At 44.9% G+C, this 225,198-nt stretch carries 207 protein-coding genes, 4 tRNA genes, 1 pseudogene and 2 riboswitches (1 of these 214 cut by a window edge); of the genes and pseudogenes, 41 read left to right on the forward strand and 171 right to left on the reverse strand.

Going from position 1 to position 225,198, the window contains the following annotated elements; genetic code table 11:
• The 20 genes from lepA to IT392_03055 all read right to left on the reverse strand — a co-directional run.
• On the reverse strand, window positions 1–1,649 hold the 5' portion of the coding sequence (gene lepA / locus IT392_02960; GenBank protein ID MCC6543447.1) for an elongation factor 4. It extends 154 nt beyond the left edge of the window; only the first 1,649 of its 1,803 coding nucleotides appear in the window; the start codon lies at window positions 1,647–1,649; its stop codon lies beyond the left edge, outside the window.
• 83 nt (window positions 1,650–1,732) lie between these two features.
• Window positions 1,733–1,969: a hypothetical protein gene (locus IT392_02965; protein ID MCC6543448.1), complete on the reverse strand. Its 237-nt coding sequence runs from the start codon at window positions 1,967–1,969 to the stop codon at window positions 1,733–1,735.
• Complete coding sequence (gene scpB, locus IT392_02970; protein MCC6543449.1) at window positions 1,966–2,619, reverse strand: SMC-Scp complex subunit ScpB; 654 nt, start codon at window positions 2,617–2,619, stop codon at window positions 1,966–1,968. Before scpB ends, IT392_02965 begins: the two co-directional genes overlap by 4 nt.
• Complete coding sequence (locus tag IT392_02975) at window positions 2,619–3,368, reverse strand: segregation/condensation protein A (GenBank protein MCC6543450.1); 750 nt, start codon at window positions 3,366–3,368, stop codon at window positions 2,619–2,621. The genes scpB and IT392_02975 overlap by 1 nt, the downstream gene beginning before the upstream one ends.
• 221 nt (window positions 3,369–3,589) lie before the next feature.
• Window positions 3,590–4,783, reverse strand: a complete 1,194-nt coding sequence (locus IT392_02980; GenBank protein MCC6543451.1) for a hypothetical protein — start codon at window positions 4,781–4,783, stop codon at window positions 3,590–3,592.
• Window positions 4,784–4,813: 30 nt separating this feature from the next.
• Complete coding sequence (locus IT392_02985; protein MCC6543452.1) at window positions 4,814–5,569, reverse strand: hypothetical protein; 756 nt, start codon at window positions 5,567–5,569, stop codon at window positions 4,814–4,816.
• Complete coding sequence (locus IT392_02990; GenBank protein ID MCC6543453.1) at window positions 5,560–6,330, reverse strand: hypothetical protein; 771 nt, start codon at window positions 6,328–6,330, stop codon at window positions 5,560–5,562. The genes IT392_02985 and IT392_02990 overlap by 10 nt, the downstream gene beginning before the upstream one ends.
• Before the next feature lie 37 nt (window positions 6,331–6,367).
• The gene (locus IT392_02995) at window positions 6,368–6,529 is read right to left on the reverse strand and encodes a rubredoxin (protein ID MCC6543454.1); all 162 of its coding nucleotides are present in this window, start codon (window positions 6,527–6,529) and stop codon (window positions 6,368–6,370) included.
• 15 nt (window positions 6,530–6,544) lie between these two features.
• Window positions 6,545–7,723, reverse strand: coding sequence for an FprA family A-type flavoprotein (locus tag IT392_03000; protein MCC6543455.1), 1,179 nt, complete (start codon window positions 7,721–7,723; stop codon window positions 6,545–6,547).
• A gap of 112 nt (window positions 7,724–7,835) precedes the next feature.
• On the reverse strand, window positions 7,836–9,635 hold the full coding sequence (locus IT392_03005; GenBank protein ID MCC6543456.1) for an SLC13 family permease: 1,800 nt from the start codon (window positions 9,633–9,635) through the stop codon (window positions 7,836–7,838).
• Between the two features lie 250 nt (window positions 9,636–9,885).
• Window positions 9,886–11,628 carry a hypothetical protein gene (locus IT392_03010; GenBank protein MCC6543457.1) on the reverse strand — a complete coding sequence of 581 codons (1,743 nt, stop codon included), beginning with the start codon at window positions 11,626–11,628 and terminating at the stop codon, window positions 9,886–9,888.
• Window positions 11,625–13,121 (reverse strand): monovalent cation/H+ antiporter subunit D family protein, encoded by a 1,497-nt coding sequence (locus IT392_03015; GenBank protein MCC6543458.1) that lies wholly within the window; start codon window positions 13,119–13,121, stop codon window positions 11,625–11,627. The genes IT392_03010 and IT392_03015 overlap by 4 nt, the downstream gene beginning before the upstream one ends.
• The gene (locus IT392_03020; protein ID MCC6543459.1) at window positions 13,118–14,563 is read right to left on the reverse strand and encodes an oxidoreductase; all 1,446 of its coding nucleotides are present in this window, start codon (window positions 14,561–14,563) and stop codon (window positions 13,118–13,120) included. The genes IT392_03015 and IT392_03020 overlap by 4 nt, the downstream gene beginning before the upstream one ends.
• A gap of 5 nt (window positions 14,564–14,568) precedes the next feature.
• The gene (locus IT392_03025; protein ID MCC6543460.1) at window positions 14,569–14,892 is read right to left on the reverse strand and encodes a cation:proton antiporter subunit C; all 324 of its coding nucleotides are present in this window, start codon (window positions 14,890–14,892) and stop codon (window positions 14,569–14,571) included.
• Window positions 14,889–15,590, reverse strand: coding sequence for a sodium:proton antiporter (locus tag IT392_03030; GenBank protein ID MCC6543461.1), 702 nt, complete (start codon window positions 15,588–15,590; stop codon window positions 14,889–14,891). The genes IT392_03025 and IT392_03030 overlap by 4 nt, the downstream gene beginning before the upstream one ends.
• Window positions 15,577–15,867, reverse strand: coding sequence for a DUF4040 domain-containing protein (locus IT392_03035; protein MCC6543462.1), 291 nt, complete (start codon window positions 15,865–15,867; stop codon window positions 15,577–15,579). Before IT392_03035 ends, IT392_03030 begins: the two co-directional genes overlap by 14 nt.
• Window positions 15,854–16,168 carry a monovalent cation/H(+) antiporter subunit G gene (locus IT392_03040; GenBank protein ID MCC6543463.1) on the reverse strand — a complete coding sequence of 105 codons (315 nt, stop codon included), beginning with the start codon at window positions 16,166–16,168 and terminating at the stop codon, window positions 15,854–15,856. Before IT392_03040 ends, IT392_03035 begins: the two co-directional genes overlap by 14 nt.
• The gene (locus IT392_03045) at window positions 16,165–16,449 is read right to left on the reverse strand and encodes a multiple resistance and pH regulation protein F (GenBank protein MCC6543464.1); all 285 of its coding nucleotides are present in this window, start codon (window positions 16,447–16,449) and stop codon (window positions 16,165–16,167) included. The genes IT392_03040 and IT392_03045 overlap by 4 nt, the downstream gene beginning before the upstream one ends.
• A gap of 10 nt (window positions 16,450–16,459) precedes the next feature.
• Complete coding sequence (locus IT392_03050; GenBank protein MCC6543465.1) at window positions 16,460–16,873, reverse strand: Na+/H+ antiporter subunit E; 414 nt, start codon at window positions 16,871–16,873, stop codon at window positions 16,460–16,462.
• A gap of 136 nt (window positions 16,874–17,009) precedes the next feature.
• Window positions 17,010–17,447, reverse strand: a complete 438-nt coding sequence (locus IT392_03055) for a MarR family transcriptional regulator (GenBank protein ID MCC6543466.1) — start codon at window positions 17,445–17,447, stop codon at window positions 17,010–17,012.
• A gap of 170 nt (window positions 17,448–17,617) precedes the next feature.
• On the opposite strand from IT392_03055, the gene IT392_03060 reads away from it, so the two are divergent.
• Together IT392_03060 and IT392_03065 are read left to right on the forward strand one after the other, a co-directional pair.
• Window positions 17,618–18,703 (forward strand): efflux RND transporter periplasmic adaptor subunit, encoded by a 1,086-nt coding sequence (locus IT392_03060; protein MCC6543467.1) that lies wholly within the window; start codon window positions 17,618–17,620, stop codon window positions 18,701–18,703.
• 1 nt (window position 18,704) lies between these two features.
• Window positions 18,705–21,800 (forward strand): efflux RND transporter permease subunit, encoded by a 3,096-nt coding sequence (locus tag IT392_03065; protein ID MCC6543468.1) that lies wholly within the window; start codon window positions 18,705–18,707, stop codon window positions 21,798–21,800.
• 85 nt (window positions 21,801–21,885) lie between these two features.
• Here IT392_03065 and treS read toward each other — a convergent pair whose 3' ends face one another.
• The 4 genes and pseudogenes from treS to treZ all read right to left on the reverse strand — a co-directional run bounded on the left by treS (window position 21,886) and on the right by treZ (window position 30,378).
• Window positions 21,886–25,218, reverse strand: coding sequence for a maltose alpha-D-glucosyltransferase (gene treS, locus IT392_03070; GenBank protein MCC6543469.1), 3,333 nt, complete (start codon window positions 25,216–25,218; stop codon window positions 21,886–21,888).
• Between the two features lie 9 nt (window positions 25,219–25,227).
• Window positions 25,228–27,213 (reverse strand): alpha-1,4-glucan--maltose-1-phosphate maltosyltransferase, encoded by a 1,986-nt coding sequence (locus tag IT392_03075; GenBank protein MCC6543470.1) that lies wholly within the window; start codon window positions 27,211–27,213, stop codon window positions 25,228–25,230.
• A 28-nt stretch (window positions 27,214–27,241) separates the two neighbouring features.
• A pseudogene (locus IT392_03080) lies at window positions 27,242–28,503 on the reverse strand (hypothetical protein).
• Between the two features lie 9 nt (window positions 28,504–28,512).
• The gene (treZ, locus tag IT392_03085; GenBank protein MCC6543471.1) at window positions 28,513–30,378 is read right to left on the reverse strand and encodes a malto-oligosyltrehalose trehalohydrolase; all 1,866 of its coding nucleotides are present in this window, start codon (window positions 30,376–30,378) and stop codon (window positions 28,513–28,515) included.
• 351 nt (window positions 30,379–30,729) lie between these two features.
• Here treZ and IT392_03090 point away from each other — a divergent pair, with 351 nt between their 5' ends.
• Window positions 30,730–33,339, forward strand: a complete 2,610-nt coding sequence (locus IT392_03090) for a PAS domain S-box protein (protein ID MCC6543472.1) — start codon at window positions 30,730–30,732, stop codon at window positions 33,337–33,339.
• A 26-nt stretch (window positions 33,340–33,365) separates the two neighbouring features.
• Here IT392_03090 and trpS read toward each other — a convergent pair whose 3' ends face one another.
• The 11 genes from trpS to IT392_03145 all read right to left on the reverse strand — a co-directional run bounded on the left by trpS (window position 33,366) and on the right by IT392_03145 (window position 43,528).
• On the reverse strand, window positions 33,366–34,346 hold the full coding sequence (gene trpS / locus IT392_03095) for a tryptophan--tRNA ligase (protein ID MCC6543473.1): 981 nt from the start codon (window positions 34,344–34,346) through the stop codon (window positions 33,366–33,368).
• Between the two features lie 194 nt (window positions 34,347–34,540).
• Window positions 34,541–35,188, reverse strand: coding sequence for a site-2 protease family protein (locus IT392_03100; GenBank protein MCC6543474.1), 648 nt, complete (start codon window positions 35,186–35,188; stop codon window positions 34,541–34,543).
• A gap of 49 nt (window positions 35,189–35,237) precedes the next feature.
• A complete protein-coding gene (gene oadA / locus IT392_03105; GenBank protein MCC6543475.1) occupies window positions 35,238–37,106 on the reverse strand; it encodes a sodium-extruding oxaloacetate decarboxylase subunit alpha in 1,869 nt (622 codons plus the stop codon).
• Window positions 37,107–37,120: 14 nt separating this feature from the next.
• The gene (gene accC / locus IT392_03110; GenBank protein ID MCC6543476.1) at window positions 37,121–38,539 is read right to left on the reverse strand and encodes an acetyl-CoA carboxylase biotin carboxylase subunit; all 1,419 of its coding nucleotides are present in this window, start codon (window positions 38,537–38,539) and stop codon (window positions 37,121–37,123) included.
• Between the two features lie 108 nt (window positions 38,540–38,647).
• Complete coding sequence (locus tag IT392_03115) at window positions 38,648–39,598, reverse strand: hypothetical protein (GenBank protein ID MCC6543477.1); 951 nt, start codon at window positions 39,596–39,598, stop codon at window positions 38,648–38,650.
• On the reverse strand, window positions 39,598–40,257 hold the full coding sequence (locus IT392_03120) for a hypothetical protein (GenBank protein ID MCC6543478.1): 660 nt from the start codon (window positions 40,255–40,257) through the stop codon (window positions 39,598–39,600). Before IT392_03120 ends, IT392_03115 begins: the two co-directional genes overlap by 1 nt.
• A 12-nt stretch (window positions 40,258–40,269) precedes the next feature.
• Window positions 40,270–40,782 carry an adenine phosphoribosyltransferase gene (locus IT392_03125; GenBank protein MCC6543479.1) on the reverse strand — a complete coding sequence of 171 codons (513 nt, stop codon included), beginning with the start codon at window positions 40,780–40,782 and terminating at the stop codon, window positions 40,270–40,272.
• Between the two features lie 19 nt (window positions 40,783–40,801).
• Entirely contained in the window at window positions 40,802–41,851 is a 1,050-nt protein-coding gene (locus IT392_03130) for a sigma-70 family RNA polymerase sigma factor (GenBank protein MCC6543480.1), read from the reverse strand.
• Window positions 41,852–41,872: 21 nt separating this feature from the next.
• Window positions 41,873–41,949 (reverse strand) — tRNA-Pro (locus tag IT392_03135).
• A 191-nt stretch (window positions 41,950–42,140) separates the two neighbouring features.
• A complete protein-coding gene (gene ald, locus IT392_03140) occupies window positions 42,141–43,244 on the reverse strand; it encodes an alanine dehydrogenase (protein MCC6543481.1) in 1,104 nt (367 codons plus the stop codon).
• Entirely contained in the window at window positions 43,241–43,528 is a 288-nt protein-coding gene (locus tag IT392_03145) for a hypothetical protein (protein MCC6543482.1), read from the reverse strand. The genes ald and IT392_03145 overlap by 4 nt, the downstream gene beginning before the upstream one ends.
• Window positions 43,529–43,934: 406 nt before the next feature.
• Here IT392_03145 and IT392_03150 point away from each other — a divergent pair, with 406 nt between their 5' ends.
• Window positions 43,935–44,129 (forward strand): hypothetical protein, encoded by a 195-nt coding sequence (locus IT392_03150; GenBank protein ID MCC6543483.1) that lies wholly within the window; start codon window positions 43,935–43,937, stop codon window positions 44,127–44,129.
• An 84-nt stretch (window positions 44,130–44,213) separates the two neighbouring features.
• Entirely contained in the window at window positions 44,214–44,435 is a 222-nt protein-coding gene (locus IT392_03155; GenBank protein ID MCC6543484.1) for a hypothetical protein, read from the forward strand.
• A gap of 15 nt (window positions 44,436–44,450) precedes the next feature.
• Here the strand turns inward: IT392_03155 and IT392_03160 are convergent, their stop codons facing one another.
• The 13 genes from IT392_03160 to IT392_03220 form a co-directional block, all read right to left on the reverse strand.
• A complete protein-coding gene (locus IT392_03160) occupies window positions 44,451–45,752 on the reverse strand; it encodes a HAMP domain-containing protein (protein MCC6543485.1) in 1,302 nt (433 codons plus the stop codon).
• A 112-nt stretch (window positions 45,753–45,864) separates the two neighbouring features.
• Window positions 45,865–46,542, reverse strand: a complete 678-nt coding sequence (locus IT392_03165) for a response regulator transcription factor (GenBank protein ID MCC6543486.1) — start codon at window positions 46,540–46,542, stop codon at window positions 45,865–45,867.
• Between the two features lie 230 nt (window positions 46,543–46,772).
• A complete protein-coding gene (locus IT392_03170; protein ID MCC6543487.1) occupies window positions 46,773–48,608 on the reverse strand; it encodes a TonB-dependent receptor in 1,836 nt (611 codons plus the stop codon).
• A gap of 18 nt (window positions 48,609–48,626) precedes the next feature.
• Window positions 48,627–49,373, reverse strand: coding sequence for an energy transducer TonB (locus IT392_03175; protein ID MCC6543488.1), 747 nt, complete (start codon window positions 49,371–49,373; stop codon window positions 48,627–48,629).
• The gene (locus tag IT392_03180) at window positions 49,367–50,212 is read right to left on the reverse strand and encodes an ABC transporter ATP-binding protein (GenBank protein MCC6543489.1); all 846 of its coding nucleotides are present in this window, start codon (window positions 50,210–50,212) and stop codon (window positions 49,367–49,369) included. Before IT392_03180 ends, IT392_03175 begins: the two co-directional genes overlap by 7 nt.
• Window positions 50,209–51,234 carry an iron ABC transporter permease gene (locus tag IT392_03185; protein ID MCC6543490.1) on the reverse strand — a complete coding sequence of 342 codons (1,026 nt, stop codon included), beginning with the start codon at window positions 51,232–51,234 and terminating at the stop codon, window positions 50,209–50,211. The genes IT392_03180 and IT392_03185 overlap by 4 nt, the downstream gene beginning before the upstream one ends.
• A 44-nt stretch (window positions 51,235–51,278) precedes the next feature.
• On the reverse strand, window positions 51,279–52,229 hold the full coding sequence (locus IT392_03190; GenBank protein ID MCC6543491.1) for a cobalamin-binding protein: 951 nt from the start codon (window positions 52,227–52,229) through the stop codon (window positions 51,279–51,281).
• A 94-nt stretch (window positions 52,230–52,323) separates the two neighbouring features.
• Window positions 52,324–52,522, reverse strand: a riboswitch (cobalamin riboswitch).
• 62 nt (window positions 52,523–52,584) lie between these two features.
• Window positions 52,585–53,271 (reverse strand): hypothetical protein, encoded by a 687-nt coding sequence (locus tag IT392_03195; GenBank protein MCC6543492.1) that lies wholly within the window; start codon window positions 53,269–53,271, stop codon window positions 52,585–52,587.
• Window positions 53,272–53,351, reverse strand: a riboswitch (cyclic di-GMP riboswitch).
• A gap of 60 nt (window positions 53,352–53,411) precedes the next feature.
• Complete coding sequence (locus IT392_03200; protein MCC6543493.1) at window positions 53,412–53,945, reverse strand: hypothetical protein; 534 nt, start codon at window positions 53,943–53,945, stop codon at window positions 53,412–53,414.
• A gap of 14 nt (window positions 53,946–53,959) precedes the next feature.
• Window positions 53,960–54,035: transfer RNA gene (locus IT392_03205), tRNA-Asn, on the reverse strand.
• Window positions 54,036–54,126: 91 nt separating this feature from the next.
• Window positions 54,127–54,717, reverse strand: a complete 591-nt coding sequence (locus IT392_03210; protein ID MCC6543494.1) for a GTPase domain-containing protein — start codon at window positions 54,715–54,717, stop codon at window positions 54,127–54,129.
• Window positions 54,718–54,744: 27 nt separating this feature from the next.
• Window positions 54,745–57,021, reverse strand: a complete 2,277-nt coding sequence (locus IT392_03215) for a pyruvate synthase (GenBank protein ID MCC6543495.1) — start codon at window positions 57,019–57,021, stop codon at window positions 54,745–54,747.
• A 10-nt stretch (window positions 57,022–57,031) separates the two neighbouring features.
• Window positions 57,032–58,054, reverse strand: coding sequence for a 2-oxoacid:acceptor oxidoreductase family protein (locus tag IT392_03220; GenBank protein MCC6543496.1), 1,023 nt, complete (start codon window positions 58,052–58,054; stop codon window positions 57,032–57,034).
• A gap of 115 nt (window positions 58,055–58,169) precedes the next feature.
• On the opposite strand from IT392_03220, the gene IT392_03225 reads away from it, so the two are divergent.
• Window positions 58,170–58,997 carry a lipoate--protein ligase family protein gene (locus IT392_03225; GenBank protein ID MCC6543497.1) on the forward strand — a complete coding sequence of 276 codons (828 nt, stop codon included), beginning with the start codon at window positions 58,170–58,172 and terminating at the stop codon, window positions 58,995–58,997.
• Here IT392_03225 and IT392_03230 read toward each other — a convergent pair.
• From IT392_03230 to IT392_03310, 17 genes are all read right to left on the reverse strand, one after another.
• On the reverse strand, window positions 58,992–60,005 hold the full coding sequence (locus tag IT392_03230; GenBank protein ID MCC6543498.1) for an SDR family oxidoreductase: 1,014 nt from the start codon (window positions 60,003–60,005) through the stop codon (window positions 58,992–58,994). The two genes, IT392_03225 and IT392_03230, sit on opposite strands and share 6 nt — an antisense overlap.
• Before the next feature lie 11 nt (window positions 60,006–60,016).
• Window positions 60,017–61,318 (reverse strand): nucleotide sugar dehydrogenase, encoded by a 1,302-nt coding sequence (locus tag IT392_03235; protein MCC6543499.1) that lies wholly within the window; start codon window positions 61,316–61,318, stop codon window positions 60,017–60,019.
• 3 nt (window positions 61,319–61,321) lie between these two features.
• A complete protein-coding gene (locus tag IT392_03240) occupies window positions 61,322–62,263 on the reverse strand; it encodes a glycosyltransferase family 2 protein (GenBank protein MCC6543500.1) in 942 nt (313 codons plus the stop codon).
• A gap of 19 nt (window positions 62,264–62,282) precedes the next feature.
• Window positions 62,283–62,924 carry a threonylcarbamoyl-AMP synthase gene (locus IT392_03245; GenBank protein ID MCC6543501.1) on the reverse strand — a complete coding sequence of 214 codons (642 nt, stop codon included), beginning with the start codon at window positions 62,922–62,924 and terminating at the stop codon, window positions 62,283–62,285.
• The gene (gene purE / locus IT392_03250) at window positions 62,921–63,424 is read right to left on the reverse strand and encodes a 5-(carboxyamino)imidazole ribonucleotide mutase (protein MCC6543502.1); all 504 of its coding nucleotides are present in this window, start codon (window positions 63,422–63,424) and stop codon (window positions 62,921–62,923) included. The genes IT392_03245 and purE overlap by 4 nt, the downstream gene beginning before the upstream one ends.
• Before the next feature lie 79 nt (window positions 63,425–63,503).
• Window positions 63,504–64,775, reverse strand: a complete 1,272-nt coding sequence (gene purD, locus IT392_03255) for a phosphoribosylamine--glycine ligase (protein ID MCC6543503.1) — start codon at window positions 64,773–64,775, stop codon at window positions 63,504–63,506.
• Window positions 64,776–64,795: 20 nt separating this feature from the next.
• Entirely contained in the window at window positions 64,796–66,370 is a 1,575-nt protein-coding gene (gene purH, locus IT392_03260; GenBank protein ID MCC6543504.1) for a bifunctional phosphoribosylaminoimidazolecarboxamide formyltransferase/IMP cyclohydrolase, read from the reverse strand.
• A 137-nt stretch (window positions 66,371–66,507) separates the two neighbouring features.
• Window positions 66,508–67,299, reverse strand: a complete 792-nt coding sequence (locus tag IT392_03265; protein MCC6543505.1) for an SAM-dependent chlorinase/fluorinase — start codon at window positions 67,297–67,299, stop codon at window positions 66,508–66,510.
• Window positions 67,300–67,330: 31 nt separating this feature from the next.
• Window positions 67,331–68,248, reverse strand: coding sequence for a dihydroorotate dehydrogenase (locus tag IT392_03270; GenBank protein ID MCC6543506.1), 918 nt, complete (start codon window positions 68,246–68,248; stop codon window positions 67,331–67,333).
• 23 nt (window positions 68,249–68,271) lie between these two features.
• Complete coding sequence (locus tag IT392_03275) at window positions 68,272–69,066, reverse strand: dihydroorotate dehydrogenase electron transfer subunit (GenBank protein MCC6543507.1); 795 nt, start codon at window positions 69,064–69,066, stop codon at window positions 68,272–68,274.
• Complete coding sequence (gene greA / locus IT392_03280; protein MCC6543508.1) at window positions 69,063–69,536, reverse strand: transcription elongation factor GreA; 474 nt, start codon at window positions 69,534–69,536, stop codon at window positions 69,063–69,065. The genes IT392_03275 and greA overlap by 4 nt, the downstream gene beginning before the upstream one ends.
• A 79-nt stretch (window positions 69,537–69,615) precedes the next feature.
• Window positions 69,616–72,873, reverse strand: a complete 3,258-nt coding sequence (carB, locus tag IT392_03285) for a carbamoyl-phosphate synthase large subunit (GenBank protein MCC6543509.1) — start codon at window positions 72,871–72,873, stop codon at window positions 69,616–69,618.
• The gene (carA, locus tag IT392_03290) at window positions 72,866–73,963 is read right to left on the reverse strand and encodes a glutamine-hydrolyzing carbamoyl-phosphate synthase small subunit (GenBank protein ID MCC6543510.1); all 1,098 of its coding nucleotides are present in this window, start codon (window positions 73,961–73,963) and stop codon (window positions 72,866–72,868) included. Before carA ends, carB begins: the two co-directional genes overlap by 8 nt.
• A 14-nt stretch (window positions 73,964–73,977) precedes the next feature.
• On the reverse strand, window positions 73,978–75,264 hold the full coding sequence (locus IT392_03295; GenBank protein ID MCC6543511.1) for a dihydroorotase: 1,287 nt from the start codon (window positions 75,262–75,264) through the stop codon (window positions 73,978–73,980).
• On the reverse strand, window positions 75,261–76,193 hold the full coding sequence (locus IT392_03300) for an aspartate carbamoyltransferase catalytic subunit (GenBank protein ID MCC6543512.1): 933 nt from the start codon (window positions 76,191–76,193) through the stop codon (window positions 75,261–75,263). The genes IT392_03295 and IT392_03300 overlap by 4 nt, the downstream gene beginning before the upstream one ends.
• 4 nt (window positions 76,194–76,197) lie before the next feature.
• Window positions 76,198–76,734, reverse strand: a complete 537-nt coding sequence (pyrR, locus tag IT392_03305) for a bifunctional pyr operon transcriptional regulator/uracil phosphoribosyltransferase PyrR (protein MCC6543513.1) — start codon at window positions 76,732–76,734, stop codon at window positions 76,198–76,200.
• A gap of 238 nt (window positions 76,735–76,972) precedes the next feature.
• The gene (locus IT392_03310; GenBank protein MCC6543514.1) at window positions 76,973–77,503 is read right to left on the reverse strand and encodes an OsmC family protein; all 531 of its coding nucleotides are present in this window, start codon (window positions 77,501–77,503) and stop codon (window positions 76,973–76,975) included.
• A 438-nt stretch (window positions 77,504–77,941) separates the two neighbouring features.
• Between IT392_03310 and IT392_03315 the strand changes: the two genes are divergently transcribed.
• Window positions 77,942–80,698, forward strand: coding sequence for a UPF0182 family protein (locus tag IT392_03315; GenBank protein MCC6543515.1), 2,757 nt, complete (start codon window positions 77,942–77,944; stop codon window positions 80,696–80,698).
• A 15-nt stretch (window positions 80,699–80,713) separates the two neighbouring features.
• On the opposite strand, the gene IT392_03320 is transcribed toward IT392_03315, so the two are convergent.
• Together IT392_03320 and IT392_03325 are read right to left on the reverse strand one after the other, a co-directional pair.
• A complete protein-coding gene (locus IT392_03320) occupies window positions 80,714–80,917 on the reverse strand; it encodes a hypothetical protein (protein MCC6543516.1) in 204 nt (67 codons plus the stop codon).
• A gap of 120 nt (window positions 80,918–81,037) precedes the next feature.
• Window positions 81,038–81,114 (reverse strand) — tRNA-Met (locus IT392_03325).
• A 268-nt stretch (window positions 81,115–81,382) separates the two neighbouring features.
• On the opposite strand from IT392_03325, the gene IT392_03330 reads away from it, so the two are divergent.
• From IT392_03330 to IT392_03360, 7 genes are read left to right on the forward strand one after another with little or no spacing between them, the layout of a single operon-like run.
• A complete protein-coding gene (locus tag IT392_03330; GenBank protein MCC6543517.1) occupies window positions 81,383–81,640 on the forward strand; it encodes an exodeoxyribonuclease VII small subunit in 258 nt (85 codons plus the stop codon).
• Window positions 81,615–82,535 carry a polyprenyl synthetase family protein gene (locus tag IT392_03335; protein MCC6543518.1) on the forward strand — a complete coding sequence of 307 codons (921 nt, stop codon included), beginning with the start codon at window positions 81,615–81,617 and terminating at the stop codon, window positions 82,533–82,535. Before IT392_03330 ends, IT392_03335 begins: the two co-directional genes overlap by 26 nt.
• 24 nt (window positions 82,536–82,559) lie before the next feature.
• Complete coding sequence (locus tag IT392_03340) at window positions 82,560–84,452, forward strand: 1-deoxy-D-xylulose-5-phosphate synthase (protein ID MCC6543519.1); 1,893 nt, start codon at window positions 82,560–82,562, stop codon at window positions 84,450–84,452.
• Entirely contained in the window at window positions 84,437–85,183 is a 747-nt protein-coding gene (locus tag IT392_03345) for a TlyA family RNA methyltransferase (GenBank protein ID MCC6543520.1), read from the forward strand. Before IT392_03340 ends, IT392_03345 begins: the two co-directional genes overlap by 16 nt.
• A 2-nt stretch (window positions 85,184–85,185) precedes the next feature.
• Entirely contained in the window at window positions 85,186–86,154 is a 969-nt protein-coding gene (locus IT392_03350) for a GDP-mannose 4,6-dehydratase (GenBank protein ID MCC6543521.1), read from the forward strand.
• Window positions 86,151–87,452 (forward strand): UDP-glucose/GDP-mannose dehydrogenase family protein, encoded by a 1,302-nt coding sequence (locus IT392_03355; protein MCC6543522.1) that lies wholly within the window; start codon window positions 86,151–86,153, stop codon window positions 87,450–87,452. Before IT392_03350 ends, IT392_03355 begins: the two co-directional genes overlap by 4 nt.
• 1 nt (window position 87,453) lies before the next feature.
• Window positions 87,454–88,377 (forward strand): NAD-dependent epimerase/dehydratase family protein, encoded by a 924-nt coding sequence (locus tag IT392_03360; protein ID MCC6543523.1) that lies wholly within the window; start codon window positions 87,454–87,456, stop codon window positions 88,375–88,377.
• A 4-nt stretch (window positions 88,378–88,381) separates the two neighbouring features.
• On the opposite strand, the gene IT392_03365 is transcribed toward IT392_03360, so the two are convergent.
• The 24 genes from IT392_03365 to IT392_03480 all read right to left on the reverse strand — a co-directional run bounded on the left by IT392_03365 (window position 88,382) and on the right by IT392_03480 (window position 110,326).
• Entirely contained in the window at window positions 88,382–88,558 is a 177-nt protein-coding gene (locus IT392_03365; GenBank protein MCC6543524.1) for a hypothetical protein, read from the reverse strand.
• A 44-nt stretch (window positions 88,559–88,602) separates the two neighbouring features.
• Window positions 88,603–89,979 (reverse strand): FAD-binding protein, encoded by a 1,377-nt coding sequence (locus IT392_03370; GenBank protein ID MCC6543525.1) that lies wholly within the window; start codon window positions 89,977–89,979, stop codon window positions 88,603–88,605.
• Window positions 89,980–90,089: 110 nt separating this feature from the next.
• Complete coding sequence (panB, locus tag IT392_03375; GenBank protein MCC6543526.1) at window positions 90,090–90,890, reverse strand: 3-methyl-2-oxobutanoate hydroxymethyltransferase; 801 nt, start codon at window positions 90,888–90,890, stop codon at window positions 90,090–90,092.
• Between the two features lie 25 nt (window positions 90,891–90,915).
• The gene (gene metF / locus IT392_03380; GenBank protein MCC6543527.1) at window positions 90,916–91,776 is read right to left on the reverse strand and encodes a methylenetetrahydrofolate reductase [NAD(P)H]; all 861 of its coding nucleotides are present in this window, start codon (window positions 91,774–91,776) and stop codon (window positions 90,916–90,918) included.
• A 55-nt stretch (window positions 91,777–91,831) separates the two neighbouring features.
• Window positions 91,832–92,704, reverse strand: coding sequence for a bifunctional methylenetetrahydrofolate dehydrogenase/methenyltetrahydrofolate cyclohydrolase FolD (gene folD / locus IT392_03385; protein MCC6543528.1), 873 nt, complete (start codon window positions 92,702–92,704; stop codon window positions 91,832–91,834).
• A 19-nt stretch (window positions 92,705–92,723) separates the two neighbouring features.
• Complete coding sequence (locus IT392_03390) at window positions 92,724–93,302, reverse strand: 5-formyltetrahydrofolate cyclo-ligase (protein MCC6543529.1); 579 nt, start codon at window positions 93,300–93,302, stop codon at window positions 92,724–92,726.
• Window positions 93,287–94,993 (reverse strand): DNA repair protein RecN, encoded by a 1,707-nt coding sequence (gene recN / locus IT392_03395; GenBank protein MCC6543530.1) that lies wholly within the window; start codon window positions 94,991–94,993, stop codon window positions 93,287–93,289. Before recN ends, IT392_03390 begins: the two co-directional genes overlap by 16 nt.
• 18 nt (window positions 94,994–95,011) lie before the next feature.
• Entirely contained in the window at window positions 95,012–95,341 is a 330-nt protein-coding gene (gene trxA, locus IT392_03400) for a thioredoxin (protein MCC6543531.1), read from the reverse strand.
• 47 nt (window positions 95,342–95,388) lie between these two features.
• The gene (locus tag IT392_03405; protein MCC6543532.1) at window positions 95,389–96,762 is read right to left on the reverse strand and encodes a S41 family peptidase; all 1,374 of its coding nucleotides are present in this window, start codon (window positions 96,760–96,762) and stop codon (window positions 95,389–95,391) included.
• A gap of 5 nt (window positions 96,763–96,767) precedes the next feature.
• Window positions 96,768–98,831 (reverse strand): peptidoglycan DD-metalloendopeptidase family protein, encoded by a 2,064-nt coding sequence (locus tag IT392_03410; GenBank protein ID MCC6543533.1) that lies wholly within the window; start codon window positions 98,829–98,831, stop codon window positions 96,768–96,770.
• Between the two features lie 18 nt (window positions 98,832–98,849).
• Window positions 98,850–99,485, reverse strand: coding sequence for an ATP-binding cassette domain-containing protein (locus tag IT392_03415; protein ID MCC6543534.1), 636 nt, complete (start codon window positions 99,483–99,485; stop codon window positions 98,850–98,852).
• Window positions 99,482–99,733 carry a hypothetical protein gene (locus IT392_03420; GenBank protein MCC6543535.1) on the reverse strand — a complete coding sequence of 84 codons (252 nt, stop codon included), beginning with the start codon at window positions 99,731–99,733 and terminating at the stop codon, window positions 99,482–99,484. Before IT392_03420 ends, IT392_03415 begins: the two co-directional genes overlap by 4 nt.
• A complete protein-coding gene (locus tag IT392_03425; protein ID MCC6543536.1) occupies window positions 99,727–100,098 on the reverse strand; it encodes a YraN family protein in 372 nt (123 codons plus the stop codon). The genes IT392_03420 and IT392_03425 overlap by 7 nt, the downstream gene beginning before the upstream one ends.
• Window positions 100,099–100,212: 114 nt before the next feature.
• Entirely contained in the window at window positions 100,213–100,833 is a 621-nt protein-coding gene (locus IT392_03430; protein ID MCC6543537.1) for a ribonuclease HII, read from the reverse strand.
• 5 nt (window positions 100,834–100,838) lie between these two features.
• Entirely contained in the window at window positions 100,839–101,234 is a 396-nt protein-coding gene (gene rplS, locus IT392_03435; protein ID MCC6543538.1) for a 50S ribosomal protein L19, read from the reverse strand.
• Window positions 101,231–101,971: a tRNA (guanosine(37)-N1)-methyltransferase TrmD gene (gene trmD, locus IT392_03440; protein ID MCC6543539.1), complete on the reverse strand. Its 741-nt coding sequence runs from the start codon at window positions 101,969–101,971 to the stop codon at window positions 101,231–101,233. The genes rplS and trmD overlap by 4 nt, the downstream gene beginning before the upstream one ends.
• A 42-nt stretch (window positions 101,972–102,013) precedes the next feature.
• Window positions 102,014–102,556, reverse strand: coding sequence for a 16S rRNA processing protein RimM (rimM, locus tag IT392_03445; GenBank protein MCC6543540.1), 543 nt, complete (start codon window positions 102,554–102,556; stop codon window positions 102,014–102,016).
• Window positions 102,532–102,762, reverse strand: a complete 231-nt coding sequence (locus tag IT392_03450; protein ID MCC6543541.1) for a KH domain-containing protein — start codon at window positions 102,760–102,762, stop codon at window positions 102,532–102,534. Before IT392_03450 ends, rimM begins: the two co-directional genes overlap by 25 nt.
• A 51-nt stretch (window positions 102,763–102,813) precedes the next feature.
• Entirely contained in the window at window positions 102,814–103,092 is a 279-nt protein-coding gene (gene rpsP / locus IT392_03455; protein ID MCC6543542.1) for a 30S ribosomal protein S16, read from the reverse strand.
• 48 nt (window positions 103,093–103,140) lie between these two features.
• Complete coding sequence (locus tag IT392_03460) at window positions 103,141–104,010, reverse strand: diguanylate cyclase (GenBank protein MCC6543543.1); 870 nt, start codon at window positions 104,008–104,010, stop codon at window positions 103,141–103,143.
• A complete protein-coding gene (gene ffh, locus IT392_03465) occupies window positions 104,007–105,347 on the reverse strand; it encodes a signal recognition particle protein (GenBank protein MCC6543544.1) in 1,341 nt (446 codons plus the stop codon). The genes IT392_03460 and ffh overlap by 4 nt, the downstream gene beginning before the upstream one ends.
• A gap of 206 nt (window positions 105,348–105,553) precedes the next feature.
• Window positions 105,554–105,850 carry a hypothetical protein gene (locus IT392_03470; GenBank protein ID MCC6543545.1) on the reverse strand — a complete coding sequence of 99 codons (297 nt, stop codon included), beginning with the start codon at window positions 105,848–105,850 and terminating at the stop codon, window positions 105,554–105,556.
• Window positions 105,851–106,012: 162 nt separating this feature from the next.
• Window positions 106,013–107,626 carry a Na/Pi cotransporter family protein gene (locus tag IT392_03475; GenBank protein ID MCC6543546.1) on the reverse strand — a complete coding sequence of 538 codons (1,614 nt, stop codon included), beginning with the start codon at window positions 107,624–107,626 and terminating at the stop codon, window positions 106,013–106,015.
• A 6-nt stretch (window positions 107,627–107,632) separates the two neighbouring features.
• Window positions 107,633–110,326, reverse strand: coding sequence for a bifunctional acetate--CoA ligase family protein/GNAT family N-acetyltransferase (locus IT392_03480; protein ID MCC6543547.1), 2,694 nt, complete (start codon window positions 110,324–110,326; stop codon window positions 107,633–107,635).
• A 239-nt stretch (window positions 110,327–110,565) separates the two neighbouring features.
• On the opposite strand from IT392_03480, the gene IT392_03485 reads away from it, so the two are divergent.
• Both IT392_03485 and IT392_03490 read left to right on the forward strand, forming a co-directional pair.
• Window positions 110,566–111,540 (forward strand): ABC transporter permease, encoded by a 975-nt coding sequence (locus IT392_03485; protein MCC6543548.1) that lies wholly within the window; start codon window positions 110,566–110,568, stop codon window positions 111,538–111,540.
• A 151-nt stretch (window positions 111,541–111,691) separates the two neighbouring features.
• Window positions 111,692–112,519 carry an ABC transporter permease gene (locus tag IT392_03490; protein ID MCC6543549.1) on the forward strand — a complete coding sequence of 276 codons (828 nt, stop codon included), beginning with the start codon at window positions 111,692–111,694 and terminating at the stop codon, window positions 112,517–112,519.
• A gap of 6 nt (window positions 112,520–112,525) precedes the next feature.
• On the opposite strand, the gene IT392_03495 is transcribed toward IT392_03490, so the two are convergent.
• From IT392_03495 to ilvB, 21 genes are all read right to left on the reverse strand, one after another.
• On the reverse strand, window positions 112,526–114,145 hold the full coding sequence (locus IT392_03495; GenBank protein MCC6543550.1) for a HAMP domain-containing protein: 1,620 nt from the start codon (window positions 114,143–114,145) through the stop codon (window positions 112,526–112,528).
• Between the two features lie 208 nt (window positions 114,146–114,353).
• Window positions 114,354–114,740, reverse strand: coding sequence for a preprotein translocase subunit SecG (secG, locus tag IT392_03500; GenBank protein ID MCC6543551.1), 387 nt, complete (start codon window positions 114,738–114,740; stop codon window positions 114,354–114,356).
• A 115-nt stretch (window positions 114,741–114,855) separates the two neighbouring features.
• Window positions 114,856–115,623: a triose-phosphate isomerase gene (locus IT392_03505; protein MCC6543552.1), complete on the reverse strand. Its 768-nt coding sequence runs from the start codon at window positions 115,621–115,623 to the stop codon at window positions 114,856–114,858.
• Window positions 115,624–115,689: 66 nt separating this feature from the next.
• Entirely contained in the window at window positions 115,690–116,901 is a 1,212-nt protein-coding gene (locus tag IT392_03510) for a phosphoglycerate kinase (protein ID MCC6543553.1), read from the reverse strand.
• A complete protein-coding gene (gene gap, locus IT392_03515) occupies window positions 116,898–117,908 on the reverse strand; it encodes a type I glyceraldehyde-3-phosphate dehydrogenase (protein MCC6543554.1) in 1,011 nt (336 codons plus the stop codon). The genes IT392_03510 and gap overlap by 4 nt, the downstream gene beginning before the upstream one ends.
• Before the next feature lie 78 nt (window positions 117,909–117,986).
• Window positions 117,987–120,341: a PBP1A family penicillin-binding protein gene (locus IT392_03520; GenBank protein ID MCC6543555.1), complete on the reverse strand. Its 2,355-nt coding sequence runs from the start codon at window positions 120,339–120,341 to the stop codon at window positions 117,987–117,989.
• Between the two features lie 221 nt (window positions 120,342–120,562).
• Window positions 120,563–122,098 carry a YifB family Mg chelatase-like AAA ATPase gene (locus IT392_03525; protein ID MCC6543556.1) on the reverse strand — a complete coding sequence of 512 codons (1,536 nt, stop codon included), beginning with the start codon at window positions 122,096–122,098 and terminating at the stop codon, window positions 120,563–120,565.
• 14 nt (window positions 122,099–122,112) lie between these two features.
• The gene (locus IT392_03530; protein MCC6543557.1) at window positions 122,113–122,805 is read right to left on the reverse strand and encodes an SPOR domain-containing protein; all 693 of its coding nucleotides are present in this window, start codon (window positions 122,803–122,805) and stop codon (window positions 122,113–122,115) included.
• Between the two features lie 28 nt (window positions 122,806–122,833).
• Entirely contained in the window at window positions 122,834–123,853 is a 1,020-nt protein-coding gene (gene queA, locus IT392_03535; GenBank protein ID MCC6543558.1) for a tRNA preQ1(34) S-adenosylmethionine ribosyltransferase-isomerase QueA, read from the reverse strand.
• 37 nt (window positions 123,854–123,890) lie between these two features.
• Window positions 123,891–125,066 carry a cysteine desulfurase gene (locus tag IT392_03540; GenBank protein ID MCC6543559.1) on the reverse strand — a complete coding sequence of 392 codons (1,176 nt, stop codon included), beginning with the start codon at window positions 125,064–125,066 and terminating at the stop codon, window positions 123,891–123,893.
• Between the two features lie 33 nt (window positions 125,067–125,099).
• Window positions 125,100–126,137, reverse strand: a complete 1,038-nt coding sequence (locus IT392_03545) for an aspartate-semialdehyde dehydrogenase (protein MCC6543560.1) — start codon at window positions 126,135–126,137, stop codon at window positions 125,100–125,102.
• A 144-nt stretch (window positions 126,138–126,281) separates the two neighbouring features.
• On the reverse strand, window positions 126,282–126,716 hold the full coding sequence (locus IT392_03550) for an Ig-like domain-containing protein (GenBank protein MCC6543561.1): 435 nt from the start codon (window positions 126,714–126,716) through the stop codon (window positions 126,282–126,284).
• Window positions 126,703–127,779, reverse strand: coding sequence for a 3-isopropylmalate dehydrogenase (gene leuB, locus IT392_03555; protein ID MCC6543562.1), 1,077 nt, complete (start codon window positions 127,777–127,779; stop codon window positions 126,703–126,705). Before leuB ends, IT392_03550 begins: the two co-directional genes overlap by 14 nt.
• Before the next feature lie 95 nt (window positions 127,780–127,874).
• Complete coding sequence (locus IT392_03560) at window positions 127,875–128,432, reverse strand: 3-isopropylmalate dehydratase (protein ID MCC6543563.1); 558 nt, start codon at window positions 128,430–128,432, stop codon at window positions 127,875–127,877.
• Between the two features lie 24 nt (window positions 128,433–128,456).
• Window positions 128,457–129,758: a 3-isopropylmalate dehydratase large subunit gene (locus IT392_03565; protein ID MCC6543564.1), complete on the reverse strand. Its 1,302-nt coding sequence runs from the start codon at window positions 129,756–129,758 to the stop codon at window positions 128,457–128,459.
• 85 nt (window positions 129,759–129,843) lie between these two features.
• The gene (locus IT392_03570; protein MCC6543565.1) at window positions 129,844–131,358 is read right to left on the reverse strand and encodes a 2-isopropylmalate synthase; all 1,515 of its coding nucleotides are present in this window, start codon (window positions 131,356–131,358) and stop codon (window positions 129,844–129,846) included.
• Window positions 131,359–131,478: 120 nt separating this feature from the next.
• Window positions 131,479–132,252, reverse strand: a complete 774-nt coding sequence (gene pssA, locus IT392_03575; GenBank protein ID MCC6543566.1) for a CDP-diacylglycerol--serine O-phosphatidyltransferase — start codon at window positions 132,250–132,252, stop codon at window positions 131,479–131,481.
• 21 nt (window positions 132,253–132,273) lie between these two features.
• A complete protein-coding gene (locus tag IT392_03580) occupies window positions 132,274–132,918 on the reverse strand; it encodes a phosphatidylserine decarboxylase family protein (protein ID MCC6543567.1) in 645 nt (214 codons plus the stop codon).
• Between the two features lie 19 nt (window positions 132,919–132,937).
• Window positions 132,938–133,951 (reverse strand): ketol-acid reductoisomerase, encoded by a 1,014-nt coding sequence (gene ilvC / locus IT392_03585; protein MCC6543568.1) that lies wholly within the window; start codon window positions 133,949–133,951, stop codon window positions 132,938–132,940.
• Window positions 133,952–133,989: 38 nt separating this feature from the next.
• Window positions 133,990–134,520, reverse strand: a complete 531-nt coding sequence (gene ilvN, locus IT392_03590; protein ID MCC6543569.1) for an acetolactate synthase small subunit — start codon at window positions 134,518–134,520, stop codon at window positions 133,990–133,992.
• 10 nt (window positions 134,521–134,530) lie between these two features.
• Entirely contained in the window at window positions 134,531–136,300 is a 1,770-nt protein-coding gene (gene ilvB / locus IT392_03595) for a biosynthetic-type acetolactate synthase large subunit (protein ID MCC6543570.1), read from the reverse strand.
• A 144-nt stretch (window positions 136,301–136,444) separates the two neighbouring features.
• Here ilvB and IT392_03600 point away from each other — a divergent pair.
• A tRNA-Met gene (locus tag IT392_03600) sits at window positions 136,445–136,521 on the forward strand.
• Window positions 136,522–136,834: 313 nt separating this feature from the next.
• On the opposite strand, the gene IT392_03605 is transcribed toward IT392_03600, so the two are convergent.
• From IT392_03605 to IT392_03640, 8 genes are read right to left on the reverse strand one after another with little or no spacing between them, the layout of a single operon-like run.
• On the reverse strand, window positions 136,835–137,626 hold the full coding sequence (locus IT392_03605) for an ABC transporter permease (GenBank protein ID MCC6543571.1): 792 nt from the start codon (window positions 137,624–137,626) through the stop codon (window positions 136,835–136,837).
• Window positions 137,623–138,357, reverse strand: a complete 735-nt coding sequence (locus IT392_03610; protein MCC6543572.1) for an ABC transporter ATP-binding protein — start codon at window positions 138,355–138,357, stop codon at window positions 137,623–137,625. Before IT392_03610 ends, IT392_03605 begins: the two co-directional genes overlap by 4 nt.
• 58 nt (window positions 138,358–138,415) lie before the next feature.
• Window positions 138,416–139,759, reverse strand: coding sequence for a GHKL domain-containing protein (locus IT392_03615; protein MCC6543573.1), 1,344 nt, complete (start codon window positions 139,757–139,759; stop codon window positions 138,416–138,418).
• The gene (locus tag IT392_03620) at window positions 139,759–140,424 is read right to left on the reverse strand and encodes a response regulator transcription factor (GenBank protein MCC6543574.1); all 666 of its coding nucleotides are present in this window, start codon (window positions 140,422–140,424) and stop codon (window positions 139,759–139,761) included. Before IT392_03620 ends, IT392_03615 begins: the two co-directional genes overlap by 1 nt.
• Window positions 140,425–140,426: 2 nt before the next feature.
• Window positions 140,427–140,723: a PepSY domain-containing protein gene (locus IT392_03625; protein MCC6543575.1), complete on the reverse strand. Its 297-nt coding sequence runs from the start codon at window positions 140,721–140,723 to the stop codon at window positions 140,427–140,429.
• Window positions 140,724–140,727: 4 nt separating this feature from the next.
• A complete protein-coding gene (locus IT392_03630) occupies window positions 140,728–140,874 on the reverse strand; it encodes a hypothetical protein (protein MCC6543576.1) in 147 nt (48 codons plus the stop codon).
• A 34-nt stretch (window positions 140,875–140,908) separates the two neighbouring features.
• Window positions 140,909–141,310 carry a DUF1924 domain-containing protein gene (locus IT392_03635; GenBank protein ID MCC6543577.1) on the reverse strand — a complete coding sequence of 134 codons (402 nt, stop codon included), beginning with the start codon at window positions 141,308–141,310 and terminating at the stop codon, window positions 140,909–140,911.
• Window positions 141,297–141,884, reverse strand: a complete 588-nt coding sequence (locus IT392_03640; protein ID MCC6543578.1) for a cytochrome b/b6 domain-containing protein — start codon at window positions 141,882–141,884, stop codon at window positions 141,297–141,299. Before IT392_03640 ends, IT392_03635 begins: the two co-directional genes overlap by 14 nt.
• Window positions 141,885–142,206: 322 nt before the next feature.
• Here IT392_03640 and IT392_03645 point away from each other — a divergent pair, with 322 nt between their 5' ends.
• From IT392_03645 to IT392_03655, 3 genes are all read left to right on the forward strand, one after another.
• Complete coding sequence (locus IT392_03645) at window positions 142,207–142,920, forward strand: FKBP-type peptidyl-prolyl cis-trans isomerase (protein ID MCC6543579.1); 714 nt, start codon at window positions 142,207–142,209, stop codon at window positions 142,918–142,920.
• 238 nt (window positions 142,921–143,158) lie between these two features.
• The gene (locus tag IT392_03650) at window positions 143,159–144,343 is read left to right on the forward strand and encodes a DUF3300 domain-containing protein (protein MCC6543580.1); all 1,185 of its coding nucleotides are present in this window, start codon (window positions 143,159–143,161) and stop codon (window positions 144,341–144,343) included.
• A 39-nt stretch (window positions 144,344–144,382) separates the two neighbouring features.
• Window positions 144,383–145,348, forward strand: a complete 966-nt coding sequence (locus IT392_03655; GenBank protein MCC6543581.1) for a DUF2950 domain-containing protein — start codon at window positions 144,383–144,385, stop codon at window positions 145,346–145,348.
• Window positions 145,349–145,355: 7 nt separating this feature from the next.
• On the opposite strand, the gene IT392_03660 is transcribed toward IT392_03655, so the two are convergent.
• The 3 genes from IT392_03660 to IT392_03670 form a co-directional block, all read right to left on the reverse strand.
• Window positions 145,356–146,207 (reverse strand): 2-oxoacid:ferredoxin oxidoreductase subunit beta, encoded by an 852-nt coding sequence (locus IT392_03660; protein ID MCC6543582.1) that lies wholly within the window; start codon window positions 146,205–146,207, stop codon window positions 145,356–145,358.
• Window positions 146,185–147,909 carry a 2-oxoacid:acceptor oxidoreductase subunit alpha gene (locus IT392_03665; GenBank protein ID MCC6543583.1) on the reverse strand — a complete coding sequence of 575 codons (1,725 nt, stop codon included), beginning with the start codon at window positions 147,907–147,909 and terminating at the stop codon, window positions 146,185–146,187. Before IT392_03665 ends, IT392_03660 begins: the two co-directional genes overlap by 23 nt.
• A gap of 105 nt (window positions 147,910–148,014) precedes the next feature.
• Window positions 148,015–148,902, reverse strand: coding sequence for a phosphate-starvation-inducible PsiE family protein (locus IT392_03670; GenBank protein MCC6543584.1), 888 nt, complete (start codon window positions 148,900–148,902; stop codon window positions 148,015–148,017).
• A 174-nt stretch (window positions 148,903–149,076) separates the two neighbouring features.
• Here IT392_03670 and IT392_03675 point away from each other — a divergent pair, with 174 nt between their 5' ends.
• The gene (locus tag IT392_03675) at window positions 149,077–149,532 is read left to right on the forward strand and encodes a Spy/CpxP family protein refolding chaperone (protein ID MCC6543585.1); all 456 of its coding nucleotides are present in this window, start codon (window positions 149,077–149,079) and stop codon (window positions 149,530–149,532) included.
• Window positions 149,533–149,587: 55 nt separating this feature from the next.
• On the opposite strand, the gene IT392_03680 is transcribed toward IT392_03675, so the two are convergent.
• The 20 genes from IT392_03680 to tkt all read right to left on the reverse strand — a co-directional run bounded on the left by IT392_03680 (window position 149,588) and on the right by tkt (window position 173,801).
• Window positions 149,588–150,481 carry a F0F1 ATP synthase subunit gamma gene (locus IT392_03680; protein MCC6543586.1) on the reverse strand — a complete coding sequence of 298 codons (894 nt, stop codon included), beginning with the start codon at window positions 150,479–150,481 and terminating at the stop codon, window positions 149,588–149,590.
• The gene (locus IT392_03685) at window positions 150,478–152,028 is read right to left on the reverse strand and encodes an alternate F1F0 ATPase, F1 subunit alpha (protein ID MCC6543587.1); all 1,551 of its coding nucleotides are present in this window, start codon (window positions 152,026–152,028) and stop codon (window positions 150,478–150,480) included. The genes IT392_03680 and IT392_03685 overlap by 4 nt, the downstream gene beginning before the upstream one ends.
• Window positions 152,025–152,819, reverse strand: a complete 795-nt coding sequence (locus IT392_03690; GenBank protein ID MCC6543588.1) for a F0F1 ATP synthase subunit delta — start codon at window positions 152,817–152,819, stop codon at window positions 152,025–152,027. Before IT392_03690 ends, IT392_03685 begins: the two co-directional genes overlap by 4 nt.
• Before the next feature lie 4 nt (window positions 152,820–152,823).
• A complete protein-coding gene (locus IT392_03695; protein ID MCC6543589.1) occupies window positions 152,824–153,105 on the reverse strand; it encodes a F0F1 ATP synthase subunit C in 282 nt (93 codons plus the stop codon).
• Window positions 153,106–153,136: 31 nt separating this feature from the next.
• Complete coding sequence (locus tag IT392_03700; GenBank protein MCC6543590.1) at window positions 153,137–153,832, reverse strand: F0F1 ATP synthase subunit A; 696 nt, start codon at window positions 153,830–153,832, stop codon at window positions 153,137–153,139.
• A complete protein-coding gene (locus IT392_03705; protein MCC6543591.1) occupies window positions 153,822–154,136 on the reverse strand; it encodes an ATP synthase subunit I in 315 nt (104 codons plus the stop codon). Before IT392_03705 ends, IT392_03700 begins: the two co-directional genes overlap by 11 nt.
• A complete protein-coding gene (locus tag IT392_03710; GenBank protein ID MCC6543592.1) occupies window positions 154,129–154,464 on the reverse strand; it encodes an AtpZ/AtpI family protein in 336 nt (111 codons plus the stop codon). Before IT392_03710 ends, IT392_03705 begins: the two co-directional genes overlap by 8 nt.
• Window positions 154,457–154,846: a F0F1 ATP synthase subunit epsilon gene (locus tag IT392_03715; protein ID MCC6543593.1), complete on the reverse strand. Its 390-nt coding sequence runs from the start codon at window positions 154,844–154,846 to the stop codon at window positions 154,457–154,459. The genes IT392_03710 and IT392_03715 overlap by 8 nt, the downstream gene beginning before the upstream one ends.
• 51 nt (window positions 154,847–154,897) lie before the next feature.
• Entirely contained in the window at window positions 154,898–156,313 is a 1,416-nt protein-coding gene (locus tag IT392_03720) for a F0F1 ATP synthase subunit beta (protein MCC6543594.1), read from the reverse strand.
• Window positions 156,314–156,469: 156 nt separating this feature from the next.
• Window positions 156,470–157,885, reverse strand: coding sequence for an NADP-dependent phosphogluconate dehydrogenase (gene gndA / locus IT392_03725; protein MCC6543595.1), 1,416 nt, complete (start codon window positions 157,883–157,885; stop codon window positions 156,470–156,472).
• A gap of 46 nt (window positions 157,886–157,931) precedes the next feature.
• Window positions 157,932–161,009 carry an efflux RND transporter permease subunit gene (locus IT392_03730; GenBank protein MCC6543596.1) on the reverse strand — a complete coding sequence of 1,026 codons (3,078 nt, stop codon included), beginning with the start codon at window positions 161,007–161,009 and terminating at the stop codon, window positions 157,932–157,934.
• A complete protein-coding gene (locus tag IT392_03735) occupies window positions 161,006–162,064 on the reverse strand; it encodes an efflux RND transporter periplasmic adaptor subunit (GenBank protein ID MCC6543597.1) in 1,059 nt (352 codons plus the stop codon). The genes IT392_03730 and IT392_03735 overlap by 4 nt, the downstream gene beginning before the upstream one ends.
• The gene (locus IT392_03740; GenBank protein MCC6543598.1) at window positions 162,061–163,344 is read right to left on the reverse strand and encodes a TolC family protein; all 1,284 of its coding nucleotides are present in this window, start codon (window positions 163,342–163,344) and stop codon (window positions 162,061–162,063) included. Before IT392_03740 ends, IT392_03735 begins: the two co-directional genes overlap by 4 nt.
• Before the next feature lie 155 nt (window positions 163,345–163,499).
• Window positions 163,500–164,924 carry a virulence factor family protein gene (locus tag IT392_03745; protein ID MCC6543599.1) on the reverse strand — a complete coding sequence of 475 codons (1,425 nt, stop codon included), beginning with the start codon at window positions 164,922–164,924 and terminating at the stop codon, window positions 163,500–163,502.
• Window positions 164,925–165,065: 141 nt separating this feature from the next.
• Window positions 165,066–167,615 carry an alpha-glucan family phosphorylase gene (gene glgP, locus IT392_03750; GenBank protein ID MCC6543600.1) on the reverse strand — a complete coding sequence of 850 codons (2,550 nt, stop codon included), beginning with the start codon at window positions 167,613–167,615 and terminating at the stop codon, window positions 165,066–165,068.
• Window positions 167,616–167,786: 171 nt separating this feature from the next.
• A complete protein-coding gene (locus tag IT392_03755) occupies window positions 167,787–169,196 on the reverse strand; it encodes a HAMP domain-containing protein (GenBank protein ID MCC6543601.1) in 1,410 nt (469 codons plus the stop codon).
• Window positions 169,196–169,873 (reverse strand): response regulator transcription factor, encoded by a 678-nt coding sequence (locus IT392_03760; GenBank protein MCC6543602.1) that lies wholly within the window; start codon window positions 169,871–169,873, stop codon window positions 169,196–169,198. Before IT392_03760 ends, IT392_03755 begins: the two co-directional genes overlap by 1 nt.
• Window positions 169,874–169,924: 51 nt before the next feature.
• Window positions 169,925–171,445: a DegQ family serine endoprotease gene (locus IT392_03765; protein ID MCC6543603.1), complete on the reverse strand. Its 1,521-nt coding sequence runs from the start codon at window positions 171,443–171,445 to the stop codon at window positions 169,925–169,927.
• A gap of 70 nt (window positions 171,446–171,515) precedes the next feature.
• Window positions 171,516–171,680: a hypothetical protein gene (locus IT392_03770; protein MCC6543604.1), complete on the reverse strand. Its 165-nt coding sequence runs from the start codon at window positions 171,678–171,680 to the stop codon at window positions 171,516–171,518.
• A gap of 33 nt (window positions 171,681–171,713) precedes the next feature.
• A complete protein-coding gene (gene tkt, locus IT392_03775) occupies window positions 171,714–173,801 on the reverse strand; it encodes a transketolase (protein MCC6543605.1) in 2,088 nt (695 codons plus the stop codon).
• 290 nt (window positions 173,802–174,091) lie between these two features.
• On the opposite strand from tkt, the gene IT392_03780 reads away from it, so the two are divergent.
• The 3 genes from IT392_03780 (at window position 174,092) to zwf (ending at window position 178,530) form a co-directional block, all read left to right on the forward strand.
• Entirely contained in the window at window positions 174,092–176,521 is a 2,430-nt protein-coding gene (locus IT392_03780; GenBank protein MCC6543606.1) for a bifunctional transaldolase/phosoglucose isomerase, read from the forward strand.
• Window positions 176,522–176,541: 20 nt separating this feature from the next.
• A complete protein-coding gene (locus tag IT392_03785) occupies window positions 176,542–176,928 on the forward strand; it encodes a hypothetical protein (GenBank protein ID MCC6543607.1) in 387 nt (128 codons plus the stop codon).
• 93 nt (window positions 176,929–177,021) lie between these two features.
• A complete protein-coding gene (zwf, locus tag IT392_03790) occupies window positions 177,022–178,530 on the forward strand; it encodes a glucose-6-phosphate dehydrogenase (GenBank protein MCC6543608.1) in 1,509 nt (502 codons plus the stop codon).
• Between the two features lie 49 nt (window positions 178,531–178,579).
• On the opposite strand, the gene maf is transcribed toward zwf, so the two are convergent.
• Both maf and IT392_03800 read right to left on the reverse strand, forming a co-directional pair.
• Complete coding sequence (gene maf / locus IT392_03795; protein MCC6543609.1) at window positions 178,580–179,155, reverse strand: septum formation inhibitor Maf; 576 nt, start codon at window positions 179,153–179,155, stop codon at window positions 178,580–178,582.
• Window positions 179,148–180,326, reverse strand: coding sequence for an NAD(P)/FAD-dependent oxidoreductase (locus IT392_03800; protein ID MCC6543610.1), 1,179 nt, complete (start codon window positions 180,324–180,326; stop codon window positions 179,148–179,150). Before IT392_03800 ends, maf begins: the two co-directional genes overlap by 8 nt.
• A 145-nt stretch (window positions 180,327–180,471) precedes the next feature.
• Between IT392_03800 and IT392_03805 the strand changes: the two genes are divergently transcribed.
• From IT392_03805 to IT392_03815, 3 genes are all read left to right on the forward strand, one after another.
• Complete coding sequence (locus tag IT392_03805; GenBank protein ID MCC6543611.1) at window positions 180,472–180,918, forward strand: Hsp20/alpha crystallin family protein; 447 nt, start codon at window positions 180,472–180,474, stop codon at window positions 180,916–180,918.
• Between the two features lie 101 nt (window positions 180,919–181,019).
• Window positions 181,020–181,367, forward strand: coding sequence for a PilZ domain-containing protein (locus IT392_03810; protein ID MCC6543612.1), 348 nt, complete (start codon window positions 181,020–181,022; stop codon window positions 181,365–181,367).
• Window positions 181,368–181,377: 10 nt separating this feature from the next.
• A complete protein-coding gene (locus IT392_03815; protein MCC6543613.1) occupies window positions 181,378–182,826 on the forward strand; it encodes an aldehyde dehydrogenase family protein in 1,449 nt (482 codons plus the stop codon).
• Here IT392_03815 and IT392_03820 read toward each other — a convergent pair.
• Window positions 182,807–184,243 (reverse strand): glycosyltransferase family 2 protein, encoded by a 1,437-nt coding sequence (locus IT392_03820; protein MCC6543614.1) that lies wholly within the window; start codon window positions 184,241–184,243, stop codon window positions 182,807–182,809. The genes IT392_03815 and IT392_03820 overlap by 20 nt on opposite strands.
• Before the next feature lie 22 nt (window positions 184,244–184,265).
• Window positions 184,266–185,606, reverse strand: a complete 1,341-nt coding sequence (locus IT392_03825) for a HEAT repeat domain-containing protein (GenBank protein MCC6543615.1) — start codon at window positions 185,604–185,606, stop codon at window positions 184,266–184,268.
• A gap of 201 nt (window positions 185,607–185,807) precedes the next feature.
• On the opposite strand from IT392_03825, the gene IT392_03830 reads away from it, so the two are divergent.
• The 6 genes from IT392_03830 (at window position 185,808) to IT392_03855 (ending at window position 194,709) form a co-directional block, all read left to right on the forward strand.
• Window positions 185,808–186,683 carry a YaiO family outer membrane beta-barrel protein gene (locus IT392_03830; GenBank protein ID MCC6543616.1) on the forward strand — a complete coding sequence of 292 codons (876 nt, stop codon included), beginning with the start codon at window positions 185,808–185,810 and terminating at the stop codon, window positions 186,681–186,683.
• A 45-nt stretch (window positions 186,684–186,728) separates the two neighbouring features.
• Window positions 186,729–188,777: a sulfatase-like hydrolase/transferase gene (locus IT392_03835; protein MCC6543617.1), complete on the forward strand. Its 2,049-nt coding sequence runs from the start codon at window positions 186,729–186,731 to the stop codon at window positions 188,775–188,777.
• A gap of 526 nt (window positions 188,778–189,303) precedes the next feature.
• Complete coding sequence (locus tag IT392_03840; protein ID MCC6543618.1) at window positions 189,304–192,756, forward strand: DNA polymerase III subunit alpha; 3,453 nt, start codon at window positions 189,304–189,306, stop codon at window positions 192,754–192,756.
• A 1-nt stretch (window position 192,757) separates the two neighbouring features.
• Complete coding sequence (locus IT392_03845) at window positions 192,758–193,717, forward strand: acetyl-CoA carboxylase carboxyltransferase subunit alpha (protein ID MCC6543619.1); 960 nt, start codon at window positions 192,758–192,760, stop codon at window positions 193,715–193,717.
• A gap of 50 nt (window positions 193,718–193,767) precedes the next feature.
• The gene (locus IT392_03850) at window positions 193,768–194,040 is read left to right on the forward strand and encodes a zinc ribbon domain-containing protein (GenBank protein ID MCC6543620.1); all 273 of its coding nucleotides are present in this window, start codon (window positions 193,768–193,770) and stop codon (window positions 194,038–194,040) included.
• A gap of 12 nt (window positions 194,041–194,052) precedes the next feature.
• Entirely contained in the window at window positions 194,053–194,709 is a 657-nt protein-coding gene (locus IT392_03855; GenBank protein MCC6543621.1) for an endonuclease III, read from the forward strand.
• A gap of 45 nt (window positions 194,710–194,754) precedes the next feature.
• On the opposite strand, the gene IT392_03860 is transcribed toward IT392_03855, so the two are convergent.
• The 9 genes from IT392_03860 to IT392_03900 all read right to left on the reverse strand — a co-directional run bounded on the left by IT392_03860 (window position 194,755) and on the right by IT392_03900 (window position 203,197).
• A complete protein-coding gene (locus IT392_03860; GenBank protein ID MCC6543622.1) occupies window positions 194,755–195,159 on the reverse strand; it encodes a DUF420 domain-containing protein in 405 nt (134 codons plus the stop codon).
• 118 nt (window positions 195,160–195,277) lie between these two features.
• Window positions 195,278–196,582 (reverse strand): cbb3-type cytochrome c oxidase subunit I, encoded by a 1,305-nt coding sequence (locus IT392_03865; GenBank protein MCC6543623.1) that lies wholly within the window; start codon window positions 196,580–196,582, stop codon window positions 195,278–195,280.
• A gap of 114 nt (window positions 196,583–196,696) precedes the next feature.
• Window positions 196,697–197,584: a protoheme IX farnesyltransferase gene (gene cyoE / locus IT392_03870; GenBank protein MCC6543624.1), complete on the reverse strand. Its 888-nt coding sequence runs from the start codon at window positions 197,582–197,584 to the stop codon at window positions 196,697–196,699.
• A gap of 78 nt (window positions 197,585–197,662) precedes the next feature.
• Window positions 197,663–198,580, reverse strand: a complete 918-nt coding sequence (locus IT392_03875; protein MCC6543625.1) for a heme A synthase — start codon at window positions 198,578–198,580, stop codon at window positions 197,663–197,665.
• A 45-nt stretch (window positions 198,581–198,625) separates the two neighbouring features.
• Window positions 198,626–200,218, reverse strand: a complete 1,593-nt coding sequence (locus tag IT392_03880) for a cbb3-type cytochrome c oxidase subunit I (GenBank protein MCC6543626.1) — start codon at window positions 200,216–200,218, stop codon at window positions 198,626–198,628.
• A gap of 24 nt (window positions 200,219–200,242) precedes the next feature.
• A complete protein-coding gene (gene coxB, locus IT392_03885) occupies window positions 200,243–200,989 on the reverse strand; it encodes a cytochrome c oxidase subunit II (protein ID MCC6543627.1) in 747 nt (248 codons plus the stop codon).
• Window positions 200,986–201,822: an SCO family protein gene (locus IT392_03890; protein ID MCC6543628.1), complete on the reverse strand. Its 837-nt coding sequence runs from the start codon at window positions 201,820–201,822 to the stop codon at window positions 200,986–200,988. Before IT392_03890 ends, coxB begins: the two co-directional genes overlap by 4 nt.
• A gap of 14 nt (window positions 201,823–201,836) precedes the next feature.
• Window positions 201,837–202,667, reverse strand: coding sequence for a heme-copper oxidase subunit III (locus IT392_03895; GenBank protein MCC6543629.1), 831 nt, complete (start codon window positions 202,665–202,667; stop codon window positions 201,837–201,839).
• A 92-nt stretch (window positions 202,668–202,759) separates the two neighbouring features.
• A complete protein-coding gene (locus IT392_03900) occupies window positions 202,760–203,197 on the reverse strand; it encodes an Rrf2 family transcriptional regulator (GenBank protein MCC6543630.1) in 438 nt (145 codons plus the stop codon).
• 168 nt (window positions 203,198–203,365) lie between these two features.
• Here IT392_03900 and IT392_03905 point away from each other — a divergent pair, with 168 nt between their 5' ends.
• A complete protein-coding gene (locus tag IT392_03905) occupies window positions 203,366–203,695 on the forward strand; it encodes a cytochrome c (protein ID MCC6543631.1) in 330 nt (109 codons plus the stop codon).
• Window positions 203,696–203,835: 140 nt separating this feature from the next.
• Here the strand turns inward: IT392_03905 and IT392_03910 are convergent, their stop codons facing one another.
• Window positions 203,836–204,270, reverse strand: coding sequence for an NUDIX hydrolase (locus IT392_03910; GenBank protein ID MCC6543632.1), 435 nt, complete (start codon window positions 204,268–204,270; stop codon window positions 203,836–203,838).
• A 166-nt stretch (window positions 204,271–204,436) separates the two neighbouring features.
• On the opposite strand from IT392_03910, the gene lgt reads away from it, so the two are divergent.
• Window positions 204,437–205,225 (forward strand): prolipoprotein diacylglyceryl transferase, encoded by a 789-nt coding sequence (gene lgt, locus IT392_03915; GenBank protein ID MCC6543633.1) that lies wholly within the window; start codon window positions 204,437–204,439, stop codon window positions 205,223–205,225.
• 211 nt (window positions 205,226–205,436) lie between these two features.
• Here lgt and IT392_03920 read toward each other — a convergent pair whose 3' ends face one another.
• The 7 genes from IT392_03920 to IT392_03950 all read right to left on the reverse strand — a co-directional run bounded on the left by IT392_03920 (window position 205,437) and on the right by IT392_03950 (window position 214,054).
• Window positions 205,437–206,330, reverse strand: a complete 894-nt coding sequence (locus IT392_03920) for a hypothetical protein (GenBank protein MCC6543634.1) — start codon at window positions 206,328–206,330, stop codon at window positions 205,437–205,439.
• On the reverse strand, window positions 206,314–207,474 hold the full coding sequence (locus tag IT392_03925) for a hypothetical protein (GenBank protein MCC6543635.1): 1,161 nt from the start codon (window positions 207,472–207,474) through the stop codon (window positions 206,314–206,316). The genes IT392_03920 and IT392_03925 overlap by 17 nt, the downstream gene beginning before the upstream one ends.
• A complete protein-coding gene (locus tag IT392_03930; GenBank protein MCC6543636.1) occupies window positions 207,471–208,304 on the reverse strand; it encodes a hypothetical protein in 834 nt (277 codons plus the stop codon). The genes IT392_03925 and IT392_03930 overlap by 4 nt, the downstream gene beginning before the upstream one ends.
• 85 nt (window positions 208,305–208,389) lie before the next feature.
• Window positions 208,390–210,033, reverse strand: a complete 1,644-nt coding sequence (locus IT392_03935) for a putative manganese-dependent inorganic diphosphatase (GenBank protein ID MCC6543637.1) — start codon at window positions 210,031–210,033, stop codon at window positions 208,390–208,392.
• A gap of 8 nt (window positions 210,034–210,041) precedes the next feature.
• Window positions 210,042–210,812, reverse strand: coding sequence for a VIT1/CCC1 transporter family protein (locus IT392_03940; GenBank protein MCC6543638.1), 771 nt, complete (start codon window positions 210,810–210,812; stop codon window positions 210,042–210,044).
• 9 nt (window positions 210,813–210,821) lie between these two features.
• Complete coding sequence (locus IT392_03945) at window positions 210,822–212,225, reverse strand: aspartate ammonia-lyase (GenBank protein MCC6543639.1); 1,404 nt, start codon at window positions 212,223–212,225, stop codon at window positions 210,822–210,824.
• Window positions 212,222–214,054: a hypothetical protein gene (locus tag IT392_03950; GenBank protein MCC6543640.1), complete on the reverse strand. Its 1,833-nt coding sequence runs from the start codon at window positions 214,052–214,054 to the stop codon at window positions 212,222–212,224. Before IT392_03950 ends, IT392_03945 begins: the two co-directional genes overlap by 4 nt.
• Window positions 214,055–214,163: 109 nt before the next feature.
• On the opposite strand from IT392_03950, the gene IT392_03955 reads away from it, so the two are divergent.
• The gene (locus IT392_03955; protein MCC6543641.1) at window positions 214,164–214,586 is read left to right on the forward strand and encodes an oxidoreductase; all 423 of its coding nucleotides are present in this window, start codon (window positions 214,164–214,166) and stop codon (window positions 214,584–214,586) included.
• A gap of 29 nt (window positions 214,587–214,615) precedes the next feature.
• On the opposite strand, the gene IT392_03960 is transcribed toward IT392_03955, so the two are convergent.
• On the reverse strand, window positions 214,616–216,556 hold the full coding sequence (locus IT392_03960) for a carbon starvation protein A (protein ID MCC6543642.1): 1,941 nt from the start codon (window positions 216,554–216,556) through the stop codon (window positions 214,616–214,618).
• Between the two features lie 16 nt (window positions 216,557–216,572).
• On the reverse strand, window positions 216,573–217,370 hold the full coding sequence (locus IT392_03965) for a ribonuclease H-like domain-containing protein (GenBank protein ID MCC6543643.1): 798 nt from the start codon (window positions 217,368–217,370) through the stop codon (window positions 216,573–216,575).
• 48 nt (window positions 217,371–217,418) lie between these two features.
• Between IT392_03965 and IT392_03970 the strand changes: the two genes are divergently transcribed.
• The 3 genes from IT392_03970 (at window position 217,419) to IT392_03980 (ending at window position 221,709) form a co-directional block, all read left to right on the forward strand.
• On the forward strand, window positions 217,419–219,608 hold the full coding sequence (locus tag IT392_03970; protein MCC6543644.1) for a HAMP domain-containing protein: 2,190 nt from the start codon (window positions 217,419–217,421) through the stop codon (window positions 219,606–219,608).
• Window position 219,609: 1 nt separating this feature from the next.
• The gene (locus IT392_03975) at window positions 219,610–220,296 is read left to right on the forward strand and encodes a response regulator transcription factor (protein MCC6543645.1); all 687 of its coding nucleotides are present in this window, start codon (window positions 219,610–219,612) and stop codon (window positions 220,294–220,296) included.
• Between the two features lie 177 nt (window positions 220,297–220,473).
• Complete coding sequence (locus IT392_03980) at window positions 220,474–221,709, forward strand: NarK/NasA family nitrate transporter (GenBank protein ID MCC6543646.1); 1,236 nt, start codon at window positions 220,474–220,476, stop codon at window positions 221,707–221,709.
• Window positions 221,710–221,744: 35 nt separating this feature from the next.
• Here the strand turns inward: IT392_03980 and IT392_03985 are convergent, their stop codons facing one another.
• A complete protein-coding gene (locus tag IT392_03985; GenBank protein ID MCC6543647.1) occupies window positions 221,745–222,398 on the reverse strand; it encodes an HAD-IA family hydrolase in 654 nt (217 codons plus the stop codon).
• A gap of 171 nt (window positions 222,399–222,569) precedes the next feature.
• Between IT392_03985 and IT392_03990 the strand changes: the two genes are divergently transcribed.
• Together IT392_03990 and IT392_03995 are read left to right on the forward strand one after the other, a co-directional pair.
• Complete coding sequence (locus IT392_03990) at window positions 222,570–222,827, forward strand: hypothetical protein (GenBank protein MCC6543648.1); 258 nt, start codon at window positions 222,570–222,572, stop codon at window positions 222,825–222,827.
• Window positions 222,828–222,986: 159 nt separating this feature from the next.
• Complete coding sequence (locus IT392_03995; GenBank protein MCC6543649.1) at window positions 222,987–223,427, forward strand: universal stress protein; 441 nt, start codon at window positions 222,987–222,989, stop codon at window positions 223,425–223,427.
• 37 nt (window positions 223,428–223,464) lie between these two features.
• Here IT392_03995 and IT392_04000 read toward each other — a convergent pair whose 3' ends face one another.
• From IT392_04000 to IT392_04015, 4 genes are all read right to left on the reverse strand, one after another.
• Window positions 223,465–223,689: a zinc ribbon domain-containing protein gene (locus IT392_04000; GenBank protein ID MCC6543650.1), complete on the reverse strand. Its 225-nt coding sequence runs from the start codon at window positions 223,687–223,689 to the stop codon at window positions 223,465–223,467.
• Between the two features lie 131 nt (window positions 223,690–223,820).
• On the reverse strand, window positions 223,821–224,174 hold the full coding sequence (locus IT392_04005; GenBank protein MCC6543651.1) for a DUF2294 domain-containing protein: 354 nt from the start codon (window positions 224,172–224,174) through the stop codon (window positions 223,821–223,823).
• 125 nt (window positions 224,175–224,299) lie between these two features.
• A complete protein-coding gene (locus IT392_04010) occupies window positions 224,300–224,827 on the reverse strand; it encodes a carbonic anhydrase (protein MCC6543652.1) in 528 nt (175 codons plus the stop codon).
• 237 nt (window positions 224,828–225,064) lie between these two features.
• A partial coding sequence (locus tag IT392_04015; protein ID MCC6543653.1) for an NADP-dependent isocitrate dehydrogenase occupies window positions 225,065–225,198 on the reverse strand: 134 nt, incomplete at its 5' end.

The raw sequence follows: 225,198 nt of genomic DNA on the forward strand, positions 1-225,198 counted from the left end.
TTTAATGCCTTGACCGTCTCTCTGGCAATAATCTTTCCTCCGATAGCAGCCTGTATGATAACCTCAAACATCTGTCTCGGTATTAACTCCTTTATCTTTTCCGCAAGCATTCTCCCCCTTGACTCCGCCTTGTCCCTGTGTGTTATGAAAGAAAGTGCATCCACGATCTCACCATTAAGGAGTACATCGAGACGAATGACATTCGAATCCCTGTAGCCGAGTAATTCATAATCAAAGGACGCGTATCCCTTGGAGATTGACTTGAGTTTATCATAAAAGTCGAGTACGATTTCATTGAGGGGAAGTTCATACGTCAACATCATTCTTTCTTTGCTAACGTATTTCATGTCTCTCTGAACGCCCCTTCGATCCTGACAAAGGGCTATTATACTTCCCACATATTCAGCAGGCGCTATTAATGTCGCGAGGATAAAGGGTTCTTCGAAGACGGCAATATTTTGCATAGGGGGTAAATCTGCCGGACTGTCTATGGTTAGATTTTCTCCGGAAGTTGTTGTTATCCTGTAGACAACAGTTGGCGCTGTGCTGATAAGACTCAGGCCAAACTCACGCTCCAGCCGTTCGTGGATTATTTCCATATGCAGTAGTCCGAGAAAACCGCACCTGAAACCAAATCCCAGGGCAAGAGAGCTCTCCGGCTCAAATGTAAATGACGAATCATTGAGTCTTAATTTCTCTACAGCGTCTCTAAGCTCCTTGTACTCATCGGTGTCCGACGGGTAGAGACCGGCAAACACCATAGGTTTAACCTCCCTGTAACCGGGAAATGGTGATGCAGTTGGTTTCGCTGCATCGGTCATAGTATCACCTATCTTCGTCTCACCCATCTTCTTTATACCTGCTACAACGAAGCCGACTTCACCGGCGGTAAGTTCATTTACCTGAACAGGTTTAGGTGTAAAAATACCGAGCGAAATGACTTCATATACATTCTTTGTGGACATCATCATTATCTGCTGACGCGGGCGTATTGTTCCATCAATTATACGTATTAAAACTACAACACCCTGGTAGTTATCATACCAGGAGTCAAATATCAGGGCCTTGAGCGTTTTATTTATGTCTCCTGCCGGTGCAGGAATCTTTGAGATAATAGCCTCCAGGATTTCTACCGTACCAATACCCTCTTTGGCGCTTGCCGGGATTGCCTCACTGTCATCAAGCCCAAGAATATCCCTGATCTGTCTTTTTGTATCATCCATATCAGCCCCGGGCAGGTCAATCTTGTTGATAACCGGGAGGATCTCGAGACGGTTGTCAACGGCAAGATAGGCATTTGCTATTGTCTGAGCCTCTACCCCCTGTGATGCATCAACAACAAGGATAGCCCCCTCACATGCTGCAAGACTCCTTGAGACCTCATATGTAAAGTCAACATGACCGGGTGTGTCAATAAGGTTCAGTATATATTGATTGCCATCCTTTGCCTTATAATTGAGCCGGACAGCATGTGCCTTTATAGTTATACCCCGTTCACGTTCGAGGTCCATAGCATCAAGGATCTGTTCCTTGAAATCCCTCTGAGCTATAGCGCCGGTATGTTCGAGTATCCTGTCAGCCAGCGTAGATTTGCCATGATCTATGTGCGCTATAATTGAAAAATTCCTGATTTTGTCTTGTAATGCCATATATGTAATGTCTTGTTAAACTCTCCATTATAATGAAAATATAAAAATTATGTCAAATTATCCCTTTTTAATTCCATGTAATGTTAAATTTCTTTCATCTTATGACAATAAAGGCACTTATCCTGAGCCGGGTGATCAGACGGTAAGAGGTGCTTAATGGCGATAATATGACAACCTATGCATTCAGAGACGTTTATGACACTGATGTGAACGCTGTTTCCAGGAATTTCGGGTATTTCCCTCTGAATCAGCGGGATCCAGAATATGGTTGCTACAGCCAGAAGTGTCACGATTGCAAAGGCAATCCATGAGATCTTCACTTCTCCTGAGTCTCCTCGAAAAGGCTATTGTCTGCTTCATCGAAGGAAGTCTCTGAAGACACACCTGAAAGTGGTTCTGATTCCGGCATAACGACATCGTCACTAATTTGGGTATCTTCCTCGGGCACCAGTTCCGTAAACTCTTTAAGTGTCGGAAGGTCAGCGAGGTCCCTTAATCCGAAATATTGAAGGAATTCTCTGGTCGTAGCATATAATATAGGTCTTCCGGCAACATCCTTGCGTCCGACAATCTTAATCATGTGTTTATCAAGTAGTCCCTTGATTACGCCTGAAGAATCAACACCTCGGATATCTTCTATCTCTGCCTTAACAAGAGGTTGTTTGTAAGCAATAATGGCAAGCGTCTCCAGTGATGGTTTTGACAGCCTGCTGGATTGTTTGACCTTCCGGAGACGTTTAATCCATGGAGCAAGTTCGGGTCTTGATGCAATCTGAAAACCGCCGGCAACCTCTACTATCCTGAGGCCTGAGAGACGCATGTCATACTCATGCTGAATCTCCCAGAGCATGGACTTAATAGCCTGTTTATCAGCATCTTCAAGAATGGTTTTAATCCTTTCAATGGTCAAAGATTCTCCTGAGACAAAAAGTAATGCCTCAATTATTCCTTTTAATTCACAGTTCTCCACTATAATATCTCCTTAAATTCACCCGGCTCTGCCCTGCTATCTTCATTTCTATATACCCTGATAGTCTCTGAACTGCCGGTCTGCATCAATTTAATCAACCTGATCCTTGCCAGTTCCAGAAGCGCAAGGAATGTAACTACAATGGTCCGCCTCGTACACTCATCTTCAAGGAGTGAAATAAGAGTTACACCATCAGCTGATGCTATATCGAGCTTCTCTATAATAGCAGTCATCCTTCCACGGACGGTTAATTCATCAGGTTCAATATCGAGTGACCGCTTATCAGGGATTTTAGCAATAACGTCCCTGAATGCCTCCAGGAGTTCAAATAAACCTACCTCGACGAATACCTCTTCATCTTCGATTGTCTTATCCGGGGGATTATAGAATATGTCTCTCCACGTATCCTCCCTTTGTCCCAGCTCCTCTGCAACTTCTTTAAAGCTCTTATACTCAAGAAGCTTTCTGATAAGTTCGGCCCTTGGATCTTCTGACTCCTCATCCTCCCCTGCCTTTTCTTCCCGGGGCAACAGCATCCTTGATTTTATATGGGTAAGAGTGGCAGCCATTAGCAGAAATTCCCCTGCTATCTCTAAATTAAGATCCTGCATAAGATCAATATATTCAAGATATTGCTGAGTAACAAGAGAGATAGGAATATCATAAATATTGACCTCATTTTTCTTAATCAGATGCAAAAGAAGGTCAAGCGGTCCTTCAAATACCTCAAGTTTTACCTCATAAGACATTTATGACTCCTTTCAATCCTGAATCAAGAATTCACAAGCTTAAAATACATTTGATCACATACTTTTCTATTGACCTTCCATGACCCTGCAAGATCTCTGTTCTGACCCCTGTAAACCTTTATGCGCAATAGTATATCATTTTCCATCTCCATGCCAATAATATAATCATAATGTCATCATATCCCATTATGCAGTACTGATTATTAAATATAGGGACAACATTACAGTTTCTTTTTAAAAAGAACAAAGACCCTTTCCATGATTCGCTCTTTTAGCGGCCTTCTACCCCACTCATCTTCCAATATCTCAACTGAACTTTCCATGTCTTCTTCAAATACACATATCATTCTGCTGCCAAATTCTTCATCCAGAATCCCCACGTTTCCTTCATCATTTCTCCGCAGCGACAGAAAATCGAGGTTTGCAGAACCTACAATGCTCCAGCATCCATCAAATACATAACTCTTTGCATGCAGCATTTCACCCTTATAATTATATATCCGGATACCCCTCTTCAAGAGCCAGCTGAAAAAGTACCGCCCCGCATAGTGGGCAGGCGGAATATCACTCTTGCCTGACAGGAGTAACTTCACTGATACTCCCCGGCTGACAGCCTTCTCCAAAGTGTAGAGCAATCTCAATGTTGGGATGAAATATGCAGTGGTTATAAGTATATTATCCTTTGCGTGGTTAATACTGTAATAGAGAAGTTTGCGGAACCTTCTTCTACCCTTAGCTGATGAGGCAAATATCGGGATGGCGGAAAGTCCACTGCTCTTATTAGTATCGTTATACTGATATTGTGAATTCGTGTCTGTCTGTGATGCAGGTAATGGGGGAGGAAGTAATATGGGGCTTCCTCCCAATTTCTCCCATGTCCGCTTGAATGTCTTGAATAATTCGGATACAACAGGACCGTCAAGAATAATACCTGTATCTCTCCATCCCTTTCGCTTAAGCCTGAGATGAAATCCCCTGTACTCATTCCCTATATTAAATCCACCTGTAACCGCTTTTATCCCATCAATAATTATTAACTTTCTGTGATCTCTGCGGGTGTAATGAAATGGTGATGTCCATAAAAACGGCCTGGAAGCCCTGATCTGCACACCTGCACGAGCCAGGTCTCTCCAGAAGCTTTTAGGTGTCCACCATGATCCAAAATGATCAAAGAGGATAAAGACATCTACACCTTCCCCTGCCTTTTTTTTAAGAATATCGGCTAATTCAATCCCTGTCTCGTCATTTCGGAAGATGTAGAATTGGAGTGCTATGAGAGTCTGTGCCTGGTCAATACTGCTGAAGATAGCATTGAAGGATTCCTTACCTTTGTACAAGAGGTTAACAGTATTGCCATCCGCAAATGTTCCCCCATAAATCCCTTCTATGGATGACTTGTCAAAGGTTAACCCCATCGTTTAAATAATGGAGAAATGCTGAGTTCTTCAGAATTCCCGCTTTTTCTTTTCTCTTGGTTGCCTTGATGGTTCTGAGGGTGGAACATTAAACCGCCTCTTACCGGGTTCGGCAGGGCTATAATAATAGTAGTGACGGTGAGGTGTATAGGAATAGGAGTAGTAAAAATAGGAATCATAGGGATAGTAGTTGTAAGGATAATAATATGGGTACCAATAACGTCTCGGGTAGACCGGTGCATAATAATAGACCGGCATATCCAATCTCAGATCTTCATATTTTTCCATATCTTCCACTTGCAGATACCGTATTGTCCTTAAACCTGCCTTATCATCATAAATCAAACGGCTGGGCCTGTCTGTTTCTATAGTAGTAGACTTTATGTCGAAGACAGCGTATCCGGCAACAGTGTCATAAGGGTCTGCCTCCTGTGCCTTCAGGGGTTCCGGTGTTTCATCAGTCAGACTGCTTACAGGGATCGTTTCTCCATTTTCTGTGACTAAGGAGAGATACACCGGATCAATCCGGAGACTGACGGATGAGTTATTGCGAAGCCAGATATAATAAACTTCAGGGATATTATCCCCCTTTTCTTCAATCTGCAGCACATCCCAGTATGCGATAGAATATGCCATACTGATCCTGCCATCTCCGGGGAAAGATGCCCTGTGTTCATAAATCATGTCATTTCGTTCACTGTAGACGCCAATGCGTTCATAACCACCGGTAGTTGCACATCCGCTGAGAATGGCCAGGAAAACGAATGAAATGATTGTTAATACCATATCTTGATGCCTATCTTGAGTGAGGCCTGGTCAATCAATATAGCCTCTGCATTGAAGGCAAAATTCTCTCTCTCGTCAAAATAGATATTGGTGCCTATTACGAGTCCCAGATTGCTGTCCTCCTTAAGAGACAGCCTGCCTACACTTGGATGATCAATCGTGTCTCGTGAGTCAATCCATGAAAATCTTGCTCCTATGAACGGTTCCCAGAAGCTGGTCCTCCAAATACCTATGCCGTCAAGGGCGTACTCCCGCCACAGAATAGTCTCCTTAACATAAACCTGTTGAGATTGAATAACCGGCAAAACATGATCTGATGTCTCAAAGAACAGGGAGTCTGCCCGTGCAACAACCTTAAATCTATCCGGTCCCGGGTAATCATAAAGCGTCAATGAGGTGCCAATACCATAGGCCAGGCCGAAATCACCCCTGTAGTCATTGAATTGGTCAATCGTAAGATTTGCCATCCCGCCCTGTATATAGAACTCAACGGGACGCCAGGGCCTTGTTGCAAGCTTAACCATGACCCTGGTGGACTCAGTATCGCCCTCAAATTTATCTCCCTGATTTATCTCTTCAACCACAGTTCGTGAGGAAGTCTGAGTGTAAAGATTAAGCTCCCAAAAGCCCTTTATATTCCTGGCTGGAGAGCGGCCAGGGTATAAATCCTCAGCGTAAACAGGGGTTAAATGAAACACGAACGACAGAGACGAATAGCATATTAGCAACAAAATCAATTTTCTAAGTATTAACTTATTCATATTATTACTTTATCTCACTTTAGCATGATATTGCAAGTTAATCCACCTCTTCAAACTCATCTTTGCCAGCGCCGCATTCAGGACAGGTCCAGTCATCAGGGATGTCATCGAACTCAGTTCCCGGTGCAACGTCATTATCCGGATCACCAATAGACGGGTCGTAAACATATCCGCACACAATACAGACGTATTTTTTCATTATAACAAAACCCCCTTAAAGTAAGTCGTTATCCTTATGCCTGTTATGAATAGACGCAGCCAGATTATCAAGGGCCCTAAAGTCATCATCCCTCGGTTTACCCTTGACAATAACAGGCTCCAGCATCTCGACCTTCAGATTGGTCATGACCCCCGACAACTGCTCTACCATCTTTCCGCCCCAGCCGTAGGATCCTATAATAGAGGCGAACTTTAACTTGGGCCTCAGTGCATTGGTCATGAATGCCGCAGATAAGGCAAGCGGGTGTGCACCGGACAGGATGGTCGATGAACCTATGACGATTGTAGCCGCATCAACCAGTGACATGGCCATCTTCCCTGTGTCAGCGACTGTGAGGTTGTAAAGCTCCACATTCACCCCCAGTTCGATGAGCGTCTCTGTCAGATAATGCACCATCAGCTGTGTGCTCCCATGCATGGATACATATGGGATAACGACACAATTACTGACGTTATCAGAAACCCATTCCCGGTGGGATTGGATAATACACTCCGTTTTCCTGAAGGCAGGTCCATGACTGGGGGCGATTATTTCAATTGGATAAGCTTCGAGCTTGTCAAGGTGTTTCTGAATAATCTTTCTGAATGGCATCATCACCTCTGCATAATATCTCTTTGCAGCCTCGCATATCCTTGACTCATCGTCATAGAACGGATCAGAGGTGGCAAGGTGAGATCCGAAGAGGTCGCAGGTAAAGATAATCCTGTCCTCCCGGAGATAGGCAACCATAGTCTCCGGCCAGTGGACCCACGGCATGTAAATGAACTCGAGGGTCTTGTTGCCGAGAGTTACAGTCTCCCCATCGGCTACTGTTATGATATTCTCCTCCGGGATATGCAGGTGGTCTATAAGGAGCCCCTTTCCTTTAGGATTAGTAATGACCTTTGCATTAGGAAATATGGATAGAACACCCGGTATGGCCCCTGAATGATCCTGTTCAGAGTGAAGAGAGACGACATAATGAACATCCTCCACCTCCTCCAATTGTGAAAGTAAGACGCCGGTCATGGTAGGATCAACCGTGTCAATGAGGGCCGTCTTCTCAGTCCCGCGAATTAAATAGGCGTTATAAGTGGTTCCATCCGGAAGCGGTATGAGGGCATCATAAAGACGTCTGTCCCAATCAACGGCACCTACCCAGAAGATATCCTCTTTTATCTTTTTTGGATGCATGGTTCCCCTTATCTACAAATCAATAATAACAGTGCCTGTTCAATTTTTCAACTGTATAGGGTATAATCAACCAAATCTGACCAGTCTATAACTGTAATCTCTGAGCTCTGACTTAGAATGACCAGATCAGGGGGATGAAGTATACGGATAGTACCAGGAAAAGCAGGTTCAACGGGACACCGATCTTTACAAAATCAATGAACTTGTAGTCACCTGCGGAATAGACCATTGTATTGGTTTGATATCCTATAGGCGTTGCAAAGCTCGTTGATGCGGCAAAAGTTACCGCCATTAATAATGGACGTGGATCCACGTCCATCTTTACGGCAGATATAATGGCAACTGGCGCCATGAACACTGCAGCGGCATTATTGCTCATGGCCTCTGTCAGGGCCGCTGTCAGGAAATACAGTATCGCCAGGATAGCCACCGGTCCCAGACTACCCCCCCATCCGAGAGCATAGTCAACTATCAGCGCTGCGACGCCGGATTTTTCCATTGCCAGACCCAAAGGAAGAACACCGATCAATAATGTTATCACCTTCCAGTCAATAGCCTCATAGGCCTCCTCGAGCCTGAGGCATTTTGTTAAAAGCATTGCTATGCAGCCAAGGACTGAAGACACCAGGATCGGCATTATCCCCAAAGCGGCAAGAATTACAACGGCCGATATGATGGCCAGCGCTACCGGCGCCCGACCTTTCCGGAGAGATCCTGCTTCAAATTCGCGCATGACAATGAAATCGCTATCCCTACGTAACCGGTCAATATCCTCTACTGCTCCCTGAACCAGCAGTACGTCACCCACATGCAGCCGCATCTCGACAAGATTTTCATGCCGGATCCGTCCCCTCCTGTGGATGGCAAGTACTATTGCATGATAGCGCCGGGCAAAGGCCATTTCCCCAAGTGTTCGTCCCATGAGCGGAGACCTTGATGGCACGATCACTTCCACCAGGGTGACATTATCCGTCCGCAACATTTCGTCATTCAGTTTGAACTCAGGCGCCATCTCGAGCTTCATGCTATCCTTTACCTCCATCAACCTGTCAAGGTGCCCCTCTACCAGAAGTACATCTCCAAGCTGCAAAGGCGCCAATGTCAGCGGCCAGAGATTTACTCCGTCCCGTTTTATCTTCATCACCAGGATACCCGGTTTTCCCAATTCCGACTGGCTGATGGTTTTATTTATTAACCTGGATCCTTCTCCGACACGAAATTCAGCAACATAATTTCTCAACTGATATTCTTCAACCAATTGTCCTTTACGGCGTGCAGGCAGCAGCCAGCGGCTTGTCAACATTATGTATAATATCCCTGCAACCACCATGATCAATCCCAGTTTACTGAATTCAAACACAGAGAATGAGCCGTACCCGGCCTCTTCGGAGATGGAACTTACAATCAGGTTGGTTGATGTCCCCATCAGTGTACAGACACCGCCGAATTGAGATGCAAATGACAACGGGATGAGTAGTTTGGATGAGGAGATTTTACTGCGTGCTGAAGCAGCCAGGACTATAGGAAGGAACACAGCTATTGCTGCCGTGTTGTTAATGAATGCGGATATGGCACCTACCGAAATCATCATCATGAGTGTTAAAACCGTCGGCCTTTTTCCCAGACGGATGAGTGTGTGACCGATTGCACTGACAGCTCCTGTTTTTTCAAGCCCTGAGCTGAGAACAAACATCGCAAGGACGGTAATAACAGCAGGATTACTGAATCCCGACAAGCTTTCGGACAGGCTGATCCACCGATCGGGGTCGATACCTGGAATTCTCCCTGCCAGAACCGTGAGCAGCATCAATGCTCCCAGTACCATCAATCCAACCTGGTCCACAGGGAATTTCTCTGTGACAAACAAAGTTACAGCAATTCCAATAATAATTAATACGAGTGTGATTTCCATAATTCACGCCAATCCTATCACACAATAAATTACTTCACCAGCAGATCAGTTAAATCATTTGAGGTTCTTTCAAAAGCTGTCATTCCCGTGAAAATGTGAATCCAGAACTTTTGTGGCAAATTGAAAACACTGGATTCCCACTTTCGTGGGAATGACAAACGACCTCCTTTTTAGACATTTGCAAGAGCCTCAATAAATTAATATAATACCTGATTATTATCACAGAATTTACCGGGCAACGGTCTTTAAATTATGCTCTAATTCCAAAGATCATAATCAACAGGCCGGCAGCGACAAGAAGGAAGAATAAGAGCCCGGTTGTTCCGGTGACAAGTTTGTTTTCAAGGTTGTCAAAACCTTCCAGCCACTTATCGGGAATCCTGAGATCAGATAATTTCATGCGTGAACCTGCCGACAGCCGCGCTGCGATAATATCTGCCAGATTCTTTAGATGACCGGCCAGACGGACTATGATCTCAAGTAGATCTCCGGGGGGTATCGAAAACCTCAGAGACGTGATCCTCCGGAGTCCTGTGAATGCAAGATACGCCATCCCACCGGCCAGAACAGGGAGAATCGCTGTTTTGAAACCGTAAAAAGAAAAAGTCAGCTCTGCGAACGGCCCTGCATCAACCGGTAAATACTGAATCGCAAGCGGCGAGAAAATAAGCAGTGTGAAAATAAGCAATACTGCCCATGGTATAAGCATCCCTCTGGATGGCAGGTCCTCTTTATCACCTGCATCCCTGATCATAACGATAATGAATCTGGCCATGAGCAGCGTGGTCGCTGCAGCGGCTGCCTGGAGAATGAAACCAATGTCTGATGCAGCCCATGGGGGCAGATAAGCGAGAGACTGTTTCAGTGCTGACTTGGCAAACACCCCGCTTGTAAAGGGGGCTCCGGAAAGGGCAAGTGCCGGCAGAAGTATTCCTATGAAAACCGGTATACGCAGTGATTTCTTCTTTAATGCCCCTGTAAGCCCGGTGGAGAGGAAGAGTGCCCCCTTAGCGAGTGCATGGTGAAAGGCATAAATGAGAATGGCCGTCAAGACTACAGGCCATGCTTCGGCACGAAGAAGCCCTGCCCCTACACCCGCAGTAATTATCCCCATCTGGCTTATACTTGAGTATGCGAGAATGGTTTTCCTGTTATCCTGAAACATACCGACAAACACTCCCCAAAAAGCTCCGCAGAGGCCTGCAGCGATACAGAGCCAGCCCCACTCCTGCAGTGAAGCCTCTCCAAGCGGCAGGAACCTGATCCATCCAAGAAGTCCGGCATTTATCATGCTGCCGCTAAGGATCGCACTGGCCGGTACAGGCCCCGCTGTGTAGGCGAGGGGAAGCCACATATGCAGCGTAAGCAACCCCGTTTTTATACCGAAACCGGCAAGAATAAGTGCAATGATAATGTCGCGATGGCCGGAGGCGGCTGCCGCTGCACCGGCGCCTGCAAGGTCTATTGATCCCGCAGCGTCAGCAATAAGAAACAGTCCCATAGCGATGAGCGCCTCTCCGATGATTGCCATCACGATATAAACCCGTCCGGCTCGGAGAGCGGCCGGGGTCCCGTCGTGAACGACAAGCCCGTAAGCCGCAATGCTCATGAGGGCGAAAAACATATAGAATCCCGGAATATCCTGCGAGAGAATAACACCGATATTTCCGCTCATGCACAAGAGATGGAAGAAAAAGAATCTTTTCCTTGTGACTTCTTTGCGAAGGAAATAATATGCGTATAGACCGGAGACGCCCCATAAGACAGTGGTAAACAGTAGAAAAACCTGAGAGACCATGTCAATACCCAGCCTTAATCCAAAAAGAATGTCCGGATAATACGAAATATTGCTATATCCTCCCGACAGAACCAGGACGACAGCGGGGATGATAGTCAGGACAAGAAGCGGCAGGAATGGTATACGCCTGAAAACATACAGCAGCAGTGCAGCCAGGAGCGGCAGGCCTGGTGTTATTAATAGCAGCCAGCTCATCTGTATTCCCTTTCAGTTATAAGCTTTGCCCACTCGAGTGGACTGAAGAACTCCCCGGCAAGGATTCCGGCCAGGATTGTGAAGCACGCTATTATCAGCACCGGAAAAAGAAGCCACGGGTCGGTCTCAAAAAATCTCCCCCTTTTTTTCTCCTCAGGCCAGTCTCCGGATTGCTTGATGAACCAGGCGGAGTTTATGATCGGAAGAAAGTAGGCGGCATTCAGTAACGTACTCATCCCAAGAACTGCGAGTACCCAGGTCTGCCCGGCATCAATGGCGCCAATACCAAGGTACCACTTGGTTATGAAGCCGACGGTAGGCGGCACCCCTATCATGCCGAGGGCCGCTATAGTGAATGCAGCCATTGTCATGGGAAGCCTCCGGCCCACTCCCCTCATTTCGCTTATACGGTGTATTCCGAGCGTTTCTGCCAGTACTCCCGCACAGAAGAAAAGTGTTATCTTCATAATGCCCTGATGGACGATGTGTGTAATGCCCCCTATTGTTGACAGAGGGCCTGCAATTGCAACTCCTAACACTATATATGAGACCTGGCTTATGGTCGAATACGCAAGCCTTTTTTTCAGGTCGTCCTGGAAAAGGGCCTTAAAAGACCCGTAGATTATGGTTGCCGAGGCAACAAACGCCAGAGGCATTGTTACTCCAAGGGTTGCGGCAAACTCAACTCCGTAGACATTGTTCACCACCCTCACGATTCCGAAGGCGCCGGCCTTCACAACAGCGACAGCATGAAGAAGAGCGCTTACCGGCGCCGGCGCCACCATGGCAGCAGGGAGCCATCCGTGAAGCGGGATAATGGCGGTCTTTACAGCAAGCCCGATGATGAGGAGAGCGAATATAATCGTAAGCGTGACTGCGTGCCCGCCTGCGGCATGGTTCAAATAACCCCCCTGAGTGAACTCTAATGTCCCGGTCTGAACGTGAAGCCAGACTATACCGATAAGCAGTACCGCCCCCCCGGAAAGTGTATATCGAAGATATGTGGACCCTGCTTCAAGAGACTTCTGCGTCCCCCTGTGCACGACCAGGGGATAGGTCGTCAATGTGAGCATTTCGTAGAATATAAAGAAGGTGAAAAGATTTCCCGCAAGGGAGATACCCATAGTTGATGTCACGCACAGACTGAAGAAACCGAAAAAACGCCGGCGGTTTGGCGATCCCTCAAGGTATCCTACTGCGTAGGCCGTGGTCAAAAGCCAGAGCCCGGCAGAAAGAATGAGAAAGAACATGGCGAGGGCATCGGCCCGGAATATGATCTCAATACCAGGGACCACCGGAAAATGCATAATATAATTGCGCTCGTGAAATACTCCCCATGTCATCATGCCAACCAGCGCTATCTTGATAAAGGCCGCTGACATATTGATGATGGTCCTCAGGATGTTTTGTCTCTCATTCAGAAGGAAAATGATAATAGCCGGGACTAATGAGCTGAGTATTACGAATACGGGCATCCAGTTGTCAATGTTCATAATAAGGCAGTCCTGAAAAGTGAAAGCGGCACTGCGGCGGCAATGCCAAGTACAAGGGAAAGAACAGCGAGAACAATTGCCGCTGCCTCCATGCCGAAGGGAACTTTTGCGCATTCCACAGGGTCTTGAGACTGGGAAATTATATTTCTTAAAACCGGGAAGAGATAACCAGCGGCAAGAAGTCCGCCGGCAACGATGATTATCGCCCACCACCACTGACCTGTTTCTATTGAAGCTTTAAGGAGCTGCCATTTGGCGATAAATCCGGCGCCGGGAGGAAGCCCCATGAGACTTATTCCGGCAAGGCCAAAGGCAAATGTGCTTATATTAAGCCTCTGCCGCAAACCTCTTAAGTCCTCTATCAGGTCGCTGCCGAGGGCCTTGATGAGGTTGCCTGCAGCAAGAAACATAGATGCCTTAGCCAGCCCATGCGACAAGGCCTGGTAGACGCACCCGAGGAAGGCGTCAGAGGAACCTGCCATCGGGAAGAAGAGGAATAAATAACCTATCTGGCTCACAGTGGAATACGCCACCAGCATCTTAAGACGGGTCTGGCGTAATGCCATGACCCCGCCCCAGATTATTGCCACAGACCCCAGTACCCCGAGCATCAGCCCTGCATGTGATATGATGTCGTGTGAGAAGACATCTGTCCAAAGACGCAGAATTATGTAAAAGGGCGCCTTGACCACAAGGGCTGACAGCGCTGCGCTCACAGGGACAGGAGCGGAGGCGTGGGCTTTGGGCAGCCAGAAGTGGAGGGGGAAGAGGGCCGTCTTGGCAAGGAGTCCGGTTACGATCAATACAATTGCGATCTGTGCAGCAGGGTCAGGCCCGATAGTCCTTCCGAGAGCGCCTATGTCAAGGATGCCGTATGAGCCATAAAGCATAGCCACACCCATCAGGTATGAAAGTGAGCCGAGCACCGAGACCAGAAAATAACGCATGCCGGATAACAGTGCCTCACGCCCTCCCTTGAGCGAAATAAGTGCCACAGATGCTATGACCATGACCTCGAGTGTCACATAGAGATTGAAAACATCACCGGAAAGAAATACACCGTTCAAACCAGCCCATAAAAACATCCATAGCGGCCAGAAAGACCGTTTCCGTTCGACATCCCCGGAAAAATAAAATGACGAATAAATACTTGCTGCCATTACGACAACTATAGTCATAAACAGCATTAGAATGCTGAGCCCGTCGGCGAACAGATCTATCCCGAGAGGAGACCCCCAGCCCCCTATCCTGTAGCGAACTGCACCGGATACCCATACATCTCTTGCCAGCAGGGCCAGAGAATAAAATGCAGCAGGGAAAGCAATAGCTGAGGCAGCCATGAGGGCGGATCGCCATGGAAAGAGATAAGAGGCGGCTGCTGCGGCAAGCGGAATTACCACCATCAGTGCTCCCCAGGGAGCAGTTGTAATTATTTCCTGCATCTCAGTCAACCGTCCAAATCCGAAGCATCCTGCTCCAGTCTGCCGAGTGTCTCGGCCCCGGTCCCGGAATTAATCCTTCGCAGAAGCGCCAGGGCAAATGCCGTCGCGCTGACCGTAACAACTATGCCGGTAAGGACCATTGCATGCGGAACCGGGTCTGGTGTGTTATCCCCGTTCAGGGCAATACTAACCAGAAAAAGAAAAACTCCGCCGCCCATTATATTGAATGAAAGGATTTTCCTGAAAAGGTGCTCGCATGCTATAAGGCCATAAAGCCCGATACAGAATAACAGTACCCCTCCTATGGAATAGATAATCTCCTGTGTCAATTCTTCCTGCCTCCTGGATGGCTGCGGGATGGGATCGCCGATCCTCCGGAAAATAGTGAGTAAAGTATTATAGCAATGGAAATGGTCAGTGAGGCTTCGATAGTGAAAATTAGAATGCCTGCATACTCAGGAGGGTACTCAATAAAGTTCCTGCCATATGCAAGCGGTATGACGGCTATAATAAGGAATACTGCAAACCCGAGCATTGCAGCAACAAGGAAGGCCCTGTTGAATTTCTCAACTGCAGCCAGCCCGGCAAGCCGGGAGAGTACTATTGCTGAACCCAGGACTGCCCCCGCCTGAAAGGCACCGCCAGGAGCATATGAGCCCTCGTAAAGGAGATACCCTGAAACCAGCACCATCAACGGTACAAGGACGCGTGCCAGAACATGGAGAAGCGGGTCAATGGAGTACTCAGGCCTTCTGATTCTGCCATTCGTCAGTGTCATTACTCCAAGGACTGAAAGCAGGAGCACGCAGATCTCGAGCAGGGTATCATAACCCCTGAAGTTAAGAAGTACTGCAGTTACAGAATTTTCGACACCGCTTTGCTTCAGTGATTCCTGTGCATCCCCTGATAGACCAACACCTTCAGGAAGGTCTGTCACTGCCATAGCGAGTACCAGGGCAAGACCGGCCGCAAAAAAAGCTGTCAGGATTCTTTGTGTAATTTTCTCTGCCGGTTCATCTGCTTTCATCCGTCTCCTCCTGCTCTCTGTCTGACTTTACACTCCTGTTACTTTGCAGGTGTCCGAGCGTATCTATAAGAAGCACCCCTGTTATGCCTGCCCCTATGGCTGCTTCGGCAAGGGCGATATCAGGGGCCTTCAGACGAACCCACGCCAGGGCCATGATGAGGCTGAGTGTAATGAACAGGACTGCTGCCTTGAACAGATCTGCAGATACGATAAGTTTCAGGGCAAGCCAGAGCATGACTGCTACCAGAAGGATATCAAGAAGGTCACCTGTTATCATCACCTCTCCTCCACGGGCGCACGCCGCGTTCTCTTGCAGACTGCGCCAAAAGATAGCTTATTGTGGCACTGTTAGCAATCACGAGCAGCCAGATAAGAAAAAGTTTTAACGCCCCCGGGATCGAATCTGCCTGAAGCATCAGTCCGGCTGCGGTTAGTCCGAGTCCGAGGTTATCTGCCTTTGTAACGGCATGCAGCCGTGTAAACACATCCGGCAGTCGGAGCACCCCTATTGTCCCGGAGAGGAAAAAAAAAGCCCCGGTAATAAGAAGGGCTGAAGTCAATATATCCGTGACACTCATGATCCTCCTCCGGAGGAACTGTCATCCTGAGACCTGCGAAAAAGCCTGACGAAACCCGCAGACATAATAACTGAAAGAAGTGCAAAGATGAGGGCAATGTCGAGAAGCATGGACTCTCCAGCCGCCTTCGATAGGAGGAGCAGGACAGCAACGCCTGTTGTGCCGAAGAGCTGAAACGCAAGCATCCTGTCAGAATGAGTCGGTCCCCGAAGTACTCGCGCAAGCCCTGCTGCGATATTCATGACAAGGAAGAGCGCCAGTCCGGAATAAAGCCAGTTCATCAGTCCCCCCTCAGATAATTACATGCCCGAATACAGCCGCAACACGATTTTCAAGAAGTCGGGCCCGTTCCAGCGAAGGGGCATTCTCATCGAGCACATGGACCTCGATCATATCACCCGTTATCATAACGGTTAGAGTCCCGGGCATGAGGTTGATTGTGTCAGACAGGAATACCCTCGCAGGGCCATCCGGCAGCCGAAGAGGAATATTTATTATAGCCGGGTTTATCGGAAGGCTCGGCCGCATGACGCGAAACGATACATCTATCCCTGCGCGCAGAGACTGCCACACAAAATAAATAAAAAATAACAATAGAGCACCTATCCTGACAGGAACAGGGCTGCTAAGAAAACACCAGAAGGCAGCTGCAGCAGCGGCGAAAGGCAGGCCGGCCAGGAGCATGCCGGTGTCTCCCTCAGTCAAAACCCACCATATGAATATCATCACTGTAATACGATATAAAAAACTGATAACATAACGTATTACTATACTATTCAAAAACATTTTGTGATTATAAAGCAGGTGAACCGGTTTGGCAAATAGTACTGGATGACAGTATTCACATTTCAGAACCAAGATTGCGGCGAATTTCAGCGAGAATGCTTTTCAGGTTTTTCAATTGAGTCTGACTCAGGCTGGCAGTAGCCCGTTTCTCCATGCGTTCTCCGCACTCTACTATTTTTGCCCACTTGCCGGTGACCTTCTTCATAGGACGAATGATTTTTTTTCGCCGGTCCTGAGGCGATTCGAACCGCTCGATCCATCCATCCCGCTCCATCCTGTCCAGTATACGCACAAGCGTCGAGGGCTCGATCCTTAATTTCATGGCCAGTTCGTTCTGAGAAAGTTCTCCAAACAGTATAAGGCTTGCAAGTACCTGGACCTGGCGCAGTGTAATACCGGTACCCGCCAGCTCATTGTTCAGCGCCACCTCGAATAGCTGCGAGGTTAAACCCACCCAGTAGCTCACGCTCTTTTCGAAGTCATACTCAATCATACCAGCTCCTTTATTAATATGCTTGACTAATAATTAGTTTAGCAATAATATTAGCTTGGCAGTATATAGATCTATTGTCAAGACTTTTTTGACGTTGACTGAGATCATCACTATGCACAAACTATTTACGCGTTTTGGCATTGCATACAGAGTTAATAATCCGGAGTTAAATGATGAAAAACATTAAATCATGTCTTCTTCAGTTCGTCAGCATGTCGCTTCTGTCGGTACTGACCCTGACCGGCTGCGGAAACAACAACAAAAATCAGGGTGTTGAGTCCCTGCCAGCTTCCCCGCCCCGTGAAAAGGTTACCAACGTATCTCTCAGCACGGTTGTCCTGAAAGACCTCGATGAGACCTTTACCCTCCCGGGAACACTTGAGGCCTGGGAGGACCTGACACTGTCCGCAGAAATGGCAGGCACGGTTCACTGGATCGGCCCAAAAGAAGGAGACAGGGTAAAAAAAGGAGAGGCAATTTTGCGCATTGATCCTGAACGGCTCGAGGCTGAATTGGCCCGTGACCAGGTCGAGTACGAACTGCAGAAAAAACGCATGGAGCGACGCCGCGAACTTGCTGAAGAAAAGCTTGTCAGCCAGCAGGAATTAGAAGATGTCCGTCAGGCATTCGAACAGGCGAAGGCCCGTCTCCGGATATCAAGGGTGGCATTGGACAAAAGCACCCTTCGCAGTCCGATAGACGGGATTCTCGACCGGTTGTTGGTTGACCGGGGTGAACACGTTTCCGAGGGAAAGGCTTCGGCGGTCGTAATTCAGGTCAACCGGCTGCGAGTACTGGTGGACGTTCCTGAAAGGGACATTGCCGGTCTGTCAAAGGGTAATAAAGCAAAGGTCTTTGCAGCTGCAATCGGCGGAAGCAGCGATCCCGGCATATCCGGAGAAATTATCCACCTCTCCTACCAGGCTGACCCTGCTACCCGCACTTACCTGACAAGGATAGCGGTCGATAACAGGGCGGAATCCATGCGCCCGGGGATGATCGTCCAGGTTGTTTTTAAACGCAGGAAACTCTCCAAGGTAATAGCAGTCCCTCTCTATTCATTGGTAGATCGTGACGGGATTAAATTTGTTTTTGTTGAAAAGGACGGTAAAGCTCAACAGCGTTTGGTCAGGGTAGGCCCGATTATCGGCAATATGGCAGTGATTGAGAATGGTATCACCACCGGGGAGCGCCTTATCGTGAAAGGTCAGCAGCTGGTCATAGACGGTGGCGCAGTAGTTGAGGAAGGAATCTGACATGCGGATTACTGATGCTGCCATCGGGCACCGAAGTACCATATTCGTCCTGATGCTCATGTTCATCGTAGTCGGAGTCTTCAGCTACATCACGCTGCCTCGCGAGTCGTCCCCGGATATTACTATACCCAACGTCCTGGTGGTCACAGCCTATGAGGGGGTGGCGCCCTCCGATATCGAGACACTAATCACACTTCCTATCGAACGAAAGCTTAAGGGACTCAAAGACGTGGAGGAAATACGCTCGGTAAGCGCCGAGGGTGCCTCGATGATAACTATCGAGTTTAATCCCGATGTTGATATTGATAACGCAATTCAGTGGGTCCGTGATAAGGTGGATCAGGCCAGGGGGGATCTCCCTGATGACCTTGAAAACGATCCATCTATCCTGGAAATAAATCTCTCAGAGTTTCCGATTCTGATGTTAGCTGTCTCCGGAGATGTTGATGAAACGGTTCTCAAACGGGTAGCGGAGAAACTGGAAGACCGGATTGAGGAGATACCAGGTGTCCTGGAGGTTGATCTAAGCGGTGGACGCGAGCGGGAGATCCGGGTCGAATTCAACCCGGACAGGATGGCAGCCTACAGACTCTCCTTTGCCGAAATTCTTCAATCTGTCAAACGCGAGAATGTTAACATCCCGGGCGGCAGTATTGATCTTGGGCAGGGTAAATACCTGCTCCGCATTCCCGGTGAATTCACCGACCCAGCCGAAGTAAACAGCCTGATGCTTGCAACCAGAGACGGCCGTCCTGTTTACCTGACGGATGTGGCCCATGTCAGTGACACCTTTGAAGACCGCACCAGCTATGCAAGGCTCAACGGTCGAAACAGTGTTACCCTTGCCGTAAAAAAACGCACAGGCGAGAATATCATCTCAGTGGCCGACCAGGTCTTCGCAATACTCGATGTCGCACGTGGGCAGGTCCCGGCAGGGGTTGAGCTCTCCATTACTCTGAATGAGTCTAAGGATATCCGGAGTATGGTTTCGGACCTGGAGAACAACATCCTTACAGGCCTGATACTTGTTGTCGCGATACTCTTCATCTTCCTGGGTCTTAATAACTCCTTATTCGTTGCCGTGGCGATTCCCTTTTCCATGCTGCTGTCATTTGCCGTGCTGCAGGCACTGGGGATCACCCTCAACATGGTTGTACTCTTCAGCCTGATACTGGCGCTGGGGATGCTGGTGGATAACGCAATCGTTATAGTTGAAAACATCTACCGGCATATGCAGGAAGGAAAGGACAGGGTAACAGCCGCCAGCGAGGCGGTTACAGAGGTCGGCTGGCCGGTGATCACCTCTACCCTTACTACCCTCTGCGCCTTCGGTCCCATGATGTTCTGGCCAGGGATTATGGGTGAGTTCATGAAGTACCTCCCGCTGACCCTGATCATAGTACTTTCTGCATCGCTGCTGGTGGCCTTGATAATCAACCCGGTACTATGTGCATCATTCATGAGCATTGGCCGCAAACAGATGACGGGTGCAGGCGAACAGACGCGTCTCCTGCGCATCTATTGCCGGACTCTGGAGAAGGCACTGGATCATCGAGGTATGGTGGTCGGCGGGTCAAGCCTGCTGCTGATACTGATAATCACATCTTATGGCCTGCTGGGGCACGGGGTTGAACTCTTCCCGGATACCGAGCCGAATCGGGCCATCGTTGATATCAAGGCCCCTGAAGGGGCAAGCCTGGAGACCTCCAACCAACTGGCCCTTGCAGTAGAAAAGGTGGCCAGGCAGGAAAAGGAGCTGAGATTCATAATAGGAGAGGTTGGCGTTTCAGCCAGTGGCGAAGCTGGCGCGGGTGCTGGAGGCCAGTCGAATCAAAGCAAGATTTCCCTCGACTTTGTTGACCGGAAGGAGCGGCATGAGAACTCCAATATCGTGCTTAGACGTATACGTGAGGCTCTATCCTCCATGGCCGGGGCTGAGATCAAGGTTGAAAAACAGGAGCAGGGTCCGCCTACAGGTCCGCCGGTCAATATAGAGATCAGCGGAGAAGAAATCGGGATTCTGGGCGGGCTGGTAGAACAGTCGAAGATCCTGATCAAGGATATCCCGGGGTTGGTTGATCTCAAGGACGACTATTCCAGGGCAAAACCGGAAATCCGGGTGCTGATTGATCGCAGAAAAGCGACACTGCTGGGTCTCTCCACCTCGGAAATATCGGCCACTGTCAAGGCAGCCATCAGCGGAAGCAAACTCGGGGTTTACCGCGAGGGTAAGGAAGAGTATGACATCATTGCGCGCCTGCCGGAACAGCGACGACAGAATCTCTCAGATATCGGCAATCTTCTGATTCCAACCGGGACCGGGGCGCCGGTTCCCCTTTCTACAGTAGCCCGGATAGAACTGGCGGCCGGTTTCGGCTCTATCCGCCATATTGACCAGAAACGGGTGGTTACAGTCTCCGCCAACACCTCCGGCCGCAACAGCAACGCGGTATTGGAGGATGTGAAGACCCGTCTGGCGGGGCTCGACCTGCCGGGAGGTTACATGATCAACTTCTCCGGCGAGCAGGAAGAGCAACAGAAGGCATCTGACTTTCTCACCAAAGCCTTCGTTGTGGCGATCTTTCTTATCGCCCTGGTGCTCCTCACGCAGTTCAACTCGGTGCTACAGATGCTGATTGTCATGTCCTCTGTCGTCCTTTCGCTGACTGGAGTCTTCATAGGCCTGATGGTGACTGCGACCCCATTTGGTATTATTATGACCGGTGTCGGGGTAATCTCTCTGGCAGGGGTGGTGGTCAACAACGCCATCGTACTGATTGACTATATCAATCAATTGCGTAAGGAAGGGATGGAACTTCGCGAGGCACTTATCAGGGCAGGCGAGGTTCGCTTTCGCCCGGTGATGCTTACCGCCGTTACAACTATCCTCGGCCTGCTCCCGATGGCTGTCGGGGTAAGTTTCGACTTTCGCAACTTAGCCTTTGAGGTTGGCGGCGAATCAGCCCAGTGGTGGGGACCGATGGCGGTGGCAGTCATTTTCGGACTGACGATTGCCACCCTGCTGACCCTCGTGGTCGTGCCGGTGCTCTACTCCCTGTCGCAGACATTTGCCTTACGTGAGTCCATTCGAAAATAACCTGGTCAACCCATCCCCGCCCTCACAGCACACAGGACTATTCCAAAACAGATAATATATCATATATCCGAGCAGTTAAGATATTTCAATCAAGTAATTGTTTAATTCCTTTCATGGGAATATGTACCCAATCCGGCCGATTATTTAATTCATAACCAAGCTCATACACTGCCTTTTCCAGCATGAACACTTTTAAAAGAATATCAAGCTCCTCCAGGTCATCAGGAATAAACGATGCATTTCCGGCAGTATCCAGATATGAGCGTAAGAATGTTCCTCCAACATAGGCATACCATAGGTCTATCCAGGGTCTGAGTAATGGTAAATCCTCATCACGCACTGAAGACGATTTGGAAAGTGCCGAATGTCCTGCGTAATGAAATGACCTTATCATACCTGCCAGATCTCTTACAGGAGATCTCTTAAGCCGCCTTTCATTTACAGGCCTTGCAGGCTCTCCTTCAAAGTCAATTATTATAAAGTCCTTACCGGAAAACAATACCTGCCCAAGATGATAATCTCCATGAACCCTTATCTTCATCGCAGATATCTTTTTGCGGAGGATGGCCTTGAACTGATCAACTATTTTCACTTCAAGGCTCAGGAAATCTTCCGCCTCCGGCCTTATGGCCTCGGGAAGGTTTTTAAGATTTCTTCTCAGTGTTTGAAAAACCCTTTTTGTAAGACTTTGTACTGACTGATAGATTGATTTCTGATAGAGAACTGAAAAAGGCTCCGGAGAAAAATCAGGTTCCTGGCACGAAGAAAGTGCCAGGTGAAGCTCAGCTGTCCTCTTACCCAGGAGGCCGGCCATTTCATGATAAAAGCCGAATATCAGCTCAGTCAAAGCAGGAGACATCTCGTCCTGATATGCAATTTTTACAAACGATGATGGTACCGCAGGTACTTGCTCTATTACATCTCTCCTTGAAAGCACCCTGTCTATATATCTCTCTACCGCATCTATGCTGTTCCTCCATGCATCTCCCTGATTCGGGACATACCCCTGGAGGATGCTGATTGCCGTATTAGAATTACCTTTTCTTCGATATTCCAGTGCACCGGCAAATGGCGGAATATTTGTGAAAGCAGCTGTTTCAGTAAGGTAGCGCCCAACCTCCATCTCAGGATTAATACCCTCTTCAAGACGGCGGTATAGTTTAAGAATAAGATGATTACCATACAAAAGTGATGAATTACTCTGCTCTGCCTTGAAAACCTGACTTTTTTCAGAAAGAGGCTCTTCAGCACTGAGGGTTAGTGTTTTCAGATATTTCCCGGCCAGGGGAGTAAGTTCTCCCTTAAGCCCCTTTATTCCTTGTCTGCTGGAATGCATGAGCAATAGGTTTTTTCTGAATTCCTCATTGTAGATACCGTCATATATTATCCCTTCTGTATCATCGGTCATGAGTATGGCAAGAATCGCATAAGGTATCTCAATCTTGAGCCTATCGGCCTCTTCTCCTGATACGAAAGAGACAGGCAACAGATAAGTCTCAGGAAGTCCGTCTGAATACTGCACTTCAATAAACAGCATATAAGTTATTGTCGCATTCTTCCCCACTGGAATGATTTCGGATATCCTTGACTGTTGAATTTGTCGTGCCTTGGCTCCAAACCATCTCTGTCTTAACATGTAGACGGGAAGTATCTCTTTCTCCAGCTGCTCTTTCGTCTTACCCTGCAAGACAGTCCCCCATGCGCCATGGCAATTTAAATGTGGAATTGTCTCAATATTACACTGACTTATTAAATCATCTTCCTTTTTCAGCGTAAACCAGTAATAATCATAAAACCCAAGGGTCAGCACATACGGGGTTTCCTTAATTGCCGGAAAGCGATTTCTGCTGAATACCTCTTCAGGGAGATATCCGCAATACGTGGAAAGGTCAATCTCAACGACCTGAGAAAATCTCGAAAGGTTTACGACAACAAGCATATTTTCATCATTAAAGTGACGAATAAATGCAATAACCTTTGGATTATCTGTATAGAGAAATTCTATTTCCCCTCTTCCGAGCGCTTTGGAATGCTTTCTCATAGTGATGACCCGCTTCATCCACCAGAGCAGCGCTGCCTGATTGCCTTGCTGAGTCTCCACATTAACGGCCTCATAGTGATATTCAGGATCAATAATGATAGGCAGGAAAAGCTTCTGAGGATTTGCTCTTGAAAAACCGGCATTCTTGTCGGCGCTCCATTGCATAGGGGTCCTGACCCCATTTCTGTCTCCCAGATAAAAATTATCCCCCATCCCTATTTCATCTCCATAATATAAAACCGGAGTTCCGGGAAGAGAGAGGAGGAGAAAATTCATCAGTTCTATCTTTCGCCTGTGGTTTCCAAGAAGTGGCGCCAGGCGGCGACGGATTCCAAGATTTATCCTTGCCCTCGGATCCTTTCCATAGACCCTGTACATGTAGTCCCTCTCTTCATCTGTAACCATTTCAAGGGTAAGTTCATCGTGGTTTCGTAAAAACAACGCCCACTGACAGATCTCTGAAATAGACGGTGTCTGTTCAAAGATATCAATAATAGGGAATTTATCCTCCATCCATATTGACATGAACATCCTCGGCATCAGAGGAAAGTGAAAGGCCATCTGGCACTCATCCCCATCGCCGAAATAGGCTACCGCATCTTCAGGCCATTGGTTTGCTTCAGCAAGAAGCATCTTGTTTTTAAAAGTCTCCTCAACATGCTTCCTGAGGAACTTTAAAAAGTCATGTGTCTCCGGAAGATTTTCACAATTGGTGCCATCCCGCTCAAATAGATACGGCGCTGCGTCAAGTCGAATTCCGTCCACTCCCATGCCAAGCCAGTAATCAACAACCCTGAGCATTGCCTTTCGGACGTGAGGGTTGTCATAATTAAGATCCGGCTGATGAGAATAGAAGCGATGCCAGTAGTACGCCCCGGCTGCAGGATCCCATGTCCAGTTGGATGTCTCAAAATCCTTGAATATAATCCTCGCATCCTTATACCTCTCAGTGGTATCTGTCCAGACATAGAAATCTCTCCAGAAAGAACCGGGTTTTGCCCTCCTGGCCTTTTGAAACCATATGTGCTCTGCAGATGTGTGATTTAATACTATTTCAGTAATGACCCTGATTCCACGGCTGTGGGCTTCGCGTAAGAATTGCCTGAATTCTTTAAGCGTCCCGTAATCCGGGTTTACTTCAAGGTAATCTGCAATATCGTACCCATCATCTTTTAGGGGAGATGGATAAAATGGGAGGAGCCATACAGCAGTTATCCCGAGGTCCTCAAGATAATCAAGTTTTTCTGTAAGCCCCTTGAAATCACCAATACCGTCACCGTTGCTGTCGTGAAATGACCTTACATGCAGTTCATAAATAATAGCGTCCTTATACCATAAGGGGTCATCCTCAAGAACAACTTCACGTTTTTTTCGCATCAACCCTCCTTAAAAGAAATAGTCAACATCCCGTTCGTTCCGCATCCTCTTTCTGACTTTAAATATATGCACAGGGGACTTATGTGGATTTAGTTCCACATAATTTCTGTCTCCCTGCCAGATGTATTTTTCATCGCTTAACAGGTCATGAACCATATATGGGTGATCCGGTTCTATCCCAAATTCATTAACAGGAACATTTACCCAGCCTGATTGTGTATTATATGGGTCCAGGCTGATAGCGACAATAATAATATTAGACAGGTCCTCACTGGTCTTTCCAAAAAAGAGTATATTGTCATTATCAACTACATAGAAATTAAGATTATTTGTCAATTGAAGCGCCGGATTTTCCTTCCTTGCAAGATTGACCCTTGAAATAAAATCTCTGATGTTGCCAGGCTTGTTCCTGTCCCACTTTTTAATCTCATACTTCTCTGAATCCACGTACTCTTCCCGACCCGGAAGTGCATCACTTATGCACAATTCAAAGGCCGGGCCGTATATACCGCAATTTGATGAAAGGGTTGCTGCGATGACATACCTTATCATGAAAACCGGCCTTCCACCATTCTGAAGATGCTCCGGAAGGATGTCCGGAGTATTCGGCCAGAAGTTGGGTCTGAAATATTCTCTCACCTCTGTCTTTGTCAGCTCAGTCAGATATTCAATAATCTCTTTCTTCGTATTTCGCCAGGTAATGTATGTATAAGACTGGGTAAAGCCGGTCTTGGCAAGTCTGTACATGACCTTTGGCCTGGTAAATGCTTCCGCAAGAAAGATTACCTCCGGATAATCACTCCTGATTTCTCTTATCAGCCACTCCCAAAACGGGAAGGGTTTGGTATGGGGATTATCAACCCTGAAAATCCTGATACCCTTATCAATCCAGAAGAGGAATATCTCCTTTAACTCATTCCACAGCTCATACCATTCCTCCGATTCAAAATTCAGTGGAAGGATATCTTCATATTTTTTAGGAGGGTTTTCAGCATACTGTACTGTTCCGTCCGGCCTCCACGTAAACCAATTGCCATGCTTTTTTACATAAGGATGATCGGGGGCGCACTGGATTGCTATATCCATTGCAATTTCAACATTGAAATCCTTTGCCCTGCGTACCAGTTTCTCGAAGTCATCAATTGTGCCTAGAAGTGGAGAAACAGACTTATGTCCCCCTTCGTCAGAACCAATCGCCCACGGACTGCCATAATCGTCTTTTCCTGCAACAGTTGAATTGTTTTTACCTTTTCTCTTTATCTTCCCGATAGGGTGGATCGGAGCCAGATACATTACATCAAAACCCATCCCGGCAATGTCAGGCAGCAGGGCCTCACAATCCTTGAATGTGCCGTGAAGCTGAGACCCGGTACCCGATGACCTGGGGAACAGTTCATACCATGTGCTGAAAAGGGCCTTCTTCCTGTCAACTGAAACAGAATATTCTCTGTGGCAGGTTGTAGCACGATCCCTGTCGTAATATGTCTGCAACAATTTCATAAGCTCATCATTCCCAGCAAGCGATAGGATCTCTTTTGTCTCTTTCATCCTGCTGATTGCCTTTGCCCATTCCTTTAGTCTTTTCTTTTCTTCGCCTTTTGCCCTTGATGCGGCGCTATTAATATGTCCGGGGCCGATTAATAAATCTACTTCTATATTGACGCCAGCATCAATTTTTTTCCCAAGGTCATGCAGCCAGGTTAAATAATGGTCAATTTGACCGCGGATAGTATAATGGTACATACCGATGTCTTCTACCGAAAACACCCCTTCCCACCTGTCATTTCCAACAGGCCTCATTGTCATTTCGAGCCACTCTTTGTCGCCAGGTCCCCTGTACATTAGAAGTGCTGAAACCTCATCATGACCGTCAGCATATATATCAGCATACACAAACACCTTGTCTCCGCATATGCGTTTGATTGGAAATTCTCCTCCATTTATCTCCGGTTCAACATTCTCTATAACTATTCGTTTTTTTCCATCTAAAGTCATATCATCTCTCCTTGATTGCTTATTAATGTCAGATTACCCTTTCCAGTAGGGCCAGAGGGAAATTAGTAAGTACTTTATCGAGGGAAATTACAGGTAAATTATCATTTACTATAAAATCAACCAACTCCCCTGTAAAAATATTTCTATACATCTCTCCTGATACTGCGAAAGGCACGGAAATAAAGGAACCACTCCATACTTTTCCGAGGGGAAGATCCTCCGGTTGTATGACAAGTCTTGAAAAAAATCTGGGCGCTATAACTATTGTCCTCGATTCCCCATTTACCCGCGCAAAGGAAACAATATTATTTGCCTTTTCGCCTGATGGTTCAAGAGGCATGTACTCTCCTTCTTCAAACAGAGCCCTGTGTTCCCTTCTGTAATTAAGCGTCTTGTAAATCAGGTAGAGCTTAATCTATCCGTTCTTCTTATTCAAGGTCAACTCCCTGGCAAACTCTGAAAGAGTGCCGCCGGCCTCACGCTTAATAAGCTCCTCCAGAATTGCTGATCTGGCTGAATAATCAACAGGTCTTCTGTTGTCAGGGTCTACAAGACCGAAATCCAAAAGCTCCGTACCCTGATAGAAATCAGGAACCGCCTGACCATCAAGAACAACCTTCTTTTTCTTATTCAATCGTCTCCAGCTTAAAAGGCAGTTTCTCCATTTATCAGGATTCTCTGAAATAACATTGATCCTCGCCCTTAGATCCTCACCCCTCTTTGTATCATGATCAGTGTACGCACCTCACTTGACATTGCTGCCTGCATGATTAATTTCTTTTTATCATAAATTATCTCATTTAAATTAATATTTGATTTGATGAATTTGGTATAGATTTCATCAAGATCCCGTGCATTCGCCGTATCAACAAAGATCCCATTCAGAATATTCAGGAATGCATAGCCCGTTGTACTGAATATAGGCCAGTCATCCGGCATCCGCTCTCCTTTTCCAAGATATTTTCTCCTACTATGTAAAAAGACATATAATGCGGATCTGCAGATAAAGCCCCTCTGTCCCATGCCATGCCTTCTGATTTCATCAATAAGACCTGCATATTCTTCCTCTGAGCCGATCTCAGGGTTCAGCATGCTGTGGTCAACAATATCATAGCCATGAAGGCTGCCCTCTCTTGCCTTAAGATAGGGAGAGGAATAGATATCACTAATACCCAGTGTGTGGAGATAGGAGACAATTGCCTTAGCATCAGAAAACCTGAAATGCCTGTTGAACTGAAGTCTGTAGGTTGAAACAGGTATTCTTGCGGTAATATCTTTTTTCAAAGGCATTAATTTTCCTTATTTAAAATTATAGTTGAAGAGAATAACACTATGCGGATTTATTGTAATAGTTATTGCTGATTCGTTGGATTCTATGCTTTGATCTGAAATACCTCCTCTCCCCCCCCACTCTTCTGACGATGAATCGAGCAGTTTATACCACAAACCCTTTGACAGGTTTAATTTTGTTTTTAAACAGTCATCACTGAAATTAAATACATAGAAAAGGTCATTATCTTTAAACCATCTCCTGATATAGATTCCCTTCTCACTAGGAATAACCTTAATATCTGTATTTTCTCTGATTAAATTTGAAAGCGCCGGTAGTTCCTTCCTCAGGCGTATAACTTCCTTATAATATTTAAAAAGAAAACGATGAGATCCAGCAATGCGATGAAGTTCAGAATTGATCTTTGAACTTTTAAATGTAGTTATGTCCTGGGGGTCCGGAATATCACCCTCCCACCTGAAGGAGGAAAACTCTTCACTTCGTCCCTTTCTTACAGCGTCAATAAGAGCCTCATCAGAGTGACTTACAAAGTATTGAAACGGTGCTGTTTCGCCATATTCTTCTCCCATAAATAACAGCGGTATGTAAGGAGATAATACCACAGCAGCTGCTGCGAGCTTGAGCTTCTCAATTGACTGCGTCAGGCTGAGTCTGTCACCTTTCATCCTGTTTCCAACCTGATCATGGTTTTGCGAAAAGACTATGAACTGCTTTGCTTCCCTATCCCTGGCTGAACTGCCATGCCGGCGTCTCCTGAATGAAGAGTATTGTCCGGAATAAACAAAACCTTCTGTCAGGGCCTTTTTCAGCTGTTCAATCTGGCCAAAATCCTCATAGTACCCGCTATGTTCTCCTGTTATCAGGGTATGAATTACATGATGGTAGTCATCGTTCCACTGTGCATCAAGACCATATCCTCCGATGTCTTCAGGACTTATAACCCGTACATCATTAAGGTCGCTTTCCGGTATTACGTAGGCCTTTCTTCCCAGGGCATCAGCCTCTCTATGCACTGCATCTCCCAACTCCTGCAGGATATGTCTGGCGCTGAAATCGAAAATACCATGTATTGCGTCCACACGCAAAGCATCAAAGTGATATTCAGAAATCCAGTAAAGGGCGTTGCTGATTATATATTTTCTTACATCATCGCTGAATGGACCGTCGTAATTGATGGCATCACCCCAGGGTGTCTTGTATCGCTCTGTAAAATAGTAGCCGAATTGGTTCAGGTAATTTCCTTCCGGACCAAGATGATTGTAAACGACATCAAGTATTACGGCTAAACCATTGCGGTGACATGCATCAATAAGCATCTTTAACCCGGCTGGACCGCCATAGGAATTCTGGGGGGCAAAATGGTACACACCGTCATATCCCCAGTTTCTGTTGCCGGGAAATTGTGACACCGGCATGAGTTCAATTGCTGTTATACCGAGATCACGTAAATATGCCATCTTTGATATGACTGCTTCAAACGTGCCTTCTTCTGTAAATGTGCCAACGTGCAGCTCGTAGATCAGGTAATCTTCAAGAGACAGCCCCATCCACTTGCTATCGCTCCATCTAAATTCCTCAGGGTTAACTATCTCGGAAGGCCCGTGTACACCTTCAGGCTGGAATCTTGATGCCGGATCAGGATATGCATTCCCACCCTTCTGTACATATAGATATCGGTCTCCTGCAGATATATCGAGTGCGATAGCTTTAAAATATCCGAATGAATCCTTCTTTAAAGATATATCCCCTTTTCCTTTACCTGAAACCATCCTGACTGACAATTCATTTATTCTTGGTGCCCAGACATTAAAACTGACTCTGCCATTATCAATAGCTGACGCTCCGAGATCTAATTTCCAGTTTCCGTTAGTCAAACAGGCTTCCTTTCCTGGTCATAAACCTGATAGTATTGAATTTCTTTGAACTGACCTCTCAGACTGCGACCTTATAAAACTAATGTGAGAGATGCTTAGCGATTCTGTATGAAATAATTAGTGAATAAATACAGTATAACCTTTTATCAGGTCTTGTTTCAAGTCACGATATAACCAGATAGTTTATTCCCTCAAACAGATAGAAATAATCTTAATATTTGAGTTGAGGATTGACCAGCATCTATTACGGGGGTTATACTAAATAAGACTTCAATCTGATGCCGGCCCTGCTGGGCTGAATATGCTATATTACATGATACAAAGAAATATAACTTATTAGAAGGCCATGTCATGGGAATAAAGAGGAAAATATTATTAGCCATCCTCATAGCAGGTTTTATCGCCTTAATCATTGGCTTGACGGTAACATATTACAGTGTCAAGGATGTCCTGACCGAGGCTATCGGGAGCAACTTCGCCGAGATTGCAAAAAAGTCTTCAGACCGCTTCGATGCCGCAATAAAAAAAGAGATTATCACATTTCGCTTTTTAGCAGGCGACCCATCCCTTATCAACGCCGTTGTAAATAATGACCGAAATAAAATCGAGGCCGATCTCATCCGGTATCTGAAACTTCCTGAAGAATTAGAAGTCCACCTTGGACTCTTTGTTGTAAATGCCAAAGGTTTGATAATTGCCGGCAGCCGGCGATTCAAGGTAGACCAGTCAAAAGAGGAAAGATGGAGGGTTACAAACAGTCATGGTGAGGGCAAGGTGTATGCAAGCGATATATATACAGACCCGCTTACCGGGAAGAGGGCCATGGACTTAGGTATCCCGATCAGGGACCTTTCAACCGGCACTGTTGTCGGCGCCATCATGACAATAGTGAATGTTGATGAGTTTTTTAAATTTATTGCTGACATGAGTTTTGCCAGGACCGGACATGGCATGATTATTAACTCAGGCGGCAGATCTCTTATCTGTCCTGTCCGTCCACCTGAAGAGCATAGCGTTGACCAGTCACTCATTGCATTAGTCACCGGTAAGGGAGGCGGATGGAGTCTTGTGGATGAGGATCTTCATGGCGGCAAGAACTCAGTTGTTGGTTTCAGTGAGTTAATCTACCTGAATTCATTGGGTGATGACAGCCTTGGAGGTTATAAATGGTATACCTACATCAGGCAGGATCCTGCTGAGACTTTTGCACCCGTAAAAAGGCTCATGCTGATGCTTTTCATAGTTGAGTCATTTCTTGTGTTATTAATATGTGCCCTTGGCGTCTATCTTATCCAAAGATTGGTATTAATACCTGTAGGGTCCATTCATGGCGGAGTCGAACAGATCGAACAGGGTCATCTCGATTACAGGATAAATATACACACTGGTGATGAGCTCGAATCACTGGCGAATAGTTTCAACAAGATGAGTGCTTCGTTGAAAGACCTTTATAATAATCTTGAGATAATGATAAGGGAAAGGACTTCAGAGCTGGAGACAACAAAGAATTATCTTGAAAGCATCCTCAGGCACTCTTCTGATATGATAATCACCACAGACATGGATGGCCGTATAGTAACATTTAACGAAGGGGCCGAACGGATGCTGGGGTATAAACAGAGTGAAGTAATTGGGTCACTAATGTCAGATTATTATTATAACAAGGATGACAGGCAGAAACTTCTTATGATTGTCAGTGCAGGGAAGATGGTTACTAATTATGAAACTAAACTCGTAAGAAAAGACGGGGAGAATATAGATATAAGCCTTTCTATTTCTGAACTCAGAAATGAGAATGGTGAGGTAATAGGTACCGTTGGAATCAGTAAGGATATTACTGAATGGAAGCTGGCACAACTCAAATTGAAGGAGTACTCTCTTGAGCTGGAGACTATGGTTGAGAAGAGGACGCTGGAGTTATGGGAGAGTAAGACCCATCTTGAGGCTATGCTTGGGGGAATAGCCGAAGGCGTCGTTTTTGTGGATAATAAAAATAAAATCACCCTTATCAATGACGCAGCTGAAGTAATATTTGGAATCAGAAGAGATGACTGGTATGGTAAGGATTTTAAAGGCGCCCATTCTGAAAAAGCACATGCAAAGGCAACTGAGATAATTTCTGATATGAGGGAAGGAAAGATAAAGTCATACTCTTCTGAGATTAAGGCATTAGATAAGACTATCCTTGCCCATTTTTCTCCGATCATGCATGGTACTGAATATCTCGGTGTAATTTTTATTGCTACTGATATAACTGAAATTAAGAGTCTGCAGACAGAGCTTGTGCAGTCTGAAAAACTTGCGCTCGTTGGAAAAATGTCCTCCGCTATAGCCCATGAATTGAGAAATCCCCTGGTCCCTATTGGAGGTTTTGCCAACATTATATATAAGAGGCTGGAAGAACAATCCCCTTTAAAGAAATATGCCGGTATTATAGTTAGCGAAATAGACCGGCTTGAAAAGCTTCTCCATAATATTTTGTATTTTACAAAAGATGCAAAGCCTGAGCTGAAGCCTGATAATCTGAATGATATTTTAAATGATTTGCTGTTCTTCTATAAAGGTACATTTGAAGAGCATAATATAATGCTCAGCGCCCGGCTTTCTCCTGACTTGCCTTTGGTGAATCTTGACCACTCGCTTATTAAACAGGCCCTTATCAATTTGATTATCAATGCTGTTCAGGCCATGGAATCGGGAGGTTTGCTGACTGTGGAGAGTCTGACCATAAAGGAGAATGATACAGACTACGCTGTAGTTGTGGTGAATGACACTGGATCAGGAATACCGGAAGATATAATGAATAATATCTTCGATCCCTTCTATACTACGAAGATACGCGGTCTTGGGTTAGGGTTATCACTTACTCGCAGGATTGTAGAGTCACATGGAGGGAAGATAAACGTGGAAAGCGAAGATGGGGTTGGCACTACATTTACAATGAAACTTCCGGCTTTATAAAAAGACCTGTTCCTTCGACATCACGGTTAAAATCCAATAGCATCCCGGGCTTCTTCAAGGACTGAAAAGGCTGCTTCGTGCGCCCGTTTTGCCCCTTCGTTTACGATCCCCCTGATCAGGTCAGGATTAGATTCAAACTGTGTGCGTCTCTCCCATATGGGCTCTAATTTTTGAAGAAGTGCACTGTTGAGCCATTTCTTGCAATCTATACAGCCGATTCCTGCCGTCCTGCAGCCTGCATCCGCCTGTTGAATTATTTCCTGCGGGGAGTAGACCCGGTGCAGGCTGAATACCGGGCATACTTCCGGATCTCCCGGATCCGTACGTTTAATGCGTTTTGGGTCAGTGACCATAGTCCTGAGTTTCTCCCATACATCTTCCTTAGTGTCAGCAAGATAGATTGCGTTATTGTAGCTCTTGCTCATCTTCCTGCCGTCAGTGCCCGGGATCTTGGGAAATTCTGTCATCAGAGGCTGAGGTTCAGGAAATACAGGTTTATATAGAAAGTTAAATCGCCTTGCAACCTCTCTCGTCAATTCAAGATGTGGAAGCTGATCAATACCTACAGGGACAAAATCAGCTTTATAAATAAGAATGTCCGCTGCCTGAAGTAACGGGTAACCGAGAAAACCATATGTGGATAGGTCCCGGTCTTTCAACTCCAGTTGTTGATCCTTGTATGTCGGGACCCTCTCAAGCCACGGCAAAGGTGTTATCATTGAGAATAGTAAGTGGAGTTCAGCATGTTCCGGTACCTGAGATTGAATAAATATTGTGCATTTATCAGGATCCAGGCCTGCGGCAAGCCAGTCAACCAGCATGTTGTGAGTATACTCTCTGAGTTTTCCGGTCTTTGCATAATCCGTCGAAAGGGCGTGCCAGTCAGCAACAAAGAAGAATGATTCATATTCATCCTGTAATTTCATCCAGTTGTCAAGTGCACCGCTGAAATTTCCAAGATGAAGTTTCCCGCTCGGCCGCATACCGCTTAAAACACGTTTTTTCATTTGAATATAACCTTTCAAATCCCCCTCCTTCGACAAGCTCAGGACAAGCTTTCCCCCCTTTTTCTAAAGTGGGGATAACTAATTTCCCCCTTTGAAAAAGGGAGATTAAGGGGGATTTCATCATCTCTTATGAGACACACCCTTTACTTCTTATGACTCATTGCTCATCGCTCATCGCTTCTTCAGCTCATTGCTTAAAATACCGGCATCCCTGCAAATAACCTGGTTAACACGCTCATTATCGGCCATATTATGTATGTCATAAAACCAAAAGGATTAAGGAATACAAGCACTGAAATTATCAATAGTCCGTAAGGCTCCAGTCTGCCGAGGAATTCCGCTTGCCTATAAGGCAGCAGGCCTGCAAGGATCCTGCTGCCGTCCAGAGGAGGTACAGGAATAAGATTAAAGACAGCAAGAACAATATTCCACTTAATTCCTTCCTTTAACATAAGGATAAGTGGTACCACTACGTATGAGAGAAAGCCCGATCGTGATGTCATATACATGGATTGTGATATTAGAAACTGGAATAAAATGCCGCAGATTAATGCCATCAGGATATTTATCCCCGGTCCCGCAGCGCCAACCCATATCATATCCCTCTTTGGATTCCTCAGGTTAGCAAAATTAACTGGTACAGGTTTTGCCGCACCTATTATGAATCCTGCCAGGATATATGTAATAATGGGAAGAAGTATCGTCCCGAAGGGATCAATGTGCGCTATTGGATTTAATGTCAGTCTTCCGGCAATTTTTGCCGTCGGGTCGCCTAATTTGTATGCCACCCATCCGTGAGCAGCCTCATGTAAAGTGATTGCCAGAACAACCGGGATTGCCATTATGGCAATATTCTGGAGGATAATATTAAAATCAGCGTTCAATCTATTATTATCCCTGTATATCCCTTACCTGTACCAGCACCTCATCGGGGTTTACATTGTCACCCTCGGAGACATAAATCTTTTCAACTATGCCGGATATTGGTGTGTGAACCTCATTTTCCATTTTCATAGCCTCAACTATCAATACAGTATCACCTGCGTCAACCTTTTCTCCTGTCTTTATCATAATCCTGACTACAGTCCCAGGCATCGGGGTTGTAACATCACCAGGTTCTTTTGCCTTAGGCCTGATGGAGTGACCCGTTGCCCTCGCATCAATGACACCTGATATGCTTGGGACTACCTCAACAAGTGATTCGACCAGAACTTCCTGAAGCAGGTCATCAACATAAATGAAAAAAGGTCTTCCACCCTCACCAGGATGCCCCATGCCGCCAACTTTCACATGATATGTTTCGCCGTGAAGCTTCAGGTTAAACTCACTTGGGGCAAGGTGTGATATAGCAGCTTCATCCTTTATTTCAGGAACTGTACCTTTCTCCTGGGCTGCCATCTCCTCAGGCAGAATGCCCTTTTCCCTCGCTTCAAAGAAATCGAGGGCCACTTTTGGGAAAAGTGCATAAAGGAGGATATCATCAATATCTCGTGCCTTATCACCAACTTCTGATGTCAGCTTTTTCAGCTCAGGTTCAAGGAGGTCAGCCGGGCGCCGTTCAATGAATTCCTCATCGCCAATGGCCTTTTTTCTTATGGCTTCGTCTATTGGAGCTGGAGGCCTTCCGTAAAGCCCCTTAAGATAATTCCTTGTTTCAGTAGTTATGACTTTGTATCGCTCACCAGTTACCACATTAAGGGCGGCCTGGGTGCCTACTATCTGACTCATTGGAGTAACAAGTGGTGGATATCCAAATTCTTTTCGGACAATAGGCACTTCCTTTAATACATCCTTCATCTTGTCAAGCGCCTGCTGTTCGCTTAGCTGAGATGCAAGATTTGAAGTCATCCCTCCGGGGATCTGGTAAATAAGCACTGCAGGATCAACGCCTGTATATTCACTCTCAAAGAGTTTGTAGCTCTTTCTTATCGTCCTGAAATAATCTGAAATGTCGGATATAAGTTCCATGTTGAGATCAGTATAATACCTGGATGAAAGATTTATGATATTGGCAAAGGTTTCAACAGGCGGCTGAGACGTCCCTGATGCGAGGGCAGAGACCGCTGTATCTACTATGTCAATACCTGCCTCTACCGCCTTCACATATGTCGCAACAGACATCCCGCTTGTATCATGAGTGTGTAGATGAAGCGGTGTTGATAACGATTTTTTCAGCTCACTTATAAGTTCAAAGGCATCATACGGGGAAAGAAGTCCAGCCATATCCTTGATACATATAGTATCGCATCCCATATCCTCTAATCTCTTGCCCATATCAACAAAGAGGCTGTTACTATGCACCGGACTAATTGTATAACATATGGTGCCTTCGACCTTGCCATCATTTTTCAGGGTAGCCTTGACTGCAGTCTTAATATTCCTGAAGTCGTTTAATGCATCAAATATCCTGAATATGTTGATTCCGTTTTCAACCGCGCGTTCAACAAACTTTTCAACAATGTCATCTGAATAATGCCTGTATCCAACGAGGTTTTGACCGCGTAGAAGCATCTGAAACGGAGTATTAGGCATATGTCCTTTCAGGAGCCTTATGCGCTCCCAGGGATCCTCCTTCAGATATCTCATACTTGAATCAAATGTAGCGCCTCCCCACATCTCAACAGACCAGTATCCTGCCTTGTCTATCTTTTCAGCAATGGGAAGCATATCAGCCGTTCTGAGACGTGTGGCAATCAAAGACTGATGCGCATCCCTGAGAGTCGTGTCGGTAACATGTATCTTCCGTTTCTTGTTTTTCACAATGGCCCTCTTATTTATCTATGAGTGTGAGCAGCTATGGCTGTAGCTATGGCATAAACCAGGTCTAACCTGTCATTTTCATCTTCATAGACCAGTGAGTCTATGTTGTTATCTATATAGTGCGTATCAAAATCTCCCTTGCGGAATTTATCATCGCGCATGATCATCCGGTAAAAGGGTATTGTGGTTTTAACACCCCTTATAACAAATTCATCAAGGCTCCTGATTGTTCTGTCAACGGCCTCATCCCAGTTTCGTCCCCAAACGGTAAGCTTTGCAAGCATTGAATCATAATAAGGGGGTACCAGATAACCTCTGTAAACGTTTCCATCAATTCTGACGCCAAAACCGCCTGGTGAATAGTACGCAGTCAGCCTTCCGGTTACAGGAAGAAAATTATTTTTGGGGTCTTCTGCATTAATTCTGCATTCAATTGCTGCACCGCTGATTTGAATATCAGATTGAGTGAATTCCAGTTTCTCACCTGCAGCAATTTTTATCATTTCTTTAACAACATCAATTCCCGTTATTTCCTCAGTAATGGTGTGCTCCACCTGTATACGTGTGTTCATCTCCAGAAAATAATAGTTCCTGTCTTTGTCAACCAGAAATTCTATCGTTCCAGCATTGGAATAACCGGCGGCTTGTGCAGCTTTGACTGCTGCCTGTCCCATCTCATCCCTTAAGTCAGTATCGAGAAATGGAGAAGGTGCGACCTCAATCAATTTCTGGTGTCTTCTCTGTATTGAACAATCACGCTCACCGAGATGAACAATGTTTCCGTAATTGTCAGCTAATATCTGAAACTCTATATGCCTTGGAGAGACAATGTATTTTTCTATGTAGACATCGTCCTTCCCGAATGCCTTGAGCGCCTCTGATCTTGCCTGATCATAACACCGTTTCAAATCATCAGGTGTATGACAGAGACGAAGACCTCTTCCCCCGCCGCCGGCAGATGCCTTCAGCATAACAGGATAACCTATCTCTGAAGCAATTTGTTCTGCCTCTTTAAAAGAGCCAATACCATGGTCTATACCAGGAACAACTGATATACCGGCCTTCATCATCATCTGGCGTGCCAATATCTTGTCACCCATCGTCCTAATTGCATTTGGAGAGGGCCCTATAAATGTGATTCCGTTTTCTTCACAGGCCTCGGCAAACTCATGATTCTCGGCCAGAAAACCATAACCTGGATGGATAGCATCAACCCCCCTCTGCCTGGCAAGGTCAATGATTCTGTAAATATTCAGATATCCTGCAACCGGACCAGGACCGACGAGACATGACTCATCTGCCTTCTTTACATAAAGGGTCGTGGCATCGGCCTCAGAATGAATTGCCACCGTAGCAATATTAAGTTCCTTACAGGAGCGGATTATTCTTAAGGCAATCTCTCCCCTGTTAGCTATCAAGACCTTTTTAAACATTAATCAGCGCCAGATTCTTTTACGGGTTCTATTGGTTAAGGATGCAAGGGGTCAAGTAAAATTGGTCCCTGTTAAGTTTGACAATTCTATACTATTGAGGCAGTTACGTCAAGGTTTTGATAGACTTTCCAATATAGCTGCTGCGAGTAGAGGAACCATGATTTCATGATGGCCTGTAAGGGTGAACCCTCTCCCGGTGCCGTTTCTGGTAGGCCTGCGAACGACATTTGTGACAGGTCTGTAATGCTGAATAAAGTCCATGTTAACTGTCGTAAAATTCTGGACCATATGTCCAAGATTTCTAACGAGGGTGACAGCCTTAAGGAATATCTCAGGCAATATGACGGCTGATCCAATGTTCAGATAGACGCCACCCTCAAGCCTTGATACAACCCCGGCATATAGTAAAAAGTCCCTCAGGCTTCCCTCCCCGGTAGCATTTCCATCCATTTGCGGATGCAGATGAATTATGTCTGTACCCATTGCAACGTGCACTGTCACCGGTATCCCAAGTCTGGCCCCTGCTGCAAGTATACTAAGGTGCTTATAAGGGTAATCTGAATTGTTTATCATCTCTCCCGTTGATCTTCCTATCCCCCAGCCTTTCCTGGCGCCATACGTTATTGCGTTATTCAAATACCTCCCGGTCTCCTTTGCCATGCCGAACGTGCCATTTGATAGTTCGGCATCTACGTCTTCAGATGTCATTCCTGCGAAGGCAATCTCAAAGTCATGCACTATACATGCTCCGTTTAAGGCAACTGCATGAATGATCCCCTTTTCCATAAGGCCGATTATCAAAGGACTAAGTCCCACCTTTATTACATGGGCCCCCATCGCAGCAATGACTATTTTCTTATTATTACATGCAGATGCAATCAGCGATGCAATTTCCTTCAGGTCTCTTACTGCAAGAATATTAGGCAGACTGGTCAGGAAATCATTAAATGACTTTCCCGCCTGTGACGGCTTGGCAAAGTCACTTATATTCACCTTGCTTTTTCTGGACTTAAGAGAATATGTCTTAAGCTTCTTTGAAGATAATGGCTTAAACTTCATCAATACCTCCACATAAGACCGGCAATCAGACCCCTTCTTGAATGGTAGTCAAAGTTAATAAGGAGTCTGCGGTTCATCTCTACGCTGATACCTCCAAGGAATGTCATAAAATAATCTTTATCAACCTGTCCCCACGTCTCGCCATATTCCGCCTTTTGAAGACATGTCCCGTCTGCACGGTAAGTACAGTACTCCTCGGAGAAAACATAAAGTTGAGCTGTCTTCTGAGTTGATAGTCCCAATCCCGAATTGAGGTAAATTGACGATACGAACGGCAGTCTTATGCCCACTTTTCCAAAGACCTCCCATTCATCACCGTCATGGAATTTGCCCTTCGGTGTGCATTTCTTTCTGAGTTCGTTTTCAGGATCTGATTTAGTATTAAAATAGTCGCAGGATTCAGTAAGTGTCTTTTCTGTTTGTACATAACTCCAGGGAGCATCAGTGATGAAGGTTGCTGAAAGTCCGATCAAAGCATATCCGAAATAAAAATCAGACCCGATACCAAATCCTGCATTATCCTTTCCCAGTTCGGCTGAAAGAGATGCTGAACAGGCTGGCTTGAAGGAAACGAAAAGTATCAGAACTATCAAGATGAATCTTAATATAGGTTTCCGCTTAAGACATGCGGATACGAGAATATCCCTGTACTGTTGCAAAAGTCTCCAATGTTAATAAGATAATAGTGATACGACATTGTGGCCGTCAAGCTTGTTTCTTCCCCTGAGATCGGTCAGCTCGATTAAAAATGCAATTCCATTAATGATTCCGCCAAGCTTCTTTACAAGCTGAACAGTTGCTGCTACTGTGCCGCCTGTGGCAATGAGGTCATCCACTATCAGCACCCGTTCTCCCGGCGCTATAGCATCCTGATGTATTGATAATGAGTCTGACCCGTATTCCAACTCGTATTCTGCTTCATAGACGTCGCTTGGAAGTTTGCCTGGTTTTCTAACAGGGACAAATCCGGCTCCAAGACGATAGGCAACCGGAGCGCCAAGAATGAACCCGCGTGACTCCATGGCAACAACTTTCTGTATCCCGTCGCCGTCATAGAAATTGGCAATCTTATCAATTACCCGCTTGAATCCCCCTGCATCTTTGAGAAGCGTTGTTATATCATAGAACAATATTCCATTCCTGGGAAAATCAGGGATCTCACGAATCTTAGACTTTAAATCCATTTTATCACCTCCGCCTTATTTATAATATTTCATCTTTCTTTATAGATTTTTTTGCAATAATCGAACGGAGTTTACTGAGAGCCGATGACTCAATCTGCCTTATCCTTTCCCTTGTGAGACCGAATTCAGGACGATTCCCAATTTCTTCAAGTGTCATAGCCTCCTGCCCTTCCAGACCGAATCTGAGACTAATTACCTCTCTTTCCTTTTCTCTAAGCAGTTTGAGCCATTTGTCAATCTCTTCCCTCGTGCTGATGCCTTCTGCAAACTGTGAAGGAGACATTATAGTGTCATCTGCTATAACATCCATAAGTATATTAGCTTCTTTGTCCCCTACAGGCGTCTCGAGGGAATATGTCCTCCTGATAAGCTTCTTAATATCTTCTACATCTTCAGAAGGGGTATTCATTTTGTTGGCGATCTCTTTAATTGAGGGTTCTCTTCCTAACTCCTGAATGAGCATTTCTGAGGTTGAAAGAAATTTGTTTATATGTTCAGCTACATGTACCGGGAGTCTGATGGTCTTGGTCTGATTAATGATGGCCCTTTCTATTGACTGTCTGATCCACCATGAGGCATACGTGCTGAATCTGAATCCCTTGGAATAATCGAATTTCTCTACAGCCCTCATAAGCCCTAAATTGCCTTCTTCAATAATATCTGCAAGAGGAAGTCCCCGGTTTAAATATCTCTTTCCAATATTAACGACAAGTCTCAGATTAGCTTCAATCATGTGATCCCTGGCCTTCTCATCGCCGTTTTCTACTTTTGCCGCAAGGCGCTGCTCCTCCTCAAATGTAAGAAGTGATGTCTGGCTGATCTCATGAAGATATGATCTTATTACGTCTAATTCAATGCTGTTTTCGTTATTGACTGACTTCTCATCACCACCATCAATGTCATCATCTTCAGCCCTGAAGAAAATAGTATCATTTTCGGTTTCGCCAGGTTCCGGCGCTTCTAAGTCTTCATCCAGATCTTCCTCTTCTGTCTGCTCCTGTTCGTCAGAAGTTTCATCTTTTGATTTCTGTATGATATTACCTGTTTTCTTTGATTTTGGTTTGCCCATGATGATAATCCAAAGTTATTATGGTCGGGGCGAGAGGATTTGAACCTCCGGCCCCATCGTCCCGAACGATGTGCGCTACCAGTCTGCGCTACGCCCCGACATTTAGTTTACGTTGAAAAGCACTCATCTGCGGCGTCAGACGGGCAGATTTGAGATTCAACGTACCATAAAGTACGCCTCATCTCAAATCTGCCCGTCTTCCTTGCAGCTAAGCACTTTTGAACGTAAACTCCTTCATGCTGATGCTGTTTTTTATTGATCCTTATAATAATTGAGCGGGGTATTGTTGTCAACTGAGCGGCTCGAGGCGGAGGCCGAAGGCGTTGGCTACTCCGTCGCATGTTACTCTGCCTTCTGCTATATTTACGCCCTTTGCAAGTGCCGGATCCTCTTTGACAGCTCTTCTCCACCCGAGATTGGCAAGCTTAATTATATATGGTAAAGTCGCACTGGCCAGGGCAATGGTTGATGTATGCGGGAATGCCCCGGGCATATTTGCAACGCAGTAATGAACCACCCCCTCAGCACAATATACCGGATCAGAATGTGTAGTCGGCCTGGAGGTTTCAAAGCAGCCTCCCTGATCAATAGAAACGTCTACGATGACAGATCCTTTACGCATCTTTCCTACGAGATCCCTGCTTACAAGATAGGGCGTCTTTGATCCTGGTATCAGGACGGCTCCGATAACTATATCAGACGACAACACTGCCTTTTCGATATTCTGTTCATTTAATGACAGCGTCATGATCCTGCCTTCATGGATATCGTCAATGTATCGAAGATTCTGAAAACTTTTGTTAAGCATAACAACCCTTGCTCCAAGACCCGCAGCTATTCTGGCTGCATTCTGCCCGACAGTTCCTGCACCAAGAATCGTCACTTTGCCGGGCAAGACACCTGGTATTCCGCTGATAAGAATGCCGGAGCCGCCCTGTGACCTTTGCAAATGGTAAGCGCCGGCGATGGACGCGACTCGTCCGGCAATCTCACTCATCGGAATCAGTAGCGGAAGTGAACCATTCTCAATCTGTACTGTTTCATAGGCAATTGCAGTGACGCCACTGACGATTATTGCTTCAGTAAGAGCACGGTCTGCTGCGAGGTGTAGAAATGTGAATAACACCTGTCCGTTTTTAAGCAATGAATACTCGTTCTTGATCGGCTCCTTGACCTTTACTATCATCTCTGACAGGTGGAATAATTCCTCCGCTGAATTGACTAAAACTCCACCGGCAGTGTTATATTCATCGTCAGATATGCCGCTTCCAATACCAGCGCCTTTTTGTATAAATACAGTATGTCCGTATCCCGTTAAAGTCTCGACACCGGCTGGAACCATTGAAACCCTGAATTCCTGGTCTTTAATCTCCTTTGGAACACCTATTTTCATTTGTTGTTCTTATAAGGAAATATCAGATGAATCTGCGTCTTATTTATATTGATAAAGTCTGAAATGTATTTTAATTGTCCATCTGACATAGAGAAGCACTCAGCATTAATAACAGGTACAAAAGAATCGGAATCACTTCCTCCAAGTGTCCTGTTCAAGTAATCAGTAAGCCTTCCACTCTTAGGGATGAACACGTCTCCAATTATCTTATAATGATAAGTAATAATGATCACCCGCATTTTTTCCTTGTCTACGTGAAGCGGTCTTTTTTTCTCTGGTTCCACCTTTAGTCCCCCTTTTATGTCTATTGTCACTCTAAATAAAACACATATAATAATCAAGTAAAAAATGGTTTAATACGTCAAGATATCCCGATAATTAATTTTCTTATTTTAAGTCAATGTGGAATATCATATCTTGGCATTATAACATTTATAGCGGGTATGGTTTAGAAGATATAGAGGGGGTAATATCAGAGGGAGATGTTATATGTGCTGCCAATAAGTTTGCAAAAGAGAAACAAGCCATAATTGTTGCAATGACTACAATTATGTGGCAATGGTTTACCTGTTAATAACAGCAATAATTCAAAGGCATTTAATATAGCAATGTAATCGAGTAGTTATGCAGCTACCGCCACCTGGTTAGGAACTTGAATTATAATAGTATTAAGGGAGGCACAACATTTCGATGGTCAAAAAGAGACATTTAATAGTAATACGAAATGGGATGAGTGGGATTGCTACTATAGAGCACCTTCTGAAGAAGACAAGGGACTTTAATATCTCAGTCTTTGGATCTGAATCCTATGTTAATTACAACCGGGTCATGCTATCCAATGTGCTTTCAAGGGAGTATGTTATTCCTATGACACCCTTCTTATAGCTACGTTGTACCGCGTGCTTTGGGTGTGTCATAACTACAGATGAACTCAGAGTTATTGCCGATGTCGCAGACAGGTATGAGGAGGTGCTGGACATAACAGCTGTTTTTTTGCAATACTACAGAGAGAACGGAAGATGGACAGAGAGGACCAGTAATTTCATTGAGCGGGTAGGGATTGAGCACATCAGGGAAGAATTGTTAGAAGATAAATCCGGTAAAGTTGTCAATTTAAGGAACCGCATGAGACAGGTTGTTGAAGTATATAAAGATCCATGGCCTGAAGTCAGAGATGATACATTTGTGTGATTAATTCAGCACCATCTAATTATTTAGATTATAGTTTTTCGGTAGATAAACCCTGAATAAACTCCCCTTTCCAAGTTTGCTTTCCACCTCAATCCTTCCGCCATGTGACTTTACTATTGCCCTTACTATGGACAGCCCAAGGCCGCTTCCTATGGTCTCTCCACGGCTTGCATCTACCCTGTAGAACCTGTCAAAGACCTTTTCTTTGTCTTCCTCCGGTATACCGATACCGGTATCTTCGACATCTATAACTGCATCACCATTTACTTCTTTTATGTGAATATCCACTGTTCCTTCCGGCCTGTTATATTTGATTGCATTCTCAACGATGTTTGAAAAAACTTCGGCAAGGCCTTCCCTGTCGCCAGTTACAAAAACATCATTGACAGCATTGTTTATTTTTATCCCCCTGCTTGCAGCGGTTGGTTCTACCATTTTTAAAATACCTTCAATCAGTTCTTTAAGGTTAACCTTTACGGGTTTAAAACTAATTGCGTTGCTGTCAAATCTTGATATCGTCAGTATTCGGTTGATTATATCGCACATCCTGTTTACAGCATGACTCATTTTGTTGAGAACGTCCTTGTAGTCGTCAACTGTCCGATCCCGTTTCAGTGTTATGTCACAGTAGCTTCTTAAAATTGATGTCGGAGTTCTCAACTCATGGGAAGCGTCAGACAGAAACTGACGCTGCTTATTGAATGAAATCTCAAGACGATCAAGCATCTTGTTAAAACTGTATGCCAGACCTTTCAACTCATATGCGGACTCCTCTTCGTCTACCCTTTTGCTCAGGTCCCTTTCTGATATATCGTCAATTCTGTCAGCGAATAATTTTATAGAACGCAATGCCCATGCTGTTATAAGGAACGTCCCGGCTCCGCACAATAGAAATATGACAGGATAAGTTATTATGACTATTTTCCTGAATGAGCCTAATAGCGTGTAGGTGCCTTCAAGTGAATCAGCAGTCTGTAAAGTCAAGATTCCCTGAGAAAATTTGTAATCTGCACTGACTAAACGTATTTGGATGTTGCCGGGTCCTATAGAAGTTTCAGAAAGCGAAGTCCCAACGTTAAATCTGACTGGTAAGATTTCCTCTGCAAGACCAAGGGAAGGTGAACGGGCAAGGATTATGCCGTTTGAATTGACTACCTGATAATAATGTCCCGAAAGCTCTTCTGCGTAAACTCCCTGTGCCGAATTAGACAACTCAATAAGTTCCGTCTGCAATTGTCCATGATCATCCTCGAGTTTAAGCAGACCGGCAATTGTGTCCAAAGTAGAACTTAAGTGCTGTTCTGTCTGGTAAATCATGATATTCTCCAACTTAAAGTAAAGAAAAACCTCCAGGCTGGTGAAAACGAGGGAAAAGATTATTAAAAAAAAGATTACTAATTTTAGCCTGATAGAGTTAAACATAGATGACTTATTTCAGTTTGGATTTGAGTATGTAACCGGCCCCGCGAACTGTATGAATCAATTTCTGTTCATGGTCCTTATCTATCTTGTTGCGAAGATAATTGATGTAGACATCCACAACATTGGAATCCATATCACTGTCTTCATTATATATATGCTCTACTATATCTGTACGTCCTACGACAGTGTCTTTGTGATAAGCCAGGTATTCGAGCAGTGCATATTCTCTGGCTGAAAGTGTTACCGGGTTTCCGCCTCTCAAGACCTCATGAGTAGAGGTATTTATCTCAAGGTCAGCTATGCGAATTACAGATTCTTTTACAGAAGACTGGCGTCTGATCAGTGTACGTATTCGAGCCAGGAGCTCGTCAAAGACAAATGGCTTGGTCAGGTAGTCATCAGCCCCTGTATCAAGACCTTTGATCTTGTCAAGTATAGCATCTCTTGCCGTAAGAAGGACAACCGGTGTAGAAATTCCTTTTTTTCTGATATTGCCAAGCAGGGTCAGACCGTCAATCTTCGGAAGCATTATGTCGAGGATAATTACATCAGCAGGATAATTTTCGGCCATATACTGACCCTCTTCACCATCATTGGCCTCGTCAACTATATACCCCTCTTCCTCAAGGCCCTGTCTGATGATAAATGCAAGGTCCTTCTCATCTTCAATTAATAAAATACGCAACCGCTGGCCCTCCTTGTAACCGGAACATCACAATTATACACACTATTGCGATCATAAAGACCGCACTATATTATGTGTAATATTACTACAGCAAGGGTTCCGGTTACAAGGGCTGCTGCCAATTCAAACAATCCGCTCTGCAAATGTTCCTGTCTCATGGCTTCCACCTCTCTTTTCTGACTCTTATTATATAAAGTGGAAGATTAAGACATAATTAAAATCTGCCTGAGTTACAGTGAAATTTTAATGCCCCAATATGTGGAAAATCCGGCAGTGCCATATCCTTTAGCCTCTTCGTATTCTTTGTCAAAGAGGTTTTCTATTCTGCCAAAGAGCTCAGCGCCCTGCTTGAGTTTATAACTTGCAAATATGTCAAACTTTGAATATGCCTTTAAGGTTTCAGGTTTACCATCATAGTCAGCGTCGAAATCGAACCTTTTACCCGTGTGGAGATATTTTATGTCAAATACGCTGCGGCTGGAGGGCTTAATGGTAAATGTAGCACCATATTTATTCAGTGGCCTTCTTAAGAGATAGGTATTGGTCTTTTTATCTTCTGTTTCATCATAGGTATAATTGCCATTGATATGCAGGACCGTTGATAGGTCCCAATCAAGATTTGCCTCAATACCCTTTGACGTTGCCTCGCCGATATTCTTAAGTGTTCCATCCCACTGAATCAGGTCTGTAAAAGTATTCTCATAATATGTCAAAGAAAATAATGAACTGCTGAAAACCGTCTCCTCAAATCCTATTTCCCACCCGGCATTTTTTTCAGGTTTGAGGTCAGGATTGCCGAATCCAGGCCAGAAAAGGTCATTCAAGGATGGGCCATGAAAACCAGTTCCATACTGGGCATGCCACTTCAATTCATTTGTCTGATTTATGGTTGTACCTACCCTGTATGTTAATGCATTCTCATATAATCCGCTCTCATCCCACCTTAATGCGGCAAGCAGGATAGCAGAGGGATTCAGTCTCCTGTTGTCCTGTATATATAGCGCGTTATTGTTGAAAGACTTGCGATATGTCCCGCCGGAGGATACAACACCGCCACCCTTGTTTTGCCGCTCGTAGCCAAAAGTAAGTTTATTCCCATCACTGCTCGTGATATTGACATGCCAGTCAGCGGTAGTTACACTTGTGTCTATATTGCTTCTGTTTTCAGGTGTGTCCTCATCAAGCCCTTCAATCCTTTCCTGTGAATTCGATATGGAAAAACTGTTATCCCAATTACCTGGCATTGAATTTAATACGTTAAACCCCAGGAGACTCCATCGTCTGTTTGTCCTGTTATTCAGGTCGTCGCTTGCTGCAAAAGTGGTATAGTCAAAGCCGTCTATCTCAGTCCTGGCTTCAGTGAGCTGAGCAGTAAAGCCCATTGTCATGCCTGGACGATGAATCCCTATCTTCGAGGATATATTAGTATTTTCATAACCGTCATTTTCTGAACCGGATGCTATAGTTGAGAAGCCCTCAGTGTCAAAACGGGAAGCTGTGAGATTTATGTCATAGAAGTCCTTCCTGATACCGGTTGAAATACTTTCCTTTGTTGTCCCATAGCTGCCCGTCTCGAAAGAAACGGTGCCGCCGGTGACTGACCCCTTTTTAGTGAATATCTGTATTACGCCACCCATAGCCTCAGATCCGTAAAGGGTGCTCATTGGACTGCGTATAATCTCTATGCGCTCGATATTATCTACTGACAGGTCAGCAAAATCGAACAGTCCGGTTGTCGGACTGTTGACCCTGATGCCATCTATCAGTACCAGGGTGTGTGAAGAGTTAGCGCCGCGAATGAATACAGTGGAAGCCTTTCCAGTACCTCCCGGCTGAACTACATCAAGCCCCGGTACATTACGTAATAAATCTGATACGTTTGATATTCCAGATTCATTTATGTCCTTCTCTGTGATTACGGTGACTGAAGCCGGTATGACTGATCTGGGTAATGCAGTAGTTGAACCTGTCACTATTATTTCATCCAGGCTTACACTTTCAGCAAAAGAATGTTTTGCAATTAATATACAGAAAATTAAAGTTACAATAAATAGATGTTTGCTCATTTACCCTTTTCTCCTTATTTAGTTGCTGAGTTTGTATGTAATAGGCACTGCAATATCAAGTTCCCGTAACTCCTTATGCAGATTTGTAATCTTCCCTATCATTTTGATAGTTTTGATGCCGGCATCATCCAGGATTTTTGAACCTGATGATTTCGCTATATATATACTGGAAGGAATCCCATCCTGTCCTATATAGAAATTTATGTAGACTGTCCCTTCTATCCCTTTAGACTTCGCAATTTCAGGGTAATATTTATGTCGTTCGATCTCCTTTCTGATTCTTTCACCAAAAGCATTAATATTATAGCTGTTGTCCCCCTTATTACCCCCGTTATCAGAAAGCCCGTTACCCCCCCCTGTTTCGCTGCTTACTCCCATCTTAACGTTATCATTACCACTTTCAACATGGTCATTCTGAACCTGTTGAAGGCTTTCCTGCCCATCCGTCAATTGAGCCACTGATATAAGTTCAGGGTGATCTGCTCTATTTTTGTCGTCCCCTGAGAGTATGGTCTTCATGTTTTTTTTGTCAGTATTTACAGCAATAGATTGACTGGCAGGTAATGACCTCCCTATATGTATCATTTTATTCTGATTAACAGGATTAATGACATCAGGGATATAACCCCAAATTACCATGTCCTGATGGACTGCCACAGAATTCCCGATCACATCATCAGGTATATACGCAATAACTGCCGCAACTGCCAAATGTGCTGCAAAGGAGAATAATAATGAAATGATCAGTATCTTCCTGTTCAACATTTGTCTTTACCCCATATTGACCTTGTACCGGTTAGACCATGATATTTAACGGAGGCATCCAATGGTATAAGGCTTACACGAGGCGTGCCGGATGCAGGGTTATTGTCCACGATTACATTACAGCCGTATACGTTTCTGATATTTACCTCTGTTATGACTTCATCGGGGGTGCCCATTGCAGAGATCTTTCCTCTGTTTATCAGCATTATTTTGTCACAATACTGACTACCTATGTTCAGGTCATGCAGGGAGGTTATGATCGTCATCTTCCTTTCCACGTTTAATCTTGATAGGAGGTTGAATATCTCCATCTGATGACCAATGTCTAAGGATGTTGTTGGCTCGTCCATTATCAGGATATCAGGCTCCTGAGCCAGCCCCCTCGCTATAATTGCCCGTTGTTTCTCACCCCCGGAGATATCTGTTATGGGCCTGTCTCTTAATGAATATATCCCTACACATGACATTGCATCAGTAACTACTTTTTTGTCATAAGTGTCTTCAAACAATTTTCCCTTAAGATGCGGATATCGTCCCATGGAAACAGTTTCAGTAACTGTATATGGAAAAAGAAATGAAGACTCCTGCGGGATAAATGAGACAGTTCTCGACAGCTCTCTCCTTCCCACCTTACTGATATCTGTTTCTCTGAAGTATATTTGTCCGGCCTGAGGTGCGAGTATCTTTGATAACAATTTCAGCAGCGACGATTTCCCGGAGCCGTTAGGACCTATGATACCAAAGAACTCACCATCACGAATCTCGAATGAAACATTTTCTATTACCCATTGACCTGAATATTTGAAATAAACACTGTCGGCCTCATATGCAGATTTCATATCAGTCTCCGTGTCCGAAGTAAGTATAGAAAGAAGGGGCCGCCGGCTAATGCGGTTATTATACCAACGGGGATCTCTGCAGGTGAAAGCAGCGTCCTTGCGACTGTATCAGCAACCGCAAGAAAAACACCTCCTCCTATCATCGAAACAGGCAGGATGAATCTGTAATCATATCCGGCCAGCAGACGAATTGTATGAGGGATCATGATGCCTATGAAACTTATTGGACCGCATATTGATACAGAGGCTGCAACCAGAAGTGCCCCGCCAACCAAAACCAGTTTTTTGATTCTCTCGACATTCAGGCCAAGAGTAGCGGCTGTATCATCATCCATGGTAAGTATATTTAGTGACTTTGCCTGCGAAAACAAAATTAATGCACCGATAAAAGCGAATATAAAAGCTGCTAAAAGTGTTAAATAGTCCGGCGAACTTAGATACCCCAATAACCAAAATAAGATCTTATACAGGTTAAGTGAATCGCTGATTGAAACGACCATCAGAATCGCGGCAAATATTATTGCATTAACCATGACGCCTGAAAGAAGCATGGTATGAGGAGGAATCTTATTATCAACAGTACCGAGTCTGTAAACAATATACAGTGTCAGCATTGCTCCGGCAAATGCAAATACCATTGTTGACGATATTCCAGCTATACTTATAAATACGCCTAAATAGAGTGATACAATTACGCCTAATGCAGCTCCACTCGAAATTCCAAGAACATATGGATCGGCCAGAGGGTTCTTAAGTATGGCCTGAAATCCAGCGCCAGCGGTTGCGAGGGCGCCTCCCGTAATCAGTGCAAGTATTATTCTGGGAAGCCTGACCTGAAAAAGGATTGTTTTAACCGTTTCTGACTGAATATTACCGGTGAAAAAGGACTTAAGCCCAATAAGTGCATCATAGGGTTTTAATGCATCTGAGCCATATAATAATAAGGCCAGCGATACAATAAGAGAAAGTAAAGATAAGATGGATATGGACGAGATCCATCGCTTTAAGGTTAATGTTTGCATGATAGGAATAGAATCTGATTTGTTGCTGATTTATACCTGTCCTTTCATTGTAATGGTTTTTTCTTAATACCTGCTTTGTTATTGATATCCGGATTATTGCGGATATATTCATGTACCTGTTCAAGTCCATCTATAATCCTTGGTCCCGGTCTGCTTACAATATCCGGATCAATTGTATACACCATACCGTTTTTTATGGCCGATATACCTCCCCATCTTTTCTTCCATCCCTGAAGTTGTCCTATCAGGTCAACAGGTACAATAATAACCTCCGGGTCCTTCAATATTAGCTCCTCCATATCTATGCGAGGATAGCGAATGGGTGAGTCTGATAGTACATTAAACCCGCCTGCAGTGAGGATAATGTCATGAATAAAACTCCCTGGACCTGCCGATATTACAGGGTCTGTACTGATAAGGTAAATTACCCTCTTTGGCTTGCCAATAGATGCCTTTTTTTTAATTGAATCAATTCGCCGGGTTAGTGAAGCTGTAATTTCCCGGGCCTCCTTTCTCTGACCTGTTACATCTCCTATAGCAGAGATATCATTAATCACATCATTAATATTATGAGGATTTAAAACATAGGTCTTTATATTCATTCGTTCAAGTTCATCCACTATTTCAGGTTTGTTCCCTTCTGTGGTTGCAAAGACGATGTCAGGCCTCATTGAGATGATGTTTTCGATGTTCGGGCTTATAAGCCACCCTACCTTAGGCTTATCTCTTGCCTCTTCAGGATAGTCACATAAATCTGTGACGCCTGCGATTTTATCTCCTAATTTCAGAGAAAAAAGGATCTCGGTAATGTTAGGTGCAAGCGAGACAATTCGCTCAGGTCTTTTGGAGAGTTCAATCTTTCTTCCTGTACCATCCGTAAAGGTTTCGGCACAAATGTAAGATCCTGAAAAAAGAAGAAGGTATGCAACGAGGAGAATAAATATGCTGAGTCTTCTGATGTGAACAGGAGCGCTTACGAGTTTCATGATAGACATAAAAAATCCCCAAGGCCAATGATAACGACCCTGAGGATTGCACCCTGCTTCTTCACCCAAAAGGTTAGACTATGCAACCTCTCGTCCGGAGGTTACAATACTCTGTAGTTCAGGCAGGTCTTCTGGTTTATGGATCAACCTACTGACTGCGCCTTCCCGGGAGTCTCAACACCCCAGTGGCAATTCGCAGCTATCGTCCCCATTCACAGCGGCGGGACCACCCCTGATTTCCACAGGGTTCCCTCTTGGCTTAGAACTCATCATTCAAGCACACCTGATTTATACTGTATACTTATAAAGCAGATAATGAGTATCTGTCAAGTTATTTTATTAATTAGATAGTGCGTTACTTGAGTCAGAAGGAGACCTTAACATGAAAACCAATTGCATCTTTATCAAATGTCAGAAAGGGGATAACAGCGTCACTTCCTGAATAGACCCTGTAACTATTAAGCATAGACTGAGTCACAGCCGCTGCCAGGATGGCATCTTTGCTTAAACCGGTCTCTCGATGAAGGATATTTGGGTCAGAATCAATATTATCTTCGTTAAAGTAATATGCATAAACTGAGTACCACAGAAAGTCAGTTCCACTGAAAAATAGAAGTGCCTTATTGTAGGTCGTCGGTTCCTTCCGGAACCTGTGAAGGGCATATTCGAAACTCATGTTAGCACCAACTTCACCTCCAAGTGCAAAGGAGGGATAAGCATTTGCATCAATTTTACTTGTAGATGTATAGCCAAGGAACAGGTTGTTTTTTCGTTTGTTTAGAAATGATACTGAAATCCCCTCAGCACCGACCGAACTTCCTACTATTGCATGTCCATACTCATGAACAGTCAGGTTAGTTGCGAATGCTGTTCCAACCTGAATTATGTCAATTATCCCTGATTCAAAAGCCTTAACCGGTTGTGCGGCCATTAAGGTGATCATTATGATGATGCTTAGAACTACCTTCATTTTTCCCCTCGCGGCCGAAGTGGGGAAATAAAAAAGCCCATTACCACCAGATGGGTAATGGGCTTTAGGTCCATTAGACACTTCGGCTGCCCCGCTACCCTCATTTATGAGGGCCGGTGGCTATGCGTCCTACCGTTGCCGGTAGTTTGCTCTTATCGGTGGTCATTCGTTTATGTAATTTACTTTTTTATTTATACCATATATTCAGCTTATGTCAAACACTATTTAGAGTAACCATATAGAGCATCTGAGTTTGCAAGTTCCACAAAACGCTCAAATGATGCGTTTGATTCAAAATATAAGATCCTGCCTGACGCATCAGAATAGGCCACAGCATCAGCCTTATCAACAACCCTGCTGGTAAGGGGATCTTTCGAATACAGCAGAGACGAATTCTCCTGTAAGTTAAACCGATATTCTTTTCCACTGGCAAAATACTTCTTGCCATTAATAATAACGGCATCCTGCTGTTCACCGGTGAAACGATTCGTTACCATATTAACTTCACTTGAATCAACCCTGTTTAACCACATTTTTGCCGGGACGTTTTTGTTGATATTTACTGCGTAATTATTCTTGAGTGATATTAACCGTTCATGTGCATAATAATTCTGCCTAACAGACTCCAGCACCAGAATGGCATTAGAATCAATTGCGTCTTCAGCCGCATAACTGTTGACAACAAAGCATACGGATAGAGCGGCAGATATTATTAGTGCCTTCTTAATTAATGATGTGAAATTATTTTTTTTCAATACACTCCTCCCATTGGCTCCCCGGGCAGGGCTCGAACCTGCGACCTAGCGGTTAACAGCCGCTCGCTCTGCCTATTGAGCTACCGGGGATTATCAGCTTAAAACCGTCATATTATATATAATTATTAATATATAAGTCAATTGCTTTGTCGAAGGGTTAACAGACAAAATCGTGTCATTTTCATTCAATGGATTCTCTTAACTTTCCTATTACTTCTCGAGTCACTTCCTTAAGAGTTTCAAACACCCCTTCACCATTAACGGCGGCAGCCTCAAAATAAGGTGAGCTTCTGAAGTTAATAATCCTGTCTATTTCTTCAACAGGAAGAATGTTTGGGAGGTCCCTCTTATTATGTTGAAACACAATCGGGATATGGTTAACATCAATATTCTGCTCAAAAAGATTCTTTTTCAGGCTGTCTAAACTTTCGATGTTAGCATCCATCCTCTCTATCTGAGAGTCTGCCACAAACACAACTCCGTCCACTCCTTTTAAAATCAGCTTCCGGCTTTCGTCATAGAAAATCTGTCCAGGGACAGTATGTAGATGGAACTTCAGTTTAAACCCATTGAGGGTACCAAGATTAATGGGAAGAAAATCGAAAAATAGTGTGTGTTCTGTCTCAGGGGATACGGATATTAATTTCCCCTTACTCTCGGGATTGGTATTGTTATAAATATACCGGATGTTGGCTGTTTTGCCGCAAAGTCCCGGTCCGTAATAAACAACTTTACAATTTATTTCACGGGTTGAGTGGAGAATGTTTGACATAAATGGGTTTATTGATCCAGGTAATTATTATAACAAAGGATGAGCTGCCATTGCCTTAAGTCTCTCCCATCTCCTGTCTACTTCTCTCTGTAAGGTTTCAGTAACCTCCTTATAATCTGACTTAATGAGATGTTTGGACTTACCCATTAGTTTCAGCCACTCTGTTACATGTACCTTTTTACCTTTTTCCTCCGGGTTATAACTTATACTCGTTATCCCATGCTCTATCTCATATAAAGGAAAGAAGCAGCAGTCAGCTGCTGCCTGAATAATTTCAAGTCCAATTCTTTCCTCACTCTTCCATTCAAGTGGACATGCAATAAGAATTTTCCCATAGACAAGACCCTCATTCTTTGCATAGTATTGAGCCTTGGTTGCCTTCTTTATAAGGTCCCTGTATTGAGTAGCTATTCCGGTGAATACATATGGGATGTTACACGCTGCCATTATCTGTGCTGTATCTTTATGCTGGAGCTTGTTGCCGGACTGATATGGCCCGACATGAGATGTAGATGTTGCATGCCCCATTGGGGTAGAGAATGACAACTGTGCCCCGGTATTCATATAACCCTGATTGTCATATTCAAGAATAATCATTTTATGATTTCTCAAGGCAGTACCAATAGCATGCCCCATACCTATATCCATTCCTCCATCACCCGTTATCATTACGAACGTTATATCCTCTGATGCAGGTATCTCACCACGCCGTTGTCTTTCTTTGAATCCCTCAACTACGCCGGCAAGGGTCGGTGCGCCGCTCTGAAAAAGGTTATGTATGTATGTTACGTTATGAGAGGTGTATGGATATCCTGTCGTTACGACCATTGCACATCCAGTCTGATATAGTACTACTACATCTCCCTGAATTCCCTTAAAGAATGTATCCAGTCCAGGAAATATTCCGCACCCTGAACAAGCCGAATGACCCTGTGAAATCCTTTTTTGCACTTCATTTAATGGCCTTGCACTTACACCTTTAATATCAAAGGCTCCGGTGGAATCATCTCTGGTTACCTTTAAAATACCGGGAGTCATCTCTTCCCTCGTTAAAGGTTTTTGATATTGTCCTGGGTTAAAACTAAGGTCACCAGGTGTTGCGCCGGCATATTCAAATGGTATCGTAACGATACCCTTAACAGCCACATTATGGGTCTCTCTTATCAAGTCTACTGCATCTTCAATGTAGAATTCCTTTCCTCCAAGTCCGTATATGCGGCTTATAATCAGAGTCTTGTTATCGGGATCATCTTTCAGTGCGGCCTTGATTTCTATGCTCATATTACCGCCCCAGCCGCCATACGATTCCTGTCTGTCAGCCACACAAATTGCCTTGACTTTCTTCAGGCATTTCCTGATCTCCCTGCCAGGAAATGGTCTTATTACTGTTGGCATCATGGCGCCAACCTTCAATCCTTCTGCGCGAAGTCTGTCAACCGCCTCTTTTGTGGTTTCATAGGCAGAATTAAGAATGACCAGTGCAACTTCAGCGTCATCCATCATATATGTATCTATAAGTCCATATCTCCTGCCGCTAATCTGGCTGTAATTTTCAAAAACGTCATCAAGATGATTGTATGCTGCTTCCATTGCCATGGATTGCTGCTTCTTATTATTTATGAGGTCAGGGTCGTTCATATAAGGTCCAATCGTGACCGGGTTCATGGGATCAATTGAAACATATTTGGGTGGATGTGAACCCAGGAAATCCTGAATAACCTGTTTGTCTTCAAAATATTGAACCCTGCGCTTCTGATGGCTGGTGAAGAAGCCATCATAGGCAACAATTACAGGAAGCCGCACATCTTCGAGCTCTCCTATTTTAACACCTATAAAATTAAGATCATATGCTGACTGAGGGTCCTTTGCCATTAAAATAATCCAACCGCAGTTAAGGGCCATCATAATGTCACTGTGATCTCCCCTGATATTAAGCGGTCCTGAGACGGAACGCATAACAACGTCAAGCAGCATAGGATATCTTGTTCCAGATTGAACAGGCAATTGCTCCATTGAATATAGCAGTCCCTGGGCAGATGTAGCATTAAATACCCTGGCCCCTGTTGTAGATGCGCCATAACATATAGCAGCGGCACCATGCTCACCTTCACCTGGAATCAAAAGGATATCATGCTCACCTTCAGCCTTCATCTCATCCAAATTTTCGGCAATTTCAGTTGACGGGGTAATTGGGTAATAACCCATTACGTGGAAATTGATCTGACTTGCTGCAAGAGCCGCCATTTCATTCCCACTTAAAAATCCCGTCAGTTGTTTGGCCCCCTTTTTTACTCCTGCCTCCATAAATCCTCCTTTACTTCGCTTTTCTAAATGAATGCGGAACACTCATGTCATCTACGTTGTAGTCACTCTCTTTCCCTATTGAAAGGGCATTCGGTTTACAAATCCAGACACACTGCAGACATCCCTTACAATAATTGTAATCTATTCCCTTCAGGAATATGGCCTCCTTACCTGTCTTCGTCAATCCCTTTTCCCATACAAAACAATAGTCTGGACAAGCATAATCACATTCGCCGCAGTGGGTACATGTTTCCAAATCCAGCACAGGTATAAAACCAACACGTGATGGACTCAGATCTTTCTCCCGCGTAAAACCAGCGCTCACTACTACCCCGCCGACAGGTTGATTTAGATAGCCCAATCGTGATGGATTCCTTACATAAGGCTGATACGGATATTTCTCATCAGGTGCAAAGTATTCAATCTTAACTTCATTATATCCCCTGTCGAAAGCCTTCAAATTACCGGGTACTGTCTGAGGATATTTCTTCCCGAAAACATTTCTGATGGCATCCCGTAATGCATCCGCATTAATGAAGCCGCTTACCTTACAAATAGCTCCAAGCATAGGTATATTGACCCTGCTATTTTCCTCAATAGCTATGTTCAGTGCATCAATACACCCTAAATAACCACCATGAAGTTTCAAATAATCCCTCGCCTGAGTTGTTGTCTTTGTAGTATTTAGCAATACAGTTGCATCCGGCTCTACACCCTGGAGCACCGGGACCGTTTTTATGAGCGCCTCATGAAAAATAGCCAGTATGTGAGGGCTTTCAATGGGACTGTTGGCCCTTATAGGCGTGTCAGGATCGCATAATCTCACATGCGCCTTTACAGGGGCACCCTTTTTTTCCGAACCATAAGATGAAAAATTTGACCCGTTAAGTCCCATACCAAGCACCCCAGCCTCAGCCATTATCTTACCTGCAACATTAGCCCCGAGACCTCCAATGCTCTCCATCCGGATCTCAAACATTCCCTCTTTGTGTTTCTTTGGTATGATAACTTTACCTGTCTTGACTGTACTCATCAGTTTTCTCCTAATAAATTACTATCATAGCGTATTAAATTACTATAAACTTGTTTGATGTGATTTTCAACAATTTTTTTATGAAATAATGTTAACGATTTGTTGATTCAATATAATGACATGTGATAAAAAACGATATACAGAACGGACCGATATTATGCAAACCTGGCGGCTTATATACACAGGGTTCAATAACGGCTGCTATAACATGGCAGTGGATGAGGCAATTGCAATCGCAGTAAGAGAAGATAAATTTCCATCCACTATTCGTTTCTATACATGGAACCCTCCATGCATTTCAATAGGATACTTTCAGGAACCTGATGATACAATGAATGGATTTATTGTACGCCGTATAACAGGCGGCAGGGCTGTGTTTCATGGAAGCGATCTCAGCTACAGTGTGGTTTCAAGGACAGACAATACCCTGTTTCCCAAAAATATTAATGGAACTTATTCTGTTATAGCAAATGCCCTTACTACAGGTCTAAGGCATCTTGGTATTAATCCGGACCCTGCTGGAGAGCTGAAAAGAAGAAAAGACAGTTCAACTAAGTATCACAAGGCACGACTATGCTTTAATACAGCTATTCGACATGAAATTACAATTCGAGGGAAAAAACTGATAGGTAGCGCACAAAGGCGTTGGTCTGATATATTTCTACAGCATGGTTCAATACTGATCAACGGGTCAACAAAGGAAAATGGCCCGGCCTCTATTTCATTGCAGGAGGTTCTGAAACAGGCTCCGAATGAAAGGCCGGATGGTTCTGGCGGTTATGGTCTGGATTCTGATTTATTGGGCTGTGTTAATTTATTGATAGCTTCATTTTCCCTTGGATTTTCAGAAGCTTTTGGTATTCAACTTAAATCTGAGGATCTCTCAGGTTATGAGATAGAGATGGCAGAGAGGCTTATTGTTGAGAAATACTCAAAACTATGAATTTTTTCTAAACCAATCTACCGTTTTTTTAAGTCCCTCATCTATGTTATAAGCGGGCAAATATTTAAGGACATCCTTAGCCTGAGAAATATCAGCAAGCGAATGCTTTACGTCTCCTGGCCTGGCGGATTCATATACGGGATCGGTTGAACCGCCGGTGATTTTGCAGATCTTTTTAAACAGGTCATTTAAAGTCGTCCTGGTGCCACAGGCTATATTCAGCACCCTGCCGGATGCCCCTTCAGCATTACAAGCAAGAATATTAGCTGAGACACAATCCTCGACATATGTAAAGTCCCTCGATTGCTCACCATCGCCATAAATGGTGGGAGGAGTACCTTTTATGAGTGCAGTGATAAATCTTGGTATTACGGCAGCATATTGTGACTGAGGGTCCTGCCCGGGACCAAATACATTGAAATAACGCAGCGATACGGTTGATAGACTATAGAGTTTATTAAATAACACAGCATAATATTCTGCAGTAAGCTTGCTCAACGCGTATGGGGATAAAGGCGACGCAGGCATTGTCTCAACTTTTGGAAGTGCAGGGGTGTCACCGTAGACGGAAGACGACGAGGCGAGTACTAATCTCTTGACCCCCTCATCTCTGGATGCTATCAATATGTTAAGAGTCCCCCTGATATTAACATCATTTGTAGTAACAGGGTCTGTTATGGAACGCGGTACTGATGGTACTGCACCCTGATGCATTACATATGTTACACCCGATACAGCCCTCCAGCAGGTATCATGCTCCCGAAGATCTCCATCAATCACATAGAGCCGGGGATATTTGGCAGGGCGTACACGCAGCTCACTGCTGCTGACAAATAAATAATCACGCTCCGGGATTAGAGAATTATTCCTGATAACCCTTTCTATGTTAGACTTCTTACCAGAAGAGAAATTATCGAGGATTCTGACATTGTGATTCTGGCTCAGAAGTTTATCAACTATATTCGATCCTATAAAGCCAGCCCCGCCGGTAACTAAGTAAGTTTCCAATGTAAGTTCCCCTATAACTTAACGATCTTGTCAGATATTATACCCTTTGTAGCATTTCTTGTGTCAACTATAATCTTTGAACAATCAACCACCTTCTGGTAATTATAGGATGTGTGATTTGTAACAATTACTGTACAGTCGTAATTGCTCAACGCAGAATAATCACTCAGGTCGGTTGATGAGATGTCCATGCCTTCTTCATGAAGGTGTGATATATGAGGATCATTGTATGAGATCAATCCACCTTTGTCTCTAAGTAATCTGATTACGTCAAGGGCAGGAGACTCCCGTACATCACCCACATCTTTCTTATATGCTACTCCGAGAACAAGAATCTTCGATCCGTTAATGCTCTTTTTCTGAACATTTAATGCATCGAATACCTTACTTACCACAAAGTAAGGCATATTTGTATTTACCTCACTCGCAAGTTCAATAAACCGCGCATTATAATTAAACATCTTAAGTTTCCATGAAAGATAGTGAGGGTCAACGGGTATACAATGTCCACCCAGCCCGGGACCAGGGTAAAACGGCATGAAACCAAATGGTTTTGTTGCAGCTGCGTCAATAATCTCCCAGACATCCATCCCAAGTTTGTTGCAGATAATTGCTATTTCATTTACAAGACCTATGTTTACTGCCCTGAACGTATTTTCAAGAAGTTTTACCATCTCTGCAGCCCTGGTGGAACTTACTGTAATGACCATATCTACAGCTTTACTGTATAAGGCCGCAGCAGACTCGGTGCATTTCTCAGTAACGCCGCCAATGATCTTAGGCGTATTCCTGGTATTAAAATGTACATTTACCGGATCAATACGTTCCGGTGAAAAGGCAAGAAAAAAATCAACACCAACCTTAAGCCCTTTGCTTTCAAGTTCCGGAAGGATAATCTCTTCAGTTGTACCCGGATAAGTTGTGCTCTCAAGTACTATGAGCTGACCTGCGTGAAGATATCTGGCAATTTGCTGGGTCGCACTTAGAATGTAAGATATATCAGGGTCTTTTGTCTTTCTGAGTGGCGTAGGGACGCAAATACTTACTGTGTCGAGTTCCTTTAAGACGCTGAAATCAGTAGTAGCATGAAGCCTGCCCTGACTGACGGCTGCTCCAATATCAGCATCCTTTGCATCTTCTATATAAGATTCACCCCTGATAATTTTATCTATCTTTTTCTTGTCCATGTCAATGCCGGTAACATCAAAACCTGCCTTGCAGAATTCCAGGGCTAACGGGAGTCCGACATATCCCATCCCTATTATCCCCAGTCGCGCACTCTTACGTTCAATCCTGTTAATGAGAGAATCCATCAGTTATACCTCCTTGTCCATCTTTCGTAATCTGTAAACCGCCTCTTCACTTAACCTGCGGTTTGCCGCAATAAGATCTGATATAAGACCTATAACAATCGTCTGAAAACCAAGCATCATTAATGTAGCAGCAAGTATGAGTGATTGTATGTGCCCGGCGCCTTCACCACGAAACAAATAAAAGAGATATCTGGCTGAGACTACCAGTCCTGCCAGAAAGACAATCACGCCAATGGTAAAGAAAAAAACAAGGGGACGGTACATGGCATATGTCCTGATAATGGTAGATGCTGACCTGATTAAGTAACTGCGAACACTTGAAATAAGCCTGGACTCACGCAGTACCTGATTGGTCCTGACAGGTATATGCGTGACAGCAAGCCTATTGTGACCTGCCTGTATTATGCTTTCAAGTGTATATGTATATCCGGAAACTATGTTCGTTCTAAGGGCTGCCTCGCGGCTGTAGGCCCTGAAACCACTGGCCGCATCGGGGATATGTGTATCTGATGCTATTCTTACAACCCAGCTCCCAAGCTTCTGGAGGATCTTCTTCGATGTGGAGAAATGTCTGATAGTTTCAACCTCCCTGTCGCCAACTACAACATCAGCCTTCCCTTCCAGAATTGGCTGGATCAGCTTTGGTATGTCTCCTCCATTATATTGGTTGTCAGCATCTGTGTTAACTATAATATCAGCTCCAAGACTGACTGACATCAGAAGCCCCGACATAAATCCACGCGCAAGACCCTGATTGACTTTGAATCTAACTATGTGATCAGCACCGCATTCCCTCGCTACCAGAGATGTCCTGTCACTGCTTCCGTCATCTATAACCAGGATTTCAACTGTATCTATACCTGAAATCACTCGCGGAATAGCCTTGATAGCAACTGGTAATGTAGCTTCTTCATTAAGACATGGGATCTGCACTATTAGTTTCAAAAACTGACTCCTGTGAAGGTTATTGCACTGTAATTAACTCGTTAATTAGAGCAAAAGGGATAGCCCCTTCCCTTAAGATTACAGGTTGCTCCCCGGTAATGTCAACGACGGTAGATGCCCCCCTGTAATTCGTAATACCCCCATCTGCAAGTGCATCAATACTGTTGCCCATAGATTCTTCCACTTCTGCTGGATTATTAGTACTGTTGTCACCGGAGATATTTGCACTTGTTGCTGTTATAGGATGTTTAAGTTTATCTATAATGAGTTTGCATAATTCACTGTCAGGCAGCCTGATTCCAATTTTTCCAGTATTGGCAGTAAGTACCGCAGGAACAAGGTCAGATGCCCTGAATACTAATGTCAGGGGACCAGGCCAGAACCTATCTATTAACTTTTTTGCAGTTTCTGAAAGATAGCCGTCAGCAATCAGGGGGCGAAGCATCATCATGTCAGATATCAGGATAATTATTGGTTTATTGGGCATTCTTTTCTTTATTGTATATAACCTCTCTAAAGCAAACTGATTGGAAATATCAGCGCCTAAACCATAGAAAGTATCGGTTGGATAGGCAATAACTGAACCAGATTTTAATAAATCGGCTAATTCAGTGATCACTGATGGGTCAGGGGAGGATTGGGTTACCTTATATATTTTCATCCCTGGGTTTTAATTCCTGTTTCCTGTTTCCTTTCTATTGTATCAGCCATGTCCCTCTTATATTGTTTGAGTTTAGTCAGAATGTTCGTGTCTTTCCGCGACAATATCTGCACTGCAAACAGGGCTGCATTCTTGGCGCCGGCTGCCCCCACTGCCATAGTTGCCACAGGCACCCCTCCCGGCATCTGAACTATTGAGAGAAGAGAATCAAATCCGCTCAACGGTGATGAATCTATAGGTACGCCAATTACAGGAAGAACTGTCTCAGAGGCTATTACACCGGGGAGGTGAGCTGCCCCCCCTGCACCAGCAATAATAACCTCGATTCCAGACTCCTCAGCCCCAACTGAAAATGCATGAACAAGACCAGGACTTCTGTGCGCAGATGCTATTTTCAAATTATATGGAATACCGAATTTATCAAGTATTTTTGATGCCTCATTCATAACCGGCAGGTCAGATTCACTACCCATAACTATTGCAACCAACGCCTTGCTCATGTTCTATCCTCCTCTACTGACTTTCCAATTTCGACCCGTAATGAAATATTCATAAAATGAGTTGCTCCCGGTTTTTCATTCATTCTTTGATAGCTTTTCGTCCGATATCCTTCCTGTATTGCATTCCATTGAAGCGGATCATGTTTACCCCCTCATATGCCTTGTCAATGGCTATTTTTAAATCTGCTCCAATTGCAGTTACACCAAGTACCCGTCCTCCGGCAGTCACTATATTACCACCGTCAAATTTCGTCCCTGCATGAAAAACCATAATGTCGCTAATATTGGCAAAATCATCCAAACCATTTATTGACTGACCTGTAGAATATTTATCAGGATAACCTCCAGCTGCCATCACTACACAAACTGACGCCTTCTCGCTCCACTCAATCTCTACGCTCTCAAGTTTCCTATCCACAACTGCATTTATTATATCGAGGATATCTGATTGTAATCTCATTAATATTGGTTGAGCCTCCGGGTCGCCAAATCTGCAGTTAAATTCAAGGACCTTTGGGCCATCCGAAGTTAACATGATGCCCGCGTATAAAATGCCTTCATATGGACATCCTTCTGCCTTAAGGGCATTGACAGCAGGAAGCATTACTTCCTTCATAATCCTCTCCTGCATTTCTCGGTCAATAACTGGCACAGGCGAATAAGCCCCCATACCTCCGGTGTTAGGTCCACAGTCATTGTCCATTGCCCTCTTATGGTCCTGTGACGGAGGCATTGGAATAATAGTGTTTCCGTCTGAGAATACGAGGAATGATGCCTCATCCCCTTCAAGGCATTCCTCAATTACCACCTGCGCCCCGGCCTCTCCGAATAAACGCTCTGACATTATCATATTAACGGCTGTTACGGCTTCATCTTCTGTCAAGCAGACCATGACACCTTTACCGGCAGCAAGACCATCCGCCTTTACTACAATGGGAACGCCATTTTCTCTTATGTAATCAACAGCCTTTTTCTGATCTGTAAACACACATGCAGCGGCGGTAGGGATACCATATTTCAGCATAATGTGTTTAGAAAATGCCTTGCTTCCCTCTAATTGAGCTGCAAAGCTTAAAGGGCCGAATATCCTTAACCCGCCCTTTCTGAAAGTATCAACTATACCAAGTACTAAAGGAGCCTCGGGGCCAACGACCGTAAGCCCAATCTCTTTTTCCAGCGCAAAGTTGTAAAGCGATTTAATATCAGTAGCAGATATAGGTATACACTCCGCAATTCCTGCAATTCCCGCATTGCCGGGGGCACAATATATCGTGTCTGCGTGCCTGCTTTGAGCAATTTTCCAGACAAGTGCATGCTCTCTTCCACCACTTCCAATGACCAGAATATTCATATTTCACAATTTCCTGACTATTAATGCCTGAAGTGTCTGACCCCAGTTAAAACCATGGCCATGTTGTACTCATCTATTGCCTTTATAACCTCTTCATCCTTTATCGAACCGCCGGGCTGTATTATTGCTGTAATACCACATTTTGCTGCTTCATCTATAGCATCCCTGAATGGGAAAAATGCATCAGAGGCCATGACACACCCGGAAATATTACTCCTTGATTTTGAAACTGCCAGCCTTACAGAATCAACACGGCTCATTTGGCCGGCGCCTATCCCTACTGTTTCTGTACCCCTCCCAAAAACTATGGCATTCGATTTTACATGTTTACATACCTTCCATGTAAAACGTAGACCAGTCATTTCATCCGGAGACGGCTGACGTGACGATACAATCCTGATATTGGCTATGTCATTATTGATACCAAGATCCATATCCTGAATAAGCAGTCCTCCTGTGATCCTCTTAAAGTCCATCGCCCCTTCCAACAGGTCAGAAAAAGGACCTGTTTCTAATAAACGAACATTCGCCTTCTTCTGAAATATCTCAAGCGCCTCACCTGTAAACTCCGGTGCAACAATCACTTCCACAAAGGTCCTGGCGACTTCGGCAGCTGTATATTCATCTACAATGGTATTAAAAGCAATTACCCCTCCGAATGCAGAGACCGGGTCAGTATCCCGTGCGATGCAATAAGCATCTTTAAGGTCATCTGCGGAGGCGACGCCACAGGGATTATTGTGTTTAACAATAACTGCAACAGGTTCATCAAACTCTCTAGCCAGTTCAAGTGCCGAATTGGCATCGAGGTAATTATTGTATGACATTTCCTTTCCCTGCAGTACCATTGCCCTTGCAACAGAGCTGCCGTTAAATCCTATTTCCCTGTAAAACGCACCCCTCTGATGCGGGTTTTCACCATAGCGCAGATGCTGAACCTTTTCAAAGACCGGAGTAAATAACTCAGGAAAGTGTATCGTCTCTTCAGGCTTATCAGTGGTCTTCTCCAGATAATGAGAGATCATCGTGTCATACTTAGCAGTTGTTGAAAATGCCTTCCTGGCGAGTCTGAATTTCGTCTCATGAGAAATAGCGCCGCCTGTCTGTTCCATCTCATGTATAATAGAATTGTAATCAGACGGGTCAGTGACTACTGCAACAGACTCAAAATTCTTTGCTGCAGACCTTATCATTGATGGTCCGCCTATGTCTATGTTCTCAATGGCATCTTCAAACGTGCAGCCTGGTCTTGAAACAGTCTTATCAAACTGATAGAGATTAATCACCACCATATCTATGGGATCAATACCATGCTGTGACATCTGCCTGATATGTTCAGGTTTATCACGCCTTCCCAGGATCCCTCCGTGCACCTTCGGATGAAGGGTTTTGACCCGTCCATCCATCATTTCGGGAAAACCGGTATACTGGGACAGATCCGTTACAGCTACACCAGCATCATTAAGGGCTTTGGCTGTTCCCCCGGTTGAAAGGATTTGTATCCCAAACCCTTTAAGCCTTCTTGCAAAATCAACAACCCCGCTCTTATCAGTAACACTGATAATCGCCCGTCTGATATTCGATGGTGATCCCATATTAAGACTCCTTTATAAGTCACTGGCACATGCCGCTCCTTTGACAGCTTATGCTGTCAAATTTTTAAAATGTTAACATATCGAATTTAGCAAAACAAGTGGTGGACACAACTCACATTCCGTCTATATAGTATCCATTATTTGAAGAATAATCTGACGACATCACCTTTTCCTGCATTAAATTCTTCTGCAGCATTCCCCATGAATGAGAATAATTCGATGAGTCCAAAACTGTTTATAACAGCGGCCAACTTGCCAAAAACAGCCTCAGCATAATATTTTCTTATCGAAATCTCATGCTCATTGAACTTTATTGTTATAGATGAGTCATAAACGCCATGCCCCACATTTTTCAAATCTGAACAGGAGATGTTTGTAAACAAATTTCCAAATCTGTCAACATATATAATCTCTCCCTGTAAAACACCATTCTCGTAATGGGGCCTCCGGAAATCAATACTAACATGATCCGAAATTATATGGCCAAATTTATCAGGTTCATAACATTTAGATAACCATCCCGCTACAGGCGCGAAGATGTCACGGCCATGAAACGTATTCCCGGGGCTTCTAAGGAAATATCTCTCTTCAGTAATCTCATATATTACCGAACCATTATCGCCGGCGACAAGCAGCGACAAAATGCCGTTATCCGGGCCGATAAAATAGTGATTAAATGCCTTGACGAGAATTGGTCTTCTGCCTGTTCCAACCCCCGGGTCCACTACTACGACATGTATTGTCTGACTGGGAAAGTATTTAAATGAGTTGTAAATGATAAAGGCGCAGGAAAATATGTCCTGATTATCTATACCGTGAGATATGTCAATTAATGTAACTGCATTATTGATATTATAGATCACACCCTTCATCATACCGACAAAGGGGTCTTTAAGACCAAAGTCAGATGTAAGCGTTATTAAGCTCATATTATAGTGCTGTTTCCTTTAACTACAACAGTCAGGGAATTTGCATCTTTCCTGTTATGCCGCTCAGATTACAGATGTTCCTATCCTGCATATATGTCTTTAGACCTTCTGCTATATCCGTTGATACCGATGGATTAAGAAAGTTTGCTGTCCCGATTGCAACAGCGGATGCTCCGGCAAGAAAGAATTCTACAGCGTCCTGACAGTTTGTTATTCCACCCATGCCTATTACCGGGATATTAACTGCGTTATATACCTGCCAAACCATCCTTATGGCGACAGGTCTAATTGCCGGACCAGATAATCCCCCTGTTATATTGGCTATTTTGGGTTTCCATGTCTCGGTGTCAATCACCATCCCGAGCAGGGTATTTATTAATGAGACAGCATCAGCCCCCTCCTCCTCACATACCGTTGCAAAGGAGGCAATATCCGTTACATTAGGTGATAGTTTGATAATTAAGGGCAGAGTTGTTGATTTTCTTATCCTGCGTACCACACGCCTTGTTGCATCAATGTCTGTTCCGAAGGCTATCCCTCCCTCTTTAATGTTTGGACAGGAAATATTAGCCTCTAATCCATGAACACCGTCTACACCATTTAAGGCGGAAGCTACCTCACCGTATTCTTCTACAGTGGAACCGAATATATTGACAACAACCCTGGCGCTGAAATTACGAAGAAATGGAACCTTATCATTGATAAATGTCTCAACACCTACGTTTGGCAATCCAATAGCATTCAGCATTCCTGACGGGGTCTCACATATGCGAGGAGGAGGATTACCGTTACTTGGCTTTAAGGCAATTCCCTTGACAATAATTGCCCCTATATGGTTTAAATCACAATACCTTGCTATATCTTCACCGTATCCTGCAGTGCCGGATGCAAGCATTACCGGATTCTGGAGCTTCATACCGGCTATGTCTACGCTAAGGTCAGAAATCACTCAAATATACCCACTCTATCACCTCAATCGTTGGAAAATTCAATCAAATCTCCGTTAAATACAGGGCCATCTTTGCATACTAAATAATATCCACCACCACTTTTTTTTACAGCGCATCCCATGCACAGGCCCATGCCGCACGCCATCTCAGCCTCAAGTGAAAAGGTTGTCTCTATATTTGAGCGGCCGGCAATACCATATATCCTTTTGAGCATTGCATTGGGACCGCATGCATAAAGAATGATCCTACCGTCAGGACCAATATCCTGCAGATACTCTTCGAGTGCATCGGTAACAAATCCCTTTACGCCTTCTGATCCATCCTGGGTTGCCACGACCACATTTGCACCATGGTTTTCAAAATCCTCCACGCAAAGCAGATCCATAATCCCTCTGCCTCCAATAAATACCTTGACAGGTGTCTCCTTACAGTTGGATTTGATTAATTGTGTCAGCCCAAGCAACGGGGCTACCCCAATACCTCCTGCAACAATGATAAATTCGTCAGGCTTGTTATATATGTCAATTTGAAAACCATTTCCGAACGGCCCGAGAAACTCAATTTCACTCCCTTCATAAAGTCTGCTCAGAAATTCTGTTCCCTTACCCACGACTTTATATAAAATCTCAATATGATCATCTCCTGATATCCCGTGAATACTAAATGGCCTCGGCAGGAATATTCCGGCTGATGTAGTTTCAGCAGGCCGTAGCATGACAAATTGACCGGTCATATATGTCAGCTTTTGTGAGGGTTTAATGACGAGTTTGAAGTAAGGGCCTTTAATGCACTTATTTGAGAATACCTGTGCCTTCATTCTTCAAAAGATATTCCCTGTATCTCATATTCTCTGTCGCCGGCTGGTGCCTTAATGGTGACTATATCTCCTACCTTATTTCCGATGAGTGCCCTTCCGACCGGAGAACTGTGAGATATCCTGCCTTTTTTAAGATCCACTTCATCTTCACCAACGATCATATATTGTTTTGCCTCACCCTTGAATAAATCAATCAGCGCTACTTTTGCTCCAAATACAACCTTGCTCGAATCAAGCCTGGAGATATCAATGATTTCAGATGTAGCAAGCTTATGCTCCAATTCCGCTATTCGTCCCGCAATGAATGACTGACGTTCCTTAGCTGCAGAATATTCAGCATTCTCAGAAAGATCTCCATGTGCCCTCGCCTCTACAATGTCCTGAATATTCTTAGGCCGTTCAATCTTCTTTAATCTCTCAAGATCTTCTTTAAGTTTTTGATACCCCTCTTTAGTAATCGGCCTTTTCATAACTACCCCTCCACTGCCCTGGCGCCGCATGACCCATTGCATTTACTTCGCAGCAATAAGTACCCCGCGTTTTTCAGCATCAAAGTCTATGATACTCCTGAATGGATTTAATTTCAACAGGCCTTCTCGTAAGTGCCTCTATCCCGCTGGCTGCCGCTCTTGCACCCGAGATCGTAGTGTAATATGGTACGCCCTTAGTCAGAGCTATCCTCCTTATTGAATAAGAGTCACCCTTTGCCTTCATATCGCCAACTGTATTCACTACGAGGACTATATCACCGTTTTTTATATGATCCACTATATGCGGTCTCCCCTCTTTGACTTTGTTGACTACAGTGACCGGAATACCATGTTTCTCAAGCTCGAGGGCCGTCCCCCTTGTTGCCTCAATTGTAAAGCCGGCATTGCTAAGCCTTTGGGCTATATCAACGGCAGCATGCTTGTCTCTGTCCTTAACACTGATAAAAACCGTCCCTGAGAGCGGAAGTGATGAGGAGGCGGCTGACTGCGCCTTGGCATAGGCCGTTGAGAAGTCCATGTCTATTCCCATTACCTCTCCTGTAGACTTCATCTCAGGCCCCAGCAGGGTATCTACGCCAGGGAACTTAGAAAACGGAAATACCGCTTCCTTAACCGCTACATGTCTGGATTTAACCTCTTTAGTAAAACCGAGGTCCTTCAGTTTTTTACCGGCCATAACCTTTGCTGCTAATTTAGCCAGCGGAACACCGATAGTCTTGCTCACAAATGGGACTGTTCTTGAGGCCCTCGGGTTTACCTCCAGCACATATACAATACCATCCCTGACGGCAAACTGAATATTGATAAGACCAATTACTCCGAGCTCCCCTGCCATGGCACAAGTCTGTTTCTTTATACTGCCGACTATTTCTGGCGGGATAGAAAACGGAGGAAGTGAGCAGGCGCTGTCACCTGAATGAACCCCTGCTTCTTCAATATGCTCCATGACACCGCCTATCACGACGTCACTGCCGTCAGATATGGCATCAACGTCAACCTCTATTGCATCCTCAAGGTATTTATCTATCAAAACAGGATGCTTAGGGGAGGCCTTAACAGCACGGACGATATAATCCCTTAGACCGTTTTCATCATAAACTATCTCCATGGCCCTCCCGCCAAGTACATAAGATGGCCTCACAAGAACGGGATAACCAATTTCCTGCGCAATTGAGACTGCCTCATCAGCAGATCGTGCGATGCCGCTGGCAGGTTGCGTAAGACCAAGTTTATTAATAAAGTCTCGAAATCTCTCCCGGTCTTCTGCCCTGTCAATTGCATCAGGAGAGGTGCCAAGTATCTTTACTCCTGCCTTTGATAAAGGAACTGCAAGCTTTAAAGGTGTCTGACCGCCAAACTGGACGATAACTCCAATCGGTTGTTCTTTTTGTATAATATTCAGGACATCCTCTTCCGTCAGAGGTTCAAAGTAAAGTCTGTCAGAGGTATCATAATCAGTACTGACTGTCTCAGGGTTGCAGTTTACCATAATGGTCTCAAAGCCTTCTTCCTTGAGTGCAAACGATCCGTGAACACAGCAGTAATCAAATTCTATACCCTGTCCAATCCTGTTAGGCCCGCCCCCCAGAATTATAATCTTATCCCTGTCAGACGGGTTTGCCTCACATTCCTGCTCATATGTTGAGTAGAGATACGGAGTATGTGCCTCAAACTCAGCTGCGCATGTGTCTACCCTTTTATAAACAGGCATGATATTCAGCCTTTCCCTTACAGCCCTTATATCCGCTTCCTCTGAATTGAGTAATTCGGCTATTCGATGGTCTGAAAAACCAAACTCCTTGGCCCTTCGCATTAAGACAGGATCTATCAGTGATAAGTTCCCACTGGAGGCATTGAGGATACTCCCTTCCATAACAACGATCTCTCTGATCTGTTCAAGAAACCATGGGTCTATATTTGAAATGCCGTATATCTCTCCTATACTCATGCCGGATCTTATTGCATCAGGTATATACCACAATCTCTCCCAGTTGGGTGTTTTGAGTTTCTTTCTTATCAGATCCATTGACTCTGCATCGAAAACGGCATTATCAGCAGCTGACTGTTTCATTGCATTTCCAGACGACTCAGTAAACCCGTGCCGGTCAATTTCGAGTGAACGTATCGCCTTTTGCAGCGCCTCTTTAAATGTCCTGCCAATCGCCATCACCTCACCGACAGATTTCATCTGTGTGGTAAGGGTTTGATCAGCCTGAGGAAATTTCTCAAAGGCAAACCTCGGTATCTTGACAACGACGTAATCTATCATTGGCTCGAAAGATGCCGGGGTAACCCTCGTTATATCATTTTGGATTTCATCAAGAGTGTATCCCACAGATAATTTAGCGGCTATTTTTGCAATCGGGAATCCGGTAGCCTTTGACGCAAGGGCTGAACTCCTTGACACCCTCGGATTCATCTCAATTATTGTCATCTCTCCATCTTCAGGATTCACGGCAAACTGGATATTGGAACCTCCTGTTTCAACCCCGATCTCTCTTATGATCTTTATCGCTGCATTACGCATTATCTGGTATTCCCGGTCAGAAAGTGTTTGAGATGGCGCAACAGTGATGCTGTCTCCGGTGTGAACTCCCATAGGATCAAGATTTTCTATGGAACATATTATCACCACATTGTCAGCAATGTCCCTCATTACCTCAAGCTCATACTCCTTCCATCCGAGGAGGGAGCGTTCTATAAGTATCTCCCTTGTGGGACTTGCATCAAGTCCGGATTTGACAATCTCTTCATACTCCTCAATATTATAGGCTATCCCCCCGCCGGTACCCCCAAGCGTAAAGGAGGGTCTGATAATAGCCGGAAATTTCACAATCTCAAGCACCTTTAGTGCATCTTCAACTGTATAGGCAAAGCCGCTCTCAGGTACAGAAAGCCCGATCTTCTTCATAGCCTCTTTAAATTTTTCCCTGTTCTCTGCCTTGTCTATAGACTCATAATTAGCGCCAATGAGTTCAACTCCATATTTAGTCAAGACCCCCCTGCGGAAAAGTTCTGACGATACATTTAACGCCGTCTGTCCGCCCATTGTAGGCAGAAGCGCATCCGGTCTCTCCCGCTCTATTATCATCTCCACTATCTCAGGCGTAATAGGTTCAATATAAGTGCGGTTGGCAAATTGAGGGTCAGTCATTATGGTAGCAGGATTGCTGTTTACCAGTATAACCTGATACCCCTCTTCCATCAGTGCCTTGGCAGCCTGCGTTCCTGAATAATCAAACTCACATGCCTGCCCGATTATAATGGGCCCTGAACCAATTAACAGGATCTTTTTTATGTCACTGCGTTTAGGCATTGCTGTTTCCTATCATATCTATAAATTTATTAAAAAGGTAACCTGAATCGTGAGGACCGGGCGATGCCTCCGGGTGATACTGGACAGAGAATACAGGATATTTTCTGTGTCTCATACCCTCTGCTGTCTGGTCATTAAGATTTACATGTGTTAGTTCTATTTCATCTCCGATAGAGTCTGTATCAACGGCAAAGTTGTGGTTCTGTGCAGTAATTTCGACCTTTCGTGTTGACAGATCCATAACAGGCTGATTACCGCCGTGATGTCCGAATTTAAGTTTGTAAGTCTTTCCTCCAAGGGCAAGTCCGAGTATCTGGTGGCCAAGGCAAATACCGAATATCGGTTTTTTGCCAATGAGTTTTCTTACATTCTCAATTGCATAGGTAACAGCCTGGGGGTCACCAGGCCCATTTGACAACAGAATACCATCAGGGCTCATCCCCAGCACATCCTCAGCCGATGTATTTGCCGGGACTACGGTGACATTACAACCAAGATTGGAAAGACTCCTCATGATATTCCATTTGGCCCCGAAATCGTAGACCACAACAGAGAAACGCGGGTGAACACCGTCGTTGGCCCATCTGTGTTGTTTAGCACACGTTACTTCTTTGACAAGGTCAATTCCAATGAGCCCCTGTGCAGATTTTATCTTTTCAATGAGGCTCCCGGGATTAATGTCCTTACTTGAAATTATCCCCATCTGTGAGCCCTTTTCCCTGATGCGTTTAGTCAAGGCACGCGTGTCTATCCCCTGTATCCCTGCAATATCATTTTCTCTGAGATACTCATCAAGCGTCTTTTGCGAGCGCCAGCTGCTCGTAAACGCGGACAATTCCTTTACTATAAATCCCGCAACATGGGGCTCAAAAGACTCGACATCATCGCTGTTTACCCCGTAATTGCCAATGTGCGGATAGGTCATAGTTACAATCTGCCTCTTATATGACGGGTCAGTCAATATCTCCTGATAGCCGGTCATGCTGGTATTAAAGACCACTTCACCGCAGGTTTCAATATCAGCGCCAATAGCTGATCCTTCAAAGACCGTTCCATCTGCAAGCGCAAGAATGGCTTTATTTCTTTTCACTCTGAAATACCCCTTTATCCTCTATGCACAACTCTACCGCCGACAATTGTGTAACTAATTTGACCTCTCATCTTCCACCCCTCAAATGGTGTATTTCTGCTCTTCGATTTAAGGTTACCGGCCTCCACTACCCATACAGTTTTAGGGTTTATTACGGTTATATCTGCAGCTGCACCAATACCTATATTCCCCTTGTTTATCCCGATTATCCTGGCTGGATTTACAGACATCTTAAATACCAGGTCCCGCACGGCTAATACCCCTTCCTCTACCAATCTCAGGGCAAGCGGCAGGGCCGTTTCCAGTCCAACTATCCCAAACGGCGCATAGTCATACTCCTTCTCCTTTTCCTCCTGAGAATGGGGGGCGTGATCAGTTGCAATGGCATCAATAGTACCGTCCTGCAATCCAATCCGGACAGCGGCAACGTCCCTGGCAGACCTTAACGGGGGTTTCATCTTTGCATTTGTATTGTAACCCCTTACAGCCTCATCTGTCAGAAAAAGATAATGAGGGCACGTCTCAGCGGTCACATTAATGCCTCTTTCCTTTGCCACTCGAATCAATTCAACTGAGCCGATTGTGCTTACATGTGCTATATGTACGTGTGCGCCTGTAAGTTCTGCAAGTGAAATATCCCTCGCAACCATTACATCTTCTGATGCATTAGGTATCCCCTTGAGTCCAAGTTCCGTTGACATCTTACCCTCATTAATCACTCCGTCATCCGTGAGAGTAAGATCCTCACAATGAGAGATCACAGGAAGGTTAAACATCTTCGAATATTCCATGGCCCTTCTCATAACCAGATTATTCATGACAGGTTTTCCGTCATCAGATACGGCAACACATCCGGCCTTTCTCAAATCTCCCATCTCAGTAATTTCCTCTCCCTTCCCGCCTTTTGTAATTGCGCCAACTGGGAGAACATTCACTATACCTTTTAAAGAGGCCCTGCTCATAATAAACTCTGTCACTGCCTGAGAATCATTCACTGGTTGTGTATTGGGCATGCAGCATACGGACGTAAACCCTCCGGCTGCCGCCGACATAGTTCCGGTTTGAATTGTTTCTTTGTACTCATAACCAGGTTCTCTAAGGTGAGTATGAAGGTCTATCAATCCGGGAACAATTATCAGCCCGGTTGCGTCAATCAATTCAGCTTCATTCGGAACCGGAATATTCTGCTCAATCTGAACGATCACATTTCCACGGACAAGGATATCAGCAATCCCATCCCTGTTGTTAGCAGGATCTATTATATGACCGTTACGTATTAACAAATCAGTCGTATTCATCATGTCGCCCGCTCGCCTGTACCTGATAAAAGATACAACACTGCCATTCTGACAGCAATCCCGTTTGTTACCTGTTCAAGTATTACAGATGAGACTCCATCTGCAATCTCAGGGGCAATTTCTATCCCTCTGTTGATAGGCCCGGGATGCATTATCATTACATCTTCCCGTGCATATCTTACCCTTTCACTATTAAGTAAGTAAAGCCCGGCATATTCACGCAAAGACGGGAAATAGTTTTTCCCCTGGCGCTCCAATTGAAGACGGAGGACAATAATTACGTCAGCATCCTTCAGTGCGACCTCAATATTGTAAAATACAGAAACACCCAGATCTATGATCTCGGGTGGTATAAGGGCAGGCGGACCAACGAGCCTGACCTCCGCACCAAGCTTTGTAAGCCCGTAAATATTAGACCGTGCCACACGGCTATGTGCAATATCACCTATGATTGCTATCTTCAGGCCAACTATCCGCCCCTTCTTCTCATTTATAGTAAACATGTCGAGAAGCGCCTGTGTAGGATGTTCGTGTGATCCATCGCCTGCATTTATGACTGAACTCTTTAAATTCTTTGCAAGGATGTGGGGTGCGCCTGATGCCGGGTGACGAATGACGATATAGTCCGACCTCATGGCCTCAATATTCCTTGCCGTGTCAAGCAGAGTCTCACCCTTTGTTATACTGCTGGTAGCTACTGAAAAGTTTATCACATCAGCAGAGAGTCTCTTTGCGGCAAGTTCGAAGGATGTCCTGGTCCTTGTACTTGGTTCGAAAAACAGGTTTACCACGGTTTTTCCCCTTAGCGTGGGCACTTTCTTTATATCTCTACCGGTTACCTCCTTAAATGACTCCGCTGTATCCAGGATATAACGGATCTCATCTCCGGATAATTCCTTGATTTCAAGAAGGTCTTTACACTTCAATTCCATAATTCTATTGATCTTCCTTAAGAATGACCTTGTCTTCAAATCCCTCTTCAGCCATCATGACTTTAACCTTGGCAGTTTTTGTAGTAGGAACATTCTTTCCAACATAATCAGCCTTAATGGGAAGCTCCCTGTGTCCCCTGTCAATCAATACAGCAAGTTTAATCATGGCAGGCCGGCCAAAGTCCATGAGTTCATCCATTGCAGCCCTAATAGTCCTTCCTGTATAGAGAACATCATCTATGAGAACAACAATCTTTCCTGAGAGTTCAAATGGGATCTCTGTTTTTTTAACCTCAGGGTGTCCCTTCCTTGTAAGCAGGTCATCCCTGTAAAGCGTTATATCCAGTATACCAAGAGGTACGTCGGATTTTTCGATTTCCTTTATCTTGACTGCAAGACGGTCAGCCAGATGAACGCCGCAAGTTCGTATACCTATAAGAACGAGTTCATCTGTCCCTTTATTCCTTTCAACTATCTCATGGGCAATACGGCTTACTGCCCGGGCTATACCCATCTCGTCCATCAATACAGTTTCATTCATCTGAAACGTCCCTTTCAAGTAGCCTCAGGCAAAAAAAAACCTTCTCACGGTTTTGGCCGAAAAGAAGGTTATCAATAGTATTATTTGTGTATTTAATTGGCATTATCTGATCCTTTTTAGCCTCGCAGGGCTAAATTAAAGGTTTAGTTTAATTTAAACTAAACAGAATTTGTTGTCAACACCGGATTCAGAAGATTACTCGGCTGCCAAATCCATATATTTCAACCGAATAAACCACCTACCGTGAAATCTTGATAATCGGCACAAGTTTCACGGGATTCTTCAAAGTGAAGACTACAGGACATCTCTGGATTGCGAGTTCCTCAGCCTCTTTAATTTTTTCTTCAGGTGCGTCACTCACAACATTGAGGGTTACCCTGACCTCTTCCATCACAGGCTGATCTCCCAAACCAAATACCCGGGAAAAATTGATATCAGCCTCAACCCTTGTAGTCAGCTTTTTTAACTCAATACCGAGCATTGCAGCCATGGTAGCAAAAGTTGCTGTATAGCAGGAAGCGAGGCCATAAAAGCAGTAGTGCATAGGCCCTGGCAACTTTCCACTCCCCCCCATAAACGTTGGACTATCAACTTCAAATACCGTTTGTCCACCTTCAAAGTTGATTGTGGATTTAAATTGTGCGCCCCCATCATTTAGAAGCCATTCCCCTTCTATCACCTGAGTCTTTTTAGCCTTATTTGCATCACCCTTAATCTGATTACCAAAATCTACCACCTTGTTTAGATCAATATTATTTATCCTAGCCATTTGCTTCCCCCTTTCACCTCTTTATTATATAAGGTCTTATAACACGGTCACTCATGGGTGGTCAACATTTTTTACTTGCTAATCACACACTGCATGTTATAGCATAAATATATGATAAAGAATTTAAGATGTCCTTCATGCGGCCATAGCGGGGATATTAATGTTTTTATGCCCGGTTCATTAATGATGGAGGGTCTTTTGTGGATGCTCATAGTACCCGGGCTGTTTTACTCGTTATGGAGGCGATCAAAAAAAAGGGTGATTTGTCCTCATTGCAGCACAGAGTTCAGGATCTGATCAACAGCTTTTTTATGTGCCAGTGCCTTGTCCTCATACAGACAGGTTGAACCATAATCAAATGATGATGAATAGACAAATGCAGTATCACTGTGTATAATCTGTACGAGTTAACCTTTTGTCCAATTGACCATAAATAAAATGCTATCCAGAAAATTTATTTCTTTCATTATTTATACTGTAATATTGCTTCTGTTTTTTATTGTGCCCAATTTCCTTGGATTGCTTACTGACTGGTATTGGTTTCAGGAAATCGGTTTTAGTAATATTTTCTCAACCATTCTGATTACAAAAATTTATTTGGGGGTGGCAGCCGGGATTATAAGTTTTGTATTCATCTACTTCAATCTATGGCTGGCGCAGCGCCTTGTTGTGTCAAGACCTCTGGTTGTACGGATGCCGTCAGGGGTTGGTACACAAACTGACATTGGTAGGAAGTTAGATCTTACGAGATATGTCAATACATTCGCCCTGCCAATTTCGTTAATGCTTGGATTTTTCCTGGGACTCGCCGGGGCCGGCAGCTGGGAATCTGTGCTTAAGTATTTCAATTCAACACCATTCGGGGTGCAGGACCCAATATTTAATCGGGATATTGCATTTTATTTCTTTGATCTTCCGTTTATTCAATCGCTCCTTGGTTTGGGCGTATGGCTCATTGTTGTGTCTCTGATAGGAGCAATTGTCAGTTATGCCATGCGGGGGGCTATCACCTTAAATGAGATAATTCCAGGCGCTGGAATCATGAGATCGTTATACATGGACAGGCCGGCCAGGATGCACCTGTCAGTTATTGCAGCCCTGTTCTTTGTCCTGACTGCATTTAAGATTTATGCAGTAAGAATCCCCAGTCTTCTATACAGCTCTGCCGGGCCGTTTACCGGTGCAAGGTTTACCGATATTCACGCTATGCTTCCATTTCTGAAGATACTTATATTTGTTGCTATTGCCGCTGCTATTCTTTTAATAATAAACATCTTTAAATCAGGCAATCACCTGGTTGCAGCAGCTGTTGTCTTGTATACACTCGTTTCAATCCTGGGCGGTTCGGTGTACCCGGCCCTACTGCAAAAATTTGTGATTGCTCCTAATGAGCTTATCAAGGAGACTCCTTTTATCAAACACAATATTGAGGCCACTCAAAAGGCTTTTGCATTAGACAAGATTGAAGAGCGTAATCTTACCGGCGAAACTGTACTTTCTATGGCAGACATCAACAGCAACCGCTCCACCATAAAAAATGTCAGGCTGTGGGACCGTGAACCGCTGCTTGATACATTCGGACAGCTGCAGGAAATCCGAACATATTATGATTTTATATCTATTGATAACGACCGCTACCGCTTTGACGGCGATTACCGCCAGGTTTTACTTTCCCCCAGAGAGCTTAATCCTGTCAGCCTTCCTCAGCGCACCTTTATAAATGAACACTTGACATTTACACATGGCTTTGGCCTCACCTTAAGTCCTGTCAATGAGGTGACGCCCGAGGGTTTGCCTGTACTCTTTTTGAAAAATCTACCCCCCTCATCAACTATTCCATCTCTTTCAGTAAGCCGGCCGGAAATATACTATGGGGAACTTGCAGGAAACTGGGTGGTGGTAAATACTAAGACAAAAGAATTTGACTATCCGTCAGGTGAGGAAAATGTCTTCGCTGACTATAAGGGCAGCGGAGGGGTCAGGATTGGTTCAATATTCCGCAAGGCCCTGTTTGCACTGAGGTTTGGGTCTATGAAAATACTCTTGTCCAACGATATTACACCTGACTCAAGAATTATGTATTACCGCACTATTCAGGAGAGGGTCAGACGCGCATTACCATTCCTGAGTTTTGACCGTGACCCATATATGGTTGTTACATCTAAGGGAGAATTGAAATGGATATATGACGCATACACCACCTCCGATCGCTACCCATATGCAGAAATGGTCAACGACGCATTCGGTTCTTTGCCAGGCAGACGCCTCAATTATATAAGAAATTCCGTCAAGGTAGTGATAGATGCCTATGACGGCAAAATGACATTTTATATCGCAGATAAAGAAGACCCGGTTATACAGACATATTCCAAAATATTTAAAGGATCGTTTGTTCCGCTTAATGAGATGGATCAGGGACTTAAGACTCATATACGATATCCGGAAGATTTATTTGCGTATCAGACAGCGCTTTATACTGTGTATCACATGGATGAGGCGCAGATTTTCTACAATAAGGAAGATCAATGGCAGATTCCTGTTATAACCAGCGGAAATCAGACTGATTCAATGATGCGGCACATGATTATGAAGCTCCCTGGCGAGATACGGGAAGAGTTTATACTAATGATACCCTTTACACCCCGCGGCAAAGACAATCTCTCTGCCTGGATGGTGGCGAGAAATGATGGAGAGTTTTACGGGCAGTTGGTGGTGTATCGTTTCCCCAAACAAAAACTGGTTTATGGACCCATGCAGATCACCAACCGCATTAACCAGGATGCAGATATCTCCCGTCAGATTTCCCTCTGGGATCAGAGAGGGTCCGAGGTAATAAGGGGAAACCTTCTGGTTATCCCGATTGAGGAGGCGCTTATTTATATACAACCTATATATCTGAGGGCCGAAGGCGGTAAAATCCCGGAGTTGAAAAGGGTTATTGTTGCATATGAGAACCGCATAGCTATGGAAGAGACATTGGATGCTGCGTTGGCATCCGTATTTGGAGGCAGGGTCACTCAGGATAAGGAGACGACAGAAAGGGTTGCAACAAAGGAACCCGAGACAGGTCAAATTATATTCCAGCAGGCGAGAGAACATTACAACCGGGCGCTTGAGGCACAGCGCCGCGGCGATTGGGCCCTTTATGGCGAAGAGATCAGAAAGCTTGGGGAGTTATTGAGGAAATCCAAGTAAAGCAGCATTAACCCTTTATCCCGATTCTACACTTTTCCAAGTTGTAACACCCAGATTCATACTATGAGTTGAGTCTATTCCATTCAGGTGATCATTGCCATTTCCACTACTGCCAGAACCACCGCATCCCGTCAGGATACCTGCAGAAAGGACGATGGCAATAATGAAACAAATCACGGCAGCAGAAGGTCTACCATTACTTAAAGAATTATTTTTCATTTTGGCATGACGAGACTCGACGGTTTGCTCACTTAGGTCAGACTTTATGTTCTTAGTCATATCCGTATCCCTTTCTCTGAAAACTTTTCTGATGGTTGCCATAAATGTAGACATTATTTTTGGTGGCGGTGCAGGGAATCGAACCCCGGACAGGAGGCTTATGAAACCTCTGCTCTAGCCGACTGAGCTACACCGCCGGGATTTACGCTGAAAAAGGCCCACTTGCGGCGTCAGGACATGATATTTGAGCTTCAACGTACAACACAGTACGCCTCAGCTCAAATATCATGTCCTTCCTTGCAATTGGACCTTTTTGAGCGTAAATCCATGCCATCTGAAACTATTATTTCAAATCGCCGTGCAGCATAGACATTAATAAATTTCATCGGTTTTGTCAAGATGATGCAGCTTTGGCAATATTGTCTTGACGTCCTTACCCCTCCTTGTATTATAATACGTTAATCTATGGAAAAAGAAATAAAATTTGAAAAGGCGCTGGAGAGGCTTGAGGAGATAGTGCAGACCCTTGAAAAGGGGGATATGCCTCTGGAAGATTCATTGAAAGTTTTTGAAGAGGGGATCAAACTCTCAAAGACATGTATGGCCAAATTGGATGAGGCAGAAAAGAAGGTTGAAATATTAGTGAAAAACAGGGAAAAGGCAGTCTTAAAACCCTTTGCTGCTGAATCTACTATCAATGATAATAGTGAAAACGAAGGCTAATTCCATCCTTAGCGCATACCTCCTGCATAATAAGGATACAATAGACAGATACCTCATGATGCTTGATGGTATCAGTGAAGACATACCCGCAACTTTATATGAATCTATGCACTACAGCCTGTCAGCCGGGGGTAAGCGTATAAGGCCAATTCTCGCAATTGCCTCATGCGAGGCGGTGGGCGGCACTATAGATGATGTTATACCGGCTGCAATTGCAATAGAGATGATTCATACATATTCCCTAATCCACGATGACCTGCCATCCATGGACAATGATGACCTCCGCAGAGGTAAACCTGCAAACCACAAAGTTTTTGGTGAGGCAACGGCAATACTGGCAGGTGACGGTTTACTGACGATGGCATTTGGTATTTTATCTGACACAAAGAGCTTTAAAAATCAAGCTTATTTGGAAAGACGCCTGAAGATAATCCGTGAGATTGCCGTTGCTGCAGGACCTGACGGCATGGTTGGCGGTCAGCAATTGGATATTGAAAACGAAGGTAAAAAAATTGACATTGTGTCAGTTGAAAAACTGCATAACAGGAAGACTGGCGCCCTTATACTGGCTGCGATCCGGACAGGGGGAATTTCCGGAGGGGCGTCTGAATTACAGTTGCAGGCGCTCACAGATTATGGCAAAAAAACGGGTCTCGCCTTTCAGATAGCTGATGATATCCTGGATGTGGAAGGCAAAGTTGAAGATGTCGGAAAGTCAATCGGTAAGGATGCAAACCAGAGAAAGAATACATATCCGGCGCTGCTTGGGTTAGAGCAGGCAAAGAATTTAGCCGGGCAGCTTGTGAGTGAGGCAATAACTGCACTGGACAGCTTTGATGATAAGGCCGATCCTCTCAGGCTGATTGCCGCATATGCAATAGACAGGAAGAGTTAAGAGGATTTTGTAAGGGATTTTAGTATGAAATATTTAGACACGATCAACAGTCCTCAGGACTTGAAAAAGATTCCCAGGGAAGACCTGCCTGTGCTTGCTGAAGAGATACGAGTATTTTTGCTCGATGTGGTTTCCCGTACCGGGGGTCATCTAGCCTCAAACCTCGGTGTTGTTGAATTAACTATCGCCCTTCACTATTTATATGACTCCCCTGACGATATGATTATTTGGGATGTGGGTCATCAGGCTTATGTACATAAGATCCTTACGGGGCGCAGGAATGAGTTCAATACCCTTAGACATTATGGAGGTATTAGCGGTTTCCCAAAGATAGATGAAAGCATTCATGATTCTTTTAATGTGGGACACTCAGGGACATCTGTTTCTGCTGCGCTGGGAATGGTTGAGGCAAGAGACAAATTTGGTAAACTCAACAAGGTAATAGCAGTAATAGGTGACGGCTCCATGACCGCCGGGATGGTCTTTGAGGGTTTAAACCATACAGGGGACTTAAAAAAAGATATTATAGTAATTCTAAATGACAATGAAATGTCTATATCAAAGAATGTCGGGGCTATCTCATCTTATTTAAGCAAGATCATTACCGGATCGTTATACACAAAGGTCAAACAGGAGACAGAATTTTTCATAAAGAATATACCCCGCATTGGAGAACCCATGCTGAAGGTTGCCAAAAAGGCTGAAGAGTCTGTCAAAGGTTTAGTAGGTCCAGGGACGTTATTCGAGGAACTTGGATTCAGATACATAGGTCCTATAGATGGTCATACCTTTGATCATCTATTACCTACCCTCGAAAATATAAAGAGATTAAATGGTCCTGTACTTGTGCATGTTGTTACAAAAAAAGGTAAGGGCTATCCTCCGGCAGAGAGAGACCCTGCCGCATTTCATGGTATTCCGCCTTTTGATATTGAGACCGGCATACCGTTTAAGAAGTCTGTTATCCCGACTTATACAAAAGTATTCAGTCAGTCTTTGATAAGGCTTGCTGAAAGAGATGATAAAATAGTTGCGATCACAGCGGCCATGCCTGAAGGAACTGGTTTGAACTCTTTTGCTGATAGATTTCCAGAGAGGTTTTACGACGTCGCTATAGCAGAACAACATGGAGTAACATTCGCGGCAGGACTGGCAACCGGAGGCTTTCATCCGGTTGTTGCAATCTACTCTACATTCCTTCAACGTTCATATGATCAGATAGTTCATGACGTGTGTCTACAAAATCTACCAGTAACTTTTGCGATTGACAGGGCCGGTGTAGTTGGAGAAGACGGTCCGACACATCACGGAACATTCGATATTAATTACCTGAGGCATATACCCAATATTGTAATAATGGCTCCCAGGGATGAAGATGAATTACAGCATATGCTGTCTGCAGCCGTAAATTATAACGGTCCTTCCGCTGTCCGTTATCCGCGGGGTACTGGTATAGGGGTGGAGCTGCAACCGGATTTTATGCCGTTGGAAATAGGAAAAGGCGAGATCATTTTAGATGGAAATGATGTGGCCATAATAGCCATCGGCAATATGGTATATCCTGCAATCGAGGCAGCAGCAATTCTAAAGAGGAGCGGTATTGATGCTGCAGTTGCTAATGCCAGATTTGCAAAACCTGTAGACGAAGAGATGATATTAGAGCTGGCAGGCAAATGCGGCTACATAGTCACAGTAGAAGACGGCGCACTGGCGGGAGGGTTTGGAAGCGCGATACTTGAGGCACTCGAGAAACATGGGGCCGCTGATGTCCATGTCAAGAGGATAGGACTACCCGATAAATTTATCGAGCATGGCACTATTAAGGAGTTGCACAAGCTGTATGGACTTGATTCAGATGGTATCGCACGTACTGTCTCCTTTTTCGCTCCCCGATTACTAAAATGGGGAAAGGTGTGAAGGAAAAGCGTCTGCGGCTCGATCTCCTCCTCGTTAACCGCGGACTTGCAGAATCAAGACAAAAGGCCCTGGGGATAATCCTTTCCGGTAATGTATTTGTTGACGGCAGCCTGATTGACAAGGCAGGAGCTTTGTGTAGTGAAGGCGCTGAGATTAATATAAAATATCAGATGCCTTATGTAAGCAGGGGCGGAATTAAGCTGGAAGGGGCTGTAAGGCACTTTCATTTGCAATTAGATGGTATGACTGCCATGGATATCGGGGCATCAACCGGCGGCTTTACAGACTGTTTATTACAGAATGGGGTAAGAAAGGTCTATGCTATTGATGTCGGTTATGGACAATTGCACTGGAAGCTCAGGGGAGATCCGAGGATTGCTAATCTTGAAAAGACTCACATATTGAGACTTGACTGGAAAACCATTATAGATGTTATAGATATAGTTACTATTGATGTTTCATTTATTTCTCTCAGAAATATATTATCGTCTTTGCAGGAGCATCTATCCCCTGCCTCTTTGATTATTGCATTAATCAAACCACAGTTTGAGGTGGGTAAAGGTGAGGTTGGAAAGGGAGGGGTTGTAAGAGATACAGCTAAAATTGAAAGTACCGTAAATAATGTTATCGGGTTTGCAGAAGAAACAGGGTTCAGGATTAGAGGAACTATCCCATCCCCTATCCTGGGACAAAAGGGGAACAGGGAATATCTGGTATTAATGGAGAGATGAATATGGCCAATATCCTTATAACCGGCGCTGCAGGTTTCATTGGTTCCCACCTCAGTGAACAGCTCCTGAGGGAGAATGCAAGAATTATTTGCCTTGACAACCTTGACACTTTTTATGACCCGCAGGTAAAGAGGGAAAACCTCAGACCTCTTCTTGCCAGCAAAAAGTTTACTTTTATTGAGGGAGATATAAGGGATTTAAAACTCCTTACCGATATATTCGTGAGCAACAGGATTGACGTTATTGTTCATATCGCTGCCAGGGCAGGGGTAAGACCATCAATAATAGAACCGCTCTTGTATTATGATGTAAATGTCCGGGGTACGACAAATCTCCTGGAAATGGCAAGACAATTTGATGTAAAGAAATTCGTATTTGCATCGTCATCGTCAGTCTATGGTGAGAATAAGAAGGTTCCTTTCAGTGAAGATGACAATGTGGACAACCCTGTTTCACCTTATGCTGCAACTAAGAAGGCAGGAGAACTCATAGCATTTACATATCATCATCTTTATGGAATATCGGTAAGTTGTCTGAGGTTTTTTACAGTCTATGGACCGCGTCAGAGGCCGGAGATGGCCGTTCATAAGTTTACAAAATTGATCTACGAGGGGAAGAGTATACCTGTTTATGGTGATGGGACATCAAGGCGGGACTACACTTATATTGATGACATAGTTGCCGGGATAAGGGCATCCATTAACACAGAAATGAGCTACGAGATTATAAATCTCGGAGAATCAAAGACAATAAGACTATCAGAACTAATAACATTGATAGAGAATAACCTTCAGAAGAAGGCGATAATTGAATGGCTTCCGGAGCAACCAGGTGATGTACCTGTCACATTTGCGAATATTGATAAGGCCAGGAGTTTACTGGGATATGCCCCTTGCGTGGATATTCAGGAAGGCGTAGAGAGATTCGTGAAATGGTTTTTGTGGAGAGAAAAAGGAGGGAGTAAACAATGAATATCGGCGTAATCGGCGCTGGGTATGTTGGTCTTGTTACGGGGACATGTTTCGCAGAGTTCGGTTTAAATGTCACATGTGTTGACATGAATGAGAGTAAGGTAAACCTCCTTCAAAAGGGCATAGTCCCTTTTTATGAACCCGGACTTGAAGAACTGATGCGTAAAAACATTAATGAAGGCAGGCTGCAGTTTTCGGGAAACATAGCGGACACTATCCGGAAATCCGAGGTTATTCTTATTGCAGTAGGGACCCCGTCTCTTGAGGATGGCTCAGCTGATCTATCATATGTTGACTCGGTAGCAAAGGCTATCGCAGAGAATCTTCAAAGTTACAAAGTAATAGTTACCAAGAGCACCGTGCCTGTCGGGACAGGTGAGAGGATAAAAGATATCATTAAAAGAATAAACGGCAAATGTGAATTTGATATCGTATCAAACCCGGAATTCCTGCGCGAGGGGTCTGCCGTTGAGGATTTTATGAGGCCTGACAGGATTGTAATAGGCTCCGGCAGTGAAAGGGCATCATCTATTGTAAGAGACCTGTATCGGCCTCTCTACATAATAGAGACGCCATTTATTATGACTGATATAGAGACTGCAGAGATGATCAAGTATGCATCGAACGTATTTCTAGCGGCCAAGATCTCATTCATAAATGAAATGGCTAACCTGTGCGAGAAGGTCGGAGCCAATGTTCAGATAGTCGCTAAGGCTATGGGGTTGGACAAGAGGATAGGCCCCAAGTTCCTGCATGCCGGACCAGGATTTGGCGGCTCATGCTTCCCCAAGGATGTCAGGGCTCTTATGCAGATTGGTGAGAGTCATGGATATGATTTTAAGATTGCGAGGAGCGTAATTGAAGTCAACATTACCCAGAAGAACCATATGATAACAAAGATAGAACATGCCCTCAGAGGGGCGGGTGGAAAAACAGTTGGAGTACTTGGACTGGCTTTCAAACCAAATACAAATGATATCAGGGAATCTCCTGCAATTCATATTATCGAGGGTCTCATTGAAATCGGCGCTAACGTCAGAGTATATGACCCTGCTGCTATGGATGACGCAAAGGCTGTGCTTGCCAATAAAGTCACTTACTGCAATGACGCCTTTGATGTTGCAAATAATGCTGACGCTATAATCCTTGCTACAGAGTGGAATCAGTTCAGGAATCTCCAGTTGGAGAAGTTGAAAGGACTTTTAAAGCATCCCGTTTTTATAGACCTAAGGAATGTGTATGAACCTGATAGGATGAGGAAAAATGGTTTTGACTATTATTCCGTAGGAAGGAGCTGAAATGCGCGTACTTGTTACAGGCGGAGCCGGGTTCATTGGTTCTCATATAGTTGACAGACTTTTATCTGAAGGCCATCAGGTGTCTGTTTTAGATAATCTGTCAACAGGCAAGTCTGAGAACTTAAATAAGAATGCGGAATTCTTTAAGCTCGATATAGAAAACCCGAGGATTGAGAAGGTAATCAAGAAGGAAAAACCTGAGGTAATCTGCCATCTGGCAGCTCAGATGGATGTGAGGAGATCTGTCGCTGACCCTGCATTTGATGCAAAGACTAACATTATTGGCATGATCAACCTCCTTGAGTACGCCGTCCGTCATGGCGCAAGGAAGGTGATATTTTCGTCAACAGGCGGGGCTATATACGGAGAGGGCGGCCCCTACCCTACTGTAGAGGATCACAAGGCAAGTCCTGTCAGCCCTTATGGCATTAGTAAATTAACAGGTGAACATTATCTCTTTTTTTATCAGATAATGTATGGATTAAAATATGTGGCGCTGAGATTTGCAAATGTTTACGGACCAAGGCAGGACCCGTTCGGTGAGGCAGGAGTTGTTGCCATATTCACAAAAAAAATGCTTAAAAATGACCAGCCTCTGATTAACGGAAATGGCATGCAGACTCGGGATTATGTATATGTTGAAGATGTTGTTGATGCAGTAATGCGTGCCATAGAAAAAAATGAAAATGATGTTTTTAATGTCGGTACCGGCATTGAGACAACTGTTAATGAACTCTTCAGGATGCTTGTCGAAATTACAGGGAGTAATGTGCGGGAGATGCATGGACCTGCAAAAAAAGGTGAGCAGATGAGGAGCTGTCTGAGTTATGACAAGATTAAAAAGACGATGGAGTGGGAACCTTCTGTAGATCTTAAGACAGGGCTCTCAAACACAGTCGAATTCTTCAAGGGGAGTAAACAGTAATAATCTACTCATCTGCCTCAATAGAGCTTATAATATCTATTGGAATTGTTATCCACTGAACCTCACACTTTAATTCCAGAGAAGTGTCGGACAACTCAATTAACAGCCCTGAGTAAGCAATATTATCGGCTATTACCTTTACCTTCTTTCCTATCATCGCTTGAATTGGATTATTGTACATGACAATTTAAGAATCAGGCGCTGTTTCTACCATAGAATACAATATTATGGCCATAACTTTCCCGGGTTAAGGATATTGTTTGGATCGAAGGTGTTTTTTATCCCCTTCATAATGTCTATTGCCTTATCGCCGACTTCCATGGGAAGAAATGGGGCCTTTGTCATCCCTATGCCATGTTCGCCCGAGATACTGCCGCTGAGGCGTAAAGTGACGTCAAACAACTCGCGTATCGCCTTCCTGGCACGTTTAAACTCCTCTGCATTTTTATCATCTGTCATTACATTGATGTGAAGGTTACCGTCTCCAGCATGGCCAAAGGAGACAATTTGTATTTTATAAGTTGATGAAATCCGATCAATCTCAATCATCAATTCAGTAAGTTTACTGCGCGGGACCACAATGTCCTCATTAATCTTGGTCGGGTTAATTTTATACAGTGCCGGAGAAACTGACCTGCGTGCCGTCCAGAGTTTTTCCCTGTCCTGTTTATTAGTCGCTGTTGATATTATTACTGCTCCTGATTTCCTGCATATGTCCCCAATCCTGATTAAACCATCCTGCGTAATCGTTTCAGGGCCGTCAACTTCGGAAATCACCATTGCCTCTCCTTTTTCCCTTACCGATTCCGGAAGCAAGTCCCTGACAACACCCATTGAAGCCTTGTCCATGAATTCGATCACGGATGGCCTTATTCCTGATAAAATTATATGATCAATAGCAGAAATTGCATCATGGATTGAACCAAAGACTGCTGCAACTGTGATTGTATTCTCCGGCAGGGGAATAAGCTTCAGGATGGCCTTGGTAATAACCCCGAGGGTTCCTTCAGAGCCAACGAGAAGTCTTGTGAGGTCATATCCTGCTACACTACGCGGCGCCCTTGTTCCTGTAAAAATAATATCTCCGGCCGGCAATACTGCCTCAAGTCCCATTACATAGTCCTTGGTTGTACCATACTTGACACCCCTGGCGCCACCTGCGCATGTTGAGATATTTCCACCTATCGTACAGAAATTCACGCTCGATGGGTCAGGTGGATAGAACAGTCCCTCTGCCTCAACAGCCTTTTGTATATTTCTTGTAATAACACCTGGTTCTGCAACAATGTAAAAATCGTCTCTGTTAACCTCAAGTATTTTGTCCATTCGCTGCAATGAGAGGATTATTCCTCCCTGAACAGGCACAGCTCCTCCAGCAAATCCGCTTCCTGCGCCTCTTGGTATAACCGGAATCTTTTCACTATTTGCTATTTTTAGGATCAACGATACTTCTGCATCTGTTCCAGGCATCAGGAGAACATCCGGAAGTCTCTCAATCCTGGTAGCATCATATGAGTAGCAGATCATATGTTCTTTGTCAGTCCTGACTATGTCATTTCCCAGCTCACGCCGTAAATGATCTATGATAGAAGGTGATATCATGAGCAGAGTTTAACACAGCAGACTGCAGTGAGCAATGCCACTCATGGTCCGTCAACCTGAACCATGCATTGCAGCTCGCAAAATGGTTACGCATTTTCAGGGTAAGCTTCTCAGTAGCTTTCGATTTCAGAAGGGAAATTGGCACTTTCGACATCATCTTTAAAACGTCTAACCGCATCTGCGCAGATCTCCCTCATTGCGGCATATTGCCTGACAAATTTTGGGACAGGCTGCGGTGTTAAACCAAGAAGATCATGTATGACGAGCACCTGTCCGTCACAATGACTTCCGGCTCCAATGCCAATAGCAGGTATGGAAAGTGTGTCAGATATCCTGGATGCAAGACCTGCCGGGATGCCTTCAAGGACTACAGCAAAAACCCCTGCCTCCTCGAGCAATAATGACTCACTGAGGATCCTCTCGGCAGCTGAATCATCTTTACCCTGAACCTTATAACCGCCCATATGATGGATTGACTGGGGCAGAAGACCCACATGTCCCATAACCGGTATTCCTGATGCAATTATTGCCCTGATCTTATCTATAACAGCAGACCCTCCTTCAATCTTGACCGCCGATGCCGATCCTTCTTTAAGAAATCTGCCGGCATTATTCACTGCATCATGCACGGACACCTGATATGACATAAAAGGCATGTCTCCGACAACAAGGGCATTCTCAACAGCCCTGCTTACGATCTCCGTATGGTATATCATTTCATCCATTGTAACCGGTAAAGTTGTAGGATGGCCCTGAATCACAGTGCCAAGTGAGTCTCCGACAAGGATTATATCAATCCCTGCCTCATCAATAAGCCGGGCAAATAAGAAATCGTAGGCAGTAAGCATGGTGATCTTCCTGCCTCCATTTTTTCTGCTGATAATGTCAGGTACTGTAACTTTATTTTTCACTTTGCTTTTTACTCACAGCTGTATATTACCCCTGTAACTCTTTCAGGATAGCTATAGTGGCCGGAGAGCGGTTAAGAGTGTAGAAGTGAATGCCGGGAACTCCGTTTTTTAGAAGATCCCTGCATTGATCTGCTGCATGTCTGACACCTATGTCCATTACAGCAGCAGGATTTTCTTTTACTGACTCAAGCTGAGTTATTAAATCATCCGGTATCGTTGCACCGCACAGAGATGTGAATCGCTCAATCTGATCAATACTCGTGATGGGCATAATACCGGGTATTATCGGCAGATTCAGACCTGCCTGCTGTGTGCGTTCTATTAACTTGAAGTAGTATTGATTATCAAAGAAAAGCTGAGTTATAAAAAAATCTGCCCCGGCCTCCGCCTTCATCTTCATGCAACTCGTATCTTCCTGAAGTGTCATGCTTTCTTTATGACCTTCAGGAAATGCTGCGGCACCAAGGCAGAAATCGTAATTCTTTCGGATATGTCCAATGAGCTCATTTGCATGATGAAATGCCTCATTCCTAATATCGTGCCCCTCCTGACCGGGAATATCTCCGCGAAGGGCAAGGATGTTATCAATTCCTCTTTCCTGTAATCTTGTCAATATGGTGTTAATCTCTGTCTCAGAGCTGTTAACACATGTGAGGTGCGCCATTGGCTCAATTCCCAACTCATGTTTAATCCTGATAACAAGGTCAACAGTCTTCTCCCTTGTACTTCCTCCTGCGCCGTAGGTGACTGATACAAATGCGGGATTTAAGTGACGCAGGTTCCTGATAGTATCATAAAGTTTCCTCTCGCCATCCGGATTTTTAGGAGGGAAAAACTCTAAGGAGAAGACAGGTGATTTACTTTGTAAGAGATTACTAATTTTCAAATTTAATGCCCACCCACACTATTACCCCAAACTTTCACAAGGGTGTATCTTATCATTATTTATCAGCCACTATATGCTGACGGGAGCTATGTTTAGCTGCCTTTACCGTGTTATAAAGCAGCATGGCAATGGTCATTGGTCCTACACCGCCAGGTACCGGAGTAATCCATGATGCCTTTTCGGATGCACTTGCAAAATCCACGTCTCCGGCCAGCCTGCCACTATCGAGTCTGTTAATCCCAACATCAATAACAACTGCACCTTCTTTGATCATATCACCGGAGATCATTTGAACACGTCCGGCTGCCGCTATCAAAATATCAGCAAGCCTGCAAACCTCTGACATATTTTTTGTCCTGGTATGACAAATGGTAACAGTTGCATTCCTCTGCAGAAGCATAAGGGCAACAGGCTTGCCGACAATATTGCTTCTTCCAACAATAACAGCGTGTTTCCCCTCAACTGGAATATGGTAATGATCAAGAAGTTTAATAATGCCAAGCGGTGTGCACGGCACAAGTCCATCAAGACCCGACATGAGCCTCCCCATATTTATTTCATGAAAACCGTCCACATCCTTTTCAGGGGAAATGGCCTTCAGGATCTTTTCTTTATTAATTCGTTCAGGCAGCGGAAGCTGAACCAATATGCCGTGAATCCGGCTGTCATTATTGAGCTTCTTAATAAGCGTTATTAACTCAGACTCTGACGTATCTTCCGGCAGCCTGTGTTCTTCCGAGTGGATACCTGTTGTTCGGCATGCCTCACCTTTATTCCTTACATAAACCATAGAGGCAGGATTGTTTCCAACAAGGACAACTGCAAGCCCGGGGTATATTCCCTCATGTTTCAGGTGTTCAACCTCTTTTGCGATATTCTCTCTGAAGTGCTTTGCTACGGCCTTACCATCTATAATCTTTGCTGTCATAGACTAATCCTTTTCCATTCTAACATCTAATTACACGCTCCTCTGTAACTATTATATCAACCTTTACATCATGCCCCTCAACAGGAATCATATCAACTATCTGAAGCTCAAACGCAAGGGCCGCAAGAAAAGGTCTTGTATGTCTATCTTCAAGTAATCTATCGTAGTATCCGGCGCCATAACCAAGCCTGTGACCTGATTTATCAAATGCAACACCGGGAAGAACCATAAGGTCTACATCACACAAATTTACATGCCTGATGAATTCAGTTTTTGGTTCATGTATGCCATGGTCCTTCATCCCCAGTTCATTGTCATAATCTGATAACTTAGAAAGAATGATTCGTCTGTGCGTCTTGTCAACAACGGGTACCACAACATCCTTCCCAAGAAACAAAGACCTGCGGACAGCCTCCTCAGTAATGACCTCGCTCTTTGTTGTCATAAAGAAGTGGATTATTTTAGCCCTTTCAAATTCATTCAGCTGCAGAAGATTATTGCAGATATTACGGCTGAGATTGATCCTCTCTTCAGTGGACAGACTGTCACGCCTTTTCAACACCTGATGCCTGATCTCTTTTTTTAATGCTGCGAGCATCTCTTGTATTTTGCCGTTTCCTTCTCATTACCTTTTTCAACCCGATCCAGCATCTCCTCGGCATATTTGAATGCAGTTTCATTCTGATCACTTCCTCCCAGCATCCGGCTGATTTCGTAGATCCTTTCCATCCTGTCCAACCGCCTTACCCTTGTTACTACTCTGTCTCCAGTGAAGACCTTCTCAACATGATAATGGTTATCAGCCATAGCAGCAATTTGAGGAAGGTGAGTAACACAAAACAGCTGATTATCCTTAGACAAGGATTTAAGCCTTCTGCCGACCTCTTCAGCGACCCTGCCTCCAATTCCCGCATCAACCTCATCAAATATCAGCGTCGGCACACTATCCGTAGAATTCAGCCTGCTCTTGATAGCCAGGAGTATTCTTGACAGCTCCCCACCCGACGCCACCTTGGTTAATTGCTTCGGCTCTTCATTCATATTTGCGATCAGAAATTCAACTGCATCAACTCCATCCTGCGATAAGGGCACTGGCTCGAATTTTACAACAAATTTAATCTTGTCCATAGAGAGATTTGACAATTCACTCATAACATCACTCTCAAATCTGACGGCAGCGCTTCGCCTCAATTCCGATAGTTCATCCGCAAGCGTCCGTACTTCATTATGTACTTTTTCAATTTCTCTCATGAGAACTGTCACATCGTGATCCAGTGACCCTATGCTCGTTAAATCTTTTTCCAGCGTCTCCTGCAACAGCAGAATGTCCTCAATAGTCCTGACATATTTTTTCTTTAACCTGTCAATAAAATATATACGTTCATTTACCCTCTCTAATCTCTCCGGATCATGTCTGATCTTGTCCATAAATCTCCTGATAATATCAGCAGCCTCTTTAATGTTTACCTTAGAGCTACTGACCATATCAGCTGCCTCATTCATGCATGGATCAATACCTGCTATCTCCGATAACAAATTCTCTGCCTTACGCATCAAGGTAATCGCTGAATCATCGTTTTCATAGAGAATGCCGTATGCATCATGACTTAATGAAGAAAGATTTTGCGAATTGCTTAGAATTACCTGTTCACCTTCGAGCTCAACGTCTTCACCTGGTTTAAGTGAAGCGCCTTTTATCTCGGACAGTTGAAATCTTATAAGCTCTTCTCTTTCCTTTTTCAGGTTAATCTCTTCTGTCAGCTTATTGAGGTGTTTCTGAAGATCATTAAGGACCGCATACCTGTCAGCAACCCTCATCCTGAGATCAGTCAGCTTGCCAAAGGCGTCCAGATAGCCGCTGTGCGACTCTTTTCTAAGCAGTGTCTGATGTTCATGCTGGCCATGAATGTCAATAAGCTCACTGCATACATCGTTAAGTACCGACAAGGTGGAGAGGCTTCCATTTATAAATAACCTGTTTCTTCCACTCCTGCTTATGCTGCGTTTTACAAGCAGTTCATTGCCATTATCATCTATCCCATACTTACGTAACTTCTCCTTATGAAGGTCTTTATTTATACTATCGAAAATTCCCTCAATGACAGTTTCATCACAACCATCACGCACTATATCAGATGAACCTCTTCCACCTGTAATCAAATCCAGTGCGTCTACAATAATTGACTTGCCAGCCCCGGTTTCACCTGAAAATACGGTAAAGCCCATAGTGAACTCAAGATCAAGTTCATCAATAATGGCAAGGTCTTTGATCCTCAACGCCCTCAGCATTTGGTCTCAGGAATTTAATCAGGCAGCCAGCAGTGATTCTATCTTTTCCTTATATTGTGTTTTAGAAAGAGCCCCTACCAGTTTATCAACACCCTGACCGTCCTTAAAAAACATAATTGTAGGAATACCCATAATCTGATAGCGGCTGGCTATCTCCGGATTTTCATCGGTATTCAATTTAACTATCTTAGCCTTTCCTTCATAATCCTTTGCCAGCTCGTCTACTATAGGTGAGACCATTCTGCAGGGACCACACCATACTGCCCAGAAATCCACGACGACCAGGCCTTTTGCCTGTAATACCTCTGCTTCCCATGTGTCTTTTGTTACCGCACTTACGTTTCCCATAAGAGTAGTCTCCTTTCATTTCTCAACCTTTCGTTGTCCATCATCCCTTACTGGTCGGTCTTTGATTGTTTCTGTGAAGGCATTATGCCCTTGAATATATTCCACCCTTTTAATAAATCAACTGCCCTTTGCAGCTGCACATCCTGTTTTTCCACAGCACCTTCTGTATCCACAGGCTCCGTCACCTTATCACCATCCCCCTTATCCTTCCCAACAGGCTCAACAGCCTTTTCTTCCTCTTCGTCAATTGTGTCATTCTTCAGGTGCTTCTTCAGGTCTTTTTCCCTGATAAACTTTCTCTCCATAGCCTCCTTGTCTGAAGTAGGCTTGACTACAATGTCCGGAGTTATTCCGGTATTCTGTATTGATGTGCCTTTAGGCGTGTAGTACTTTGCAGTCGTAAGCCTCATACCTGAACCGTCACTGAGTGTAAATACCGTCTGAACCGAACCCTTACCGAATGTCTGTGTTCCAAGTACAACTGCCCTCTCCCAATCCTGAAGCGCCCCGGCTACAATCTCAGACGCACTTGCGCTCCCTTCATTAACAAGAACAACTATAGGATAATTCTCATGTGCATTTCTCTCAGATGCCAGATACTCCTCCTTCTCATCGTTCCGGCCCTTTACAGACACAACTAGTTTGCCTTCTTTAAGAAATAACTCTGAAACCTGGATTGCAACCTTCAGCAATCCCCCCGGGTTGTTTCTCATATCAATGATAAGGGATTTTATATTCTGTTTTTCCAGATCATCGAGAGCTTTTCTGAGATCTTCACCTGTCCTCTCCTGGAATTGAGTAATACGTACATAACCAATATTTCCCTCTATCAACTTGTGTTTAATACTCTTAATTTTTATAATATCTCTTATAATTGTGAACTCAAGCGGTTCTTTCTCGCCTTCCCTGATTATAGTCAGGTTAACCTTGGTATCCTTTGGCCCCCGCATTTTATTGACCGCACCTTCCAATTCAAGGTCTTTTGTCGGCGAGCCGTCTATCTTAAATATATGATCTCCTGCCTTTATACCCGCATTCCACGCTGGAGTGTCTTCTATCGGGGCGATTACTACAAGCTTTTTATCCTTCATACTGATCTGTATACCCAGTCCCCCGAATTCGCCCTTGGTATCAACCTGCATCTCCTTGTAACTCTGCGGCGGCATGAAGTTTGTGTGCGGATCCAGCTCTGACAACATACCCTTTATTGCCCCATAGACAAGATCCTTAGTGGTGATCTCATCAACATAATTTTTTTCGACAAGAGAGAGCGCCTCTGCAAAGACCCTCAGATTCTCATAGCTCTCACCGCCAAATACTGGATTACCCATTCCCTTGCCGAATGTAACCCATACACCAGCCAGGAGAAGAAGCACTATTACTACAACCCCTGTTTTCACCCTTTGTTTTTTGTTAGACATACCAGTTATCCTCCTGAACCTTTTGAAAGCCATGCAATGGGGTCTACCACCTCTCCCAGATGCCTGAGCTCAAAATATATTCCATCCCTTTCTGCAACATTACCTTTTCCGGCAACCGCAACAACCTGACCTTTCCTGATTTTTCCACCCCTTGAAACCTTTATCCTTGACGCGTGACCATAAATTGAGTAATAGCTGTTTCCATGATCAATAATAAGAGTAAGCCCATAACCCTGAAGCCAATCTGCATAAGCCACAACCCCGTCAAATGCTGCCCTGATATCTTTTGATCCCCTGGCAGCTATCTCAATTCCCTTTTTGAAAACGTACGCATCAAACTCCGGGTGTTTCTGCCGTCCGAATTCTGATACAACGTCACCTTCAAGAGGCCATGTCAACAGACCCTTATTCTTACCAAAACCGGTTCCGGCTGCAGGGAGGTCCTTGCTGCGATCCTTTTCATAGGATGCAATCAGCTTTTTCAGTGCCGCAGAGGCAGAAGTGAGTCTCTTTATCTCCTCTTCATAATCGGCCTTTTTCCTCTGAATGCTGACAAGCTGCTGACGATTTTGCCTGATATCCCGTTCAATAATCACCTTGTCTTCAGCAATATTACCCCTTTCAACCAAAAGGGTTTGTTGCCGCTTGTTTAAAGACAGCAAATTATTGTTTAAATCTCTGATATCTTCGCTCAGGCTGCTCATCATATGGTCTGCCTCACCTAACAGCATGTCCTGATATTTCAACTTTACCTTATAGTCATTATAATCAGTAGATGAGAGAAGTATCTCGGCTGAACCGCTGTATCTCCACATATTCGACTTATATATCTCTTTAATAAAACCGGATAATTCCATCTTTTTTGAATCCAGCTCAGATGATAATGACTCAACAGTTTGATGGACAGTCTTTATCTCCTTTTTTTTCTGAGCGATATCCTTACTGACCTTATATAGCTCCTTTTTCTTGCTCCCAAGGTCCTTTTCTTTTACTCCGAGTTTTCTCTTGACTTTTTTCTCTTCCGCTGCCACCTTCCGGGTCGCCTTCTTCTTCTCCTTTATCTTCTTATCAACATCAGATAACTCCTGCTGGCTCTGTCTGATCTCCTTTTCCGTTGATTGTAAGTCCCTGCTCTCAACAACAGGCACATTTGTAATATTTAAACATAAAATTAGAAATAAAGCTATCCCGGTGAGTCTTCCTACGGAGGTCCAACTACCGAAACAACCTGCAATAATGCCTGTAACAATAATTGCGATCAAACCCTTCAATGAAATAAAACTGAACTCAATTCCACCCAACCATAAATATACAGATGACGGTATTTTATAAATAATCAGATTATGGATCACGTAAAGCATGACAACTGAAGCGCTGGCGCTTATCAACCCTAATATCCCGCCTTCCAGGATATATGGAATCCTTATAAAAAGTCTGGTTGCACCGGCAAGTTTCATTATCTCTATTTCATCCCTCCGCATGAGGAAAGTAAGCTTTATTGCGTTTGATACTATAAACAGTACCAATAAAAACATTACGCTTCCAACAATAAGGCTCAAAACTTTTAATGCTGTCAAAAGTGCATTAAGCCTCTCTACCCACTCTTTTCCGTATTCAACGTCTTCGATACCTTCCATATGCGACAATTTCTCTGCCAGATTACGCATATCATCAGGAGTTCTGGCATCAGGGACAATCTTTATCCTGAATGCATCAGGCAGTGGATTCTCTGTTAAGCCTTTTATTACTCCCTGAAAACTATTCATTTCCCTGGCAAACTTTACCATAGCATCTTCTTTTGAAATGAAGACAACAGCCTCTGTTTCTTTCATAGCCTCGATCTCTGATTTGATCTCTTGAAGCGTTTGATCAGATGCGTGCCCTGAAGAAAATGCAATGACTTCCATATCACTCTTCATCACTTCAGTAAATATGTTCAGATTATGCAGGGACAGGAGGAATAATCCAAAAACAAGCAGGATTATTGATATTATACCTACTGCGGAAAAAGTAGTGTATTTGTTACATCTGATCTGACTGACAGCTTCTTTTAAACTATACAAAATCATAAACTGAATCATTCCATGTTATTCTGGTAATGTTATTATCCTTTTCCCCATCTTTCTGGCCATCTCGCAATTATGTGTTGCTGCAATTACCGTTGTACCTGTACGATTAATTTTACTGAAAATATTGTATATCTCAATAGCATTATCTTCATCCAGGTTGCCTGCCGGTTCATCAGCCAGTAATAATATCGGATCGTTTGCCACTGCCCTCGCTGCAGCCACCTTCTGCAGTTCACCTCCGGAGAGAGTGGATGGAAAAGAATATATCTTATCGCTTACGCCAACTAATCTCAGCGCTTCACTGACCCTGTATGCTATCTCCTTTTTATGAAGGCCGCAAATCTTCAGTACCAGGGCTATATTGTCAAATACATTCTTATTATAAAGGAGCCTTCCATCCTGGAATATTAATCCTATTTTTCTTCTTATATATGGTATTCGAGACTCTCTGATAACAGAAAGGTCTTCATCCTGAAACATTACTTCACCAATATCAGCCTTCTCAATACACATGAGCAATTTCAGTAATGTGCTCTTACCTGAACCTGTAGGACCGCAAATAAATACAAACTCCCCCTTTTCAATAGTGGCTGAAAAATCTTTTAACACAGGATTGCCATTATAATATTTTGAAATGTTGTTAAACTTTATCAATATACCACCTTACCGTTATGTACTTCCTGAATCATTTCATTGTGCTGTTCATTCATTAAATTCTCCACTACAGTTTTAAAATCATCCATTTCCAGTAAGTAGACATAACTTGTCTTTCTGGTAGTTACAAGTTTACCAGAACTGAATATCCTGGTCAGTATAATAGGATTATTAATACCTCCATCTTCCGTCTGAATGTGATATACCTTCCCGCTGTATTCGACGTCGCTGTTTATTCCCGTTACCATAATCTATCATCCGGAAGGTCAAAAGCATCCATAAACAACTCAATCCTGTCTTCGTGGATAGACAATACGTCAAAACGACAAGGGTGATTTGTGAATTTCTTATCAGAGATATAAGATAATGCTACCCTCCCGATACGGGATTGTTTTTTTGCATCTACAGCATCTGCAGGAAAACCATACAAGCTGCTGTTTCTTGTCTTTACCTCAATAAAAACAAGGGTACTTCCATCCCGGGCTATAATGTCTATTTCGCCAAAACGATTCGAATAATTTCTTTCTATGATATTATACCCTTTTGTTTTAAGGTACTCTTCTGCCCTTTCCTCTCCCTGCCTGCCCTTTGTCCTGTTATTTAAGCGACGCATCTTCTTCAGCACCCACTCTGTCTCTATCAAATATCTCAGGCCTGTATTCAGAGGATTTGAAGGACCTGGGCCCTGACCATGTTCAGAGATCAGGCATTACCCACTGCCTGAGGATTATAAATGATCACTCTTCATTATCTTTTTTAGAAAACTCTTTCTGTGTAAAGTACATGGCCCAAACTGTCTCAGCCGTGAAATATGTTCTCTCGTACCATAACCCTTATGAGCGCTGAAATTATAATCAGGAAATGATATATGGTGCCGGCACATAAGTCTGTCTCTTGTGACCTTTGCAATTATAGATGCTGAGGCAATAGTAAAGCTTAAAGCGTCCCCTTTAATTATGGACAATTGAGGTATTGGCAGGGTTTTAACTGGTACTGCGTCTATAAGTAGATAATCAGGATGTATAACAAGATCTTCCACTGCCATTTTCATGGCATTTATAGTTGCGTTATAAATATTTATTTTGTCAATCTCTATGTTATCTACTATCCCAACCCCAATACTGATGGCGTTTGCTCTTATTAAATCAAATAGATAATTCCTTCTAACATGAGAAAGTTTCTTTGAATCATTTACTCCATCAATTATATATCCTGCTTGGAATATGACTGCGGAGGCCACAACAGGACCGGCAAGACATCCTCTTCCGGCCTCATCAATTCCTGCGATATGGGTAAAACCCTGCCCGTATACATCAATCTCAAATGAAAGGTCCGGTAACGGTGGCACCGTTACTATTCCTCAGCAATGACTGCCTTTTTACGATCTGCTGCAGCACCTCGTGTCATAGTATCCTTTTCTGTAATACGCATGGCACGCCCCTTTTTCTTTCTGATATAGTATAGCTTTGCCCTGCGCACCTTGCCGCTCTTCAGGATTTTAATATCCTGAACATATGGGGAGTAGACTGGAAATACGCGTTCAACTCCGACACCGTATGAAACCTTCCTGACGGTAATAGTTTCTCTGTTGTTTCGACCGCGTCTTGCAATTATATGACCCTCAAATATCTGTGTACGCTCCCTGTCACCCTCTATAACCTTGACGTGTACCTGTACTGTATCACCAATATTAAATGGCGCTATACTTTTCTGAATCTGCTGTTTTTCGATACGTTCAATAATATTCATTTCTCAGACTCCTCCTTTATTTCTTTAAGTATGTTCATGTCTTCATCTGACAATACCGCCCCCTCAAGTATATCCGGACGTTTGATCAGAGTATTGGCGACCGCCTGCCGCCGTCTCCATTGTCTTATCACTTCGTGATTACCGGATATGAGAATTGAAGGAACATCCATTTCTCTCAACTGTGCCGGTCTCGTGTAATGTGGATAGTCAAGAAGCTGATTAAAGGACTCATCTTCCACAGAGGCGCTGTCACCAAGCACGCCAGGTATTAACCTCACCACAGAATCTATAATAACCAGAGCTGCCAGCTCACCACCGGTCAGCACATAATCACCAATTGAAACCTCTTCAGGCGACAAATATGTTTTTACACGCTCATCTATCCCCTCATAATGTCCACATATAAAAACAATCCTTCGCTCTTCCCTGCTTAACTCTGATGCCATACCCTGATTGTACCGCTTTCCCTGAGGAGACATCAGGAGTATACGCAGGTCCTCCTCGTCCTCCTCTTTGATGAAATCCACTGCCTTAAGTACAGGTTCAGCCTTTAAAACCATCCCGGCGCCTCCCCCGTATGGATAATCATCAGCAGAACGATGTTTATCAAATGTAAAATCCCTGATATTTATGACCCTGACATTTAACAATCCCTTGGCCTGTGCCCTTTTCAGAATGCTTTCATCAAGGACTGGAGTTACCATTCCAGGAAAGAGTGTAAGTATGTGACATCTCATCAGAGATTTTAAATTTGATATTTCATTTTGATTAATTTGAAATTATATTAATCCATCCATCAGGGCAATAACCATTCGCCGCCCCTTTACATCAACATCCTTAATTACATCACGGATAGCAGGTATTAAATATTCACGATCCTTATCCCGTAGAATATAGACATCGTTGCTACCCGTTGAGATTATGTCTTCTACCATTCCAAGGTACATTCCTTCTGTAGTAAATACCTCCATACCTATTATCTCAAAATGATACCATGAGTCCTTACCAAGAACCGGCACATCGTCCTGAGGAACAGCTATATAACTTCCAACTATCTGTTGTGCATCCGTAACTGTCGTTATGTCTTCCAGTGATACCGCAAATCCACTCTTTACAGGCCTAACCTTCTTTATAACAGACTTCCGCTTTTCTCCATTTTTCCGAATAATAAAGATATCGCGGAGTGAGTATATCCTTTCCGGGTCATTTGAGAGTTGAACTACCTTAACTTCACCCTTCAAACCATGAGGCCTGACTATATAGGCAACAGATACGAAATCCTTATCAGTTCCAGGGTCTATTCCAGTATTGACAGTTCCCACCTTTTTCCAAGCTTTGTACCCGCTGCGCTAAGGATGGTCCGTATGGCCCCTGCAGTCCTTCCATGCTTTCCGATGACCTTACCGAGGTCTTCCCGGGCTACCCTAAGTTCAAATATAGTTGTCTTCTCCCCCTCAACCTCTGCAACAACGACTTCAGATGGACTGTCAACCAGCGCCTTAGCTATGAGTTCGATCAGCTCTTTCATCACAACCACCTCCGTTTCCTGCTGAAACTTATAAGAATCTGAAAACAGTAGTTATGCTGCCGGAATTTTTTTTATATCATCAAACTTCTTCATGATCCCGCTTTTCTTGAAAATCTGTCTTACTGTGTCCGAAACCGTAGCGCCTTTACTAAGCCAGTATATCGCCCTGTCTTCCTTTATACTCACCACAGACTCAGCCTTAAGCGGATCATACATACCAAGGACTTCAAGAAACCTTCCGTCTCTCGGCATGCGGGAGTTTGCCACTACCACCCTATAACAAGGGCTTTTTCTTCTCCCCATTCTCGTTAGTCTAATCGTTGTAGCCACTACATCACCTCCTTAATTAATATCTTATTCTGATTTCTGAACTCTGTATTATAATGGAACTCCCTTACGTTCGTCTATAATATTCTTTATTTTCTCAAGTAACGACTGAAATTCTCTGTCTTCAATCAAGAAGCACATATTTAATTTAACCTGACATGGGATGTTTTCAGTCTGATTCCATTTCAAAATATTTTCTCTGAGTCTATGGACAAATGCCTGCCCCTTAGCCTCATCAACACCATAAAGAAGTATTACATACTCATCATTTCCGTAACGACTTGCTATATCTACCTCCCTTACGGTCATCTTAATTACCTTCCCAATCCCCCTTAGTATATCGTCGCCAATCCTGTGACCGTACCTGATGTTTAATTCTCTAAGCCCTTCAACATCAAGCATAAGGAGCGCAATGGTGCCTCCATGTCTCTGAAGCCTTCTTGCCTCAATATTATACAGGTCTTCAAAATACTGCCTGTGATAAAGTTGAGTAAGGGGGTCAAGCCGCTCCAGAGACAATAACCGCTCTTCAAGTAGCTGACTGTCTATCTCATTTTTTATAAGGATGGCTGCATATGATTCCTCATTATAACCCACATGTACAGCCAGACCCGGCAGTATAAAAGGCTGTCCGGATCGGTCCGAAATCTTTATATCGAGCATATCAATACTCTTATGAGAATCAACAACACCCACTTTTGGGCACGCACCATCGCAGAGCTGCGATCCGTCCTTGTCATAACAAATAAATAATTCAGTGCATAGATGCATTGACACTACTTCAGACTTACGCCATCCGGAAACAGCTTCAGCCACCTGATTCATGTCAACAATCTTCCATTCTTTATCAAGGATAAATATGCAGTCAGATGAGTGAGCAAAAATATTTGCAAGTACTGCTTTGTTTATATCAAAACTCATGAAAACAGCCTTCTGGCCTGGTTCAGCATTGACAATTTACCCTTTGCCCCTGAAAGACCTTTCATCATTTTTCTGGCCTCGACAAATTGCTTTAGCAGTCTGTTTATCTCCTCTACTTTCGTACCACTACCTTTCGCAATCCTCTTGCGCCTGCTCCCATTAATGATAGTATGATCTACCCTCTCCCGCATTGTCATGGAATTTATTATGGCCTCTACCCTCTTGAGACTGTCATCCGGAATCTCACCTCCGGCAGCCTGAAGCATTTTTTTGCCTCCTGGAATCATCTGAATAAGGTCTGTAAGAGAGCCTAACTTTCTTAATTGCCTCATCTGAGCCCTGAAATCTTCAAGGGTAAAACCATCACCCTTCAACTTATTCTTTAAGTTTGATACCTCCTCAAGTGAGTATGCACTTTGGGCCTTTTCTATAAGAGAGAGCACATCACCCATCCCCAGTATCCTGGAAGCTATCCTATCCGGCTGAAACGGTTCGAGCTGATCAAGCTTTTCACCCATACCTATCAGCCTGACAGGTTTACCTGTAACATGCCTGATTGATAAGACCGCGCCCCCCCTTGCGTCACCATCCATCTTTGTTAATATTATACCGGTTATGTTGAGAGACTTGTCGAAATGTGTAGCTATATTGACTGCGTCCTGACCAGTCATTGCATCAACAACAAGAAGCAATTCCAACGGTCTGACACTTTCCTTTATCATTACGAGCTCTTCCATCAACTCGTCATCAATATGCAGACGGCCTGCAGTATCCAGTATTACTACGTCATGACCATACATCTTTGCATGCTCAACCCCATCACGGCACACAGCTAAAGCATCTTTTCCACCTTCAGGTGTATACACCTGCACTTTAAGGCCCTCACCCAATACGCACAACTGCTTGACAGCTGCCGGCCTTCTTATATCCGCCGCTACCAAAAGCACCTTTCGGCCCTTCTTTTTAAACATCGAGGCAAGCTTGCCTGCGGTAGTGGTCTTACCGGAGCCCTGCAGCCCTGATAACATAATAACCGTTGGAGGGTTAGGTGCGAGGTGAATACCGTCGCTGGGCTCCCCCATAATTGAGCAAAGCTCCTCGTAAACAATCTTTACCACTTGCTGACCAGGGGTCAGGCTCTCCATAACATCATGGCCCATCGCCCTCTCTTTAATACGGTCAACAAATTCCTTTACTACCTTAAAGTTTACATCCGCTTCAAGGAGGGCTAACCTTACCTCTCTGAGCCCTTCCGAAATATCCTGCTCAGTTAAAACTCCTTTACCCTTAAACTTCTTCAGTATAGCGTCTAACTTAGTTGTAAGATTATCAAACATACTACCCCATTATAAATTTATATATATTAAACTTAATGATTTTAAAAAACTTTTAGTTAATTGTCAAGAACCAAACCACCATAGGCCGGTCCTGTTTCCGAGAAACTGCCAGGAGGGAAACACCGGGGGTATAAGGATATGCCTCCTGAAAAAGATTGTCTCAGGAGGCACTAATGACAATTTCTTCGAGTTATGCAAACTATAACTTACTTCATCTGTTTCATGCCCTTTCCATCGTCCATGCCCTTCATCATCTCATCCAGCTTATCCATCATCTCGCCCAGCCTCTTTTTTTGAACAGCTGAAGGATTGTGTGAAAAGTCCTTCAGCATTCCCATCATCTCCTTCATCATGCCCATCATGTCATGCATCATTTGGTGCGACTCGGTCACTTCTCCGCTCATCATCTCATGCTGCATCATCCCGCCCATTTCATTGGCAAAGGCAGGGGCAGTCAAAAGAAGAGACAGCAACACTGCGACAACTATCCTGGTTGATGTCATCTCAATCACCTCCTTTCCTTTTATGACTTGCGTTATAGGTCTGCATCTCAGGGTGACAAGAGTCAGAAGTGATGTACATGCAGTGAGGGCGCATTAAAATCTGACCCTCAGTAACAGCAATATGTATTATACTAAAAGATTACTGCAATGGAAAGCAAAGGGCTAACCACCGTTTTCTTCCAGCGTCGGATAGGCAATATTGGTAATATGTGAATTAATTCTTATGAGATTGCTCAATACATCCAGGTGTATAGCACTCGTATCTATGGACTCCTGAAGCCCCATGTGGAGCCTGTTGATATGGGCCTGCCTCAAATCCCTTTCAATCTCGCCCATCCTTGCATTGTGACGTACCACCTTATGTGCGAGGTCTTTATCCCTGCTCATAAAGGAAGAAATTGCTATGTCGAGATTCTCAACTACCTTCTTGTGAAATTCTGTTATCTCATTCATCCCCTCCTCTGAGAATGAGACACCGTGGTTAATCTTCTTCTTCGCAAGCTCCATAAGGTTCTTGTCAATAATATCACCAATATTCTCCATATTACCGGTTATCGCTATTAACCCGAATTCCCTTTTAGACTGAGACGGCGAGAGTGAAGACTGGGCAAGCTTTGTGAGATAAAGCCTTATCTCCCTGTCAAGCATATCAACTTCATCGTCCCTCTGCTCAATCCTGCTCAGGAGGTCTCTGTCATTAGTCCTGAAGACCGTTATGCTCTCATTAAGCATCCACTGGACTATCTCAGCCATCCTGAGTGCCTCACGCGCAGCCTGTCCCAGTGCAAGAGCCGGGGTGCTTAATACATGCGGATCCAGATATTTGGGCGCAAATCTATCATCTTTACGTTCAGGTATGATTTTTCGTATGAGATTTGCAATCGGATCCGTAAGCGGGATAAATATCACTCCTATTGCAATATTAAACAGGGTATGGGCATTGGCTATTTGTCTTGGTATGTCTGAGGCAGAATACTCTATGAGCTCTTTAAAATAACCGGTAAAAGGAAAGAATATAACAACACCAAGTATCTTGAATAATGTATGGGCGGCAGCGACCTGCCGCGCCTCAACGTTAGCGCCAATGCTTGAAATAACAGCAGCTGCGCAAGTACCTATATTTGCGCCAAATATTATGGGGATGGCCACATCAAGCGTCATCAGATTCTGAAGTGACAACGCAAGCGTCATTCCAATTACCGCCGCACTGCTCTGGACAATTGCTGTGAGGACAGCGGCAATCAATATCCCTGTAATGGGATTCTCCCCAACAGACAGCAGCACAGCCTTAAAAATAACGCTCTCTTTCAGCGGCATCATGCTGTCTGACATAATCTTTATAGAGAAGAATATGAATGAAAAACCGAGTATCCCTTCGCCAATATCCCGGATTACAGCCCTTTTCCCAAGAAACATTATTGCAACGCCGAAGGCTATGAAGAGAATGGCGATGTCATATACCCTGAAAGAGAGTATCTGAACAGTAAAGGTTGTCCCTATATCCGCGCCTAAGATAACACCCATGGTCTGGTTAAGACTCATAAGACCTGCGCTGACAAAGCCTACTAACATGACTGTAGTAGCGCTGCTGCTCTGGAGGATAGCAGTAACGACTGCACCCACACCTATTCCCATGAATCTATTTTTAGTAAGTGACGTGAGTATGGCACGAAGGCGGCCGCCTGCTGCCTTCTGAAGTCCGTCGCCGGCAAGCCTTATTCCATATAACAGTATCGCTATGCCGCCAAGAAATGATATAGCAGGAAAAAATAACATTGATTATCATTTTAACACTAATTCAACCTTGCTGAGACCGTCAGGTATATCTCTAACAGTAAAACCAAGCTCTCTGCAAATCCTGAGCATCTGCTTATTATCAGTCAACACTGTACCATAAACCTTTTCCAAACCTTTTTCATGTGCTATTCCAATGAGCATGTCAACAAGCTTATAACCAAGGCCCCTTCTTTGAAAATCATCGTGGACCAATACCGCAAACTCACCTTTCCTGAAGTCTGTATCTATAATAATCCTTCCAATTCCTATCAGCCGTTTCCTGCCTGCATCTTTTATCTCTGCGACTATAGCCATCTCACGATCATAATCAATATTGCAGTACCTGGTCAGCATTTGATGTGATATTTTTCTGACGGCCTGAAAGAACCTGCCAACAAGGGCCTGTTCAGAGAGCGTTGACACCATTTCGCTTTCCATTGGTTCATCTTCAGGACGTATAGGCCTCAGCAGGATTTCCGTTCCATCCATCAATTTCCAGGGCATTACATATCTTGTCGGGTATGGAGTTATAACAAGATGGTGATAAGGCGAAGGGGATTCCAGGGCATCTTTATCAATTACTGTCCTCGCATCAAGGGCCAATATTGTCTGTCCTGAAATAGCAAGCGGGTTGATATCCATCTCTGCTATCTCTGGAAAATCCACAATCAGATTTGAGAAGGCAACTATAATCTGCTCTAATTGCCTTATATCTGCCGGAGGCCTGCCCCGGTACCCCTGGATCATTCTATAGACCTCTGTCTCCTCCATAAGCCTTCTTGCAAGGGTCTGATTGAGCGGCGGCAGTGCAACAGAGAAATCACGAAATATTTCTACCCCTACCCCTCCCATTCCAAAGAGGATTACTGTCCCGAACTCCCTGTCCTTTTTTGCGCCAAGTATAAGTTCATAGTCTATCCTCTCAAACATCTTCTGAACAGAGACACCGCTGATAACTGCCTCCGGCTGCCTTTCTTTTATACGCGCGATCAACCTGTCATACTCATCTCTTAATTGGTCATCAGAGTTTATCCCTGTTACGACCCCACCTACATCTGTCTTGTGAGTTATGTCAGGCGATACTATCTTTAACACTACCGGATAACCTATTTCCCTGGCAGAGGCAAGTGCATCGTCAATATTTGCCGTAAGGACAGACCTGCTGACAGGAATACCATAATCCTTCAGGAGTTTTTTTGATTCATCCTCATTAAGAAGTGTCCTGCCTTCCTGTACTGTCCTTCTTATCAATGCCTTCAAATGATGTTTGGGAGGCGCCTGGTCTACTGACAACTCAGCAGGAGTCTCGTACAATAGCTGCAAATTCTTGCCATACTTGTACATATAGAGATATGTCTTGACCGCATGCTCAGGCGTCTCATAAGTAGGTATATTATTCTTGATGAACACAGCCCTGCCTTCTTTCGCCCTTTTACCACCCATCCATACCGTTACAATCGGCTTGTATGATTTTTTTGCGATCTCAACTATCCTGTTGGCAAGTTCGTCAGGTTTTGCCGCCCCCTGAGGTGTATATATAATCAATAAACCATTCACCTCATCGTCATTTAGACAGACATTAATGGCATTTACATATCTGTCAATATCAGCATCCCCCAGCACATCAACCGGGTTGCCTCTGCTCCAGTGGGCCGGCATATGCGAGTCCAGCTCATTGATGCTTTCTTCCGAGAGTTTAGACAGCTCACCATGAGCCTCCATCAGGGCATCAGTTGCTATGACTCCAACACCTCCGGCATTAGTAACAATTGCCAATTTGGGACCTTTTGGGAGATATTTTGAGTGGAGTACCTCTGCTACATTAAACATGTCAGCTATTTCTTCAATCCTGATAACACCCGCCCTCTTAAAGGCAGCATCATAAACATGGTAATCACCGGCCATAGCGCCTGTGTGTGAAACCGCTGCCCGGGCACTTTCTGCGAACTTACCGGGCTTAATAACAATAATAGGCTTACTGCGGGCAAACCCCCTCGCTGCACTCATGAACTTCTTGGCATTTCCGATGCCTTCGATATAGAGCATAATGCTTTTCGTATTCGGATCATCACCAACAAAATCAATTATATCCCCGAAATCTACATCAATCATGGAACCAAGGGAGGCGAACATGCTGAAACCAACGTTGGATTCTATGGCCCAGTCAAGGATAGCGCTCCCAAGTGCACCGCTCTGCGATATAAAGGCGATCTTACCAGGTTTTGGATTGACCTTCAGAAAGGAGGCATTAAGACTGATGTGCGGCCGAATAACTCCAAGACAGTTTGGTCCGACAATCCTCATACCATATTTGTGCTTGATCTTTCTTATTTCATCTTCCAATCCCCTGCCTTCTTCTCCTGCCTCTCTGAAGCCGGCTGAAATTATAATTACACCTTCAATCCCCGCCTGCCCGCACTCCTCAACTATCGCAGGGACAGTCATTGCCGGGGTAACAATAACTGCAAGATCAACAGTAACAGGGATGTCTGTAACGGATGGGAAGCATTCCATCCCCATGACTTCTTTTCTCTTAGGGTTTACAGGGAAGACCTTCCTATCAGGAAATCTGACCAAATTCTCCAGTACTGTTCTGCCTACAGAACCCGCCCGCTCCGTGGCGCCGATAACTGCAACTGTGTTGGGTGAAAATAATTTTTTCACTTGAAAATACCGCCTCTCTGTCGATCCGAACCACATTCCTGACTCGTTTCAGGACAGGATTCAGTATGACATAACATTAATCGGATCTTGACTTATTCTATGTTCTACTGAAATGGCTATCAAAGATGAGACTCTATGTTTTTATCGTCAGATTGACTTTAAACGATAATAAATCAATTCACCCCCAATTACAAGTCAATGGATGCCTTAGCATATCATTCAAATTCAACCTCTTCCAATTTCATAATTTAATTGATATTATTGAATTGATCAGAATGGTTATATATTTTGCAAAACGTCTTCTTGAGATGATTCCTACTATCATAGGGATAACGCTAATATCTTTTTTCATTATTCACCTTGCCCCGGGTAAGCCAACCGATATTCTTTCAGAATTAAATCCCAAGATAACACCTGAGGCCAGGGAGAAGCTCGAAAGGTATTACGGCCTTGATAAACCCATTATCGTTCAGTATGGAATCTGGGTAAAACGTTTGATTAAACTTGATTTTGGTGAATCATTCTCTACAGATAAGAGACCTGTATGGGACAAGATAAGAGAACGTCTGCCGATAACTATTCTGATTAATGTACTTTCTCTGATACTGGTTATACTCATTGCCATTCCCATAGGTGTATCATCTGCCACTCATCAGTATTCCCTCTATGATAAAATTACTACTGTTGTCGTCTTCGTAGGCTTTGCCATTCCTACATTCTGGCTGGCACTTCTTCTTATGATACTCTTTGGAGTCTATTTAGACTGGCTTCCCATATCAGGCATCAAATCAATGAATTATGATACGCTTTCATCTCTTGGTAAGATCCGTGACATGTCAAGCCACCTGGTTCTGCCGGTATTGCTTGGGGCATTTGGAGGTCTTGCCGGTCTTTCCCGTTATATGAGAAGCAATATGCTGGAGGTCATAAGGGCTGATTATGTAACAACCGCACGTGCCAAGGGGCTTTCCGAGAGGGCGGTAATATATAAGCATGCGATGAGAAATGCACTTCTGCCGGTTATAACCATCCTCGGATTATCGGTTCCGGGACTTATCGGCGGCAGCGTAATATTTGAGACTATATTTGCCATCCCGGGCATGGGACAACTGTTTTACATGTCTGTCATGACAAGAGATTATCCCTTGATAATGGGGGTATTAACTATAGGGGCAGTGTTAACCTTAATTGGCAATCTATTGGCAGATGCAGGTTACGCTATAGCTGATCCAAGAATCAGAAACAGGTAACTTATAAATGATCTCGGAGTAGAATTGACATTTATTAGAAAATCTCCCCTAACCCCTCTTTTCCAAAGAGGGGAATAATTCCTCCCTTTGATAAAGGGAGGATAGGAGGGATTTTTCAATATGTGTCAACACAATAGGGAGTGGGGTTATCATGACATTCTGGAAGCGCTTCAAACAGAACAAGCTCGCATTAATCGGCGGGATAGTAGTTGCATTTCTTTTTGCCATTGCCATATTTGCCCCGGCTATAACCCCCTATGATCCCAATGCAATCAATGTCCAGAACATTCTTGAGCCGCCAGGTTTTACCCATCCCTTCGGGACAGATGACCTCGGCCGTGATATCCTGAGCCGTATTATCTGGGGTTCACGAATCTCTCTTTCTGTCGGTTTTGTAGCAGTCGGAATATCAACTTTTATTGGGGTCATACTCGGTGCAATAACAGGATACTATGGAGGCTGGGTGGACCGGGTAATCATGAGGTTTGTAGATATAATGCTGTCAATCCCGACTTTTTTCCTTCTCCTTGCAGTTATAGCATTTCTTGAACCAGGTATAAGCAATATTATGATTGTGATTGGGCTGACATCGTGGATGGGAGTAACCAGACTGGTGCGGGCTGAGTTCCTTTCAGTTAAGGAACGGGAATTTACACTGTCGGCAAGGGCAATCGGGGCTGGGGACATGAGGATAATTTTCAGGCATATCCTCCCCAACTCAATGGCCCCTGTTCTTGTCTCTGCAGTACTGGGTGTTGCCGGCGCTATCCTTACGGAGTCTGCATTAAGCTTTCTCGGAATTGGCGTGCAACCGCCTACATCCAGCTGGGGGAATATACTGACTATTGGCAAGGACAATATAGAGATTGCCTGGTGGTTGTCCGTATTTCCCGGTGTTGCTATACTGGTTACAGTCCTCGCTTATAATCTTCTTGGCGAAGGCATTAGAGATGCTATAGACCCAAGGATGAAGGTTTGATGTACGTCAGACCTTAAACTGTTCCCCCATTGAAAGGAGTCTGGATGCAAGTCGGGCTACCTCGGAAGATGCTTCGGCTATCTGTTCTGAACCGGTCGACGTATCTTTCGAGACCTTGGCAACCGCCATGATATCTCCGCTTATCATTTCTGATGTTGCAGACATTTCCTCAGTTGCTGATGCTATCTGCTGGACCATCATCTGAAGATCACTTACACTGGATACGATCTTTTGCAATGCATCACCTGTTTGAGTTGAGAACTCTACGCCTGACCCTACCATCTTAGAGACCGCATCCATTGAGGTTACGCTTTTTTGAACTTCATCCTGTATAGCTCCAATCATTGCCCCAATCTCGGAAGTTGCCTTTGCAGTCCTCTCAGCAAGTTTCCTGACCTCATCAGCAACAACTGCAAAACCCTTTCCCTGCTCTCCGGCTCGAGCCGCTTCAATTGCAGCGTTCAAAGCAAGAAGATTTGTCTGGTCTGCGATCTCACTTATAACCCGGATAATGTCGCCAATCTGTTTTGATCTCTCTCCCAGAGACACCATTACCTTGGATGATTCGCTCACTGTTGCCGCAATATCCTTAACCTCTGATACCGACTTCTCAACTATATTTTCACCATCCTTTGCTATATGGGCTGTGCCACTGGCCGATGCCGCAATATTGGACGCATTCTTAGCGATCTCGACAACCGTCTGAGACATTTCGTGTGCAGCCGAGGCGATTTGAGTAGACCTGTCTGACTGCGAAATAACACCCTTTGACATCTCTTCTGAACTGGCGCTCAACTCTTCACTTGCTGATGCCATATTGCTTGAAGTTTCCTTCATGTTTGCGATAAGTTTCTTAAGGTTGGTAACCATATTATCCATTGATCGAAGCAACTGCCCCGTTTCATCTGTGCTGTCGCTCTCAATTGTTATTGTGAGGTCACCACTTGCGATAGAATTGGAAACATCCACAGCCCGGCTCAAGGGCCGGACCACGCTTGATGTAATGTACCAGGCTATAAGAATTCCTGAAATTAATGTGATAACCGACATTACCAGCAGAATTGTAATAATCTGGCTTATTGATTTCTGAACATTATCTGACATCAATGAGGCTACATCTGTCTGTTGTTTGACAAATTCTTCAACCCTGGATGTTATGGCAATACTTGTCTTGTCAAAGTCCTCCATTATGATGTTTCCTGCCGCTATGCCTTTATTAACATAGACGCCTGCCATTTTTTTGCCTGTATCATAATAGTTGTTAAACGCGGACTCTATCTCCTCTATCCTCCTCAAAGACTCCTGGTCATTTTCAGCTCTGAACATATCCTTAAACTTGGCAACTTCCAAATGGAATTTTTGTGCAGCATCTTCAGCCTCCTTTAATGCCTCAGTATTGTGGGTGGCAGAGACGTCCGTCAGGAATTGCTGAACTTGAACTACATTAAATGCAATGTCTTTTGCAATAAGTGCAAATGGCAAACTCTCCTCCTTGACAACATTGATACTCCTGTCTGACTTAATAAGAAGAAAAGTCGTTATAACCCCGCAAATTACAAACAAAGAGAGTACAATCCCAAAACCCGCCATCAAACGATATTTGATTCTAATATTTTTTAGAGACATCCTGCCACCCTCCTGTATAAGTTGCATGAATCAATACAAAGCTAAATTGCAGGTATGATTTCGGATTCTTGAAATTATTTCTTTAAGATCGGGAGAACAATAATCAGCAGGGTCATGTAAAGGACATGTACTTAGCCCTTATTGGAGTGTCTCTCATGCGACTGAATTCGGGAATTTCACGTCCCATCCCGGTGTTCTGACATAATTACTATTTCTTTACCGGCGTAACCGGAGCTGCTGGAACAGTATTCACACCAGTCTCGGCCGGCGGAACCGGCGCTGAAGTTTCGGGCTGTGACAGCGGGGTCTGAGGCTGCGGCAACGCAGGGACTTCTGTCTGTTCCGGAATAACTGATGACGCACCTTTATTACTGCCAACGAATGCAAGTACAAAAGATGTTAAAATAAAGATTACTGCGGCAACCGTTGTTAGCTTGCTAAGAAAATTGCCAGGTCCGCGGCTGCCAAATACGGTCTGACTTGAAGAACCGCCAAAGGCAGCGCCCATCTCGGACCCCTTTCCCTGCTGAATTAATACAACTCCTATAAGTATTACTGATACAATTATATGAATGATTACAAAAAAAATCGTCACTACTGCCCCCCCTGATTATGATGTCAAAGATAAAATATCAAATATTAATTTCATTTTGAAACTGGTTTACAATTACATGATATTTCATAATATGTCATATTTTATTTTTGATTATTTAATTTCCTATTGCACCAACTACAATTTTCACAAAAGAATCTGCCTTCAGGCTTGCACCTCCTACAAGAGCGCCATCAATATCGTGCTCTCGAATTAATTCACATATATTATCAGGTGTAACGCTTCCTCCATAAAGTATCCTGAGCGCCTCTGAAACACTTCTGCCGTAACTCTCCCTTATTATTGACCTTATGAAACCATGAATCTCCTCTGCCTGTTCAGCGGTAGCATTCTTACCGGTACCAATAGCCCATACTGGTTCATAAGCAATGAGGAGACTGCTAAAGGCTTCTTCGTTCAAACCATTAAGCCCCTTCTCAACCTGATCTCTTATGACCCGGAATGTTTCTTCCTCTTCTCTCTGTTGAAGAGATTCTCCGATACAGAAAATAGGGTTTAGTCCTGTATGAATTGCAAACCGTATCTTTTTGTTAATCCCTTCATCGGTCTCTCCAAACAGGTTTCTTCTTTCGCTATGTCCAATAATTGCATATGTACATCCGCAATCTTTAAGCATTGGGGCTGAGACCTCTCCTGTAAATGCCCCTTTTTCCTCCCAGTATAGATTTTGTGCAGCAACATAGATATTTTCACCATTGACAGCATCATAAACAGCTTTGATAGATGTAAAAGGCGGGGATAAAATGATATCCACATTATGAACAGAAATATCTTTTAACAGCCTCTTGCATTCTGCAACAAACTGCAGTGCATCAGATATCGTCTTATTCATCTTCCAGTTTGCTACTATTAAAGGTTTACGCAAATTATTGCTCCCTTGATACAATACCCCAATTTAGCGTTCCAAGCGCTTGATCGGTTTTACTCATACTCAGATAACTGCATCCTTATCATCAAGTGCCATAATGCCTGGCAGGGGTTTTCCCTCCAGCATTTGAAGTACTGCACCGCCTCCTGTAGAAATGAAAGACATGTTCTCAGACTCCCTTGCCTTATCAACTGCATTGGCCGTATCACCGCCTCCTACAATTGTCAGGGCATAAGATTCTGCAATTGCATGCGCAACAGCAAATGTACCCCGCGAAAAGGCATCTATCTCAAATACTCCCATTGGGCCATTCCATAATATAGTCCTCGCATTTGCAATTGCCTCCGTAAATAATTTGACAGAGGCAGGACCGATGTCAAGCGCCTTCCAGTCTTTAGGAATCTCCTGAACAGGGACGATCATGGTTTCTGACCCGGGTTCAAGATTTGGCGCAACAACGCAATCAACAGGGAGATAGAACTTGATGCCGCGCTCACGTGCTGAATTATAGATTTTGATTGATATATCAAGCATATCAGGTTCCACAAGAGAATTTCCAACCTCATATCCCATAGCCTTCAGGAATGTAAACGCCATCCCTCCGCCAATAATTACCTTGTCCACCTTCTTACCAAGGTTATCTATCATTCCGAGCTTTCCGGACACCTTAGCCCCGCCTAAAATAGCGACAAATGGTCGTGCTGGATTGGCCATTACACCATCTACATACTCAATCTCCTTCTTCACCAGAAACCCGGCCACTGCAGGCCGTACATATTTGGTTATCCCTACAACTGAGGAATGACTCCTGTGGCTTGTACCAAATGCGTCGTTAACATATACGTCCGCAAGTGCTGCAAGTTTTTTTGCAAACTCATCGTCTTTGCCCTCTTCACCAGGATAAAATCTCAGGTTCTCTAAAAGCACGACATCCCCTGGTTCCATGTTGTTAATGGCGTTCTCAACCTCGGTGCCTAAACAATCATCCAGAAACATCACATCCTTGTTAAGAAGCCTTTGCAGGCGTTTGACTACAGTGGCGAGAGTCAACGCCGGATTCCTTTTACCCTTTGGCCTGCCAAGGTGTGACGCCAGAATTATTTTTGCTCCCTCATCTATTGCATAGTTTATCGTAGGCAGGGCAGACCTTATTCTAGTGTCATCAGTGATATTAAGCTCAGAGTTCAGAGGAACATTAAAGTCCACCCTTATAAAAACCCTCTTATTCCTGATATTCACATCCCTGATAGTCAGTTTATTTAAGACATTTGTCATTTAATGCCCTTCTTGCTCATGAAGAGTATAAGGTCCTTTATCCTTGAAGAATATCCCCACTCATTGTCGTACCAGGCAATGACCTTCACCATCCTTTTGTCCATAACCTTTGTCAGTGACCCGTCAACTATGGACGAATGATCATTACCCTTAAAATCTATGGAAACAAGCGGTAAGTCTGTGTACTCAAGGTAGCCCTTTAATTTACCTGAAGCAGCCCGCTTCAGCGCTGAATTCACCTTCGACTCGTCCGTGTCTTTTTCCGTTTCAACGACCAAATCAACCATAGAGACATTTGTAGTTGGAACTCTGACAGCCATTCCATCCAGCCGTCCCTCAAGCTCAGGAAGGACCAGTGAAATTGCCCTTGCTGCCCCAGTTGACGTAGGAATCAATGAAACCGCTGCGGCCCTTGCCCTGCGAAGGTCCTTATGCGGCAGGTCAAGAAGCTTCTGATCATTTGTGTAAGAATGTATTGTAGTCATGAGACCCCGTTTAATGCCAAAACTATTGAGCAGGACTTTAGCCACAGGTGCAAGACAGTTTGTCGTGCACGAGGCATTGGATATTATCCTGTGACTCTTAGCGTTATATTTGTTTTCATTAACCCCAAGCACAATCGTAACATCAGGATTCTTTGCAGGGGCAGATATTATAACCTTTTTGGCTCCACCCTTAAGATGCTTCTCCGCATCTTCCCTCTTGGTAAAAAGACCGGTTGACTCAACTACTATATCTACACCCAGATCGCCCCATGGTAATTTCAGAGGGTCTCGTTCTGCCAGAATTTTAATCTCACGTCCATTTACAATAAGGGTGCCATCTTTTGCAGAGACATCAGCATTGAGTATACCAAATACAGAATCGTATTTGAGCAGATGCGCCAGCGTATTTGCGTCAGTCAGGTCATTGATGGCAGCGATCTCAATTTCCGGATTGTTAAACACAATGCGAAAAAAGTTTCTCCCTATCCTGCCGAAACCGTTTATACCTATTTTTACAGACATTTAACACTCCTTTCCGAATATTTTAGCATTGTGCATAATATTAGAAAATACCTTATAAGTCAAGGCCAAATATAGTTGTCAATCAGCAGTCTCATCATCAAGCATATACCTTGCAGGACGATGGACGGAAGTTTTGGACACTTCAACAGGTTCAGTTCCCTTCTTGAATATCTCAACCTGAAAATCCGTAAAATTAGGAGGGGCTACAAGTCCATTATACGGGTCAATCTTAACAAACATAATGTCTTCAGGAATGGGGAAATATGAAGGTGGAATTTGACTCAATGCGACCTGCATATAATCAATCCATATCGGTAGTGCAGCGCGGCTGCCTGTCTCACCGTGACCAAGACTCCTCATGTCATCAAATCCGACCCATGCGCCTGTCACAAGATTTGATGTATAACCTACAAACCATGCATCAGAATAATTATTTGTAGTCCCGGTTTTACCTGCGGCAGCGCCTCCCAGTCCGCGTGCGCGCCTGCCTGTCCCCTTTTGAATGACATCCTCAAGCATACTGGTCATAATATATGCCGTCTGACTTGATAGTACTTCCTCTGCAGCCGGCGTTGACCGTTCAAGTATCCTCCCATTATTATCCGTAATATACTTTATAAACATTGGTTCCACCCGAATACCCTGATTCGCAAATACACCATACGCATTAACAAGTTCGAACAGCGACACACCTGAAGATCCAAGGGCAAGAGAGAGATTTCTTTCAAGATTGCTTTTGATCCCCATTCTGTTTGCAAAACTTATTACATTATCTATACCGGTTTTCTCCGCCAATTTGATTGTTACAACATTCCGTGAATAAGCGAGTGCATCCCTTAATGTCATGGGACCATAAAATTTACCGTCATAATTCTCAGGCGTCCAGTCTTTATTCCAGCCTGGGATGCTGTAACTAATCGGGGCGTCGTCAATTACTGTAGCCGCTGTAAATCCATTGTCTAAAGCCGCACCATAGACAAAAGGCTTGAATGCAGAGCCGGGCTGTCTGTGTGACTGTATTGCCCTGTTAAATTCACTGCGTTTGAAGTCAAACCCTCCGACCATAGCACGGACATATCCGTTTGCCGGGTCTATGGAAAGAAGCGCTCCTTCAGCAAGAGGTTCCTGCTCAAGACCAAAAACAACGTTCTTTTCATCGGTGATACTTATTACCTTTACATAAACTACGTCACCAACAAGAAGTATGTCACGTACAGTAGAGTCATCCTTTAAATATGTTGCTTTCTTAAAGCCGGTGCCGCTTAACCTCTTTCTTGCCCATAACATATTATCCATTGAAATACGGCCTGTGAGTCTTCCAGCCTTTATAGTGGCAAAGGCATCTTCAACACCTATTACGATACCCTCCACTATATCACCCGGAAGTATGTCATCCTGAGTTAAGGCCCCTATACTGCCTTCCAGCCACTCCTGTATTTCAGTGCGGGATTTATGCACAATCGGTCCCCTGTATCCCTGTCTTTTATCCAATGCCCTCAGACCATTTTTTACTGATGAAGTAGCTGCTTTTTGAAGGTTATAGTTGATAGTTGTATAAACATTCAACCCACCCTTAAAGACCTTCTCTACGCCATAAACAGAAACGAGATACTGTCTTATATATTCTGTAAAGTATGGTGCAATTTCTTCACGTTTCTCATATTTCTTAAGGAATATATCCTCTTTAAAAGCCTTTTTGTACTCATCTTCATTAATATATCCTTCATCTACCATCTTTTTTAAAACAAATTTCTGCCGCATCTTTACTCTGTCCGGATAAAGATACGGTGAATAGAGGCGGGGAGAACGAATTATACTTGCCAGGAGCGCTGACTCAGACAGGTTAAGATACCTTACATCTTTTCCAAAATATATTTGTGATGCAGACTGGACACCGTAGGCGCCACGGCCAAGATATATCTGATTAAGGTAAATCTCCAATATCTGGTCCTTGGATAATATAGCCTCAATCCTTCTCGCCAAAATAGCCTCTTTGAGCTTTCTTAATATAGTCTGCTCCGGCGTTAGAAAAAGAGAGCGTGCAAGCTGCTGAGTAATAGTGCTGCCTCCCTGTTTTATATCGAGAGAAATAAGATTTACCCAGAAAGCCCGCGCTATCCCCTTGTAGTCTAATCCCTGATGAGAGTAAAATGCATCATCTTCGACAGAGACAACAGCCTGTTTAAGGTAGACCGGAATTGCCTTATATGGAACAAGTACCCGCTTCTCTATAAAATATTCTCCTATTATCTTATTATCGTCTGAATATATGCGGCTTACAAGACTTGGCCTGTACTCCCTCAGGGACTCTACACGAGGAAGATTACGACTGGCAATATATAATCCAACCCCTCCGGCAACTCCGCCGGCGATGATCAGAATTACAAGAATAAGAGTTATTTTCTTTAATATCAACTTTTGATTACGTTTCAATCAAATATCCCTCCTCAACCATGAGCAGGGTGGGCGGTGCCCACCCTGCGGCTACTCTCGTCCGACCATGCAACAGTTTACGCTCAAAAATGCTCAGGTGCAAGGAAGGACTTGTAATTTGAGCTTCAACATACGACACTGTACGCCTCAGCTCAAATTACAAGTCCTGACGCCGCACGACCCATTGCATTTACTTCTTAGCAATGGGTACCCCGCGTTTTTCAGCGTAAACTGATCCTGTCCAGCATTCTATACCCTATAGCCTCTGATACATCCTGCGGCAATATTTCTTCCCTTAATTCGAGGTCAGCTATAGTCCGCGCAACCTTTAATATCTTGCCATATCCCCTTACACTCATTCCCAGTCTGTCCATGGCATGCTCAATCAGATTATTTGATTCTTTACTCATACGGCAATATTTGCTTAGGTTTGATTCTTTCAGATCTGAGCTGCAAAATATACCATTATCGCCGCTGTATCTTGCTCTCTGGTACTCTCTGGTCAAGTTTACCCGTCTCCTGATCTCAGCAGAGGTCTCACCTTTTACAGCGGTCCTTAAGTCGGTTGATGACACCGGCGGAAGGTTGACATGTATATCTATCCTGTCCATCAAAGGGCCTGATATCCTCCCGCGATACCGTTGTATCTGGTGTGGAGTACAGACGCAGTTTCTGACAGTAGATGAAAAGTAACCACATGGACAGGGATTCATTGCGCCGACAAGCATAAAACGTGCAGGATACTTGACTGTGTGCCCTGCCCGTGAAATGGTAATGCACCTGTCCTCCATTGGTTGCCTTAAGACCTCCAGGACATCTCTCCTGTATTCCGGAATCTCATCCAGGAATAAAACACCGTTATGGGCAAGACTAATCTCACCGGGACGAGGTGTGCTTCCGCCGCCAGCTATACCTGCATATGATATGGTATGGTGTGTATGCCTGAAGGGCCGTGAAGTTATAACCGGTTCATCCTGAGGCAGAATTCCGGCAAGACTGTGAATCCTTGTCGTCTCAATAGTTTCTTCAAAACTGATATCCGGAAGTATAGTAGGAAGTCTCTTTGCAAGCATGCTCTTTCCTGAGCCTGGCGGGCCGACCATAAGAAGATTATGCCCTCCTGCTGCAGCAACCTCCAATGCCCTCTTCGCCTGTTCCTGCCCCCTTATCTCTGACATATCAATATCAAATTCAGGGCTCATCTTAAAAACTATTGGAGAATCTATTTTATACGACTTAGATAAATCCATTTCTTCAAGCAATTTGATAACCTGCTGAAGAGTTTCAACTCCATAAATATTTATTCCGCCTATCATTGCGGCCTCTGCCGCATTTTCCTCAGGAATAAACAGCCCCTTCAATCCTGCGTTTCTTGCAGCTATTGCAATGGATAAGGCCCCCCGAATCGGCTTGGTCCTGCCATATAAGGATAGTTCCCCAATAAACATATAGTCTTTAACAGACTCGCTTTTAACCAATCCCTCTGCGCATAATATTGCTACTGCTACGGGAAGATCATAAAGTGCGCCTTCCTTCCTTAGATTAGCAGGTGCAAGATTCACAGTTATCTTCTTGGGAGGAAGTTTGAAGCCGGCATTTCTCAGGGCAGACTTGACTCTCTCCCTGCTCTCACGTACGGCGGTATCCGGCAGACCAACAATTGTAAAAATAGGGAGACCAAATACAAGATCTACTTCAACCTCAACTATTGAGGCATCAACACCCGTAATCATACTGCTTAATACACGTGACAACATATGCTCTACCAATTCTATTCATTGACGTTGATCTTCAGTATGTATGTTGCATATCCTTCCTTTTTAAGAACTGCTGCAACATCCTGGGCATCTACCATTGACAGGAATTTACCTATCCTTACTTTATAGACAGGAGCCCTGCCCGTACTGTTTTCCTTACTTATATATGGTGCAAATCCTTTTCCCCTGAGATTTTCGGAAAGCTCATTCGCAGCCTTTTCCTGACTGAGCGCCCCAATCTGAACCGTGTAAATAATGCCTTCTTTATCTTTGGATTCAATCTTCTTTAAAATATCCCTGTCAATCTTTTCCATACTTTGATTTTTATGAGATTCTTCATATGGCTCCTTTTCAGGGAGAGGCTTGGAAATCCCTTCCTTTGGCTTTTCTACTTCTAAAGGTGTTATGTCGCCCTCTTTACTATTAAGTACCTTGTAGAATGTAAAATCATCTTTTTTTGCAGACTCTTCCTTTGCTGATTCACCATTAATTGCATTACTATCTTCTTCCGGAAGTTTCTCCTGTTTCTGTTCTCTATTGCCCGTATAAATATTGCCTGGCGATAAATCAACCGGACCACCTGCCTTTTTAGTCCTGAGGAGAGCAAAGGCACCTGTCAGAGTTAAAATTAATACCAGCACAACTCCAACAATCAAACCTTTGTTGAATGGCCTTTTCTTTATTTTCTTATTGGTTATATGCCTCAATTCCCGCAATTATCGCTCCTGTAATAATTCATATGATAAACATAGCATCGCCATAACTGTAGAATCTGTACTTCCTTGCAACAGCCTCTGCATAGGATTTGAGTATATTTCCCCTGCCTGCAAATGCCATAACAAGCATCAGGAGTGTTGACTTGGGAAGATGGAAGTTAGTTATCATAGCATCTACAATATTAAACTTAAAGCCCGGATAAATAAAAAGCCCTGTTTCACCCTTTGCAGGATGCAGCACACCACTGAAAGCAGCATGTTCAAGGGCCCTGACAGAAGTCGTCCCAACCGCAATAACGCGTCCGCCGTTTTCCTTCGTCTGTAAAATACGCTCCACTACAGCCTCAGGAATATTCACCTCTTCGTATTCCATCTGATGGTGTTCTATATTCTCTGATTTAACTGGTTTGAAGGTGCCAATACCGACATGAAGTGTTAAATAAACTGTACTGACACCCTTTCTATTCAATCTCCCGATGAGATCCTCAGTAAAGTGCAGTCCTGCAGTTGGCGCCGCTATTGCTCCGTCCTCAGCAGCATATACAGTTTGATATCGTTCCATGTCTTGCTCACATGATTTCCTTTTTATATATGGCGGAACAGGCATTTGACCAATCTCGGAAATAATACTTTCCCCTTCAGAAGTATAATGAAATTTCACGATGTAATTCGAATTTGCAGTACCTGTCACCTCTCCGCAGCAATTATCTGAAAACTTAATCCTGACCCCTTCTCTAAGTTTCTTATCTGATATTGATCTCCATGTCTGATCATCATGTTTTTTAATCAGAAGAAGTTCTACACGTCCTCCTGTGCCCTCTCTTTCACCAACAATCCTGCATGGCATCACCTTTGTATTGTTCAGGACTAAGATATCACCTTCCCTGACATAGTCAACAATGTTGAAAAATCTTCTATGTTCAATTACAGAGTCAGATCTGTTTAGGACAAGAAGTCCGGACTGATCCCTCACTGAAACCGGATGTTGGGCAATAAGCGAAGGGTCAAAAGGATAATCATAATCACTTAAGTCAGACATAATGTCAGTTTTAATATGTTAAAGGAGGGAATTTCTGCTACCTGCTTCCCAGGCGCCTATCCTGAAATACAGGAGACATATCCCGGAGATTATTTACTACGTCTTTGAAGACATCGAGAAAATAACTCAATTCATCTTCTGTATTATCCTTCCCCAGTGTAATTCGAATTGCACTTCTTGCCTCTTCATATGATAAACCGATAGCGGTTAATACATGAGACGGCCCTTTTACGGCTGATATGCATGCTGATCCCGATGACACGGCTATGCCCTTGAAATCAAGATTAATAATTAAAGCCTCGCTATCTACGTAGTCTATAGTAACATTAATATTATTTGGTAATCGTTGGCTTTCATTTCCATTTAACCGCACACCTTCTATCTCCAGCAGTGATCTGACTAATTTGTCCCTCAGTGAAGCAACATAACTTTTCTGCGCATCCATCTCAAGCATAGACATTTGTACTGCCTTCCCCATACCGACTATAGCAGGTACATTTTCCGTACCGGCACGCAGTTTGAATTCCTGATTACCACCGTAGAGATAAGGTGATATCGCAGTGCCCTTCCTGACATATAACCCGCCGGCACCTTTCGGACCGTAGAACTTATGACTGGAAAAAGAAAGCAAATCTGCGAGCAACTCATCAGCCTTGGCCGGAATGTGCGAAAATGTCTGTACGGCATCTGTATGGAAACATACCTCCTTTTCCTTTGCGATCGTCCCTATCTCCCTTAAAGGCTGTATAGTACCTATCTCGTTATTTGCATGCATAACGGATATCAGAATCGTTTCATCTGTTATGGCTTTTCTTACATCATCAGGGTCAACCAACCCATCTCCTGAAACCGGTAAATATGTAATCTTCCAACCTTCCCTTTCAAGAAACCTGCATGGTTCAAGGACGGCATTATGCTCAATTGCCGTAGTTATAATATGCCGCCCTTTGTCACGGTTGGCATATGCTATTCCAAAAATTGCAAGATTATCAGACTCAGTCCCGCCACTGACAAAAATTATTTCCTCGTCCTTTGATCCAAGCACTTGTGCTACCCTGGAACGTGCTTCATTTATGGCATTCGATGTCTCTTTCCCAAAAAAATGGATACTGGATGGATTACCAAAACAGTGTTTAAAAAATGGCTGCATCGCCTCTATCACTTCCGGTCTGGTGGGAGTTGTCGCTGCATTATCAAGATATATCCGCTTCATTGCCTGTTGCCTCGTTTCTTTAGTTTCTCTCTTTTACCTGGTAGCTTCCGCCTGATTTAACTTACCTGTCAATATTTCTGCAATCTGCACTGCATTTGTAGCAGCGCCTTTCCTGAGATTATCTGCAACTACCCATAGATTCAAACCGTTTGGAACAGACTCATCTTCTCGTATCCTTCCCACAAATACTTCGTCCCTGCCGGCAGAATCAACAGGCAGCGGATAGATATTCCTTTTAGGATCATCATATACAATAACACCTGACGCTTCAGACAGGATAGCCCTGGCCTCATTTGCGCTAATGTGTTCTTCTGTCTCGATATTGACGGACTCAGAATGACCTACATATACCGGGACCCTTACGGTTGTAGCAGTAATTCTTATACTGTCATCCTCAAATATCTTTCTGGTTTCATTGACCATTTTCATCTCTTCCTTTGTATAACCATTATCAAGAAACGAATCTATGTGGGGCAGACAATTAAATGCTATCTGATGTGGAAAGACCTCAGCCTTGATCTCCTGAAATGAGAGAAGAGACTTGGTTTGTTCGAAAAGCTCATCCATGGCCTCTTTCCCCTTTCCTGAAACCGATTGAAATGTAGTAACCACGATCCGCTTGATCCTTGCCTTATCATGCAAGGGTTTCAACGCAACGACCATCTGAATAGTCGAGCAATTGGGGTTCGCTATTATACCCTTATGCCTCATTACTGCCGCTGGATTGACCTCAGGGACAACCAATGGCACATCAGGATTCATCCTGAACGCAGAACTGTTATCAATTACTACAACCCCTGCCCTGGCAGCAACAGGCGCGAATTGAAGGCTTATCTGTTCACCTGCAGAAAAGAGTGCTATATCAATATCATTAAATATATTTTCCTGAAGCAACTCAACAGTGAGTTCCCGGTTTAAAAAGGTCAGAGTCTCTCCTGCAGACCTTTCCGAGGCAAAGAGCCTCAATGTCCTGACAGGGAAATTGCGTTCTTCAAGCACTTGAATCATTTCTTTCCCGACAGCCCCGGTTGCACCGACCACAGCCACAGTATATTTGTCCTTCTTAATCATCTCTCCTCCACCCTAACGGACGACTTCGTAAAAAGTCCATGTGCAAGACGCTCAAATCCTGAGGAATGAGGCGCACATTTTAGTACGCCGCAGTGACGAAGGATGCAGCGCAACGCCGCAGATGGGCTTTTTACGAAGTCGTCCTCAATTCCCTGTTGTGAACATCCACACATACGGTACCCCGACAAGATAAGCACCTTCCCTTGACTGTCCCTGTTTGACAATGCACTGATAAAAGGTATTTACGCTTAAAGGGCTATATGGTCTGAATACAAGTACCGTATTTGAATCAAGCCACCTCAATGACCCGTCAATCCTGACCCCCTGGGCCAATAAATCAAAGCCATTCTCGGTAGCAGGATCCATTGCCTCACTGAATCTAATGCTGATATCAGTATGTCTTGATATATTAAAGTCGCCAGATGAAGGGTAGGTAGAAACTATATACGGCCCATCATTATAAAGACCCGGATCAACCGTTGCGCAGCTTACTGAAAATAAAATCAGACAAGGTGATATAAGAAATAGTATCCTTAATATCAGACTCTTGTCAAATATAAACGAATTATTCAATCTCATTTAGAATAAGCTCCGTCATTTCTTCCGTACCCGCAGCCTTACTCCCCTGTGAGTAAATGTCAGGAGTCCTGAAACCTCTGTCCAGCACCTTCGTTACCGCATTATCAATAGTTGTAAATCCCTCATTGACCTTGAATGAATACTTGAACATCATCCCTGCAGAAAGTATTGTAGCAATCGGATTGGCCTTATCCTGTCCTGCAATATCGGGCGCGCTCCCATGTATCGGTTCATACATTGCGACCTTACCGCCAATACTTGCAGACGGAAGCATCCCGATCGAACCGGTCAGCATGGCAGCCTCATCACTTAGGATGTCGCCAAACATATTGGTAGTAAGTATTACGTCAAACTGTCTCGGGCTTCTGATCAGCTGCATAGAACAGTTGTCCACATACATATGCGACAATTCTACATCCTGATATTCCTTATGGATATCTGTAACAATCCTTCTCCACAACTCGGATGACTCAAGAACATTAGCCTTATCTACAGAACAAACTTTCTTTCTGCGGTTCCTCGCAACTTCAAATGCAAGCCGTGCAATTCGTTCTATCTCCGGTGTCGTATAGACCTCTGTATTAATGCCCCTCTCTCCACAGTCAATCTTCTCAACTCCCCGCGGTTTTCCAAAATATATGCCGCCAGTGAGCTCTCTTATTACCATTATATCTATTCCATCAATTATCTCTCGTTTCAGGGTTGAGGCATCTGCAAGCGCTGAGAATAATCTTACCGGCCGCAGATTACCATATAATCCGAGCCGTTCCCTGAGACCAAGGAGTGCCCTTTCAGGGCGTATAGAATAATCAAGCCCCTCCCATTTCGGTCCGCCGACCGCACCTAACAACACAGCATCACTCTTCAGTGCAAGATTCAAGGCATCATCAGGCAGCGGAACACCAGCTTCATCTATTGCACTTCCACCTATAAGCGCCTCTTCAGTTTTAATATTAATATTAAATTTAGCCGCAACTTTATGAAGTACACGCAATGCCTGGGGTACTATCTCTTTCCCTATACCATCACCAGGAAACACAGCTACCTTATAAGTTTTGCCCATACTCTCCCTTCCGTCATTACGACTCACTCTTTACTCATTGCTATCTTCTACTCATTGCTCATTGCTCATTGCTCATTGCTTCTTAATACTCATTACTATATTTTACCGCTTTTCCTTGCGTATGCAAAAATACCGCCTGCAGTTAATATTTCCTCTACATCACCAAGTGGATTCAATTTATATGATTTTCCTGTTGTAAGATTCATTAACGCCGACTTCTTAACATCAATCTCAGCGATATCACCTGTTCGAAATTCCTTAAACAGGTGTTCGCCTGTCTCAAATGGAAGATAAAAACCACCATCAACCGAGTTTCTGTAAAATATCCGGGCGTAAGACTCCGCAACCACTGCCTCTACGCCTGCTATATTCAATGCTACAGGCGCATGCTCCCTGGATGAACCACAGCCGAAATTCTTTCCAGCAATTATGATATTATACTTGGACAGGCACTCTCCCTCATCAACAAACCTTATATTCCCGGCCGGTAAACCTGCATGACCATCCGGTACACTCGAGAGTGCAAACCTCCCATACTGCTTCCTCTCTTCAGGGTCGCTGAGACTATAGACCAGATGCTGCGCAGGAATAATCTGATCTGTGTCAATGTCGTTGCCAAGGACGTAGACCCTGCCTTTAATAATATCTTTCATGTTACAATCTCCCCATCCCGGTTATTATCTAATGAACTCCCTCGGGTCAGTGATAACTCCCCTTAATGCCGATGCTGCAACTGTCAGCGGAGATGCCAGATACACCTGTGACTGCTTAGACCCCATACGTCCCGGGAAATTCCTGTTAGTCGTAGAGATACATATCTCATCCCCTTTAGTCCTGCCAAAGGTATCAGACGGGCCGCCAAGACACGCTGCACAGGATGGACCTCCGGCAATTTGTGTCCCGGCTTTTTCAAGTATCGAGTATATACTCTCGCCATCAATCATCTCAACCTTCAGACGCTTCTCAACCTCAGTAGTTGCAGGTACAACAAATGTATCAACCTTGACACTGTTGCCACGCAGAATACTTGCGGCTGCCCTGAAGTCCTCCACTTTACCGCCAGTGCACGAACCTATGTAACACCTGTCAATCCTGGTGCCCTTCACTTCCGATATAACCGCCTTGTTATCCGGAGAATGCGGTTTAGCAACAACAGGTTCGAGATCCTTGAGATTATACCTTTTTACAGATTCATATCTTGCGTCCTGATCACCGTAAACCGCTTCAATCTTTCCCTTATGCCTTTCAGACACAAATCGCAGGGTCTTCTCATCCGGTGAAATAATCCCGTTCTTTCCCCCGGCCTCAATAGCCATATTACACAGTGTCATCCTCTCTTCAACGGACAGCGCTGATATGCCGTCTCCGGCAAACTCCATAGCCTTATATGTAGCGCCATCAACACCAATATCACCGATTATGTGGAGGATAAGATCCTTTGCCATCAGGTATTGAGGCATATCACCGTCGAAAACAAACTTCATTGTAGGAGGCACCTTGACCCACAACCTCCCTGTACCCATAATAAAGGCGGCATCCGTATTACCAATACCGGTTGCAAACTCACCAAAAGCCCCGGCAGTGCATGTATGCGAGTCAGTTCCGAAAAGCACTTCACCAGGTCTTGTGTGTCCTTCTTCTGCCAGGGCGACATGACAAACCCCTTTATAATCAGGCGAACCGGCATCATAAAAAAACTTAATCCCCTGTTCAATGGCAAATGCTCGCAGTATATCTATATTTCTCCTTGCATAAGTATCCTGTGTAAAGATATAGTGATCAGGGATAATAACCACCTTATCCCTGGCCCACACCTTTGCCGCTGCTCCAAATTCCTTTTTAAAGATCTCAATAGTACCCGGGCCGCAGACATCATGAGTCATAAGAAGATCAACATCTATCCAGACATTGTCTCCCGGAGATACAGCCTCTCTCTTTGCATGATTGGCTAATATCTTTTCTGTCAGTGTCATTCCCATATTCTCATCCCTGTCCTGTAAGGGTGGCTGATTTTAATCCGTCAACTTAAAGTTCCGTAGTTCAGTCTGCCCCGCTATCGTCGCATTATTTGCGTTTCTTATAAACAAGTCTGTTCAATGCATTCAAATATGCCTTAGCGCTCGCAACTATGATATCCGTATCAGCTCCCTGACCGACGACCGTCCTTCCGCCTTCTTCCACCCTCACAGTCACCTCTCCTAAAGCATCAGTGCCGCCGGTAATCGCCTTAACCTCATATGACAGCAGATGACTTGAAGTGTTCGTAATTGACTTAATCGTCCTGTATGTTGCATCTACAGGTCCATCCCCTGTTGAAACTTCTCTTACATCCAACCCATCTATCTCAAGTGCAACAGTTGCTGAAGGAGTTTTGTCAAGACCGCTTTCAACATGAATATATTTTAGCACAAATTTCTCAGGGATACGGTAGACTTCTTCCGAGATAATTGCCTCTATATCCTCTTCAAAAACTTCTTTTTTCTGATCTGCGACCTTCTTGAATCTGTCAAAGGCCTTGTTTACCTCCTCATCAGATAGATTATAGCCCAACTCCTCAAGTTTGTTCCTGAATGCATGACTTCCTGAATGTTTTCCCAGCACAAGCTTGTGCATAGGTATCCCTACGGACTCCGGTGTCATTATTTCATATGTCCGTTTGTCTTTCAAAAGTCCATCCTGATGTATACCTGATTCATGGGCAAATGCATTTGCACCTACGATTGCCTTGTTTGGCTGAACGACCATTCCTGTAATACTGCTTACAAGCCTGCTCGTTTTATATATCTCCTGAGTATTTATGCCTGTATCAGCATCAAAATATTGCCCTCTTGTCTTAAATGCCATCACAACCTCTTCAAGTGAGGCATTCCCGGCCCTCTCTCCTATACCATTAATAGTGCATTCCACCTGACCGGCTCCTGACAGGACTGCAGATAGCGAATTGGCAACAGCAAGGCCAAGGTCATTATGACAGTGGACGCTGATAACTGCCTTGTCAACATTGGGGACCCTGTTCATGATTCGTGATATCAGATCCCCAAACTCACCCGGCAGTGCATAACCGACTGTGTCAGGAATATTTACTGTTCCAGCCCCGGCATTTATTACGGACTCAATCATCAAACACAGGAAATCAACGTCGCTTCTTGATGCATCTTCTGCAGAAAATTCAACATCGTCTGTCAACTGTCTTGCAAGCCTTACTGCGGCAACGGCTGCTTCTAATACTCCTTCCCTGCTCATCCGGAGTTTTCTCTGCATATGTATCTCTGATGTAGCTATAAAGGTATGAATCCTGGATCTTTCGGCGACTGATACCGCTTCTCCAGCCCTCTCAATGTCTTCTTTCCTCGCCCTTGCAAGACCTGCAATAACAGGTCCCCTGACCTCCTCTGCAATCAGCCTTACACCCTCAAAATCATCTTCGGATGCAACAGGGAAACCTGCCTCAATAATGTCAACATTCAACCTGGCAAGTTGACGGGCAACTGTCAGTTTTTCTTCCTTATTCATGCTGGCCCCGGGACACTGTTCTCCGTCCCTGAGAGTGGTGTCAAATATCAAAATCTTCCGCAATATAATTCTCCTTACAGCAATTCATCCCGAACCATGTGCTGAAATCGTTTCAGGATTGTTTCGGGATCCCCTGACCCGTCATCGTTTGAGATCCTGAAATACATTCAGATATTTATGTATTTATTATCCCTTGTTAACTCCCGGTTCATGTGCCTTTCTTTTAAAGAGCCTGTTTACCGGAACGATCAATCTCTCAACCGGACCGGAAGACGCATACAGGACAAAAAGGACAAACAACATCAGCTGCGGCTTTGCAACTATTACAATAAGTATAAGTACTGCTGCGACAAGTGCGGAAAGCGGCTTTCTGTCAACAAGGTGAACATCCTTAAAACTCCTGAACTTGATGGTACTGACCATCAGATAAGCAAGGAGATAAGTGATTATCAGGACTACTAAAGGCCTTACTTCCTTACCCATCTCCAGAATATGAATATCAAAGATTACAGTAGTTGCTATAAGACCGGCTGCTGCAGGGATAGGCAGTCCTGTAAAGAATTTTTTGTCTGATACCGCTGCCTGGACATTAAATCTGGCAAGCCTCATCGCGCCACATACTACAAAAAGAAATACTGCAAGCCAACCTATCTTTCCATAATCATGCAATCCCCATCTATAAACAAGAAGACCCGGAGCTACACCAAAGGACACAAGGTCAGAAAGGGAATCAAATTCCACCCCGAAGCGGCTTGTGGAATTTGTTAGACGCGCAATCTTACCGTCAAAACCGTCAAACAGCATGGCAACGAGTATAGCTATGGCCGCTGTTACATAAGCGGTATTTAAATCTGAATTTAATACTGAGACAATGGCATAAAACCCGCAAAATAGATTTGCTGCAGTCAGTAAACTCGGTATTATATATACACCATTTCTCTTGTTTGATTCTTCTTTCATATTGTTCTCCTGTCTTAAATATTACTTCATTACCGCAAGGATGCTCTCTCCGGCCTTGACCCTATCTCCAAGTGATACTTTAACATCTGCCCGAACCGGCAGATATACATCCACCCTGGAACCAAACCGTATTAATCCGAACCGTTCTCCTTTTTTCACGTCCTGTCCTTTTTTTAACCAGCAGACAATCCTTCGGGCTATCAATCCTGCAATCTGTACAAAGATAATCTTGTCGCCTGTCCGTGTCTTTAGTACGACTGCATTTTGTTCATTCTCAAGAGAGGCCTTATCAAGGTTTGCTGATACAAACTTGCCGGGATTATAGACGATATCAACTACCTTCCCGGTAAATGGCAGACGATTAACATGAACATTAAAGACGTTCATGAATATGCTGATCTTTAACATTTTCTTATTAAGAATCCTGTTCTCCTGCACCTCACTTATAATTATAATCTTTCCATCAGCAGGAGATATTACATTATTCTCACCTGGAGGTACAATGCGCTCAGGGTTTCGGAAAAACCATACTATAAACAGGGTAACTATAAAAAATAAGATGGCAGGTATTATAAGGTGCGTGAAATAGAATACTACTGTTATAATCCCTGCGATAATGACAAACGGGATCCCTTCAACCGCAATCGGGGCCCGCTCCCTCTTCATCTATACCTCCATGCCGGGATCAGTTCTTCTCCTTATCCACTAACTTGTCCTTGGACAGCCACGGCATCATTGCACGGAGACTTGCACCTACCTTCTCAATAGGATGATCCTGTCCCCTTTTGTTAAGTGCATTAAATACAGGACGGTTTGCCTTATTCTCAAGTATCCACTCTTTTGCAAACTGGCCGCTCTGAATTTCACCAAGGATTCTCTTCATCTCTTTTTTTGTTTCTTCGTTGACCACCCTGGGGCCGCGTGTCAGATCCCCGTACTGAGCTGTAGTGCTGATCGAATATCTCATATTGGATATACCACCCTGATAAATCAGGTCAACAATCAGTTTTAACTCATGAAGACACTCAAAATATGCCAGTTCAGGGGAATAGCCTGCTTCCGTCAGCGTCTCATAACCTGCCATAATCAAGGCAGTAGCTCCACCGCAGAGCACAGCCTGCTCGCCGAACAGGTCGGTCTCAGTTTCGTCACGGAAGTTTGTTTCTATAATCCCTGTCCTCCCGCTGCCAATTGCAGATGCGTAGGCAAGGGCAACCGCTTTAGTGTTTTTTGACGGATCCTGATGGATTGCTATAAGTGCAGGCACACCGCTTCCCTTGGTATACTCATGTCTGACGAGATGCCCGGGACCTTTTGGCGCCGCCATAAAAACATTCATTGATGCATCGGGGATAATTTGACCAAAATGGATGTTAAACCCATGTCCAAATGCAATATAGGCCCCCTTGCGCAGATTAGGCGCTATTTCTTCTCTGTACAAATCACCCTGAAGCTCGTCAGGGACAAGTATCATAACAACATCAGAAACGCGTACAGCCTCACTGACAGACAACACCTCAAAACCTGCCCCCTCAGCCTTTTTCCATGATCGCCCTTTTCTTAATCCAATTACAACCTCTGTGCCTGAATCCTTAAGGTTATTCGCATGAGCATGACCCTGACTGCCATAGCCAATAATAGCAACCTTTTTATCAGTAATATGTTTCAGGTCAGCGTCCTTGTCATAGTAAATGTTCATTAAACCTCCATATTATAGTTGATTCTTTATTTCAGGATTTACGCCCTTACCCGCTTTACTTCAAGAAGGGCAGGCACTTTAACATCTTCCCTTGCAATAGCTATTTTCCCCGTGCGTACTATCTCCTTTATCCCCAGAGGGCGAAGCAGATTTATTATTGCGTCAATTTTATTTTCATCACCTGTAATTTCTACCGTATATGTAACAGGGGTTGAATCAACTACCCTGGCCCTGAATATCTCAGTAATCCTCAGGGCCTCACTCCTGTCCTCAGCTCTTGTTGTGTGAATCTTGATGAGGGCCGTCTCTCTGACTATATAATCCTTATCAGCGAGGTCAACCACTTTGATGACATCCACAAGCTTATTTAACTGCTTTGTGATCTGCTCAATAATACGTTCATCACCCTTGGTAACAATTGTTATCTGTGATGTAGAGTGTTCAACGGATGCTCCTACAGAGAGGCTCTCTATATTAAATCCCCTGCCGCTGAAGAGTCCTGCCACCCGCGACAGTACACCAAACTTATTTTCAACGAGAATACTGATTATATGTTGTGAGACAGGCATTCGTTATCCTTTAAGCCGGAAGGACGGAGTTCTTCTTAACCTTCCTTGGTTTTGCATCTTTTCCAGGTTTTTCTTTTTCCTCAGGCCCGAGCATCATATCACAATTGCCTCCACCGGCAGGGACCATAGGGAACACATTCTCTTCAGGATCAACTACAAAATCCATAATTACAGGTTTTCTTATGCTAACCGCCTCCTTGATCACAGCTTCTACTTCAGATGATGTCACGGCCCTCAGGCCAACCGCCCCATAAGCCTCAGCAAGTTTAACAAAGTCGGGGGTATTGCCAAGGATACTGCCTGAGTAATGCCGGTTGAAGAAAAGCTCCTGCCATTGCCTTACCATCCCAAGCGACCCATTATTCAGTATAGCCACTTTGACAGGGAGATTATTTGCCACTGCAGTAGCCAGTTCCTGCGAGTTCATCTGAAAGCTTCCGTCACCGGCGAAATTAAATACGAGTTTATCCGGATAGGCTGCCTGAACACCCAATGCAGCAGGAAGACCAAACCCCATAGTCCCGAGTCCACCAGATGAAAGGAATGTCCTCGGCTGGTCAAACTTAAAAAACTGGGCAACCCACATCTGATGCTGACCAACGTCTGTAGTCACTATTGCATCACCGCCTGTAAGTTCATAAATCTTCTCTATAACATACTGAGGCTTAATCTTTTTTGTATTCTTTTTATATGATAAAGGGTGTTCATCTTCCCAATCTCTTATCTGAGCATGCCATGGTTTTCTGTCCGCAGTCCACTCTGCCTTCTGCCCTTCAAGCAGACTGAGTTCCTTATTCAGTTCAATAAGGACATTTCTTACATCTCCAACAATCGGGATATCCACATGGATATTTTTCCGGATATTGGTCGGGTCTATATCTATATGGATAAATTTGGCCCTGGGTGCGAATTCCGTCACCTTGCCGGTGACCCGGTCATCAAACCTGGCGCCGATGGCAATAACCAGATCAGACTCATGAATCGCCATATTGGCCGCGTATGTCCCGTGCATTCCCAGCATACCAAGAAACAAGGGATGCGTCCCTGGAAAGCCGCCTAATCCCATTAGTGTCAGAGTGACCTCTATACCGTTAAACTCTGCAAATTCCTTCAGCTCTTTATGGGCATTAGACAGGATAACGCCTCCTCCTGCATAAATAACAGGCCTTTTTGACTTTGCAATAGCCTGAGCAGCCTGTTTTATCTGCCACTTGTTGCCATTATAAGTAGGGTTATAACTCCTGAGTAAAATCTTATCAGGATAATCAAATTCGGTCTTTGTAGATGAAACATCCTTGGGAATGTCAATAAGCACTGGACCTGGACGTCCCGTCCTTGCGAGATAAAAGGCCTCTTTAATAGTAAATGCAAGATCATTGACGTCTTTAACAAGGAAATTATATTTGGTACACGGTCTTGTGATACCGACAATGTCAGCCTCCTGAAAGGCATCATTACCAATCATCTTTGTAGCGACCTGCCCTGTAATGACTACAAGAGGGATGGAATCCATGTGAGCTGTGGCGATACCGGTAACAGTGTTTGTGGCACCCGGCCCTGATGTGACAAGTGCCACTCCACATTTGCCTGTTGCCCTGGCATAACCATCGGCCGCATGCGTAGCGCCCTGCTCATGACGTGTAAGTATGAATCTAATATCCTTCTCATTATAAAGGACATCGAATATCTGCAATACCACACCGCCAGGCATACCGAAGACAGTATCAACCCCCTCTTTTTTCAAAGACTCTATAAGTATTTCAGCGCCAGACAGCTTCAATCTTTACTCCATTATAATACTAAAAAATGTTCTAAATATTAGCATGATTTGGTATTTGACGTCAATAAGCGGAAAATGCCTTGACTTATATCTTAAAGAAACTATATAATGCACTTGCTTCTCAAATAGAGAAGCATTTTATATTGCGGGGTGGAGCAGTCTGGTAGCTCGTCGGGCTCATAACCCGAAGGCCGTCGGTTCAAATCCGGCCCCCGCTACCAAAATAATTACAAAGGGTTGTGGTATTTAACGCAACCCTTTTTTATATAAATTACAATAATATAGTCCTGTTTTATGATAAAAGATTAGATCAGCTATGTTATGTATTTTCAATCTCTTCAGCCTTCTTATAAATCAACCTCTGTAACAGACCTATATGTCCGGAGAGAAACAGTGTATTTCCTTAACAGATTTAAGACCCTCATCAGGGCTAATTATTCCCTATTCACAATACTTGCAAGAATATCTCTGCACTTCTCCCTTAAGGGAAGCGGTCTTCCAAGGGCATACATGATTATCTTAGTATCATGGACTCTATTCGCCAATGCGCAACAGCAATCCCTTCACCTTTACTATTTTGAACATATAATAGAAAATGGCAATTGATGTGATGAAGTAGATAATATCAAGGGATGCCGCCCATATCAGATTTTCAAGGGGAAAATGCCCGTCAGCAATGACCGCCCTCATCCCTTCAAATATATGCGAAGCAGGTACAAACTTTGCTATTTTCTGTATAAAGTCAGGGAGCACCTCAACAGGGTAGAAGACTGCCGAAATCGGTTGAAATAAAAAGGCGAGTCCCCATGCGAGGATTTCTGCCTTCTGGCCGTATCTGAGGATGACAGATGATGTCAGGATACCAATCGCCCATCCCATCACTGCGAGACAAATGATGAACGGGATGAGGGACATACCTATTAAAAAAATATTGAAATCATAAATCAGATAAGCGAGGGTTATAGTGACAAAAGATGCAGAAATAAGTTTGAAAATGCTGATAACCATAGTGGCTGCAATAAATTCGGCAGGGCGAAGCGGGGTTACAAAAAGGTTCATCAGGTTTCTTGACCACATCTCCTCAAGAAATGACAGGGATATCCCCTGCTGAGATCGAAAGAGCATGTCCCAGAGTATCAGGGCACCGATAAAAAAGGTTACAAAACCGGGAAGCCCGTCTTTGTACTGCTGCAGATAGACTGTAATAAATCCCCACACTAACAGGTCAACAACCGGCCAGTAAAAAGTCTCCATCAGCCTGGCCACACTTCTCTTGTGCAGGTAGAGATGCCTTAGAACGATCGCATTGATTCTATGTAATCTCAATCTCCCCTCCTTGCAATCTCAAGAAACAGCGCCTCCAGATGGTCCTTATTGAAACTCTTCAGAATCTCTACAGGAGCCCCTTCGGCAATCACTCGTCCTTTATGGAGAAAGATGATCCTGTCGCACAGCTCCTCCATCTCCTTCATATTATGGGAGGTATAAAGTATGGTTAATTTTCTTGTATCCCTCTCTTTTTTAAGGATCGTCCGTGTCTTGTCTGCAATATCAGGGTCCAGGCTTATGGTAGGTTCATCGAGGAACAGAATCGCTGGATCATTCAGGAATGCCTTGGCAAGGGAGAGCCGTGTCAACTGACCGGATGACAGGGTATCCGCAAGTCTGTTCTTCAGGTGAGTAATATCAAACAAATGCATGACGTCTGCAATCTTTTCTTTGTAATCCCTGATCCCGTAGAGCATGGCAAAGACCCGAAGATTCTCCCACAGGGTCAGAGACAATGGCATGGAGGTATAGGCCGAAAAGAAATTGATCTGGCTCAGGATCTTTTCTCTGTCACTTTCGATGTCGAGATCAAATATCTTTACTGTACCTGAGGAAGGAGTCAGTGTCCCCAGAAGCATCTGAATGGTGGTTGTCTTCCCTGCCCCATTGGGGCCCAGAAGACCAACGATCTCACCAGGATAGAGATTGAATGAGATATCATCAACGGCTGTAAAACCATCAAATCTCTTTTTTAGGTTTTGAACCTGAACAATCGGTTTATCTTTCATACGCTGTTTGACTCATACAGGTGAAAAGCGGCATAAGGCAATCTCAGTATTGCGGCCGTCAGGTGCTGAACATCACTCCTTCCGGAAGTTTGACGAATACCCGGAATCCTCCAAGACCCTCAGAGCGTCCGAAGCTTATTTCTCCGGAATATTGATCTATAATATCTTTGACGATGGAAAGACCCAGTCCGTGTCCTGCAGCATTCTCATCCAGGCGCACGCCCCGGTTGGATAAACGCTCCATTTCCTCAGAGGGGCATCCCGGTCCGTCATCCTCGATCTCTATAAGGACACCCTTATCACATTGGACCCGCAGGGATACCTTGCTGCGCGCCCACTTGCAGGCATTGTCCAGCAGGTTTCCCATTAACTCCAGCATGTCTTCCCTGTCTCCGGAAATAACACCCTGAGCAGGTATAATACACTCAAACTCTAATGCCTTGTATTTATAGATTTTCTTTAGGGCATCGAGTATATAGTTTATCTCCTCTTTCAATACCACCTGTTGACCAGGTCCCGGGGTCCCGGCCAGGCGTGCACGTTTCAGCTCCCGTTCCATAAGTCCGCTGAGCTTCCCTGTCTGCTCAACGAGTTGCTGCCGGACCTCTTCGCATCTCTTCATATCATTGCGGTTTGACAACTGCATTAAAAGTGTTAATGGTGTCTTAAGGGCATGGGCAAGGTTGCCAAGGGCATTCCGTGATCGCTGCAGCCTCTGCCCCATGATCTCGAGTAATCTATTGATCTCGATAATTAAGGGACGCATCTCCCTTGGTACGTCTTCTCTTAGCCGGGTGATCTCACCCTTTTCTAGAGAAGTTATATCCCTGCGTACCCTTTCTAATGGAGCCAGCCCAGCGCCTACAATAAGGCGTTGAATAAGGATCATGATAATCAATATGGCAATAGAGACAACTCCGTAGCCGGTCTGAAACCGTCTGATATCTGACTCAATACTTGAAAGGTCCTCTGCGAGGGCGATTATTACGGGCTGATTCTCCTTTCTATAGCCATTGGTGAGGAGAAGGAGGGGTTGCCCCCCTGGTCCGGAAGAGTGAGATCTCAGCGTTTCTCCCGCCTGAACGCTGGAGACTGACAGCTCCTGATCCCAGAGTGATCTGGAGCGAAGAACGTGAAGACCTACTTTGATCTGATAGTAGTGGCCCGAGAATGGACGCTCATAAATAGAATCAAGTCGTCCTATGTCAATTGTCGGCTTGACGTTATCACCATTGATAATCAACGCCGACAGGAGGCTTTCAGTATCATGCTGCAGCCTTGATGCAACATAATCTTCTGTCAGATATCTGATTGCCTTACTGACAAGTATCCACTGAAGACTGAAGAGAATCAACAGACTGATAATGAGTCCTGTGCTGAGGCGCGTCTGCAGGGAACGCATTATTTAAGTATCCTGAAAACATATCCCTGGCCGCGCCGGGTCTCTATCCACTCTTTCCCAAGTTTCTGGCGAAGCCTGTTGATATAGACTTCAATGACATTACTGTCCTTGTCAGAATCAAAATCGTAGACATGTTCAGTGAGGCGGGTCTTGGATAAAACCAGATCCGGGTGCAGCAAGAGATAGCGAAGAAGACGAAATTCTATTCCCGTCAGATCCAGAGTCCTGCCGTCTGAAGTGGTCACGCACTGCTTATCCTCGTCGAGAGAAAGTCCGCCCGCTTTGAGAACGCCGCCTGCCTGTGCATTGACACGTCGTATCAATGAGTTGATCCTTGCAATCAACTCATCTACGTGGAAAGGCTTTGCAAGGTAATCGTCAGTACCGGCCTTGAATCCTTCTACCTTCTCAAACCATGCATCCCGGCCTGTGAGAATTATAACCGGGACTTTATTCCCCTTTGAACGCCAGTTTCTTAAAACCTCAAGACCGGGACGGCCCGGTAACCCGAGATCAAGAACGACGGCATCATAGGGAACCTCGTCCCCCATGAACTCGGCATCAACTCCGTTTTCAACGACGTCAATGGCAAAACCCGCGCGAACAAGGTCTGACTTTAACTTCTCGCTGAGTGCCGTATCGTCTTCCACCAATAGGACCCGCAATGCTATTTATCCTCTTTTCGTTTGAGTAATTCTCCTGTCCTGGCATCGAAATATAATTTCCAAACCACCCCTTTTTTATCGAGGATCTCTAACTCATAGATCAAACGGTTCTCCTTTTCTTCCAATTCTACCTCAAGAATACGACCCGGATGTTCACTTCCGGACTTTTTTATAATCTCTTCGAGGGGAAGGATATCACCTGATTCTTTTAGCCTCCGTGCCCTCTCATGATCATCACCGGAGAAACATGTGCCTTCTGCCGATACTGCAAGGATTAAGACCAGTATGGTGATTTTCATAAAATCAGTCATCCCAGCGGCCAAAACCCGGTATCTTTATTTCGAGCTCATCATAGGAACCTGCCGCTGCCCGGGTATGACATGCATTGCAATTGATCAGGCTCTTTACTTCATGGCTGATAAATAATCCTGCCCAAAGTTTTGTCTTCATTATATATCTCCTCCAGTAAAAAAGTAAATAATAGCTACTTTCCTTTTATAAACATCAGAAAATTCCCCTTCTCCTGCGGAGTACACTCGCGTCCCATAGTCCACTTGCAGTTCCGGTTAAACCACTTCTCGATAAATTTGGCATCGGTAAGTCGCTTTGAATTGACTGAAGGTGCCATCGGTTCGATCGTTTTTCCAGTGTTGACCTGTTTACCGTTGATTCGCAGATCACTCTGGTGGCATGTGGCACAACTCCGTGCCCCCTGTACCGGATCTTTGAAAGGCTTATTCCACATCTCCTCTCCTGCTTTTGCATTGAAATTCCCTGCGCCGAGCCTATTATACTTTGCCAAGAGACCCTCGACTGCCGCTGCATGAACGAGGGTAGCTAAAAGCAAAACCAGTATGGCAGCGGCCGCTATTTTACTCGTCTTCATTAATTAATCCTCCTTTATAACCTGTAAACATTGCCTTGACTAGATTTTCTCTATGCACGATACTTGACAGGACTACACCCATTACATGGATGATGACCAGGGTTAATGTAAATATTGAAAAAAACTCATGCACCTCTTCTAATGCCTCTGCCCAGTGACCTTCAAGACCGGACATCGCTCCGGCAAGCGGACCCGCATATTCCTTAGCCCCGTATAATGCCAGACCTGATACAGAAGTCAGCAGGAGACCAATGAGCAGGGCTATGATCATTGACCCGCCGGCAGGGCCGTGACCTATGTATCGTTTCGCCCTGAAAGTGACCAAATCTTTCAGATAATTCAGAACGACACGCGGCCGGTAAACAAAGTCAGAAAATCTTGCATGTTCAGATCCTATAAGTCCCCAGAATATCCGCAGTAACACGAGAACCAGCACCGTATATCCTGCCACTATGTGGATGCTAAGAGGATCATCCTCAACAATGTAAGCGATGATGAAAGAGGACACCAGAGTCCAGTGAAAAATCCTGACAAAGGGGTCCCATACCTTCACCTTGTCTATAGCTCTCTCCATATTATTTCTCCTCCTATTTTGTTGTTATGGGCTCAGTTTAACAGAGGTAGCTTAAATGGAGCTTAAAAGCCATATATTTATATTGGATAGGAAAAACTGTACTAATTTGTTGTAAGAAGATAAAATGAGGATGAGCACCACTTTTGGGTACACCCGGTCATTCCGGGTGAAGGGAAACCGCTATTTAAAGATATTAATGTGAGGCACAATCTTTAGCTTTTATAAGCAAAGTCTTTTAAGAACGGAGTCGTCTTGCTCGAATATCAAAAGAAATAATATTTTGTATTGTAAAGTACTCAACAAATCAAGAGAAGGAGAATTTATGAAGAAATTAATATTGGCATTTTTATCAGGTATTTTGCTGTGCGGCACTGCGCCATCTATTGCACAGGAGTCAGGCCAGAAAGAAAGTCCTGCAATTAATTGGACGGATACACAAAAACTAAGCTATATCCTTGGGGTCCAACTCGGCCAGCTCGGTAAAACCAGAGACATTACCCTGGATACGGAATTAATACTGAAGGGGATAGACGATTTAACAAAGGATCATGAACAGGCATTGTCACCCGAGCAGATACAGCAATTTATGGCTGAGATGCAGCGTAAGGATCAGGAGAAGCAAACGGCCGCTATGAATGAAGCTGCAGAAGAAAATATCAGGAAGGGGCAGACTTACCTGGAATTGAATAAAAAGAAAGAAGGAGTTAAAGTAACCTCAAGCGGTTTGCAATACAGGGTGATTAAAAAGGGTGATGGCGCCACGCCAACGGCTGCTGATAAAGTCAAGGTGCATTATCGCGGCACACTCATTGACGGTAAAGAGTTTGACAGTTCATACAAGCGTAATCAGCCTGCAATATTTGGTGTTACACAGGTAATACAGGGGTGGGTTGAAGGTCTGCAACTCATGAAGGTCGGTTCGAAATACGAATTTTACATTCCTGAGAATCTGGCCTATGGCCATAACGCCCCCCCGTCCATCGGCCCAAACCAGACACTGATTTTTGAAGTTGAATTGCTTGAAATAATAAAATAATCAGACTTTCTCCTGATAACTTCATATGCCTTACCTCTAAGAGTAATGTCTTATTCCCGCCCCGACTGGATTTATTTGTAGTACGTACCTGTATGTGATAAAATAAAGACCATTAAGAAGCGGCAAGGGGGGTTCAATGAATAAGTCCTTTCAAGATAAACTGTATGAATACTCCGGAGAGAAAACCGCTGGCAGCAGCTTCAATAAGAGATATGTCTTGAAGGCGGCTGGAATTATTATGTCAGGGATAGCCGTTCTCATTATCTCTCTGCTCGCTCTACCATCCCGGCTTCCGGCGCAGGACATTGGGGAGCAGCAGCAAACCTACGAATTCAAAAAAGAAGAGCTGGCACAGATGCTTGCGTCAATAGCCCTCTACCCGGATACATTGATTGCAGATATACTGATGGCCTCGACCTACCCGATCGAGGTAGTCGAGGCCGAGCGCTGGCTTCGCCAGAACAGGAGTTTGAAGGGCGATGCGTTTGACGGCGCACTTCAGGTTAAGACATGGGACGCAAGCGTTAAGGTTCTTTGCCATTTCCCTGAGATAATCTTTACAATGAGCGAAAAGCTCGACCAGACGCGGAAACTGGGCGATGCCTTTCTGAGCCAGCAGGAAGACGTCATGGATATGATTCAGGAATTGCGCAGGAAGGCCGTAGAACAGGGAAACTTGAAGACAACAAGAGAGCAAACTGTAATAGAAGATCAGGACGGAATCAGGATCAAACCGTCAGACCCTGTAATTGTCTATGTCCCGGTGTATGATCCTTTCTACATTTATGGTCCCTGGTGGTACCCATACTATCCTCCCTATTACTGGTATTATCCATCGGGTACAATAGTCGTCGGAGGGAATATAAATTTCGGAAGCAGATTTTATGTCGGTATAGACCTGTTTTCATGGCAAAGGTTCGACTGGCCCCGGCGTGTTATACACATTGATCGCGATAGGGAAAGGCGTTTTGGCCATTTCGATCGTAACCGGCGAGGTTTAAAAGAACCGTACTGGCGTCATGATACATATCACCGTAGAGGTGTCGCGTACAGAGACATGCATACAGCTGAGCGCTATGGTATTAGGGAAATTCGTCCGCAGGCGAAGAGCCCGGAGATGCGCGGTTATCAGGATCGCAGGTTCAAAGGACCGGAAGTTACTCCATCATCAGGTCAGGAGCAACGGCTGGATGTACATCCAGCAATGCGGAGGAGCCAGGGAAAACCTGCTCTTCAAAACACCCGGGGGAGTAATTTACCATTCCAGGGAATAGGCAACGGAAACTTTGAACGACGTGCCAGCGAACGCGGTGAAGTTAGCCGACAGAGAGAAAACAAGATTCGTCAGGACGGAAACATGAATCAACGTGGTGGAAATACCGGCTCAGGCGGCAATCGTAAAGACGGTAGATTCGGGCGATAATTTACGCATTAATAGTTCCTTGAGAGCAAGGGAGGAGTAATGAACCGCATCATATTGCATAAGAAAGAAAATGGATCAGGGCTGCGTGTGATATTATGCATCATTCTTATTTCAACACTTATCATTGCACCATTATTGTACGCTCAAACCAATGCCATTTCACAGAAGGGCTTTTCCTCTCCGGAAGAAGCGGTAAATGGACTCATTGCTGCTGTAAGGGCACAAGACACGATGGCAATGCTTGCCATCCTGGGCCAGGGAGGAAAAGAGATGATTTCATCGGGAGACGCCGTGGCAGACAAAACCGGGCGTGATAAATTCCTTAAGGCATATGATGAAAAAAACAGCCTGCAACAGGGACCTGGGGACAAATGGGTGCTATCCGTAGGTAATGACAACTGGCCCATGCCGGTCCCGATTGTGAAGAAGGACGGAAAGTGGTTGTTTGACCCTCGGGAAGGCAAGCAGGAGATCCTGAACCGCAGGATTGGAAGAAATGAGCTGCAGGTTATGGACGTACTTCATGCATATGTGGATGCTCAGCACGAATATGCTATCAAGGACTGCAGCGGCGGCGGCAAGGTCGAATTCGCACAACGGATAATAAGTACAAAAGGTAGACACGACGGCCTGTATTGGGAAACTGCTGAAGGAGAAGAAGAGAGCCCTTTGGGACCTCTGGTTGCTCAAGCGGCTGAGGAAGGCTACTCAAATGAGCTGCTCTCGCCGTTCCATGGTTACTATTTCAAAATCCTCAAAGGACAGGGATCGAAGGCTGAGGGAGGAGCGTATAATTACGTAGTGAATGGGAAAATGATCCTTGGCTTCGCCATACTGGCATATCCCGCAGAGTACAAAAACTCTGGTGTCATGACCTTTATCGTGAACCAGGAAGGTATAATTTATGAAAAGAATCTTGGCTCGGATACGAGGGAAAAAGCGGAAGGTGTGAAACTCTTCAATCCTGACCAGACATGGAAGCAGGTCAAGGAAACAGAGGAGTGAGGATCTTTTAATAAAATTCTTTTATCGTTATTTTTACCCTGGATATATCAACAGCATGTCTGACCAAAGGTGCGTCTTTTATTACAGGGATACGTTCCTCAAGGATAGTCCGGTTATTCCTGTAGATAATACCTAAAGGGATCCTGTCTCCCCATTCAAGCGCCCTGTTGAAAGCCGCCCCCCTGTCATCAGGTGTATACTCCGGTTCAAGTTTGTAGACCCTCATTTTATACCAGTCATAAGTATTCAGTTTGTTAAATGTTACACATGGCTGAAGGATGTCTACAAGACTGAAGCCCTTATGGTTTATCGCCTCTTTCATCAGCCAGGTAAGGTGCTCCATATCACCGGAGAAGCCCCTCGCCACAAAGCTGCAATCCAGCGCCACTGCCAGCGCCATTGGATTAAGCTGTTCTGAAAACACACCTGCCGGCTGGTTTTTGGTTTTCACCCCCTCCATACTTGTAGGCGAGGCCTGTCCTTTTGTCAGACCGTAGATCTGGTTGTCATGAACAAAGAGCTTTATATTAATATTCCGTCTGATGGCATGAATGAGATGATTTCCACCCTCGCCATAGCTATCCCCGTCTCCAGTAAATACAAAGACCGGGTGAGAATGATTAGACATCCGAATCCCGGTTGCGACCGGGAGGGACCTTCCATGAAGACCGTTAAAGGTATTACATCTAACATAATGTGGGAACTTGGCAGCCTGTCCGATGCCAGAGACAATGGTAAACTGATGCGGATCAATATTCAACTGGACCATAGCATCCTTAAATGATTTAAGGATGCTATAGTCCCCGCATCCAGGGCACCATGCCGGCTGCTGACCTTTAATTTCCTGCAATGATGGCATTCAGTTCTCCTGACAGACTATCCAATGTGAATGGCCTGCCGTCATATCTGTTGATCCTGTGACTGAATTCATATCCTGTCTCTGTCCTAACCAATCTTGCAAACTGTCCCGTTGCATTGTTTTCAATGCAGATGGTGATACTGGCGCCTTTTAATAACTTCAGGTAATCAAACTTTTCCGTTGAAGGGAACGGGCAGACCTCGCTGAAATGGAGCATGGCAACGCGCTTTTCTCTGGGAAACGTATCAACAGATTCTCTCATTACCCCATACGTGGACCCCCATCCAATGAGAACGATTGCAGGATTTTGATCACCATATAGTAAGGGTGGTTCTATCTCCTGCCTTATCATAGGTAGTTTCCTGAACAGCCTCTTGTCAATCATTTTGTTTCTCGTCTCAGCATCCTCGATGATGTGACCATCCTCGTCGTGTTCATCACTGTCTGTAACTACCAGATGTCTTGAGTCTCCAGGAACCCCCAGCGGGGAAATCCCGTTATCTGTGAAGGCATGCCGTTTGTATCCTTCAAGGCTTTCCAGTGCCTCTCCCCGTAACCTGTAATCCGTATATTTCAATTTATCCAGATCAAAACCATCGAATGTCCATAAAGAATCTGCAAGGTATTGATCGGTAATAATTATAGCTGGTATCTGATATTTCTCTGCCAGGTCAAAAGCCTTGTTGGTAAGATACAAGGCCTGCTCAGGATTCCCGGGAGCAAAGATTACCCTCGGGAATTCCCCATGCGCTGAGTAAAGTGCAAACTGCAGATCACCCTGCTCTGTCCTGGTAGGCAATCCTGTTGCCGGCCCGGGCCTCTGTGCAAGCGCTATGACCACCGGTGTCTCCGTCATTCCTGCAAGTGACAGTCCTTCCACCATCAGTGCAAAACCACCTCCGGACGTCCCTGTCATGGACCTGACCCCCGCAAATGAGGCGCCAAGGGCCATATTGATGGCAGCAATCTCGTCCTCTGCCTGCTCCACGATAATACCGTATTCCTCTCCCTTGCCGGCGATATAGTTCATGATGCCTGTGGAAGGGGTCATGGGGTAGGCAGAGTAAAATTTAAGGCCCGATGCAATGGCGCCAAGCCCGATAGCATCATTTCCAGCTATCAGTATTTTCTTACTTGATGCTTTGTCAAGGGAAAAGGAGCATCGCGAGCAGTTTTCAGATGTCCATGCATGTCCTGCTGCCGCGGCATTCAGATTGCCCTGAATAACATCAGATCCCCCTTTCTTAAAGGTGGTACACATGATGTCTGAGAGGATATGGTGTTTAATGCCGAGCATCCCCAGGACAGCCCCGATTGCAACTGAATTTGCCATGATCTTGTTTCCACCCTTTTCAGTGGCAAGGCTTGCAAAAGGGATATCGAGGAAATGAGCAGCGTTGTGCTTTTCCTTCAGAACGGCTGAATCATAGATGATCAGGCCATTCTCAGAGAGTTCATTTTCGTGACGGGTTATGCTCTCCTTGTCAAAGGCAACGATAATATCAATTTTATCCCTTGATGAAGATACCGGACTGGCAGATAACCTTACCTGAAAGAAATTATGTCCTCCCCTGATGCGGGATTCATAGTCCTGGTGTGTGAAGACATGATAACCTGACCTGGCAAGAACCAGTGCGAGGGTGTCTCCTACAGTCTGTATGCCCTGCCCTGCCTCTCCGCCTATTTTTATAGAGTAATCCATCGTCACGTGTGTCTCAAATCCGCTCGGATAAATTATCTTAGCAGTGTGAGACTTTTCAGTCAACATTGGATATCGTGAGGTCAAGAGAGGAATGGAGTTCCTGCTTCAGCTCTTTTCAGCCTTGGCAACAAGCCAGTAGACTGCTCCCAAAACAGCCACGGTCGCCACCAGGGAGACCTGATACTCCACTGCCTCGTGTTTAAGGCTTGTCACCAGAATCTCACGTATCGTGGCGACAAAGGCGACGTTGATGAAGACCTTTATGGCAAACTTGCCGCCCCTCAAGTGCTTTATCTCCGTGTCAATGAGCTCTATAACCACCCAGAGCATGAGAAGGCTTCCAAGTGTGCCGAGAAGGCCTTTTTCCAGATTGCCGTCCATCACATGGTACAGGTCGTACCCGAAAAGGCCGATGACCAGGAATCCGAGGGCTAAAAGGCCGATGACAAGGACGAGGTTGAACCCATGAGAAAACCTGTTGGCGAGCAGCACGAGATACGACTCCACCTTTTGCGAAAGGAAGAACTTCTTCTCCTCTTCAATATAGGAGCTCGTAAATACATCAAGGTTTATATCGAGAATCTTCTCTACAGACCGCTCAAGATAGAGCATATCTTCGTGGTCCTTAATCTCCCTCTTGACTATATCCTTTGTGTAGTTTTTTACAAAATGAAAGGCCGAGTTCACATAGTGCGCCGGAAGGGTTATCTTGACATGCATCATTCCGACCTTCTCAAGCATGCTGAAGTAACGTGCGCCGTAGTCTCCGGAAAATAAGTTTAAGAACCACATTTTCAGCGCGTCCTGATGCCTCTTGATGGTCGCATCGTCCTTTAAAAACCTGTGCGCCTCCTCAAAGTTCTTGACGTAATGATAAAACTCTTCCACAAACTCGTCCACGTAGCCGCTCATAACGGGCTTCAACCGCAGAAGGTTCTTTGTGTCCCCGGACGTGAAGTTGTAATGTGCCTTTATCTTATCTATCGTTTCCATTTTTTTGAGACTCATTCTACTAACCATGATCTGAGCTGTCAAGATGTTCTTTAACCTGTGAATTGGGATCGGGGAGAGGAACTATTAAAAGCATCAATCGTTAAAATGAGGTATAATAAATTATCATGATATCATATGCTGATATAGGACCATTTTTTATAGGAGGGTTGAGTTATGAAGAGCACAAGGTTGTATCATATCGTACTGGTTTTAGTACTTATATCCGGATTAGGGTTCCTGTCCGGATGCAGACACCGGTCTCCTGAGCAGCGTGCCGAATGGATCACGGCGAAGATTGCATCAAAGCTGGAGTTAAGTGACGTGCAGAAGACAGAACTTAATTCATTCAAGGATGAGCTTCTTAAAAAAAGGAAGGAGCTGCATCAATCAAGGATGACAATACATGAGGAGCTGATCAACCAGTTGGGGCAGGAAAAGATTGATCAGGAAAATTTGAAAGAGGTCATAAGGAAAGAAGAGGCACGGCTTGATGAAACCATTTCCCTTTTCGTTGAACGGCTGGCCGCATTTCATGCTTCCCTGACACCGAAACAGAGAGAAAAACTGATAGAGCTGGTAAAAGAGTGCGAAAGACATAAGGGTAAATATTACCATTACTGGGGGAAATAGAGAGTATGCTGCCGTTCATCCTTCCAGCCATGGACGGCAGCTATACCTGTGCAAATCATTTTCCCTCTGCGCTCAGCGCTTCGAAACCGGAGATGACTTCAAACAGTTCTTCGTCTATGCCGCTCTGGCGCAGACGATGGAAAACCCCGCCAAGGTTTTCCAGCAATTCGCCGATGTTTTTGTCGGCGCGCTGCATCGCCGCCAGGCGGCTCGCGTTCTCGCTCGCGAGGGATTCTGCGCACGCCCGGAAGAGCGAGACAAAAAGATATTCCCTGATAAGCGCCCGCAAGGTCACAGTTCCTGAGCTCATGACCTCGGGCAAGTTTATAGTCGGCCAGGGAAGTCCGGCGTGCTTGCTTCGCCAGTTATCGTCCAGCGGCAGCAGTTTCTGACTGACGGGTGTATAAATAGCCTCGTTCCCGGGGCGATTGTGGAATAAGTAGAGTTCGGCAACCTCATCCCGGCCTCGTTGCGCCTCACTTTCCACGAGGATCCGCCCGACCAGCGGGGTGATTGCCTTGACGGAATTAGGCACGGTGTAGAGTCCCATCGGCGGAAGGCCCGCATCTGCCAGACGCGCATGGACGCGCTCTCCGACGGCCCAGATAACGGGTTTCGCAGGCAGCGCAGACAGTGTTTCTATAGCAAAATTTGCAACCACATCATTAAACTGGCCAACCAGTCCCTGGTCTGAACCGAACACAACGGCAGTGATCGCACCTGAAACTGTTTGTCTATTCCGTTCCGGAATTACCGTCCTCGGACCGCTTTCCCGAAAGCACGCAACCAACCCCAGCTCCACTGTACGATAGTAGTCGCCCAACGCGCGCACCGATTGCTCGTACTGTCCTATGCTCGACGCGGCTATGGCCTTCATAGTTCGGACGACGGACTGGAGATCCCCGGCTCTTGTGATCTGTCGGCGCAGACTCGCCGTGGTGTCGCTCATGATTTCTCTCCGGATTTAGGATTGGATTGGAAATCAGCGAGAGCTTTGCGGGCGATTTGGATGATCGTTTCACGATCCTCGTCGCTCAATTTATCAGCGGTATCTATGCGACCGAACACTTCGGCCGGAATATCCGCAGCCTCCTGCAGGGCACGCTCGGCGTCAGTCATACGGTCAATTGGCACGCTGTCAAACAGTCTTGCGGTCAAAGCCAGCAGGACAGTGATTTGCGCGGGCACGGACGCGGGGACTGATTCAGGCTGTTTAAAACAGGTGCGAATACGCCTACCGTGCTCGATGATCTTGCGGGTGTCTGCATCCAGGCGTGCCCCGAACCGGGAAAAGGTTTCGAGTTCCTCAAACTGCGCAAAGGCCAGCTTGAGGTCTCCCGCCACTTCACGGTAGGCCGCCCGCTGCGCCTTGCCGCCGACGCGCGAAACGGATTTTCCGACATCTACCGCTGGAAGCACGTCCAATTCAAACAGAGATGGAGAGAGGTAGATCTGCCCATCCGTAATAGATATCAGGTTGGTCGGAATATATGCGGAAATGTTTTGCGCTTCAGTCTCGACAATGGGCAGGGCCGTGAGAGAACCTCCGCCGAGTTCTTTTCGCAAGTGCGTAGCCCGTTCAAGCAGCCGAGAGTGGATATAAAATATGTCGCCGGGAAAGGCCTCGCGACCGGGTGGACGTCGCAGCAATAGAGATAGTTCGCGGTATGCGCGGGCATGATGGGTAAGGTCGTCATAGACGATCAGCACATCCCGGCCCTCTTCCATGAAAAACTCCGCGATGCTGGTAGCGGCGTAGGGAGCAACGTATGAGAGTCCCGGCGGGTCGTTGCCCTCGGTCACGACGATTACTGTGTAATCCATCGCTCCCCTTTCCCGCAATGTTGCCACGGCCTTAGCCACGGCAGATGAGCGTTGACCTATAGCGCAATAGACACAAAGGACATTTTGTCCGCGCTGATTGAGGATTGTGTCTATGGCAATAGCGGACTTGCCCGTCTGGCGGTCGCCGAGAATCAACTCGCGCTGTCCGCGCCCAACTGGAATGAGCGCATCAATGACTTTTATACCGGTCTGGAGAGGAGCCGTAACGGGCGCACGATCCATGATGGACGGGGCGGGGCGTTCGACGGGCAGGCGCTTGCTGGAGGTCAGCACACCTTTGCCATCGAGAGGACGTCCCAGCGGGTCAACGACGCGCCCCAGCAATTCATCGCCCACGGCCACGTCCATTACCCGGCCCGTGCGCTGGACTTCATCCCCGGCATGGAGATGCCAGCATTCGCCGAGCAGAACAACTCCGATCTCGTCCGCGTCCACATTGAACGCTATGCCAGACACATCACCGGGAAATATCACCAATTCATCATAGCCCACGCCGGGAAGACCCGACACCTTGGCGATGCCGGTGGCGACGCTTGTGATCGTGCCCACCTCCCGTGGCATCAGTTGCGGTGTGAATGCTTCCCGTGCCTGGCGCATTCCGGCAAACGCTCTGTCAATAATGGTTTGAAGGCTCTCGGGCTCCATATTCATTGACTCTCTTTTTCAGACTTAGGCATGGCATCGGAATTCTCCTGCAGAAGTTCTTCGATACCCTTTTCCAGCGACGACAAGTAATCCGCGATGTTCCACGCCACCTTTTGTCCATTCGTGAAGAGTTCTATGCCGCCGATCAGGTCCGGCGCGGTCTCGAACCGGACGGGGATTTTAGTAGAAAAGGTTTCGTTGATCGCTTTTTGTATCGTCTCGCGTTGCTCAGCAGGCAAATCAAATGCGCTGCGTACGAGCGCTGGCCCGAATGCCGATTTAAGAGACTCGGCGAGATCCGACTTAGCCTGGCCATCCATTTCACGCAATCGTTGAGTGAACACTTCACTCATTCGCTCTTCCAGACTCGTCGTTGCAAGATCCGCCAGAGCCTTTCGTGCGATGGCAAATACTTCCTGCTGTGTCCGGAGGCTGATTGCCTGATGTAAGTTATGTTCGTCAATTCTCATCTTGTCCATCCGCATGGCAGCCATGGCATCGGCCGCCGCCCGAGCCTCTTTGAGGAGCCGCTGATGTTCGGCTTCAGCATCGTCTGTCGCTTTGCTCAAAAGCACCTCACGTTGATGGTCGAACTCCTCATTCCTGCGCCGGAACTCGTCGCGCTCCTTTCGGGCCTCTTCCTTTTTCTTGTCGGCATTCGCAAGCTCCGCGACGATCCTCTTCTCCCGCTCATCAATTGCGCTGAGAATGGGTTTGTAAAGGAAGCGTTTCATCAGCCACACCAGGATGAGAAAGTTGAGAGCCTGTGCTCCAACCGTGAACCAATCGATTAACACAGGTTTACTTTCCTGTACCCTGGGCTATGACGTAGTTCCAGAACGGATTGGCGAAGATGAGAATCATCGAGACCACGAAGCAGTAAATTGCCGTGGACTCAATCATCGCCAGACCCACGAACAATGTCCGGGTAATGGTAGCGGAGGCATCGGGCTGCTGGGCCAGCGAACTCAGAGCCGTTGTGACCGCCCTTCCTTCCGCCAGAGCAGGCCCCATGGTACCGAAGGCGGTGGTGATTCCGGCAATGACGATTGATGCCACCGCGATAATAGTCATGTTATCCATTGTTTCTCCTTTTGTTGTTATTGTTAATGTCTCACTTTTTTACCGTCTTTTCAGGCTTTGGCTTACGGACTTGAGTGGCTGCCGCAATGTACACCGTGGCCAGGATTGAGAAGATATAGGCCTGAACCATGCCGGTAAGCAGGCCGAGCCCCGTCATGACGACCGGGAAGATAAAGGGCGCAATAGTTACCAGAATACCGATGATCATCGCCCCGCTCATCATGTTGCCGAATAAACGTACTGCCAGGGCCAGTGTACGCGAAATCTCGCTGATGAGGTTAAAAGGCAGCATGATGAACGTCGGTTTTACATAGGATTTGAGGTAGTTGCCAACCCCCTGTTCCTCGATTCCGAAGAAGGGCACGGCAACAAACACGCACAGCGCTAGAGCAGCCGTTGTCGAGAGCGAGCCGGTCGGCGGCTCGCAGCCGGGAATGACGGTGGAGAGACTGGATGCGGCAACGAACAGAAAGAGAGTTCCCAGAAAACCGAGATATCTCCTCGGCTTACTCAGGCCTACCTCTTCAATTTGCTTCTCGATGCTGGTAACGACGATCTCCACAAGGTTCTGCCAATGAGAACGTTTCATATCTGTGGTAAATTTGCGCGTAATGACCTTAGAACCTGCGGCCAGTGCGAGCATCAATCCCCACGTGAAGACAATGGTGCCGTTGAGTTTGAGAAATCCGTGTTGCCAGAAGACTATCTCATCGGGACTAAGGCGTATGACCGACCTCCTTCTCCGGGGATTTGTAGTGTTCGACCGGCGATCCGGTAAGCCGCGTCACGATAAAACGCGCAATGACAAATCCAAGGATACACACCAGCAGCCGCTCCCAATGACCGCCGGAAACAAAATAAAATCCAGCCAGGGCTACGCTTGTTCGCAGCAACAGACTGCCGAAGAACCAAAACGCCGGATGTTTGGACGAAATCCCCTTCTTAATCGTCCACCAAAGGCTATAAAAAAACATCGCACCAAGCAAACCGCCGGTCATCAAAGCCAACACCAGACTCAAAACTTCAATCATCATTGTCCTCCTGTTCATCCCGTATTGCCCTGTCTTCCCTGGCCACCCAATGCCATGCATTCAAACAACCGATGACGAGGCCTGCGACCAGCAGGGTCAACGTCCAGGAATGGCCTCCAGGATAGCGCTTGTCCAGCCAGATGCCGAGCAGCGCTCCGAGCAGCGTCGGGACCACCACCGACCAGCCGATAAGCCCCATCATGCCCAGGCCGAACCAGACACCCTGGGTTGATTTACGCGCCTTGAGTTTACGATCCGCCTTTGCTCCGACCTCCTGACTGAGAGACGGCTTCGGCTTCAAGTGCTTATTTTGCGATTTTTCAATCATGCCTAAACTCCACCAAACGCCGGATGAAACCGCTCTCCATTTTTGCTATCACTGAGCGAACGATCTGCTCCCGTTCGTTCAGGTTCAGAAACTCCTGCTCCACCGCCTCACGCAATTTGCCGAGATCCGTTCCACTGATTGCGTTTCGCACGGAGACGAACACGTCCATTCCGGTCTTGACCAACACCCCTTCATCTACGGCCACGTACACCTCCCTTTTTTCGTCATTTTCGTAGATCAGTATCCCGGGCGCCAGCGCCGCCGCACAATCGAGTCGGTGAGGCAAGAGACCGAACGAGCCCTCGCTGGTCTCTGCAACGATGCGCGAAACGCCGCTATTCTCTGCAAAAACTCCAAACGGCAGGAGAATCTTAAGGTTCATGAGCGTCGGCTGCTGCATGCTCGACCTCCTGTTCAGATCTCAGGTGCGGTTTCATAACGGATCCTGCTGCGGGAGGCCTGATTTCGCTTTTCCCTTGACTTCACTAATCGTCCCAATCATGTAGAGCGCGCTCTCCGGGTAGTCTTTGAATTCATCGGCCAAAATTCTTTCACAGCCGTCAAGCGAGTCTTTGCGGCTGACTAACTTTCCTTTGAGGCCGGTAAATTGCTCTGTTGCGAAAAACGGCTGAGTAAGAAATCTCTCCAGACGCCTGGCGCGCGCGACCAGCTTTCGGTCGTCAGGGGACAATTGCTCCAGACCGAGCATGGCGATAACGTCCTTGAGGTCCTCATACTGAGCGAGTGTCCGCCTGATTTCCTTTGCCAGCCGATAATGCCTGTCACCCACAATTCCTGGCGTCGCCATTTTGGAATTGGATTGCAGCAGATCAATAGCCGGGTAAAAGCCTTCACCCGCCCGCTTGCGCGAAAGCACGATGGAGGCCGATAGATGCGAAAAAGTATGCACCGCCGCCGGATCGGTCAGATCGTCCGCCGGCACATACACTGCCTGAATGGACGTGATAGCTCCTGCATCGGTGTTGGCGATGCGCTCCTCCAACCGCGACAGCTCAGTGCCCATGGTGGGCTGATAGCCCAAACGCGACGGCATTTGACCCATTAAACCGGACACCTCCATACCAGCCTGGATGAAGCGGAAAATATTATCAATCAACAACAGCACATCGCGGTGCTCGTCGTCCCGGAAATACTCGGCCATCGTAAGCGCCGCATGGCCCACGCGGCACCGGCTGCCCGGCGGCTCGTTCATCTGACCGAACACCATCACCATGTTCGGCAGCACACCGGCTTCCTTCATCTCCCGGTAAAGCTCCTCACCTTCCCGGCACCGTTCGCCTATCCCGCAAAAAATACTTACACCCTCCTGGTGTTTGATCATATTGTGGATCATTTCAGTGAGCAACACCGTCTTGCCAACCCCCGCCCCGCCGAAAAGACCGGCTTTTCCGCCGCGCTCAAGCGGCACCAGCACGTCAATGACCTTGATTCCCGTTTCGAAGATCTCGGATTTGGTGGAACGCCGTTCAAGCGGAGGCGGAGACTGGTGCACCGGTCTCCATTGAACATCGCCGGGTACCGCTTTACGGTCTATGGCGTTCCCGAACACATCGAACATTCGCGATAGAATTCCCTTACCGACCGGCGCCTTCAACGGTCCGCCTGTGTCTTCCACCACAATTCCGCGTGCGAGGCCCTGGGTTGGGGTCAGAGCGATCCCTCGCACATGACGATCATCCAGTTGAGCTAACACCTCAATGGCAATTTTCCCCTCATGTGCATACAGTAAAGAATAAATGGGCGGCAAATGTGTGTCGAACCGTATATCCACGACGCTGCCCCGTACCGAGACCACCGCACCATGGTTCCGTTGTTTGAGCATATTCATGGGTCAGCCCCCTTCTCCAGTTGCTGATATACGGTATGTCGTTGCAATGATTGCAGAAGTAACCCTAATTTTACCTTATTTCCAGAGGTGAGTGCAAACAGTTAAAGCGCACCCCAATGCTCTATAAATGAATATGGCATTAAACCGCTTCTTCAATTAACCATGTTCCCAGTTTGTATGGAAATAACGATTCTCATCAACACGCTCGTAAGTGTGTGCGCCGAAATCATCACGCTGGGCTTGTATCAGGTTTGCGGGAAGCCAGGCGCTGCGGTATGAATCGAAATAGGCAAGGGACGCCATCAGTCCTGGAACTGGAATACCAAGTCTTGCAGCCTGGCCTACGACAGAGCGCAAATCTTCATCTTTGGAAATAACTACCTTGCTAAGATATTCATCATTGAGCAGGTTCGGCAGATCAGGGTGAGATTGAAACGCAGCCCGGATATCTTCGAGTAACGCGGCCCGGATAATGCAGCCGCCACGCCAGATGAGCGCCACATTTTCCAGTTCTATATTGAAGTCATATTTTTGGGAGGCAATGCGAAGCTGAGCCAAACCCTGGGCATATGTGATTATCATTGAGGCATAGATTGCGCCTTTGAGCCGGGTAAGAAATACAGCCTGATCACCGTCAAATTGCGGAAGGTGCAATACAAGTTTACTGCTGGCTGTCTCTCGTTCAGTTTTCATGGCTGACATATTTCTAACGGCGACAGCTGCATCTATTACCGGTATAGGAACCCGTATGTCCATAGCATCTTGTGATGCCCACATCCCTGTGCCTTTTTGTCCGGCTTTATCCAGGATCATATCGAGGAGCTTCTTCCCGGTTCGTTCATCAACCTTACGGAAAATGTTTGACGTTATTTCTATCAGATACGAATTGAGTTCGGCATCATTCCATTGACTATAAACAACAGATAACTCATCATCAGACAGTTTAAGGCCGCGTTTCATCAGGTCGTAAGATTCAGCTATCAACTGCATCAAACCGTATTCGATTCCATTGTGGACCATTTTGACGTAATGACCAGCTGAACCCGGCCCGAGATAGGCAGAACAGGGCACTCCTGCCACGCGTGCTGCAATTGCCTCAAAGACAGGTCTGACACGCTCGTAGGCTTCTTTAGGACCACCCGGCATAAGGCTTGGACCGTGCCTCGCTCCTTCCTCGCCGCCGGATACTCCGACCCCCATATACAATATTCCGATTTCAGCAAGCGACTTCGAACGCAGGTCCGTATCTTTGAAATGTGAGTTGCCTGCATCAATGATGAGATCGCCTCTTTCTATCTCAGGCATCAAATCATTGATCACGTTGTCAACCACTTTCCCGGCAGGGACCATCATCATAATGATACGCGGTCTGGAAAGTGCGCTGACAAATTCCTTCAGTCCTTTCGCGGCATGGATTGCACGGCTTCCGGTCTCTGTTTGAAGTTTCAGAACCTTTGACAAATCCTTATCATAACCGCTGACTGAGTACCCATGATCCGCTATATTTAGTGTCAGGTTGCGCCCCATTACGCCAAGACCAATCATTCCGATTTCATATGTTTGTTGTCTCATATCTTTTTCTCCTCTGATTTATTTCGAGTTCTTAGAAGCCTTTCCGTCATAGTCCGGACCGTGATTGCCTTATACGCGTTTTCGAATTATTTAAAACGAAATTAAGTAATAAGTAAAGTGCAGGCATAACCATCAGAACGAGCGGTACAGCCAATAAAAGTCCCGATATGATGGCAATTGCAAGAGGAGCCTGCATCGCAGATCCGGAGCCAATTTTTAAAGCCAGAGGCATGAGCGCCAGAATAGCTATAATAGATGTCATGAGGATTGGGCGCATTCTCATGATTCCTGCGGTTATAAGCAGACCGGGTTCATTTACAGTAATATCATCGAGCTCGGCAAAATAGAAGATGGCGATCTCAGTAACGATGCCAACTATCATTGTGATGCCCATCATCGCAGAGATGTTAAGCTCGGTGCCTGTAAGCCAGAGACCGAGAAAAGAGCCGCTCAGCGAAAGGAGGGTCGTAAAAAGGATGCTCAGTACCACCACAAACCGTTCATAGAGGAAAAGCAGGAGAATCCCCACCAGTAGAACAGCACTTACAAAAACCATAAGCAGGTCACGAAAAGACTTCTGTTGCTCCATGTACAGCCCGCCGTACTCGATATAGCTCCCCACCGGCAGCTTCATCCCGCTCATAGAGGACTTTATGTCCCTCATGGTCGAGCCCAGGTCCCTCCCTTCTATTCGGCCTGTCACGGCGATCATTTGCTTAAGATTCTCACGGTCTACCTGGACCTGTCCTTCAGCAATACTTATGCTCGCCACCCTCTTTAAGGGCAGGTAGTGACCGCCCGGAGACTTTAGAAGCAGTTCATCAATTAGCTGTATGCGGTCACGCAGGTTCGAAGGCGGCCAGACCCTCACGCCCACCATCTTTTCTCCGGACTGAACCTGGCTGGCAACATCTCCACCGAGCTGTTCGCTGATCTGCCCGGTCACGGCATCCGGATCAAGACCTTCGAGGGCTGCCCTGACCCTGTCAATACGTATTTCGATAGCATCTCCGACTATTTTTATGCCGTCAAAGACCTCTACAACTCCAGGTATCCTGCCTATACGTTCTGCCACCTGAGGGGCTATTTTCATGAGTACAGAAGGGTCGTCGCTGAAAATCTTGATCTCTATAGGCTGGGGTACCGCAGTCAGGTCTCCGATGAGGTCTTCCATGAGCTGGAGGGTCTCTATCCTGAGCCCCGGAACTCCGGTCTCAATTCGTCTTCGGACCTCGGACATGATGGTCTCGATGTCCCTTCGCGGGAATGGCTTAAGATGTATAAAAAAATCTCCTTCGTTAGCCTCAGTCAGACCTCCTCCCAATTGCAGTCCTGTACGCCTTGAGTAGGTATCTACTTCCGGCGTATTGGTGACAATCTCCTCTACCTGACGCAATAGCCTGTCCGTTTCAGACAGAGATGTGCCAGGAGCGGCCTTGTAGTCGAGAATAAAACCACCTTCGTCCATGTGCGGCATGAAGCCCGAACCTACCCGTGAATATGAGATGTAGCCAGCGGCGCAGAGCAATATGATGATGGGCAGGACCAGGCGGTTCCGTTTTAGAAAGCCGCTCATAAGCAGGCTGTATTTCCTGTGCATGTACCTCAGCATCCTGCCGGCCGTTTCCATGCGCTCGGCATCTCTACTTTTCAAAAAGATATCACCTAACAAAGGAATAGCCAAAAAGGCCACAAAAAAAGATATGACAAGGCTGGAGGCCATCGTGACGGCTAACGCCTTGAAAAAGCCGCCCGTAACCCCGCCCAGGAATGCAAGGGGAAGAAAGACAATAACGGTTGCAAGAGATGACCCGGATAGCGGTCTCAACATCTCAGTAGCCGCGCTCAGTACCGGTCCGTGCGCTGGCTTTTCTCCTTTTTCCCCTTCACTCATCCGTCGCATGATGTACTCGACCATCACCACCCCGTCATCAACTATCAGACCTACTGCCGCTGCCATGCCGCCAAGCGTCATGATATTGAAACTCATATTGAGTGCGTGCAGAAGAAGCACCGTGGCCGCCAACACGCTCGGAAGGACAACGGCTATGATCAGTGTGATCCTCAGATTACGCAGAAAGAAAAAGAGTATAAGTGCTGCGAGCGCCGCACCTATTAAAATGGCATCGCGTACGCTGATGGCGGACGAGACCACCAGCTCGGACTGGTCGTAGTAAGGTTTTATACTTATGTCCGCCGGAATCTGGCCGCTGAAATCAGACAAACGGGCTCTTACACTCCTCACTATCGCGACCGTGTTGTCCCCCGGCTGCTGCATAACGTTCATGAGTACGGCGTCCCTGCCATTTGCCGTGACGCGGCTCCACTGCGGGATATAGCCAGAGTGCACATCAGCGACATCTCCAAGCTCTACTATGCCATTGGCGCCGCTTTTCAAAATAGTATGTCTGATGTCGTCAAGGTTTTTAAGGCTTGTATCAGAGAGCACCAGATAAAGACGATAATGGTCTTCTATACGACCTACAGCCGTCACTACGTTGTTTGCTGAGAGCGCCATAGCAACGTCCTTGAGGGTGAGTCCCGATGCCCTCAGCCGCGCCGGATCTGCCATCACCTGGTATTCTGCCTGATTTCCTCCCAGTATTTCCACCCCGGCGATCCCGGGTATGGACGAGATCAGCGGCCTTATCTGGAAGTAGGCGAAATCCCGAAGGCTGACGGGCTCCCGGTCGTTCGATGTGAGCGAAAGACCCAGAACAGGGAAGACAGTCGGGTCCATTCGCCTGGCCGAGAAAGACGTGCCGGCTGGCAGGCTGGAAAGCTCCCGGCTTACGGCTGATTCTACCTGCAGAAGCGCCGCCGTCATATCGCTTCCCCAGGCTAAGTTCACCGAAAGGTCTGCCGAACCGCGGCTGCTCGTGGAGCGGATCCCCTGCACATCAGGGACGCTCCTCAGAGCCTGCTCGAGAGGCTGTACTATCTCCACCACCATTCTGTCAACCGGGCGATCCCCTGAGTCTATGCTTACTACGATACGTGGAAACCGGATATCTGGAAATAGAGCTACCGGCAGGCTCCCTGATGTAAATACACCGCCAACGACGAGTACCACAAGAAGAAAAAGCAGTGAGCGGGTATGTCTCTGAAGCCATGGACCGATCATTTATGACTTTCCTGACGTATGGCCATTCCATCGTCCAGTTCGTAGTTTCCAGACGTAACAACCATCTCGCCGGCAGAAAGACCTTTGCGTATCTCCACGAACTTTCCGTTGTCCTCTCCGGCATCTACCCAGCGCAGATGCGCCTTGCCCTTATCGGCCACGAAGACGTAGGCCCTGCTGTTTTTGTAGAGGACGGATTCACGTGGTATGGCAAGTGCGCTGACACCCGACTTTATAGCAATTTCACCACGGACCATAGCCCCGGGTAGTATCCCTGTCGAAGTTTTCAGGGGCACTACCGCATCCACAAGGCGTGTATCGGGGTCAACCTTCCGGTAGACCTGACTTATAGTCCCCTTAACCTGAGAAGCCCCTGGATACAGAGGGGTTATATCTACACGCTGACCCTCGCGGACGTGTTCTATGTCTTCCACCTCCACGCCGAACCTGACCCGCAGCTTGTTCGGGTCAGCCAGATGCAGCAGCACTACATCCGGAGCGACGATCTGACCTTCTTTTACGCTAAAAGATTCCACGACTCCATTCATTTCAGAACGCAGGGTAAGTCCGGAGTTGCCAATGTTTCGCTTGCTTACATTCGCAAGGATAGCCTCTGCCTTTGCCAGTACCTGCTCCGCTGCCTGTACCTCTGCATTAGTGGCAAGATTACTCGATCGAAGACTGATCAAACGGTCCAGATCTTTACGGGAGTATTCCTTAGCTATTCTTGCGCTTTCTATTTCGAGACTGGCATTAGCTGTCGGCCGGACTGTAATAAGGGGGGTACCTTTACGAACCTGCTCCCCTGCAGTGACGAAGACTCGCGTTACGATCCCCTCGCCTCGCAAACTCAATTCCCTGGTATACTCCGGTGAAAACTCTACTGTGCCATATGCGGTAATGCTTTGCGACATCGGTATTGAATTAACGGTGGCAAGGCGAACAAGTACTACACTTCCTGTAATAGTCCCTTCCTCAGCAACCGTGGTCGCATCAAAAAACCAAATACTGAATAAAACCATGAGCAGAAGCCTTGTAACTATTTTGGGTATCATTTGTCAGTCTTCTCCTTCTCCATGAAATGCAATGGAGCGCCAGCTGCAAGCTGCAAAGCTATCAGCTGCTCAGAAGCGGCCTGCTCAAGGTACAGAAGCTTCAGCTCCTTGTCCAGCAGCGCTGCACGTACCGCTTCATAGCTGACTGAATCCACGTCTCCCCTTTCCATAGCAATACGCATGGCATCCTCTGAGCGTCTCAATGCGGGCAGCTCTTCATTCACAGCCGCTCTTTGGCGGTTAATATTTGAAATGTCCGTTGTCAGTCTTGAGATATCAGAGCGTGCCTGATGCAGCCTGGCAGCGTACTCCACTCGTAGTTGAGAGCGGGTGGCCCTGGCAACTGCAATAGCCCCCCGATTACGGGTAAATACCGGGATATCGATACTGACGCCTATCCCCACGGTATTTTCATTGCCTGTACCACGTGCGCGGCTAAAACCGAGGTTGAAGCCCGGGTACTGTCCCAGGATGGACACGTGAAGCCTTTCTTCCTGGGCTTCATAACCTTTCTGAAGGGCAATCAGATCAAGACGCTCATGACTGGCAAAAGCAAATATATCAATGGCATTTAGAGAAGGTATCTCATGAATTGGCCTCACATCAATGGATACCGATTCCTCAGGAGGCAGCCCCAGAAGATAGTTCAACTCCTGTCTGGTTGCTTCTTTTTCCCTTGAAAGGGCAAGGGCTGTGTCATGTGTGTCTACATATGCGGCCTGTCTTAATCCCACCACGTCTATTTTTGCATCTCCGTGCTCGATACTTCTGCGCGCAGCCTCCAGCAGTTGGAGTTCGAAGGCCAAAGCCTCGTTAGCGACAGATTCCCTTTTACCCAGATACACCATGCGTTCAGCGAGGAGTTGGGCCTGGTTTGCCACCATCCACTCCTGCCATGCTACATCATAATGGGTCTGCTCGCTTTCTGCAATGGCTGCACGGCGCTCTGACGATCGGGTTATAATGCTGCCAATGTTCCAGCTTAAAGCAACGTTATAGGCGTTCACAAGGCCCTGGGTCGAGCCTATTGGATGATCAAGGCCGGCAGAGAGTTGAGGGTCAGGCAATAGTCCTGCGCTGAAGACCTGGGCCCCGGCAACCTCCTCTCTGGCCCTCACGGCCTTGAGGTCCGGATTGACAAGCACCGCTATTACGGACAGCTCGTCAGGAGTGAGGGGTCTTGAGAAGTCCAGCACGATTGAAGCAATTCTCGGGTGGCGAAAGCTTGCAGCCTCACTCGCAAGCTCTTTTTTATCAGGAACGGCAATGGCTTCTTTCAAACCTTTATCCGTGAGAGGTGCGGGGTTATAAACGGCGCAGCCCACTAATATGATGCTTAAAAATGTCATGAAAACAGGTTTATTTATCGCCCTCCAAAATAACCTTATTTGTTCCAATGCTAACATCATTATAAATGATTTCATCAGCTCATGCGTCACCGTATTTCCCTCAGGATCGTATCGCCCAGTTTTTTGTAGTCTCCTCCGTAATGGTGCCCGCCCTTGAGTGGAATAATATCAGCTTTATCCATTTTCAACACTCTGCAAAGCGAATCATTCTCTTCCTCTCCATAAAAACAGAGGATTTTTTTTACTTTTATTTTTTCTACTTCAGGAAGAACAGGCGCCGCCGTCTTTCGTGACGACCTGCCCAGCCAATCGGTTACGTGAAACTCAAAGTCCACTTCATGTCCCGGACCGACAAGGACAGCCAACGGAACATGTCCAAGGATTTCAGCCGGCAACCTGTTAATCATAAAAGGAAGTACGTCCGCCCCCAATGAATATCCAATCAAAACCGCATTCTCCTTATTCCATGCAGTGAGGTAATGGTTCAGCACTCTGTTAAGATCGTCTGCGGCTGTATCAGGTGTGCGTCTTGACCAGAAGTATTGAAGCGAATTAAACCCGACAACGTCAATATCACTGTTCGACAAAATGTCTCCTATTTCACGATCAATATTTGCCCACCCGCCGTCTCCGGAAATAATAACTGCCATGGTTTTCCTGTTGTTCTGTCTTGCCCGTACCTCAACCAGCGGCAGGTCTTTAAGATCTTCAACTTCTGCATACTTTTGCTGATCCTGTTTTTCAACCAGACTCCTGAACGCCTTCCTGAACTGCGGCATCCAGTGACCCGTCACTGAGAAGCCATGACCGACTCTGGGTAACAGTACCATCTCACCTCTGTCAACCTTCTTGACATACGCCTCAACATCCATTGCATTACAGACCTGATCAATATCACCCTGAAAGGCAATCCAGGGAATACTGAGATTCTTTGCCGGCAGAAAACTAAATCCTTTACCATGAGGACCCGTAGTCCATTCCAGTCCACTACCTCTGCAAAAAGGCTTATTCAGCGGCAGGTCAGGACAGAATCCAAGGCTAATGGCCCCCCGAAAGGTGCCAGGCGGTGACTGGACAATTGTCGCATAAACAAGGGTTGCTCCGGATGAATACCCGACAAGGATTGGAGGAATATATCTGGGAAAGTCAAGCTTCTTCTGAACGAATTTGCTTAATAGCTCAAAGTCCCCGGCAGGATATGAACACTTATCCTGATTACCTGACAGCTCCTTCAAATAATGAGTAATATCAACTCCTATCACCAGGGCATCCAGCGTGGCGAGTTCTCTTGCCATATCAACTACGCCAAGATTCCATCCCCCATCACCGGAAACGAATATAACGACCTGAGAAGGATGGACAGACTGCTGATAAAGTGTGACCTTGCCAAAAATGCCATACTCCAGGGTCGTCTCAGCAGCATAGCTATAATTAATCGCAAAAAGGATTACAGCCAGGGTAAACAATGACCTTTTCAACAAAGGGGAATAGAGGGAACAGGAACAATTCATTTAGCAATAAGATCCTATAAAATAAGGCTTACAATGAATGCTGAGCTGAATCGCAAAACCATACTGGCAAAGATCGCAAGCATATATCCATAGCTCGCCGGATATTAACATATCTGCCGTCTTTCTCCGGTTCGAGTTTGTTCACCGCTGCCAGAGAATGTGACCATCCTCCATGGGAACCGAAACTCCGGAGCTGTGCGGTATCATACGCACCGTATAGTCCTTCTCCGGTCGGTCCGCAGGCACCGCAGCGCTGTAAATGTAGCCGCCCGACGCACCCGACGACGTGTTGCTGACGCGCTTCATCTCCTGCCGAACCATACCAACGCCGTTGACTCCGTCGGCATAAAGCTCTACACGCACTGCTGCCGGGTCGAGGTCATTGAGATAGACCTGAACCTCGAATAAATGCTGGTTCCCTTTGGTCTCCATCTTCATTTCACCTAAGCGGAGTGTCCCCCATTTTTGCTGGATCGTATGCTGCCACTCAACCACCTGTCTTCCAACGGCACCTTTATCAGCAGCTCGTTTACGATAGTTTATGGCAGCAGGAAGGTAGTGTTGCTCAGTATATTCACGCACGGAGCGGTTGGCGGAAAAGCGAGGTGTCAACAGCGCCATGCTTTCCCGCATCCTGGCCAGCCAGTCCCTGGGGATGCCATCTTTGTCCCGGTTATAGAACTCTGGAATTACCTCGTGTTCTAACAGGTCGTAGAGTGCCCCTGCTTCAACTGCATCCCAGACCGGATCGTCGTCATGTTCCAGGCCGTCTCCCAATGCCCATCCCACTTCTGGCGTGTAGGCCTCTGCCCACCAGCCGTCCAATTCCGATAAATTTATACCGCCATTGACGAGGACCTTCATTCCGCTTGTACCGCAAGCCTCCCAGGGCCGGCGCGGAGTGTTGATCCAGACATCTACCCCCTGCACCAGGTGTTCAGTCAGCAGCATGTCATAGTCACTCAGGAAGATCACACGGCTGCGCGCCTCAGGCTGTTTGATGAAATGGTTCCACTGCTGTATCATAGACTGTCCCGCCTGGTCCTCCGGATGGGCCTTGCCGGCAATGATAAGCTGCACCGGGCGCTCCGGACTGGTTAACAGGCGAAGCAATCGTTCCGGATCATGCAACAATAGATTTGGTCTCTTATAGGTTGCGAAGCGCCTGGCAAAGCCCAGGGTCAATGAATTGGGATCAAATAAATGCTTCGTCCCGGCAACCTCCACTGTGGACGCACCGGAAGCAGCCAGTTCCCTGGACAAACGCTCACGAGCATATTCAACAAGAGACTTGCTTGCCGCAATACGAAATTGCCAAAGTCTGGTGTCGGAGATAAGGTAAATGTCCTTCGCGAGGGTTTCCGTCGTCCACAGCCAGCGATCTTTTCCACAGGCTTCCGTCCAAAGATCGTCGGCCGGCGCCGAGTCCCAGCTCGGCATGTGAACTCCGTTGGTCACATGTCCTACCGGCACTTCGTCTATCGGCCAGCGCGGAAAAAGAGGCTCAAAGAGCTGCCTGCTTACTTTTCCATGCAGGCGGCTTACCCCATTGACCGCACCGCTTCCGCGGATTGCCAGATAGGCCATGTTGAAACTCTCCGATGGGTCGTTCGGATTCTGACGGCCCATGGCGAGCAAGTCGTGGAGTGATATGCCGAGCTTCTGTTCGGCATATCCACCCAGGTATTGCTCGATGAGGGCCGGATCAAAGCGGTCAAAGCCGGCAGTCACTGCCGTGTGAGTGGTAAAGAGATTACCAGCTCTGGTGACAGCCAGTGCGACTTCGAAGGGCTGTCCGGTCTCATTCATAAAACTCCGGGCTCGTTCCAAAATGGCGAAGGCAGCATGTCCCTCATTCAGATGACAGACCTCCGGCTTAATACCAAGTGCGCAAAGAAGGCGCCATCCGCCAATCCCAAGCATCATCTCCTGTTTCAGCCTTAACTCCGGTCCTCCCCCGTAGAGCTCACTGGTAATGCCACGGTGAGCGGGAAGGTTCGCAGGGTCATTGCTGTCAAGCAGGTAAAGGCGCACCCGGCCGACCTGGACCTGCCAGGCGCGCAGCCAGACCGGGTATCCGGGCAAGTCGAGCTTCAGCCGCAACCACTCCCCATTCGCCTGACGGAGCGGTGTGATGGGCAATTGTCCCGGATCATTGTAGGGGAAAAGGGCCTGTTGCGCTCCCTCTTTGTCTATCACTTGCCGGAAATAACCTTGCTGGTAAAGCAGTCCCACACCTACCACCGGCACTCCCAGATCACTCGCCGATTTGAGCTGATCGCCTGCCACATTACCAAGTCCGCCGGAATAGATTGGCAGCGCTTCACTCAACATGAATTCCATGCTGAAATATGCAGCACAGGTAAGTTGAGACTTCGAATGCTCTTGCTGAAACCATGCAGGGGTTTTCGCTGCCTTACGCATGGCGTGCAAGAGGTCATCCACTATTTTGCGGAAATATGGATCGGATAATACTCTCTTAAGCTTATCCCTGGAAACCGTCTGCAGAACCGCCCAGGGGTTGTACGTAAGCTCCCACAGATCAGGATCAAGCTGCTGCCAGACTTTATCAGCAGTATGACTCCACGACCAGCGCAGATCAAGGGCAAGCTCGGCCAGGGATTCGAATCCCTCGACTTCCGCGGGCAGAAGGCTGTATATCGGATGTCTGACACCTGTTCTATTGCTCACTTTCGCTCCTTTCTTTTCCTGTCTATTATACTCTCATGCCTTGATCCAACTCAAGCCGCTTAGCGTATTGTATACGAAGATTGCAGAGCGTGATAAGGTCTTTCTCCTTTTCATGATAACTGTTATGAATAATATTACCCTGTTTTCATGTGTGATTACAATGAGTATCAATTAGACTGATTGTGGGAGCCTGACCCTGAATGTACTCCCGGCATTGACCTCACTTTCTGCTTCAATTAATCCTCCATGTGACCTGACAATAAGCTGACAGATGGAAAGGCCCAATCCGCTCCCCGCATTTTTTCGGGTGCTGTCATTATCTACACGGTAAAATCTCTCAAAAATGTGCGGCAGGTCTTCAACGGGAATGCCGATGCCATTATCGCTGACTTCCACAACTGCCCATTTCGACTCCAGATAAAGAGAGACATCAATATTACCTTTCTGATCTGTATATTTGACGGCATTATCAAGCAGGTTAAAAAAGAGTTGATATAAACGCATCTTGTCTGCCTGTATAGATACCGGAGTCAGCCCTTTGATATTGATTTTCTGTTTTTTTATTGACGCCATCATGCCGGCATCGGTGATTACTTCCTGCAATAGTTCATCCAGTTGCAGTGTAGTAAAATCAAAATTTGTTTGTATCGCCTCAACTTGACTAAGCATTAACAGGCTGTTAATTGTATGACTCAGCCTGGAGATTGTTTCAACATCCTGAACAAGTTTTTCCTTCATCGTTAGTGTCAACCCGGGATTATTCAATTCATTCTCCCAGTGAGCACGCAGTATGGACAAGGGTGTCTTAAGCTCGTGAGCGGCGTCTGCCATAAACTGTTTCTGACTCTCAAATGCCTCCTGCAGACGTCCCAGCAGGCTATTGAGTACCATTGAAAGTTGCCCTAATTCATCCTCCTTATGATGAACGATGATCCTCTCACCCAAATTACTATGGCTGATCTGATTTGCCTTTTGGGTAATTTTGTTTATAGGATTCAGGAGCTGGCGCGTAAGAAAATAACTGCCGGTCCCGACCAGTATGAGGGTCAAAACAATTCCTCCAAGCAGCACTCTCAGCAATTTCTCCATGGATTCTTTAATTCTTTCAATCGGCACCCCAACTATGACCTCCCCTATTAGATGATTTTTATAATACATCGTTCGTGAAATAGCCCTGAATGTAATCTCCCCTTTTACATTCGAACTGAAAAATGAGATGTTTCCCGGCACCCTGACATCAATTGTAAAGGCTTTCTTAGTCCTGTCTTTGGCGCCATGTACTTCGAATGATATGATTCGTGTCATAGGGGAGGCAAAGATGGTATTTCCAGAGGTATCATGGACAATGACATAATATTCCAGATAGCGGTTTAAGTTGTCCGGAGAGATGGTCAGGCTGATAAACTCATTAAAAAACGGGTCATAGGCTCTTTCAATGGAATCGGCAATATAATTGAGTTCGTCATCAATAGCCCTGAATAAAAAACTTCTCATGCCCCAGTATGCCCCAAGACTGAACATAAGCACGATGGCAAGCGTGATCGTAATATAGAGCAGGGTCAGCCGCAGACGGATCTTCATTATTCATCCCTGATGAGATAACCTACTCCACGAATCGTTTGAATGAGCCTCTTTTCTTTGTCATCATTAATCTTCTTACGGAGGTTTTTGATATGTACATCCACAAAGTTGGTCATCGAAAAGAGATCGAAACTATCCCCCCAGACATGTTCTGCAATTGAAAGCCGTGACAATAAGCGGTTCTTATTGTAAAGAAGAAATTCCAGGATTGCATATTCTTTTGTGGTCAGATTCACAAGTCTCCCTGAAATTGTGACCTGGTGAGTATTCGTATTGACTTCAAGGTCTCCGGCGCTCAGTGCAGCGGACTTCACTTCACTTGTACGCCTCAATAAAGATCTGGTCCTGGCCAGTAGTTCCGGAATAGCAAAAGGCTTCGTTAAATAATCATCTGCGCCCGCATCAAGTCCAATTACTTTATCTTCAACGTTATTTCTGACAGTCAGCAAAAGAACCGGGACTGTTAACCTCCCTTTGCGAACTTCTTTTAACACCTCGATTCCATTCATTTTAGGAAGTAATACATCCAGTATAATCAGGTCGTATTCTTCCTCAAAAGCCTTATCGAGTCCGTCCATTCCATTGGATGCTATTCCAACATGATAGCCTTCACTCTCTAAAATATTCCTGACCTGTGAGGCCAGTGCCTCCTCATCTTCGACGACCAAGATTCTCATTTTTATTCCTGAATCTATATTATACAAAATATCATCGCGGGTATCAGGAAATTATTTTTCTGGCATAGTAAAGGCCAGGAATAAGTTGCCGCCGGAACGGTACAGTTGAAACAACATGCCTTCTCCCGGTTTGACCTTTTTTATTGAATTATTAAATTCGATCGCAGAATGGACCTGCTTTTTATTGAATTTCGTTATTAAATCACCTTCCTTAAAACCAACCTGTGCAGCAATACCTTCAGGATCAACGCTGACGACAACGACCCCCATTTCTTTTTCCGGGATCTGGTATCTTCCGGCCAGATCATGGTTTATGTCAGAGACATTAAGCCCGATCTTTGAGTTGCCGGTGTCACGTTGTGACTGCTGCTCTGCCTCAGGACTCAATTCGCCTAATGTAACTGAAACATCCATTAACCTGTTGTCTCTTAATATTCCAAGAGTCACGGATGATCCCGGAGACATACCTGCAATGTGGGTGCTTAATTCCATAGAGTTATCAACAACCTTTCCGTTCATTTTAAGTATAACATCCTCAATTTTAAGCTCCGCTTTTTCAGCAGGACTGTTTTCCTGGATATTGCTTATAATAACCCCTTTTGCTGAATCTAATTTAAGCGCCTTGGCGATTTCCGGAGTGACATCCTGGATATAGACCCCCAGCCAGCCTCTCTGCACTTTCCCTTTCTCAATGATATCCTGCATTACCTTCTGCGCAAGTTTTGAAGGAATAGCAAAACCGACCCCCATGTACCCACCTGTGCCGCTGGCTATTGCTGTATTGATTCCAATTAATTCACCCCGAAGATTGACGAGGGCTCCACCTGAATTTCCGGGATTTATAGCCGCATCTGTCTGAATAAAGTCCTCGTATTGACTTATTCCCACGCCTCTTCTCCCTTTTCCGCTGACGATTCCTGCCGTCACTGTATGTTCGAGTTGCGGATTAAAAGGAGAGCCAATCGCCAGGACCCATTCTCCGACCCTGGCCGCGTCAGAATTTCCTATTTGGATAGGTTGCAGGTTATGGGACTTTATGGTAATAACCGCCAGGTCTGTCTGTGCGTCTCTTCCTTTCACTTTTGCTTCATACTCCTCTCCATTCAGCAGCTTTACCTTGATATTGTCAGCACCATCCACGACATGATTATTGGTTAAAATAATTCCGTCCGCGTCTATAATAACTCCTGATCCCAATCCCATCTGTTTTAAATTACCCTGAGGCTGTCTGTCCTGAAAAAATCGTTTAAAGAAATCATCTCCAAAAAACTGATCAAACGGCATCCCCTTGAAAGGCTGCTGCACTTTGACATTTGACTCCGTGAATATTGTCACTACTGACGGATTCACTTTTTTTGCAACCCCGGCGAAGACATTGCTAAACTGTTCGGCCGCAGCTACATCAGATGGATTGACCGATGCTGCATCTGTCCCCTGCCGGACTTTAATAATCCCTGTCGGCTCTGCATTGCTTATACTATCCCAATGAATCACCGCTGCGTTTATCAGGCCGGCTGCAATAATTGCGATAAACAATACACACCTTTTTTTTACGAACTCTTTGTAATTCATTCTTTTTTCCTCCATGCTGATAGATTAACTGTTGATAGATCCGGACTGACCGATTATGCTATTTTGAATCTTAGCATTGATGTATGAAGATTTGATGAAGAGATAGCGGTTTGGATGCCTGTTCTGCATGAGCAGTTCGAGTGGAAATCCCCTTTGCCAGACTCAACTCCAGCGCCGCGACTAAAAAATAAAAAAAATCAACACTGTCGTAGTCTGCACAGTCTGTCACTCCCATGACCTTCGTTATCCTCCGCAGTTACGATACGCATTACGTTGCCTCCCTTTTCCGGTTTACTAACTCCAGTGCATGTCTGCGGATATTATCAACAGTGAAACCATATTCGCTCATCAGGACCTTTCCCGGGGCCGATGCGCCGAAACGATCCACTCCAATCACAGTACCCTTGTCGCCCACATACTTGCACCAACCCTGAGTCGCTCCCGCTTCAACGGCAAGTCGTGCCCGTGTTGTTGGAGGAAGAACCGAGTCTCGATAACCTCGGGATTGGGCATCAAACAATTCCCAGCATGGCATGGCTACTATCCGAACGTTGATCTTGCTCTCGGTCAGTTTTTGGCGGGCCTCAACGATCAGGCTGACTTCCGACCCGGAAGCGATCAGGATGATGTCCGGTTTGCCATTGGGCGCATCGGCCAAAACATATGCACCGCGTTGCAAACCATCTGCCGCAGCGAACTGTGTGCGGTCAAGCGTGGGCACATCCTGCCGTGTCAAAATAAGCGCGACCGGTCGATCCCGTGTCTGAATCGCTACGCGCCACGCCACGGCAGTCTCGTTCGCATCGCATGGGCGGACGACGAGCAGGTTTGGGATCGCGCGCAGCGAGGCCAATTGCTCAATCGGCTGATGAGTTGGGCCATCTTCGCCAACAGCAATGCTGTCGTGGGTGAAAACGAAGATCACCCCCTGTTCCATAAGCGCCGTCAGTCGAATCGGTGGCCGCATATAGTCCGAGAAAATGAGAAACGTTGACGTGAACGCAATGACCCCGCCGTGCACCGCCAACCCATTCGCGATTGATCCCATCGCATGCTCGCGAACACCAAAGTGCAGGTTGCGTCCCGCATAACTCCAGCCGCCGCCCGTCGATCCCTGCAAATTGCCGGTCTCCTCGAGTGGGTTTCCAAAATCACCCATCATTTTAAGCCCTGTCCGGGTGGACGGATCTAAATCTGCGGAGCCACCGATCAAAGCTGGAAGTTTCTTGGCTATCGAGTTCAGTACGTTGCCCGAAGCGGCGCGTGTTGCCAAACCTTTCGGGTCGGCCGGAAAGACCGGGATATCGGCGTCCCAGCCCTGGGGCAATTCTCCGGTCATCCCCTGCTGAAATTCTTTGGCGAGGTCTGGAAACGCTTTCGAATACTCCGAGAATCCCACTTCCCATTCTGCTTCGGCCTGTTTGCCATTTTCAAGGGCAAGACGGAAATGCGCGAGTGCATTATCTGGAATGTAAAACTCCGGATTGAGTGGCCAGCCCAACGCCTGCTTTGTCAATCTCACTTCTTCCCTGCCAAGTGGCGAGCCGTGCGCTTTAAAAGTGTCCTGCTTGTGCGGTGAGCCATAGCCTATATGCGTGCGCACAAGAATCAGCGAGGGGCGTTCCTTCTCGGATTGTGCCGTACGCAGCGCGTGGTCAATCACCTCAAGATCATTTCCATCCTCAACCGTCTGCGTGTGCCAGCCGTACGCCTCGAAACGCCTGGCGCGATCTTCTGTGAATGTGATGTGAGTCGAGGCGGAAAGCGTGATGTGATTGTCGTCGTAGAGGCAAATCAGTTTGCCGAGCTTCAAATGACCAGCGAGCGACGCTGCCTCAGAAGACACGCCTTCCATTAAATCGCCATCGCTGACCAGCACGTAAGTGAAATGATTGACGATATGGTGTCCGGGCCGGTTGTAGTGTGCCGCAAGATAATATTCCGCGATTGCCATGCCGACGCCGTTGGCGAATCCCTGGCCGAGGGGACCGGTCGTCGTCTCGATGCCCGGCGTCAGTCCGCGCTCGGGGTGTCCCGGAGACCTGCTGCCCCATTGGCGGAATTGCTTGATTTGCTCCAGCGGCAAATCGTAGCCAGTCAGATGCAGCAAGCTGTAGATCAACATCGAACCGTGTCCGGCCGACAGGACAAACCGGTCCCGATTGAACCAATGCGGGTTGATCGGATTGTGCCGAAGAAACCGCGTCCACAATACATAGGCCATCGGCGCAGCACCGAGGGGCAACCCAGGGTGGCCGCTATCGGCCTTTTCAATGGCATCCACGGACAGGAAACGAATCGTGTTGATCGCCAGTTGATCCATTTGCCCTGGATCGAGACTTGAAAAGGTTGTCATGCTGATCTCCTTTCAATTGCGGCATTGTATTCGGCACAGGAGTGGCCTTTGTATAATATGTCTAATACATTACCATAGTGTCCACTTTTACCATCTTACCTCAGTTCTGTGTGAAACTACAGTAAATATTGTTTGATCTTATTATGAAGTGGGAGTATCATATTAAAGCCAACCTTATATTATGGATAGTAAAATTGTAACCAAATAAGAGCTATGATAATACAGAGCATCCTGCTACCTTATACAGAAAATTAAAAATTCCTGTTATATTATGAAAAGGGGAGCTTTTAATGAATAATTTATTAAAACTGATCGATTACGGACAGAGCTATTGGTTGGATAATCTAACCCGTAAAAAAATTAAAAGCGGCGAACTGAAAAAAAGAGTAACTCAATTCGGACTACGAGGTATTACATCAAATCCGGCAATTTTTAACAAAGCAATATCGAAAAGCACCGATTACGATCAACAGATTAAACAGTTAGTAAATAAAAACAAAACCGTCAAAGAAATATATGAAGCACTAACAACGAAAGATGTTCAGGATGCCTGCGATGTTTTAATGCCGGTTTATGATCTATCAAATGGAATTGATGGATTTGTAAGTCTTGAAGTTTCACCTTATTTAGCTCATGATTCGGAAGGTACTATGGCGGAGGCAAGAAAATTATTCAAAGCCGTAAACAGGCCGAATTGTTTTATTAAAATTCCGGGGACAAATGAAGGAATTCCCGCAATTGAACAGATGCTTTATGAGGGAATTAACATCAATATCACTTTACTCTTTTCAATTGAGAGTTACGAAGCCGTTACAAATGCCTATATCAGAGCATTGGAGAAAAGGTCAGCAGAAGGCAAACCGGTTGATGAAATTGCCTCCGTGGCAAGCTTCTTTTTAAGCAGAATAGATGTATTGGTTGATCAGTTATTAGGTCACTTGATTATTCCGGAAAGAACGACCAGTGTTGAAATCAGTCCGGAGCTTTTATTGGGTAAATCCGGGATTGCCAGTGCAAAATTAGCTTATCAAAGTTTTAAAAAGATTTTCAATGGTGAGAGATGGAATAATTTAGCAGCCAAGGGCGCACGTGTGCAAAGACCTCTTTGGGCAAGCACCAGCACGAAAGATCCGCTTTACAGCGACGTTAAATATGTTGAAACCTTAATTGGCCCCAACACAGTAAACACCTTACCTGATCAAACAATCGACGCATTTTATGATCACGGAAAACCTGAAGATAATACGATAGAAAAAGACCTGGATGAATCTTATAAAGTTTTTTCCAATCTCCGAAGTTTAGGGATCAATATGGATTTTGTTACAACACAATTAGTCAATGAAGGAGTCCAGAAATTTATCGATCCCTATGATGAATTCATGGAAACAATTGCAAAGAGAAGAAGAGCCTTTTTAGCAGATAAAACAGGGCGACAGGAAATTAATTTTGCCGCTTCTAAATCGGAAGTTGGGGCTGCGCTCAAATCATTGGATGAAAAACGGTATTCGCGCAGGCTTTATGCTAAAGATCCCTTTTTATGGAAAACTGACCACAAACAAACCGAAGAAATCCGCAATAGATTGGGCTGGTTGAACGTTGAAGGTTTTATAAATCGATCGGATGAAATAAACGATTTTGCTAAAAAAGTTAAAGCGGATAAAATTAAATTTATTGTGCTGTTAGGAATGGGTGGAAGCAGTCTATGTCCTGAAGTATGCAGGGAGACTTTTAAGTCAGCTAATGGTTATCCCGAATTACTTGTTCTTGACAATACTTCTCCGGAAGCAGTGAAAGAAGTCGAATCAAATATTGATTTAAAGAAAACTTTATTTATCGTTGCCAGTAAATCAGGCACTACAATTGAGACATTGAGCTTTTACAGACATTTTTATTCAAAGTTAAGTGATACCGGAGTTCAATCTCCAGGCAACCATTTCATCGCAATTACCGATCCCGGAACTTCACTTGAAAAAGAGGCAAAATCGAAAAGCTTCAGACATGTATTCAATAACCCGGAAGATTACGGAGGAAGATATTCGGCACTTTCATATTTTGGTTTAGTTCCAATGGCATTGATTGGAATGGATATAAAAAAGATATTGGATTATGCCCATCAAATGAAAATAAGTTGCGGTGAATTTATTCCTTCGGAGGCAAGTCCGGCAGTAAGTCTGGGAACTTTGCTGGGAATAAATCAGAAATCTGGCAGAGACAAAGTTACATTTGTCCTTTCAAAATCTATAAGCGCTTATGGATATTGGGTTGAACAATTGATAGCAGAAAGTACAGGGAAAGAAGATAAAGGATTAATCCCGATCGAAAGCGAAGATTTAGGAAAACCAGAACAATATGATAAGGACAGGGTATTTGTTTATCTCCACGCTTCTGGCGATGATACTCAAACCGATGAAAGAAAATTAGCTTCTCTTGAAAAGAATGCTCATCCTGTTGTTAGAATAGAATTAAAAAATAATTATGCAATTGGTGCGGAATTTTTACGCTGGGAAATAGCCACTGCAACAGCGGGAAAAATAATCGGTGTCAATCCTTTTAACGAACCTAATGTTGCAGAAAGCAAAAAGAACAGTAATGACCTTTTAAACGAATGGAAGGAAAGAGGATCATTCTCCGAGGGTGAACCTCTGGTATCACATAATGGTCTTTCAATTTATGCAGATACAAATCATAGTTGGTTCCCGAAGTACCATAAAAATCATTAAAAGCATTTATTAAAGCTTTTGTGAAACTTGCAAAAACATCGGACTATTTTTCCTTATTAGCTTATATGTTAAAAACTCCCTCCAGAGAGAAAAACCTGCAAAGTATCAGAATGAAATTACGCAACAATTTAAAAGTTGCAACGACACTAGGATATGGACCAAGATATTTGCACTCAACCGGACAATTGCATAAAGGCGGACCAAATAAAGGTGTTTATATTATTTTCACTGCAGATGCAAGATATGATATCCCAATTCCTGACGAAGATTACGGATTTGCTACTTTACAAAGGGCACAAGTGCTTGGTGATTTTAGATCGCTTAACAATAAAGAAAGAAGAGTGGTCCGGGTTCATCTGGGAAGTGATATTGAAAGAGGCTTAAAACAATTCTTAGAATTATTATAAATTCTTCTACTTGAGAGGTAGACATTAAAGACTTGACGGCATATATGCTAAACTTGAATTGAGCAAGGAGGCTTCTCTGTGCCTGTCCCAAATATTAAGAAACAAGGGTTGAATACAGTTTTCGTCCTATTCGGTGCTCTCGGGGATCTCTCCCATCGCCTTATTCTGCCGGCCCTGTATAATCTTTATCTGGAAAGGCAGCTGCCGGAGCGTTTTTCACTACTTGGTATCGATCGCCAGGAATCTAATGATGCAATGCTCTCTGAGCATTGTCGAAAGAGCGTAGATGAATTCTCAAGGAGCGGCACCACTCATGAGAACGAATGGAATGATTTTGCTAAGTGCCTTAGTTATATGCAGGCTGATATTACCAATCAGCAAATTTATACTCAACTTAAGGAGCGACTTGATAAGCAGGAGAAAGTATCGGGTGGAAAACTGGAAAAGGTTTTCTACCTCGCAACACCGCCTTCGCTTTATGAGCCCATTGCTGCTGGATTGGGGACGGCTGGATCAGCGATGGACCGGGCCGGCTCCCGCATTGTCGTGGAGAAACCCATTGGGCACAATCTGGAGTCGTTTCAGTCTATTAACAATACCCTGAACCGGTTCTTCACAGAGCCTCAGATCTATCGTATTGATCACTTCCTGGGTAAGGAAACGGTTCAAAACATCTTAGCCATGCGTTTCGCCAACCCTATTTTTGAGCCGATCTGGAACCGGCGTTATATAGATCACGTGACTATCAGTATTCCAGAGACCCTGGGAGTTGAACATCGCGGCAGGTACTACGAACATGCAGGGGCGCTCCGCGATATGGTACAAAACCACCTCATCCAACTCCTGTGTCTGGTGGCCATGGAACCTCCTGTGGCATATGATGCAGAGGATATCCGCAATAAGAAAATAGATATCCTGCGCGCACTGCGGCCTATTCCACCCGATATGGTAAACGAGTTTGCCGCCCGTGGCCAGTATGGAAGCGGTTGGCTCAACGGTGAAAAAGTCCCTGCCTATCGAGAAGAAGTTGATGTGAATCCCGCATCTAATGCCGAGACCTACGCTGCGCTGAAACTCTATGTGGACAACTGGCGTTGGCAGGATGTGCCGTTCTACTTGCGCACCGGAAAACGCCTGGCGGCAAATCTCTGGGAGATATCAATCCGCTTCCGAAACGTGCCCCACAGATCCTTTCCCGCCTCTGTCGGCCTCAATGAACAACCCACGCGCCTGATAATCCAGATGCAGCCTGAACAGGGTATCATCCTGAAATTCACAGCGAAGGAACCTGGCTCTCAATTCCGTCTTCGTCCGGTGGACATGCGGTTCAGTTATAAAGAAGCATTTAATATACCTACGCCGGATGCCTACGAGACGCTCCTCTGGGACACTATGATCGGAGATGCCACCCTGTTCATGCGGGCGGATCAGGTAGAGGCGGCCTGGCGATTGCTGATGCCTGTGATTGAGGCCTGGGAAAATAATCCGGCTCCGGATTTCCCGAATTATGCAGCTGGGTCCTGGGGACCGGAATCTGCCGAGGGGCTCATCGCTCGGGATGGAAGGAGCTGGCTGACTCCTACAGCCGTAAGAAAACCATGATGCCAATGAAGTGTGTAACTAATATGTAATTTTTCATAACGATAAGCTATTAAACTCCAAACTTTCTTAATTCCTTCATTAAGGCATTTACAGGAAGGCCCACGACATTATTATACTCTCCCTCGATCTTTTTGACCATAGCCGCCCCAAGCCCCTGAATAGCATAAGCCCCTGCCTTATCCAGCGGCTCGCCGGTTCTGACATATGCATCTATCTCTTTAATTGTCATCTGCTTAAAATAGACCTTTGTAACTACGGACCTCGACGCGCATTGACCCTCTTTCGTATCTATAATGGTAAATCCCGTAATAACATCATGAGCCCTGCCATTGAGAATATTAAGGATCCTTTTTGCATCACTATCATTATGCGGCTTTCCAAATACTTTGCCATTAAAAGAAATAATGGTGTCGGCGGCTATAATGACAGCATCCCTGTACCTGCTTGCTACATCCCTGGCCTTTTCAGAGGATAATAACCTTGCAAGACGTCTTGCAGGTATACGAAGACTCAGGTCTTCTTCATAATCACTTGCGTCTACCACAAACTTTATCCCGGTTTTTCCCAGGAGTTCTTTTCTCCTCGGAGATGCAGATGCAAGAATGATTTTTTTATACTTATACATACTGCCCTGCTGCATAACCTGATGCCCATGCCCAGTGAAGATTATATCCGCCAAGCTGTCCGGTCACATCAATCACCTCTCCCGTGAAATACAGTCCCGGCACCTTCTTTGACTCCATCGTCTTTGATGATAACTCGTCCGTATCAACACCTCCTCCAGTGACCTCGGCATTTTCGTATCCTTCAGTACCAGCAGGCACAATCGTCCAATTTTTTAGCATGACGGCAATCTCACCGAGTTCCTTTTCTGGATACTGATTCAGGGGCCTTGATCGAATATTCTGCTCACACCATATATCGGCTAATCGTGACGGCATAAATCCGGATAAAAGATTCTTCATCTCCACACTGCGCCCTCTCTCCCTGACAAAAATCGCATTTATGTCATAATCCGGCAACAGATTAACAGTAATATTGTTCCCCACTTCCCAGTATGATGACAATTGCAGTATAACAGGACCGCTCAATCCGCGGTGCGTAAATAACATCATCCCCTTGAAACGCCTATCCTTACACTCAACTTCTGACTTTACAGAAACACCACGAAGTTTACTGAAGAACCTGACATCTGTCTTGGTAAAGATGAACGGAACAAGTGCAGGTCTTAACGGGGTAACCTTCAGTTTAAATTGCCTCGCAATCTTATAACCCAAATCCGATGCACCCAACTGCGAATACGACAGGCCCCCTGTAGCTACAACCAGTGAGTCTGCAATGAAAACATTCTTATTAGTCCTGACAATAAACTTGCCTTCTTTAATTGATAAGTCCGTTATCCGGCAATTCAATAAAATCTCCACACCATGCCTGCTGCATTCAGAGGAAAGCATATGTACTATGTCTCGTGAACTGCCGGAACAAAATAACTGCCCGTCGTCTTTCTCAATATACCTGATCTCGTGATTTTTCATCATAATGGTGAAATCATGGGGTGTAAAACGTGCTAATGCAGATTTACAAAAATGAGGGTTATGAGAAGTGTAGTAATTTTCATGAGATACATTCCTGTTCGTAAAATTACAATGCCCGCCTCCTGATATCCTGATCTTATTTCCAATCCTTGCGGAATGATCGAGAACTATTACAGAACGTCTTCTCATACCGGCTTGCGCAGCACAAAAAAGACCGGATGCCCCTGCACCAATAATAACTACATCAGTAAATACACTCACCGAAATCACCTTTTATTTTCTTAATCTCTTTTACCAGCCTTATATATTATTCCGCACTTCTTCGATCGTCAACTCTTGACCCTAACCTATAAATGATTACATATATTTCAAGACATATAACAATTAATGAAAGGAGGTGGTAAAGATGGCTTTAGTAAGGTGGAACCCTTTTGCTGAACTCATTAATATGCAGGATCAGGTGAACAGGTTTTTTGGTGATAGATATCTTAAACCATCTATTGGTGAGAGGGAGGTCAGTGATGAGTGGTCTCCGTCAGTTGACATTTACGAAGATGCAGATGGGGTTGTACTCAAAGTGGAGCTTCCTGAGATGGAGATGAAAGATATTGACGTCAAGATTGAAGATAATACCCTCACTGTACGGGGAGAGAGGAAGCTGGACAAAGAAGACAAGAAAGATAACTACCACCGTATTGAAAGATATTACGGTTTATTCAGCCGGTCTTTTACTCTCCCATCCACGGTGGATCAGGAAAAGGTTAAGGCATCTTATGATCGCGGAGTTTTACGGATAAACCTTCCTAAGAAGGAGGATACCAAACCGAAGAAGATCAAGATAGATGTAACTTGACATTAAGGGGCAGAGGAGGTATTACAACCTGCTCTGCCCTGTTCATTAAAAGACCGAAAACACGCTTGACAACTGATCCATAAAGAAGTAGTTTAATCTTCATGAACGATCAACGTCAATCCCCGCGCTATGGCATTGCTTCAATGGCTGAAATTACCTTTTCGGACTCGGATGAAGTAATGAAGGCATTGATAAGCAGTATCAGCAAGGGGGGGCTTGGTATCTATTCCCCTTCCCTTCTGACAGTGGGAAGGGAACTTGATATAAAGATAAGTTTCCTGCAGACTAATGGGAATGAAGAAATAACTGAAATAATTCCAGGCAAAGTTGTATGGACTAAGAAATTCCATAATAATTTTGTAATCGGGATAGCATTTCTGACCTTCGATAATTCAAGACATTCAATTCTTTTAAGCTATTTAGAGGCTGCATCACAAGGTTCAGCATAGAGAGACTCAAATGATATTTGATTTGGGAATGCTTATTAATGGTGAATGGAAATTCCCTGCTAAAGAAGGGTCCTCAGCAAGGCTTATTAATGTTAAGTCTCCTTATGATGGTACGATAATAGGAAATATCCCTCAAGCCGGCAAGGATGATGTGGAAAATGCAATAGCAGCAGCAGATTCTGCATTTAAAAAAACAAGGCTCTCACCACATGAACGATATGAGATCCTTTTTAAGACATCGGAACTGTTAAAAGAGCAGACAGAAGACATTGCCAGGACGCTTGCCCTGGAGTCTGGTAAACCTATACGAGATGCGAGGGCTGAAGTTAGCCGGGCTGTCCAGACTTTCCTCATTTCTGCAGAAGAGGCGAAACGGATACATGGTGAAGGCATTCCTGTTGACGCTGCAAAAGGCTCTGAGAACCGGCTGGCGTTTACTATCAGGGTACCGGTAGGCCCTATCTGCGCTATCTCTCCATTTAATTTTCCTCTGAACCTCGTAGCCCATAAGGTAGCACCTGCTGTCGCAGCCGGGAATACCGTTGTGCTTAAACCAGCAGAGCTTACACCCATAACTGCAATCAATCTGGGCAGGATAATGATGGAGGCAGGCCTTCCCCCCGGTTATCTTAATATCATATTTGGTCCTGGCAATCCGGTTGGTGAGTGGCTTCTCGCAGATCCCAGATTTGCCCTTTACACATTTACCGGGAGCCCTTCGGTTGGAAAACGCCTGCGTGAGGTCACGGGACTGAGACGTTCAATCCTGGAACTTGGTTCAAATTCGGCAGTTATCGTTCATAAAGACTGTGATATTGACAAGGCCGTAAATCTATGCGTACGATCAGCGTTTGCCTATGCCGGACAGGTCTGCATATCACTGCAGAGGATATTGTTGCACAGGGATATATCTGAAGAATTTATCAGCAAATTTATCCCTGCCGTTGAGGCCCTCAGGCTTGGAGATCCATTGAATGAGGATACAGACGTGGGACCTATGATAACTGAGGACTCGGCAATTAAGGCCCATGAATGGATTAATGAGGCAGTGTCCAAGGGGGCAAATCTGCTTGCAGGCGGGGAGAGGAATGGGAACATGCTGAAACCTGCCGTACTGAAAGATGTGAGCCGGGAGATGAAAGTTGTCTGCTATGAAGTTTTTGCACCTATAGTGAGCATACAGGAATATGCAGAAATAGAAGATGCCATTAATATTGTTAACGATTCTGATTTTGGACTTCAGGCCGGTATCTTCACGTCAGACGTAAACCTTGCTTTAAAAGCAGCCAGGGAACTTCAGGTCGGCGGTGTAATGATAAATGACACATCAATGTACCGTGTTGATGCGATGCCTTACGGCGGAGTAAAGCAAAGCGGAATCGGAAGGGAGGGGCCGAGGTACGCTATTGAGGAGATGACTGATTTAAAAATAATAGTATTTAATACATCTCAGAGTTGACTATTTCCGCTTCTTTCTTAAACCCCTTTTTCTTAACAGCCTCCCACCTGCTCGGTTTTACAAGCACATGTAACAATGCCCTCGCGCGCCACCATGAGTTAATCTGTCTGTATCCAAGGTTTTCTACAATAGATAACGAGATAAGTCGAAGCATATCACCCCACCTGGGATATCTTTTGTATGTTATCTCTTCAAGTAATACCGCCCCTGCAGACAGGAATATGCTGTACACAATGGCTAATAACAGAAAAAGTATGAAGAATCTCCAGCTTATAATACCTATTACAAAAGACAAAACAACTACCAGATATCCTATAATCTCTATAAGCGGAGAAAATACTTCAATCAAGACCTGATATGGCATGGCAAACAGGCCAATCCTGCCGTATCTGGGATTAAATAACATAGATATATTCATGAGCAGAGACTCTACAAGTCCCCTATGCCAACGGATCCTCTGCTTTTTCAACATCTTAAGTGTTGATGGTACCTCCGTCCACCCTACAGGATCAGATATGAATACTACTCTGTATGGTTTCCTGCTCTTTCTCATAAACCGGTGAAGCCTTACCACCATCTCCATATCCTCTGATACCGTCTTACTGCTGAATCCGCCAATTTGCTGAACACTTCTTTTATGAAACAAAGAAAAGGCCCCTGAAATAAGCATCAGGCTGTTTATCGCACTCCACCCTGCCCTGCCAAACAAAAAGGCCCTCAGATACTCAATGATCTGGAGCCGCGACAGGAGGTCGCCGGGAAGTGCGATCTTTGTAACCTCTCCATTCCGGACAGTGCATCCATTCGCGATCCTTAATATCCCCCCGCAGGCTACGACAGGCTCTTTGCTTTCGATTATAGGTCTCACCAACCTCAGGAAGGCATCCTTTTCTATAAGGGTATCAGCATCTATGCAACAAAAGTATGGATATCTGGCAACATTAACCCCAACGTTCAGGGAATCTGACTTACCACTTTTAGGTTTATTGATTACGGTCAGGTTAGGGTGTATCGAGCTGACATAAAAGTCTTTAATGATATTAGTCTTTATGACAGGTCTGTAAATCTGATTAACTGAACGAAGAGAAAAACTCCTTGACAGATGTTCAAGTGTGTCGTCATTTGAACCATCATTGATGACAATTACCTCAAATGATGGATAGTTTAGCGCAAGTAAGGCCTTGACGTTCTCCACTATTGACTGGGCTTCATTATGTGCAGGGACAATTATCGAGACAGGGGGGGTCTGCGATGAGTTGAATATGTCTTTGTAACCACCATATTCAATCCTGTAAATGTGTCTGGTAGTAACTACAGCGGCAATTACCATTAGTACTGTATACAACAGGTTTACGGTAGTGTAATATGCCAGGATAAAATGATTAAACCCTATTATGAATGAAGCCAGTGAAGGCATTAAAAACCTCGCTATAATAACTTTACAAGCATAAAGAAGCATTTTCTATGGCAGAGCATGCTGCTTCCCGCACATCCCTGTCACTATCATTCTCTGAAACCATCCGGAGTATATTTTCTGCATCATCATTAACAATAAGCTTAATTACATGTACTAACATCCTTCTTACCCTTGGGTTCTTGTGCTCCCTGACGGCCTTTGCAATAATATCCCACGCCCCGCAATTCCCTGCAGCAACCAGCAATAGCGAAGCTGTCTCACGATCCTTCAAATCAGCAGAACATAACATGTCAAACTGATTATTAAGAATCTCTGTCGTCAGCAATACTTCAATTACCTGTTCCCTTGCATATCTGTCTTTCAACAATAAGAGCGCCTTTAGCAGTTCAGGATTAGCTATGCTGCCGAGTGAGCTGATTGTCTTTACGGCTGCCTCCCGGACCTGCCAGTATAGATCAGACAGAAGTTCAACAAGGTGGGGCACGGCCTGACTCCCCCCGACATTACCCAGTGTCTTTGCAACCTGTAGTCTTACAATCCAGGACGGATCATCTATCATGCGGGCCATAGGCTGGAATGCATCTGAGCGCTTAATCTTTCCAAGGGCCTTGACAGCCTTGATCCTTACATCCGGCTCTGTATCTCCAAGCATAGGAAGAAGATGTCTGACAGTAGATGAATCAGAAATTTCACCGATGATATCTGCTGCTTGTCCCCTGACCCTCCAGGAGCTGTGTTTAAGTATGGGTATTAAAAAAGGAAAAGCATTTTCATAGAAATTCGTTATAGATGTCTTCACTACCCTCAGGGGCAATAGCTGCGGGTCTTGAGCTGATAACACCAATTTGTCTATCAATGGTTCAACAGCCCTAAGGTCCCTGATTTTACCCAGAGACCTTGCTGCAACTGTCCTTACATCCCTCTCATGATCATTCAGGGCTCCGATAAGATATTCTGTTGCCTGAGGAGCCTTAAGTCTGCCAAGCTTGTCTGCAGCCAGTGCCCGTCTGTGTTTTTTCCCCTTGACGAGATCTTCTATATAAGTCTCGACATAACCAAGACGATCAAATATCTGTGTAACCACCTCTTCTGTCGCCCGTTTATCAGTGATAGCATGAAACAGGACATCTTCTATTGCCTTCCATTCAGTGGAATTCTTTTTTACATTAAAAGAGTTATAGTCAATACAGGCTTGTTGTTGGAGAAATTGTCGAAACATCACTTCATAATTTTCTCTCGCAATATCAAGCTTTCTATAAGACAGATACTTAACTAGTCTCCTGATATTTACTGCTATAAAAAGGCATGCGATCAGTGCGGTAACTGATATAATTGAAATAATGATAATTTTATCTAAATCCATAGGAAACATTTAATACCTTTAATCGGTAAAATTGAATAATTATAAACTAAGATTCAATTCAGTCTGCAGGTTAACAACTCAGGATATGTAAGACTTAAACCGAAATCTAAATTGACAGGTAACTATTATGTTGCTACTGTACCACGAATAATCGAGTGCTGGCACAGATAATGAAAATTATAAGGATAGGTCAATAGTATTATGATTCTTCTGGTATTGGGTCTTGCCGCTGTTATGACTGATAATACCCCGTCAGCGAATCCGGAATATCGTGAACCTGCCGCACAGTATCGCCTCGCAGATCTTGAAGTAAATCCCGGGCTGTACGACTCAGATGTCATATTTGATAAAAATCCTGAAGTTAAAGGAGAACCTGATCAATACAAATGGGCGCTGAGTCTGTCCTATGGTCTCAGCGACTTCTCGCCAAACCGAGGCCAGTGGAACGATTACAGTGTCACACTGCGGCACTATTGGGAAAATGCCTCTCTGGGATTGGAATATCTAAGTGCCGAACGGTTCGATCACAACGCCGACGCCTTAGCTCTGGATGCATACGTTGATTACTGGCGCCGGGCATATGCTAATCTTCGGTATCAGTATGCATTGGATCCTGACCACTACCCTGACTATTCCTACCGAATGGAGATTTTTCAGGGGGTTGGAAAGGGATGGGAACTTGCCGGCAGTTATGACCACCTTAATTTCGACGGCAACAGCGTTGATCTCTACGGCGCCGGCCTCGGGAAATACACAGGCAACTGGTACCTTCGCTGGAGGACACTATTTGTCCCTTCCACTGCAAGACTGGGAATATCCCACCGCGCCTTAGCCCGATATTACTATGCCGGCAACGGAGATGATTATATGGAAATAAATGGCGGTTTCAGCAGGGGTGGAGAATTCATAAGGGGGACCAGGATCGTCGAAACAACAAAGAGCCGGTCCATTGGAGCGGCTTTCCAGAAGTATTTTCATCCGCGCTGGGGTATTAAATTATCAGCCGGCTATGACGATGACAAGGATTCCTATGTTGAGAGGAGTTTCTCCATTGGCATCTTCACCCGATGGTTATGATGCCTTCAGTTCCAATGGCATACAAATGTTGTATAATACCTTAGCATGAACAATGTATTGTATGAAAAACAACATCACTCACTTTCCGATAAGTTCAAAAACTGCGCTGTACAGTTTATAAACCTTTCAACCGCCTTTCTGATAGCATTCCTGGCAGTGCGTGTAATGGAAATCCTGTACATATCCATGACAAATAATATTCCGCTCGATTTCTGGAATGTAATTGGTCAGGCATTGTTGTTCGATATAATCTCGTTTCTAAAAATGCTCCCCTTTCTGTTCATCCCGTTCCTCATGATATACCTTATATCCGGAACCATGAAGCCCGGTTACATGACATATGTCGCCGGAGGATCGCTTGGTATTATCCTTTATGCCGCGCTTGTAAAATATTTTGCCACTGCAGGAGTACCCATGGCCGCTGACCTCTTCGGCTATGCCATGAAAGATATAGAAATTACCCTTAAAGGCAGCACAACAATGGACCTATTATCAATCTTCCTGTTCATCATACCGCTATCCCTGTTCTTGATTTCCCAGTTTTTTTTATATCCACGCAAAGGTTTGAAACCATCTTATGCATTGTTCATATTGGGTACAGGCACCGTCATGTTATTCACGGTGCCTGCATTACCTTCCTCCACGTCGTTTAAATCGGAATTTTCTTATAATCTGGCCGTGAACAAAATGACTTTTTTTACCTTGAAATCTTATACCTATTTTACCCGTTCATCCAGCGACATGGTCCATGCCATGATCCCTCGCAATGGAGGGAATCCTGGATACAGTCCTGAATTTAAGTATGTCAGTCCGGAATATCCTTTTTTAAGAACCGATGAAACTCCGGACGTTTTGGGTGAATTCTTCAATGTGAATACCGGCCAGCCTCCTAACATTGTTATTATTCTGGTGGAAGGACTTGGCAAGGCCTTCAGTGGACCGAATGCCTATCTGGGGAGTTTTACACCTTTTCTTGATGAGCTTGCTGGCAGGAGTCTGTACTGGGAAAATTTTCTGGCCTCGCAGGGACGAACGTTTGCCTCACTTCCGTCTATACTTGCCTCGCTGCCCTTTGCCCAGCAGGGGTTTAATGAACTTAAAGAACACATGCCAGGGCATTTATCTCTAATCAGCATCCTGAAACACAATGGATATCGCAGCAAGTATTATTCAGGCAGTGACCTGGATTTTGATAATCAGCGTTATTTTCTAAAACAGCAGGGAGTAGATGTTCTTATTGGTGATGACGACTACAGTCATGATTATGTGAAAAGCCCGAACAATAGCTGGGGTTATCCAGACAGGGACCTTATGCGTAAAGCGATTGAAATGGATCAACGGGATTCACGGCAGCCATACATATCATTCCTGCAAACTATCAGCATGCATACGCCATATTCAGTACCGGATCAGGGAAAATACATCAGGCTATTTGAAAAGCGAATGGACGAATTAGGCTTTGACGAGACACAAAAAGAACGCCATCGCACCTACAAAGAGATATATTCAACAATAATGCACACGGATGATGCATTGAGATTCTTTTTTGAGGAATATGCCAAACTTCCGGCATATGGGAATACCCTGTTTATCATTACAGGAGATCACCGCCTGCCCGAGATACCATTGTCTACCAAGATTGATCGTTTCCATGTTCCCTTGATCATATACTCACCAATGCTCAAGCGTTCAGCACACATCGAGTCAATCTCATCTCATCTCGACATTACACCTTCACTCCTGGCCTTCCTGAAGAAGAACTACAACCTGGACACACCATCTACCGTTTCCTGGGTTGGCTCCGGGCTGGATACAGATCCTTCTTTCAGGAATATCCACAGCTACCCTCTAAAACATACAATAAACAATCTGATTGACTATATTTCAGGGATGTATTTCCTTAACGAGGATACCTTGTTCTCAATCGGAAAATTCATGGATCTTGAGCCGATACAGGATGATGGGAAAAAAGATGAGCTGATCGCAGAATTCAACCAGTACAAATCAATGAATAATCGTTTCTCGCGTGAGCTGAAACTGATACCGGATAGCCTGTACGAGCAATACAAGCCGAAACCCAATAAACAATTTTGACCATAGATTGATGAAATCAAACGCCGCCTGCACGGGTTCATCCTCAATTCAGAAGGTATTGGCTACACGGCACGTCAAACAATCGCGGATTAGCTGGTCGGTACGAGCCTTTCTGTCGGGAGGGGTAAACTATACTGTCTCCTCCTGCCACATTCTGAGGCTTTAATTCCTCCCAGTTTAAGATATATTCGATGTCTATGAGCCTACCTTAGGCAAGATATGAGACAAAAGCAGCTAATACAGTAGAAGCCATTAAAAGGGCAACTCGGAACATGGCATATATTCTGATGTGGGGATACATTATCCGCAACATCTTTAAAGTAAGCTAACAGGACGCCAACGTTCGTCGTTACTTTTCTGAACCATACCCGTCACTACATAGCCAGATGTGTCCCATGAGAATAATTGACAATAACACCCAATAAGCCTAAAATATGCAGCATAATAAGCCTCGCAATTTGAGGCTGTTTACCATAGCTATCCGCACTTATCACAATATATAGACGGGGTTTATTTAGGGGCAAATATGCACCACTCTGATTTTGTTCATTTACATCTGCATACGAAATACAGTCTCCTTGATGGCGCCAACAGGATTGAAGCTATTGTTGATGCAGCAGATAAATACAGGATGCCTGCCCTTGCCATAACTGACCATGGGAATATGTATGGCGCTATTGAATTTTACCGTACCGCCGTAAAAAAAGGGATAAAGCCTATTATAGGATGTGAAGGTTATATCGCACCAAAGAGCCGACTTGACAAGAAAGATTCATACGGGATTACGAATGCGTCATTTCACATTATTCTTCTTGCATCAAGCCTGACAGGATATAAAAACCTCCTGAAACTCGTAAGCAGCGCTCATCTTGACGGGTTTTACTACAGACCCAGAATAGATAAGGAGCTGCTTGCGAGGCATAGCGAGGGACTGATAATACTCACTTCATGCCTCAAGGGTGAAATTCCATACAGGATTCGGGAAGGTAATTCAAATGAAGCCCTGAAGGCTGCAGGCGAGTATATAGAAATAGTCGGCAAAGATAACTTTTACTTTGAGATACAGGACAACGGGATTGAGGAGCAGGTTAAGGTAAACAAAGAGCTTATTTCGCTATCAAAGAAACTTGATGTTCAGGTTGTTGCAACAGGAGACTGCCACTATCTGAAAAAAGAAGATTCTAAAGCACATGACATACTTCTATGCATACAGACCGGGGCCAATATTAATAATCCAAACAGACTGAAATTCTCAACTGACGAGTTCTATATGAAGTCGCCTGATGAGATGCATAAGGCATTTGCAGAGATACCTGAGGCAATATTAAACACAAAATTGATTGCGGAGCGGTGCAATGTAGAACTTGAACTCGGCAAGTTCTACCTGCCTGAATATAACGTTCCGGAAGGTTATTCAAAGGAGGACTATCTTGGAGAGCTTGTGACTAAAGGTCTGTCAGAGAGGCTCCGGCAGAAGGATTGTGCTGATATACCAAGAGACACCTATGAGACACGTCTAAGTCAGGAACTCAAGGTAATAACATCAATGGGATATTCCGGTTACTTCCTGATCGTCTGGGATTTCATAAACTTTGCAAAGGCAAATCACATACCGGTCGGACCTGGAAGGGGTTCTGCCGCTGGAAGTCTGGCAGCATATTGTCTCAGGATAACGGATATCAACCCGCTTGCACACGGCCTCCTCTTTGAGCGTTTCCTCAATCCTGAGAGAATAAGCATGCCTGACATTGACATAGACTTCTGTATGGACGGGAGGGATCAGGTAATCCAATATGTTACGAATAAATATGGAATTGACCATGTCGCACAGATCATTACATTCGGGACAATGGCTGCCCGCGCGGCTATTAGAGATGTAGGACGCAGCCTTGACATACCATACGCTGAAGTGGACAGGGTAGCAAAACTGATCCCTGAAGGAGCTAATGTAACTATCGAAGACTCACTCAAATCAGAACCCAAGTTAAAAGAGTTAATCAATACAGACTTAAGGATTAAAGAACTGATTGAGTATGCAACTGCACTTGAGGGCCTGACAAGACATGCGTCAACACATGCAGCAGGTATAGTAATATCAAAAGAGCCACTCACAGAATATGTCCCCCTCTCCCGCGGCACCAACGGGGAAGTGGTAACACAGTTCTCTATGGAAGATGTTGAGAAGGTCGGCCTTGTGAAGTTTGATTTTCTCGGACTTAAGACACTCACAGTCATAGACCGGTCAGTTAAACTGATACATCAATCAACAGGTGGAGGGGATAAGTTAGAGATCTCTGCAGTACCGCTTGACGACAAGGCTACTTATGAACTGCTTTCTTCCGGAAATACTGCCGGCATCTTCCAGCTTGAAAGTTCCGGTATGCGGGATATCCTTGTCAAGATAAAACCGGACCACTTTGAAGACCTTGTAGCAATCCTTGCACTCTACCGGCCTGGACCCCTTGGGAGCGGTATGGTTGATGATTACATCAAGAGATGCAGGGGCCTCATCCCTGTTAAATATGAAACACCGGAATTAAAGGACATCCTTAAAGAGACCCAGGGTGTAATTGTCTATCAGGAACAGGCGATGAAGATTGCCAATGTACTTGCAGGATTCAGCCTCGGAGAGGCAGATCTGCTCAGAAGGGCCATGGGTAAGAAAGACCCTGAGACCATGGCAAATTTGAAATCCAGGTTTGTTGAAGGCGCGAAAAAGAACGGTACATCAGAAAAAAAAGCAGAGAAAATATTTGATCTTATAGAATATTTTGCCGGATATGGTTTCAATAAATCTCACAGTGCTGCCTATGCCCTCATAACTTACCAAACTGCATATCTGAAGGCCCATTACCCTGTTGATTATATGGCCGCGATGCTGACATGCGAGATGGGGAAGATGGACAAGGTAACCGCAGGGATACGTGAGTGCAAGGATATGGGAATATCAATACTCCCCCCTGATGTTAATGAGAGCGCTATGGATTTTACAGTATCAGGCAAGGCAATAAGATTTGGCCTGGTCGCTATAAAGAACATAGGTGAATCCGCTATAGAATCTGTTATTAAAACAAGAAATGAAGGCGGCAGGTATAGCTCTATATTTGACTTTTGCAAACGGGTTGACCTTAGAAAAGTAAACAAAAGGGCTATAGAATCGCTGATCAAGAGCGGTGCATTTGATACTACAGGCGCCAGGCGGTCTCAGCTCCTTGACGTCCTCGATAAAGCTATGGCAATAGGCGGCGCCCGTCAGAGAGAGAAAAATCAGGTCAGTATCTTTGAGGCCCTTGAGGCTAAGGGAAACAGTCCTACCGGCGAGCTTTTGCCTGATATACCCGAATGGGAAGAGCATATCCTCCTTAAAAATGAGAAAGACACCGTAGGTTTTTATATTACAGGTCATCCGCTTGCAAGATTTGAATCAAAGATAAGGAGGTTTTCATCGTTTTCTTCAAAAGACCTGGCAAACACAGATGATGGAAAAGATGTCACTATTTGTGGTATCATAACAGAAATTCGTACTACCCTTACGAGGAAGGGTGACAAAATGGCATATGTAAGATTAGAAGATATGGAGGGGGGGGTGGAATTAATTATATTTCCGGAACTATTCCGCTCATCATCATCAATGCTTACAGAGGACAGACCGGTGCTGGCAGCCGGTACAGTGAACAAGACAGATTCGGGTGTTAAACTGAAGACGACACGGATATCTGACCTTGAAGATATAGCTGAAAGGGTTACGAGTCAGGTTGATATCAGCCTTCATTCGGTAGGCCTGACTTCTGATGACTTAAAGGGTTTGAAAGAGATTCTTATGTCCCACATTGGACGTTGCCCTGTCTATCTTCACCTGATATCGAATCAAAAGGAATATGTAGTTGCTGTTGATGAGGGTTTAAGCATTAATCCATCATATGATTTTGTGAAAACGATAGAAAAAAGGTTTGGAAAGGATACAGTCTCCTTCAACTAACATGCTCAGAGAACTGCTTGAATTTGAAAAACCTTTAGTTGAGATAGAAGAGAAGATTGAAAAACTTCGAAGCTATGTCAAGGGGGATGATCCTCGCGTGCATGCAGAGATTGACAAGCTTACAAAACGATCGCAATCTCTGCTGGAGAGATTATATGCAAACCTTACCCCATGGCAGAAGACTCAGGTAGCAAGACACCCGTCCCGCCCCACTACTTCAGATTATATCAATGCATTTATCAGTGATTTTATTGAACTTCATGGAGACCGACGTTTCGCAAATGACCCTGCAATAATCGGCGGAATTGGTAACCTTGGGCAAAGGCCAGTAGTTGTAATTGGACATCAGAAAGGAACAGGGACGCGGGACAAGATCTACAGGAATTTCGGCATGCCTAACCCTGAAGGTTACAGAAAGGCGCTTCGGCTGATGCGCCTCGCTGAGAAGTTCCATAAACCTATTATTACATTTATTGATACACCTGGGGCCTATCCTGGTATAGGGGCTGAGGAACGTGGGCAGGCAGAGGCTATTGCAAGAAATCTGTTTGAAATGTGCCGTCTGAAGGTGCCTATTATTGTATCTGTAATTGGAGAAGGAGGCAGTGGAGGCGCACTCGCGATCGGTGTAGGAGACCGAATTATGATGCTCGAACATGCAATTTACTCTGTCATATCACCGGAAGGTTGTGCAGCAATCCTGTGGGGTGACGGAACTCGTGCAATGGAAGCAGCGGAGACACTTAAATTGACGGCACAGAACCTAAAAAAACTCGGGGTCATAGATATTATCGTAAAAGAGCCGCTTGGCGGCGCGCACAGGGATGCATTTATTGCAGCTGAAAATTTGAAAGAGTCAATGTTAAAGGCCCTGAAGGAGATCGAGACCATTCCAGGAGATAAACTCGCTGCTATGCGATATGAGAAATTCAAAAAGATGGGGACGTATAAAGAAGAGTGAATACCTTGTTGATTAAAGCAAAGTGTTTATTAACTACATAGGAGGGAATTATGCCGAAGACAGTAGGACCTATTTGCCAGAGCTGTGGTATGTCAATTCAGGATCCAAAAGATTTCGGGACAACAGAATCCGGCGCCAAGAATCTTAGTTACTGCCGATTCTGCTTCCGGAATGGCGCCTTTACAGAACCTGATCTGACACTGGAACAGATGATTGAGAAGTGTACTGGTATAGCCGCTACAAAGAGGAATATGTCAGAAGATAAAGCCAGAGAGATTGTCAATGATTACATGCCAAAGCTCAAGAGATGGTTTAAGAAATAACGTGCAGCTCGGATGACCGGCGACAATATCAACAACATTATCAGCATACTGAAAAAAGAAGTAAAAAAATGGAAAGCACCTGCAGTAACAAAGGTTGCAGAAAAGACTAAAGATCCCTTTAAGATACTAATATCCTGCATCCTCAGCCTCCGGACTAAAGACGTCACTACAGAAGCGGCAAGTCTCAGGCTTTTCTCTCTTGCCAGTACCCCGGATGATATGCTTATAATCCCACCCGGAAAGATCGAGCAGGCCATCTACCCGGTAGGCTTTTACAGGACTAAAGCCAGGAGCATAATAGAGATCTGCAGGACTCTCAAAGATGATTACAACTCCATAGTACCTGACTCTATAGATGAACTGATGAAACTGAAGGGTGTGGGCAGAAAGACTGCAAATCTTGTGGTAACTACAGGGTATGATAAGGATGGCATATGTGTTGATACCCATGTCCACAGGATATCAAACCGCTGGGGTTACATAAATACAAAGACACCTGAACAGTCCGAAGCCGCACTCCGCGGCAAGTTACCCCGAAAATACTGGAAGATCTACAATGACCTGCTGGTCACCTTCGGACAAAACCTGTGTAAACCAATATCCCCTTTATGCAGTCGTTGTAAGATTGCCGTTTATTGTAAAAAAATTGGGGTCAAATTTAGCCGATGAACTGCAGGAACAAATGATCAGGATACTAATAACAATGAGTAATGATCAAAGTTGAAAGAAGTAAATGAGCCAGCCTGTTGCTGCAACATATAACCATACAGCTGCCGTATAAGGAGCAGTCTTTTTGTGTCTGTCAAATCGTCCCCTGAACCCCGAATACAATGTCATGACGGCCAACGGAAGATTAACAACTGACAGAAATGTGTGAGACCACAGGGTAGTCAGATAAAGACCCCTTAAACTTCCCTCATATTTTGTATGAGGAAAGATTGTGGTCCTTATCATATATAATCCAACAAAGATAATTGCAAAAAAAGATGCAGAAAGCATTGCCCATTTATGTTTTTCTCTCAGGTTCAGCTTTATAAGAAATAATCCTGATACGACACAGAGCCCGCTTATACCGATTGTTAAAAGACTGCTATATAGTAATGTCGTGTATAGATTCAAACCTTACTACCTCAACTATAGTCTCCAGGACAGTACAAGCGCATCAACAAGTAATAATGCGATTAAACCAAGTACCAGGTATATGACAAAGTACATTTTCTTATTTTTACCCTCAGCTTCATTCTGATAATCCATATTTTCTCCCTCCCTTGACTATCGTAACAGATATATAAGACACGAAAATAATCCCTCCTATTACCGCCAGTATTGTTCCCACACCCATAATAGTTAGTGACGCAAGAACAACCGGGTCAGATGTAAAGGCAATGCCATAGGTCTTTCGAGGTGCGCCAAAAGCACCCGAGATAAAGAGCCCAAGGATAAACAGAAACATCCCTCCCCCATAAATAGCAGGCTGATACCTGGCAAGATGCTCTCCATAAACCCTTTGCCTCATGTCTCTTATAATATAATACGAAAGTCCCATAAGGGCCAATGTCAGACTTGTCACCGCTCCATGATAGTGGGCAGGAACCCGGAGGTCATTGGCAAAACCACCATATGCGATTGCAATACCAAAGGTATAAATTATCATGGAAAGCAATAAGGCAACATAGGCCACGCCGAATTCACTCCTCTTAAGATTTCTTATGATATTTGCAATGTGCAGAAAGACCGGAATACCTAATCCCACTGCATAAGTAATCTCTGCTGCCACTTTAGATGCTTTATTTAACGGATCATAGATAAATTGAAGACCAAAGATAAAGAGCGCCGATAATAAAAGCAATACATTTGCATACCTGAGCAACCGCCATGTACTGAATTCTCCATTATGTTTTCGCAATAAGCTATACCAGGCTATAATTAGCATAGAGCCGTTTAATATCTGCTGAATGTGACCCGTGGTCCAGAAAAGTCTCTCAAAAAAGACAAGCGGCTCTGCAGGTCCCCTGTTAAGCAGTATTGAGCAGACCATGGATAATATCATCAAGAGACTGATTAACAAAGACATCACTACTGTATTCATAAGGATGTCCTTTGAGAATAAATACCTAATGCTTTTCTTTAAGTACCCTATCGCATTTATTGAGAACCCTGTAATAAACAAGGCCAGACCAATGAAAAATAGAGGATCAATTATGGTAGGCACGTAGTTGTTTGTGACTACCTTTCCATTACCTGTCACAACAGAAATTGTCACAAGCAATGGTCCCATGAGTGCGATTTTATGTGATAAACCTCTAAAGCGGATATTATCGCCATTACCCAGGTAAATATCCCACAACACAACTGTAAATGACAGAAGCCAGAGTAGTATGGCCAGCACAACATGTCCTGCCAGTGCGTGATACATATAATAAGGCGGAAAGTACTTGTATCCAAACGGAGTCCTGCTCATAGCGACCAGAAAGGCAAATCCCCCGCCTATGCCTAAAGATAATATTGCAAGATAGAACCAACCGTATGCAGACTTATTCATGGAATAACACCATCGCCACTCCTTCAACTTCTCTCAGCCCCAATTCATCATTTCTGATTTTCCCTAACTCATTGCTCATTGCTTCTTCTATTGTTTGCATGCTTATCTCCTGCATCATGCCATATCCAGGATCATTGCAGTAAAAATAACCAATATGTATAGAATAGAAAAGAAAAAAAGAAACATGTCACAATCACGTTTAGACATCATAAATTTAACGGCAATTCCAAGATAGTAGATCCCTGCAACTATTGCAATTATAAGATAGATCCAACCTGTCATGCCTGAGATATATGGAGTAATACTCACAACCAGAAGCAGTGCAGTGTATATGAAAATCCGTATTTTTGTTGACCGGACTCCCTTGGCAACTGGAATTACAGGTATGCGGGCAGACTCATACTGGTCCCTGTACTTGAGCGCTATACTCAAGGCATGAGGATGCTGCCAAATCGCTGAGATGGCAAACAATATGACAGCAGTCAGATCAATCCTTTGTGTCACCGCTACATAACCTATGACTGGCGGGAGTGCACCTGCGATTCCTCCAATCTGGTTTGCATAGGATGAGCGTCGTTTCAGGATTATCGTATAAAGGACAACATAACCAAATACAGCAGCTCCGGTCAGTGTCGCAGTCATCAAGTTAACATTTGCTGATAAAAACAGTACAGAGAAGACCACCAACAGAATTCCTGTAATTACTGTCTTCCCTGGTGAAAATGCCTCAACTGCCAATGCCCTGCTCCGGGTCCTCTCCATGATGGCATCAATGTCCCTGTCAACATAATTATTCAGAATTGCTGACCCTGCTGTTGCCAAAGCAATACCTGTCATGACAGAAATGGTAATCCATATATCCGGCAGTCCCCTGCTGGCAATACACAGACCCGTCAGTGTAGACATCATGACGAGGGATACGATGCCTGGTTTGGCAAGGACTAAGTAGTCTCCTATTGCATGGCTTGCTGGAATTGCACTTTCTATCACATATTCTTTCATATCTGCCTCCCCGGACACAGCGCGCGTAACCCCATTCCCCCCACTCCCCCCTTGATTAGGGGGCAATTTATCCTGCTGCTACCTGCTGCCGGCAACCTGCATATTCCACAGGATGTCTCTCTTTGAAAACAAAAATGGCGCCGACTGATACGCCAGCCAGCCAAGCAACAGGAATCCTGTGGCGCCATGCAAAATGATAACAGGCAGAAACAAACCTGTTAAGATTAATGATATACCCAGGACAACCTGCATGATAACCAGACTCATTGTTATTGCTGCAACCCTGATCCCACTGCCCATCTTAATTGCCTTATACAACATAAATATAGTAAACAACAGTACAGCACCCGCCGTAACCCTGTGTATAAAGTGCAGGGCTACAGCACCGTTACCAAGGAATGGTATTATCTGTCCCTGACACAGGGGAAAATCCGGGCAGGCCAGTGAGGCCTTGGAATAACGGACTAATATACCCAGAATTACCTGAAGATATACAAGGCAGAAGAGGAAAAAGGCATAGCCCTTTTCTGCGACATTATTGTTGCCGCTTATTTTTCTCAGTGTAAAGATCAGAGATGTCAACACCATCGTTGCAATAATAAGATGTGATGATACGAGAGCAACCCTGAAGATATTATCAAGATAAGGCGCCTCTGTCAGCACAGTTACGCCGCCAATCAGAACACCGAGAAACAAAAGCCCCAGGATTAATGCAGTAAGGATGCGGGCTGCCCCCTTATACCTTATCCAGACATACGCTGTAGACATGATCAGCAGCGACCCTGTTAAAGCACCGAGAAGCCTGTGCCCCCACTCAAACCATATGTGCATCCTGAACGGCGGCCTGACACTGCCATAGCAAAGCGGCCAGTCAGGACAGGCAAGGCCCGAGCCTGTCGAGGTCACGAATGCACCCATTATCATAAGAAGATAGAGAAACAAAATAGTTATCCCTATTGGATACGTTGGATTTATTGCTTCTATAATCTTTTTCATAAAACCTCCACCTTGTCCCTCCCCTTGAAGGGGAAGGAATTCTCATCATGAATTTCCATATCCATACGGATGCCAGTCTTCAGACAATTCCGGAATTGGGTGGAAATTTCCCGGCGGCGGAGGAGTCGTAGTCATCCACTCAATTGACCTCGACGACCATGGATTATCATCCGCCTTTTTCCCTGCAGCAAGTCCATGAATCCATGCTATGAGATTAATCAGAGCGCCCAGACCAATAATGAATGCTCCTATGGTAACTATAAAGTGAAGTCCCTCAAGCTGGGGGAACTGCTGATAATCAAAGTATCTCCTCGGCATGCCCTTAATTCCGACTATCATCATGGTAAAGAAGGTAACGTTCACCCCAATGAAGGAAATAATAAACCCTGATTTCCCAAGGGTCTCGTTGTACATCTTTCCGGTCATCTTTGGAAAGAGGTAATATATGCTTCCAAATATAGCAAAGGTAGTTGATACCGCCATTACATAATGAAAGTGCCCTACAATAAAATGCGTATCATGAATGGCAAGGTCTATAGCTGTCATTGCATTCGGGATACCGGTCAATCCTCCAATAAGGAACAGAAATATGAATCCGACTGCATATAGCATCGGCGTAGTATATTGGATAGCGGCCTTATAAAGCGTACCTATAAGACCAATCATTAAGAGACCTACAGGAATGCTGATCATCAGTGTACTTACCATCATCCCAAGCCTGATCCAGTCGGGCATACCGGAAGTAAAAAGGTGATGTATCCAAACCTCGCCGCTAAGAAGGACGACACCCCCAATACCGCCATAAACCACCATCTTGTAGTTAAAGACACGATTCTTTGAAAAAGTAGCGACTATTTCATAGATTATCCCCATGGTAGGCAACAGGATTACATACACTGCCGGATGCGAGTAGAACCAGAACAGGTTTTGATATAAGAGTACGTCGCCCCCTGCGGATGGATCAAAGAAATGTGTCCCTATATATTTGTCAAAAAGGAGCATCGTAACTGCTGCGGCTAAAACAGGTATGAAAATCAACTGTAATATAAATGCGCCGAGTGTGCTCCAGACAAAAATATTCAACTTACCCCATGTCAAGCCTGGGGCACGCATATAGATGACCGTGGTAATCAGGTTTATTCCTCCTACAATGGATGAAAAACCCATGAGGTGTACGGTAAATACGTAGAAGGCCGTGTTGCCTCCGCTTCTGAGAGAATACGGAGGGTATCCGGTCCACATAATATCCGGTGAGTCAGGAATTACAAAGGTTAGAAGCGCAACAACGATGCCTGCCCAGAATAACCAGAGACTCAGGGCATTGAGCCTCGGAAAGGCCATATCCTTTGCCCCTATCATAAGTGGAATAAGATAGTTCGCAAGAAACCCTGTGAGCGCCGGTATCTGAAATGCAAGTATCATGGCTGCACCATGAAAATATAACCAGGTATTATATGTCTGTGGGTTTGTAATCGTCGGACCTATAGATCCCAGTTCTATCCTGATAAGTATTGCCATTAGACCGGCAACAGCAAATGCTGCCAGCGAACCGATTAAATAGAGGATACCAATCCTCTTGTGGTCTATTGTAAAAATCCATTCTTTAAGTGTCTGTCCGTAACCAACCTTGTGTGCCATTGAGTGCGATGCTGTACTCATGATTTATGCACCCCCTTTCGCTTCTTCTTCAGCTAAAGCTCTTTTCTCATCTTCGATCCATTTGTTAAACTCATCCTTAGGCAACGCAATTATTGTCCCCCTCATACTTGAGTGAAGGACACCGCAAAATTCTGCACATGTGATAAGATGTTCACCAGGTTCTTTCGGGTAGAACCAGAGATAGGTCACCCTGCCAGGCATGAGGTCTTCCTTGACCTTAAAGTCAGGAAGGAAGAAGCTGTGAATGACATCCCGGCTTGTCATTCGAACAAGAACAGGGGTACCCGCCGGAACCCTTAATTCATTAACCGTCTCCACGCCTTCAGGATATTTGAAGTTCCAGCTCCACATTTGTCCTTCAAGTTTAACTTCATAGGCATTCTCCGGCACTGTCCTGTAATCATTGAAAAGAGTCCAACCTTCAGCAGCCAGATAAAGATCATCTGCCATAAAGATAAAGGCGGGAATTAACGCCCATCCAATGGCTGCTGCGATGCTGAGCCTGGGCGGTCTACCCTCCTGCCCTGCATACCTTCTCCTGTATCTGATCAAAAAGTAGATCGTAATTCCGGCAAAGATGACTCCGATCACCGTTATGTCAATAAGCATCTCATTGAACAAATGCTGCCACCCTCCGGGAAGATCGGGAATTTTTCCAAATCCTCTCACTTCATGCTCCGCATACGATGTAGAAGCTGCCGCAAGCATAAGGAACGAGAGACATATTACATTTATTATTTTCCTGATCATGGCCTTGCCTCCTTTCTCTTTCTAAAATAGATGATTGGTGTAAAAATAAAGATCGCACCCAATATAAATGCCCCGACTCCAACAAACAGGGGATAATTCAACGTATATTTTCCCTCCTTGTAGTTATAGCTGTAGCAAGCCATTGTCAGGAGGTCTATAACTTTTGAATGCCTGTTCCTGTTATACGCCGCTTCTGTAACTGCAAGTTCAACATCCTTGCTATCAAGAGGTGACCCGTAGATATAGCGTGCTATCCTGAGATCCGGAGACAAAAATATATAAGCGTACGTATGCAGAAAAGTCCTGTCACGAGGCGACCAGAAGAATTTATAACCTGCACTCTTTGTCAAAGCTGCGATGTCTTCCTTGTTCTTCATAACAGCTATTTTCCAATAATCACCCTTACTGCCTCTTATTCCTGTCATTTCAGTAAACACATTCAGTTGACGCAAATCATCTTTTTTATCAAATGAAACTGTCAGTACGTTATAATCTTTTCCCGGAATCAGCCCGGTTATCCCTGAGAGTGCATCCCTCAAGTGTACGTTGATTGATGGACATGCCCCGTCACATGAAAAATAGGAAAATACAAGGATAAGCGGTTTACCCGACATATCTTTGAGTTTGAACTCCTCACCGTCCTTATCCAGCAGAATCAATTCTCCATCCAATCTGGCTCCGAGGTATGCGTCCTCGTCAATCCTCATGATTGAGGGATCCAAAGTTGACTCAGAGATTGTTCCGCTTTTTGCATATACTGAACGAGCCCCAATCGCAATTAATATAGACAGGATCATGAAAAAGATTAACTTGTAGTTTTCAGCTCTTAACATTAGTACCTCCAGACCTACGACCAGAGATAGACCTGAGTCAAAACAAAAAACCAGATAATATCAACAAAGTGCCAGTACATGGATGCAGACTTAACAAAGGACTTGCTCATCTTCCCCATGAGCGCAGGTATTAGTATGCAAATAAACATTCCTACACCAACCAGTACATGAGAGAAATGAAAGCCTGTAATTGTGTAATAGGCAGTGCTGTAGATGTTTGTCTTGAAGTTGAATCCTTCTGTCATCAGATGAGAATACTCATTTATCGTAATCAGCATGAAGACTGTTCCAAGTACTATAGTGGCGATCAGCCATGTTAGAAATCCACTTCTGTCTCCCTTTTCCATTCTTACTTCACTGTGATGGATAGTAAAACTTGATGACACAAGGACAGCTGTCATAATCAGCGGCGTCGTCACAGATATATCCGGTGTGCCTTCAGGCGGCCAGCCTGCAGACTTAAGCCTTACGACCCAATAGCCCGCAAAAAAAGCAATAAAGATGAATGCCTCAGCCAATATAAAGAAAGGCATTGCTGTAACAACATACCCAGGCTCATCTTTTTGTCCCACACCTTCACTGATCCAGCCTGCTATTGCTATGACTGTAAGCGGCACTCCAATACCAAGCGATAACATTGCCGTTAATGGCCTTGCATAAACGTAATAGAGTGCAAATGAAAAGGGTATCAGGAATAAAATCCCGATGACCAGGACAAGGGGCCAAGGGCTTGTCTCCCAGTGGTGACCATGCGCCGGGTCATCCCCATCGGATTGAGCGTACGATCTACTTTGTACAGCACCTGCCCCCCACGTCACATCCTGACTAATTGTTTGCTTAGACATTTTTTTCACCTCCCTTTTAAACTATTAAACTACCCTTACCGGACCTATCGGACCTTATATATCCTGTTTCAGTATAAAAAAATGCTGACAGTTTATTTCATTAACGATTCTTTCTTAGCTATTGCATCTTTCACGAGCTGCTCAAATGAACAACCACCCAGGTAATCAATCAATACCTTCTGGGCGCCAGCCCAAACATCATGCACTGAACAGAACTTATCCCTGTCGCAGTAACCCTCATATATAAGACAGTAATTCAGGAATATAGGGCCCTCCATTGCCTCAATCACATCCAGCAGCTTAATATCTTTTGGCTGTCTGGTTAATGCAAATCCGCCTTTCTGACCCTTAAACGACTTTACAAATCCTTTTCTAACAAGTAATTGCAGGAGTTTGGCAAGATATGCAGGAGGTGTATCAGTTGATTTGGCAATCTCATCTATATCACATAACTTGTCTTCAGAATAGTGGATAGATAAGTGCAGCAACCCTCTTATTGAATATTCAGCAGCCTTGCTTAATCTAAACATCAACCACCTCTATACAAGACCAGTACAGTCTTGTTTCATACAAGACTATTTATATCCCTTTTCAAAAACCATGTCAAGATCTTTTTTTTTCTTGAAATAATTGTTTTGACAATGAGTAAAAATCAAATTAATATACAACTATTCATGAAGGGAAAGGGGGTGAATTGAATGAAAACACATTTAATTATAGTTATAATCTTAGCGGCGTTTATTTGTAGTGTTTCGGCTTTTGCTGCAGATGGTTCTAAAGTCTATAAAGAAAAATGCTCATTATGTCATGGCCCTGCAGGAGGTGGTACCCCAATGGGACCGTCTTTTAAGGGAAATGAATTCATAACGAAGGGCAAAGCAGCTGATATTAAGATCGTCATTTTGGAAGGACGGTCAGGATCAAATAAGAAATACGCAAAGATCTCTATGGACATGCCTAAGATTTCCATGTCAGACGAAGATGTTCAGGCGCTCATCTCTTACATGCAGGTAGACCTGCAGAAATAATTTTTATAACATCACGATTATCTTCACAGCCTGAATAGTTCAGGCTTGTCATTTAATGTATCAAACATTCGAATATTCTGAAGTATGATAAATCTATTCTGCAAATAAATATGGCCACTGATCACAACAGGGCGAATTACCTACAGCCCTCGCAGTATCTCTCCTGCCTTCTGCAGGATCCCTTTTTCATCCTTGTATTCTGCAAGTTCGATAGCCTCGTCAAGCGGAAACCACCTGCAGTCAACCACCTCACTATCATGTTCTGTCACATCTCCGCCTGTGCATTCCATTAAAAAGAAATAGACGATCTTGAATATACGCTTAGTCTCCTCTTCTTCTTTACTGACATAGAAATAATGTATATTGCCGATCAATTTAATAATCTTTCCATCAAGACCTGTCTCTTCCCTGACCTCTCTGTGTGCAGTCCTGGCAATGTTCTCACCCTTTTCAACGAGCCCTTTTGGCAGGCACCATACCTTCCCGTCTTTAACCGAAATCAGGGCAACATACACCTCGCCTTTATCTAATCGAAAAACTACACCGCCTGCAGATATGTGACGCTCTGTTTTCATTCTACAGTCTACCCTCATAATCCTACCTTACAATCATTTGCCATCAATTACCATAGATTTGTGTACTGTGTCAAATGCAATTAGTTATAGTTTCTTTTTTTTAAGAATCCTTTATAATCACATGACTCAATTTAAATACATATTGCTCGAAAGGAACATTGATAAAATGATTTATGTTAACAACTTATCACCTGAAATTGTGAGAATTGGATCGTTTGCAATCAGATGGTACGGGTTTTTGTTTTCGTCCGGAATAATAGTTAATTATCTGCTGCTGCGATGGATATTCAAACGGGAGAACTATCCTGTCATTGATTTAGATAGTGTGATTACTTATCTATTCTTCGGACTGATCATAGGAGCAAGGCTCGGAGAAGTTTTCTTCTACGAACCTGGATTCTACTTAAGAGATCCTGTTGAAATCCTTAAAATCTGGAATGGAGGTTTATCCAGTCATGGGGCAACCATCGGTGTTTTTGTTTCCTACGTAATCTGGACAAGGGTTCATAATGTGAAATTCACAAAATACGCTGACGTCCTGGTACTCGGAATGCCGGGAACCGCTGCCTTTGTAAGGACTGGCAACTTTTTTAATTCTGAGATCGTTGGAATCCCTACCAGGGATAATTGGGGAGTTGTCTTTAGCAGATTGGGAGAGGATTTCCCCCGGCATCCGGTACAACTCTATGAGGCCATTTTAAGTATCATCGTGTTAGCCATCCTCCTCTACATATACAAGAATTATTACATGAAGACACCTCCCCTCTTTTTTATGTTCCTCTATATGATTCTCTACTTTGGAGGAAGATTCATTCTTGAATTCTGGAAAGACCTTCATGTACTGCCGGGCTGGTTCCCATTATCCATGGGGCAGGTATTGAGTGTTTTACCTGTGCTGCTGGCAGCCGGATATTTTTTATTTGTATTCCCCAGACAGGAGCGTAAACGACAGTAACCAGTCATCATGCGTTCAGCAAATTAAATCATGATTTAGAAAATATTGAAGAAACCTGACAGTACTGTAGTAAAAAGGTAATATGCTGAAGCAGAAAAAACCATGATAAAAATGATTAGCCCTATAGGAATGAGATTCCATAAAGTTTTCAAATAGTAAGTAAACGACGGATAATACGCATTATTCTTTGCCAACAATTGTTCGTGACGGTTCATCTGTAACCTCCTGTCAACAACGACCTCTTCCATCCATCAAGGAGGCAGTCCAATATGTCCCATGCAAAAAGAACATTGCTGCCAAGCCTTGCATTTATATCCAAGAGCACCGGGGTAAAATTATCTCTAAGCCCAAAATCCATTTCAACAGGCCCCTCAAAATTGAGTATCCCTGCAACCTTTGTCCCCTTCTTGACAATATCATGCCGTTCTACCCTTTCAACGGCAGAGGAATAATCTCCTTCCGTCTTTTTTAAGACGGTCTTCTTCAGGACAACTGCTGACAGTACATCTCCTCCCTTCTCAATATACATATTAAGATTATAGACAGCGCCAGAGATATATTCCTGAAATATGAGACCATCTTTAGACTTGTCAAAGAGATCTTCATATCTCATGTACATCACATCATCATTTCTGCGACTTCTAAAGCGATGTCTGGAGTGCAGGGGGAATCCCAATCTGTCTGCGATTATGTTTACCGGCGTCACTTCATCACAATACTTTGGTACTTCTATGCCATGTCCAGCCATTATCATTAAAGTCTTCAATCTGTCGTTGGCAATATCTATGGCCGTTCGAGACGATATCAATACATTACATCCTTCCCACTCTATTTCCCTCTTCAAGGAAGAGATTACAGGGAGCTCTTCCGTAACTGTTGGTATCAGGAGAGATGGACGCTCTCTTCTGATTATCTCCATAAGAATTGTCGTGTAACCAAGATCATCAGCCTCAGGTACAACATAGAAGGAATCAACAGGGCGTTTAATTTCTCTGACATCAGTCCCTATTATTGGAAATGACTTGGCCTTAAAATATGTTACAGCAGAGCGTCCGGCCGGCCTGCCTATACCTGTAATCATGATATTTTTATGATGGATCATCATCACCTTCTTTGTGATCATCATGTTGATTGTCAGAGCTGTCACCAGATGCAGAGGAGTCATGATGTGAGTCATCATCAGAACCCGAATCGTTGGATTCAATCTTTATCTTATCTGCAACAAGAACACCCAGTGAATCAACAGTACCTTCAACCTCAAGTTGATCGTTTACCTTGATATCAGCAACATTAACAATACTGCCATCCGAATATTGTGTCGTTGAAAGGACCCGGACGGTCTGTCCCGATAGTTCAAACGTTCCGTCTGTAAATAATGCTGTAACATAACCTCCAACCTTGAATTTGTCATTATCTTTAAAGTTGTAGCCATGATCCTCACGTTCTATCCTGCTTGCAATCAGCGACCCACCTGAAAAACCGTCAGTACTTTTTACCTCAACATACAATCCGTCTTTCAAGTCATAAATTGTCATATCCTTAAAGCCAGCAATATTGTAGTCAATCAGCAAACTCCCAATCTGGAAAGTGCCAGGGATCGAATCAAGGTTAGCAACATTCCCTTTTAGTTCGATCTCACTCCCCTTGTCAAAAGATGATTTCTTAAGTGCGATGTAACTTGCCTGAATAACACCATTTGAGTCTACAAAGCCGCTGACCTCAACTATATTTCCTGTCTCTATGTCGCTCACATCAATCATGCCATCGCTATTTTTATCTGAAACACTGTTATAGATAGTCAGACTGCTGACACTGACTGTCTGCCCAAGTACAAACAGCGTATTAGAAAGGGGGTCAACGTAATCAACAATGCCTTCAAGCAGATCATCGAACTCAACATTAACCGCTACCCCGGTTAAACCATCGTCATTAAAGGTCCCATCAACTGTAACAACCATTCCAGGCTGCAAACTGCTAATATCGCCCGGCGTTCCATCTAAAGTAACAGCCGCCATAGTTGTTTCAAATGAAACCCCGTTTACACTCACCGACGTATTATCTATTGATTTTATCCTGCCAATACTGATCCCGGTGCCACCAATACCACCTCCGGCATAATCGTTGGTCGCGCCTGTCCCCCCAATTCCTCCGCCTGCAAGATCGTTGTAACCGGTCGTTGTACCGCATGATGATACAGTTAAGAGTATTAAACAGATGATAAATATATTGTGCATAAACCGGCGTTTCACTGTCCTTCACCCCTCTTCATTGTGTCATCTTCAAAATAGTAGATGCCTATACCGGCCCTCTGCCTCCCCGTGCCAACGACTGTTGGATTGACATCCCTGTCATGTTGTGATAATACGGCATCCAGCTCCTCTAAAAGCAATTGCCCCTTCTCAGCAGAAAGCCGTCTGATTTCTGGAAGGACTTCCTGAGGCAGATTGTCATAAGATACTTTTCTCTGCAGAAATCTCGACCCTGGATCTTTCGTAATGTTATTATCTATAGTTGAAATAAGGTCTCTGACATCGGTTCCGAGAATAGCAAGTTTTTCGACATTGCCTTCTGCAGGTATGTATGCCCTTTCAATCAGCCTTATACGTCCGTTCGGCCGCCGGTCAATCGCCCCGACACGGTCAAGCTCATCCAGTACTGCCCTGACAGGCATGTCACCACTGTATGTTCGTACAAGTTCACTGAATGACACACCTGGCCCCTCAATCTTCAGATCTGCCGGGTTACCATGATTGTCACAGAATATGCTGTCACGTACCCAGCCGGTTATAACCCTTGCAGCCCTGTTATAACGATTAATTGTCTCTTCATTTCCAGTGTCAGAAACACCCTCTACCCGGCTGACCTCTTTACGGGTCAATCCCGTAAGTATGGAGACACGGGAGGCGGTTTGTTTTCTGTTCGGCAAGCCAAATTCTTCCATCGCCACTTTCACATAAACATTCTTGGCAAGATCAACAAATGTTCCGTAGGGGACACCATTACGCAATAGTATCCTGACCAATGGCTGTAAGAGGCTTACTATTGCTGAAAGCAGTGTCTTTTTTTCATTCTGCCTCATATTTGGGATTTTATTCCCAATTGACCGCTTTGTCAATACTTTATTTCTATGTCACATTTTTGTAATTTTAGATAAAATAAATGGGCTACTTAAGGACACTTAGAATCCTTGGAACAAGCTGTTTCTTTCTTGACAGTACCCCTTTTAGTTCAGCCAGGTTAGGGGCCATAAGTGGATAACCTATCTTCGTTACAATACCGGAATCACCGGCAAAAAGCAGCAGGCTGTTTTCATATATGATGTCTGATACCAGAAGGCAGGCAAGGGTTAATCTGTCTTCAAGCAGTATCTTGTTTAGTGATGTCAGAAGAGCCTCTCTTATTTTTTCAAATGTCAGCATCTCTATTATCTCGATCTGACCTATCCCTATCTTCTCTTTTCCAACCTCATAGATTTTATAATCTGTCTTGATAATCTCCTCCGGCGTCTTCTTCAAAAGGTCTGAGCTTGCGTTGAACATATCTTCCCCCAGCTTTTGAATGTCAATGCCTGCTATACCTGCAAGATACGCAGCAACCTTCCGGTCTCTTTCAGTCGTCGTTGGAGACTTCATGATAACTGTGTCTGACAATATTGCAGACAGCATAATTCCCGCATATGGAGGCTCGGGCTCTACTCCATATTTCAAATAAAGCTCTGCAACAAGCGTATTAGTACAGCCTACAGGTTCTACTACAAAAAGGATCGGATGAAGTGTCTGAAAACTTCCTATCCTGTGATGATCCAGTACCTCAATCACCTCGGCCTCCTCTATGCCAGGGATAGCCTGACTGGCCTCATTATGGTCAACGAGGATAACCTTCTTTCGAAAGTCCCTGAGCATGTCGCTCCTTGTCAGGATCCCGGTAAGCCTGCCGTCGGTTTCTACAACCGGACATCCTCGAAGGGCTGAATCACGCATCTTTGCCTTGACATCGAGCAGCAGGTCATGCGGGGATACCGAGTAGAAATCACTTGAGAACACCTCTCTGGCAGGAGTGCTAAGGTGCATTAATCTTACGGTTGTTGCTGTATCATATGGCGATGAAATAACACTGACCTTGTTTTTTTGCGCCATATCGAGGATCGCCTTGTCAGGCAGAAACCCGCCGGTTACGATCAGGCATCTTGCATGACTTTCAATGGAATGTCTCTGTATCTCCCTGCGGTCTCCTACTATGACAACACAACCTTCCTCGGAATAATACTTCATCACCTGCCGGAATCCTTCATTTTCCATAGCTCCTACAACTATCCTGCCTGTCCTCGTTTCATTTTCATCAAACAGGAATAGCGAATTCCCCTGAATTGCCTTGGCTATTCCGGTGAGCGAGGCGACTATTCTATTAGAAGTCGCGGCATCGGCATGACGGGCATAGAATCTGGCAAGGTCCTGAAGGGTGATAGCCCCTCTGTAATGACCACCCCTGTCAGTTACAGGTACCATAAGCAGGTCATAGCTGTTCATAAAATCAAGGACATCGCCTACTGACATATCCATATGAACTGATAATGACTCTGAGGTCATGACATCCTTTACCCTGACCTTAACATCCGGCAGATAAAGCGGGAGGTCCAGCCCGAATGCTTTGAGAACATACTCAGTCTGCAAATTTATCTCCCCAGCCCTGGCCGCTATAACACTGGCATGGCCGGTAAGTTGCTTGAGCCGTGCATAAGCAAGTGCCGCACAAATAGAATCCGTATCAGGATTCCTGTGACCAATAACATATATGTTCTGATCAGACATTGTTCCCTCTATAATGCGACTGAAAATATAGCGCCGAGGATGTATCCAATCCCTGCGGCGATAGACCCCAGTAATACAGTCTCCGCACTGCTTTTTAGCCAGTGCCTTTTCGTCAACATGGTCTTGCCGATCCCTATACCGAGCAGGATGGCAAGGGCTATCGCGATGCTGAGTTTAAGCGCATAAAGTGAGTCATCAAAAAATATATAAGGTATTATGAGCGGCAGCCCGCCTATAATAAATGATACACCCATTATCATACCTACTTTTAATGAACTTTCAAAGTCTTCATCAACAATGCCAAGCTCATCACGGATCATGAATTTAATCCACCTGTCCTTGTCTGCAGTGACCCTGTGAACTATCATCTCCACTTCATCCGGGGTAAATCCATGGTCGGTAAATATTTCCCTTATCTCCTGTCTCTCTTTATCAGGAAACTCTATGATCTCTCTTTTTTCACGATCTATCTCCCGTTCAAAAAATTCCCTCTGCGATTTTGATGCAAGATAGGCGCCGAGAAACATAGAAACAGCGCCGGCTGTTATTGCTGCCATACCGGTCATGAATACAATCCGGCTGTTATTGACGGACCCTGTCACTCCAGCCACGAACCCCACTGTACTAACAAGCCCGTCATTCATTCCAAAGACTACTTCCCTGATCTGTCTCCCCCTTGGGGTATGCCAGTCCTCATCATGATACTTCTTATGAGGATGCTGGGCAATATCATTGTTCTTAAACCAGGTTTTTACGAATTGGGGTAATGTAAGTTGCACAATGACTAATTATATGGCATTTACAGTCATCTTGTACAGATCCAGTATTTGATCTGCGTCTTTTTTTGAGAGGATATCGTGTAGTGCAATTAAATCCCTGACAGACTTGCCCGATGCAAGGGATTCTTTTACAATTTTGGCAGCTGCCTCATAACCTATTACCTGATTCAGGATTGTGGCAAGGCCGGGACTTTTTTCTGCAAATTCCATGCAGCGATCTTTGTTGGCCTCTATCCCATTTACGCACTTCTCAGTAAATACATTAATAACATTAATGAGCAGGTGAATGGACTGCTGAAGATTGTAATTGATTACAGGCATCATTACATTCAACTCAAGCTGTCCGGCCTGTGCAGCCAGCGTAATGGCCGTGTCATTGCCAATAACTTGAAATGATGTCATATTCAAAACCTCGGCCATTACCGGGTTAACCTTACCGGGCATTATTGAGGATCCGGGCTGAACTGCCGGAAGGCGTATCTCGGCAAGACCCGTCAGAGGACCAGAGCTCATCAACCTCAAGTCATTGGCTATCTTGATTAGTTCAACTGCAAGCAGTCTCAATACACCGGAAAACAGGACAAAGTCTCCCATACTCTGCATAGAGGCTATCAGGTTTCTTGACCCTGTATATTTAGCGCCTGTAAGTCTCCTCAGATTTGAAATAATCTTCTTTTGATACAGATGGTGCGTATTCACACCTGTCCCTACCGCGGACCCGCCTATTCCAAGCGATAGAACGCGTTCCCTTGCCATCTTTATCTCTTTCATCACATTGTCAATTATTACACCGTATGCCTCAAACTCCTGACCAAGCCTGATTGGAACGGCATCCTGCAGATGAGTACGCCCTGATTTTATGACCTTGTCAAACTCCCTTCCTTTTCTGTGAAATGCCTGAGATAACTTTTTCAAGACATCAATCAACTTATCAGAAGCAGATACAGCGGCAATACGCATTGCAGTTGGAAAGACATCGTTAGTAGACTGGGACATATTTACATGATCGTTGGGGTGTATAACGGAATAGTCACCTTTAGCACCCCCAAGGACCTCTATTGCCCTGTTTGCAATTACCTCATTGACATTCATGTTATGGGAAGTACCGGCGCCGGCCTGAAATACATCAACTTCGAATTGATCAGATAATTTACCCTCTATAATCTCTTCAGCTGCCTTTGAGATTGCATTACCCCTGCGCTTGTCAAGTTTACCAAGGTCCATATTGGTCCGTGCAGCTGCTTTTTTAATCAGGGCTGTAGCTATAATAAATTCGCTGTACTGCCTGAGACCGCTGATTGGAAAGTTCTCAACTGCGCGTAAAGTCTGGATACCGTAGTAAGCATTCAGCGGCACCTCTTTTTCTCCAAGAGAGTCATGTTCTATTCTAAATTGCTTATTTTTTCTTTTCACTTTAAATATTGCCTTACTATCAGAACCCTCAAGCCATCACTCCCGGCTGCCATATATATATTTCCGTCTTCGCCGGCAAAGATGTTAGATATTGAGTCAACCTCATCAAACTCCAGGGACGAGGCAGGTTTATCCGGCATATTAGTATCATAGAGGAGAATCTTTCTATCACCTGTAATATACAGCTTGTCATCATTAATAACTATATCCTTGATATTGAAACCAACATTATTCCGTCTCTTTTTTTTGATCTTCTTTGGATCTGATACATCAAACGTTAAAAGGATATCATGATCTGCAGCGTAGGCAAAAGCCCCCCTGATCTCCATATCGCTGATAGCTCCGGCCTGAAATTCATTTATTTTTACAGGCGCTTCGGGAATGCTGACATCAGCTATTTCTAACCACCCTTCACCCTCTGATATGAGAATATTACCCTTTGAGAATGATATCTTCCGGGGGATGGCACGCGTCATAAATCTGGAAATGAGACGAGGTCTTGTTATGACTGAAAGATCCATTATTACAATACCATTTTCTCCATCAGCAAGGAAGGCATGTGTACCATCAACTATTACATTGTTTGAGAAACCCCTCGTATCCAGACCGCCAACCCTAACAGGTCTGTATGGATCTGTGAAATCAACTATTTGAAGACCGGCATCTCCGGCGGCAATAAATGCCAGGTTATCACGGATAAATAAATCCCTCGAATCACCTGGCAATTCCAGTTCTGCTATCCACGCAGGATTCTCGGGATTGCTCACGTCAATAACCTGGAACCCCTTTGAACCTGCCGCAAGATAAGCATACTTACCCCTTACATACAGATCATGCGCAAAGCCATAATATCCGTATCCCCCTGTCTCAAAAGGATGACCGGCATCCTTGATATTTATAACCTTTAAACCACCCTCCCAATCTGCCACATAAGCAAAATCATCCTTTACCTTCACATCCCATGCCATACCACTGGTGTCAACACTCCCTTTTGTCTCAGGGTTACGGGGATCACTAATATTCACTATCTGCAAACCTGCCTTCCAGTCAGCAATAAACGCATATTTGCCGGAGACGGTAATACCCCTCGCGTTTCCCGGTGTCTTGATCTTACCAACTAACACGGGCTTAGCCGGATCTTTCACATCCAGGATGTGGAGTTCGGAATCATACGAAACAACAAAGGCAAGTCCATTCCTGACAAAAACATCCTCAGCGCCAGTCAATGCAGGATAAACCGCGGCAAGTACAGGTTTTTCAGGCGCATGCACATCAATTATCAGGAGGCCTGACTTGTCTGCAGCGACGTATGCAAATCCGTCCATTACTGTTATACCCCAGGCAAGCCCTTTTGTCTCAAATCTGCTCATGAGTCGAGGTTGCGATGGGTCATTCACATCAAGAATAGACACCCCGCCCCTGTGGTCTGCCACATAAAGAATATCACCAACTACCTCTACAATGTAGGCAAGCCCCTGAGTCTGATAATGGCTGATTACCTTTGAATTGAGTGGATCACTGACATCTATAACCTGAAGGCCGTGATCGTCATCGCCAACATAGGCAATGTTATCTTTTACAAATATCCCCTTTGGTGAACCCGGGGTATGGATATTTGTCAGGTGTACAGGCTTATACGGATATGTTATATCATAGATATGCAGTCCTGAATACCAGTCTGCGAGATAGAGATAATTCCCGGTTATGAATATCTTCCTTGCATAACCTCCCTTGGTAATGTCGCTTAGAGCAGCGCTGTCTGACTTGGAAGATATCAGCAGAATAATACTAGTTATTATCAGTGAAATGGCCCATCTAAGCTTAATCATAAACTCTCGCCTCAAAACTTAAGTGCGTTAATAGTGACTCCGATATTTAAAAATGTTTTATCATGAAAAATACAATAAATTGTCCTGAAAAGCAAATAATGTCTGCCAGATGAATACAGAATCACTTATAACTGAGTTATATAGCGGCCTTCAATTCATGAAGGCCAGTGCATTTCCCAAGAAATGCCAGAGTTGTGGCAAGGTTTATGACAACGCCAATGACTTCTTTATTCAAACGCAGTCACTCAGAGGCAAGAGCGGCCTCAGGCACTCTCTTGATGACGATGATAAGTCCCTTGTGGAATTATTCCGCAACTGTATCTGCGGTTCAACAATGATGGAGGAATGCAGGGACAGAAGGGACACATCCGAAATGGGATTGCGAAGACGGGAGAAGTTCGGTCAGCTGCTTGATCTATTGAAAAACTCAGGGATAGATGCCGGGATTGCACGTGAGGAACTTCTCAGGGTAATGCGCGGAGAACAAAGCGATGTTTTGCATCACCTTGGAGTGCCGATGAAAATCAGATAAGTCCGCTAATACCATATTCAGACCATCAACTAATGAACCTCCAGGTCAGTTGCCCATTCAACTACTTCGCTCGTTACTATCTCTCTTTTCCCTGCCAGGTAGCCATACCATTTAACAAATGAATCTGCTACAACAATAACCGCAAGTATCGCCATAGAGGCGACCAGTACTGCATCAAGCCTGAATGAAAATGCGTCAGAAGAGGCCGCTGAATTTGCCGCCTTTACAAGAAACATATCCATCAGTTTATACGATGCAGTCATAGTCATGGTGAACATAAACAGCATCGGGATAAATGTGACCCATGCATACCGTAACTTACCCATCTTTATAATTACTGTCGTTCCGATACAAAACGCAAGCGCTGCAAGGAGCTGGTTAGCCACACCGAACATCGGCCAGATGGTAGATATGCTCCCTGAATATATCAAATAGCCCCATGCACCGACTACAATCAGGCTTGTCAGTATAGTTCCAGGAATCCAGTCAGACTTCGCTAACGGCTTATATGCATACCCCCCCAATTCCTGAATAATAAATCTCGCCACCCGAGTCCCTGTATCTACTGTCGTCAAAATAAATAGCGCCTCAAACATAAGGGCAAAGTTATACCAGTATGGCATGAGCCCCCTCATCCCTGGAAGGCTTGAGAATATATATGCCATTCCAACTGCAAGTGAGACCGCGCCCCCAGGACGCCCTGCTACATTCGTTCCTACCAATCCCGACAGCTCGTGTACCTTAGAAACAGGGAAACCCAACTGAGCCAGCGCATCAAATGACAATGTTGTATTGATGGCAAAATAATCTCCAGGTATTAATATAGTTGCTGCAACTACCGCGACAACAGCCACAAATCCCTCCATCAGCATAGCGCCAAAGCCAATAATCTTTATCTCTGACTCCTTTTGAATCATCTTTGGTGTAGTACCTGAAGATATCAGTGAATGAAACCCTGAGACAGCGCCGCAGGCAATAGTTATAAACATGAAGGGGAAGATGGCGCCTGGGATAACAGGCCCCCCGCCGCTGACAAAATGTGTTACCGCGGGCATCTGAATTTCAGGCGCCAGGAAAAGTACCCCCGCAGCAAGGAGTGCAACGGTTCCTATTTTCATGTATGTTGATAGATAATCTCTTGGACAGAGGAGCAGCCATACAGGAAGGACTGACGCAATAAATCCATACGCAGCCATACTGAATACGAGGGTATTGCGCGAAAGATTAAAATAAGGTTCAAGAAATGATCCCGGGATATATTGACCGGTTATAACTGCCAGCAGCAACAGTGTCACACCGATTACACTGACTTCTCCCACTCTGCCATATCTTATCTTATACAGATAAATGCCCATGAATAACGCGATAGGCATCGTCGCAGCTATAGTAAAGGTCCCCCATGTACTTCTGGTCAGTGCATTGACTACTGCCAATCCGAGACCGGCCAGCGCTACCAGGATGATAAAAAGTATTGCAAGGGCGGCAGTGATTCCTGCAACCGGACCGATCTCATCTTTTGCAATCTGTGCGAGGGATCGTCCGTTCCTTCTGACAGATGCTGTAAGAATGACAGTATCATGCACTGCGCCGCCAAGTGAGGCCCCTATCAATATCCAGAGAAACCCCGGAAGGTATCCGAATTGTGCGGCCAGGACGGGCCCAATCAAAGGCCCTGCGCCGGCAATAGCCGCAAAGTGATGGCCAAACAATACCCATTTATGCGTTGGATGATAATCCCTTCCATCAGCCATTCTATTGGACGGGGTAAGTCTCCTGTCATTAAGTACAAGTACCTTAGAAGTAATAAATGAACCATATAGCCGGTATGTGATTGTAAAGATACATGCAGCCGCCACCACAAGCCAAAGCGCATTAACCTTCTCTGCAGGATTAATTATCTGAGCAGCAACGGCAAGGGCAAATGCGCCGGTTACAGCAAGTATTACATTAATAATTGTTGATATTTTCATTCGATAAAAGAGCCTCTCAATCACTCCTCACAGTATTCACTCTCTTGTACATTCCCGGCAGCAGTCTATCATATTTATTGCACAACTTTTCAAAAAAGATATCTGCAAGAGTTAAAAGGTTTTTAGTATCAGCCTCATTATATCTGACCAGCAAATCAAGTGCCTTGTTGTCGCCATGCATGTAGCGGTTCCACAGAATAACGGCATCATATCCGCTCATTCCTGTTACGTCTTCATCTCTGCCGATTCCAAGATATGTCTCAACCTTCTTGAGTCCTCCTTTCAGGCCCAGCTTGTGTCCCGCCGGACACAGATCAAAGTGTGGAAGATTTATACTGAATCCTGGAAAACACTTCTTAAGGAACGGAATATCGAAGCTGCGTCCGGCAAATGTTATAAGAAGCTTATATTGTGACATTACATCTGTTAATATCCTATGATCCAGATTTATGCCTTGAATAAATGTCTTCATACCACCGGAATCATATAATCCTACTATAGTTACGGCATTATCACCTGGGAAACTCCCCGTTGTCTCTATATCAAGACATACAGAATCCTTTCGAAATTCATTAAACATACGCCAATGCTCTGCATAGTCAAGCTTTGACAGAAAATAGACACTATCTGAATTGTTTAAAGCTGAAATAGCATCAGACAAATGGGTATCATACAGAGCCTTTCTTTCCAGGGATATACCACGGATATGTTTCATGCCAAGAAAGTCATCCCATGTGAATGCCCCTTCCCTCCAGATATGTCTTTCAAGCCTCGCCCCGATGCCGGGTAGAAAACAGAATGTTTTTCTTATCATCCTTTTGATTTTAATATCATAATGACGTTTAATCAAGGGTGTGATAAAATGATATTTCTCATGATGTCCAGGAAACGATTCGGGATTCAATTCAAAATATTCATATCCCTCCTGATTGTGGGGCTGCTTTCCGGGTTGGTCTTCCTCTTCTTCACATTCATGACTGAGACGAGGGTTATTGAAGATTCATTTGGCCCTGTATTTCAGACAATTGCAACAGAGACCTCAAAGAAGATAGACATGGTTATTAACAAGAGGGCTCAGGATGCCAGGTCTCTCGCCATAATGCTGGGTACAAACTACAATTCATTATCCGGACCTGAAATAGAAAATTACATTGAACGATACCAGAGAGAAAGAGGTGATGAGGTAATCTCAATCCTGGTTAGAAATAATAACGGCACCAGGATAGCTTCTGCCAAAGGCGGGACATATTCACAGAAACAATCAACCAGGACATTTGTTGAGAGATACTTCCTCAGTGAAATAGATTTTGATGAGGTTAAACAGACCTCATCAATCTCAATGTCTGTTCCCATTACCGATAGCCTTACAGGTGAAATTGAAGGATCTCTCAATGTACTATTTGACCTGAGAGAGGTCTTTGGAATAATCTACGACCTGAAGATATGGAAGACCGGTCATACGGACCTTGTTGAATCTGACGGAACTCTGATAGCTTGTTCATTATCATCTTCGCCAACCCATAAGATCAGTAATTATCTTTTATCCCAGGTCTCCTCATCGGAACCTGGCTGGAAGCGGGCGTATAATGAGGAACATAGCAGAACAAATAGTATAATTGGTTACTCTCCGGTTAAAACAACCATTGATACTGCAAATTATTCTTTAAGAGGAAAGAGGCTGTATGTACTGGTTAGCCAATTCTATCAGGAGGCATATCCCACGTTATATAATCTCCTGTGGAAGGCATTACTATTAAGCCCTGCTGCAATTGTCATTCTCGCATTCCTGGTTTATATTACCGGGAAATGGATCGCAAAACCTATCAAAGTCCTGAGTGAGGGAGTTGAGTTGATGGGACAGGGACAACTCAATCATGACTTAAATATACATACAGGGGATGAGATTGAACAACTCGCTGATAATTTCACACAAATGGCGAAAAACCTTGGACGCAAATTTGAAGAGATCCGCCTGGAGAAGGACAAGTTAAACACAGTAATGGACAATCTTGGCGACGGATTACTCATACTTGATCAGGACTGTAAGATCAGCCATATGAATTCGAAATTTGTTAAAGAATTGGGGATGGCTTCAATCGGGAAGTCATGCAGAGACGTTTTTGGATTTCGGGATGCCTTCTGTAATGACTGTACTGTAAAAAAGGAAGTGGACTTCAGACCCCATACATTTGAGGCTGATACAAATAAAGGACGCTCATATATAATTACCCACTCGAGAATAAAGAACATTGATGGCACATTATCCACAGTGGAGGTCTTTACAGATATAACCGACCGGAAACGCCTTGAGCATCAACTCCTGTATACAGAGAGGATTTCAGCGCTAAGCCGTTTTTCATCAACTTTTGCCCACGATTTAAGAAACCCCATCATCGCAGTAAAGAAAACCCTGGAGATGCTCAGGGATTCAGCCGGTACAGATAGTAAGCGCCCGGATCATGAGATTTACACTGACCTTATATCAACATGCGAGCTTACCCTCTGTCTTGTCAATGATGTACTTGACGTTCATCAGGTCAGCTACAGCGAACTTCCCCTGATATATTCATCATTCTCCTTATCTGAGGCACTGGCAGAAGTTGTAAGGATCCTGAGGATAGAGGCAATGGAAAGAAATAATGTCATAGAGATTAACGGTGATAATGGAGACGGTGATATATTTCTTGAAGGTGACAAGAGACGTCTCCAGCGGGTTTTTATAAACCTGCTGAGCAATGCAATAAGACACTCCCCGTCTTCAGGAGCGATTAAAATGACTTTCCGGGTTGATTCAAATAAAGGATCTTCAGATGATTACAGACTGTTCTTCAGGATGGAAGATGAGGGCCCTGGAATTTCATCCTCAGATCTGTCAAGAGTTTTCGATCTGTTTTATAAAAAAGATAGCGAAAATATTAAGTCGGGAACAGGATTGGGGCTTTATTTTTGTAAAGTAGTGGTAAATGCACATGGCGGAAGAATATGGGCAGAAAACAAGATGACCGGAGGCGCAGTGTTCAATATAGAGATGCCTCTTGTCCGGAGGAACTAAAATGAATATAAGAATCCTTATCGCTGATGACCAGCGCCTTTTTCGTCAAAGCCTTAAATATCTTATTGAGCAGGAGAAGGAAATCAAGGTCGTGAGTGAAGCGGCCAACGGGCAGGATGCATGTACTCTGGCGCTCGAGTTTAATCCTGACATAATCCTTATGGACGTTGACATGCCAAAGCTGGATGGCATAGATGCTACGCGCCTGATCCTGGAGCAAAAGCCAAAGATAAAGATCCTGATGCTTTCAGTGCATGATGACGACGAGCGGATAATATCCGCTATCCGTAACGGGGCAATCGGCTATATACTCAAGGATGCCGACCACAGGGAATTTATCCGTATAATCCGGAGCACATACCTGAAGGAAGAAATAATATCACCGTTTCTTGCGAACAGGACACCAAAGATAATCGCCCGGATTGGCAGGGCTAATGATGACAACAAATATAACACGTCAAATAATGCCTCCAGGATTTCAGAACTTACAGACAGAGAGGTTCAGATAGTAAAATTGCTGGCTGACGGGAGGAGTAACAAGGAAATTGCAGACTCGATGTTCGTGGCTCTTGAAACTGTCAAATCACACCTCCAAACTATTTATAAAAAGATGGATGTAAAAGGACGGACTGAGGCAGCAGTCTATTACTTGCGTGAGAAGGCCATCAAAACTAACACTAATGAGTGAGTTTTAATGGCACTTTAGAGCTATTATTAACACCTCTGAAGAAATTATTCCATCCTTCCGGGCGATTTACAACTTACAATTAATTTTGCTAATTTACCCATATTGGCTATCATAGTTTCAGCCATTAATGTCTCATCACGAATAAGTTGCAACTGGGTGGAATAACGGAGGTGCATCATGGCAAAAGGGTTCTGGAAATCAGGCCATCCCCCGACGCTTATCATGGCGTTTCTGTACTTCGATATGAGTTTCATGTGCTGGATGGTAAACGCTGCAATGGCGCCATTTATTAGTCAGCAGCTCGGATTAACACCATCAGAAAAAGGTTTAATGCTGTCAATACCTGTCCTGGCAGGCTCCCTGCTAAGGATACCTCTCGGACTGGTAGCTGAGATTGTAGGCCGCAAACCTGCCGCACTGATTGGACTTGCAATTACCATCGGGGCAATGTTCTACGGATTTTCTCTTGTCAGCACCTATACCGAAGTGTTGATCATGGGTGGTCTTCTTGGAATTGCCGGTGCAAGTTTTGCAGTAGCCCTCCCACTCGGAGCCGGTTGGTTCCCTCCTAAATATCAGGGACTTGCAATGGGTATAGCCGGAGCAGGCAACAGCGGCACAATTTTCGCGGGACTGTTTGCGCCTCCACTTGCCCAAATGTATGGCTGGAACATTGTTTACGGTTTTTTTGCTATCCCGATTGTTGTCGTATTAATCCTCATGTGGCTAATTGCCAAGGAACCACCTGATAAAATGGAAAGGAAAAAGGCTACACACTATCTTAAGGTGCTGGCAGAAAAAGACATATGGGTCTTTAATTTATTGTACTGGGTAACATTCGGAGGGTTCGTGGGATTTGCCAGCTTCGTACCAACGTTTGTTGCAGATGAGTACGGGATTAGCAAGGTTGCTGCAGGGCAATTCATGATACTTATTGGATTCTCGGCAAGTGCAGTCCGTGTAGTAGGGGGCTGGTTTGCTGACAGGTTTGGCGGCATCCGTGCCCTTAGCGGCATATATATCATTATTCTCATAGGCGCCCTTGCGGCCAGCTCGCTGCCGTCACTATATGTCCTGCTTATTGCACTGTTTTTAATGGCTGCGGGTATGGGTGCAGGCAATGGCTCTGTATTCCAGCTTCTGCCTCTTCGTTTTCCACAAGCCAAGGCAATTACGTCAGGTATAGTAGGAGAATTCGGATCTCTTGGAGGTGCATTCATTCCACTAATTATGGGATGGTCTATGCAGTATATAGGTAATTACTCGTTGGGATTTGTCATCTACGGTATAACTGCCGTAGTAGCGTTAGTTATACTTCTGGTCGTTCAGAAAAAATGGACGACCAGCTGGGTTGGAAAGGGGGGCAAGGCATTACCTGAGACTCGAGAATATTCAAGCGAACATATCGGATGATTATAATCATTTAAGCGAGAATGATGCAATTTATTTTAAAGGATTTTTTTCAGGGCTGATATTTCATTGATGATTTGATCACAACCGGCATCCTCAAGCTCTTTTCTGCTTCGAAACCCATATTCAACGCCAATTGTTGCAATACCGGCCCGCTTTCCTGCCTCGCAATCAACGGGACTATCTCCCACGATTACGCACCTGTCTCTCGTGACACCCAGGGATGTCAGGGCCTTCTCAACCGGCTCAGGATGGGGCTTCCTGTTTACTACGGAGTCTCCGCCAAGTATTAGCATAAAATATCTTACAATCTCAAGGTCTGCGAGTATCTTCTCTGAAAACCTGACAGGTTTGTTCGTTACGACAGCCAACTTTGTATTTTTCTGTTTAAAGAATTGAAGTGTCTCCTCCACTCCGGGATAGAGGTATGTACTCACCACACTATGATCCCAGTAGAACTCTAAAAATCTATCCCTTGCATAATCAATACGTTCTGCAGTCTCTCCAGGCATCATTTTCTCAAGAAGCGTCTTTACTCCCCACCCTATCCCCTCTTTAACCTTCTCCGGGTCAATCTTCTTATATCCCAATTCTGCCAATGTCATATTAGCAGCCCAGGCTATATCTTCACTCGAATCAATCAATGTCCCGTCAAGATCAAATATAATGAGTTCGATATCGCCACTCTCCACAGGCGCCTCCTTATGAATGTTTTGCCTAATTAAAATACACTATTCAGGTGATTTACACTACCACTTTATAGTGCTATTCTAATAAATGAGAATGGTTATCACTCTCAACATAGATTCAAAAAAAATGAAGAATAAACCCAATGCAATGGGTTACGGGAGGAGGTGAGTGGGATGGAGAGATATATTATTGAGTCTCCTCACTCTAAGGATGAGTGTCTGAAGGCTCTGGACGAGATTTTATCAGAAGGACCATCCGTTCTTAGCAAATTCGACTGGGGTTGTAGTGCAGGTGACCACACGGGTTATGCCATAATTGATGCTAACGATGAAATTGAGGCCAAGAATCTGGTACCTCGATTTATTCGTAGTAAGGCACGTGTAGTCAAGGTAGGCAAATTTACCCCGGAACAGATTAGATCATTTCATTAATGATTTGAGGTCTTTTAACAGGCCAACATAATTACCCTTATTCTGCTCATCCGCAGGATGAGGGTTTTTTTATCCAGCAGGACACTGCATCTTCTCTTCTTAAATTACATTAAGGGATATGTTATAATCATGCGATTTGCCAATCTTGGGAGGGATTGCATGGAATATCGCATTATACTTTGCCCCATAGACGTACCTGAATTATCTGACATGGGGGTAGATACTGCAGCATATCTAAGCAAACTCTCGGGTGCAAGACTAATACTGCTACATGTGGGGGAAGACTGGTACAGATCCCAACAGTTGACCACAGACTCCCGTGAATGGGCTGCAATCCACGAGGAGTGGCTGGATGAGGGAAGGAGGCTATTAAGGGATGCTGAGGCCAGGGTTCGGGAGGCAGGAGTAATTAATGTCGAGACCGTACTGTCTGAGGGTGATGCCGCTCATGAAATAATCGTCGAGGCAAAAAAGAGAAGAGCAGATTTAATAGTTATGGCTCATGAGCGTCACTCCAGGATTGAAGATTTCTTTATAGGAGGTATAACAGACAGGGTTACCCGGAATGCTCCCTGTTCAGTTTTACTGATATATGTATAGATTGTTCTCTGACATAAGATAGCGGGGGACCTTATTATTAATTAATTCCACACTGCCCCCGGCCCGGTGATTCACATGAACCGCATGGGGAAGGCGGCATATCCCCGGTTCTTCCATGTGAAGCCGAGGCAGCAAATACAGAAAACTGTTTCTTTACACGCTTACTCTCGCATTGGACGCAAACGACCTGACTTTCAGAAAACGAAACAAGTCTCTCAAACAACGTCCCGCATTCTTCACACTTATACTCATACAATGGCATTTATTTAACCTCCATTAAACATCAGGATTCTAACATCTCACTGAATATATTGTCAATTTATACGGACGCTTGGGTACTACAATTATTTTTGAGAATTTCCAGGCAATTGGCTTATCGGATGCCTCGTTTATTCAGACATGTTTAATCCCTGATTTCTTGTCTTTTTTCTGAAAATCCTTGTCCAATACATCCGCCAATGTAAATATGATGATCCTCTCTCCGGTGTTAGTACTAATATCCGTATGAAGGCTCGTCACGTCTACCCCGACGATATCCCGAATGACTCTCGAGAGAAGATCTCTCGCACTCTCCAACATGGTCGCCCTTACCTTCTTGACCAGGTCTCTCCCCTCCTGAGTCTTGGTGAGATGCCGCTCCGCGTCGGTAAGAACGCCTTTAAGCCTCACGATGACCATGTCGTCTATTATGAATGTCTTAGTCTCTTTCGGCCCGCGTCCCATGTATTCAAGCTCAAACTTGGTCATGGCATTGCTGACCTCAGCCTCTATCTGCCCTTTTGATTTCACCTTTCGCTCCCAAGTCTTGATACCATCACCTCATTTATAATCTAAATAGATTAAAAAGCCAATAGTTATCTTACTTCATCGTCTCAATTGATCAGATACAGAAGGTCATCCTCTAAAGAGTAATATAGCGGTGCAACAACAATACCGGGAAATTGGGTGCGGATAATATCAACCTCGGAAAGCACTGAACTTACCGCATCTTTCTTATTGTATAACAGGCATGAATCGTGGAAATAACTTTCTGCAACAGACTTATCCCATCCGCCACATTCAGACAGCCCTCTCACAAAATCCATCCTCCTTGACTCAAGATCAACCATCATGCAATCACTATGGCCGATCACCGCTATATGCCGTATACCGCCTACCGCTACTGTAAAGGATAGAGAAAAGGAAACCCCATTTCGCGTCGCACCGCCGTTTCGTACAATAAATGCGAATTTCTTAGGTAGCCTCAGGGCCTGACGGTTATCCATACACATAAGTACAAGAACTTCAGCCCTGTCATATTGTTCCGGATCGAGACATCTATTATGAGATAACAGGATCCTTGCGATAGGGGTATTACAGTATGGCTCAGGTATATCCATCTCACTCTTAACGTTAACCATATTATTCAAAAGATTCTCCCTCATTCAATAATTCCCTTTCAGTCATAAACCCTTAAATTATTTCAGAACCCCTAAAACCGCTATCACCCAAATAAAAAGGCCAACATCCATCCTGACAGGGAATATGATGTTGGCCTAAATTACAGCAGGGGGTCTGTCTCATCACCCCCCCCTGTTATGTCTGCCGATATCTTCTCTTACGGTAAAACTAAATTGGAACTCCTGAAATTATCTGATTTAACCAATAGCCGCCAGGGCAGCGTTGAAGGTTGCGCTTGGACGCATCGCCCTGGATGTCTTCTCCGGATCAGGGTGATAATAGCCGCCTATGTCAACAGGTTTACCCTGTGCTCCTATCAGCTCTCCGGCAA

It is taken from the genome of Nitrospirota bacterium, assembly GCA_020846775.1.
Classification (GTDB): domain Bacteria; phylum Nitrospirota; class 9FT-COMBO-42-15; order HDB-SIOI813; family HDB-SIOI813; genus RBG-16-43-11.

Excerpts from the sequence above, each read along its gene's own strand:
- IT392_02975 (MCC6543450.1), bottom strand. The coding sequence starts at position 3,368 with ATGTCTTATGAGGTAAAACTTGAGGTATTTGAAGGACCGCTTGACCTT.
- IT392_02980 (MCC6543451.1), bottom strand. The coding sequence starts at position 4,783 with ATGGGGTTAACCTTTGACAAGTCATCCATAGAAGGGATTTATGGGGGA.
- IT392_02985 (MCC6543452.1), bottom strand. The coding sequence starts at position 5,569 with ATGGTATTAACAATCATTTCATTCGTTTTCCTGGCCATTCTCAGCGGA.
- IT392_02990 (MCC6543453.1), bottom strand. The coding sequence starts at position 6,330 with ATGAATAAGTTAATACTTAGAAAATTGATTTTGTTGCTAATATGCTAT.
- IT392_02995 (MCC6543454.1), bottom strand. The coding sequence starts at position 6,529 with ATGAAAAAATACGTCTGTATTGTGTGCGGATATGTTTACGACCCGTCT.
- IT392_03000 (MCC6543455.1), bottom strand. The coding sequence starts at position 7,723 with ATGCATCCAAAAAAGATAAAAGAGGATATCTTCTGGGTAGGTGCCGTT.
- IT392_03005 (MCC6543456.1), bottom strand. The coding sequence starts at position 9,635 with ATGGAAATCACACTCGTATTAATTATTATTGGAATTGCTGTAACTTTG.
- IT392_03010 (MCC6543457.1), bottom strand. The coding sequence starts at position 11,628 with ATGAGCTGGCTGCTATTAATAACACCAGGCCTGCCGCTCCTGGCTGCA.
- IT392_03015 (MCC6543458.1), bottom strand. The coding sequence starts at position 13,121 with ATGAACATTGACAACTGGATGCCCGTATTCGTAATACTCAGCTCATTA.
- IT392_03020 (MCC6543459.1), bottom strand. The coding sequence starts at position 14,563 with ATGCAGGAAATAATTACAACTGCTCCCTGGGGAGCACTGATGGTGGTA.
- IT392_03030 (MCC6543461.1), bottom strand. The coding sequence starts at position 15,590 with ATGAAAGCAGATGAACCGGCAGAGAAAATTACACAAAGAATCCTGACA.
- IT392_03035 (MCC6543462.1), bottom strand. The coding sequence starts at position 15,867 with ATGATAACAGGTGACCTTCTTGATATCCTTCTGGTAGCAGTCATGCTC.
- IT392_03040 (MCC6543463.1), bottom strand. The coding sequence starts at position 16,168 with ATGAGTGTCACGGATATATTGACTTCAGCCCTTCTTATTACCGGGGCT.
- IT392_03045 (MCC6543464.1), bottom strand. The coding sequence starts at position 16,449 with ATGAACTGGCTTTATTCCGGACTGGCGCTCTTCCTTGTCATGAATATC.
- IT392_03055 (MCC6543466.1), bottom strand. The coding sequence starts at position 17,447 with ATGATTGAGTATGACTTCGAAAAGAGCGTGAGCTACTGGGTGGGTTTA.
- IT392_03060 (MCC6543467.1), top strand. The coding sequence starts at position 17,618 with ATGATGAAAAACATTAAATCATGTCTTCTTCAGTTCGTCAGCATGTCG.
- IT392_03065 (MCC6543468.1), top strand. The coding sequence starts at position 18,705 with ATGCGGATTACTGATGCTGCCATCGGGCACCGAAGTACCATATTCGTC.
- treS (MCC6543469.1), bottom strand. The coding sequence starts at position 25,218 with ATGCGAAAAAAACGTGAAGTTGTTCTTGAGGATGACCCCTTATGGTAT.
- IT392_03075 (MCC6543470.1), bottom strand. The coding sequence starts at position 27,213 with ATGACTTTAGATGGAAAAAAACGAATAGTTATAGAGAATGTTGAACCG.
- IT392_03090 (MCC6543472.1), top strand. The coding sequence starts at position 30,730 with ATGGGAATAAAGAGGAAAATATTATTAGCCATCCTCATAGCAGGTTTT.
- trpS (MCC6543473.1), bottom strand. The coding sequence starts at position 34,346 with ATGAAAAAACGTGTTTTAAGCGGTATGCGGCCGAGCGGGAAACTTCAT.
- IT392_03100 (MCC6543474.1), bottom strand. The coding sequence starts at position 35,188 with ATGGCAATCCCGGTTGTTCTGGCAATCACTTTACATGAGGCTGCTCAC.
- accC (MCC6543476.1), bottom strand. The coding sequence starts at position 38,539 with ATGTTTAAAAAGGTCTTGATAGCTAACAGGGGAGAGATTGCCTTAAGA.
- IT392_03115 (MCC6543477.1), bottom strand. The coding sequence starts at position 39,598 with ATGAAGTTTAAGCCATTATCTTCAAAGAAGCTTAAGACATATTCTCTT.
- IT392_03125 (MCC6543479.1), bottom strand. The coding sequence starts at position 40,782 with ATGGATTTAAAGTCTAAGATTCGTGAGATCCCTGATTTTCCCAGGAAT.
- IT392_03130 (MCC6543480.1), bottom strand. The coding sequence starts at position 41,851 with ATGGGCAAACCAAAATCAAAGAAAACAGGTAATATCATACAGAAATCA.
- ald (MCC6543481.1), bottom strand. The coding sequence starts at position 43,244 with ATGAAAATAGGTGTTCCAAAGGAGATTAAAGACCAGGAATTCAGGGTT.
- IT392_03150 (MCC6543483.1), top strand. The coding sequence starts at position 43,935 with ATGGTCAAAAAGAGACATTTAATAGTAATACGAAATGGGATGAGTGGG.
- IT392_03160 (MCC6543485.1), bottom strand. The coding sequence starts at position 45,752 with ATGATTTACCAGACAGAACAGCACTTAAGTTCTACTTTGGACACAATT.
- IT392_03170 (MCC6543487.1), bottom strand. The coding sequence starts at position 48,608 with ATGAGCAAACATCTATTTATTGTAACTTTAATTTTCTGTATATTAATT.
- IT392_03175 (MCC6543488.1), bottom strand. The coding sequence starts at position 49,373 with ATGTTGAACAGGAAGATACTGATCATTTCATTATTATTCTCCTTTGCA.
- IT392_03180 (MCC6543489.1), bottom strand. The coding sequence starts at position 50,212 with ATGAAATCTGCATATGAGGCCGACAGTGTTTATTTCAAATATTCAGGT.
- IT392_03185 (MCC6543490.1), bottom strand. The coding sequence starts at position 51,234 with ATGCAAACATTAACCTTAAAGCGATGGATCTCGTCCATATCCATCTTA.
- IT392_03190 (MCC6543491.1), bottom strand. The coding sequence starts at position 52,229 with ATGTCTATCATGAAACTCGTAAGCGCTCCTGTTCACATCAGAAGACTC.
- IT392_03210 (MCC6543494.1), bottom strand. The coding sequence starts at position 54,717 with ATGTCAAACATTCTCCACTCAACCCGTGAAATAAATTGTAAAGTTGTT.
- IT392_03215 (MCC6543495.1), bottom strand. The coding sequence starts at position 57,021 with ATGGAGGCAGGAGTAAAAAAGGGGGCCAAACAACTGACGGGATTTTTA.
- IT392_03220 (MCC6543496.1), bottom strand. The coding sequence starts at position 58,054 with ATGAGTACAGTCAAGACAGGTAAAGTTATCATACCAAAGAAACACAAA.
- IT392_03225 (MCC6543497.1), top strand. The coding sequence starts at position 58,170 with ATGACATGTGATAAAAAACGATATACAGAACGGACCGATATTATGCAA.
- IT392_03235 (MCC6543499.1), bottom strand. The coding sequence starts at position 61,318 with ATGGATTCTCTCATTAACAGGATTGAACGTAAGAGTGCGCGACTGGGG.
- IT392_03245 (MCC6543501.1), bottom strand. The coding sequence starts at position 62,924 with ATGAAAATATATAAGGTAACCCAATCCTCCCCTGACCCATCAGTGATC.
- purE (MCC6543502.1), bottom strand. The coding sequence starts at position 63,424 with ATGAGCAAGGCGTTGGTTGCAATAGTTATGGGTAGTGAATCTGACCTG.
- purD (MCC6543503.1), bottom strand. The coding sequence starts at position 64,775 with ATGAATATTCTGGTCATTGGAAGTGGTGGAAGAGAGCATGCACTTGTC.
- purH (MCC6543504.1), bottom strand. The coding sequence starts at position 66,370 with ATGGGATCACCATCGAATATCAGACGGGCGATTATCAGTGTTACTGAT.
- IT392_03265 (MCC6543505.1), bottom strand. The coding sequence starts at position 67,299 with ATGAGCTTAATAACGCTTACATCTGACTTTGGTCTTAAAGACCCCTTT.
- IT392_03275 (MCC6543507.1), bottom strand. The coding sequence starts at position 69,066 with ATGAAGGCACAGGTATTCTCAAATAAGTGCATTAAAGGCCCTTACTTC.
- greA (MCC6543508.1), bottom strand. The coding sequence starts at position 69,536 with ATGAAAAGGCCGATTACTAAAGAGGGGTATCAAAAACTTAAAGAAGAT.
- carB (MCC6543509.1), bottom strand. The coding sequence starts at position 72,873 with ATGCCTAAACGCAGTGACATAAAAAAGATCCTGTTAATTGGTTCAGGG.
- IT392_03295 (MCC6543511.1), bottom strand. The coding sequence starts at position 75,264 with ATGATGAATACGACTGATTTGTTAATACGTAACGGTCATATAATAGAT.
- IT392_03300 (MCC6543512.1), bottom strand. The coding sequence starts at position 76,193 with ATGGAATTGAAGTGTAAAGACCTTCTTGAAATCAAGGAATTATCCGGA.
- pyrR (MCC6543513.1), bottom strand. The coding sequence starts at position 76,734 with ATGAATGAAACTGTATTGATGGACGAGATGGGTATAGCCCGGGCAGTA.
- IT392_03310 (MCC6543514.1), bottom strand. The coding sequence starts at position 77,503 with ATGGCTAGGATAAATAATATTGATCTAAACAAGGTGGTAGATTTTGGT.
- IT392_03315 (MCC6543515.1), top strand. The coding sequence starts at position 77,942 with ATGCTATCCAGAAAATTTATTTCTTTCATTATTTATACTGTAATATTG.
- IT392_03320 (MCC6543516.1), bottom strand. The coding sequence starts at position 80,917 with ATGAAAAATAATTCTTTAAGTAATGGTAGACCTTCTGCTGCCGTGATT.
- IT392_03330 (MCC6543517.1), top strand. The coding sequence starts at position 81,383 with ATGGAAAAAGAAATAAAATTTGAAAAGGCGCTGGAGAGGCTTGAGGAG.
- IT392_03335 (MCC6543518.1), top strand. The coding sequence starts at position 81,615 with ATGATAATAGTGAAAACGAAGGCTAATTCCATCCTTAGCGCATACCTC.
- IT392_03340 (MCC6543519.1), top strand. The coding sequence starts at position 82,560 with ATGAAATATTTAGACACGATCAACAGTCCTCAGGACTTGAAAAAGATT.
- IT392_03345 (MCC6543520.1), top strand. The coding sequence starts at position 84,437 with ATGGGGAAAGGTGTGAAGGAAAAGCGTCTGCGGCTCGATCTCCTCCTC.
- IT392_03350 (MCC6543521.1), top strand. The coding sequence starts at position 85,186 with ATGGCCAATATCCTTATAACCGGCGCTGCAGGTTTCATTGGTTCCCAC.
- IT392_03355 (MCC6543522.1), top strand. The coding sequence starts at position 86,151 with ATGAATATCGGCGTAATCGGCGCTGGGTATGTTGGTCTTGTTACGGGG.
- IT392_03360 (MCC6543523.1), top strand. The coding sequence starts at position 87,454 with ATGCGCGTACTTGTTACAGGCGGAGCCGGGTTCATTGGTTCTCATATA.
- IT392_03365 (MCC6543524.1), bottom strand. The coding sequence starts at position 88,558 with ATGTACAATAATCCAATTCAAGCGATGATAGGAAAGAAGGTAAAGGTA.
- IT392_03370 (MCC6543525.1), bottom strand. The coding sequence starts at position 89,979 with ATGATATCACCTTCTATCATAGATCATTTACGGCGTGAGCTGGGAAAT.
- folD (MCC6543528.1), bottom strand. The coding sequence starts at position 92,704 with ATGACAGCAAAGATTATAGATGGTAAGGCCGTAGCAAAGCACTTCAGA.
- IT392_03390 (MCC6543529.1), bottom strand. The coding sequence starts at position 93,302 with ATGCTCGCAGCATTAAAAAAAGAGATCAGGCATCAGGTGTTGAAAAGG.
- recN (MCC6543530.1), bottom strand. The coding sequence starts at position 94,993 with ATGCTGAGGGCGTTGAGGATCAAAGACCTTGCCATTATTGATGAACTT.
- trxA (MCC6543531.1), bottom strand. The coding sequence starts at position 95,341 with ATGGGAAACGTAAGTGCGGTAACAAAAGACACATGGGAAGCAGAGGTA.
- IT392_03405 (MCC6543532.1), bottom strand. The coding sequence starts at position 96,762 with ATGTCTAACAAAAAACAAAGGGTGAAAACAGGGGTTGTAGTAATAGTG.
- IT392_03410 (MCC6543533.1), bottom strand. The coding sequence starts at position 98,831 with ATGATTTTGTATAGTTTAAAAGAAGCTGTCAGTCAGATCAGATGTAAC.
- IT392_03420 (MCC6543535.1), bottom strand. The coding sequence starts at position 99,733 with ATGGTAACGGGAATAAACAGCGACGTCGAATACAGCGGGAAGGTATAT.
- IT392_03425 (MCC6543536.1), bottom strand. The coding sequence starts at position 100,098 with ATGCGTCGCTTAAATAACAGGACAAAGGGCAGGCAGGGAGAGGAAAGG.
- rplS (MCC6543538.1), bottom strand. The coding sequence starts at position 101,234 with ATGAATATTATTGAACGTATCGAAAAACAGCAGATTCAGAAAAGTATA.
- trmD (MCC6543539.1), bottom strand. The coding sequence starts at position 101,971 with ATGAGATGTCACATACTTACACTCTTTCCTGGAATGGTAACTCCAGTC.
- IT392_03450 (MCC6543541.1), bottom strand. The coding sequence starts at position 102,762 with ATGAAAGAGCTGATCGAACTCATAGCTAAGGCGCTGGTTGACAGTCCA.
- IT392_03460 (MCC6543543.1), bottom strand. The coding sequence starts at position 104,010 with ATGAGTTTTGATATAAACAAAGCAGTACTTGCAAATATTTTTGCTCAC.
- ffh (MCC6543544.1), bottom strand. The coding sequence starts at position 105,347 with ATGTTTGATAATCTTACAACTAAGTTAGACGCTATACTGAAGAAGTTT.
- IT392_03470 (MCC6543545.1), bottom strand. The coding sequence starts at position 105,850 with ATGACATCAACCAGGATAGTTGTCGCAGTGTTGCTGTCTCTTCTTTTG.
- IT392_03475 (MCC6543546.1), bottom strand. The coding sequence starts at position 107,626 with ATGTTATTTTTTCCTGCTATATCATTTCTTGGCGGCATAGCGATACTG.
- IT392_03480 (MCC6543547.1), bottom strand. The coding sequence starts at position 110,326 with ATGTGGTTCGGATCGACAGAGAGGCGGTATTTTCAAGTGAAAAAATTA.
- IT392_03485 (MCC6543548.1), top strand. The coding sequence starts at position 110,566 with ATGGTTATATATTTTGCAAAACGTCTTCTTGAGATGATTCCTACTATC.
- IT392_03490 (MCC6543549.1), top strand. The coding sequence starts at position 111,692 with ATGACATTCTGGAAGCGCTTCAAACAGAACAAGCTCGCATTAATCGGC.
- IT392_03495 (MCC6543550.1), bottom strand. The coding sequence starts at position 114,145 with ATGTCTCTAAAAAATATTAGAATCAAATATCGTTTGATGGCGGGTTTT.
- IT392_03510 (MCC6543553.1), bottom strand. The coding sequence starts at position 116,901 with ATGACAAATGTCTTAAATAAACTGACTATCAGGGATGTGAATATCAGG.
- gap (MCC6543554.1), bottom strand. The coding sequence starts at position 117,908 with ATGTCTGTAAAAATAGGTATAAACGGTTTCGGCAGGATAGGGAGAAAC.
- IT392_03525 (MCC6543556.1), bottom strand. The coding sequence starts at position 122,098 with ATGTTGTCACGTGTATTAAGCAGTATGATTACGGGTGTTGATGCCTCA.
- queA (MCC6543558.1), bottom strand. The coding sequence starts at position 123,853 with ATGTCTGACTTAAGTGATTATGATTATCCTTTTGACCCTTCGCTTATT.
- IT392_03540 (MCC6543559.1), bottom strand. The coding sequence starts at position 125,066 with ATGAAGCGGATATATCTTGATAATGCAGCGACAACTCCCACCAGACCG.
- IT392_03545 (MCC6543560.1), bottom strand. The coding sequence starts at position 126,137 with ATGATTAAGAAGGACAAATATACTGTGGCTGTGGTCGGTGCAACCGGG.
- IT392_03550 (MCC6543561.1), bottom strand. The coding sequence starts at position 126,716 with ATGAGATTGAATAATTCGTTTATATTTGACAAGAGTCTGATATTAAGG.
- leuB (MCC6543562.1), bottom strand. The coding sequence starts at position 127,779 with ATGGGCAAAACTTATAAGGTAGCTGTGTTTCCTGGTGATGGTATAGGG.
- IT392_03560 (MCC6543563.1), bottom strand. The coding sequence starts at position 128,432 with ATGAAAGATATTATTAAAGGCAGGGTCTACGTCCTTGGCAACGACATT.
- IT392_03565 (MCC6543564.1), bottom strand. The coding sequence starts at position 129,758 with ATGGGAATGACACTGACAGAAAAGATATTAGCCAATCATGCAAAGAGA.
- pssA (MCC6543566.1), bottom strand. The coding sequence starts at position 132,252 with ATGAAAGAAGAATCAAACAAGAGAAATGGTGTATATATAATACCGAGT.
- IT392_03580 (MCC6543567.1), bottom strand. The coding sequence starts at position 132,918 with ATGAAGAGGGAGCGGGCCCCGATTGCGGTTGAAGGGATCCCGTTTGTC.
- ilvC (MCC6543568.1), bottom strand. The coding sequence starts at position 133,951 with ATGAACATTTACTATGACAAGGACGCTGACCTGAAACATATTACTGAT.
- ilvN (MCC6543569.1), bottom strand. The coding sequence starts at position 134,520 with ATGCCTGTCTCACAACATATAATCAGTATTCTCGTTGAAAATAAGTTT.
- IT392_03610 (MCC6543572.1), bottom strand. The coding sequence starts at position 138,357 with ATGAAAGATAAACCGATTGTTCAGGTTCAAAACCTAAAAAAGAGATTT.
- IT392_03615 (MCC6543573.1), bottom strand. The coding sequence starts at position 139,759 with ATGCGTTCCCTGCAGACGCGCCTCAGCACAGGACTCATTATCAGTCTG.
- IT392_03625 (MCC6543575.1), bottom strand. The coding sequence starts at position 140,723 with ATGAAAATCACCATACTGGTCTTAATCCTTGCAGTATCGGCAGAAGGC.
- IT392_03630 (MCC6543576.1), bottom strand. The coding sequence starts at position 140,874 with ATGAAGACAAAACTTTGGGCAGGATTATTTATCAGCCATGAAGTAAAG.
- IT392_03635 (MCC6543577.1), bottom strand. The coding sequence starts at position 141,310 with ATGAAGACGAGTAAAATAGCGGCCGCTGCCATACTGGTTTTGCTTTTA.
- IT392_03640 (MCC6543578.1), bottom strand. The coding sequence starts at position 141,884 with ATGGAGAGAGCTATAGACAAGGTGAAGGTATGGGACCCCTTTGTCAGG.
- IT392_03645 (MCC6543579.1), top strand. The coding sequence starts at position 142,207 with ATGAAGAAATTAATATTGGCATTTTTATCAGGTATTTTGCTGTGCGGC.
- IT392_03650 (MCC6543580.1), top strand. The coding sequence starts at position 143,159 with ATGTCAGGGATAGCCGTTCTCATTATCTCTCTGCTCGCTCTACCATCC.
- IT392_03655 (MCC6543581.1), top strand. The coding sequence starts at position 144,383 with ATGAACCGCATCATATTGCATAAGAAAGAAAATGGATCAGGGCTGCGT.
- IT392_03660 (MCC6543582.1), bottom strand. The coding sequence starts at position 146,207 with ATGCCATCATTGCAGGAAATTAAAGGTCAGCAGCCGGCATGGTGCCCT.
- IT392_03665 (MCC6543583.1), bottom strand. The coding sequence starts at position 147,909 with ATGGATTACTCTATAAAAATAGGCGGAGAGGCAGGGCAGGGCATACAG.
- IT392_03670 (MCC6543584.1), bottom strand. The coding sequence starts at position 148,902 with ATGGAAACGATAGATAAGATAAAGGCACATTACAACTTCACGTCCGGG.
- IT392_03675 (MCC6543585.1), top strand. The coding sequence starts at position 149,077 with ATGAAGAGCACAAGGTTGTATCATATCGTACTGGTTTTAGTACTTATA.
- IT392_03680 (MCC6543586.1), bottom strand. The coding sequence starts at position 150,481 with ATGAGCGACACCACGGCGAGTCTGCGCCGACAGATCACAAGAGCCGGG.
- IT392_03685 (MCC6543587.1), bottom strand. The coding sequence starts at position 152,028 with ATGAATATGGAGCCCGAGAGCCTTCAAACCATTATTGACAGAGCGTTT.
- IT392_03695 (MCC6543589.1), bottom strand. The coding sequence starts at position 153,105 with ATGGATAACATGACTATTATCGCGGTGGCATCAATCGTCATTGCCGGA.
- IT392_03705 (MCC6543591.1), bottom strand. The coding sequence starts at position 154,136 with ATGATTGAAGTTTTGAGTCTGGTGTTGGCTTTGATGACCGGCGGTTTG.
- IT392_03710 (MCC6543592.1), bottom strand. The coding sequence starts at position 154,464 with ATGATTGAAAAATCGCAAAATAAGCACTTGAAGCCGAAGCCGTCTCTC.
- IT392_03715 (MCC6543593.1), bottom strand. The coding sequence starts at position 154,846 with ATGAACCTTAAGATTCTCCTGCCGTTTGGAGTTTTTGCAGAGAATAGC.
- IT392_03720 (MCC6543594.1), bottom strand. The coding sequence starts at position 156,313 with ATGAATATGCTCAAACAACGGAACCATGGTGCGGTGGTCTCGGTACGG.
- gndA (MCC6543595.1), bottom strand. The coding sequence starts at position 157,885 with ATGAGACAACAAACATATGAAATCGGAATGATTGGTCTTGGCGTAATG.
- IT392_03730 (MCC6543596.1), bottom strand. The coding sequence starts at position 161,009 with ATGATCGGTCCATGGCTTCAGAGACATACCCGCTCACTGCTTTTTCTT.
- IT392_03735 (MCC6543597.1), bottom strand. The coding sequence starts at position 162,064 with ATGATACCCAAAATAGTTACAAGGCTTCTGCTCATGGTTTTATTCAGT.
- IT392_03745 (MCC6543599.1), bottom strand. The coding sequence starts at position 164,924 with ATGAATTGTTCCTGTTCCCTCTATTCCCCTTTGTTGAAAAGGTCATTG.
- IT392_03755 (MCC6543601.1), bottom strand. The coding sequence starts at position 169,196 with ATGAAGATCCGTCTGCGGCTGACCCTGCTCTATATTACGATCACGCTT.
- IT392_03760 (MCC6543602.1), bottom strand. The coding sequence starts at position 169,873 with ATGAGAATCTTGGTCGTCGAAGATGAGGAGGCACTGGCCTCACAGGTC.
- IT392_03765 (MCC6543603.1), bottom strand. The coding sequence starts at position 171,445 with ATGAATTACAAAGAGTTCGTAAAAAAAAGGTGTGTATTGTTTATCGCA.
- IT392_03770 (MCC6543604.1), bottom strand. The coding sequence starts at position 171,680 with ATGGGAGTGACAGACTGTGCAGACTACGACAGTGTTGATTTTTTTTAT.
- tkt (MCC6543605.1), bottom strand. The coding sequence starts at position 173,801 with ATGACAACCTTTTCAAGTCTCGATCCAGGGCAAATGGATCAACTGGCG.
- IT392_03780 (MCC6543606.1), top strand. The coding sequence starts at position 174,092 with ATGAATAATTTATTAAAACTGATCGATTACGGACAGAGCTATTGGTTG.
- maf (MCC6543609.1), bottom strand. The coding sequence starts at position 179,155 with ATGTATAAGTATAAAAAAATCATTCTTGCATCTGCATCTCCGAGGAGA.
- IT392_03805 (MCC6543611.1), top strand. The coding sequence starts at position 180,472 with ATGGCTTTAGTAAGGTGGAACCCTTTTGCTGAACTCATTAATATGCAG.
- IT392_03810 (MCC6543612.1), top strand. The coding sequence starts at position 181,020 with ATGAACGATCAACGTCAATCCCCGCGCTATGGCATTGCTTCAATGGCT.
- IT392_03815 (MCC6543613.1), top strand. The coding sequence starts at position 181,378 with ATGATATTTGATTTGGGAATGCTTATTAATGGTGAATGGAAATTCCCT.
- IT392_03820 (MCC6543614.1), bottom strand. The coding sequence starts at position 184,243 with ATGCCTTCACTGGCTTCATTCATAATAGGGTTTAATCATTTTATCCTG.
- IT392_03825 (MCC6543615.1), bottom strand. The coding sequence starts at position 185,606 with ATGGATTTAGATAAAATTATCATTATTTCAATTATATCAGTTACCGCA.
- IT392_03830 (MCC6543616.1), top strand. The coding sequence starts at position 185,808 with ATGATTCTTCTGGTATTGGGTCTTGCCGCTGTTATGACTGATAATACC.
- IT392_03835 (MCC6543617.1), top strand. The coding sequence starts at position 186,729 with ATGAACAATGTATTGTATGAAAAACAACATCACTCACTTTCCGATAAG.
- IT392_03840 (MCC6543618.1), top strand. The coding sequence starts at position 189,304 with ATGCACCACTCTGATTTTGTTCATTTACATCTGCATACGAAATACAGT.
- IT392_03845 (MCC6543619.1), top strand. The coding sequence starts at position 192,758 with ATGCTCAGAGAACTGCTTGAATTTGAAAAACCTTTAGTTGAGATAGAA.
- IT392_03850 (MCC6543620.1), top strand. The coding sequence starts at position 193,768 with ATGCCGAAGACAGTAGGACCTATTTGCCAGAGCTGTGGTATGTCAATT.
- IT392_03855 (MCC6543621.1), top strand. The coding sequence starts at position 194,053 with ATGACCGGCGACAATATCAACAACATTATCAGCATACTGAAAAAAGAA.
- IT392_03865 (MCC6543623.1), bottom strand. The coding sequence starts at position 196,582 with ATGAATAAGTCTGCATACGGTTGGTTCTATCTTGCAATATTATCTTTA.
- cyoE (MCC6543624.1), bottom strand. The coding sequence starts at position 197,584 with ATGAAAGAATATGTGATAGAAAGTGCAATTCCAGCAAGCCATGCAATA.
- IT392_03875 (MCC6543625.1), bottom strand. The coding sequence starts at position 198,580 with ATGAAAAAGATTATAGAAGCAATAAATCCAACGTATCCAATAGGGATA.
- IT392_03880 (MCC6543626.1), bottom strand. The coding sequence starts at position 200,218 with ATGGCACACAAGGTTGGTTACGGACAGACACTTAAAGAATGGATTTTT.
- coxB (MCC6543627.1), bottom strand. The coding sequence starts at position 200,989 with ATGATCAGGAAAATAATAAATGTAATATGTCTCTCGTTCCTTATGCTT.
- IT392_03890 (MCC6543628.1), bottom strand. The coding sequence starts at position 201,822 with ATGTTAAGAGCTGAAAACTACAAGTTAATCTTTTTCATGATCCTGTCT.
- IT392_03895 (MCC6543629.1), bottom strand. The coding sequence starts at position 202,667 with ATGTCTAAGCAAACAATTAGTCAGGATGTGACGTGGGGGGCAGGTGCT.
- IT392_03900 (MCC6543630.1), bottom strand. The coding sequence starts at position 203,197 with ATGTTTAGATTAAGCAAGGCTGCTGAATATTCAATAAGAGGGTTGCTG.
- IT392_03905 (MCC6543631.1), top strand. The coding sequence starts at position 203,366 with ATGAAAACACATTTAATTATAGTTATAATCTTAGCGGCGTTTATTTGT.
- IT392_03910 (MCC6543632.1), bottom strand. The coding sequence starts at position 204,270 with ATGAAAACAGAGCGTCACATATCTGCAGGCGGTGTAGTTTTTCGATTA.
- lgt (MCC6543633.1), top strand. The coding sequence starts at position 204,437 with ATGATTTATGTTAACAACTTATCACCTGAAATTGTGAGAATTGGATCG.
- IT392_03920 (MCC6543634.1), bottom strand. The coding sequence starts at position 206,330 with ATGATGATCCATCATAAAAATATCATGATTACAGGTATAGGCAGGCCG.
- IT392_03930 (MCC6543636.1), bottom strand. The coding sequence starts at position 208,304 with ATGAGGCAGAATGAAAAAAAGACACTGCTTTCAGCAATAGTAAGCCTC.
- IT392_03935 (MCC6543637.1), bottom strand. The coding sequence starts at position 210,033 with ATGTCTGATCAGAACATATATGTTATTGGTCACAGGAATCCTGATACG.
- IT392_03950 (MCC6543640.1), bottom strand. The coding sequence starts at position 214,054 with ATGATTAAGCTTAGATGGGCCATTTCACTGATAATAACTAGTATTATT.
- IT392_03955 (MCC6543641.1), top strand. The coding sequence starts at position 214,164 with ATGAATACAGAATCACTTATAACTGAGTTATATAGCGGCCTTCAATTC.
- IT392_03960 (MCC6543642.1), bottom strand. The coding sequence starts at position 216,556 with ATGAAAATATCAACAATTATTAATGTAATACTTGCTGTAACCGGCGCA.
- IT392_03965 (MCC6543643.1), bottom strand. The coding sequence starts at position 217,370 with ATGATAAGAAAAACATTCTGTTTTCTACCCGGCATCGGGGCGAGGCTT.
- IT392_03970 (MCC6543644.1), top strand. The coding sequence starts at position 217,419 with ATGATATTTCTCATGATGTCCAGGAAACGATTCGGGATTCAATTCAAA.
- IT392_03975 (MCC6543645.1), top strand. The coding sequence starts at position 219,610 with ATGAATATAAGAATCCTTATCGCTGATGACCAGCGCCTTTTTCGTCAA.
- IT392_03980 (MCC6543646.1), top strand. The coding sequence starts at position 220,474 with ATGGCAAAAGGGTTCTGGAAATCAGGCCATCCCCCGACGCTTATCATG.
- IT392_03990 (MCC6543648.1), top strand. The coding sequence starts at position 222,570 with ATGGAGAGATATATTATTGAGTCTCCTCACTCTAAGGATGAGTGTCTG.
- IT392_03995 (MCC6543649.1), top strand. The coding sequence starts at position 222,987 with ATGGAATATCGCATTATACTTTGCCCCATAGACGTACCTGAATTATCT.
- IT392_04000 (MCC6543650.1), bottom strand. The coding sequence starts at position 223,689 with ATGCCATTGTATGAGTATAAGTGTGAAGAATGCGGGACGTTGTTTGAG.
- IT392_04005 (MCC6543651.1), bottom strand. The coding sequence starts at position 224,174 with ATGACCAAGTTTGAGCTTGAATACATGGGACGCGGGCCGAAAGAGACT.
- IT392_04010 (MCC6543652.1), bottom strand. The coding sequence starts at position 224,827 with ATGGTTAACGTTAAGAGTGAGATGGATATACCTGAGCCATACTGTAAT.